Below are 169,204 nucleotides of genomic sequence, written 5' to 3'. Positions count from 1 at the left end.
AAACCGTTGATTTTGAAAGAATTTAATCTTAGTAGCGGGAACAGGACTCGAACCTGTGACCTTCGGGTTATGAGCCCGACGAGCTACCTACTGCTCTATCCCGCGATATTTCGTGTGCAAATATACAATCCTTTTTAACTTATACAAACTTAATTTCGAAAAATATTTATATTAAATTTTACTTACCTGAAAGTCAACCAAATCTAAATTTATAAATTTTAATTTAATTTGAATCGGTTGGCAACACACCTCACAATCTTCAATGTAGTGTTGGCTATTAACACTATTGTCTAATAGCATAGAAATACGCTCCCAACAGTAAGGGCAGGTAAAAAAGTGTTCCTCCATAGCTTAGCTTAAGATACAAAAAAGTCGGTAATGCTAACCATCCCGACTTCAAACTATTATAAATTAAACAAAAACTTACTACTCTTTTTCAATGTCCATTGTGGCGGTAGAATTTTGTAAATCCAAATACATTAACCCTGGAGGGTTATTTCCTGATACCGTTACATATTCCTTATTCAAATTATTGTCGCTAACCATTAGTGTGGTTAATTTTGGCAAATTCATAAATTCTAAAGGCAAATCTCCTGTTAGCTGATTTGTTGATAATACTAACTCTTCTAAATTTCTTAACTGCGCCATTTCGGCAGGAATTTCACCTTCCAGTTTATTATCCATTAAACTTAATTTCTCTAATTTAGTTAAAGCCGCTATTTCAGTTGGAATGGTTCCAATTATGAAGTTACTTCCCATTAGTAACTCTTTTAAATTAGTTAGTCCCATGATAGCCTTTGGAATGGTTCCTGAAAACTTGTTACTGTATAATTTTAAAGATTCTAATTTTTTTAATTGACCTAATTCTTCAGGAATAGAACCTTCAAATCCATTCATAAATAACTCTAATGAAGTTAACTCTTGTAAATTTTTAATTGAAGTTGGAAGTGTTCCTGTTAATTTATTGAATCCCAGGTTCAATTTTTTCAAATTAACTAGATTCCCGATTTCTGCAGGTAAAGTGCCCTGAAGATTATTGAACTGTAAATTTACTTCAACTACTTTATCATCTTCAACTTTTACACCGTACCATTTTTCAACAGCAGCATTTAAATCCCAAGAGGAATTCCATTGACTCCCATTTGTTGCATTATAAATAGCTACTAGAGCCTCTTTTTCACTTGGTGAAACCTTTGCAAAAGCAAAAGCTGATACGAAAAGTGTTAAAACTAAAATGTAATGTTTTTTCATGGTCGAATTGATTTGGGATTAATTCTTACACGAATATACACAACAATTAGACTAAAAACATATTTATTCGATGAAATGCACTAAATTTTAACAAACACCTCCTATTCGAAGACTTCAATTTCCATTTGAATGGTTTCCCATTGCTCCATTAAGCTTTCTAAATCCTTTTTCAATTTATGATAGTCATCAAAGAAATTGGCTTTAGAAGTCACTTCTTCGTAATTAATTTCGAGTTCTGCATCTATTGCCTTTATCTTACGTTCTAAATCGTTAATCTTAGCTTCTACATTACTCAACTTATTGTTCAACGATTTTAACTTCTTCTGATCCTCATAAGACTGTTGCTTTTTCTCCTTAGGCATTTCCTTAATTACCGTACGCTTTTCAACTTCACGAAGGTTTTCAACATTCCGTTGTTCTAAGTAAAAGTCTATATCTCCTAAATACTCTTTTAACTTATGGTCTTTAAACTCATAAACTCTATCTGTTAAACCTTGAAGAAAATCACGGTCGTGAGATACTAAAATTAAAGTGCCTTCAAATCGTTTTAGCGCTTCCTTCAGTACGTTTTTCGATTTAATATCCAAGTGGTTTGTTGGCTCATCCATAACCAACACATTAAAAGGTTGCAACATCAATTTCGCTAAAGCCAGACGATTTCGCTCTCCTCCTGAAAGCACGCGTACATATTTATCAACTTCATCGCCTCGGAATAAAAATGATCCTAAAATATCACGGACTTTACTACGATTGGTTTCATTCGCTGCATCGATCATGGTATCATGAATCGTTTTGTTTCCATCTAAATACTCTGCCTGATTTTGTGCAAAATACCCGATCTGTACATTATGCCCTAATTTTAAATGCCCTTCGTATTTAATATCACCCACAATAATTTTAGCTAGTGTCGATTTTCCTTGACCGTTTTGTCCAACAAAAGCCGTTTTACTATCCCGTTCAATCATTAGGTCAACTTCACGCAATACCTCATTATTTCCGTAACTTTTAGAAACTTTATCGGTTTCTACAACGACTTTACCGGGAGTAATAGATACCGGAAAGTTTAAAGTCATTACGCTGTTATCATCTTCATCAACCTCTATACGTTCTATTTTATCAAGCTTCTTAATCAGCGATTGTGCCATGGTTGCTTTAGACGCTTTAGCTCGGAATTTCTCAATTAGCTTTTCGGTTTGCTCGATTTGCTTTTGTTGATTCTTTTGAGACGCTAACTGCTGCGTTCTCAATTCTTCACGTAAAACCAAATATTTTGAATACGGCTTTGGATAATCGTAAATACGACCTAATGAAATTTCGATGGTTCGATTCGTTACATTATCCAAAAACATTTTATCATGCGATACAATAGCAACCGCACCTGAATATGATTTTAAAAACCCTTCTAACCAAATAATAGATTCAATATCTAAATGGTTAGTGGGCTCATCGAGCAATAAAATATCATTACTTTGAAGAAGTAATTTAGCGAGTTCGATACGCATACGCCAACCACCAGAAAACGTATCGGTAAGTTTATTAAAATCTTCACGTTTAAATCCTAAGCCTTGAAGAATTTTTTCAGTTTCTCCTTGATAATTGTATCCTCCTAAAATTTCATATTGATGTTGTAAATCATTAATATCAACCATTAATTGATGATACGCATCGCTTTCATAATCGGTACGCTCAGCCAATTCGCCATTTACAACTTCCATTTTTTCCTCCAGCTCCTTAATTTCTTTAAAAGCCTGATACGATTCTTCTAAAACTGTACGACCTAGAATAAAATCGATATCTTGTTTTAAAAATCCAATCTTTAAATCTTTATCTGAAGCAATTTGCCCGGTGTCTGGTTCCAACTCCTTTGCTAAAATTTTAAGCATTGTAGATTTACCGGCGCCATTTTTACCAATAAGTCCTACCCGATCGCCATTAACCAGTTTAAATGTAATATCTTCAAACAGGTGTTCTCCTTGAAATGAAATCGATAAATTATGAATGTTTAGCATAGAATTGTAACTTATATCACAGAACCGTAACGTTTAAAAAATTATATTTGTTCTGATAGATTAAGAATGCAAAAGTACATTAAATAATATGTTTTCAAAAGGCTCTAAATTATATAGCATATTCACCGGAACTTGCCCTAAGTGTCATGAAGAATCGATGTTTAAAAATAAAAACCCATATATTCTTTCTGAAGCCTTAGACATGCATGAAACCTGTAGTAATTGTGGCTCCAAATACAAAATTGAACCATCGTTTTTCTACGGTTCTATGTATGTTAGTTATGCCGTAGGTATTGCCTTTGCGGTTGCTGCTTTTGTTATTTCTTACTTTGTTTTTAATGCAGGACTGAACGCAATGTTTATTTCTATTGTAGCTACTCTAGTGGTGTTTATGCCTATTATTTTAAGGCTTTCTAGGAACATCTGGATAAACTTCTTTATCCATTACGATAAATCGTTTGCTAAATCTAAGAAGTAATTATTGAAATCGTTTGATATCGATTTCTGCTTCCAAAGGAATATTATTCTCTATAAAATTGTAAAGCTGACTCGCAACATAAGGGCCAATCATAACGCCACGTGTCCCTAATCCATTAAGCACGTATATGTTGCTGTATTCTGAATGTACCCCAACCAAAGGTCTACGATCTTTAACTGTTGGCCTTACACCTGCAACTTGATTAACTACTGTAAACGGACAATGTATTATCTTCTGAAGTTTTTCTAAAAGTTCTTCTTTAGCCGTTTCAGACGGTTGATTGGTTAAATCTTTCCATTCATACGTAGCTCCTACGATATAACGATCCTCTCCTAACGGAATAAGAAAAGCTCCAGCCTTAAGTACATAATCAATTTTTAATTGAGGTGCGTGAATAATTAACAATTCCCCTTTTGCTGGGTTCAACGGTAAATGATTAAAAAACGGATTTTGTTTAATTCCAAACCCTTCTGCAAACACGATGTGCGTGGCTTTGATCTCCTGATATCGTACCCCACCTTCTTCAATCATCAATTCTTCGTAATCAAATAGATTATCAATAAGCTTATTGTTTTCTTGTAACTGACTTTTATAAGCCTCTACTAAAGTTTTCACATCAATCCGTCCCGTTTCTAAAACTTCACCAAAACCAAAAGGTGCATCAACAGATGGATTCGTGTTTTTAACTATTTCTGTTGAAAGGTATTGGGACAATATAGGCTTATCAGACGCCGTAAACCAATCGTTTTGCTCTTCAAGGGAAGCAAATTTTCTATATACAGGAAGTTTATAATCAAGCTTTACGTTTAATTCTCGTTCTAAACGCTCATACATTGGTAAGGCTTGTACTAATTGCTCCTCACATTTCCAAACGGGTGTAAATCGTTTTAAAACGACCGGATTGTACAAACCTCCAGCTACGGTTGACGATAACTGTGAAGCATTATCGAACACCATAAAAGACTTGTTATTGGTTTTTAACTCCTCACAAAAGCTAATGCCTGCCAATCCAATTCCTACTACGATATAATCAACTTGAATCATACTGCGAAGATAAAAATAAAGAAGCCTGCTTAAAAAAGCAGGCTTCTTTATTTTTTTATGAAAATCGGAATTAGTATGTCCACATATCTAATTCGAAATCTCGTATTTTTTCTTTAATTCTTTCAGATTCTAACAACTGCATTAAAGCATTATCGGTAACATATTCGTTAATCGCCCTATCCTGCTGTACGTTTTCTTCTTTATAAATTATAGAATTGAAACGTCTTGAGTTTAACACGTGATCGAAAGAGAACGGCATAGAACTATTCTCATTATTAAAGGACTTAGCTTCGTGTAATACCTCACGTGCATCTGGAAAGAATATCCAAAATAATTCTACTAAATCAGGCGTTTCTGAATCGATAAAGTTAACATCTGGAGCTACAGGTGCTATACCTAATAAACGGTATTTTAATTCTGCCTGACGCTTATCAAAATACCAAAGACCTTTAATACGATACTCTACAATATCTGCAGCAGTAAGGTCACGTCTATCAATATATTCAGCAGATAACTGCTCTCCAGCATTTAATTGCTCAATACCTAACTCGGTAGTATCAACTTTTGCTAACGCTGCCTGAATATCATCAAGTGTACGCTTCGTTTTAAAGTATGAATCGTCGTAGATGTTTTTTATCCTTCCATTTTGAATGTTCTTCATAAGCACATCGTACAATGAACGTCTGTCGCTACCAATATTATTGGTATCGATAGGATAATATAACGGAAAGTTTACACGCTCGTCTAAAACGATTTTCTCCCAAACCATTTTAGAATATAGAATATCTCTATCGTCTACATAACCATATTCTAACGGCTTGTCATTATCAATAGCTTTTTGAGCTTCTGTTCTAACACCAATCTCCTCCGGGCTTTTAGCATTAAGTATATTTGCTTGAGCAAACACACCTGATACTGTAAAAACAGTTGTAACGGTTAATAAAAAACTTTTTAAATTCATGTGCTTTGGTTTTATTTTTCTATAGTTGAACTTCAACTAGGCTCTCTATAATTTATACCATATCCATATCAACACAATATGGATATGATATTATATTTTAACTATTAGTTAGTAAGCTCGATAATAACTGGCGATACCTTTTTAAGGATTACGCTAACACCACTAGCTTTAGCTTCGATGTTAAATATTTGAACATCTGTACCACGTTTTGCTTTTCTTAAAGCTGCCTTAGCACGGCTATCTAGTTTATTTCCGCTTACGTTAATTGTTGGCTGCCCAGGAACTTTAAACATAAATCCTGTTACACGTAAAGGTAATTCGAAATCGAAATCGTCGAATTTCGCTCCAACAGTAGAAATTTCTAAAGACTGACGTTGCATCTTAACAGAACCGTCTTCACCTCTAATAGTACCCGTTGGTTTTGGTAAATCTTTAATTCTGAAAGTAGCTCTATCGCTTACACCTCCACCATCTGGTAAAGTACCTGAAACGTTAATAGTTACTTCTCTACCTTGAATACGTGTTGCATCCATAACATATTTGCTTCCACTTACTCGGCTTAAACCTTGAGCTCTAGCATTTACTTTGTTATCTGGAATACCTGCAAACGAAATTGTCATTGGGTTTTTAACACCACGGTAAACAACATTCATTTTATCTGCAGAAATTGTGGCTGCATTTGGTTTAGAAACCGTAGCGAACGATTGTGATACCGGAACTTCGATATCTTCACCATCCTGAGCGAAAATTAATTTACCTTCAATTTTGTGCTCACCTGGTCTACCTGTACCAACTTTTAACTTTACACGCCCATCTTCGATAGCGTACTGATCTTCAGTTAATTTCACACCGTCTAAAGTTAATTCTACTTTATTTGGTTTTGTAGTAGCATCTTTACGTCCTAATACAATAGCTCCATCAAATGTCTCACCGTTAAAGTAAGCTGATTTTGAAGTCTCCATTAAAGTAGTATAGTTTGTCATAGACACCTCTGCTGATAAGGTTCCTTGCATCATTTTTCCTAAAATCTCAGAACCTACAGTTTTTACATCAGACTGTAACTGTGTCATTTTAGTTAACGATGCTACTAAAGGAAATCCTTTATAGTGGTAATCTAACCAGTCTATTTTCTTTCCATCACGATTTGTTTCAGGCTCTGTACTGAACTTTTCGTTTACGTCCGCTACAACCGAAGACATACTAGGATCATCTCCTAAAATTTCAACAACACCGCTGCGGAATGTTTCAAGTTTTTCTAAAAACTCTTCGCCTTCTGGTTTTAATTTGTCTCCTTTAAAGAAATTATTATCAAGGTAATCCCCTTTATCCATAATTTCATAATCGGTTGGATCATCCACCGTAGCTGACATCTTAGCTTTTAAATCCTCTAAATACGTATTTAAATCTTTCGATAATACTCGGATTTTTTCAGCCTTATCTAATAAAGGCGCATATTTTTCTGGTTGCTCTTCAGCTTTTAATTCTAATCCAGAGAAAAAAGCTAAATTTCTTTGGTCAGCTGCTTCATTCGATTCTGTTAATCGAACATTCATTAATCCGAATGCTGAAAGCACTTCTTTCGACATATTTAATGCTAACATCGCAATGAAGATTAAATACATCAGATTAATCATTTTCTGTCTGGGTGATAAGTTTCCTCCTGCCATAACTAATTAGGTTTTTGGTTAATAATTAGATACCCTAATTAGTTTTTGTTCATTGCAGATAACATACCGCCATATACTCCATTTAATGAAGATAAGTTTGAAGCTAACGATTGCATTTGCTCTTTTAACTTCACTGCATTTTCTACTTGCTCTTGGTTAATAGTAGCTTGCTTGCTTGCGCTCTCTAATTGTACTTTGTATAAACTGTTTAAAGATTCCATTTGAGCCGCAGCTAAAGATAACTCTTCACTATATTTTTTAGAAGCTTCAATTCCGTTGGCCCCAGATGACATACTCTTAGCAGCACCTTCAAAGTTCTTGATACTTTCTCCTAAGCTTGCCATTAATTCACCATCAATTTTAGCCTCTTTAAGCATATCATCTAATTTTTTAGATAATAAACCTTGATTTGTTTCTTCTTTTTTCTCTCTTTTAGCTGCTTTTCCTCCAGCTAATTCTGGGTAAACTAAAGACCAATCTAAATCGCTCTCTACAGGCTCGAATGCTGAAATTGCGAAAATAATTGCTTCGGTAACAAGACCTAATGTCAACATAACATTACCTGTTAGTGGACCAAACTCCATATGAGTAATTTTGAATAGTGCCCCAATAATTACAATTGCTGCTCCTAATCCATAAGCCATATTCATGAACTTTTTACTTGCTTTTGACTGTGCCATAATTCTGATTTTTTAGTTAAGTAATAAATTACTTAAGTAGGTTAATTAATAGGTTGTTGTTTTGTTTATGATTTGATAATTAAGATTTTCTGTTGATTAGCTTCTTATTTTCCAGTTACCTGTGTCCCCATGTAATCCTGAACGGTTCTGAAACCAATATAACTTCTTGCAGAATCTGCATATTCGAAATCTCTTGAACTTACTTGTAAATAATAAGCAACATCTTTCCAAGACCCACCACGAACTACTTTACGTTGGTTTTCATAATCGTTAACGTTAGGGTTAATTGTAGATGTATACTCGTAAGATGACGGATCGTATGATGCATTTACCCATTCTGCAACGTTACCAGCCATATTATATAAATTATAATCGTTCGGCTCGTAAGATTTAGCCTCTACAGTATATAAGGCCTGATCTGCAGCGTAATCTCCACGTACTGGCTTAAAGTTTGCCATAAAACAGCCTCTATCACTTTTAGTGTAAGGACCTCCCCATGGGTAAGTTGCAGCTTGAAGACCACCACGCGCAGCGTATTCCCACTCTGCCTCAGATGGTAATCTGAAACGGTTTACCATTTGCGCTCCTCTATCTTTTTGGTAGCCATTCTTGTTAATAGTTCTCCACTCACAAAAAGCCTTAGCTTGTTTCCAGGTAACACCAACTACAGGATATTCACTGTAAGCATCATGCCAGAAATAATCGTTATGCATTGGCTCATTATAAGAATATGCAAAGTCTCTAATCCAAACTGTTGTATCTGGATACACTTCTATTTCTTCCTTTTTAATAACATCGCTACGCTTTACACCTCTTGCTTTCGCAGCTTCCTGGATATCCATATAATTGTACTGGAATTTAAATTTCTTTACATCCCAAGTACGTTGACCATTATATGATTCTTCCATTGGCAGATACATGGTATCCATAACCTCAGCGTAAAATTCGTCTGGATATTCGGCTGTATCGTAAATTAATTCCATTTCTTTATTTAATTTACGACCCTCGTAACCTGTTGGACCTAAACCTGTGTAGTTTTCGAACATGTATTTTTCGTAAACTGTCATATTCGCAGTATCGGCATCTTTAAATGCATACTCACCAATACCACCATCGCCAGGTACTTTACCAACCTCGTCCGCCAAAATAGCAAGTTTAGTTCTTACTATCGAGTCTCTAACCCAATTTACAAATTGGCGGTACTCACTGTTTGTAATTTCAGTAGCGTCCATATAAAAGGCACGTACTGTAACGGTTTTAGCAGGAGCATCTTGCACACCAGCTAAATCATCGTCGGCCTTACCCATAATAAATGATCCACCCGGTATTAATTCCATTCCGTATGGCTTTTCCGGATGCCATTTCTTTCCTTGTACACCCACTAGTTCACCCTTGTCGTTAGAGCCACAACTAGCAAGCAAAGTCATTACTGCGGTTAATAATATAAACTTCTTCATATCCATAGAAAACTCGAGGTTAATTATTTAAGCTTCGTTATTGAGAGCGTAAACATATTTATATATTTTTTAAAAAACAACTTTTTAAAGGAAAAAAATACGTTTCATCGTAAAAAAAAGGCATTTTATCGATAAAACACAACCTTTAAGCGGTAACAAATGTTAAATACTATTCTTTTGGAACGCTTTATACCAGCGCTCAGGCACCTTATTCTGGCAAGCATCTATATAATCTTGATGCATGCAAGGTAATAACGTATGTCTTTTTAATTTATTATTAACATTTGATAAAAAAGGAATCTCAATCCACCATCTTCCAGTCTTTACACTTTTAAAAAACACCAATTCCTGATCTTCTACCAATGCTATAAATTTCTGATAAGAATTATCATCTGAAAAATCTTCATCGTTAACCCTACAGTTAACACCTTCAATAAAGTACCATAATATCTGAGAAATTAACATTGATGTCATTTCATCATCTTTCGATGCTTTATACTCATATATTCCAAAAGAAGACACTTTATTACTTATACCAGCGTAGCGCGACATGGCACAAATTTCTTTACCATCTAATCCGTTTGGAGAAAATTTTTGCTTCAAACTCAATTCAGAGCCACGAACAGACGACAAATCGATGCTAACCATATTAGCATCTCGCATAACCGGTTCAACAATGGTAATATTATTAGATACCTCACCTAACCTATAAGATTCAAAATACAGGTTATCCATCAGGTCCTTTTCCTCCTGCGAATTAAAATAGGTTTGATAACCTATTGTTGCATAATTAAATAAATTATAGGGCTCATCTAAAATAATCTTACCTACAAAACTATTATTCTTTATGGGCTTTGAAGAATCTCCTAAATCGAACCTACAATCCACACTTACCAAATTCACCATTGGCTGAATATTATCATAAGCTCTGTAAGTTGCATATGTTAAATCCTGTGTTCCTCCAATAATTACAGGAATAACATTTTGCTTTATAAGGTCACTAACGGTTGTTTTTAATGCGAAGTAAGTATCTTCAACGGTTTCGCCGCGTTCGATATCTCCTAAATCGGCAATAATTGTGTTCCAACTCCCTGGAAACAAACTATAAAATGTTTTTCGGACTTCGTTTAACTGAAATGTTTCTCCTATATAATTGACGTCATTTCGATTTTCGAGAACGCCAAATACAGCAATATTTACACCTTTTAAATCAGGGAATCCTTTTTTCGCAGAATGAATTTTAATCTTTTTTCCTAAGGCTTGCGGAGAAAGCAACTCGTTATGAGCTAAAACCAAATCTGAAACAGGCGTGAAAAAATTAAAGTTCATGCGGGGTTAGTAATTTATTGGTTAGCTTACTTTTGATTAGTTTACTTACAAATATCATTAGAATAAATGAGTTTTTATACTTTGTAAACATAAAAATAAACTAGCAATAATTATAATTTCTTAATTTAAGAAATCGATAATTACTAATCCTTCAACTGAAAATTACTTCTTTTTAGCTGTTGTTTTCTTTTTTGTTGTCTTTTTAGCCGTTTTCTTTTTAGGTGCATTAGCCTCTATAATAGCTTTAGCCTCATCTAAAGTCATTTCAGATACATCTACTGTTTTGGCTAATTCCACTTTAACTTTACCCTTAATAACATTATGTCTACCCCAACGCGCTTTTTCAACTTTAATACCTTCGTCTTCCCAGTTATGCACAACCTTATCGATTTCTTTTTGAATTTTAGTTTCGATAAGCTCTACAATATCTTCATCAGACAAGTTATCCCAGTCGTATTTTTTATTCACGTTAATGAACATATTGTTCCACTTGATGAAAGGCCCAAAGCGTCCTTTCCCTTTTTGAACAGGTAATTCTTTGTAATAATATATTGGTGCGTCAGCTTCCTGCTTTTCTTTAATTAAAACAATAGCATCATCCAGTTCAACACTTAATGGATCCTGTCCTTTAGGTAATGACACATAAGCTGAACCAAATTTTACGTAAGGACCAAAACGCCCGTTGTTAACCTCAACGGTTTCTCCTTCGTAAGTTCCTAAAGTTTTTGGAAGCTGAAATAAATCCATAGCTTCTTCAAACGTAATGGTATTTAATTGCTGATCTGGGCTTAAACTTGCAAATTGCGGCTTCTCTTCATCATCGGCAGTACCAATTTGAACCATTGGCCCGAACTTACCTAAACGCACACTTACCTGTTTCCCACTTTTTGGGTCTACACCAAGAATACGCTCTCCAGATTCTCTATCGGCATTTTCCTGAACATCCTGAACTTGCGGATGAAAATCTTTATAGAAGTCTTTCATCATTTTAGACCAATCTACTTTCCCCTCAGCAATTTCATCGAAATCCTCCTCTACTTTCGCTGTAAAATTGTAGTCTAATATATATTCGAAGTGATTTACCAAAAAGTCTGTTACAATCATACCAATATCCGTTGGCACTAACTTCCCTTTATCTGAACCTACTTTCTCTGTTAATACTTTTGTCGCTAAAGCCCCTTCTTTTAAAGTCAGTTGCGTATAATCCCGCTCTGTTCCGTCAACCGTTCCTTTTTCAACATAATTACGATTCTGAATTGTTGAAATTGTTGGCGCATAAGTAGACGGACGGCCAATACCCAACTCTTCTAACTTCTTAACTAAAGACGCCTCAGTAAAACGTGCTGGCGGACGCGAATAGCGCTCTGTCGCCGTTATATACTTATTAAGTAAGGTTTCATTTACTTTCATTGCCGGTAACATACCTTCTTGCTCTACATCTTCGTCGTCGGTACCTTCTAAATACACTTTTAAGAACCCATCGAAAGTAATCACCTCTCCATTAGCCGTGAATAATTCCTTGTGTGTAGATGCGCTCACTTTAACATTAGTACGCTCTAACTCTGCCTCACTCATTTGAGAAGCAATAGCACGTTTCCAGATTAAATCGTATAGACGCGCTTGATCACGATCAAGATCTACAGAATGTGTTGCAAAACTTGTTGGTCTGATGGCCTCGTGAGCTTCTTGAGCTCCTTTAGCTTTTCCAACATAATTTCTTGGTTTACTATATTTAGAACCATATGCTTTCTCAATTTCAGCTTGCGCTCCCTGACGTGCTTCATCAGATAAATTCACACTATCTGTTCTCATATAGGTAATTAATCCCGACTCGTACAAGCGTTGTGCTAAGGTCATGGTTTTACTTACCGAAAAATATAACTTACGAGAAGCTTCCTGTTGTAATGTAGAAGTTGTAAATGGCGCTGCCGGCGATTTTTTAGCAGGCTTTTTATCTAATTCGGCAACTTTAAAATCGGCCGTTGCATTAGATTCTAAAAAGGCATAAGCCTCTTCTTTGGTCTCAAAATTCTTTGGAAGTTTAGCTTTGAATACTTGTCCGTTTTCATTTGAAAACTCAGCATCAATTCTATAGGACGCCTCTGGAGTGAAGTTTTGAATATCACGCTCACGCTCTACAATTAATCGCACCGAAACCGACTGCACACGACCAGCCGACAATCCGCCTTTAACTTTACGCCAAAGCACCGGAGATAATTCGTAACCTACAATACGGTCCAAAATACGACGTGCCTGTTGCGCATCAACTAAATCGTAATCAATACCTCTTGGGTTTTCAATCGCTTTTTGAATAGCTGTTTTAGTAATCTCATGAAAAACAATACGTTTTGTTTTTTCTTTATCCAATTTTAAAGTTTCCGCCAAATGCCATGCAATAGCCTCTCCCTCCCGGTCCTCATCACTTGCTAACCAAACCATTTCGGCTTTCTTAGCTAAGTCCTTCAGTTTTTTTACAACCGCTTTCTTATCCTTAGAAACTTCATACTTTGGACTAAAATCACCTTCAACATCCACACCTAATTCCTTTGAAGGAAGGTCTGAAATATGCCCAAAACTTGACTCTACTTTAAATTCTTTTCCTAAAAATTTTTCAATAGTTTTTGCCTTGGCAGGTGACTCTACAATTACTAAATTCTTCGCCATACTTCGATTTTTTGAGGGTACAAATGTATATGAAAAAAAGTTTATCTGCCTAATTTCACATAATATCTACCCTAATATATATAAAAAAAGCCCGTTTTCAACATGTAAAAAACGGGCTTTTTAATTCATTTTACAATTTATTCTACCGATGTTCCTATTTCATCGATAACGTGTGTTTCATTAAAACCTATAACGTGTTTATATATTAAATAGGTAGGATGATATACAAAAGGAGCTGTGATTAACACCCCAATTCCACAAAGTAAAAACCCTACAATTTGAGCTAATAATGATGCTACTATAATTAAACCAAATGTAATAAGCCATTTCTTATTCCCTAATTTAAAACTCGCCTTCACAATATCTCCAACACTTAACTCTGGGTTGAAGGCAAAAATTAAATTAAAAAACGTTATCGGCACCATAACATATATTAAAGGTAGATAACATAATAATGCCGCAACAATTGAAATTCCAACGGTTGCTAAAAGCAACACAAACAGTTTCGACAAATAATTCATTTTAAAGAAATAAAAGAAATCTGATGTCGTGGTTGCTTCTCCATAATCCAGTTTTTTTATAATTCGGAAAAAAGCAGCATTGATGGCTATGGTTAAAGTTCCTAATAGAACTGCACCAACAGAAACCAACAACACGTAGATAACCGAAATTCCCGCCATAAAATTATCGATGGCCTGTGTATCGCCATATCCATTATTTTGTTGCGCAATCATCATTGTTATAAACGGAATGTAAAAAACAATAAGAATTGGCAGCATAACAATCAAGGTAAATAATTGCATTAAAAAACCCTGAACCCAGGTTTTCTTAAACAATTCAATAGACTCACTAAAGATATTTCCAAAGTCTAAATCTTTAGCCTGAGCTATTTTTTCTAATAACGTCGTAGTTGTATTCATCTAGTATTTTTGATTAGTGTATAGTCAAAGTAACTATTTTCTGTCTTATTTCACAAAAATTATTATTTATTTAAGTTCTGACACTTTGTCAGAAACAATAAATTAATTGTATCTTTGCATGCTTATTGAGAGACACGTGTGATCTAGATAGTTATGGAGAAAATTATAGACGAAAACAAACAAGGAGAAACTTTGGTACTTAACCAAAAAGACGGCAATACGCGTAAACTTTTTATTGAAAGTTATGGTTGCCAAATGAATTTTAGTGATAGTGAGATTGTTGCTTCTATTCTTACAGAGCAAGGTTATAACACGACGCAAAACTTAGAAGATGCCGATTTAGTTCTGGTTAACACCTGCTCTATTCGTGATAAAGCAGAGCAAACCGTTCGCAAACGTTTGGAAAAATATAACGCCGTAAAAAAATCACACAACCCAGGTATGAAGGTTGGGGTTTTAGGTTGTATGGCTGAGCGTTTAAAAACAAAATTCTTAGAAGAAGAAAAAATCGTGGATCTTGTTGTAGGTCCTGATGCTTATAAAGATTTACCGAATTTATTATCCGAAGTTGAAGAAGGTAGAGACGCTATTAATGTCATTCTATCTAAAGAAGAAACTTACGGTGATATTGCTCCAGTGCGTTTAAACACCAACGGCGTAACGGCTTTTGTATCTATTACACGTGGGTGCGATAATATGTGTACGTTCTGTGTGGTCCCGTTTACGCGCGGTCGTGAGCGCAGTAGAGATCCACAAAGTATCATGGAAGAAATCACCGATTTATGGAACAGAGGCTTTAAAGAAGTTACGCTTCTTGGTCAGAATGTAGATAGTTTCCTTTGGTATGGCGGCGGACTTAAAAAAGACTTTGAAAAAGCCAGCGATATCCAAAAAGCAACAGCGGTAAACTTCGCTCAACTATTAGACATGTGCGCCACGACATTCCCTAAAATGCGTTTCCGTTTCTCAACATCTAATCCTCAGGATATGACTTTAGATGTAATTGAGTCTATGGCAAAACACAGAAATATTTGTAAATACATTCACCTTCCAGTACAAAGTGGTAGCAACCGTATTTTACAGGAAATGAACCGCCAGCATACCCGCGAAGAGTATTTCGAATTAATAGATAACATTAAACGTCTTATTCCAGACTGTGCTATTTCACAGGATATGATTTCTGGTTTCCCTACCGAGACCGAAGAAGATCACCAAGATACACTTAGTTTAATGGAATATGTAAAATACGACTTCGGTTTCATGTTTGCTTATTCTGAACGTCCAGGGACTTTAGCTGAAAGAAAAATGGAAGACGATATTCCTGAAGACACTAAAAAACGTCGTTTGCAGGAAATTATTGAGTTACAACAAGAACACAGCTTCTACCGCACCAAACAGCATTTAGGTAAAATTGAAGAAGTGCTTATTGAAAAACTTTCAAAACGTTCAAGCGAACACTGGTCTGGACGTAATAGCCAAAACACAGTGGTTGTTTTCCCAAAAGGCGATTACAAACCAGGCGATTTTGTTAATGTAAAAATCACCGACTGTACCAGCACCACTTTAATTGGTGAAGCTGTAGGCTATTCAGAAAATAACTAATAATAATTTATGGAATCTGTTCAAGCTATAAAACAACGATTTGGCATTATAGGTAATACACCTGCGCTAAATCGCGCCATCGAAAAAGCAATTCAGGTAGCCCCAACCGATATTTCGGTTTTGGTTACTGGTGAAAGTGGTGTTGGTAAAGAGAGTATTCCAAAAATCATACATCAGCTTTCCCACCGAAAACACAACAAATACATTGCAGTAAACTGTGGTGCTATTCCAGAAGGAACTATAGACAGTGAACTTTTTGGTCACGAAAAAGGTGCCTTTACCGGAGCCACACAAACTCGTGAAGGGTATTTTGAAGTAGCCGATGGCGGAACCATTTTTTTAGATGAAGTTGGTGAGTTGCCCTTAACCACTCAAGTGCGTTTGCTTCGTGTTTTGGAAAATGGTGAATTTTTAAAAGTAGGATCCAGTAAGGTTCAAAAAACCAACGTACGTATTGTAGCTGCAACAAACGTGAATATGTTTGAAGCTATCGAAAAAGAAAAATTTCGTGAAGATTTATACTACCGTTTAAGTACCGTAGAAATTCATTTGCCGCCTTTACGTGAGCGTCAGGAGGACATTCATTTGTTATTCAGGAAATTTGCCAGCGATTTTGCTTTAAAATACAAAATGCCAACCATCAAATTAACCGATGCCGCTGTGCAAACCTTAATGAATTACAGGTGGAGTGGTAATATCAGACAGTTACGCAACATCGCTGAGCAATTGTCGGTTTTGGAACAAGACAGAACGATTTCGGCTGAAACTTTGGTGAGTTATCTCCCTAACAGTTCGTCTAATTTGCCGGCAGTTATTAAAACCTCAAAATCAGAGAGCGATTTCAGCAGCGAACGTGAAATTCTTTACAAAGTGCTTTTCGACATGAAAAGCGATTTAAACGATTTAAAGAAGCTCACGCTTGAATTAATGAAAAGTGGCAACACCAAAGATGTTGAAAAAAGTCACGAGGGCTTAATTCAAAAAATTTACGGTGATAGCGATGAAGACGATGCCATTTTTGAGGAAGATGTAACTCCTTCAAATAATGAGTTACTTTCAATTCCTGAGCACAACATTCACCATGACATTCCAGAAACTATTACCGATAAATATCATTTTGCTGAAGAAATTGAAGAGGAAGAAACGCTATCCCTACAAGACAAAGAGCTGGAATTAATTAAAAAATCACTTGAACGTCACGGCGGAAAACGTAAATTAGCTGCAGCCGAATTAGGTATTAGCGAACGTACTTTATACCGAAAAATCAAACAGTACAATTTGTAAAGCAAACAACCGTTGAAAGATGAAACGTTTTACACTCAAACATAACACATCGAACAACGTTAATAGAACATGAAAAAACACCTTATCTACTTATCATTTTTCGCTTTAAGCATAACATTGTTTAATTGTGGCATTTACTCTTTTACAGGCGCATCGGTACCGGCTAACGTTAAAACATTCCAGGTAAATCGTTTTGAAAACACAGCCCTATTATTTGAGCCTGGTTTAGATTTACAATTCCAAAACGCTTTACAGGATTTAATACAAAACCAAACCAATTTAAGTTTGGTAACCACTAATGGAGATTTATTATACGAAGGCGAAATTACCGACTACCGTGTATCTCCAACTACAGCCACTTCAGATAATAGAGCGGCTCAAAACCGTTTAACAATTAGTGTAAAGGTTAGATTTTTTAATAAGAAAAAGGAAGAAGACGATTTAGAACAAAGCTTCTCCTTCTTCTACGATTACGATGGTTCAGCAATGCTTACCGGATCTCAAAAAACAACAGCTCACGAAGAAATATTTGAGCGTTTAACTCAGGATATCTTTAATGCCACACTTGCTAAGTGGTAATTATTTGATAATAAAAAATTATTAAATTTGGCTAAGCCAATGAACCCAACAGATTTTACATATATTCTTCAGCATCCGCAGTCTATAACTCATGAGCAGACTGAAGCGGTAAAATCTATCATTGACGAATTCCCGTATTTTCAACCGGCACGAGCCATCTACCTTAAAGGTTTAAAAGACCAGAGTAGTTTTAAATATAATCAGGAATTAAAAACTACGGCTGCATACACTACCGATCGTAGCATTTTGTTCGACTTTATAACCTCTGATGTATTTCTTCAAAACGAAATTTCAGAGTCTATAAAACAGAACATTTCAAATGTCTACGATATTGAGGTTGACTACGAAGATATCTCTGTAAATCGACGCGTTGAATTTGACGATAATTTACAACAACAGGTAAAGGATACTACTGGCGTTTTAGACCCTACCCTGTTCGAACCAAAAGAGACGCGCCCTTCAAAAAAGCATATAGAGTCAACTTCTGAAACACCTAAGGAAACCTCAAAAGAAAAGACGTCGCCTGAAGAAATATTAAATATTGGGAAACCCTTCGAATTTTCACAAAATGAGACCCACTCGTTTAACGAATGGTTACAGCTTACCCGCTTTAAACCTATAGATCGTAGTGAAGCTCCAGTAGAAGAAACCACACCTCCTATACCGGAAAGTGTTTCTGAATCTAAAACTGAAGCACCCGCAAACGAATCCAATACTACAGACGATTCTGAGCGAGAAAAAAAGTTTGAATTAATAGATAAATTCATTCAGGAAAACCCTAAAATTAACCCAACAAAAAGTTCGGCAACGAAAGGGAATTTGGCCAAGGCACAGATGATACAGCCAGAGTCCTTAATGACAGAAACTTTAGCTCGAATTTATGTAGAACAAAAGAACTATAAAAAGGCAATTCAATCTTATAAAATTTTAAGTTTGAAATATCCAGAAAAAAATAGTTTCTTTGCAAACCAAATTAAAGCAGTACAACAATTACAAGAACAAAATAAAATAGAATAATGAGCACGTTTACAATATTTTTAGCATTAATCGTTATAGTAGCGTTTTTACTAATCGTAGTTATTATGGTACAAAATCCTAAAGGAGGCGGATTATCTTCTTCTTTTGGTGGCGGTGGCACACAACAATTAGGTGGTGTTAAAAAGACAACCGACTTTTTAGACAAAAGTACATGGACGTTAGCAACGCTTTTATTAGTATTAATCTTATTATCTAATATGGCTATTAACAGAGGTGGTGAAGCTGCAGATTCTAAAGCTTTAGATGCTGACACAACAACAGCACAACCTTTACCAAATCCGACGCAATCTGCTGACGATACTGCGACACCTGCTGACGGGACTGCTGAGTAAAACATGCGACATCAATATAAAAAAATGCCAACTTTTCAAGTTGGCATTTTTTGTTGCTGCAAGTTTGTCAGTTAACCACTATTGGCACACTTTTAGAATAGGCAATACGCAATAAACATTAATTTTTAAACTTAAAAATATATACAAATGGCATTGAACATTAAACCATTAGCAGACCGCGTTCTTATTGAACCAGCTGCCGCTGAAACTAAAACAGCTTCAGGAATTATTATTCCAGACAACGCTAAAGAAAAGCCACAAAGAGGAACTGTTATAGCTGCCGGTAAAGGAACTAAAGACGAGCCTATCACCGTGCAAGTTGGCGATACTGTGTTGTATGGAAAATATGCTGGAACAGAATTAAAATTAGAAGGTAAAGATTATTTAATAATGCGTGAAAGCGACATTTTAGCAATCATTTAATTTCTTAAAAACTCAAAAACAATAAATAAAAATGGCAAAAGATATAAAATTTGATATTGAAGCACGCGACGGTTTAAAACGTGGTGTTGATGCATTAGCTAACGCTGTAAAAGTAACTTTAGGACCTAAAGGACGTAACGTCATCATCGGAAAAAGCTTTGGAGCACCTCATGTAACTAAAGATGGTGTTTCTGTAGCTAAAGAAATTGAATTAGAAGATGCTCTTGAAAACATGGGCGCTCAAATGGTGAAAGAAGTAGCTTCAAAAACTAACGATCTAGCGGGTGACGGTACAACTACTGCTACTGTTTTAGCACAATCTATCGTAAAAGAAGGTTTAAAAAACGTTGCTGCCGGCGCTAACCCAATGGATTTAAAACGTGGTATTGATAAAGCTGTAGAAGCAATTACTAAAGACCTTGAAGCGCAGTCTCAAGAGGTAGGTAACTCTTCTGAAAAAATCAAACAAGTTGCTGCAATTTCAGCAAACAACGATGACACTATTGGTGAATTAATTTCACAAGCTTTCTCTAAAGTAGGTAAAGAAGGTGTAATTACTGTTGAAGAAGCTAAAGGTATGGATACTTATGTTGACGTTGTAGAAGGTATGCAATTCGACAGAGGTTACTTATCGCCTTACTTCGTAACAGACACCGATAAAATGATTGCCGATTTAGAAAATCCATACATTTTATTATTCGACAAAAAGATTTCTAACTTACAGGAAATCCTTCCAATATTAGAACCAGTTGCACAATCTGGCCGTCCATTAGTTATCATAGCTGAAGATGTAGACGGACAAGCTCTAGCTACTTTAGTAGTTAACAAATTACGTGGTGGTTTAAAAATCGCTGCTGTAAAGGCGCCAGGATTTGGAGATAGACGTAAAGCTATGTTAGAAGACATTGCTATTTTAACTGGTGGTACTGTAATTTCTGAAGAAAGAGGATTTACTTTAGAAAATGCCGATTTAAGCATGTTAGGTACTGCTGAAACCGTAACCATCGACAAAGACAACACAACAATTGTGAATGGTTCTGGTGATGCTGATAACATTAAAGCACGTGTAAACCAAATTAAAGCACAAATTGAAACAACGACTAGCGATTACGATAAAGAAAAATTACAAGAGCGTTTAGCTAAATTAGCTGGAGGTGTTGCGGTGCTTTACGTTGGTGCTGCTAGTGAAGTTGAAATGAAAGAAAAGAAAGATCGTGTTGATGATGCTTTACATGCCACAAGAGCTGCTGTAGAAGAAGGTATCGTTGCCGGTGGTGGTGTTGCTTTAGTAAGAGCAAAAGCTGTTTTAGAATCATTAACTACTGAAAACTTAGACGAAGTTACAGGTATCCAAATCGTTGCTCGTGCAATCGAGGAGCCATTACGTACTATTGTCGAAAATGCAGGTGGTGAAGGTAGCGTAGTTGTAAACAAGGTACTAGAAGGCGAAAAAGACTTTGGTTACGATGCTAAATCTGAAGCTTATGTAGATATGCTTAAGGCTGGTATTATCGATCCTAAGAAAGTAACGCGTGTAGCATTAGAAAATGCAGCATCAGTTTCTGGAATGATCTTAACAACAGAATGTGCCTTAGTTGACATTAAAGAAGATGCTCCAGCTATGCCTCCAATGGGTGGCGGCGGAATGCCAGGCATGATGTAATGGCTAACGCCATAGATAAATTTTTAAAAACGCTTCAATATATTGAAGCGTTTTTTTTGTTTTAAACCTTATTTAATTTATAATAATAAAACGCCGGTAACAAGAGCAACAGTAGTATTGGCTGAATCAGAAATCTTCTGAAATTAAAAAATAAATAGTAATCTTCTTGTCTCGGATTGATAACAAAATAGAGGAATATTAAAATTAATACAATATAAGCCACGGCATAAAAGAGAACCGAAAACTTAACAACTGACCAATCTTTAAAAAACAAATACAAAATTCCTAACGACACAAAAGTATTCAACCAAAATCGTAAACTGGTATAAAACACAAGCTTTGCCAACTCACGCCTTGGACTATCGATATATAAATAGTCGTTTTTAAAAAAAGTCAAGTACGGATCATAAAACAAATCGCTCTCAAATGCACGAATTATAATCAGTAATCCAAATAAAACAACAAGTAGTATATAGTTTAAAATTTTAGGCATTTACATGTTTTATTTTAGAAAACCGATTCACCCAAAATACCCAAAGCAAAAACATCATACCATAAATAATTACAGGAAATATAATTTCATGTAATATCGATTCGTATTCAGGATAATAATACAACCCTAAATTTATAATCACAATACGAATAAGGTTCACCACATAAATTAAAACACTCCCCAGCAACATATAAATAATAGTGGTTTTAAAATCTGAAGCAAAGGCTACAATAAATGATATAAAAAGGATAATCACGCTAAACGCATTGCAACCTTCTATAATTCTAGATATATAAACTCCATTTAAAATAACTTTAATAGAAGGTTCACTATCGTGAGGAATCATTTCAACCTGATACCCTAAAGTCTGTAACACATCCTGACATTGTACCGCCACTAAATGCGTTATATAATCCGGATAATACAAGGACCCATTAGAAAATTGTAAGTAAAACTTATACCCTAACGACAAAGCCACATACACCAATAAAAAGGTGAGAATAAATTTTATAACGAGTTTGTATTTTAATAGAGGTGCTTTCAAATGATAACGTTAAAATTCCTTTAAACCACAATCCGAAATTACAGCTTTTTAAATACTTTTACCAAAACTTTTGAATTATGATTTTTGAAACCCTAAAACCACAGATAGAAACTATAATTGCGAACACCAGCAAAACGGTTGACGAGCGCCTTTTAAATATTTGTGAACTTTTAGAAGCTAATGTTAGTTATTACAACTGGGTTGGGTTTTATTTTAGAAACGGCAACAAAGAAGAATTAAAGCTCGGTCCTTATGTTGGTACACCAACAGATCATACTATTATTCCTTTTGGAAAAGGCATCTGTGGACAAGTCGCTGTTAGTAACAAAAATTTTGTCGTGCCCGATGTTGCTGCGCAAGACAACTACATTGCTTGTAGCATTACCGTTAAAGCCGAAATCGTAATTCCTGTTTTTGTTAATGGGGAAAATATTGGACAAATCGACATCGACTCGAACACACCAGACCCATTTACCGAAGCAGACGAACGCTTTTTAGAATTTATATGCGCTCAGGTAGCATCCATTTTATAATCGAATTTTTAGTTAAAACACTTACGTTTTAAGTTTAATTAACAGGTGTTTTTCACCTGATTTTTAAGCAAAAAAATATCCGTGTTTTTTCGACATTTCTAAGTCTGTTTTTGAGCAAAAAATAACTACTTTTGCACTTTATAACTAGTTTAGAAAAATGAGCAACGAAAAAACAGTAAAATCAGCATTAATTTCAGTATTTAGTAAAGACGGTTTAGAGCCAATCGTAAAAAAACTAAACGAACAAGGTGTAACCATCTACTCTACTGGAGGAACTCAAACATTCATTAACGACTTAGGTATCGATGTCGTTCCTGTTGAAGAAATTACATCGTACCCATCTATTCTTGGTGGTCGAGTTAAAACCTTACACCCAAAAGTATTTGGTGGTATTTTAAACAGACAAAATAATGAAAGTGACGTTAAAGAATTGGCGGATTTCGAAATCCCTCAAATCGATGTCGTTATTGTTGATTTATATCCGTTTGAAAAAACAGTTGCTTCAGGCGCTAGCGAACAAGACATTATTGAAAAAATCGATATAGGTGGTATTTCGTTAATTCGTGCTGCTGCTAAAAACTTTGCAGATGTTACCTGTGTAGCTTCAGTTGATGACTATGCGGAATTCTTAGAAATCATTTCTAAAAACAACGGAAGTATTTCATTAGAAGATAGAAAACGTTTTGCTACTAAAGCATTTAACGTATCATCTCACTACGATTCTGCTATTTTCAACTACTTCAACCAAAATCAAGAAGAGGTGGTTTTAAAAATTAGCGAAACCAACGGTAAGGCATTACGTTACGGAGAAAACCCACACCAAAAAGGATCCTTCTTCGGAGATTTCGATGCGATGTTTACCAAACTTAACGGAAAAGAATTAAGCTACAACAACCTTTTAGATGTTGATGCTGCAGTTAACTTAATTAACGAATTTAAAGGTGAAGCGCCTACATTCGCTATCTTAAAACACAACAACGCTTGTGGTTTTGCACAAAGTGAAACCATTCACCAGGCTTATGTTGATGCCTTAGCTGGAGATCCTGTTTCTGCTTTTGGTGGTGTTTTAATCAGTAACACAACTATCGATAAAGCAACTGCTGAAGAAATTAACAGCTTATTCTGTGAAGTAGTTATCGCTCCAGCCTTCGATGATGAAGCTGTAGAGATTTTAAAAAGCAAAAAGAACAGAATCATTCTTGTGCTTAACGATGTAGAATTACCGCAAACTAACGTTAGAAGTTGTTTAAACGGTATTCTTGTTCAAGATAGAAATAGCGTAACAGATACAATTGAAGGGTTGACTTATGTAACTAACAACAAACCTTCACAAGCAGAATTAGAAGATTTAATCTTTGCTTCTAAAATCTGTAAACACACAAAATCTAACACCATCATCTTAGTTAAAAACAAACAATTATGTGCTGGTGGAACTGGGCAAACAAGTCGTGTTGATGCTTTAGAACAAGCGATTCACAAAGCTAACTCATTTAACTTCGATTTAAATGGTGCAGTAATGGCAAGTGATGCGTTTTTCCCATTCCCTGACTGTGTAGAGATTGCAAACAAAGCAGGTATTAAAGCGGTTATTCAACCAGGAGGTTCTATTAAAGACCAATTAAGCATCGATTACTGTAACGATAACGATGTGGCCATGGTATTTACAGGAACGCGTCACTTTAAACACTAAATAAACACATAAATATTAAGGTTTAAATAGTCTAAGGCTTAATAAATCTCGTATAACTAAACTAAGTACGAATTTATTAAAATTTGTAGGCATTTAAACCTTAATATATTTATTAACTTTTACTACATTTACGAGAAACGTTTTAAACCTCAAAAATTATTTAATTGCCCATGGGATTTTTTGACTTCCTAACCGAAGAAATCGCAATAGATTTAGGTACTGCCAACACATTAATTATTCACAACGACAAAGTTGTTGTTGATGCACCTTCTATCGTTGCTCGTGATAGAGTATCTGGAAAAATTATTGCCGTCGGACAGGAAGCCAGTTTAATGCAAGGAAAAACCCATGAGAATATTAAAACCATTCGTCCGTTAAAAGACGGAGTTATTGCAGATTTCGATGCTTCTGAGCAAATGATTAGTATGTTCATTAAAAACATACCTGCATTAAAAAAGAAGTTTTTTACGCCTGCATTACGTATGGTAGTTTGTATTCCATCAGGTATTACAGAGGTTGAAATGCGTGCGGTAAAAGAAAGTGCCGAACGTGTAAATGGTAAAGAGGTTTACTTAATACACGAGCCAATGGCTGCGGCAATTGGTATTGGTGTAGATATTATGCAACCTAAAGGAAATATGATTGTTGATATAGGTGGTGGTACTACCGAAATCGCCGTAATCGCTTTAGGAGGTATTGTATGTGACAAATCTGTTAAAATTGCGGGAGACGTATTTACAAACGATATTGTTTACTACATGCGTACGCAACACAACTTATATGTTGGTGAACGTACTGCTGAAAAAATTAAAATTCAAATAGGTGCTGCAACCGAAGATTTAGAGTTGCCTCCAGAAGATATGAGCGTTCAAGGCCGTGACTTATTAACAGGGAAACCAAAACAGGTTTCTATTTCGCACCGTGAAATCGCTAAGGCTTTAGACAAATCTATTTTACGAATTGAAGATGCGGTTATGGAAACCTTATCGCAAACACCGCCTGAGTTAGCTGCAGATATTTACAACACAGGTATTTATCTTGCCGGTGGTGGTTCGATGTTAAGAGGCTTAGACAAACGTTTATCTCAAAAAACAGATTTACCAGTTTATATCGCCGAAGATCCATTAAGAGCCGTAGTACGAGGTACAGGAATTACACTTAAAAATTTACCTAAATACAAAAGTGTATTGATAAAATAGGCGGATAAAACATGCAACAGATTATTAATTTCATAATAAGAAACAAAAACTTCTTGTTGTTCTTGTTGCTGTTTGGTATTTCTCTTTTTTTTACAATTCAGTCGCATTCGTATCACAAGAGTAAGTTTATAAATTCAGCAAACTTTTTAACAGGTGGTGTTTACAATTCTGTAAGCAACATTAACGGCTATTTCAATTTAAAATCTCAAAACGAGATATTAGCTGAAGAAAACAATCGTCTGAAAAACTTGCTTTACAATTCGAATACAAAACAAGACTCTGTATTTTTAGACACCCTTGGCGTTAATCATATTTACAAGTTTAGAACTGCTAATATTATAAAAAACAACTACTCGGCTACCGACAATGTGCTTTTAATAAATAAAGGTTCTAAAGATAGTATTCAAGAAGATTTCGGGGTTATTTCTTCAAAAGGTATTATTGGTGTTATTAATAAAACAAGTCGAAATTACGCTACCGTTATTTCTGTATTAAATAGCACAATTAAAATTAGTGCGCAATTAAAGAAAACGAATCATTACGGTTCCCTAACCTGGAATGGCAAGGATCCGGAATTTGCACAGCTTATCGATATTCAAAAAATTGCTCCGGTAGCCAAAGGCGATACGATTGTAACAACTGGCATGTCTTCTATTTTCCCAAAAGGAATTCCTGTTGGTGTTGTTGATAATTTTAAACTGGACAATGCCGAGAATTTCTATGAAATTAACGTGAAGCTTTTTAACGACATGACCAATCTTGAGCATGTTTATATTATAGAAAATACCGACAAATCTGAAATTAAAAACTTATTAAGCGGAAGAACCAATGAATAATGCCGCTTACTCAAATATCGTCCGCTTTGTTATTTTAGTATTGGTACAGGTACTTATATGTAACCATATTAATTTTTTAGGCTACATTAATCCGTATCCTTACATTTTATTCATCTTACTATTTCCTGTAAAAAACAATCGCATGTTAATCATCTTTTTAAGTTTTTTAATAGGACTTACGGTTGATTTATTTCAGGATTCAGGTGGTATTCATGCAGCGGCCAGTGTGTTTATAGCTTATGCAAGACCATTAATTTTGAAGTTCTCGTTCGGAATGATGTACGAACACCAAACCATTAAATTTGATAATGTAGAATTCGGATCGAAATTCACTTATATTTCCATATTAACTTTAGTACATCATTTTGTATTGTTTTCTTTAGAAATATTTAATGCTTCAAAAATAATTTTAGTACTTCAGAAAACGTTATTCTCTAGTATATTTACTATTTTATTATGTATTCTGGCAACCATTATTTTTAGTAGAAAAAAATAGATGAGACAATTTTTGCTTTACATTGTTATAGTTCTAGCAGGATTATTGTTTATTTCTAGGCTCTTTTATCTTCAAATCTACAATCCAAATAGTAACAATTTATTTGAAGACAATGCCATTAGAAAAGTTTACGATTATCCGAAGCGCGGTTTTGTTTTCGACCGTAATGGCGAACTATTAGTATCAAACCAGCCATCCTACGATGTGATGGTGATTCCTCGTGAAGTAAAACCACTAGATACCTTAGAGTTTTGTTCGCTTTTAAAAATAGACAAAGAACGCTTTAAAGAAAAATACAAAGAAGCCTATAATTATTCCCCGAGGTTACCATACGTATTCATTCCTCAATTATCAAAGGCCGATTACGCAGTTTTACAGGAAAAAATGCGAAAGTTTGAAGGGTTTTATATCCAAAAACGTTCTTTAAGACATTATCAGACGTCTATTGGTGCTAATGTTTTAGGTAGCATTAGTGAAGTAAGGAATCGTGATATGGAAAATGACCCATATTATAAATCCGGAGATTTAATTGGTAGAGAAGGTGTCGAAGCCTCTTATGAAGAAATTCTGCGTGGTGTAAAAGGCATAAAATTTATTCAAAAAGACCGATTTAATAGAAACATCGGCCCTTATAAAGATGGTATCTACGACACCATTCCTGTACAAGGCAAAGACATTACCATTACCATTGATGCCGAATTACAAGCCTATGGCGAATTATTAATGCGTAATAAACGCGGTGGTATCGTTGCATTAGAACCTTCGTCTGGAGAGATTTTGGCTATGATTGCTGCTCCTTCCTTCGATCCGAACTTACTGGTTGGGCGAGAACGTTCTAAAAATTTCACCAAATTATTTAGAGACTCCATTGCCAAGCCCCTTTTCAACAGAAGTTTGCAAGGAGTCTATGAACCTGGTTCTCCTTTTAAATTAATGAATGCCTTAATAGCACTTCAGGAAGGCGTAATGACTCCAAATGAAATTGTAACCTGTAATGGAGGTTATCATTATGGTGGGCGCGTTATGGGGTGCCACTGTGCTTATGGCACCAGGAATAACATGGTAGGCGGTATTATGCACTCTTGCAATGCTTACTTTGCAACCGCTTATAGAAAAATATTAGATAAAAACGGAAACGCCTCCGAGGGTATTGATAAATGGAGTTCCCATGCTAAAAGTTTTGGTTTAGGTAACTTTTTGGGGTACGATTTACAAATTGGTCAAAAAGGTAGGATTCCAGATCGTGATTACTACAAATACGTATATCCAAATACCTTTTATTCTACTTATACCATATCGAATGCTATTGGTCAGGGAGAGGTGGCCACAACCCCTATTCAATTAGCAAATATGATAGCAGCTATAGCGAACAGAGGTTATTTTTATACACCACATATCATTAAAAAAATTGAAGGTCAAGACATTCCGGAAAAGTATACAACACCTAAACATACCACAATTGATAAGGAAAATTTTGAACCGGTTATAGAAGGCATGCTACAAGTTTACAAACAAGGTACAGCCTCTGCTTTACAAGTTCCGGATATTGAGATTTGTGGAAAAACGGGTACGGTAGAAAATTTCACAACAATAGATAGCACAAGAACACAACTTACCGACCATTCCATTTTCGTGGCCTTTGCCCCTAAAGACAATCCTAAAATTGCTTTGGCTGTTTTTGTTGAAAATGGGTACTGGGGAAGTCGTTTTGCAGGACGAGTAGCCAGTTTACTTATTGAAAAACATCTAAAAGGTGAAATTACCCGTACCGATTTAGAAGACTGGTTGTTACGACATACGTTAGAACATGAATATGAAAAACCTTATTCAGGAGAACCTTTTGGCATTAACCGAAATACTACACTAGAGCAAGTATCTCCAGAAGAATACAAAGAACTTAAAGAAGAATTAGCCAAACTTAACAACCAAAACATTAATGGTTAGAAACACGAACAGACATTTTAAATTTGACTGGATTACTATTATTCTTTTTCTACTATTAGCAGGCTTTGGTTGGATTAATATTATCTCGGCTTCTCATATTGGAGAGGAGATTAATTATTTTGATTTCTCACAACCTTATGGCAAGCAACTAATCTTTATTTTCTTAACATTTGCTCTTATCGTTCTGCTCCTTGCTATTGACGCGAAGTTTTATGAACGGTTTTCAAGTGTTATTTACATTATTTCGATGCTCTCCCTCATGGGATTGTTTGTATTTGGTAAAAATGTAAATGGTGCAACTTCCTGGTACGGTATTGGAGGCATGACCATACAGCCCAGTGAGTTTGCTAAAACCGCCACAGCTCTGGCTGTTGCTAAATATGTTAGTGACCTAAACACCAATATAAAGACCTTTAAAGACCAGATACAGGTTTTTATAATTATTATTATTCCAGCAGTTCTGGTTTTGCTTCAAAACGACACAGGAAGTACCATTGTATACGGTGCCTTTTTCTTTGTCTTATACCGAGAAGGTTTACCTAAATTTTATTTAAACATTGGGATTTCACTCATTATACTTTCTATTTTATCCCTAAAATTTGGTGGTTTAATAACCACGTTTATTTCAGGTATTTTAATCTTTGGATACTATTTCTTTAACCGAAGAAAATCAAACCTATTGGTTTTTATTTTGGCTTTTCTTTTGTCTGCAGGCGTCTCTTTCGGAATAAAATTCTTTTACAATTCGGTACTTCAGCCACACCAAAAAGACCGTATTAGTTTATGGCTACGCTTAGAAAAAGACCCTGAAAAACTAGAACGAATGAAAAAAACCTTTGCCTACAACCTAAACGAATCTGAAAAAGCTATTGGCTCTGGAGGTTTCACAGGACGAGGATTTATGGAAGGTACACGAACCACAGGTAAATTTGTTCCCGAACAACACACCGATTATATCTTTAGTACGGTTGGTGAAGAATGGGGGTTCTTAGGAAGTTCGCTCGTTGTTATTGTATTTGTTCTATTATTATTACGGATTCTACATTTAGCAGAATTACAAAAATCGCAGTTTAGTCGCGTTTATGGTTACAGTGTAGCGGCTATTATTTTTGTCCACTTCTTTATAAATATTGGTATGGTTATGGGATTAATTCCAACAATTGGTATTCCATTACCTCTATTTAGCTACGGAGGATCGGGGCTTTGGGCATTTACCATTTTAATATTTATCTTTATAAAATTAGATTCAAACAGAATCAATGAGTGGTAGCCAGAAATTGGCTTTTATCAAACGTAATTTTATGAAACCCCATAATGGGCATTTGGCAAACAAAGAGGCTTTATCCGCTGATAACTCGAAATAAAAGTAACAGCAATCTCTTGGCTAAAATTTAAAATAGATGAAAATATATCGCATTCTTTTCTTCGGAATAGTTCTGATGATGTCCTCCTGTCACGGACCTAAAAACATTTTAAGACACGGATTTTCTTCTGAACAAATTGATTTAATTATGGCATCGGACTCTTTAGCTCCCATGCGTGTTTTTAAAATTACCGATAAAAAAGACTCTTTATTACTTCGTACCAAAAGTTCAAAAATAAAAGCCAATCCAGACGATGTTGTTTTGCAACATTTCGTAAAACGTTTGTATGCTACGGTTAGAGACAGTATGTCTTTGGGAGTTGGCATTGCCGCTCCTCAAGTAGGTGTATTAAAAAATATTATCTGGGTACAGCGCTTTGATAAAGAAAACTTACCTTTTGAAGTTTACCTGAACCCTGTTATAAAAGAATACTCTAAAAAGAAACAGGTTTGTAAAGAAGGATGTTTATCAATCCCTGGAAGAAGCGACACCTTAAGCACAAGAGCTTTCAGTATAAAAATTGCTTATGACACCATGGATGCTAAACATAAAACCGAAACTGTTGAAGGCTTTACTTCAGTGATTTTTCAGCATGAAATAGACCATTTAAACGGCATCTTATACCTCGATCATCTGCAGAAAGAAATACAAGACACCGCTCAATAAATCTTATTGCTTTTTAATTTCTAATTTTTCAGCAAAATAGTCGCAGAAATCTTTCATCGTAGCTGTCATTTTTTCATCTTGAGTCGCACGATTAAACGTATCACTCATTGCTACTAACGTTTGATGAAAAAACACTTTCATTTCATCTACAGGCATATCTTTGGTCCATAGGTCGATGCGTAAGGTTTCTTGTGCATTAGAATCCCAAACCGAAAGTAACATCGCTTTAGCCTCTTCGTTGGTTATTCCCCCATCTTGGGCTGTCCAATGTAATTTCTCAGGCACTCTATTTTCATCAAGTTCGACTTGAAGCTCTATTTTTGAAGTATGATTTTTAGACATTTATTTTCTTGGTTTAAACTTTGAATTATTAAAAATTTCATCGGCATTTGTTGTCAGCATATCCTTTAAAGACACCTCATTATGCTCCATGTATGCTCTAACAATCTGCCATCCTATATATTGCCCCAGTTGCCCAGGTGATTCTGAATCGATACCTTCTAAATAAAATTTAGAAAACGGCGCTTCAGCTATAAACCTTCCTGATAATTTGGAGTCAGTGCTAAACAACATTTCGTGCTCCACAAAATGGCGCCAAATTTCACTTTCGTTAACTTGTGCCCATTCTAGCTCTGCTTCCGTGTATCCAATTCGTGATGCTTCACTTTTAAAAGGCACCATAATATCTTTAAAATACAGTTGCTTTCCGAAGTAAATCATCTCATCTAAAAACGTTCTATGGCTAACAGGATGAATATATTTCTTGGCGTATTCGCCCGCTAAATCGATAACAATATTTTCCTTTTTAAAGCCTTCACGCAAATACACCGGAATACTTTCATAAAACTCATGATCCGCGCCTAGGTAATTATCTAAAGCCACAATATCAATCGTATCGGTAACAATAACACGATTTCTGTAATCGACATCACTTGTTACTGTAATGATTCTTGGCACATGGAATTCCGCAAAATAATATTTTAAATGATTGAAAAGTGATTCAATTTCTAATTCTGTGGAAGAAAAATTACTGAAGATTTTATCAACTTCCGCAAACAATTGTTGCTGCAAAGTGTCGGACACTTTAGCTAACCAAAACGAATCGGTAAACTTTTCATTAAACATAAAAGGGTATGCCTTTTTTAAATCGTTTAATTTTGAAACATTCACTCCTGCAAACAAAGTATCGAAACGTTCTATTTTAGCATCAATATTAATCTTTGCTATTTCGTTCTCTAATTTGTTTTTCTTTTGACAGGAAAAAACACTCACTAAAAAAATTAAAAACAATAATCCCTGTTTCATATAAAACTTAAACGCTATAAATTTTTATTAATTGGTCGATTCGTTTATTTTTGTTTACAAAGGTACTATTCTTAGAATTAAATTCATTTAATATGCAAACAGAAAAAGTTGTAGATTACATAGTTGATTGGCTAAAAAGTTACGCCACTAAAGCAGGCGTAAAAGGTTTTGTAATTGGTGTCTCTGGCGGAATTGATTCTGCTGTGACCTCTACCCTTTGTGCCAAAACAGGTTTACCGCTTTTATGTTTAGAAATGCCTATTCATCAAGCTCCAAATCAAGTGAGTCGCGCGTTGAATCATATTGAATGGTTACAAGCTAATTTTAAAGAGGTAACAATGACACAAGTCAACCTAACACCTGTATTTGATAGCTTGATTAATTCATTACCTCCTGTAGAAACCGAAGAGGAGCGCTTTATGTCTCTTGCGAATACCAGAGCGCGTTTACGTATGACATCGTTATACTACTTTGCGGCTTTAGATAAATTATTAGTAGCAGGAACCGGAAACAAGGTTGAGGATTTTGGTGTTGGTTTTTACACCAAATACGGAGATGGAGGTGTTGATTTAAGTCCGATTGCAGATTTATATAAAACTCAGGTATACGAAATTGCCAAATTTTTAGGTGTCAATCAAGAGATTATTGATGCAGCTCCAACCGATGGTCTGTGGGGCGACGACCGTACCGACGAAGACCAAATAGGAGCGTCTTATCCAGAATTGGAATGGGCTATGGAAATGGACGCCGAGGGCAAGAATGCCGAGGACTTTTCAGGACGAGAACAAGAGGTATTTAAAATCTATAAACGCCTTAACACGGCTAACAAGCATAAGATGATTCCTATACCTGTTTGCGAAATTCCAAACAATTTGCTTTAATTATTGCAAATCACATAAAATTTCCCTACTTTTGTCATAAGCTTATTCTCTCAATTATAATAACCTCTCTAACTAATTATAATAAAGCTTTAAAATTATGGTAAAAGTATTAATAGCAGACAATCACCCGATTACCAGGAAAGGGCTTGAGGTTCTATTTTCTGCATCTTCCAATATTAAAATTGTAGGAAGTGTAGACAACGGCGAAGCCGTGATGGAATTCATCAAAAATAATCCTGTAGACATCCTTTTAACAGAAGCAGATCTTCCAAAATTAAACGGTTTAACAATTTTACGTTATCTTAAAAAAGATTATCCAGACGTAAAAACCATTATTTTTAGTGGTGAACCAGAAGAAGTATATGCCATTAACGCCATTAAAGCCGGCGCTAACGGGTATTTACACAAATCTGTAAACGTTATTACAATAAACGAAGCCATCCTAAAAGTAGCTGAAGGCGGTATTTATTTAAGTAACGAATTAACACAACAGTTAGCATTTGGAAGCCGAGCAAATAAATCTGGATCTTTCTATAAAAAACTTTCTACAAGAGAAGCCGAAGTTTTAAAACTTCTAACCATCGGTAAAAAGAATAAAGAAATTTCTAAGGAGCTTGATATTAACGAAAAAACCGTTAGTACTTATAAAGCGCGTTTAATGCGTAAATTGAAAGTTACTAATTTGGTTGATCTAGTAAATCAAGCCAAGCTTAAAGAATCGTTGTTATAAAACACGGTTTAATTTTCTAGACAATAACATTTTTAAACCAGAATAGTCTTTAACTTCTTCAAGTACATTTCTATTTACATCAGCTTTATTTGATAATGTTTCTTGTTGAAATTCCTTGACTTTTTGGTCGATTAAAAAACAACGGAGGTTAAGTATAGTTTCACTAACTAATTGCGCAACGCTGTGCTGTTTTTCTTTTGGGAAAATATCCATGCGTTGCCAGTTATCTAGTGAGTAGCGTTCATCCTCCATTAAAATGTTAGAAATCTCATAACCCATATCCGGGTCTACGGAATTGATAAAACTTCTCAATTCAAAATTTTCATTCTGATTCAAAGCTTCAATAAGTGTATAGTAAATGGTTTTAAACTGCGGATTACCAAACTGCATTTCATCATCCTGTAAGTCTAAATAAATTTTTTCAAATACACGAGCCGTATGAATAACAGGCTCCAGTTCTAGTTCGCCCTTATCATTTTCCTTTAAAACCAAATCTTCAAACTCTTCCGATTTACTTCCGTAAAGCAATAAAATTTCTATAATTTTTCGCTCTAATAAATACTGAACATCTACTTTTTTTACTGCTGCCGGTTGCTGCTGATTTTTAATAACATCGAAAGCTTTGTAATCGCCTCTACCCGACTTTTTATCATCACCGGCATCTTTATTTGCAATTTGAGCTAAGGTACTAAAAAGCACATCTTCACTTATATCCATAATGCGCGCACACTCTTGAATATAAATTTCCTTTTTAATCTGATCGGGGATTTTTGAAATACTATTCACTATATCTCTTACAGTTTCAGCTTTTTTTATCGGATCGTTTTTTGATTCCTCAAAAAGAATCGAGGCTTTAAACTGAATAAAATCTTTCGAACTTTGACTTAAATATTCGGTTAACTCTTCCAAAGTATTTTGTCTGGCAAAACTATCGGGATCTTCGCCTTCAGGAAAAGAACACACCTTAACATTCATGCCTTGTTCCAAAATTAAATCGATACCGCGAAGTGATGCGCGCATACCTGCTGCATCCCCATCAAAAAGTACGGTAATATTTTTTGTTAGGCGGTTTATTAATCGTATTTGCTCTGAGGTTAACGCTGTTCCCGAAGAAGACACTACATTGGTGACACCTGTTTGGTAAAACTGAATCACATCGGTATACCCTTCAACCAAATAACAATTATCTTCTTTGGCTATACTCTGCTTGGCATCATAAATACCATAAAGCACATTACTTTTATGGTAAATATCACTTTCAGGTGAATTCAGGTACTTGGCTGCCTTTTTATCATTTATTAAAATACGACCACCAAACCCGAGCACACGACCGCTCATACTTTTTATAGGGAACATAACACGCCCTTTAAAACGATCGAATCGCTTCTCGTCTTTTACAATGGTTAATCCGGTTTTTTCAAGATAATCTATATTATATCCCTTTTTTAAAGCTTCGTCTGTAAAGGCCTGCCACTCATCAAGCGAATACCCTAAATCAAATCGTTTAATCGTTTCTTCGGTAAAGCCACGTTCTTTGAAATAACTTAATCCAATAGACTTTCCCTGATCGGTTTTATGAAGTATGTTTTGAAAATACGAACTGGCAAATTCACTTACCAAGTACAAACTTTCGCGCTCATTAGCCTTTTCCTTTTGCTCGTTACTTTGTTCAGTTTCCTCTATTTCAATATTGTATTTTTTTGCCAAATACTTTATCGCTTCCGGGTAGGTGAAGTGTTCGTGTTCCATTAAAAACGACACCACTGTCCCACCCTTCCCTGTTGAAAAATCTTTCCAGATTTGTTTCACCGGCGATACCATAAAACTTGGCGAACGCTCGTCGCTAAACGGACTTAACCCTTTAAAGTTACTTCCTGCTTTTTTTAGCTGAACAAAATCGCCGATAACCTCCTCTACACGGGCGGTTTCAAAAACTAAATCTATAGAAGCGGGAGAAATCAAATGGTTTGGTTTTTAATTGAAAAAGAGTAAATATTAAATTTTATTCGTGTTACAAAAATAAGCATGAAAAACATACTTGAACTCCAAAATACTAAAAATTCAAACAAAATTAATTTTCTACCGAGACAAATCAATATTATCTTGTAGATGTAACAATTCAATATTATGATCGTCAACCGATTAAACTTATTACAACACCAAAAGATATGAACCATAGAAAATTATCTATAATCGCAGGCTTTAGCTATTTTATCATCTTCTTTGCTGCCATATTTGCAAATTTTTACGTTATCGAAGCCTTGTTAAAAACCCCATTAGAGACTGTCACGAATAACAACTTGATGATTAGATTAGGAATAATAGCCTTTTTAATAACTGTCGTGTTTGATGTTGTTGTAGCATGGGCACTTTACCTTCTATATAAAACTCATTATTTATCAACTTTAAGCACCTATTTTAGAATGATGCATGCCGCAATTATGGGCGTGGCGATTTTTACATTACCGCTAACTTTAAAAGCTACAAATGATACTGATGTTCTAAATTACATCAATACATTTAATACCATCTGGTTAATTGGTCTATTCTTTTTTGGTATTCACCTCATCCTTTTAGGACGCATCATTAAGACACCTAAGTTCATTACTCTCTTTCTCATATTAGCTGGTTTAATGTATATGATTGATACCTGCGCGCATTTTTTATTAGCTGATTATGAAAGATACAGTTCGGTTTTCCTTACGTTGGTTGCTATACCGAGTATTGTTGGAGAAATGTCTCTTGCCGTCTGGCTTTTATTTAAAGGCTTCAAACATTCAATACAATAAAAAAAGCGACAACGTTAAGTGTCGCTTTTTTATTAATTAATCGACATCGAACCGAAGTCCGACAGAAATATTATTTTGTCTGATATCCTGATCTTTAAACAACGGAGATAAATCGTATTTCACATACAAAGCCACATCGTCGATAGCCAAATAGCCACTTAATCCGTAAACCAAGTTACTGGTATTAAAACTGCGTTTTTGCTTTTCTTTAGAGCGTTCTCCATCGACTGTGTATTTAAGCTTTTGTCGCGTTCCTACGTTAAATCCGCCATAACCACCAAGACCAATTTTAAACTGATTTTTAGTGGAGTACCTAAAGTAATTTTCGCGTTCTATTTTTTTAGATGGCCCAAACTCAAAATGCACAGGAAACACTAGATTAGAAACCGATAATTTTGCTTTTTTAAGATCATAAGGAAAAGGTTCTAAAAATGTTTGATCGCCATCCTGAACAAAATATTGATTATCTGCTGCTTTCAATCCGTTAATTTGCAACGACCATCCGTACTTTAATCTCATAAAATTAGATTCTTTAAACACTCTGGTTTTCCAGGCCCAGCCCATTTCGAAAAAACGAGACCCTCCAAACTTATAAGGTGAATCATCTAACTTCTCGCCTTCTATTATAGCATTGTTAAAACCAAATGCTAAAACAAAATCGCTTGTTGTACGTCTGTCATATTTTCGTGGTTTGTCATCTTTCTTATCGCCAACAAACACAATACTTTCGCTAGTCTCATCGCCGGTTCCAATTCGAATTATAATGTTTTCATCTCCCTTCTCAATATCATAATCGTCTTCATTACGCTTAAGAAGTTCTATTTTATTATCGACGATAGCTAAACGGTTTTCAATATTTAAAGCACGCTTTTTAGCAGCCTCTTTCTTTAGTATATCAGCTTCCAAATTGGTTAATTCACCTTTTTCAAGCCTAACATTTATTGCTTCTACTTCTTGCTTAAGCATGTCACGTTCCTGACTTTGAATGATCTCCTTCTCTTTTAGTAAAAGCTCTATTTTCTCTTTATTGTTAACATTTTGAATGGTGTCTTGTGCATTGATGAATTGCACACTTAAATACAGTGCTGTAAGCACTAAGATTTTAGTAATGGTTTGCATAACTGTTCGTTTTTTGATCCCTAAACGGGCATTGATTTGTATAATTGATTTTGAATGATGATTTATTGATTGCGTTGTGCTACTGCTGTTTTTACGGTTCCGAAACTGGTTTTAATAGCTTCAAAAACCTTACTTCTAAACGATTGATCTAAGTCGGTTTCAACATCCTGAAGTAACAAATCAGCATCAACAATTCCAGTAGACTGATTGATAATTCTCTCCCTATTGATACTACGTTGCGCCTCAATAAGCAAAGCTTCAATTTCATCTTCGGTAACGTCTTTATTCTGAGTCATTAAATCGTTAACCTTAGCAATAACTTCTTCTACTTTCTGGTCTTCAAAACTCAACTCCTTTTTAAGCTGACGATTCGCTTTTTGCAGATCTTCCGGAGTTACCGATTCTTCTTTAGCTATAATTACAGGCTCCTCTTGTTTAGCTATAATTTCATTTTGCTTTTTAAGTACAGACTCCTGAAGTGTTTTATTCGAGTGATGTTCTTCAATCTTCAACGTATCATTCTCAATAGCAATAACTTCGACCGGGTCGTTTTGTTTAATTTCCTTCGGGTTATCTACAATTACTGATTCTGCATCCTCAGTTTTAATAAATAAGGTGACAAAAAACAAGATCCCTATAAAACTGGCAGCAATGCCTAGCCACCAATACCCTTTATCATTTAACTTTTTTTCATTGGCATCTAATCGTTCTGCAAGTGTATTCCATGCCTCTCTTGAAGGATGTATTTTTCTATCTTCAAGCTTTTCCTTTATATGCTTTTCAAAATCAGTTCGTGCCATAGCTTGTTGTGTTTCTATTCTTAATTTTTTCCTGTAAAAGCTTTCTAGCTTTAAATAACTGCGACTTAGACGTACTCTCGGCAATGTTTAACATGGTTGCAATCTCCTGATGTCTATACCCCTGAATCGCATACATTACAAATACTATTTTATAACCTTCAGGCAATTCGTCAATAAGTTGTTGTATCTCTTCTACCTCAATTTCGGTTTCTATATTATTAGTAAACTCATTTTTAAAGTCCACCTCTTCAACCGGAAATTCAATATTTTTTTGTTGCCTTAAATAACTAATAGATTCTCTAACCATGATTCGTCTAACCCAACCTTCAAAACTTCCGTCGCTCCTAAAGCTTTTTAAATTTGTAAAGACTTTGAAAAATCCATTCATCATCACTTCCTCAGCCTGACACACATCTTTTATATAATATCGGCAAACACTTAACATTTTAGGTGCATGACTTTCAAACAAGGTGTGTTGCGCCTCTCGGTTATTTTTTACCGCTCGCTTTATGAGTGTCGCCTCGTTTTTATGAAGTTGAATAACTTTCAATAATCTGTTCATTTGGTCTTCTATTTAAATAGACGAGAATTTTGATATAATGGTTGCCTGGGTTCTTATATTTTTTTGAAAAATTAAACAAACCACTACTTTTCAGCAATTTAATTTACACCTAACATTAATTTAATATTAATTTTCTACATCTTTTAACATACAATCTATCTTAATCTATAAAAACACAATTTAATTACCCCAAAAGCAAACCAAATTAGATGTCAACCGATTGATGAGTATACAATTTAATTATAGACAAATTATGAAGCACATATATTTTTAGAAATATTTTTAACAAATACGAATAAACACTAACTTTAATTTACATATAACTTTAATTCACTGTCTATTCTTTAATTTTTAAGTATATTTAAGTACATACTTATTAATTTATGAACAAGAACAATCTATTTTCTTCCTATGATAAGTTACCCAACACCTGGGATGAAATGTACAACGACAATGCTGAGTTTAGAGTTCAATATGAACAATTTGTTGAATACCTAAAAAACACCTCACCTGAAAAACTATCAACCAAAGAAGAACTAGCCAAACAGTTATTTATGAGTCAAGGTGTTACCTTTACTGTATATAATAACAATGAAGGCATTGAAAAAATATTCCCATTCGATATTGTTCCAAGAATTATAACCGCCGAAGAATGGGATAAAATAGAACGCGGTATTAAACAACGGCTTAAAGCCCTAAACTTATTCATAAAAGATATTTACCATGAACAATTTATTATTAAAGATGGTATTATTCCTGGTGAATTAATTTTCTCCTGCCCCTATTTTTTAAGAGAAATGAAGGGCGTTAATGTACCTCACGATATTTATGTACATATTTCGGGAGTCGATTTAATTCGTAATGAAGATGGCGAGTTTTATGTTTTAGAAGATAATTTAAGAACACCTTCTGGAGTGAGCTACATGCTTGAAAACCGGGAAATTTCCAAACGTCTTTTCCCCGGTATATTACCTAAAAACGGGGTACGATCCGTATCAAATTACCCTAACTTTTTATACCGAAAACTAAAAGACCTTTCTCCCATCGTTAATCCTAACGTAGTATTATTAACTCCAGGCATATACAATTCGGCGTACTACGAACATACAACATTGGCCAGACTTATGGGTATTGAACTTGTAGAAGGAAACGACCTCGTAGTCAAAGACCATTTTGTGTATATGAAAACAACAAATGGCCTGAAACAAGTTGATGTTATTTATCGTCGTGTTGATGATGACTACCTTGACCCATTAGAGTTTAAAGCAGAAAGCATCTTAGGTGTAGCAGGTATCATGGCTGCATATCGTAAAGGAAATGTAATAATTGTAAATGCTCCGGGTACGGGAATAGCCGATGACAAAGCTATTTATATTTATGTCCCAGACATGATTAGGTATTATTTAGGCGAAGAGCCTATTTTGAAAAACATTAAAACCTATCAGCTTAGTAAACCTGTCGAGCTGGAATATGTTACCCAACACATTAGGGAAATGGTTATTAAAAAGACCGACGGAAGTGGTGGCTATGGTATGCTTATGGGGCATGAAGCCAGTGATGAAGAAATAAAAGATTATCTGGATACCGTAAAAAAGAAACCCGATGGATTTATAGCGCAACCCATTTTAAAACTATCTACAGCGCCTTGCTTCATTGATGGCAAATTATCGCCACGATGTATAGACCTCAGACCTTTTGCTTTAAGTGGTGTAGACGGTGTCGACATTTGTCCGGGAGGCCTAACCAGGGTTGCTCTTAAAAAGGGCTCGTTGGTGGTTAATAGCTCTCAAGGTGGCGGCAGTAAAGACACATGGGTTTTAAAATAATTTAAAAAGAAGAACGAATATATGTTAAGTAGAGTAGCAAATAATCTCATTTGGATGAATAGGTACATGGCACGTGGTAACGGTATTCTAGCCCTGTTAAAAGTAAACTTTTATGCCAATCAGGACTCACCCGAACTCTTTTCATGGACTCCGGTCATTAAAAATTTCGCATCCTCTGAAACCGAGTTTCATACTGAAGACACCATAGAGTGTATTGATTATATGATTTTTGAGACTAGTAATGATAATTCCATAATAAATATTGTTACCCGAGCCCGAGAAAACGCCAGAAGTGTCCAGGAGCATATTTCAAGGGAATCTTGGTTATGCATCAACAACTACTACTTATTTTTAACAAATAATAATTTAAGACAACGCCTTAAAGAAGAAGACCCTATACGCCTTCTGGAAGAGCTATTAGGACATCATTTAATGTTTTACGGCACCAACGATATAATGCAGGAACGTGGGCCTGCCTATTACTTTATGAATGTTGGGCGGTATTTAGAGCGGGTAATTTTAATTTCAGATTTTACAACATTAAAACTTAAAGAAATTAGTGAAGCTACCGACGATTTAGAAAAAGGTCTCTACTGGAGAAACCTGTTATTAGTAGTAGGTGGCTATCAAAAATATTTAAAAACGTATAAATCTTCATTTAATGAAGACCAAATTATAGATCTCATTTTCAGAGACAAACTCTTTCCGAGATCGGTTTATTACTGTATTAATAAATTAAACAGACACATCACCGAACTTATAGAAGAAGGCGAACTTGGAAATAACAATTTACAGTTTCTTTTAGGGAAATTAGAAAGTAGTATCAAATACACGACAATTGAAAACATAAAAGATCAGGGGCTTCAAAATTTTGTTGATGGTATTAAACAAGATATAGGTGATATTTCCGAAAATATAAATTCTGTCTACTATACACCAATCAATTAATCATCCATTTATGGCAACCTATTTCATTAAACACGTCACAAAATATAGTTATGATAATCCGGTAATTGATGCGGCTAACCAATTGCGTTTACACCCTATTAATGATGAATTTCAGAACGTCAATTCCCATTATCTGGTAATTACGAATAACGCCCATGTGCAAACTTACCTCGATTATTATAAAAATATTGTTGGTTCGTTTATGATTACCGAAGCCATTACGGAGTTGTATATTGAGTCTAACATTGAAGTAACTACCTTCTCTAAAATATTACCAGAAGATACGATTGCCGCAAAAACGCAATGGAAGGAATTAGAAAACATAAAATACGATGACCCGTTTGTTGATTTCCTAATCCATAAACCATTTAGTGGAACAAATGAATTAGCCCAAATTATTGAAGAAAAACAAATTAAACACAAAACCGTTTATCAGGCTTTGCAGGAACTATGCGACTATGTTTATAACCTTATAAAATACACTAAAGGGGTTACTAAAGTAGACTCCTCTATTGATGAAGTTTGGAAAATTAAAGCAGGCGTATGTCAGGATTTTACAAACATCATGCTCCAAGCTTTACGAATGTGTGGTATTCCCGCGCGATACGTTAGTGGTTATATTTGTCCGAATAGCGATAATACTCGCGGAGAGGGTGCGACACATGCATGGATTGAAGCCTATATCCCCTTTTATGGCTGGCTTGGTTTCGACCCAACAAACAATACAATAGCCAACGATTGTCATGTTCGTCTTGCTGTTGGCAGAGATTATAGTGACTGTGCGCCCGTTAAAGGGGTTTTTAAAGGCAATGCAAATGCCAATTTGTTTGTAAAAGTAAATGTAAGTACGTCTAAAAGTGATGAGGATTTAATTTTACCTGAAACTCCAATGTCATCAATAAAGAATAACAGCTATAAACGCCATATGGAACGTATTCAGCAACAGCAACAACAGCAGTAATTAAAACTACTTTTTCCTATCGATAACGTAGTTCACCATTAACTCCAATGATTTTTTATAATCAGAATCCGGATAGGTATTCAGAAGATTCAAAGCATCGGTTTGAAACTGCTTCATTTTAGTAATTGCATACTCTAAACCGCCATTAGCCTTTACAAAAGCAATAACTTCTTTAACACGCTTTTTATCCTTGTTATGGTTTTTTATAGAGTTAATTAACCACTTTTTGTCTTTCTTTTCTGCGTTGTTAAGCACATAAATTAAAGGCAATGTCATTTTCTGTTCTTTGATATCGATACCTGTTGGTTTCCCAATCTGGTCCTCGCTATAATCAAATAAATCATCCTTAATTTGAAAAGCCATACCAATAAGTTCACCGAATTTGCGCATCTTTTCAACATGGTCTGATTCAGGCTTAACCGAAGCTGCCCCTAAACTACAACAAGCCGCTATTAGCGTTGCTGTTTTTTGTCGAATGATTTCGTAATATACATCCTCAGTTATATCCAGCTTTCGAGCCTTTTCAATCTGAAGCAATTCACCTTCACTCATTTCTCTAACAGCGACAGAAATGATTTTAAGTAAATCGAAATCGTTATTATCGATACTGAGCAATAAACCTTTCGACAGCAGATAGTCGCCAATAAGAACAGCTATTTTATTTTTCCAAAGGGCATTAACTGAAAAGAATCCACGTCGGCGGTTACTATCATCAACCACATCGTCATGCACCAAAGTTGCTGTATGAATCAATTCTATAACTGAAGCTCCACGATACGTACGCTCTATAGCCTCGCCGTTAGACACCATTTTTGCTACCAAAAACACAAACATAGGACGCATTTGCTTCCCTTTTCGGTTTACGATATATGTGGTAATCCTATTTAATAAAGCTACCTTACTAGACATTGAAAGCAGAAACTTTTGCTCGAAAAGATCCATTTCAAAGGCTATAGGTTGTTTTATTTGCTCTACTATTTTCAAATGCTTAAGCTAAGAGAATTCAAATATAAGTTTTAGCGATTTAATTTCTAATTTTTATTTGCTAATTGTCCGCAGGCGGCATCAATATCTTTACCACGACTACGACGTACATTTACTACAATGTTGTGTTTTTCAAGACCAGAAATATAATTTTCTAATGCTTGGTTAGACGCTTGCTGGAATTCACCATCGTCAATTGGGTTGTACTCTATAATATTAACTTTACACGGTACGTACTTGCAGAATTTCACAAAGGCATCGATATCACGCTGTGTATCATTTATTCCATCCCAAACCACATATTCGTAAGTAATTCTGCGTTTGGTTTTAGCATACCAGTATTCTAAAGCTTCACGTAAGTCGTTAAGCGGAAAGGTTTCATTAAACGGCATGATCTTAGTTCGTACCTCATCTACCGCTGAATGTAAAGACACGGCTAAATTAAATTTCACCTCATCATCGGCCATTTTTTTGATCATTTTTGGCACTCCTGAAGTTGATAGCGTTATACGCTTTGGAGACATGCCTAAACCTTCATCCGAGGTTATTTTATCAATGGCTTTAATCACATTGTTATAGTTCATAAGCGGCTCACCCATACCCATAAATACAATATTACTTAAGGGACGATCATGATATAAACGACTTTCGTTATCTATCGCCACCACCTGATCGTAAATTTCATCCGGGTTTAAGTTACGCATGCGCTTTAATCGTGCTGTTGCACAAAAACGACAATCTAAACTACAGCCTACCTGACTAGATACACAAGCTGTTGTTCTTGTTGGCGTTGGTATCAATACAGACTCCACGACTAATCCATCATGTAAACGCACTGCATTTTTAACCGTACCATCGCTACTACGTTGCATCGTATCGACCTTAATGTTGTTAATCACAAAATTATCTTCCAGCATTTGGCGGGTTTCCTTCGAAATATTAGTCATATCATCGAAAGAATAGGCAGCCTTTTGCCATAACCATTCGTAAACCTGGTTACCACGAAACGCCTTATCACCTTGCTTTTCGAAAAATGCTCTTAACTGCTCTTTGGTTAGTGCGCGTATGTCTTTTTTTGTATTTGCCATAGATGATGCAAAAGTAATGATTTTGGGCTTAGATTATTAGACTTGTTAAGACTAATTAGCCTAATAATCTATAGACAAGCTATATCACTTATAATTTAAGTATATGGAGTTTACATTTAGGATTGAAAGAGGAATTTTAAACTTACCTCAAAGGATACCGAAAAAAATGAAGCAAAAAAAAGCCTTGTAAAAACAAGGCTTTTGATATTTTTAGATGATTAACATGGCATCACCATAACTGTAAAACTTATAACCTTCTTTCACAGCTTCATCGTATGCTTTTTTCATAAAATCGTGACCAGCAAATGCAGAAATCATCATTAATAATGTTGATTTTGGCGTATGGAAATTAGTAATCATACAGTTGGCAATACTGAAATCGTAAGGAGGGAAAATAAATTTATTGGTCCAACCTTCAAACTCATTTAACTCGCCATTTGAAGACACCGAACTCTCAATAGCACGCATAACCGTTGTACCTACAGCACAAACGCGCTTTTTATTACGGATACCTTTATTTACAGTTTCAACTGCATTTTCATCAATTTTAAGCTCTTCGCTATCCATTTTGTGTTTCGATAAATCTTCTACCTCAACTGGATTAAATGTACCTAAACCTACGTGTAAAGTTACCTCTGCAAAGTTTACGCCTTTAATTTCTAAACGCTTCAGTAAATGCTTAGAGAAGTGAAGACCAGCTGTTGGTGCTGCAACCGCTCCTTCGTTTTTAGCGTAAATTGTTTGGTAACGCTCTTCATCTTCTGGTTCTACATCTCTTTTGATGTACTTTGGAAGCGGTGTTTCACCTAACTCGTTTAATTTTCTACGAAATTCTGCATAAGAACCATCGTATAAGAAACGTAATGTACGACCTCTAGAAGTGGTATTATCGATAACCTCTGCTACTAACGTATCGTCGTCACCGAAATATAATTTGTTACCAATTCTAATTTTACGAGCCGGATCTACAAGTACATCCCAAAGACGTTGCTCTTCGTTAAGTTCTCTTAATAAGAATACTTCAATTCTAGCTCCGGTTTTTTCTTTATTACCATAAAGACGTGCTGGAAATACTTTGGTGTTGTTCAGAATTAAAACATCATCTTCATCAAAATAGTCAACAATATCCTTAAACATCTTGTGTTCAATGGTTTGATTTTTTCTATCTAAAACCATTAAACGTGCCTCATCTCTGTTTTCTGCCGGATATTCCGCTAATAATTCATCTGGTAAGTTAAAACCAAAGTTTGATAATTTCATCTGTTTACTTTTATTGTTTTTTAATTTACTTCAATACTACGAAGGCTGCAAATATACAATCTGCAGATAGGCCTTGTCAAGTAAATGGGTGATTATTATTTAGTTATTTTAAAACCTATAGATTCTAAATCGTCCCAAAATGTTGGGTACGACTTTGAAACCACCATAGCATCTTCTATAATTACCGATGTTTTAAGTGCTATTGGAGCAAAGGCCATAGCCATCCTGTGGTCGTGATATGTAGCAATAGCAACATCGCTTTTAATAGATTTAGCTTCAGCCAAATGAAGCGAAGCATCAGTAATTTCAACCTGTCCGCCTAACTTTTCAATTTCAGTTTTTAAAGCCACCAAACGGTCGGTTTCTTTAATTTTAAGCGTATGAAGTCCGGTTAAATCGCATTTTATACCCAAGGCAAAACAAGTTACAGCAATGGTCTGTGCTATATCTGGCGCATTTGTTAAATCGTAAGTGAATGGTAAAACGTCTTTATCGGTTTTTGTTAATGTCACCGAATTATTATTAAAAGCCGTTTCAACACCAAAATGTCTGTAAATCTCCACTAAAGCAGAATCGCCCTGCAATGAATTTTCTTTATAAGATGATAATGTAATTTCTATTCCTACAGCACTTAATGCTGCCAAACTGAAATAATATGATGCCGAAGACCAATCTGATTCTACAACCAAAGTTTTAGCTTCTAAATCTTTTGGAGCCGGTTTAACCACAATGGTATTTCCTTCAAACGAATTTTCAACCCCAATTTCAGTTAACAAACTCAAGGTCATATTAATGTAGGGCACCGAAGTTATTTTTCCTTCTAAAGTTAATTCCAATCCGTTTTCTAAACGAGAGGCGATTAACAACAAAGCAGAAATATACTGGCTACTTACATTAGCCTGTAGAGACACTTTATTTTTAGTAAGCTTTTTACCTTTTATCTTAATAGGTGGATAACCACTGTTTTCAACATATTCTATATCGGCTCCAAGTTCCTGAAGTGCCTCAACCAAAATTTGAATTGGACGCTCCTTCATACGTTTAGAACCGGTAAGCGTTACCTCTCGTCCTTCCTGAACCGCAAAAAAGGCTGTTAAAAATCGCATAGCGGTACCTGCATGGTGAATATCAACCACATCAGACGACGAACTTAATGCTTTGGTCATTAAATTACTATCATCAGAATTTGAGATATTTTCAAGATTAAACTGCGGATATAACGCCTTTAAAAGTAATAGCCTATTTGATTCACTTTTAGAACCTGTAATTTGAATAGACGACTGCTTTGCTATTTCAGATTTTTGAAGAGTAATTTGCATAAATAGTTGGTTTGTTTTTAACAAGCCGCTAATTTACTTTAATTTTTCGTTATTATGGTGTCTATCGTGGTCGCGTTTTCCCTTCTTATCCATTCTTTTATCGAAAGCCGCCTGCAAATCTACCTCGGTTTGGTTCGCCAAACACAAAACAACAAATAATACATCGGCTAATTCTTCGCCTAAATCTTTATCCTTATCGCTTTCTTTTTCACTTTGTTCACCATAACGACGCGCAATAATACGGGCAACTTCACCAACTTCTTCTGTTAGTTGTGCCATATTTGTTAACTCGTTAAAATAACGAACCCCATGATTTTTAATCCACTCGTCTACTTCCTTTTGTGCGTTTTGAATATTCATATTTTATTCTTTGAATCTATTATGATGGTTACCGGCCCGTCATTAAGTAGTTCGACTTTCATATCGGCACCAAATTCTCCGGTTTGTACTGTTTTACCTAAATCGGTTTCTACTTTTTTTACGAAGGCTTCATAAAGCGGGATAGCAATATCAGGCTTAGCCGCTTTTATATAACTAGGGCGATTTCCTTTTTTCGTAGCAGCATGAAGTGTAAACTGACTAACGACTATGATATCTCCTTCGATATCTAAAAGCGATTTATTCATCACTTCATTTTCATCTTCAAAAACACGGAGGTTTACAATTTTTTTAGACAACCAATCGATATCTTCCTGAGCATCTTCATTTACTATACCCAACAACACCAATAATCCTTTATTTATGGAGGCTACTTTATGGCCTTCTATAGTTACACTTGCTTTTGAAACACGTTGAATAACAACTTTCATCTTTTATTCTTTTTCCCAGTTATCGGTTCGGTAATGCTCCTCGTCGCCCTCTATAATTTGCAAGTAACTGCGGTAACGTGAAAAGGAAATTTCATCGTTGTCTAAAGCTTCCTTAACGGCGCACTTCGGTTCTTTAACATGAAGACAATTATTAAACTTACAGTCTTGTTTTAAAGCAAAAATCTCCGGAAAATAATCACCTACTTCCTCCTTTTCCATGTCAACCACACCAAAACCTTTAATACCCGGTGTGTCGATAATTTGACCACCAAAACTTAAATCGAACATTTCGGCAAACGTCGTAGTGTGTTGTCCTTGACTATGCAAGGTTGAAATTTCTTTGGTTTTTATATTCAACCCCGGCTCAATAGCATTTACTAAAGTAGACTTCCCAACACCTGAATGCCCAGAAAACATACTTACTTTATCTTTCATTAAAGCCTTAACCTTATCGACATTTTTTCCCGATTTAGCAGAAACGCCTATACACTCATACCCTATTTGTCGATACACATGAGCCAGATATCTTACTTCATCCAGAGTCTCTTCATTGTAAGTATCGATCTTATTGAATAACAATACGGTTTTAACAGAATACGCTTCAGCAGTTACCAAAAAACGATCGATAAAACTGGTTAATGTTGGCGGATTATTTATGGTAATCATTAAGAACACCTGATCGATATTTGAGGCGATAATATGCGTCTGTTTTGACAGGTTCACCGACTTACGAACAATATAATTTTTGCGATCGTGAATCTTGTGAATCACACCAGACACCTGATTGTTTTTAGTCTCCAATTCAAAATCCACATAATCTCCAACAGCAATAGGATTCGTACTTTTAATTCCCTTAATACGAAACTTACCTTTTATACGGCAATCGTAGGTTTCACCGAGTTGCGTTTTAACGGTGTACCAGCTTCCTGTTGATTTATAAACGAGTCCTGTCATATCGGCTTCAAAAGTACTCTAAAAAAATTATTTTATAAGTAAGAATATCTCTATATTTAGCTGTTTAACCACTTTATCCATTTAAAACATGAAACAGCTTTTATTTGCTTTTATTTTGGGATTCATATTTTTCAATGAAACACATGCACAGATTGAATACAAAGTTATTACATCTGTAGAATCGATTGTTCCTAACGGACTTGGACGTTCTCGCTTAATTTCTTCTGTTGAAGAAAAAAATTATAAAGATTTCACATCAGAACAAACCGAAGACGACAACACCAGAAATAAATCTAATCGAGGAGACATTCGTGTTAAAGATTTTGAAGAAACCAAACTTTTAAATTTTTACAATATTGGTGGGATTCGCTTTCAAAATATTGCAGCTAACGATGCTGTAATAAGCTCAAAAATTAACACCATGGTTGAAGAAGGCTGGGAACTAGCCTTTGTTACTAGCGCCGTTGAAAGTGATAGCGGTAAAGACGACGGGCAAGGTATTTTTATAACGCGTTATATATTTAAAAGAAACAAACTCTAATTATACATTTATTATGAAAAAGAACTTTTACTTTTATTCTGCATACTTAGTATTGCTATCTATTTTATCCTGTTCAAGTGTGAATGTTTTAAACTCATGGAAAGGTGATAACATCAATTCTATAAAAGATAAAAACGTACTCGTTATTGCCAGAACTAACAACACCACAGCACGAATTACTTTTGAGAATGAAATTGTTGAAGAACTAACAAAACGTGGCATTAAAGCTGCACCTAGTTTCAATAAATCTCCTGAGTTTAATCCCGATAAAAAAATTACTCAGGAAGACGAAAAGAAAATAAAATCTATTATCGAAGCTAATGGTTACGAAGGTGTTATTCTAACCGTGGTTAAAGACACTCAGGAATTAACAAAAACCGTTACCGATGGTGGTTATTATGCAGGAAGCACTTACTACGGTTATTACCCTAGATATTATCACGGGTTTTACGGGTATTACTACCACCCTATGGCCTATTCTACTTTAGGCAACTACGTTCCGGAAACCTCAACAACCTACACCTCTAAAAATTACATTTTAGAAACGGTTATTTATAACTTAGAAGAGCCACAGGACAAACAACTTATTGGCGTTGTGACTTCTAAAGTTGAAGATCCTTCCGATCTTTCATCGGCATCTAAACAATATGTACAAGCAATAACTAAAAGCTTCGACAAGTAATTATCAATACAATTTAACACATAAAAAAGGCTCGCTATTAGCGAGCCTTTTTTAGTTTTATCCGTTAAGGATTTTTTCCTGGTGGTTGATAGATTCCTGGTGAATTGCTTTAAACATTTTCAAGATGAACTCTTCACTTAATCCGTGAGCTTCTCCTTCCAACACCATTTTCCCTAAAATCTCGTTCCAACGTTTAGATTGTAAAACGGCAACGTTCTTTTGTTTTTTAAGAGATCCAATACCATCAGCTATCTTCATACGTTTTCCTAAAGCTTCAATTATCTGGTTGTCGATCACATCGATTTCTGCTCTTAAACGATCTAAAGATTTATTGTATTCTGCTTCAGAATCGGTTTCTTTTCTAATTTTTAAATCTTTCATAATCTGCACTAAGGTTGTTGGTGTAACCTGTTGTGCTGCATCACTCCAAGCATTTTCCGGGTCGTAATGTGTTTCAATCATTAATCCGTCGAAATTTAAATCTAATGCGGCTTGAGATACATCAAAAATCATATCGCGCTTTCCTGTAATGTGCGACGGATCGTTAATTAAAGGAATGTCTGGATATTTGTTTTGAAATTCGATAGCCAATTGCCACTCCGGGTTGTTTCTGAACTTTGTTTTTTCATAAGTTGAGAATCCACGGTGAATGGCTCCAATATTTTTAACACCGGCATTGTAAATACGCTCGATACCTCCTAACCATAAGGCTAAATCTGGATTTACCGGGTTTTTAATTAATACGGGCTTATCTGTTCCTTCTAAAGCATCTGCAATTTCCTGCATGATGAATGGACTTACTGTAGAACGAGCACCAATCCATAATAAATCGATATCGTGCTCTAAAGCTAATTTTACATGGGCAGCATTAGCAACTTCGGTACATACTTTCATACCGGTTTCTGCTTTTACTTTTTGTAACCATTTTAAACCTAACGCTCCTACTCCTTCAAACATACCCGGACGTGTTCTTGGTTTCCAAATACCTGCTCTAAAATAGCTAACATCGGTATCTTTTAGCTCGTGAGCTATTTTTAATACTTGCTCTTCTGTTTCAGCACTACATGGTCCTGCAATTACTAACGGATGATCTAATTGTAAATCATCTAACCAGGTTCTCATTTCTTTTTTGTTTTCCATTTTTGTTTAATTTACCTAAAATCTACTCGATGTGACAATTCACAAAGGTTCAATTTACTTTACTAATATTATTCTTAATTCGTTTTAGTTAATTTATACCGTTAAGTATTTCTTTTATATGATTGGTTTGTTTCATTTCGTTAAAAATTGCCTCAAAATCATCCCCTTTCATTAAGTCTTTAAAACGTGTGAGGTTATTAATATATTCCTCTAATGTTTCAATGACATTGGTTTTGTTTTGCTTAAAGATAGGCGTCCACATCTCTGGTGAACTTTTTGCCAAACGTACCGTTGAGGCAAATCCACTGCCTGCCATATCGAATATATCGCGCTCATTCTTTTCCTTTTCAATAACTGTTTTCCCTAACATAAATGAACTAATGTGTGATAAATGCGATACGTAAGCAATATGTTTATCATGAGCTTCAGGATTCATATAACGAATACGCATCCCGATTTCTGTAAACAACTTCAAGGCTTTTTCCTGAAGTTTAAAGGTCGTTTTTTCTACCTCGCAAACAATATTGGTTTTACCAACAAAAAGCCCTCCTATAGCTGCACTTGGCCCCGAGTATTCGGTTCCTGCAATAGGATGCATCGCTAAAAAGTTGCGTCGTTTGGGGTGGTTTTCAACAACTTTACAGATATCCAATTTTGTCGATCCCACATCCACTACCAGTCCGTTATCTGAAATATTATCTAAAACCTTTGGCAATAAATTCACGGTAGCATCGACAGGAATAGATACGATAACCAAATCGGCCTGATCTAAATCCTCCAAAGTTGCTTTTTTATCTATAAGTTTAAGAGCCAAGGCTTCATCTAAAGTATTTTCATTTCTACCAATACCATGAATAACTGCTTCCGGATTATTCTTCTTGATATCGATAGCTAAACTACCTCCAATTAAACCTACACCTATTACGTATATATTCTTCATTTTTATTTAAATCTTGCAATAGCTTCTTCTAAATCTTCTGTCGATCCGCATAAAGAAAACCTGATATATCCTTCACCTTTACTTCCAAAAATAGTTCCAGGCGTAATAAACAAATGATTCTCTTTTAACACTTTATCAATGAATGGTTCTGCTTCTATGCCTTCTGGTAATTTGGCCCAAACAAATAATCCCACTGCATCTTTATCGTAAGTACAGTTTAAAGTATCGGCTAATTGCCACACCAAATCACGACGTTTTTTATATACACTATTAAGCGTACTGAACCACATACCCGAGCAATTTAAAGCCTCGATAGCGCCTTTTTGAATACCATAGAACATCCCGGAATCCATGTTACTTTTTACTTTAAGCACATTGCTGACATGTTTTCCGTCACCCACAACCATTCCTACACGCCATCCGGCCATATTAAAGGTCTTACTTAAAGAATTTAGCTCGAGACAAACTTCTTTGGCTCCTTCAACACTTAGTATACTTCTTGGGTCATCGTTTAATATGAACGTATACGGATTGTCATTAACAATTAAAATACTGTGCTTTTTACCGAAGGCTACCAAATCTTTATACACCGATGCACTTGGTAATGCTCCAGTCGGCATATGCGGATAATTCACCCACATAATTTTCACCTTACTTAAATCCTGTTTTTCTAAAGCTTCAAAATCTGGCTGCCAGTTATTCGCTGCATCCAATTCGTAAAAAATAGGTTCTGCTCCAACCAATTTAGTCACCGACTGGTACGTTGGATAACCAGGATTCGGAATTAAAGCAGCATCTCCTTCATTTAAATAAGCCATAGAAATGTGCATGATACCTTCCTTACTTCCCATTAACGGCAACACTTCGGTTAACGGGCTTAAGCTTACTGAAAAGTGATTTTTATAAAAACCACAAATAGCCTCTCTTAATTCTGGTAACCCCTGATAACTCTGATATTTATGAGCAACAGGACTTGAAAATCCCTCCACCAAAGCATCAATTACTTTTTTTGGTGGTTGTAAATCCGGACTTCCTATACCTAAATTAATTATTGGTTTTCCACTAGCGACTAATGCCGCTACCTCTCTCAGTTTTTTAGAGAAATAATACTCTTCAACTGTTTGCAACCTATTAGCTACTTCAATCATTTTTTTCCTTTTTTATATTCCCCTAGCACTTTAAAATTATGTGCCATAATATCCATCAGTGACTTTGCCTTTTTAAAATCTTCGTAATTATCGAATGTAACATCTACGAAAAAGGCATATTTCCATGGTGTTTCAACAATTGGTAACGATTGAATTTTTGTTAAATTCAACTTACAATCGCTCATTACATTTAATATAGCTGCCAGACTTCCACGTTTATGGTCGGCTTCAAATTTCACCGAAGCTTTACTGATATTAGCTTCGTCAACTTCAGAATTATCACGCTTTACAATAACAAAACGGGTTTCGTTGTGTTGAATGGTTTGAATGCTTTTCGCCAAAATATCTAACTCAAACAATTCAGCTGCCATAACACTAGCTATGGCTGCAACGCCTTTTAATTGTTGCTTTTGAATACGTTGCGCTACTTCAGCGGTATCTTTATCTTCAACCAGTTTTATGTGTGGATGCAGTTTAAAAAACTCCTTACACTGCAACAACGCCATCGGGTGCGAATACACTTCCTTAATTTCTTTAATATTCTGCCCCGGCAGTGCCAGTAAATTATGCTGAATATCTAAATAATGCTCTCCTACTATATGTAAACCATACTTATCTATTAACGCATAGTTTGGAATAATAGAACCGGCGATAGAATTCTCTAAAGCCATTATTGCGGCATCACATTCGCTAGTAATTAAAGAATCGACTACCTGATCGAATGTTAAACATTCAATCACTTCTACTGGCTTTTCAAAAAATTGCTGTGACACAATATGATGAAAAGAACCTAGCACCCCCTGTATTGCAACTGTATTTATCATGTATAAAAAAAGTCCCGATTTTCACCGAGACTTATATTCAAATTTATCTTATAAATTATACATACTATGCCTCGTTCCTCTTGCTAAAAAAGAAATAAAACCAAAAGCTAAAATATGTATAATATACTGTTGTTGTCATAATTACATTGCTAAAGTAAATAATATTTTAAGAAATCAAAATACTAAAAAAACTTTTTTTTAGGTATCAATAAAAGTTTTAAAGAATTTACAGGAAAACTCACTTTATGTTAGATAATCATTATTTTTGAACAAATATTTTCTTAATATGTCTATAGAGGTTTCGGGTATTACAAAGCTTTACGGCAATCAAAAAGCGTTAAATAACATATCGTTTAAAATTGACAAACCAGAAGTGGTTGGTTTTCTTGGGCCTAATGGTGCTGGTAAATCTACCATGATGAAAATTTTAACGACTTACTTGAGTCCTACGGACGGACTCGCCAAAGTAAACGGCTTTGACGTAAACCTTGATAAGCAGCAAGTGCAACAAAGTGTTGGCTACTTACCTGAACATAATCCTTTATACTTAGACCTATATATTAAAGAATATTTAGCCTTCAACGCCAATATATATAATGTAGGTAAACAGCGCATTGATGAGGTTATCGAACTTACAGGATTAACACCTGAAGCTCGCAAAAAAATCGGTCAACTATCAAAAGGGTACCGCCAGCGTGTTGGCTTAGCCAATGCCCTTTTACACGACCCTGATGTCTTAATTTTAGATGAACCTACTACAGGGCTTGACCCTAATCAATTAGTAGATATTAGAAACCTGATTAAAACCATTGGTAAAACAAAAACTATTTTTCTATCTACACACATTATGCAAGAAGTTGAAGCCATGTGCGATCGTGTCATTATAATTAATAAAGGTGAAATTGTTGCCAACAAAAAGCTAAAGGAACTTCGAGACGAAAAACAACAAGTCGTTATTGTAGAATTTGACTATCGCATAGAAGATGCTTTTCTACTAAAACTTCCAAAAGTAGAGCAAGTTGTTAACACTCATGATTTTGTTTATGAAATCACATTCGCTACTAATCAGGATATGCGATCACATGTTTTTGACTTTGCTCATGACAATGAATTAAAGATTCTACAACTGAATCAAAAAAACAGCAGCCTGGAAAATTTATTCAGAGACCTAACAAAGTAATGTTTAGAGTTTGTAATTTTCTTAAAAAATTATAAATTACTAAGAGTTTTCATCCATTGGTTAAAACCATGACAAATGTCATTTGTAGTAAGATTATAGACACTAATTTTGCATAAGCTTATTAATAGTTATAAGCTACAACTTGATTTTACAAATAAAAACACATACACCATGAGTAAAGGAATTTATGTTGCAACCATAGAACCTAATAGTGGAAAATCTGTAGTAGTTTTAGGCTTAATGCGTATGCTTTTAGGTAAAACTGCAAAAGTAGGATACTTTCGTCCTATTATAGACGATCCAAAATCAGACGAAACAGACATCCATATTAACACGGTACTTTCGCATTTTGAAATTGACATTAATTATAAAAATGCCTATGCCTTTACTCGAAATGAGGTATTAGAATTATACAACAACGGTAAATCGGGTGATGTAATCGATAAAATTATTACCAAATACAAATATTTGGAAGAACGTTTTGATTATATATTAGTAGAGGGCACCGATTTTTCAAGCGAAAATTCAACTTTGGAGTTAGATCTTAATATGCTAATCTCTAAAAACCTGAGTTTACCTGTTATTATAGTTTCACAAGGAGTCAATAAAAGTGTTAAAGAGATTATTGATAATGTTCAATTAGCTCACGACACATTCAAACAAGAGGTTGATGTACTTTCCATTATAGCGAATAAAGTAAATCCTCAGGATGCCGAGCCCTTAAAAGAACTTTTACAATCTCGTATTCCTGAAAACACCGATGTTACGGTGATTCCTAGAATTCCGAGTTTAGCAAGTCCTACGGTCAAAGAAATTGTAAAATTACTTGACGGCACCGTTATTTTCGGAAAAGACCATTTAAATAACCTAATTGAAAATTATAGTGTTGGGGCAATGCAGTTGCGTAATTACCTGACACATTTAAAAGATAATTCACTGGTCATTACTCCTGGAGATCGCGCGGATATTATTTTGGGCGCTTTACAGGCAAACATCTCTAAAAACTACCCAAAAATTTCGGGTATTGTATTAACCGGAGGCTTAATCCCTGAAGATCCTATTTTAAAACTAATTGAAGGGCTTTCAAGTGTTGTACCAATCATCAGCGTAAAAGATGGCACCTATTATTCAACAAACCGCATAGGTAAAACCAAGTCTAAAATCTATGCTGAAAACACCGAAAAAATTACTTCGGCCATCTCAACTTTTGAAAAATATGCCAGCACCGAAGTTTTAGCTGATAAATTAATCACTTTTGAATCGGAAATATTCACTCCAAGAATGTTCCAGTACAACTTATTGCAACGCGCCTTAAAAGACAAAAAACACATTGTACTTCCTGAAGGTTATGACGAACGTGTCTTACGTGCCACGGCCAAATTAATTGCTGCACAGGTTGTCGACATTACCTTAATTGGTGACAAAGACAAAATTAAAGAGCGTATTGAAAAATTAGATATTCCTTTAAATGTTGAAGATGTTAACATTGTATCGCCTACAACGTCTCCGTATTACGACGATTATGTTAATACTTTTTACGAGTTAAGAAAACATAAAAATGTAAATCTTGAAATGGCCAGAGATGCCATGGCTGATGTATCCTACTTTGGTACAATGATGATTTACAAAGGACACGCAGACGGTATGGTGTCTGGTGCGGTACACACCACGCAACACACCTTACGTCCTGCATTACAATTTATTAAAACAAAACCTGGAGTAAACATTGTGTCTTCTATTTTCTTTATGTGCTTAGAAGATCGCGTTTCGGTATTTGGCGACTGCGCTATTAACCCGAATCCTGATGCTGCACAATTAGCAGAAATTGCTATCTCATCTGCAGAAACAGCTAAAAGCTTTGGTATCGAACCAAAAGTAGCTATGCTATCTTACTCGTCTGGTGCTTCAGGAAAAGGTGCTGAAGTAGATAAAGTAAGAGAAGCTACAGAAATTGTAAAAACCAAAGCTTCTGAACTAAAAATCGAAGGACCAATACAATACGACGCCGCTGTAGACGAACGCATTGGTAAAGCTAAAATGCCAGAATCTGAAGTAGCCGGAAACGCCAGCGTTTTAATATTTCCAGATTTAAATACAGGAAATAACACTTATAAAGCTGTACAAAGAGAAACCGGAGCTTTGGCTATCGGGCCAGTTTTACAAGGCTTAAACAAACCTGTTAACGACCTAAGTAGAGGCTGTACCGCCGAAGATATTTACAGTACAGTTATTATAACCGCAATTCAAGCTCAAGAAGAATAAAAACATGCAAGTATTAGTTTTAAACTCGGGAAGTTCATCCCTTAAATTTCAATTATTTTCCATGCCGGAAAAAACCATTATATGTTCAGGAATTGTTGAACGTATTGGTTTTAATGACGCCATTTTTAAATACGATAATCAGAAAAAAGCGATTGAAATTGAAACTTCAATCTTAAATCACCGAACAGCCTTAAAACTTGTATCGCAACATTTATTAAGTAAAGATGTTGGTGTTATTAAATCGCCGGAAGAAATTGCTGTCGTAGGGCATCGTGTGGTACACGGAGGAAAATCGTTTAGTGACACTACAGAAATCACCAAAGAAGTAAAAGATAAAATTAAAGATTTAATTGCTTTAGCACCTTTACACAACCCTGCGAATTTAGAAGGTATTGAAGTTGCTGAAGATATTTTTCCGAACGCTAAACAGGTCGCTGTTTTCGACACGGCATTCCATCAAACCATTCCAGAGAAGGCTTACAAGTTTGCGATTCCTAATGAGCTATTGACCGAACATCGTATTCGCTTGTATGGTTTTCACGGAACAAGTCATAAGTACGTTTCAGAAAAAGCCATTGAATATTTAGGCAAAAAAGAATCTAAAATCATTACCATTCATTTAGGTAATGGTTGTAGTATGACCGCTATTAAAAATGGTGAAAGCGTAGACCACTCATTAGGCTTTTCTCCTATCTCAGGTCTAATAATGGGAACACGTTCCGGTGATATTGATGCATCAGTAATTTTTCATTTAAAAGATAAATTAGGTTACGATTTAAAACAAATCAACACCCTTTTAAACAAGCAAAGTGGTATGCTAGGGTTAACCGGTTATAGCGATTTAAGAGATATTGAAACCATGGCTGCTAAAGGCAATAAAGATTGCCAATTGGCTTTAGAGATGAATGCCTACCGAATAAAAAAATATATTGGTGCTTATGCCGCTGTTTTAAACGGATTAGACGCCATCGTATTTACTGCTGGAATCGGTGAAAACTCTCAAACCATCCGTAAATTAGTTTGTGATGACATGGATTTCTTTGGTCTGAATTTGGATGAAACCAAAAACAGTATAAGATCTAAAGACATTAGAGAAATAAATACTGAGGATTCTAAAACCAAAATTTTAGTTATTCCTACAAACGAGGAATTAGAGATTGCTAAGCAGGCGGTTGAATTATTTAAAAATTAATCGCCCTTTATATTCTTCAACAACATCTATAATATCTGGTTTGGTTACGGCAATAACGTCTCCAACACCAGATATTTTTCCTTTTATTGATTGCTGCGGATTTAATATCATATCATTAGAACTGCGGTTCCAGATAGTCACATCCTGAGCTATTAAATTTTCTCCTTCAAAACGCGAAGTTCCAGAGGCAAATGTAACATTCAAATTATTTGTCTGTCCAGAAATATAACAGTTCGACGCATTGTTGAATACTACTCGTAATGTACTATTGTTAACTTCAAGTTTAAAATTAGCACTGGTAAACGTATCGGGTGCATTAAAACTTTCGGATAAAAGAGTTAAACCCGGATAGGTTAACACTCCATCTGAACTGATATCATATTGTGTTGAACTTCTAATTTCAGTAATATTTGGGGACGTTACATAAACTTTTGTTACACCGTAATCACGAACATAATTGCAGGTATTATTATCTGTTAAAATTAATTGTCCATTATCAACTACAGCTTCAACATCGGTTATTAAATTCTCTCCAGTTTCAACAACAATCTTTTGTTCTGCACCCTGTTTTACAACCAATTCGATGTCGCGATTTACCAATATTTTTGTAAACACGTCTACGGTAAACTCTTGCTGAATAATAGCTCCTGTTTTTTGAAAACAATCACCTGCATTTTCACTATCGCAAGCAAAAACAAAAATTAAAGCGAATATGTATAAATAATTTTTCATTTTCTATAATCTTATCCCAATTCCAAACTCGACAGCCTCTGCTTTTGCACCATGCGATTTTAAGGTCATGGCTCCAAAAATCTTCTTTCCAAAATAGCGTTTTAAACCAATACGCAAATAAGTGCGCCCTTCAAAATCAAACGGATAATACACATAATACCCAAATTGAGTTACAAGTGATATTCGATTTACAAATAATTCGTGACCAGCAAAAACCCCTACACGTTTATAATCTTCGTCTCCAGACACATCTTCTTCAGGGTAAGACACACTTTGATAATAAATCAATTCCTCTAAAAACTTAGAGTAAAACACATCGGTTCCTAATTGCAATGCACTTTTAACACCGATACGTTTATCGGCATAAGCTGAAACCACATAAAACGGAAACTGCCCAGAACCAACAACGTCACTTTCATTAATTCCTGTTCTAAATACCAGATTATATTTTATAGGCTCAGTAAATTTTTCCTTGACACCTTTTAATGTTGTTGAATATTCAGGTTCTACTTCATCAATATTATAAGTTACCCCTACATTTAAAGTCATGGAATTAGTACTTAAATTCGGTGCTTTAACATTGGCATTCGAATAATGAATTAATGACAAACCAGCCTGCACACCAAAACGACCGAAAAGACGTTCCTTTTTATAATTCACCATCGCAAAGGTACTACTCATTACATGCGACCCATAAGCTATATTTCTATAATTTTCAACCTTATCGTAAGGGCGATCTGTATAGGCGATACCCTGAGCAATACGAAACATTAAATTTCTTTTTAAAAAGTAAAAATTGTAATGTGCATACGCCGAAGCCACCGTACCTAAAGCGTTACTTTTTAAGTTTTGATAAACATAAGTCACCCCATAATCTGGATAATTATAACGCTGTTCCCAATCGTTATAACCGTATGTTTTTTTATTCCAACTTAAAATATAACCTTCAGGATGCCCTTCTATTAAATGTAGAATATCATTATTATGCAGAGCGATATTCCCTCTAAAGTAACTTAAATCAATATAAGAAGAATGTGTTTTTTGCTGCCCGAACACAACTAAAGAACACAATAAAAAGGTGTAGGTTAAAAACGATTTCATTAAAACTTGTTACTTTTCAAATCTTTGGTTCTGTGCTGTTTCACGTCTTTTACATAAGATGAAACAGCACAAATACCCTCGATTTATGTTTTACTCACCATGTGAGTAAGCAAAAGTAACAGAATTATTAAAACAATTCCGATGCAATCGCTTTTATATTATCGCTTTTACCCATAGAGTAGTAATGTAAAAATGGTACGCCAGCTTCTTTTAGCTCTTTAGACTGCTGAATGGCAAACTCGATTCCTACCTGTCTTACAGCTGCATTGTCCTTACAACCTTCAACAGCTTCAATTAATTCTTCTGGTAAATCTATTTTAAATACCTGTGGTAAAATCTGTAAATGGCGTTTAACCGCAATAGGTTTAATACCTGGAATAATAGGCACGGTAATTCCTATTTCTCTTGCTTTCTCAACAAAATCAAAATACTTTTTATTATCGAAGAACATTTGGGTCACTACATAATCGGCACCTGCATCAACCTTTTCTTTTAAACGTTTTAAGTCAGTATGTAACGACGGAGCTTCCATGTGTTTTTCAGGATACCCTGCAACACCAACACAAAAATCGTAATTATGTTCCACCTGGATTTCGTCATGCAAATACTTTCCGTTATTTAAATTAGAAATTTGTTGAACTAAACCTGTAGCATAAGCATGTCCACCTTTAGTTGGCACAAAATAGGGCTCGTCTTTTCTGGAATCGCCACGTAAAGCCACTACATTATCAATACCTAAATAATGGCAATCTACTAATACGTATTCCGTTTCTTCTTTGGTAAAACCACCACATAATAAATGTGGAATCGCATCTACCTGGTACTTATGCATAATGGAAGCACAAATTCCCACTGTTCCCGGGCGCATTCGGGTAATTCGTTTATCAAGAAGCCCATTACCTTTATCGACATACACGTACTCTTCACGAGAGGTGGTAACATCAATAAACGGCGGATTAAACTCCATTAATGGATCGATATTATTATATAAATCCTGAATATTTTTACCCTTTTGCGGTGGAATCACTTCAAAAGAAAATAAAGTTTTTCCGTTCGCCTTTTTTATGTGATCTGTTACTTTCATGCTGAATTTCTATCAGTTTTATCTTAGGTAAAATAAGCCACCGTTAACGCAACAAACCCTAAAACAAAAAGCTGAAAGAAAAACACTAATGCTTCGCTTTGTATCTTTTTCATGTTTTTAATTTTGCTGCAAATGTCTTATTTACATCATTTCTATTTGTTAGGAAAAAAGTAATAAATTGTTAATTCTTCCTTTTATTCTTTTTTGGGCGTTACCCTTCGACAAAGCTCAGGGTCGCGCTTTCTGTTTTATCTTTTTATCGTCCCTCTAAAAAGGATACCACGACAATCGCTAACGCAATCTACTGGTCTGCTATATTTGGGTATAACCATTTATCGGCTTTAGCTTTATCTATCCCTTTACGGTTCGCATAATCGGTTACCTGATCGTCGGTAATTTTCCCTAAACCAAAGTATTTTGCTTCAGGATTTGCAAAATAATACCCCGAAACCGCCGCTGCTGGCCACATGGCAAAACTCTCTGTAAGTTTAACACCAATAATCTTTTCAACATCTAAAAGCTCCCAAATGGTTTCCTTTTCTAAATGATCTGGACATGCTGGATAACCAGGTGCCGGACGAATACCTTTGTAACTTTCTTTTATTAAATCGTCGTTGGTTAAATCTTCTTCAGAAGCATACCCCCAGTGCTTCGTTCTAATTTGCTTATGTAAATATTCGGCAAACGCTTCAGCAAAACGATCGGCAATAGCTTGCGCCATAATTCCGTTGTAATCGTCACCTTTTGCACGATAATCATCAGCTAATTCTTGAGCTCCAAAAATCCCAACACAAAACGCACCAATATAATCGGTTTTACCACTGTCCTTTGGTGCAATAAAATCCGCTAAAGCATGATTAGGTATCCCTTCTCGTTTGCTTAACTGCTGACGCAACGTTCTGAACACAGCGACTTCTTTTCCTTTTTTCTGAACCGAAATATCGTCGTCATTAATACTATTCGCTTCAAACAATCCGAAAACAGCTTTTGGTTTTAAGAGCTGCTTAGCAATGATTTCTTCTATCATCTCCTGAGCTTCCTTGTAAATAATAGTAGCCTGCTCTCCAACCACCTCATCGGTTAAAATATCAGGAAATTTACCATGTAAATCCCAGCTTCTAAAAAACGGACTCCAATCGATATAAGGCACTAATTCTTTTAAACTTAATTGCTTCAACATTTGAACACCTAATTCTTTAGGTTTTACAATGTCGGCTTGCTCCCAATCGATTTTGTATTTACGCTTACGCGCTTCTTCAATAGAAATATACGATTTTTGTTTTCCGCGTTTTAAGAACTTCTCACGGAATTCGTCGTAATCCTTTTTAAGTTTGGCTACGTATTCGTTAGATGTTTTCTTATTTAATAAATCTCCCACAACAGTTACTGCACGCGACGCATCGTTAACATGCACCACAGCATTTTGGTATTGCGGATCTATTTTTACAGCCGTATGTGCTTTCGATGTCGTCGCTCCACCAATTAACAACGGCACATTGAAATTTTCACGTTGCATTTCTTTAGCTAAATACACCATTTCATCCAACGAAGGCGTAATTAACCCAGAAAGTCCGATAGCATCTACACGCTCTTTGATGGCTGTTTCAATAATTTTTTCCGGCGGTACCATAACCCCTAAATCTACAATTTCGTAGTTATTACAAGCCAGTACCACACTTACAATATTTTTACCAATATCATGAACATCGCCTTTTACAGTTGCCATTAACACCTTACCCACAGGCTCTGAATCTTCGGTTTTTTCAGCTTCGATAAACGGGTTTAAATACGCCACAGCCTTCTTCATTACACGCGCTGATTTTACCACCTGAGGCAAGAACATTTTACCTGCACCAAACAAGTCACCAACCACATTCATACCAATCATTAAATGCCCTTCAATCACATCGATTGGTTTTTCAGATTCTAATCTGGCAGCTTCAACATCTTCAATAATAAAGGCATCAATACCTTTTACTAAAGCATGGGTAATACGATCTTGTACCGGGTTTTCACGCCATGATAAATCGACTGTTTTTTCAGCTTTTGTGCCTTTTACAGTTTCGGCAAATTCCAGTAAACGTTCAGTAGCATCATCGCGACGATCTAAAATAACATCTTCAACATGCTCTAATAAATCTTTAGGGATATCGTCGTAAACCTCCAACATGGTCGGGTTTACAATTCCCATATTCATTCCCGCCTGAATGGCATGATACAAAAACACCGAGTGCATCGCTTCACGAACGGTATCGTTTCCTCTAAATGAAAACGACACGTTACTCACACCTCCACTCACACTTACATTCTCCAGATTTTGTCGAACCCAACGTGTAGCTTCAATAAAATCGATGGCGTTTTTGCGATGTTCTTCCATTCCGGTTGCTACCGGAAATATATTTAAATCGAAAATAATATCCTCTGAGGGAAAGCCTACTTTATTTACCAAAATATCATAGCTTCTTTTAGCTATTTCTATACGGCGCTCGTAGTTATCGGCCTGACCAACCTCATCAAACGCCATAACGATAACCGCTGCTCCGTAACGTTTAATTTGTTTCGCTTCCCAGATAAATTTCTCCTCACCTTCTTTTAAGGAAATGGAGTTTACTACACATTTCCCCTGCACCACCTGTAAACCAGCTTCGATAATTTCCCATTTCGAACTGTCAATCATCATGGGCACCCTTGAGATATCTGGTTCGGCTGCAATTAAATTAAGAAAACGCACCATAGACTCTTTTCCGTCTATCAATCCGTCATCCATATTAATATCTACAATTTGCGCACCACCATCAACCTGGTGACGTGCTATATCTAAGGCCTCGTCGAATTTTTCTTCTTTAATTAAACGAAGAAATTTTCGAGAGCCTGCAACATTCGTTCGCTCTCCTACATTTATGAAATTGCTGTTTTCGTTTAAAACCAAAGGTTCTAAACCAGATAATTTCATGTATTTTGTTTGCTTTACTTTCATGTATTAAAGTGTCGCTGTTTCAACTACTTTTCTTGGTTTGTATTTTGCAGCTAAATCTGCAATAACTTTAATATGCTCCGGTGTGGTTCCGCAGCATCCCCCAATTATGTTTATTAAATTTTTCTTTAAATATTCTTCAATCTGCTCACCCATTTCTTCTGGAGATTCATCATATTCTCCAAAAGCATTTGGTAATCCGGCATTGGGATGTGCCGAAATTGCAAAATCAGTTTTATTTGCAATCGCTTCTAAGTGCGGTTGTAATAAATTGGCACCTAACGCACAGTTAAAACCGATAGATAATAATGGAATATGAGATACTGAAATTAAAAAGGCTTCGGCTGTTTGTCCTGATAACGTTCTTCCTGAAGCATCAGTAATCGTACCGCTTAACATTACAGGAATTTCGATATTTCGTTCTTCTTTAACCTCTTCAATAGCGAATAATGCGGCTTTGGCATTTAAAGTATCGAACACCGTTTCTACTAATAATAAATCAGCACCACCATCTAACAACGCTTCAACTTGTTGTTTGTATGCGATACGTAATTCGTCAAAAGTCACGGCACGATATCCAGGATCGTTAACATCGGGAGACATGCTTGCCGTACGGTTTGTTGGTCCGATGGACCCCGCTACAAAACGCGGTTTATGTGGCTCTTTAGCTGTAAACTCGTCAGCAACTTCCTTTGCTATTTTTGCAGATTCATAGTTCAATTCATACACCAAGTCTTCCATTTGATAATCGGCCATAGCAATAGTGGTTCCCGAAAAAGTATTGGTTTCTACGATATCGGCTCCTGCCTCAAAATATTTAGCATGAACTTCTTTTATAGCCTGCGGTTGGGTAATAGACAATAAGTCATTATTCCCCTGTAAAGGCGTTGGATAATCTTTAAAACGCTCGCCTCTAAAATCTTCTTCAGTAAATTTATAGCGTTGTAACATGGTTCCCATGGCTCCATCTAACACTAAAATACGCTCCTCTAAGGCTTTGTGTATGTTTGACATTTTGATAATTTATATCTGTATGTCATCAAGAAAAGTAAAAAGACTTTCCGTTATCTTTCTGATTAGTTCCTGAAATAAATTCAGGACGAGCAGTAGAACGTAGCACCTTCTTTAAAAGATAAAGGGTTGCCAAGGCTTCAACGGGTCTATTCCCTCTACCTTTCTTGATAACATTAATTATTAAGTTTATGAACTAGGGCTGCAAAAATACTATATATATTTTTTTTATCCTCATGAAATGAGGAAAAATAAAAAGTTCCCGTTATTCGAATAAGGAGGAAGACAAATATCGGTCACCACGATCGCAAATAATGGCCACAATAACACCTTTATCGATGGTCTTAGCTATCTCTAAAGCACAATACACGGCCCCGCCACTACTCATTCCTGCAAAAACACCTGCTTCTTTAGCCAGTCTTTTGGTTGTGTTTTTTGCATTTTCTTCACTTACATCGACAACTATATCGACTTTAGATCGGTCGAAAAATTTTGGCACATATTCTTCCGGCCATTTTCTAATTCCAGGAATTTTAGCACCATCTTCAGGTTGCGCACCTACAATAGTTATGTCTTTATTTTGTTCTTTTAAAAACGTTGACACCCCCATAATGGTCCCTGTTGTTCCCATAGCCGACACGAAATGTGTTACTTCTCCATTGGTATCTTTCCAGATTTCAGGCCCTGTAGTTTTGTAATGTGCTTTCCAGTTATCGTTATTTTCAAACTGATTTAATAACACATAGCCTTTTTCGTCACGCAGTTTAAATGCTAAATCACGAGACCCTTCAATACCAACATCGGCGGGTGTTAAAATTACTTCTGCTCCGTAAGCACGCATGGTTTTCACACGTTCTTCAGTCGAATTTTCAGGCATTATTAAAATCATGTTCAACCCGAATAAATTCGCAATCAACGCCAAAGCAATACCTGTATTTCCACTTGTAGCTTCAACTAAAGTGCCACCTGGTTTAATATCACTTCGTTTTAAGGCTTCATTAATCATATTGAAAGCCGCACGATCTTTAACACTGCCTCCCGGATTATCGCCTTCAAGTTTTAAATACAGTTTTACGCCTTCTTTTCCTACCAAATGACTTGCCTCAACAAGTGGTGTGTTTCCTATATGATTTAAAATACCTTTAACGAATGCCATTCTTTTTGGGTCTGATTTTTATTTCGGTTTGATAGGTTACTAATGAATTTTCTGGAACAGATTGCGTAATCCAAACGTTTGCGCCAATGGTACTGTTTGCGCCGATTGAAATATCACCTCCAAGGATTGTTGCATTGGCGTAAATAGTCACATTATCTTCTATAGTTGGATGACGCTTGGTAGATTCCATGCTCTTTTTCACCTGAATACCCCCTAAGGTCACCCCTTGAAAAATCTTAACGTTATTTTTGATTATTGAGGTTTCCCCAATAACGATTCCTGTACCATGATCTAAGAAAAAAGATTCACCTATGGTCGCTCCAGGGTGAATATCGATACCGGTAATGCCATGCACATATTCACTCATCATCCTTGGAATAATCGGCACTTGCTGGACGTACAATTCATGACTTAAACGATAAATAGAAATGGCATAAAACCCAGGGCAAGCCAAATAGACTTCTTCTAAGCTTTTAGTTGCCGGGTCGAAATTTACAACAGCCACCGCATCTAATTCCAGTTTTTGTTTGATGGTTGGAAATTTAGTTTGAAATTCATTCCAAACAGCCTCACCGTTATCTATCTGAAAGTTACAAGCGATTTCTAAAAATGTTGTTTTAAGACATTCTAACTCATCATCATGAGCGTCGAACAAATAATAAAATAAGTTTTTAGTAAAACTCTCTACAACATCCTTTAGACGAACATTATATTTCTTATTAACCAACTTATCGTTTAACTCTTTACACGGTTTCATTAGTTTATGGATTTTAACGCTAAGATGCAATTCGCATAATTAATCGATTCTCTTTATTTTGAACGTCTTAACTATATGAATTGCATCTTAAAAAATTAAAGTATACAGTTATGGTCGATATAATTTCATGAAGTTTACACTCCAATCAAAATTACATTATCTTATTGAATAGACTGCACAACTGCCTTTGGTGCTTCTTTACGAGACCCGTCGAATCCATCAATACCACTTACGGTTGTATATTTTAACACATATTTTTTACCTGGGTTGATGATGCGATAGGCCGCCTGACACATTAATGTTGCTTCGTGGAATCCACAAAGAATTAATTTTAATTTTTCCGGATAAGTATTAACATCACCAATAGCAAAAATACCGTCAATATTGGTTTGGTAATTTCTTGAGTTATCTACTTTAATAGCATTTTTCTCAATTTCTAATCCCCAATTTCCAATCGGACCTAATTTTGGTGATAACCCGAATAAAGGAATAAAATGATCGGTTTCGATACGAGATTCTTCACCATCTTTAGTTACAGTTACAGCTTCTATTTTACCATCACCATGTAACCCCGTTACTTCAGCTGGTGTAATTAAGTTTATTTTTCCTAAAAGTTTTAACTCCCCTACTTTTTCAACAGAATCTAATGCACCTCTAAACTCATTTCTTCTATGAATTAAGGTTACTTCTGAAGCAACATCGGCAAGGAAAATACTCCAATCTAAAGCAGAATCTCCACCACCTGAAATCACAACACGTTTGTTACGGTACACTTCAGGATCTTTAATCATGTACTCCACACCCTTATCTTCATAATTTTCTAAACCTTCAATAGCTGGCTTTCTTGGTTCAAAAGACCCTAACCCTCCTGCTATAGCAACTACTGGCGCATGGTGTTTTGTACCTTTATTAGTTGTTACAATAAATGAACCGTCTTCTTGTTTTTCAATAGTTTCAGCACGCTCGCCTAAAGTGAATCCAGGTTCGAATTGTTTTCCTTGCTCTAACAAATTTTTTGTTAAATCACCAGCCAATACTTCTGGAAACCCAGGAATATCATAAATTGGCTTTTTAGGGTATATCTCTGAACACTGTCCGCCAGGTTGAGCTAACGCATCAATTAAATGACATTTAAGTTTCAACAATCCTGCCTCAAAAACTGTAAATAATCCAGTTGGTCCCGCACCTATTATAAGTATGTCTGTTTTAATCATTTTATGACTTTTTAATAACTATCTTTTTTCAATTAATCCTTTGGTAAATTCGTTTAGCGTTTCCACTTTATGTTCGAAATCCCCTTTTATTGTTTTTCTATATTCATTTAAATTTTTCACCAAATCGTCTACGTTTTCAGGAATAACATCCTCAAAAAACTGACGCAATCGTTTGGCTGTTGTTGGCGATTTCCCGTTTGTTGAAATCGCTACTTTTACGTTACCTTTCGTGACGATTCCGCCCATATAAAAATCGCAATATGGTGGATTATCAGCAACGTTTATTAATATACTTCGCTTACGACAATGCTTATGTACTTTCACATTAACTTCAGGCACATCGGTAGTTGCAATAACAATATGATGTCCTTTTAAAAAACGCTTTTTATACTTCGACTCTATTAATTTTACATTTCCTTTTTCTGCTAAAGCCAGCGTGCCTTCCCTAAACATTGGCGACACTATGGTAACATTCGCATCTGGACTTGATTTTAATAGAAATCCTAATTTTTCTTCAGCAACATTTCCCCCTCCTACGATGAGTACATTTAACTGGCTTGTCTTTAAAAAAATAGGATATAAATTATTCCTTTCCATATTTTAAAACTAAACCAATTTATTTACTTCTTCACTAACAGAAGATAATTCAACACGGTTTTCAACCACATCGCCAATAACAATAATTGCCGGCGAGGCTAATTGTTTTTCTGCTACGATAGCTTCAATGGTGTTAACGGTTCCAATGCCCACATTTTCATCTGCTCTTGTACCATTTTGAATGATTGCCATTGGCGTATCCTGCTTTCCTTCTGATTTAAAAATTTCAACAATTTCAGCCAGTTTATGCATTCCCATTAGGATAACAACTGTTGCTGTTGACTTCGCCGCCAAAGGCACATCGGTTGATAAACTATGGTTTTTAGTAGTCGCAGTAATCACCCAAAAACTTTCAGAAGACCCGCGCTTTGTTAACGGAATACCTTGATACGCTGGCACTGCAATAGCCGATGTAATTCCTGGCACTACAAACGTTTCCAATCCAAAACCTCTTACATAATCTATTTCTTCTGCACCGCGACCAAAAATAAACGGATCACCTCCTTTTAATCGCACTACATGACCTTTTTCTTTCGCCTTAGCAACAATTAACTCGTTGATTTGTTCTTGTTGAAAAGCATAACATCCTTTTCGTTTACCCACAAAAATCAACTCAGCATCTGCTGAAGCATATTTTAAAAGTTCTTCATTTATTAGCGCATCGTAAAGAATCACATTAGCAGCTTCAATGGCTTTAATGGCTTTTAATGTAATTAACTCTACATCTCCAGGTCCGGCACCTACAACTGTTAATTTTGGGGTTATTTCACTCATAGCTCTATTTTTTAAATAGCTATTAGGCTACTACACTTTTATCAGCTTCTCTAAAAGCTCTCACTTTATCTAAAAACTGATTTGCTTCAGCAATATACCTTACAGCAAACTCCTCTGTAGGAGCAAATTTATTAATTTGATAGATGATATCAGAGAATGAAGCTCCTAAATCTAATTTACCAGTTTCAACAAACAACTTATCGAAATCACTAATGATGCCTGCATGTGTGTTTGTTTTTTTGTTTTCGGCTAATAAAATAGCTTTCGCTGAGTTAACCAAAGAACTATAGGCGTGATAAATAGCACTTGAATACACTTTATCTTTTAAAGATTCCTGTGCATTTTCAATTTTTTCTTCACTTTCTAAGAACAAGGTTGCCACTAAATCGATAACAACACCTGCACACTCTCCAATACCAATCTCCTTTTCATACTTTTCTTCATTACCCCAATCAATAAAATCTTCTGGGGTTAAATTGGTAACATCCTGAAGATCATTTAATAAATCATAAAAATAACGATCTCCTGTGGCTTTATAATATCCAATAAACGATTTTCCGTTGGAATTTGCCTCAAAATCATTTAAAATTCGACGTAATGCCTCAGGTCCTCTACGACTTGGCACTTTTACCACCTTATCTGCAAACACCCCGTTTCCGTCTCCTAAATTACCACCACCTAACAATACCTGTAAGGCTGGTGCTACTAATTTATCTGGCGTACGAACAGACATTCCCTGGAATCCAATATTAGCCATATTATGCTGACCACAGGCATTCATACAACCACTAATCTTAATCACAACATCTTCGTTGTTTACATATTGTGGATATTCAGCTTTAATAACGCGCTCTAACTCGTCCGCAATTCCTGTACTACTCGCAATACCTAAATTACAGGTATCGGTTCCCGGACACGCTGTGATATCTACTGCTTTATTGTAACCAACTTCTACAAAACCTAATTTTTCTAATTCGGTATAAAAAAACGGCACTAGTTCTTCTTTAACAAAAGGGATTACAATGTTTTGACGTAGGGTTAAACGAATTTCTCCAGCGGCATACTGATCCACTAAATCGGCTAACAAACGCGCTTTATCTGTATAAAAATCACCTAAAAGTACTTTTATTCCAATCGCCACATAGCCTTGCTGCTTTTGAGGAATAAGGTTTGTCGCTACCCATGTCTGGTATTCTTGTTCGTCTTTTATTTCAACCTTTGGCGCTTCAACAGAAACTGGTACCGAAGCTTCGTAAGCATCAGCATCAATCGCAACCGTTTTAAATTCAATCGCTTTTTGTTCTTCTTCAACTAAAGCCTTGAAAGCATCTAGCCCAATGTCTTTAATTAAAAATTTCATACGCGCTTTGGCACGGCTTTTACGCTCGCCATAGCGGTCGAAAATTCTTAAAACACCTTCCATTGTTGGGATGATTTTATCACTCGGAAGAAAATCATAAAGTACATCGGCATGACGTGGTTGTGACCCAAGTCCACCACCAATCATCACTTTAAATCCGCGAACACCATTTTCAACTTTCGCAATAAAACCTAAATCGTGCATGTAAGCTAATCCTGTATCTTCATCGGTTGATGAAAACGATACTTTAAACTTACGGCCCATTTCCTGACAAATTGGGTTACGTAAAAAGAACTTATATAATGCATCGGCATAAGGCGACACATCGAAAGGTTCGTTTACATCGATACCTGCAGTTTCACTTGCCGTTACGTTACGCACCGTATTACCACAAGCCTCTCTTAACGTCACATCATCTTTTTCAAGTTCTGCCCAAAGCTCAGGCGTTCTATTCAAATCTACGTAGTGAATCTGTATATCCTGACGCGTTGTAATATGTAAACGTCCACGAGAATACTCGTCACTTACATCAGAGATTCTTCGTAACTGGTTGCTCTTTACTTTTCCGTAAGGTAATTTAATACGAATCATTTGAACGCCTTCCTGACGCTGACCGTAAACACCACGAGCTAAACGAAGACTCCTGAATTTCTCTTCATCTATATTTCCATTATTGAACAGCTCAATCTTTTTCGCTAACTCAATAATATCCTTTTCTACAACTGGATTCTCTATTTCTGTTCTAAAACTTTGCATAACTTCATACCTGACCTTTCTGTTAAGAAAGAATTTTTATTTTTTTATTGAATAAACCCTGCCCCAACAGTATTGTTAGATTGCGAATCAATTAAAATGAACGAACCGTTTGTTCTGTGATTTTTAAATTGATCGTAAAAAATTGGTTTGTTTAATTTGAAGGTTACCGAAGCAATATCGTTTACTTTCAATTCAGTAACATCTTTTTCAATTCCAGAATAATCTGGATGTATTTTATGATTGATGCGATCTACTTTAGCTAACACCTTATTAACGCCATGTTGAACCACATACTTGGTTCCTGGTGTCAAGGTCGTCGCATCCATCCAACATACGTTAGCTGTAAACTGCTTATCGATAGTTGGCAGATCGTTTTCTTTAACAATCATATCACCACGACTTACATTAATATCATCTTCCAATGTAATAGTTACTGATGAACGTCTTGACGCTGTTTCATACTTTTCGTTATAAAAGTAAATGTCTTTTATTTTCGATCTGGTTTTAGATGGTAATACCATAACCTCATCTCCAACACTTAAATTACCTCCATATACTTTTCCTGCATAGCCTCTGAAATCGTGGAACTCATCAGTTTTTGGACGAATTACATACTGCACAGGGAAACGCGGTGTACCTACATTATAAATATCCGCCTTATTTAATTGCTCTAAATGCTCTAACAACGCTTCTCCCTTATACCAAGGCATCTCTTCTGATTTATGAACCACGTTATCTCCTTTTAAAGCACTTACCGGAATAAAGGTGATTTTTTGATCTTGATAATCTCGTTTACTCATTAAAGCTTCAAAGTCTGCTTTAATTTTATTGTAAACTTCTTCTGAATAATCAACCAAATCCATTTTGTTAATAGCAACAACAATATCTTTAATTCGTAATAAATTATTAATAAAGAAGTGACGGTTGGTTTGTTCGATAACCCCTTTTCTTGCATCGATTAAAATAATAGAAGCCTGTGATGTTGACGCTCCCGTAACCATGTTTCGTGTATACTCCACATGACCTGGTGTATCGGCAATAATGTAGCTTTTCTTTTTTGTTGAAAAATAGATATGCGCTACATCAATAGTAATCCCCTGTTCCCTTTCTGCCACTAAACCATCGGTTGCTAACGAGAAATCTAAGTAATCATAACCGCGTTGTTTACTTGTTTTTTCTATAGCTTCTAACTTATCAGTAGTTAATGATTTTGTATCGTAAAGAATACGACCTATTAACGTACTTTTTCCGTCATCTACACTTCCTGCTGTTGCTATTTTTAATACTTCCATAAATTTTTATGCTGTTACTAATAGTCTGAACCATTAGCTTAATTTTTAATTCGTTTTAAAAAGTTTTTGTAGTTGTGGGTAAAAAATTGGTTTTAGAAATACCCCTGTTGCTTACGTTTTTCCATCGCAGCCTCTGAACGCTTGTCATCAATACGCGCTCCACGCTCTGAAATGGTACTCTCGCGAATTTCTTCAACTACTTTTGAAATGGTTGTCGCTTCTGATAATACCGCAGCCGTACAACTCATATCTCCCACGGTTCTAAAACGCACTAATTCTTCAATTACTTCTTCATGATCATCTCTGTAAACCACTTCATCCTCTGCAGACCAAATCATACCATCTCTTAAGAATACTTTACGTTTATGAGCAAAATAGATAGATGGAATCTCGATATCTTCTTCTTCAATATAAGACCATACATCTAACTCCGTCCAGTTTGAAATTGGGAATACACGAACGTTTTGCCCTAAATCGATTTGACCATTTAACATATCGAATAATTCCGGACGCTGGTTTTTCTCATCCCACTGACCAAAATCGTCACGAACAGAGAAAATACGTTCTTTAGCTCTCGCTTTTTCTTCATCGCGACGTGCGCCACCAATACAAGCATCGAACTTAAATTCTTCAATAGCATCTAAAAGCGTTGTTGTTTGCAGTTGATTTCTACTTGCGTAACGCCCTGTTTCTTCTTTCACTTTTCCTTCATCGATAGAATCCTGAACATTTCTAACAATAAGTTCAAGTCCTAATTCTTCAACCAAACGATCTCTAAATTCAATAGTTTCCGGAAAATTATGCCCGGTATCGATATGCATTAAAGGGAAAGGTACTTTTGCTGGATAAAAGGCCTTAACAGCCAATCTTACCAAGGTTATAGAATCTTTTCCTCCTGAAAATAACAACACTGGTCTTTCAAACTGGGCTGCTACTTCTCTAATAATGTATATCGCTTCGTTTTCTAATGAATTGATATGTGACGTGTCTTTGTTCATCGTAATTTTTTAATTTTTTTCTTAAGCATGTAAACCACACTCTCGGTTAGCCAATGCTTTAGTTGGATCGAAATATTTAAATTCATTCGGCAAATTGTGGTCTTGTAAATAAGTATCTAAATCGGCGTCAGACCAATAATAGAACGGACTTACTTTTAAAACCCCATCTTTACTCACACTAAATATACCAATACTATCTCTAAAAGCTGTTTGTCCCTGACGTAAATTTGTAAACCAAACTTTTGGCTTGTGTTCTTCCATGGCACGTCTAAAAGGTTCCAGCTTCACTTGCTCTGTGAATAATGCGTGTTCTGGTGCATCGACGCTTGGTATCCCCAATACGACATCGCGATGGGCAGTGGTTTGTTTTGGCACGTATAAAAACACGTTTAAATCCAAATCTTTAATAACCTGCTCGGCGTGTCTGTAGGTTTGTGGCGTATTGTATCCGGTATCGCACCATACCACCGGAATAGATGAGGCTTCCTGTTTCACAGCATGTAAAATAGCTGCTTCGTAAGGTCTGAAATTCGTAGTAACGACAGCTTTTTCATGTAATTCTAAAGCTTTCTTGATAATTTCAGATGGCGATGCCTCTTTATATGACTTATTTAACTCCTGTAATGTATCTTCTGTAATCATAATTCAAATTATTTTCCCCATTTAATAGAATTCCAAATGCGCTCATGAAAAAAGTAAAGCACCATTTTTGTCACCAGTTCTATAGAGCCTATAGAAAAGGCCAAGGTTAGTTCTCCGGTTACAATCCAGGAGATTAAAATAGTATCCAGAGTACCTACAGTTCTCCAGCTTAAAGACTTAACCACACTCCTAATTGGCTTTTCTGAAGCCGCATCTGTTTTATAGGTAGTTTTTTCTTTCTGACTTGAATTTGTTAATACTTGCTCAATCATTTTTTTACTATTTACATTAACCCTATAGATTTAATAGGAATTACAAAAGTAAAACATTATTTAACATGACAAAGCACATTACTCAACTTTTTCGAATAATGTAAATTTTTATCAGTTTAACTGAAAAATATCTCTTAAAGTTTTGTGATTTTTTAAAAATTATTAGCTAACCGGAGAAAGACAAATCGGCTAAAGTGGTGTTCTTAAAGACATTAAGATTACTATCTCTTACTTGAATCATGAGTTTATGCACGCTACATTGTGCTTCATTAACACAATCGTCGCATTTTTCGTAGAAGTTTAAACTCACACATGGCACCATAGCAATTGGACCTTCCAGCACACGCATTACGTCGGCCATGTTAATTTCAGAAGGTTCGTTCCTTAAATAATATCCGCCGTGTTTTCCTTTTTTAGACCCTAAAACACCGGCTTTCCTTAAGGTTAGAAGAATGCTTTCCAAGAATTTCTGCGGGATTTGCTCTCCCTTAGCAATTTCCCCTACCTGCACAGGCACATCACCTTCTTGCCTCGCAATAAATGTAAGCGCCTTTAACCCGTATTTTGTTTTCTTAGATAACATGGTGTAAATATAGTTAATTAATTAAAATCTAATAAACATGGCCAAAAATTGCCAAAACTAAATTTATTAGAATAATTGTTATCGAACACACTTACTCATTTTAATATAATTTCATACTTTAGAAACCTCGAAAAAAACTATTTCTAAAACATGATTAAAAACATTTTAAAGTCAATAGCACTTTTATCCTGCATCTTACTTTTTCAAAGTTACAATAACAGTGACAGGCAACCTCCTAAGTCAAATAACAAAGTTGTTAATGCCTGTGCCGAACAATATACTTTTTTAAGCAAAAGCATTTATGACAAACTGAACACCAAACGCATGATGCCCAGATCCATCAAAAAAAATGGAGAAACAGGTTTAACTGGTATTTACGATTGGACTAGTGGATTCTACCCTGGCTCGCTTTGGTATTTAAACCTTTTAACCAACGATTCTAAATGGGAAAGCCTTGCTACAGAATATACAGAGCGGTTAGATAGTGTTCAACACTGGAGAGAAAATCACGATATCGGGTTTATGATAGAATGCAGCTATGGTAATGCCCTTAAAAAATCACCTTCAAAAGCTTATGATGATGTGATTGTGCAAACAGCTAAATCTTTAGCTACGCGTTTTCACCCCAAAGCAGGCATTATTCAGTCGTGGAACGCAAGTAAAAAATGGAACTGCCCGGTAATTGTTGATAATATGATGAATCTGGAATTACTGTTCCATGCCACTAAAATTTCAGGAGACTCTACCTTTTATAATATTGCAGTTTCTCATGCTAATGCTACAATGAAAAATCATTTCAGAGACGATTATTCTTCTTACCATGTATTAAATTACAATACCGAAACGGGCGAAGTATTAGCTAAAAAAACACACCAAGGTTATGCTGACGATTCGTCTTGGGCACGTGGTCAAGCCTGGGGACTTTATGGTTTTACTATGTGTTACAGAGCAACTAAAGACCCTAAATATTTAGAACAAGCGCTACATATTGCCGATTACATTAAAAATCACCCGAATTTACCAAAAGACAACATTCCGTATTGGGATTACAATGCTCCTGTAAACAGCGACACACCTCGTGATGCTTCAGCGGCAGCGATTACAGCTTCTGCTTTATACGAATTATGCACGTTCTTAGATAAAAAAGAACGTAAGACTTATAAGAGTTTTGCCAATAGTATCATTAACTCTTTAAGTAGTCCAGATTACTTCGCTGAATCACAAACCAACAATGGCTTCTTATTAAAACATTCTGTAGGAAGTCTGCCTCACAATTCGGAAATCGATGTGCCATTAAATTACGCTGACTATTATTTCCTTGAAGCGCTTTACAGAAATAAAACTTTAAAATAAAACATGAAAAAACACATAATCACCCTATTAATTCTTTTAATATCTGTTCAGCTTACCTCAGCTCAAACCGACCGCGAACTTTGGGTTGAAGAATTAACAAAAATGTCTGAACCCGTCTTAACCGCATTAGCAAAAGATAAACTTAAGGCTACCATGCCTACTGAGCAAAGCAGCTTTGACTATGGCGACCGTAGTAAATTTGCTGGTTTGGAAGCCTTCGGAAGACTTATGGCAGGGATTGCTCCTTGGTTAGAATTAGGGCCAAGCAACACCAAAGAAGGTAAACTTCGTGAAACATATATTGAGTTAGCACAAAAAGCCATTCACAATGCTGTTAACCCAAAATCTAAAGACTACTTAAACTTTGATAAAGGTGCACAACCGTTGGTAGATGCCGCATTCCTTGCTCAAGGGTTTTTAAGAGCACCTAAGCAATTATGGGAACCACTTTCTGATGATACTAAACAAATGGTTATCGATGCCTTTAAAAAATCGAGAACCATTAAAAATGTCCCCTATAATAACTGGTTGCTATTTGCAGCAACAGTTGAAGCCTTTTTTGTAAAATTTACAGATGAAGCCGACTACTTACGCATTGAATATGCTTTAAACAAACACATGGAATGGTATGTTGGTGACGGTTTGTATTCTGATGGAAAATATTACCACTGGGATTATTACAACTCATTCGTTATTCACCCGATGCTTATTGATGTGGTTACAACCATTAAAGAAGCCAATCATCCTTACAAAAGATTATACGACGACGTTATTAAAAGAGCGCAACGCTATTCTAAAATTTTAGAACGCCAAGTTTCACCTGAAGGCACTTATCCTGTTGTTGGAAGATCATCAGTTTACAGATTCGGAAGTTTTCAATCTCTTGCCCAAATAGCACTTTTAGAACAATTACCTAAAGATTTATCTGAAGGTCAGGTTCGATCTGCTTTAACTGCTGTTTTAAAACGTGTGCTACAAGCCAAAGGCACTTACGATAAAAAAGGATGGTTACAATTAGGTGTTGTTGGTCATCAGCCAAAAATGGCTGAGCCATACATAAACACAGGAAGTCTATACCTAACCTCTTTAGGGTTTCTTCCTTTAGGGTTACCTGAAAGCCATTCGTTCTGGACCTCAAAATCCGAACCATGGACCATGGTTAAAATCTGGGGTGGGGACGATTCAGTCGTTCGAGATGCCTATCAGAATTAAATTTTAATATCAAATAAAAAAAGCGTTACCGTAAAAAGTAACGCTTTTTTTTATTCTGATTTTATTGGTAACACTATCCTAAAGCCTGTTTTAAATCGGCTATAATATCGTCGATATGCTCTAGTCCCGCAGAAATACGTACCGAACCATCAGTAATACCAACAGCTGCTTTTACTTCTGGCTCAACTTTGGCATGCGTTGTACTTGCCGGATGCGTTACAATCGTTCTGGTGTCTCCTAAGTTTGCTGACAATGAACACATTTTTATATTATCGAAAAAGGATCGACCGCCTTCAACGCCGCCTTCAACTTCAAAAGCCACAATACTTCCCCCTAATCGCATTTGCTTTTTAGCAATTTCATACTGACGATGTGATTTTAAAAACGGATACTTCACCCATTTTACTTTGGGATGACTTTCTAAAAACTCAGCAATTTTAAGTGCATTTTCACAGTGTTTTTCTGTTCTTACAGCTAAAGTTTCCAAAGATTTTGATAATACCCAGGCATTAAACGGACTCATAGCCGGACCTGTAAGACGTGAGAATAAATAAATTTCTCTAATCAACTCCTTCTTACCAACAGCAACACCACCTAATACACGACCTTGACCATCCATTAATTTGGTTGCCGAATGGATTACGATATCAGCACCGTGTTTAATCGGGTTTTGTAAATAGGGCGTTGCAAAGCAATTGTCAATCACTAAAAGTATATTGTGCTTTTTACAAATGGCACTTAAAAAATCTAAATCCAACACATCAACTCCTGGGTTGGTAGGAGTTTCGGCATATAAAAATTTAGTATTGGGTTTAATTAAACTTTCAATCGTATCAACTTCATCTACATTAAAATATGAACACTCAATATTCCATTTCGGGAAATACTTCGTGAATAAACCATGAGTTGCTCCAAAAACTGAACTACACGATACGACGTGATCGCCTGCATCTAATAAAGTAGCAAAGGTTGAAAATACTGCAGCCATTCCGCTTGCAAAAGCATAACCACTCTCTGCACCTTCCATAGCACAAACTTTTTCTACAAATTCGTTTACGTTAGGATTACTGTAACGACTATATAAATCACGTTGCTTTTCTTCAGCAAACGATGCTCTCATTTCTTCGGCATCATCAAACACAAACCCTGATGTTAAATACAGGGGTACCGAATGTTCTGAAAACTGTGTCGTTTCCGACTGCGTTCTCACTGCTAATGTTTCAAAATGTTTTTCTCGACTCATTTTTATATTTGTTTTGGTCATCTCATTAATATAGGACGACTATTTAAAAACCTATTAAGGCTTCAATATATTAATCTAATTTAATTTACGTGTTTCGACAATCTTAAAATATCTCCAAACACACCTCTTGCGGTTACTTCTGCTCCTGCTCCGGCTCCCTGAATCACAATTGGTTGCTCTCCATAGGATTCGGTAAAGATTTCAAAAATCGCATCCGATCCTTTTACATGACCAAGTGTACTATCTTCTGGAATAGAAACCAGCTTCACCTCTAAAACGCCTTTCTCCTGAGATAAATCGCCAGACAAGTCACCTATATAACGCAACACATGTCCAGGCTCTTGATTTGCCTTAATCTTTTGGAACTCGTCGTCTAAAACATTTAACTGCCCTAAAAATTCCTGAACTGAAATTTCTCGATATTGCTCTGGAATTAAATTCTGAACAGCTACATCTTCAAATTCATTTTTCAAATCTAATTCTCTGGCTAAAATCAATAATTTTCTAGCTACATCGTTTCCTGAAAAATCTTCGCGAGGGTCTGGTTCGGTAAATCCTTTATCGATAGTTTCCTGAACAATTTCACTAAATGATTCATCCTGAACAGAAAAATTATTGAATAAATAACTCAACGTTCCTGAGAATACCCCACGAATTCTGGTGATATTTTCACCCGATTCGTGTAACAACTTAATGGTGTCAATTAACGGTAACCCTGCTCCAACCGTTGTTTCATATAAATACTCCTTATTATGCGCTTTTAATTGCGCGCGTAAATCGGAATAGAACTGATGTGAAATGGTATTAGCAATTTTATTAGACGACACTAAATCGAAACCTGCTTCAACAAATGGTATATAATTATCATGAAACTTCGGACTCGCTGTATTATCTACTGCAATTAAATTTTCTAAATGATTGTTTTTAGCAAAAGTAATCACATCCTGAATTGAACTTTCTAAAGGTGAATTAGCGATAGCATCTTTCCAATCTTCACCAACACCCTTCTTGTTTAAAAGTAACTTTTTAGAGTTTGCAATAGCAAAAACATTTAAAAGCACGCCCTTACGCTTTTCTATTTCATCTTTAGATTTTAAGATCTGATTTATCAATGCGCCGCCAACACCACCGTGACCAAAAATAGCAATATTGATTTTCTTAGAAATTCCGAAGATTTCTCCGTGAATAACATTCATCGCTTTATGCAGTTGGTCTTTTTTAACCACCAAACTCACATTCTTTCCGGTTACCGTATTATTGAATAATAACGGCGTTATCTGATTTCTAATTAAAGCGTTAAATGGTTTATGGAATGAACTCAATTCGATACCAATAATTGAAATTACCGAAACATCGTCAACAACACCAATTTTATTAACATCTTGTGAATAAAAATCGTTTTCAAATTCCTTTTCTAAGGCCAACACGGCATTGGTTGCCTGATCTGCATTAATAATTAATCCGATACCACGTTCTGAAGACCCCTGTGAAATAATACTAACACTAATATCTTTTCTTCCTAATGCTCCAAAAATACGTGCATCAACACCACTTTTACCAAGTAATCCGCGACCTTCTAAATTAATTAATGCCACATCGTCTAATACTGACAACGACGTCACCTCTTTAGAGTTAGGTTTTGCAGTAATTAACGTGCCTTCATCATCCGCATTAAAAGTATTTAAAATACGTAAGTTGATATTTTTCTCTACTAACGGAATAATGGTTTTTGCGTGTAAAACCGTGGTTCCGAAGTTTGCTAACTCATTGGCTTCACCAAATGATAACTCTCGAATTTTTTTAGCATCTTCAACTAAATCCGGATTTGCAGTGTAAATACCATTAACGTGTGTATAGTTTTCTAATTCTTCAGCATCTAAAAAGTTTGCCAATAAAGCAGCCGTATAATTACTACCATTTCTACCTAAAGTTGTTGTTTCATTATTAGCATTAGAAGCAATAAACCCTGCAACAATATTTACCACCCCATTTGGTGTGTTTTTATAAAAGTTTTTAACGTTGTCTTTCGACAATTGTGAAATAGGCTGTGCATTACCAAAAACACCATCGGTTTTGATTAACTCTCTGGAATCAACGGCAGCTGCCTTAATATTACGCTCGTTTAACAGACTTGAAATTAATTTCACAGAAAGCAATTCGCCTTGCGCCAGAATTTCATCTTTGGTTTTTTTACTGTAATCACCAAGTAAACTAACTCCTTCAAATAATTTATCCAGTATCGCAAATTCTTTTGAAAAATCAATGCTTGGTAGGGGCTCAACCTGATAATTTTTAAAGGCTTGTAAATCGGCTTGATACTCTTTTCCTTTTACCGCCTTCTCTAAAATAGACTCTAAATCATCGGTAGCTGAACCACGTGCCGATACCACAACAGTAATCTTTTCGTCGTTATTAATTTTATTTTCAATAATTGAAATAACAGTATTTAAACCGTTACCATTTGCTAAAGATTTTCCTCCAAATTTTAATACTTTCATTCTTCTGTTTTTAGAGTTTGGCACAAAAATGCCTTCTACTATTTTTTCTAATTGCTCGTATTCCATTAAAAAGGCATCATGCCCATGTACCGAATGGATTTCGTTATAGGTTACATTCGGATTTGTAACCGCCAGTTGCTTATGTGTTTGTCTGTTTTCTTCGGCAGTGAAAAACAAATCGGAATCGACACCTACAATATGAATATTACCATGAATATTTTCCAACACATTAAAATCGGTTGGTCGGTTTTTAGTCACATCGATAGTTTTCAGTAATTGATTCATTAATTTATAAGCTGACAACTGAAAACGTTCCTGTAATTTTTTACCGTGGTGCAACAACCAGCTTTCTACGTTAAAGATTTCCAGCTCTTCATTTTTTGATCGCTGAAAACGTTCCTTAAAAGATTCAGGCGTGCGGTAGCATAACATGGCGTGCATTCGTGCATCATGTACCGGATTCTTAGAATTGATTAAAAACTGCTCCTGAATCTGGCAGTTGGCAATAAGCCAGTCGGTCGATTTCCAATCGGTTGCCACCGGAATTAAATTCTCGGTAATATCGGGACTTAATACCGCCATTTCCCAAGCAATACCTCCACCAAGCGAACCTCCAACAATAGCAAAAAGCTTGTTGATATTTAATTCCTTTAATCCGATTAAAAATAGTTTTGCAATATCTCGGGCTACGAAATCTTTATAGTTTTCAATTATAAAACCATCGTAACCATTTCCTGGAATATTAAAAGCCAGAATTGTGTAAATCTTGGTATCGATAACCTTATCGTCGCCAACCAAATCTTTCCACCAGCCATCTTCACCAGCAACATTACTATTGCCTGTTAACGCATGATTGATTAAAATAATAGGCGCAGTACCTAAAGCCTTACCAAACTGTTGGTAGCTTAATTTAATTTCTGCATTAGACACACCACTTTCTGTAACGAAATCTTTTATATCAATATGATGCAACTTTGTACTCAAAATATGTTTTTTGTTTTTGTTAATGACAAAATAGCCCGAAACAACATTACTTAGTAATGCGCTTAAAAAATGTTATAAAGAATAGATGTTTACCAGCGGTAATCTGTATAGTTATCTATCCATAAGGTTCTAATAAGTAAGCTTAGAACTGGGTAGAATTTAGCACCTTCTTTACAGGTAAAGGGTTGCTAAGGCTTCAAAGGGTCTAATCCCTCCACCTTTCTTGATAACATTTCAATAAGTGTTTGAACTTTGCGTTTGCAAATATTCAAATAGAAATCGATAAAAACCTAATTTTTAGTGATAAATTTTTCAAAAAACTTGAAATTTAGCCCAAAATCATTTTTCGCTAACGATTAAATCGCATGTCGTAAAATTTGTTCTTAATAACAAGGTCTATTGGTCTGTTCTGAATTTTAGATTCCAACCAAGAAATAATATCCAAATATAAAAAGGCACGACTTTGATGCGGATCGTTTTCATATTGCTTTAATTTCTTATGAAGTTTAATAAATTCATTTTTCACTTCATGCGGATAAATATCTCCTAACCCTCTTAAGAACTTAATAAATTCCTTTTGTACCTCGTATAAATCTTCCATCTTAATTAAAAACTTATAGGTACTTCTTATTAATGAATCCAGATTGTAATCCATTCCAGCTTCATAGTGTGCCACCAAATTCAAAATTCTTGAGAAACACAATAAATCTTCTCGCATTTGAAGCGATTTATTACTAATTATTTTCTCTAAAAAGTAAATGCATTTTTTGGTCTCACCCGCACCAAAATACATACTTGCTATTTTGTAATAAAACACCATAACGTGATGCTCATCTATACGATCGCGATACTCTTTAAGTTTATCTAAAACTTCTTCAACTAACGGTAACCCTTCTTTAAAGGATCCTTCAATAAAATGAAGATTAAACTTATTGTTATAGATATACAGAAAAGTAAGTCCATCCACATTATCATCTCTGGTAAACCACTTTTCCTGCGTCACATTCTCTAAACGAACGAGTGTTTCTTTAAACTTTTCGTAATGTCTCAGATAAAATAATGCCTCTAACAGATAATGATTTCCCCTTAAAAAGAACACAGGGTTTAAAATCATCATATCTCTGTTATCATAAAATAAATCGACCCACTTGGTCGCATACTTATAACTTGATAAAAAATCTAAAGTCAGGAAACTATACCATAAGTTTGCTTTGTAGAGCCAAAGTTTCTCCCTAAACCCAAGTTTATTAATATCATACTTCGGCATACGCGCATTGTAATATTTAATAATACGCGTGCTTTCCTTAGCATTTTTTACATAACCGGTTTTTAAAAACTGTCCGTATAATTGTAGCGACAAATTCGATAGTTTACTCGCAATGACGTTTTGCTGACTTAATTCCTTAGCCTGAATAGCCAACTCGTCGGCTCGATTATTTAAACTTCGGGTGATGTATTGCGACTCGATGATTTTCTCAAATTCCACAATTTCGTAAGCCACGTTTTTTTCTTCGTTAGCAATAGCTAAATTCTTGGCTTTATCTAAAATTTTTAAACTTTGCTTATACAATCCTTTATGATAAAGTATTGTTGCAAAATCTAATTGTTCTCGAATTTGAATACGAATGGTTTGATGCGAGGGGTTTAAACGTAAACTAATAAGAATTTGTTTGTACAAATGCGCCTTTAAATTAGACAACTGCTCTTTCTTTACTACCCCTTTTTTTAAAATGGCAGCTTCATCGTAAGCAGGTAACTTTTCCAGGATGTTAAACAGGGTTAAAAATTTAGAATCTTCATTAACGCCTAATCGACCAACATAGAGCTTAAACTGGCGCTTTTCTGACTTTGAAAGCGACTTTACCAATACAAACAAATTATCTTTTTGTTCCTTTGTCATAGTTCTAAAAACCGTTTTAAAATACTGATTTACAATACATTAACAAAACAACCATTCAGTTAAACATCGTAAAAAAAAATCGACCCATTATCCATTTACAAAACCAAAGTATACATTCGTAATACAAAATGAAAATTTATTTTACTAAATGACTAATACGAACGTCCAAATTTTTGACACAACGCTTCGCGATGGCGAGCAAGTCCCAGGCTGCAAATTAAACACCGAACAAAAATTAATCATAGCTGAACAGCTTGATCATTTAGGTGTTGATATTATTGAGGCTGGTTTCCCTGTATCAAGCCCTGGCGATTTCAAATCGGTAGAAGCCATTTCTAAAATTGTAAAAAACGCTACAGTTTGTGGTTTAACACGCTCGGTTGAAAACGATATAAAAGTAGCAGCCGAAGCGCTAAAATACGCTAAAAAACCAAGAATTCACACTGGTATCGGAACTTCTGAATCTCATATTAAATTTAAATTTAAATCGAATCAGGACGACATTATAGAACGCGCAGTTAAAGCTGTTAAATATGCTAAATCTTTTGTTGAAGATGTTGAGTTTTATGCCGAAGATGCAGGAAGAACAGACAACGCTTATTTAGCACGTGTGTGTGAAGAAGTGATTAAAGCTGGAGCAACAGTATTAAATATTCCGGATACAACTGGATATTGTTTACCAAGCGAGTATGGTGCAAAAATTAAATATTTAAAAGAAAACGTAAAAGATATCGACAAAGCCATTTTATCTTGTCACTGTCACAACGATTTAGGTTTAGCAACCGCGAACTCTATTGAAGGTGTAATAAACGGTGCAAGACAGATTGAGTGTACTATTAACGGTATTGGTGAGCGTGCTGGAAATACAGCTTTAGAAGAAGTTGTTATGATTTTAAAACAACACCCTTACCTAAACCTTGACACCAACATTAAAACTGAAATGCTTTACGGTTTAAGTCAGTTGGTTTCAGATAACATGGGTATTTACACGCAACCAAACAAAGCTATTGTTGGAGCGAATGCTTTTGCTCATAGTTCAGGGATTCACCAGGATGGTGTAATTAAAAACCGTGAAACTTACGAAATTATAGACCCTAAAGATGTAGGTGTTACAGAATCAGCTATCGTTCTTACCGCTAGAAGTGGTAGAGCTGCTTTAGCTTACAGAGCAAAAAATGTTGGATACGAATTAACGAAACTTCAATTAGATGAAATCTATCAAAACTTTTTAGATTTCGCTGACAAGAAAAAAGAAGTTGAAGATAACGACATCCACTATATTATAGAAAACAGCAGAATATACAAAGAGATTGTTTCTGCTTAAAAACACGTAGCTTATGAAATTAAATATAGCTGTTTTACCAGGTGATGGTGCAGGTCCTGAAGTTACAGCTCAAGCCCTAAAGGTCTTGAAAGCTATCGCTATGGAGTTTAACCATGTATTTAATTTTACCGAAGGTTTGGTAGGTGCAAGTGCCATACAAAAAACTGGCATCCCCTTACCAGAAGAAACCTTAGATTTATGTGAAAACGCAGATGCCGTTTTATTTGGCGCCATAGGAAACACCTCTTACGATTTAGATCCTAATGCTAAAATTAGACCGGAACAAGGTCTTTTAGGATTACGCAAATCGTTGGGTCTATATGCCAATATAAGACCTGTAATTGCTTACGAAGAGTTACTAAATAAATCATCATTGAAAAAAAGGCAAATTAAGGATACTAACATTCTTATTTACCGCGAACTCACTGGTGGCATTTATTTTGGTGATAAAGTATTAAGTGATGATGGAAATAAAGCCTCGGACATTTGCGAATATAACCGCTTTGAAGTAGAGCGCATTACGCATCTGGCATTCAAAGCTGCACAGTCCAGAAAACGTAAATTAGCATTGGTAGATAAAGCCAATGTGTTGGAAAGTTCACGTTTATGGCGTAGAGTAGTACAAGAGTTAACCCCACAATACCCCGATGTAACCGTAGACTATCTATTTATTGATAATGCAGCCATGGAGCTTATTATCAATCCAAGACAGTTTGATGTTATTTTAACCGAAAACATGTTTGGCGATATTTTATCGGAAGAAGCCAGCGTTATTGTGGGATCAATAGGATTATTAGCCTCAGCATCCATTGGTGAAAAACACGCCATGTTCGAACCAATTCACGGTGCTTATACTAAAGGTGCTAATAAAGGCATTGCCAACCCTATTGCCTCAATTTTATCGGCAGCCATGTTGCTAGAACATTTTGGACTAGATGATGAAGCCGCATTGGTTCGTGAAGGTGTAGATAAATCTATCAAACTACACATTACCACGCCCGATTTAAACACTAAATACGATCATATAACCACAACTAAGGTAGGAGACTTCATTGAGGATTTTATTAACAATCCTGATGAAACCAATCTAAACTTTACCAACATACATTTAGGGCAGTCCACAATCATTTAATTACTTTGAGTTAGTCACCAAAATTAAAATTATTGTAGTCCTTAAAAGCGCATAGTCTCCTATGCGCTTTTTTAATTCTATTAATTAAGCTCCGACTAAAAATCTTGAATAACTCTTAAAAAGCTTTTTGGAAATATAAACGGTAAGCAAACTCAAACCCACAGAATAGACTAAAAGTAATACTGCGCCTGAAATAATATTTAACGGTTCTATTTGATGAATATCTAACACAGCCTTAAACCATGATAAAGAACTAAACAATATAAAACCATGTAAAAAATAAATCGCAAAAGAATCTCGAGCAACAACATTCAACCATTTTATTCTTTTGTGTTCATACTTTTTAAACAGTAACAAAATTAGAACTGTAAAGCATAACTTTTGGATATAGAATAAGGATTCTCTTAGAGAGACTTCACCTATAACATCAAATTGATAGGTGTACAAGAAGAATAATAAAACAGTACTTATAAAGGCTAAAATCAACACTAAAAACCTGAGCCTTTTCATAAGGTTTAGCTTTTTATTTAGATTGCTCCCTATCCACATACCAAAGGCATAAGCACCTGTAAAGTACAACATGGTTTCTAATTTTAAAAGATACTCATGAGCCATTTGAATTCTTGAAACCAATAAAGGCATTAAAACCATCAACAAAAATACGGCTTTTGTCAATTTACTTCTAGTTCGAAGCCAGTCTAAAGCTGGAGTAACCAAATACAAAAACACTAAAACAGGAATATACCACATTACGAAATTGGCCTTTCCGTAAATCAAATCCCGACCAACCTGATGTAGATAATTCCAAACGTTTTCAAACAAAGTATCGCTTACAAACTTCATTTTAAAAAGTGTAAATACCAAAGTCAAAAACAAATAAGGTATTATGATGAACTTTAGCTTATTCATATAAAATCGCCTATACCCTTTTACCCTTAAAACACTGGTAAACAACAGCCCTGACATCACAGCAAAATAAATCGTACTATCATGGTATAAAACCTCGCTAATCATAACTAAAGGATACGATTCATCGAATACCCCTTTAGCCTCAATTACTGCGCCTGCAATCGCATGACCAAAGACAATAATTAAAATAGCTAGACCACGAAAACAATGAACATGATTTAAAAATATAGCCTCCTTATTTGCCATAATTATTGAATTAACTAAAACAATATACGAAGCTTTTAAACGCAACGGACAGCCTACTTTAAATAAAAAATCACATTAAAAAGGAAACCCCTTTCAAATGTGATTTTATTTTATTCTCTGATCTATTGAATTTTACTCAGGAAACTTATCTCTAATTTGAGCTAAACATAAGTTATGAATACTTCCTTCGTGCGTGTGCCTTTTAGAAGTATCGGGCTCATAAGACCCATCCTGAACCTGTCCTCCAATTTTTTGATATGCCTCTCTAAATGTCATACCATTTTCAACCAACGTATTAATATTATCTACTGTAAACAAGTATTTATATTTATCATCATTGATATCAATATCCTTTACAATAACCTGTTGAATAGAGAAATTGAAAATATCAAGAATATCCTTAATTTCTTCAAAAGCTGCAATCATATTCTCTTTTAATAACTGAAAATCTCTATGATATCCACTTGGTAAATTATTGGTAATTAACACCATTTCGGTTTGTAAGGCCTGTATTTTGTTACACTTACCACGAATTAATTCGAAAACATCCGGATTCTTTTTATGCGGCATAATACTACTTCCGGTTGTTAACTCATCTGGAAAAGAAATAAATCCGAAATTCTGACTCATATATAAACAAGTGTCCATAGCGAAACGTGCCAAAGTATTGGCCAAACTACCTAAGGCCGCCGAAATAATACGTTCATTTTTACCACGTCCCATCTGAGCTGCTACCACATTGTATTTTAACGTAGCAAAGTCCATTTCTTTAGTCGTAAATTCACGATCGATTGGGAACGAACTTCCATAACCAGCAGCCGATCCTAACGGATTCTGATCCACAGTTTTTATAGCAGCGTCTATTAAAAACACATCGTCAATCATTTGTTCGGCATAAGCCGAAAACCATAACCCGAAAGAGGATGGCATCGCCACTTGTAAATGTGTATAGCCTGGCAAAACTTTATCTTTATAAACCTCAGCCTGACTTAATAACGTATCAAAAAGCGTCTTTACCTTTTCTCTTACTAAACCAAGATTTTCTTTATAGTATAAATGACAAGCTACTAAAACCTGATCGTTTCTTGAACGTGCCGTATGAATCTTTTTTCCAACATCGCCTAAATTAGCGGTTAATTCATATTCAATTTTAGAATGCACATCTTCAAACTGAGCATCGATAACAAATTCTCCTGCTTCAATTTCATTCGCTAAAAGGTCTAAACCTCCAAGTAATTGTTCTAACTCAATAGTGGTTAAAATACCAATCTTATGAAGCATCTTGGCATGTGCTTTTGATGCAATTACATCGTATTTCGCGATGTGAATATCTATTTCTCTATCGTTACCAACCGTAAACTGTTCTATTTTTTTATCGATTGATATCCCCTTATCCCAAAGTTTCATCCTTTAAAAGTTTATTTGTTTATGCGTTGAATTGTTTAAACAATGACACGGTTTAATAATTCAATGTAAATATCTATACCCTCTTCAATTTCGTTCAGATAAATAAATTCATCTGCCGAATGCGAACGTGTACTATCTCCAGGCCCCAATTTTAACGACGGACAACTTAATACCGCCTGATCTGATAATGTTGGTGACCCATAAGTTGTTCTCCCCATAGCAACTCCTTCTTTTACCAAAGGATGATCCACCGGAATACATGAAGAATTCAAGCGCAGACTTCTCGGTTTTATACTTGCACAAGGCGATTGGGTTTGTAAAATTTCGGCTATTTCAGCATTACTATAGGCATCATTTACACGAACATCAATTACTAAATCGACGTGACCTGGCACCACATTATGTTGCGACCCTGCATTAATTTGTGTTACCGTAAGTTTAACATCTCCTAAAGCTTCAGAGCTCTTTTCAAACTTAAAATCTTTAAACCATTGTAACACTTCAATCGTGTTATAAATTGCATTATTATCGTTAGGGTGCGCCGCATGACTAGGTGTTCCGTTAATAACCGCATCAAACACGACCAAACCTTTTTCAGCAACGGCCAGATTCATTAAAGTTGGTTCACCAACAATCGCCACATCTACTTTAGGAATGATAGGCAACATACTGTTTAACCCGTTAGGACCACTGCTTTCTTCTTCTGCGGAAGCGACAATAACCAAATTGTATTTTAAATCTTCCAGATTATAAAAATAGGTAAACGTCGCAATTAACGACACCAAGCAACCTCCGGCATCATTACTTCCCAAACCGTATAATTTACCATCTTCAACAATAGCCTTAAACGGATCTTTTGTGTAAGCACTGTTTGGCTTTACGGTATCGTGATGCGAGTTTAACAACAAGGTTGGTTTACTGTCATCGAAAAATTTGTTAACCGCCCAAACATTATTTTGAGTGCGTTTGTAATCTATTTTATATTTTTTGAACCAATCTTCAATAAGCAACGCCGTCTGGTCTTCCTCTGATGAAAAAGACTGGGTTTCTATTAGTTGTTTTAATAGATGTATCGCATTGGTTTTTAATTCTACTTCCGTCATTTTATAGTGTTATGGTTGTAAAATTATCATTTTCCTGGGTCAACATCGAGGTATTTCCCATATTTATGCTAGACACCCCATTATTTAACGCATCAAAACAATTTTCTAATTTTGGTAACATACCATCGGCAATGATGCCTTGTTCCAGTAATTCGCCATATAATTTGGTGTCTATGTGTTTTATAACTGAATTTTTATCCTTTATGTCTTCCAACACGCCATTTAATTCAAAACAGTAATAAATAGATGTCTCGTATAAGGCGCTCATCCCAATAGCAATTTGCGAGGTAATGGTGTCTGCATTGGTGTTTAATAACTGCCCTTTTCCATCGTGAGTAATCGCACAAAATACGGGTGTAAAATTAGCTTCAATTAATTTATTAACCGAATTATAAGCCACCGATTTTACATCGCCAACAAAACCAAAATCGACCTCTTTTACAGGGCGTTTATCTGAAGTAATACTGTTAGCATCAGCTCCTGTTAACCCAATAGCATCAATATTCAAGGCCTGCAACTGGGCAACAATATTTTTATTAACCAATCCACCATAAACCATGGTGATGACCTCTAAAGTTTCGGCATCGGTAATACGGCGACCGTTAACCATTTGAGATTCTATCCCTAGTTTTGAAGCGATATGTGTAGCACGTTTACCACCGCCATGCACTAAAATTTTCTTTCCTTCTAACTTTGAAAACAATTTTAAAAATGCCTCTAAAGCTGAAGCATCTTCGATAATGTTTCCTCCTATTTTTACTATGGATAGTTTTTCTTTAGGCATTTTCTAATATTTTCTTTAGTACTAATTGCGCTGCATAGGTTCTATTGTTGGCCTGTTGAATCACGATTGAACTATCGCTGTCCAAAACTGCATCTTCAACAATAACATTACGTCTTACCGGTAAGCAGTGCATAAACTTAGCATCACCTAGTTTTTCTTTAGTAATCATCCAGCTAGGTTCTGTATTGACTACTTTTCCATAATCTTCATAACTACTCCAGTTTTTTACATAAACAAAGTCTGCATCTTTTAAAGCTTCCTCCTGGTTGTGAATTATAGGTGTATCGCCAACAATATCAGGTGATAAATCATACCCCTCAGGATTAGTGATTACAAAATCGACATCCATTTTCTGCATGGCTTGTGTAAAACTGTTCGCTACAGCATGTGGTAAAGCTTTAACATGAGGCGCCCAGCTTAATACTACCTTTGGTTTATCTTTTTTCTTGTGTTCCGAAATTGTGATCGCATCGGTTAACGCCTGTAAAGGGTGCCCCGTGGCACTTTCCATATTCACTAACGGCACTGAAGCATATTTTTTAAAGGCATTTAAAACCTCTTCACTTTCATCTTTTACCTTATCAGTTAACGTTGGAAACGCTCTAACAGCTATAATATCACAATATTGCGACACCACTGCTGCAGCTTCTTTAATATGCTCGGCAGTATTCCCATTCATTACCGTACCATCTCCAAATTCAATACCCCAGGCATCTCCTGAAACATTCATTACAATAGGATTCATACCTAAATTTAATGCCGCTTTTTGAGTACTTAACCGTGTACGTAAACTTGAATTAAAGAACAACAAGCCAAGGGTTTTATTTCGTCCTAATTCTAAATGTTTTAACGGGGTTAATTTTAATGCTTTAGCTTCCTCAATCCAAGAATTGATGTCATCGATATCGTGTATGGAGGTGTAATGTTTCATTTGTGTGTGTTTTATTTATTTTATTTAATCTTGGTGAATGGCACTTTATTATCGAAAGCATTAAGTATAAAATTGTCTTCCAGTCCGTTTACTATCCAAGTTTCAATATTTGCTTTTTTAGCTACTGCAGCGGCTTCAATTTTAGATTGCATGCCTCCACTACCATGTGATGATTTTGAATTGACCACTTCACTTGTTAAGGTTTCAAAATCTTCAACTGACTCTATAGTTTCAGGCGTGCCATTCTCTATAGATTCCTTAGTATAAATGCCGTTAGTATTGGTTGCTATTATGAATAAATCGGCATTTAAAAGCGATGCGGTTAAAGCGCCTAATTTATCATTATCTCCAAATTTAATCTCATCGGTAGCGACGGTATCATTCTCGTTAATAATCGGGATATAATTATTATTTACCAACACATTAATAGTATTAACAATATTGGTTCGGCTTTCCTTTTTTTCGAAATCGGAATACGACAATAAACACTGTGATGTTAATAACCCGTATTCTCTAAAAATTTCCTGATAGATTCTTATTAAATGTGGCTGACCTATAGATGCTAACGCCTGTTTTACAAAAACATCTTTTTGTTTGCTTTCCAATTTCACAAACTGCTTCGCCACAGCAATAGCGCCCGAACTTACAATAACAAATTCGCAGGTATCTTTTAACTGCGCCATCTGACTTGCCAAGTCTTCAATTTTTCCTCTGGAAATATTATCGGTTTCTTTAGTAAGCGTATTAGAACCAACTTTAAGTAATATGCGTTTCTTTTTCTGCATGCCTATCTTATTTGTCCGTTACCGTGAACATACCACTTGTTCGTCACTAAATGCTGTAAACCTATCGGACCACGTTGATGTAATTTATCGGTACTAATCGCTAATTCGCCACCAAGACCTAACTGTCCGCCATCGGTAAAACGTGTTGAGGCATTATGATAAACCGCTGCTGTATCTACATTTTCCATAAATACTTTAGCCTCATCTTCATTAGTTGTAATAATTGAAGAGGAATGCCCTCCTGAATATTTATTAATCATTGCAATAGCATCCTGTGTTGAACCGATTTCAGCAATAGCAATTTTAAAATCTAAAAATTCTTGGTACCAGATCTCATCTGATTCAATTGTCTCAACCCCTTCAAACTTCACTACATTTTCATCACCCAAAATTTGGACATCAAACTTTTTTAATTCAGAAATTAAAGATTTTATAAAGTGTTCTTTATTCTGAAGATTTACATCAATTAACACTTTATCAAGTGCATTACATGCCGAAATTTTAGCTGTTTTAGCATTGATAATTACCTTTAAAGCAATATCCAGGTCGGCTTCCTTATGTACATACACAAAGTTATTTCCGCGTCCGCTGATAATTACGGGACAGGTCGCATGCTTTTTTACAAAAGCGATAAGACGCTCACCACCACGAGGCACAATTAAATCGACTTTTTGTGTTGGTTTTTCTAAAAATTCCTGCGTTTCGGTTCTGTTAAATTGCAGATATTCTACCCATTCGGTTGAAGCGCCATTCACTTTTAAAGCCTCATGCCATAAGTCAACAATTTTTAAATTCGAATTGGTAGATTCCTTTCCTCCTTTAAGTAGAATTTTATTTCCAGATTTAAAAGCAATACCGGCTGCCTCAACAGTAACATCAGGACGTGATTCGTAAATAATTAGCACCGTGCCAAACGATGCTGTTTTATTATATACCTGCATGCCATTATCATGCTTAAAACTAAAACGTTCTACACCAACGGGGTCTTCCTGTGAAGCCAAATGCGTTACAGAAGCAATCATTTCATCTACTTTCGCATCGTTCACTTTTAAACGATCATACATTGAGATGTCATCGCCTTTATAAGCTTCCAAATCTCCCTTGTTTATTTCTATAATGGCTGCTCGCTCTTTTTCAAGAAGCTCAGCCATTTTTAGCAATACAGCGTTTCTAGTTTCAATTGATAATAAGGTATTCATTTTTTACTTTCTTATGTCATTTCTTAAATACAGAAATAACACGTTATTTTATTACACTTCAACCGCTTCAAGTTCCTTTTTTAAGGCTTTGAAAAACTGATCGATATGTTCCTTTTTAATTGTTAATGGCGGCAAAATTCTTAGTAATTTTTTATTTGAAGCCCCACCAGTAAAAATGTGGTGATCGTAAATTAATTTCTTTCTTAAATCGCCCACTTCAAAATCGAATTCTAAACCAAGCATCAAGCCGCGTCCTTTTATATTTTTTATCTGTGGAATAGTTTTAGCAACCGAAATAAAATACTCAGACATCGCATTCACGTTATCGATTAATTGTTCTTCCTCAATGGTATTTAAAACCGCTAAACCTGCAGCACAGGCTAGATGATTTCCTCCAAACGTGGTTCCTAACATCCCATATTTTGCTTCAATACTTGGGTGAATCAAGATTCCTCCTATTGGAAAGCCATTCCCCATACCTTTTGCAACTGAAATCACTTCCGGAGTCACATTATAATGCTGAAATGCGAAAAATTTCCCCGAACGTCCGTAACCCGATTGCACCTCATCGGCAATAAAATAGGTGTTATTGGCTTTACAAAGCGCATCCACCTGCTCGTAAAATTCGGCAGTTGCCTGATCTAATCCACCAACACCTTGAATAAACTCCACGATAACAGCACAAACATCGCCTTTTTCTAACTCAGTTTTTACACCTTCAATATCGTTTAATTCCAGAATAGTTACTTCCTGTTGTGCATTGATTGGCGCTATAATATTAGGATTATCGGTTGCTGCAACAGCCGCCGATGTACGTCCGTGAAACCCATTTTTAAAAGCCACCACACGTGACTTTCCGGTTTTAAAAGAGGCTAACTTTAAAGCATTCTCATTCGCTTCAGCTCCTGAGTTGCATAAAAACAAGTTGTAATCTTTACATCCTGAAAGGGTTTCTAATTTATCAGCTAATTCAACCTGTAACGGATTTTGAATCGCGTTTGAATAAAACCCTAATGTTGATACCTGATTAGTAACCGCATCAACATAATTCGGGTGTGCATGACCGATAGAAATTACGGCATGACCTCCGTAAAGATCAAGATACTCCGTGTTATTTTCATCGTAAACATGGATTCCTTTAGCTGAAACCGGCGTTACATTATATAATGGATAAACGTCAAATAATGGCATTTTAATTCTTTTTAATTTGATTAATTTTTTCGAATGAAGCTACAATTCCCTGAATTAAGGCTGAACTTAACCCTTGGTGCTCCATAGCATTTAAACCTTCAATAGTACAACCACTTGGTGTAGTTACACGATCTATCTCCTGCTCCGGGTGTTTACCACTTTCAATTAACAAACTGGCTGCACCGTAACAGGTTTGTGTTGCTAATTCATGCGCTTCATGCGCTTCGAATCCTAATTGAATAGCGCCTTGGGTTGTAGCACGAACCAAGCGCATCCAAAAAGCAATGCCGCTGGCACAAATAACAGTTGCTGCTTGTATTAGTTCCTCTGGTATCACTAATGTGGTCCCCATCTGATTAAAAATATCCTGTGCTAAACTCACTTTATCCTGAGCTTTATCGTTAGCCGCAATACAGGTCATGGATTTACCAATTGAAATTGCTGTATTTGGCATGACCCGCATGATGTTTTTATCGCTACCAATAATACTTTCAATCCTAGGAATTTCTACACCAGCTGCGACAGAAATAACAATGTGTTTCTCAGTAATTTTATCGGAGACGTCTTCAAGAACTTTATCGATATGCTTGGGTTGCAAAGCAAAAATAACAATATCGGACTGTTCTACAGCCAACGCATTATCATTAGTAATTTCTACATTATTCAAGTTTTTAAATGCTTCTAAGCTACTCGCTTTTCGACTACTTAAATACAAGGAAAATGTGTTGCTTTTAATCAGCCCGTTTGCAATAGAGCTTCCTAAATTTCCTATACCGATAACTGCTATTTTCATCCGTTCGTTGCTGGTTATTTGTTTTTAAAAATAAGTCGCTTTTAAATTCAACCCTGTGGTCTCCTCTAACCCAAACATTAAGTTCATATTCTGAACCGCTTGCCCGGAAGCGCCTTTTAATAAATTATCTATGATACTCGTAATTAATAATTTCCCATTGTGCTTAAGCAAGTGAATTAAACACTTGTTGGTGTTAACCACCTGTTTTAAATGCAGAACATCATCGGAAACAAAAGTAAATTCAGCATCTTTATAAAACTCTGTATAAAGTGCTTTTGCCTCTTCCGCTGAACCTTCAAAATCGGTATACAACGTTGCGAAAATCCCTCTTGAAAAATTTCCTCGGTTTGGCATAAACAAAATATCAGAATCAAATCCGTTTTGTAATTGTTTCACCGACTGATTAATCTCACCTAAATGCTGATGCGTAAACGGTTTGTAATACGAAAAGTTATTATCGCGCCATGTATAATGCGTTGTTGCAGATAGCGATGTTCCTGCTCCCGTAGCCCCAGTAACCGCATTGATATGCACATCATTATTTAATAATCCAGCATTTGCCAATGGCAACAATCCTAATTGAATGGCTGTCGCAAAACAGCCTGGATTTGCAATATAATTGGCTTTTTTAATAGTTTCCTTTTGTAATTCCGGCAAGCCATAAACGAAAGTTTTCCCGTCAAACACTTTATCGGCTTCTAACCTAAAATCGTTTCCTAAGTCAATAATTTTTGTGTTTTCAGAAAAGGTATTTGCTGATAAAAATTTCACCGAATTTCCATGTCCTAAACACAAAAACAACACATCAACATCTGGATTGACTGTATCGGTAAACTCTAAATCTAGAGAACCCACAAGATCCTGATGCACTTTACTTATTTTATTTCCCGCGTTAGATGTACTGTATACAAAGTTTAGTTCTACTTGCGGGTGATTAATCAATAATCTAATCAATTCCCCGGCAGTATACCCTGCACCACCAATAATTCCAACTTGAATATTTTTCATTTTTATTTGTTTTTCAACCATTTGATTGAGTTGCTGAAATGAGTTCAGTATCTCAAGACCGGGTTATTTTTAGTTTGAATTTACCTGTTGATAAATTTTATTCTGGTTTCCGAAAATTTTAATAAATCCTTTAGCCTCATCAGCTGTCCATCCTTTATTTTCTTCACCGTAGCTTCCAAACTTCGCACTCATTAAATCATGCTCTGATGAAATACCATCTAAAGTAAAGTGATAAGGTTTTAAAGTAACTGTTACATCCCCACTCACTTTGTCCTGACTGCTTTGTAAAAAAGCTTCCATATCGCGCATTACAGGATCTAAATACAAGCCCTCGTGTAAATGCATCCCGTAGAAACTTGCTATATATTCCTTGTGCTGTAATTGCCACTTGGTAAGCGTGTGCTTTTCTAATAAATGATGTGCCTTAATAGTAATTAATGCTGCCGCGGCCTCAAAACCTACACGCCCTTTAATACCAACAATAGTATCACCCACGTGAATATCTCTACCAATGGCATAGGCTGATGCTAAATTGTTTAAGGTTTCAATATTGATCTCCGGATCGTTTTCAATACCATTAACAGCTACCAACTCTCCTTTTTCAAAGGTTAATTTTACTTTTTCTTCCTCTGAATGTTTTAACTGAGACGGGTATGCTTCACCTGGCAACGGTTTTTCAGACGTTAAAGTTTCTGAACCTCCAACACTAGTTCCCCAAAGTCCCTTGTTGATGGAATATTTCGCCTTTTCCCAAGACATATCGATACCATTAGCTTTTAAATAATCGATTTCTTCCTGTCTTGTTAATTTTTGATCTCTAATTGGTGTAATGATTTCAATCTCTGGTGCCAGCGTTTGAAAAATCATATCAAAACGCACCTGATCGTTACCAGCACCTGTACTACCATGAGCAATATACTCGGCATCAATACTTTTTGCGTATTCGATAATTTCAATGGCCTGAATGATACGTTCGGCACTTACAGATAATGGATACGTGTTGTTTTTTAAAACGTTTCCAAAAATTAAGTACTTCACTACTTTTTGATAAAACGTTGCTACAGCATCTATATTTTTATAGGTTGTTACCCCCATTTTATAGGCGTTTGCCTCAATTTTATCTATCTCGGCTTTGGTAAATCCGCCAGTGTTTACACTTACAGCATGTACATCATATTCTTTAGATAGGCTTACGGCGCAATATGAGGTATCTAACCCGCCACTATAGGCAATTACTAATTTTTTCATCTGTTATATTACTTTTGATCTTTTTTTTTTAAGAACATGGTTTCTTTGATATGTTTTAATCTGTTGAAAACCTTTTCTTTTACTTTTTTATGTTTTTCTTCTTTTGCTTTTGGGTCGTAAAGCATACCTGTACACAAACACATTTTTCTATTAGTTCGTGTTAACACATCGTAATTTCTACAAGTTTGACAGCCATCCCAAAACGTAGAATCATCGGTTAGCTCTGAAAATGGCACGGGCTTATACCCTAAATCGCTGTTCATTTTCATTACAGCTAAACCGGTTGTTATACTGAAGACTTTAGCATCAGGAAATTTTGTTCTAGAGTGCTTAAAGATTTTATGCTTTATCTTTTTTGCCAAACCTACGTTCCTGAAATCAGGATGTACAATTAACCCTGAGTTAGCCACAAACTTACCATGCCCCCAAAGCTCTATATAACAAAAGCCCGCAAACTTATCACCTTCAAGGGCAATAACAGCGTTGCCGTTTTCCAACTTTTTTGTGATATACTCAGGAGTACGCCTAGCGATACCAGTCCCCCTAACAGCGGCTGATTCTGCAATGGTTTCGCAGATAATTTCTGCATACTTAGTATGTGATTTATTGGCAATTAATACCTCAATGTTTTTCATAAACCAATCTAGGTTATAAATAAAATATTATGATTTAAATTTTGTTGCTTGTCTTTTGAATCCGAATAAAATTAAAAGAATTTAGCCTAAAATAATAATATAACACTTTGAAAGTGAGTTAAATTTAGGTAAACTTAAATGGATTCTTTTCTCTTGGAGAAGCAGGGCACACCTACCTCAAAAATAAATATTAAACCCTCAAGGGGCGGCGAAAACGACGTGCAGGAATAAAAGTGTTAAATAACATGCTCAAGAAGTGAGCATTAATTTCTGTAATAATATAATTTGACGTTTTCATAATAGTAACTCTAAATCGTCGGCCTAAGCCCCTTTCGTTAACTAGATGGTACAATATTACATAATTTTTTTAAACTAAAACAAAGCCCTTTGTAAAAAAATTAGATTTTTATAGAAAAATTATCAAAACACCCCTTATTCATTTTTTTACATCACAAATAACTTACTACAAGGCAATTTCATTGAAAATTCCTCAAAAAAACATATTCAAACACTCCCTTAACCACCTTAAATTTTAAAGGTAAAATTGACCAAATTATCATATTGGTTTATTTATATATTTGTTTCTTGACAACTAACCACAAATTCTAACTTAAAACTACGTGAAAAACAGCATACTTTTTTTGCTTTTTGTTATTTTCTATTCCTTAAAAATAACCTCTCAAAATCAAATTACTATATCTGTAAAAAACAGTAACGGAATAGATCTTAAGGAAGCAAAAGTAGACTTTTCGCCCTCTGTATCTTCTTATAATTTTAGCACAAAAGATGCCTATAAGTTGACAAGCATTCCCAATGGAACCTATTTTCTTTCCATAAGTCATTTAGGCTATAAACCTGCAATGGATTCCATTAAAATTAACAATAAAGATTTAAAGCTATCGTATATTCTAGAGGACGACTTACTAAATCTTGAGACTGTTGTGATTACTGGAAATTTCAATACCAAAACCAAATTAGAATCAAGCACTTCTATTAGTTCTCTGGACCAAAAAGAGTTATCAAAAATCGCACCTCGCGGAACAGCTCAAATACTTCAAAATATTCCAGGTCTGTTTACCGATGCTTCTGCAGGCGAAGTTTTCACAAAGGTTTACACACGCGGTATTTCGGCATCTGCTGAAGACGATATGGGCTGGTATTATGTATCTCTTCAGGAGGACGGACTCCCTATAAGCCTTGTTCAGCATTCTTACTATGCACCTGATTTGTTTTTTAGAAATGACATAACAACATCTAAACTCGAAGTTATTAGAGGCGGAAGCTCTTCTATTACTGCTATGAATACTCCCGGCGGTATTTTTAACTTTATCTCTCACAAAAAAAGAAATGCTTTAGGAGGGGATATTCAACTACAATCCGGTATTCAAGGGAATAACAATATGTCTTACAAAATCGATGCTTCAATTGGTAGCCCTTTAGGAAACAACTGGTATGTGAACACCGGCGGACACTACAGACAGGATGATGGCGCCAGAAATACCGATTTCACATTTAGTAAAGGAGGACAGTTTAAATTCAACCTTTTAAAAGAAAATAGTCGAGGCTATTTTAAATTCTACGGAAAACTTCTAAACGACAAAACCAATCGCTACACAGGTGTTGCTGCAACAAATTGGAGGAATCCGCAACCAGTTTTCGGACAAAGTTTTAAATCGACAGCCCTAATGATGCCCGAATTTAACACTTCTATTCCGGATGGCAGAAACTTATCTTCATCAAATAATTTTAATCCAGGTGAAGGTTTACATGCGCAAGATTACACATTCGGCATAGACCTATCTCAAAAGCTAGGTAAGAACTGGACGATTAAAAACAATATTAAAATTTCAGCTAAAAACGCCAACTGGCAAACATCTATTAGCAATGCTTTTGTTTCTTTAAGCAATCCGTTAGCCTACTTTATAACAGGTGCACAATTCCCCATAGGTCAGATTGTTTTTAGAAATGCTCAATCTGGAAATGAATTAGCCAGAATAGACAATAGTGGCATTTTAAATGGCGAACCATTTCAATATTTAACAGAAGGTCGGCTTCCTAACGATGCTATTATGGGCACATCAACATGGCTGAAAGACAATGAAACCGATGAATTAATTCAGCAACTTACTTTAAAAAAGCAATTTGAAAACCACAATTTAAATTTCGGATTTGCCTCAGGATTATCTAATACTACCGTTTTTACGCAAGGTAGTTTTGCTTTCGTAACCTATGAAAACAATCCAAGAATGCTAGCTGTTACTTTAGAAAACCCAAATGAACCAACAATTGCATTGTCCGATGAAAACGGCGTTAGTAATTACGGTGGTTTGTTCTTTGGAAATAGCAGAGCGAACATAACACAACTGGCAACCTTCGCAAATGATTATTGGAATATTTCAAATAGTCTGAGCTTGGACCTCGGACTTCGATTTGAATCTATTACACACAAAGGCAGTAATGACGGCTATGAACCATTTTCGCAAGATGGCGGCTTAGACGGCAATCCTAATACCGATTACGACAACAGTGTTTTAAAACCAACTGGCGATATCGACTCATTCAATTACACCTATAATTACATTTCCTATTCCGCAGGAATTAATTATAAAGTTTCTAACAAAACAGCACTTTTCGCTCGGCTGTCAAGAGGGAATAAAGCCCCGGAATTAAATTACTATTTCAATAATTTCACCAATGTTCCAATTAATAAAAAAGGTGAAATTCAAAAGATCAACCAAATAGAATTGGGATTAAAATCAAACCTAAGCACCTTTTCAATTGCTGGAACTCTGTTCTATAGTCAACTTAAAAATATTGGCACTTCTAATTTTGAATTTGATGAAAACACCAACTCTGTATTTTACACGCCAATCCAATTTAACACTTCAGAAACCATTGGTTTAGAATGGGAAAGTATTTACTCTCCTATAGAAAATTTAAAATTTTCTTTTAATGGTGTAATTCAGAACCCTAAAACCAAATCATGGACTATTTACGATGCTAACGGAACTGCGAACACAACAGATGATATGATTACCGATTATTCTGGAAACAAACTTCCTTTTAACCCTAACATCATGTTTAACTTAGCAACAGAATACCAGTTAAAAGACGTTTCGAGTTTTGTTAAATGGCAATTTATGGGAGAAAGAGAAGCTAACGTGGCTAATGCTTTTCAACTACCAGCTTATAGTATTTTTGATTTAGGATTGACATATAAAATATCAAACAACATTTCAACTAGTTTACTAATAACAAATCTTTTTAACTCAGAAGGTTTAGCCAATTTTTACGGAGCCAATAGTTTTGGTGCCAGTGCCAATGGTGCTACAAAAGAATTTATTGAAACCTATCCTAATACCAGCTTCATTGTAGTACCAGTATTACCTAGGGGCACATTTTTAAAATTAAACTACAAAATTTAATAGATGTTTGCTCTTATAAAAAATAAGATTTAATAGTAAAAATTAAGGGTAAATACATTGAACTAAGTAATAATATTGAACCTAATACTTTAAACACTCTCGAACCAATTAAAAATTATGACAAAACAACTTACACCCCTTATCTTTCTTTTAATTGGTTCTTTCCATTCTATCAACGCACAATGGTCAATACGAGGTAATAAAACCGATAAAAATGCAAGATGGAATCACATTCAATTTTTTAGCGAAGAAGAATGGGATGCTAGTAATTTTTCATCTGAAAAAGACATGCAATGGTTTAATGATGCTCGATATGGTATGTTTATCCATTTTGGCCTTTCAACATACATTAAAAAAGATCTTAGCTGGGGCATGTGCTATACCAGAAAAGCACCAGATAAAGGACATGGTCCAATAGCCGATTCTGTTTGGGTTACCTATCCTGAACACTTTAAATTTGAGAATTTCGACGCCAAACAATGGGTGAAAATTGCCAAAGATGCAGGCATGAAATACATTGTAACCATTGCAAAACATCATGACGGATTTCATATGTGGGATACAAAATATTCCGATTTCAAAGTTACAAATACGCCTTTTGGTAGAGATTACCTAAAAGAAATCGCCGATGCTTGCCATGAAGCGGACATGAAATTTGGGGTTTATTATTCGCAACGCGATTGGTATCACCCAGATTATGCTCCTATACACAACCTTGGTTGTCCGTCAAAAAGAAGCCCCTTATTACCATGCTAAATTAGGCGTTGAAAAAATTCTTCCCGGGCCTACACATGATAAATACAAAGAATATCAATTTAATGTGGTTAAAGAATTGTGTTCGAATTACGGGAAAGTGGATGTCTTTTGGTTTGACGCCTCCTGGTGGGGTGGTATGTTTACGGCCGATATGTGGGACTCTGAAGCATTAACTAGAATGATACGCAAATTACAACCAGGAATTATAATTAATAATCGCGCTTCAATTCCCGGAGATTTTGATACGCCTGAACAAAAAATTGGCATGTACCAGGAACGCCCTTGGGAAAGTTGCATTACATTAACTCACTCCTGGTCTTATTCTGGAACACCTCCTAAATCGAAGGAAAAAATCATAAAAATGATAACGTCTACAGCCTGCGGAAATGGCAACATGCTTTTAAGTTGGGGGTCACAATGGAATGGCGCATTTGATGATACCGAAGTAGAACGATTGGAAGACGTTGGCCAATGGATGAAAACCTACGGACAATCTATTTACAATACTAAAGGAGGCCCTTGGTATCCTCAAAAATGGGGAGGAAGCACCTACGAAGACAAAACCATTTATCTACACATTACTGATAAATCGCTTAATTCATTAAAGCTACCTGCAATAGCTTCAAAAATAAAAAAAGCCCAAGTGCTAACAGGTGGGAAAATAAGCTTTACTCAAAACAAATCGGAAATTGTTTTTAATCTTTCAAAAGCAAACAAAAGCGAAGAAACCATTATTATCGAGCTTACATGCAAAAAAATAATTACCGAAATGACTGGAGACGCTATGTCTAACTCGTTATTTTCAGACCCTTTATACGGCCATGTTATTTCGGATAATGCGACCTTCACAATAAGTTCACAATCTCAGGAAGACGATTCTAGTTTCCATAATTTATTATTTTCAAACAAACTATTTAACAGCCCTTTTGCCTTTCATAGTAAAGAAGAAAAAGAAGCTTTTGCAATTATAGATTTAGGAAAAAATTATCATGTTAAAGGTCTCGATATCTTTAATCAGAAACATTATTTAACAAAGGATTTTAATTTTAGTGTATCTGTTTCAATAGATGGCGAGAACTGGAACAAAATTGAAGATAAAAAAGGAAGCTTTTATCATTGGGAAGTTCCGGTAACCCAATTTAATGCCGGTATTGAATTACCAGGAATTAAAGGGCGATATATAAAAGTTTCTGTAGAGTCCTCCTCTACTGCGGCCCTTCATTTAAAAAAATTACAAGTTTACGGTTCTGAAATTAATGAATAAAAAACTCCGGAATATCTAAAATTGAAACGTATTAAAAATAAAACCAACCTTAATTCTTTAAAACATATTACATGACCCTTATAAAATCCACTTTATTTCTTTTATTTCTTTCAATACAAGTGCTGGTAGCACAAACCGAAGTTCCAATTCCAACACAAGCTCAATTAAATTGGCAAGAAGCCGAATTAGTTGCAGTTTTTCACTACGATCTTCATGTATTCGACAACAAACAATACAACCAAAAAATCAACAGAATTACACCTGTTGAGGACATCAATATCTTCAACCCTGAACAACTTGATACCGACCAGTGGATTAAATCGGTTAAAGATGCTGGTTGTAATTTAGCGATTCTTACCGCTACGCATGAAACTGGTTTTGCCTTGTACCAAAGTGATGTTAACCCGTATTGTTTAAAAGCCGTAAAATGGAAAGATGGCAAAGGCGATATTGTAAAGGATTTTGTTGAATCTTGTAGAAAATATGGCGTAAAGCCAGGTATTTACATAGGCATACGTTGGAATTCGTTCTATGGTATTCACGATTTTAAAGTACAAGGAACTGACACATTTGCCGAGAATCGCCAAAAGCATTACAACCGTATGTGTGAAGGTATGGTAGACGAACTTATGTCTCGATATGGCGATTTGGCTATGGTTTGGTTCGACGGCGGGGCGCATGGTCCGGAACAAGGTGGAGCGGACATTTTACCTATTGCTGAAAAGCATCAAAAAAATATTATTTTTTATCACAACACGCAACGCGCAGATATTCGTTGGGGTGGCAGCGAATCTGGAAAAGTACCTTATCCTAGTTGGGGCACTTACCCATTTCCTTACTCACATTCTACCAATCAAGAGGTCATTTTTAAAAACAATTTCGAGTTATTAAAGACAGGAGATCCTAATGGCAAATATTACATGCCAGCCATGAGCGATGCCCCGCTTAGAGGTTATAACGGGCGCCATGAATGGTTTTGGGAACCGAATGACGAAGAACATATTTTTCCTTTAGAACACCTAATGGATATGTATTACAACTCGGTTGGTCATAACAGTTCGCTTATTTTAGGAATTACCCCAGACCCGAACGGACTAATTCCTGAGGCTGATGTAGAACGTCTGAAAGAATTTGGAAATGAAATCAATCGGAAGTTTTCAAACCCGGCTGGAACAACATCTGGGAACAAATCTAAACTATCTATAAAGCTTCCAAAAACTCAAAACATTAATCAAATTGTCTTGACCGAAAACATTGCTAATGGCGAACGTGTGAGAGCTTTTATTTTAGAAGGAAAAACTAAGGATGGCTGGAAAACTATATTTGAAGGCTCTTGTATCGGACATAAATTCATCCATAAGTTTGATGGGATGAATGTTTCACAAGTGCGTTTAAAAATCACTGAATCTAAAGGAAATGCGGAAATTAAATCTTTTGAAGTTTTCAGTACTGAAAACTAAAACAGTATTCTATACAAAACAAAAAAATCGAGGGTTTAAGCCCTCGATTTTTTTTTGTTTCCTACAGAATAGAATCTTCTTAAATTTAAAGAATATAATCAGTGCTTATAAAATTAGACACTTTTTTATCTAAAAGCTCATTTAAAATAGCCCTATTATAATCATTGTCTTTAGAAGCGACAAAAGTTCTTATAGAGAATGAACGTAAAGCATCATTTACACTTAAAGTTCCTGAAGCCGAATCCTTTCTACCTGTAAACGGATAAACGTCTGGCCCTCGCTGGCAGGAACTGTTTAAATTAACACGGCAAACCAAATTCACCAACGTATCAATTAACGGGGCTAAGGTATGCACATTTTTACCAAATAAACTTACCTGTTGTCCGTAGTTCGATTCGGCCATATCATCTAGAGGCTCTTCAATATCGGAAAACGACATCACTGGAATTACAGGTCCGAATTGCTCTTCCTGATACACGCGCATCTCTTTATTTACCGGATAAAGCACCGCCGGATAAATATAATTTTCAGTCGTTTCGCCTCCTTTTTCATTTAATATTGTAGCTCCTTTTTCTTTCGCATCATCAATCAACTCCTGAATATATGCCGGTTTTTCCGCTTCTGGTAAGGGAGTTAATTTAACACCGTCTTCCCATGGGTTTCCAAATTTCAACTGATCGACTTTATACGAAAAACGTCTGTTAAACTCTTCCGCTACCGACTCATGAACATACACAACCTTTAATGCGGTGCAACGTTGCCCATTGAAAGATAAGGTTCCTGCAATACACTCTTCAACAGCTAAATCTAAATCAGCATCCGGTAATATAATGGCCGGATTTTTTGCCTCCAGACCTAAAACCATACGCAACCTGTTCCCTTTTGGGTGTTGTGACTGTAAGGCGTTAGCCGATTTACTATTCCCTATTAATGCCAACACATCAATTTTTCCAGACTTCATAATTGGCGCAGCCAAAGTACGACCTCGGCCATAAACAATATTCACTACACCTTTTGGGAAACTACTTTGAAAAGCTTCTAACAACGGACTTATTAACAAAACGCCGTGTTTAGCAGGTTTAAAAATTACCGTATTCCCCATGATTAATGCCGGAATAAGCAATGAAAACGTTTCATTTAAAGGATAGTTATATGGCCCTAGGCACAAAACTACTCCTAATGGTCCACGTCGAATATGCGCATAAACACCATCGTTCTTTTCAAATTTCGCCGAATCACGATCAATTTGTTTATAAGCTTCAATAGTATCGTAAATATAATCTACGGTTCTATCGAATTCCTTTTGAGAATCTGGTAGATTCTTTCCAATCTCCCACATTAACAGTTTTACAATTTCTTCGCGCTTGGTCTTCATTTGCTCTACAAACTTGGTCATGCAAGCAATTCTATCAATCACTTTCATTGTTGGCCATAAACCTTGTCCCTTATCAAAAGCATCTAAAGCTGAATTTAATGATTCCATAGCTTCTTTCTCCCCTAAATTCGGCACTGTACCAAGTAAAGTTGGCTTATAATTTTCGGTTGATGATATTGTAGAATACACTTCGGCCATATCACCATGCCATTCTTTTAACTCGCCAGACACGAGATAACTATTTTGATGTGTAAGTGTAGTAATTTTATATTCTTCAGGTATTTCAGAAAATTTCGTCTTCATATTCAAAATGATTTTCGTTTAAAAACTATGATTAAAGGTACTTATATTTTGATGAAAAGCATTTCAAAATCTTAACATTACCCTTAAAAATATTGCATTATTAACATTAAATTGAAACCTCAAAAAAATAGACAGGGCTATAACGTTTTCGGCTAAAAAAAAAGCAAAAAAAAAGAGCGGTTTTTAACCCGCTCTTTTTTATACTAGAAACTGAAATAAATCAGGTTTATTATTTAAGTAATCTCCAAAGAAATTACGTTGTTTCATTTTGGAAATTAAAGGTTCCAGATCCTCGGATGTTTTTAGCTGAATACCAACTACTGCCGAACCGTTCTCTCGATTGGTTTTTTTGGCATATTGAAAAAAGGTAATATCGTCGTTTGGCCCCAAAATATCGACCACAAATTCTCTTAAAGCCCCTGCTCGTTGTGGAAACTTCACTATAAAATAGTGTTTCAGGTTTGCATATAATAATGCTCGTTCTTTAATTTCAGCGGTACGAGTAATATCGTTATTACTACCACTTACTACACAAACCACGTTTTTACCTTTAATTTTTTCTGCATAGAAGTCTAAGGCTGAGATACTCAACGCCCCTGCCGGCTCAACCACAATAGCATCCTTATTATAAAGTTCTAAAATGGTTTCACAAACTTTACCTTCCGGCACCGTAATCACATCATGCAAGTTTTCCTTGCAGATTTCAAATGTTAAATCACCAACACGTTTTACTGCTGCCCCATCAATAAATTTCTCAATCTCATCTAATTCGGTATTAACCCCATTTTCAATTGAGGTTTTCATAGATGGCGCTCCTTCCGGCTCTACGCCAATAATTTTTGTGTTTGGAGATAAAGTTTTAAACACCGTTGACAACCCAGAAGCTAATCCGCCCCCACCAATAGCGATAAAAACATAGTCAATAGGTTCTGTGGCTTGTTCTAAAATTTCAAGTCCGATAGTGGCTTGCCCTTCAATAACCTTTTCATCATTAAAAGGGTGTATAAATGTTTTTTTAAGCTCCTCACATTCTTTCATTGCGGCGTTATTAGCATCGTCGAATGTGTCACCAATAAGCTTGATTTCAATATAATCTTCACCAAACATTTTAACCTGCTGAACCTTCTGATTTGGCGTAGGCGCAGGCATATAAATACTTCCTTTTATTTTTAATAATTTACAAGATAATGCTACACCTTGTGCATGATTTCCAGCGCTGGCACATACCACGCCATTAGCCGATTCTTCGGCTGTTAACGAACTTATTTTATTATAAGCCCCGCGGATTTTATACGAACGCACCTGTTGTAGATCTTCACGCTTTAAAAAGATGTTAGCATCAAATTGTTTTGAATACCGAAAGGCAGGGCCTAAAGGCGTAACTGCCGATACTTTTTTAATGGTATCGGCAGCTACTTTTACATTATCAATACTAGGAAAATATATCGTTTTCCCTTTTTCCATAAATGTTTTATTTAATATCTCGCTTTCGCGAAATTATCGATTAAACGATTGGCTTCATAGCCGTCATAGACGCTCTTAAGAACGAACCAATTTTTTCAACCGGGTGCTCTCTCAAAGCTTTATTAACAGCTATTAACTTCGCGTTATCCACACCTTTACCGTTATCTTTAGCATAGGCTTTACCAATAACGTCGGTGTCTATTTTGGTCATGAAATCAGCTAATAATGGCTTACAAGCATGGTCGAATAAATAACAACCGTACTCTGCAGTATCAGAGATTACAGAGTTCATTTCGTATAATTTACGTCTTGCAATTGTGTTAGCAATAAGCGGTGTTTCGTGTAACGACTCGTAGTAAGCCGATGCATCGATAATACCAGAATCTGTCATAGCTTCGAACGCTAATTCTACACCAGCTCTTACCATAGCCACCATTAACACACCGTTATCGTAAAACTCTTGCTCAGAGATTTCAACATCTCCTGCTGGTGTTTTTTCGAAAGCTGTTTCTGCAGTAGCCGCTCTCCAGGTTAATAATTTCTCATCGCCATTAGCCCAGTCTTCCATCATACCGCTAGAGAAACGTCCTTCCATAATATCATCCATATGTTTTTGGAATAACGGGCGCATGATATCTTTTAATTCTTCTGAAAGTTCGAATGCTTTAATTTTAGCGGGGTTAGAAAGTCTGTCCATCATATTCGTGATACCTCCATACTTAAGCCCTTCAGTAATAGTTTCCCATCCGTACTGAATTAATTTCGAAGCGTAACCAGCATCAATTCCTTTTTCAATCATTTTATCGAAACAAAGAATAGATCCTGTTTGTAACAATCCACATAAAATGGTTTGCTCACCCATTAAATCTGATTTAACCTCAGCAACGAACGATGATGCTAACACACCTGCTCTGTCACCTCCAGTTGCAGCAGCATAAGCTTTTGCCTGATCCCATCCTTTTCCTTCCGGATCATTTTCTGGGTGAACTGCAATAAGTGTTGGCACACCAAAACCTCTTTTATACTCTTCTCTTACCTCTGAACCTGGACACTTAGGCGCTACCATGATTACAGTTAAATCTTCACGAATCTGAGTCCCTTCTTCAACAATGTTAAATCCGTGAGAATATGATAATGTTGCTCCTTGTTTCATTAAAGGCATTACCGCTTTTACAACATTAGTGTGTTGCTTATCTGGAGTTAAGTTTAATACTAAATCTGCTGTTGGAATTAACTCTTCGTATGTTCCTACATTAAATCCGTTATCTGTTGCATTTACATAAGAAGCACGCTTTTCTGCAATAGCTTGTGGTCTTAATGCATAAGAAATATCTAATCCAGAATCTCTCATGTTTAACCCTTGGTTGAGCCCTTGCGCACCGCATCCTACGATAACAATTTTTTTGCCTTTTAATGCATTTACACCATCTTCAAATTCTGAAGAGTCCATAAATCTACACTTCGATAATTGGTCTAATTTATCTCTTAACGAAAGTGTGTTAAAATAATTTCCCATTTTTAATTTCTAGTTATTATGATTATTGAATGCCATAAGCATATCGGTTACTCTCATTTCATCTTTTGTTACTGCAATACGTCCGGCACGCACAAACTGCATGATACCGAACACATTTAAATCTCTTCGTAAAGACTCTATTTCGTGTCTTCTACCCGATTTTTCTAAAACAAAAAACTCTTTATTTACGGTAACAATTCTTGAATTGCTATCCTTAATTATATTCTGAATTTGTGGCTCTTCGAATAATAAAGCCGACTTTATTTTAAACATACAAGACTCGGTGTAAATCGTTTGCTCATCGGTATGATAGTACGCACGAATCACCTCTACTTGCTTTTCAAACTGTCTCACTATTTTGGCAGCCTGAGCTTCTGTAATATTAACAACAATAACAAATCGAAACACATCATCGATTTCAGATTGCGAGGTTGTTAAACTTTCAATATTAATGTGTCTACGCTGAAAAATTGCCGAAACGCGGTTTAATAAACCTATGTTGTTTTCGGTATAAAGCGATATCGTATATGATTTTATTTCTTCGTTCATTCTTTCTGATAATTTAGCTTAAACGTACATCTGAAACCGAAGCTCCTGTTGGCACCATTGGGAATACATTATCTTCTTTTTCAACACAAACCTCAAGGAAATATGAATTTTCCGAAGCAATCATTTCTTTTACTGCATCTGCTAATTCCTCTCTCTTACTAACACGCTTTGCATCTATATGATACCCTTTTGCTATAGTTACAAAATCTGGGTTAGTCATTTCAGTCGACGCATAACGTTTATCGAAGAATAACTGTTGCCACTGACGTACCATTCCTAAGAATTCGTTATTTAATACCACAATTTTAACCGGTACTTTGGTTTGGAAAATGGTTCCTAACTCCTGAATATTCATTTGGTAACCACCATCACCAATAATAGCAACAACCTCACGATCTGGCGCACCCATTTTCGCTCCAATAGCAGCTGGCAAAGCAAATCCCATTGTTCCTAAACCACCCGAAGTTATATTACTTTTCGTCACCTTAAAATCAGCATAACGGCAAGCAATCATTTGGTGCTGACCAACATCAGAAACGATAGCAGCTTGGCCTTTAGTTTCTTCATTAATTTGTCTTAACACTTCCCCCATGGTTAAACCTTCTTTAACCGGGTGAATATCGTGTTTGATTACTTTTTCAAACTCAATAGCGTATAAATCTTTAAACTCCTGTAACCAAGCCTCATGAGATTTCGCTTCTAAAAGTGGTAATAGTTGTGCCAAGCTATCTTTAGAATCGCCTATTACAGCCACATCTGTCTTTACATTCTTATCAACCTCTGCAGGGTCTATATCAAAGTGAATAACCTTAGCTTGTTTTGCGTATGAATCTAATTTTCCTGTAACGCGATCATCAAATCGCATCCCTATCGCAATTAACACATCGCATTCGTTTGTTAATTTATTAGGGGCATAGTTTCCGTGCATTCCTACCATACCAATATTTAACGGGTGAGACGTTGGAATAGCCGAAGCTCCAAGAATCGTCCAAGCCGATGGTATACCAGCTTTTTCAATAACAGCTTTTAATTCTTCTTCTGCCTTACCTAAAATAACACCTTGTCCCCAAACAATCATAGGTTTTTTAGCTGCGTTGATTAAATCGGCAGCAGCCTGAACATCGGCTGGATTGGTTTTAGGTACAGGAATATAACTGCGAACACCTTTACATGGTTCGTATTCAAAATCTAACTCACCTACTTGAGCATCTTTAGTAATGTCGACAAGTACTGGACCCGGACGACCGCTTTTTGCAATATAAAAAGCTTTAGCTAAGGCTTTTGGAATATCCGCAGCTTTCGTTACCTGGCAATTCCATTTAGTAACTGGTGTAGAAATACCAACGATATCGGTTTCCTGAAACGCATCACTTCCTAACAAATGAGAAAACACCTGACCAGTAATACATACCAATGGCGTAGAATCGATTTGAGCATCGGCAATACCGGTCACTAAATTCGTAGCTCCCGGCCCTGAAGTTGCCATTGCGACCCCAACTTTACCTGAAATTCGCGCATATCCCTGAGCCGCGTGAGCCGCTCCTTGTTCGTGCCTTGTTAAGACGTGATGAATCTGGTCTTGGAACTTGAATAATTCATCATAAACAGGCATAATAGCTCCTCCCGGATATCCGTAAAGGATGTCTACACCTTCTGCAATTAAGCTTCGTACAACAGCTTCGCTTCCTGAAATACGCATTGTTTTACTTGCCACTTCTTGTGTTTTGTTTTCAGTTTGTGTATTCATAATTCACAATTTATATATGTGATATTCCCGCTTTCGCGGAAACGAAATTTCTAATTAAAATGCGTCAGTTACACAGCCTTTTGAAGCCGAAGCTACCGATCTCGCATATTTATATAATATTCCTTTTTTGTGTTTTAATTCCGGAGCTACCCAAGCTGCTTTACGCTTAGCTAGTTCTTCTTCAGAAATTAACACATTAATAGAATTATCTTCTGCACTGATTCTAATACGGTCTCCTGTTTCTACTAAACCAATAGCACCACCAGTTTGCGCTTCGGGCGTAATGTGTCCCACAACAAATCCGTGAGTTCCTCCAGAGAAACGTCCGTCGGTAATTAAGGCCACCGATTTCCCTAAACCAGCACCCATAATTAAAGAGGTTGGTTTTAGCATTTCTGGCATACCTGGACCACCTTTAGGACCTACGTAACGGATAACAACCACATCGCCTTTAGCTACTTCTCCATTAGAAATACCTGTATTAGCCGCCTGCTCACCATCGTACACCACCGCTTTACCTTCAAACACTAAACCTTCTTTTCCCGAGATTTTAGCCACAGCACCTTCTTCAGCTAAGTTTCCGTAAAGGATTTGTAAGTTTCCTGAAGATTTTAAGGCTTTATCGGTTGGATAAATAACATCCTGTTCATCTTCAAACTGAAGCGGCTCAACATCTTTTAAATTTTCAGCTAAAGTTTTACCGGTTACGGTCATACAGTCACCATGTAAATAGCCGTTATCTAATAAATATTTCATAACGGCAGGTGTTCCACCAATACCGTGAACATCTTCCATTAAGTATTTACCACTCGGTTTTAAATCGGCAATTAACGGTGTTCTGTCGCTAACACGTTGGAAATCTTCTAAAGTAAATTCTATATCCGCAGCATGTGCAATCGCCAAGAAGTGCAATACCGCATTAGTAGACCCTCCAAGCGCATTTACAATAGCGATAGCGTTTTCAATAGATTTTTTAGAAATGATATCTAAAGGTTTTAAATCTAATTCCAATAAATTTTTAATAGCGATAGCTGTTCTTTCACTTTCCGATAATTTATTCGGATTCTCAGCTGGGATTGATGAGTTGTAAGGTAACGCAAACCCCATACACTCAATTGCCGAAGCCATCGTATTTGCGGTATACATACCTCCACAAGCTCCCGCTCCCGGAATCGCGCTTTTTATAATTTCTCGATATTCTTCCTCATCAATCTCTCCTGCTACCTTTTGCCCTAAAGCTTCGAATGCCGATACAATATTTAACTTTCTTCCTTTATAATTTCCTGAGGCAATAGTACCGCCATACATCATAATCGACGGACGATTTAAACGCAACATGGCAATAACAGCCCCTGGCATATTTTTATCACATCCTACTACAGAAATAAGAGCATCGTAACTTTGTGCATTCATAACTGTTTCAATAGAATCTGCTATGATATCACGAGAAGCCAATGAATAATTCATTCCAGAAGTTCCCATGGAAATACCATCACTTACACCAATAGTATTAAACCCTAAACCGACTAAACCGGCAATATTACACTCAACCTTAACCTCATCTTTAAGGCTGTTTAAGTGCATATTACAAGGGTTACCATCGTAACCTGTACTTGCAATACCCACCTGAGCTTTTTTCATATCCTCATCGGTTAACCCTACCGCATACAGCATGGCCTGTGAAGCTGGTTGAGATTCATCTTGCGTAAGTCGTTTACTGTGTTTATTAAGTTCTTTCATTTTTATTAAAGATATTCTACAATCTATCCTTTATTATATTTTTAAGATTTATTCTATAAATAATCCAACTTTCAAATTGAAGTTCGAAATTAAACCTTTAGGTTTTTAATTCTCATTTCCTTTAATTTTCAAGGTTAAATCCACTGCATTAAAAAATTATTTAAATCATTGATTTACAGTTTTTTAACAAGAAAATTTTATGATGTCCAAAAATTAAAATAATCGCATAAAAAAAGCCTTCCAAAACTGGAAGGCTTCATATATTTAAACAAAAGTTTTAACAATAGCCTTCCCATCCTTGCGAAATAATCACAATGACAATAATAGAAATGCTAATTAAAATCTGGTTTCTCATAATTCTTGAGCAACAAATATTTAAAATATTTATTTAACCACCAATTAAATCCTTAAAAAAAACAAAACTAATTCTCTATTCCTTATTATTTTTTTACTTTTGCACTCGAAAATTAACAGAGGAAAGATTTGACTGATTGCAACCTCTTTGTATAAATTCTGTTTAATAAACATTTAAAAACGAATTATGTACAAGCAAAAATGCTAAAGGCAGTGTAAACTTCCTTCGACGTTATCCGTCAAATCTTAGTATAAAAATAGTTTTATGGCATATTTATTTACTTCAGAAAGTGTTTCTGAAGGCCACCCAGATAAGGTCGCAGATCAAATTAGCGACGCTTTAATTGATAATTTTTTAGCTTTTGATAAAGAGTCGAAAGTAGCATGCGAAACGCTTGTAACAACAGGACAGGTTGTTCTTGCCGGAGAGGTAAAATCACACACCTATCTTGATGTTCAAAAAATTGCCAGAGACACCATTAATAGTATTGGGTATACTAAAGGCGAATATATGTTCGACGGCAACTCTTGTGGGGTATTTTCTGCAATACATGAGCAGTCTGACGATATTAACCGAGGTGTAGATCGTGCTTCAAAAGAAGAACAAGGTGCAGGAGATCAGGGAATGATGTTTGGTTACGCCACTAACGAAACCGAAAACTTTATGCCTCTGGCTTTAGATTTATCGCACCGCATCTTAAAAGAGCTTTCAGATTTACGTCGTGAAAATGACGAAATCACCTATTTAAGACCCGATTCTAAAAGTCAGGTAACTATTGAATATAGTGATGACAACATTCCTCAGCGTATCGATGCTATTGTTGTTTCTACACAGCATGACGATTTCGGTGACGATGACACCATGTTAGCTAAAATTAGAAAAGATATCGTAGAGATTTTAATTCCTAGAGTTGTTGCTAAATTACCAGAACAAATTCAGGTCTTATTCAATGACGATATTAAATACCACATTAATCCGACTGGTAAATTCGTAATTGGAGGGCCACACGGTGATACCGGACTTACTGGTAGAAAAATTATTGTGGATACCTACGGTGGAAAAGGCGCTCATGGTGGTGGGGCTTTTTCTGGAAAAGACCCAAGTAAAGTAGACCGTAGTGCGGCTTACGCAACACGCCATATTGCTAAAAACTTAGTTGCTGCTGGTGTTGCCGACGAAATTTTAGTACAGGTTAGTTATGCCATTGGTGTTGTTGAACCAATGGGTATTTTTATTAACACGTATGGCACTTGTCCGTTTAACATGACCGACGGTGAAATCGCTGAGAAAGTTTCTGAAATTTTCGATATGAGACCATTCGCTATAGAAGAGCGTTTAAAACTAAGAAACCCTATTTATAGTGAAACGGCTGCTTACGGACACATGGGACGCACGAATGAAACCGTTACCAAAACCTTTACTCAGCCAACTGGCGAAAGCGTTACTTTAGATGTAGAATTATTCACATGGGAAAAATTAGACTATGTAGATCAAGTGAAAGAAGCTTTCAATTTATAATCTTCAATTCGTTAATAAAAATTAAAAAACTCCGTAACTTTAAACTTACGGAGTTTTTTATTCCTTCAATTTTAATCATGCTACAAAAATTAACCCTCCTACTTATTTCAATAATCACTTTAACGTCGTGCGCCACAAAAAAAACATGGTTAAGCGATACCGCGCAACGAGAGATTACCTATAAAACACATGAATCTAAATCACCCGTAAAGGATGCTAACGGCCATTATTTAACCGTTGTTTATCTTGAAAACTTAGGGTTTGAAAAGCTTGGAGGTTACACCAATTCCGAAAATGTAAAATGGTTACTTAATGAAGGGTATCGTGTTATTGAATTAAATTACAAGAAAAGTCCAGAAGCCGTTGGTTCAAAAATCAATAAAGACATTATAGCTATCAACAATGCTTTATCAAAAGGTGATTTTTGTGGATTTACCGATTGCTCCATAATTCAATCTTATATTTTATTTGAAGGCTACCGCATAAAACGAAACATTCCTTATTTTAAAGACGACCCAACGGTTTATAACCGACCTGACCAATACACCGAAGGCGATATGCTGAATATGGACATCATCTACCCGGCCAACCCTTCAAAACCAGTGCCGACTATTTTATCCTTTTCATATAGCAACAGCTATGCAACGTTTGATAAAGAAAAAAACACATTAACCGAAAACCACAAAAACTTCAGAACGTTTTTACCTTATACATTTGCAGGCTTTAACGATTCATTTTTGGAAGGAACACCAGCACACGGTATGGCCTGGGCAATCGCCGATCATCCCAAATACTGCTCCTGGGGAAGTGGCAAACCTAAAAACGGGCCAAACGATACTTATAAATCTTATGAAACCAACCCGGATACAGCACAAAAAGTAAAATCGGCTATTCGTACATTACGTAAATTAACTCATGAATTAGGACTTTCTAAAAACATTGGAATTTATGGCTTCTCACGTGGCTCTACGGCCGGTTCTATGGCAATAGGCGACAAATCGGTTCCTTTATTTGAAAATGCAGGTTTTAACAGAGATATTTCAGACGATGTGCAAGTCGCTGCGCTTGGCCCTGGTGTATTCGATTATACGCAAATCTACAACACCCTTGATGATGGTGATGGCAATTTAGAACTGCGCTGCCCTTGGGCTTGGGGAGATTTAGAAGATAATTATGATGTATGGAAAATTATGGGCTCGGAATATTTAGTTGAAACTTCGGAAACAGCTCCAGTTTTGTTCTTCTATAATACTTCTGATGATGCCTACTACCAAGACCAAATACAACACCTAAAAACAAAACTAGATAAACTTGGTGTACCAAACCAGACCCTTACCGATTACGGAAAGGGTCATGCGGTGCCACAAAGAGAAAAGGATTTAGAAACGTTATATACATTTTTTAAACACTACTTAAATCCCCCGACACTGAAATCCAAAAATAACAGAAGTATATAAAATAAAAAAGCCTGCTAATGCAGGCTTTTCAGTTTTGTGGGAAGAGCAGGATTCGAACCTGCGAAGACATAGTCAGCAGATTTACAGTCTGCCCTCGTTGGCCGCTTGAGTATCTTCCCAAAACCGGGTGCAAATATATATTAGTTTATTAAACTACACAACACAAATTTCATGCTTTTTCAAAAAAAATATTCAACCTCATAATTCACAAGGATTTAAAAATTATTTTTTTTCAAAAAATCTAAATATTTATTAATTAAAATCTACGTTGACCCTCGCGCGATCTAAATTGCATACGCATTTCGTCTGTTTTTTTCTTAACAAGCGCTTCGTAATCTGCCTTAGTGATTTCCTTACCATCAGAAGGAATTTCAATCTCAACTTTTTCCTCAGGATTCATGACTATCTTAGAACAGTATAATGTTTTATTATCAACCGTAATTTCTAATATCAATCCAGGTAATCCCCAGTAATCTTCTGGTCCTTGATTTACCGGTATTTGCAAAGAATACCACGCTTCAATTTCTACTTCTCTGGTAGCCGGAGCCTCTTCTCCTTCTTCTCCTTGCTCTGGCGACCTTCTAAAACTTCCTGGTCCTACATTTGGAATATCACGCTTGGCAGTCGCCTTAAAACACATGTAATCCCCTATCTTTTTTGTTTCACTACCCATAACCCAGTTATGTTTAGGTAAATCATCTTTTATTAAAAACTGTTTACCAAAAAACTCCTGATCCTGAACCAACTTACCATCTTTAACATTCTTATATTGTGGTCCTGGTGTAAAACTATTCATCATACCTCGCCAGCGGTTGCCACCTCCCGACGATTCTTTTTCAACTTCCTTATAAAATGATTCTACCTGATTAAAGGTTAAAATAAAAGTATTATCGAAGATTTCTTTCATCCGTTCAATGCGTCGTTTAATGCGCTCAGGATCTTCATTTTCTCCAAATGCAGACGCATCTATTTCACGGGAAGAACTATAATATGCAATACCTTGAACATCCTTTTGTCCCCAGGATATTACTGAAGCAAGTAACACCGAAGCGAAAGTCAGAATTTTTAAATGTTTCATTTTCATAAGTTGATATTTTATTTGAAAAGTTAACAATAGACCTTAATTAAAGTTGAGTTTATTTCTTCTTAGATATCAAAAATAGGATTAAGTTTAATTGCACTATGTTAAATTATAACTAAAAACTTAATGACGGAAATGCAATATAATCTTAAAATACAACCAAATAATCCTACCAAAAACCATCTGATTGTTAAAAACATTGGTCGATTTTTGTATTTTTGATTTCTACATGAAAAATTTAATATATCTAATTGCCTTTTTATCACTCTCAATATATTCTCAGGAATTTGTTGAGACTTCGTTTATTAAAGATACACATCTGGAAGCTGATAGATTTGTGAGCGTCTCAAGTTTTGATGCTACGTTTTATATTTTCGATAATGTTTTATTTAAAAAGGAAAAAAACTCGAAAGGCATTGATGTTGGTTACAACAACTTCCAACTAGGCGACATTACTTCAGTAAACACCTTCAACCCGTTAAAAATCAATCTGTTTTATAAAGACTTCAACACGGTTATTATTTTAGACAACCGCATGGCAGAAATCTCCAAAATCGATTTTAATGCTTTAGAAGAACAAAAATACGTGACCCATGTTTCTACGGGTTATGACAACACCATTTGGGTATTCAACCAAAACAACCAACAATTAGAGCTTTTCGACTACAAAACGAAAACCACACGGGCTAAATCGATGCCTATACAGAGTAATGTATTAGATATTAAAAGTAATTACAACACCTGTTGGGTACTTACCGAAAAGTTTCTGTATATCTATAATTACTTTGGTAGTTTAGTTAAAAAAGTGAAGAATAAAGGCTACACCTCCTTCGAGCAAAGCAATGAAAATCTATTCCTAAAAAAAGGCAATAAACTCTTTTATTTAAAAAACGAATCTGATAATTTTATCCCTATTAAATTGCCAAATTTAATGATAAATGCGTTTTTCGTAACCAACGAAACCTTGTATATTTACGATAACGAAACCCTACATGAATACCAAATAAAAACCATCTAACGCTATGCATATTGCTATTGCCGGAAATATTGGCGCAGGAAAAACCACACTCACAAAATTACTCGCAAAACATTATCATTGGGAAGCACAGCTGGAAGATGTTGTAGATAATCCGTACTTAGACGATTTTTACAACCAGATGGAACGTTGGAGTTTTAACCTTCAGGTCTACTTTTTAAATAGCCGTTTTCGTCAGATTTTACAAATTCGCGAAAGCGGAAAAGATATCATTCAAGATCGAACCATTTATGAAGACGCTCATATTTTTGCTCCTAACTTACATGCGATGGGCTTGATGACCAATCGCGATTTTGAAAATTACCGCTCCCTTTTCGAACTCATGGAATCTCTAGTTCAAGGACCTGATATTTTAATTTATTTACGCAGTTCAATTCCTAATTTAGTATCACAGATTCAAAAGCGCGGTCGTGAATACGAAAACTCGATAAGTATTGATTATCTAAGCCGACTTAACGAACGTTATGAAGCCTGGATACATGGATACAATAAAGGTAAATTATTAATTATAGATGTTGATAAATTAGATTTCGTTTCCAACCCTGAAGATTTGGGCTATGTTATTAACACGATTGACGCTGAAATAAACGGCTTATTTTAGTATTTTTGCGCCCTTAATTATGATTAATATAATGTCGGCAGCAAAAACTTTAGCTCTTTTAGTTGTTTTTATTTTCAGTACAATTACAACTACTCAAGCACAGAAAGACTCAATAAATACAAAAGAAAAAGGTCACATATGGCGAAACCTTAAATACGACGGTGGCTTTGTTCTTAAAAGTGTAGGCAACGGTTTCACACAACCTTTACGTTGGCAAAAGAAAGACTTTTTAACTGCAGCCGGAATTGTTGCTGGCACAGGCTTACTTTATGCAGCAGATCATGATGCTCACACCTATTTTCTTGAACAAAATGAAAATGCACCTCAAGTATTAAAAGAATTTGGCTGGTACTTTGGTAGCCCTCAAAACTTCTTTATGGTCTCGGCAGGTATTTATGGATTTGGTCTTTTAACCGATAACGAAAAAGTACGAGAAACAGGCGTATTAATTATTGGTTCGGCAGTGACTTCAGGCATTATTCAAACGCTATCCAAAAATATTGTGGGACGTGCACGCCCGACCGATGGTGACAGAAATGATTTCGATATGTTTTCTAAAGAACCTGGATACCATTCTTTTCCTTCTGGGCATACTATTTTATCGGTTTCTATGGCTCACGCCATTGCCAAACAATTTGATAATATATGGGTAAAAGCCGGTATTTATGCCGTTGGTTCTATTGCGCCTATATCCCGATTATGGGCCGGAGCTCATTGGCTTAGTGATGTAGGGCTTGGCTACGCTATTGCTATTGCAACTGTTGATGGTGTAGATAACTTCATGAAGAAAAAATCAGCTTATTCCTATGCAAATCAAAACGACAAAATTAGCTGGCAATTTAAAGCCGGTTATGGGACTTTAGGAGTCGTGGGAACGTTTTAAAATGAAAATTTTCAATTTAACTTAGCATTTCAGATAAATTATAACACTATTTATAAGGTTTTTAACATTTAATTACCACTTTTAAGCGGATTGAATATATATTTTCGTGGCTTTATAAAAAATCTGTCGATCTTAAACCATGAAAAAAATTACCTTATTTTTTCTGTTAGCCATACTCGCTAACATTTCCTTTTCCCAGGAACAACAGGAAAACCTAACACCAACTCCCAATTACAAATTAGCCACCAAATTTTCTCCTAGAAATCTTGCCAAAATGGTACACTCTACAACTGTGCAACCACACTGGCTGGAAAGTGGGAATCGTTTTTGGTACCAGTACAAAACTTCCGAAGGCTCTAACTATTACATTGTAGATGCCGATAAAAGAACTAAAAAGAAACTGTTCGATAATGCAAAAATGGCAAAGTGGTTAACCGAGATAACTAAAGACCCTTACGATGCCAAGCACCTTCCTAAATTCAATTTTGAATTTGTTGATAACGACACCGCTATCCGTTTCAAATTAACATCGAATGAAGAAGTTGAAGTTGTTGAAGAAAAAGACAAAAAAGAAACAGATTCTACACAAACCGATTCTACCAAAACCAAAAAGGAGAAAAAGAAAGCTCCTAAAATGGAAAAGAAAAAATATTTTCTTGAATACAAATTGGGGTCTGATGGTTTAACCATTTTAGAAAACGAAAAAGAGAAAAAAGAACCTTGGAAAAAATGGGCAAACGTATCGCCGGACAGTACCGTGGTTTTATTCTCTAAAAACCACAACCTGTATTGGATGGATAAAGAAAACTTCCTTAAAGTTGTTGAAAACGAAAAAGACACGACCATTGTCGAAAACCAATGGACAACCGACGGCGAACGCTATTTTGGATACGGTGGCAGCGACAAGGAAGAAAGCAACCCTACGAAACCTGCAGACACTACCAAACGAGAAGCTATTCGTGGTTACTGGTCTCACGACTCTAAAAAATTCGTATTTGCAAGAAGAGATTCAAGACACATTAAAGATTTATGGGTAATCAACTCGGTTGCAAAAGGACGTCCAGAACTTGAAACTTACAAATACCACATGGCAGGCGAGCCGGAATTTTACAAAACCAGCATCTTAATTTTTGATATGCCTTCAAAAGATGTCACTACAGTTCAATTAGATAGCACAGTTCAACAAACTATTGGTATTTATTCACATCAATACAAAAAGACCGACAAAAGCGAGCACAAACCTCGTTTGTTACTATCTGAAAAAGATAAGGTCTATTTCAGTACAGTAAGTCGCGACCGAAAACGCTTAGATATTCAAGTTGCCGATATCAATACAGGGGAAGTAAAAACCATAATTGAAGATCACTTTAACACTTATGTAGACAAGAAAAACATCGTATTATTAAATAACGAAACTGAGATTTTACACTGGTCTGAACGCGATGGCTGGGGACATTTCTACCTGTATGACGCTAACGGAAAATTTAAAAACCAGGTAACTTCAGGAGAATTCCATGTTGATGATTTTAAAGGTATCGATGAAAAAACACGTACCGTTTATTTTGTCGCTACAGGCGTAAATAAAGATGAAGACCCATATTACGAGCATTTATATAAGGTAAACCTTAACGGAAGCGGTTTTAAATGTTTAAATGAAGGGGATTACAATAACAGTATCGATTTATCGGACTCTAATCTTTATTTTATTAATAATTATTCAAGAGTTAACACCACACCAAAATCAGAACTTAGAAACAGTAACGGATCGGTAATTTTAGAATTAGAAGAAGCCGACTTATCACAACTTATGGCCGCAGGTTACAAATTCCCTGAACCATTTAAATTGAAAGCAGCTGATGGCATTACCGATTTGTATGGTGTTATGTACAAGCCTTACGATTTCGATGAGACTAAAAAATACCCGATTTTAGAATACGTTTATCCTGGTCCGCAAACTGAAGCTGTAAACAAATCGTTCTCCGTAAGCATGCACAATACCGATCGTATGGCACAAGTTGGATTTATTGTGGTAACTGTTGGTAACCGTGGTGGTCACCCGGCGCGTTCTAAATGGTATCACACCTATGGCTACGGAAATCTTAGAGATTACGGTTTAGAAGACAAAAAATATGTTGCCGAGCAACTCGCTGATAAATACAATTATATAGATATTGACAAAGTTGGAATTTACGGTCACTCAGGTGGTGGATTCATGTCTACTGCTGCCATGTTAGTATACCCAGACTTCTTTAAAGTTGCAGTTTCTTCTGCCGGAAACCACGATAATACTATCTATAACAGTTGGTGGAGTGAAACACATCATGGTATTAAGGAAGTGATTGGAGCTAACGATAAAATTTCATATAAATACAACATTGATAAAAACCAATCGTTGGTAAGAAACTTAAAAGGAAAACTAATGTTAGTTACTGGTGATATTGACAACAACGTACACCCTGCATCTACAATCCGTGTGGCTGATGCGTTAATAAAAGCTAACAAACGTTTCGATTTTATGGTTATGCCAGGACAGCGTCATGGTTTTGGCCATATGTATGAATACTTCTTCTGGTTGAAAGCGGATTATTTCAGTAAATATCTTTTAGGTGTTGAAGTAACCGATACCGATATTAAAGAAATGAATATCGATGTACCAAAAAAATATTAAACAGATTTAAAGCAATAAAAAAGCCGCATTACATATGCGGCTTTTTTATTTATTATAAGTTGAAATTTAATCTTCAACCTCTACTTCTTTTACTACATTTTTTACAACAATGTGATCACCTGACTTATCTCCTAAAGCTTCCACATTTGCTTTAACCTCATCCTCAGTTCCCTCAAAAGTATCATATGAAGTTGATGTTTCTCCGTTTTGAGTTGTTACTGTGGTTACCACAGCTTGTACGGTGCCATCATCATTTTTAGTCATGTTTACTTTTACTTCTTTAGCAATCTCAACCTGATTCGTAGCATAAGCTGTTTCTCCTTCTACTGATAAGGCTATACTAGGTGCAATAACTAACGCTACAACCGACATTAATTTCAATAATATGTTTAACGAAGGCCCTGACGTATCCTTAAACGGATCTCCAACCGTATCACCAACAACGGCAGCTTTATGCGCTTCTGTACCTTTTCTTCCTTGCTCCTCTATCGTCTTTTTAGCGTTATCCCAAGCACCACCAGCATTAGACTGGAAAATCGCCATAAGCACACCACAAGTTGTTACCCCCGCTAATAAACCGCCTAACATTTCTGCTCCACCAATAAAACCAATAGCTACAGGCACTGCAATAGCTAAAAGCCCAGGTAAAACCATTTCTCTAATTGAGGCCTGCGTTGAAATCGCAACACATTTTTCGTATTCTGCTACACCATCGGCTTCATCAAATATTTTTCTATCAGCTTCAGAGGCCTTGCTCATATCTGAATCGTATTTACGCATCACTTCTAAAGCCGCCTTCAACTGAGGGATATCTCTAAACTGACGACGTACCTCTTCAATCATAGCCATGGCAGCGCGCCCCACGGCATTCATAGACAACGCTGAAAACACAAATGGCAACATACCTCCTACTAATAACCCGGCCATAATATCCGGTTGAGACACATCAATAGCCATTACATTCGCCGTTTTCATAAAGGCTGCGAATAAAGCTAAAGCTGTTAAGGCTGCTGAAGCGATAGCAAATCCCTTACCAATAGCTGCAGTAGTGTTTCCTACAGCATCTAATTTATCGGTACGCTCACGAACTTCGCTTGGCAATTCGGCCATTTCGGCAATACCACCAGCATTATCAGAAATAGGTCCGTAAGCATCAACTGCCAACTGAATTCCTGTATTCGCTAACATCCCTACTGCTGCAATCGCAATACCATATAATCCTGCAAAATAATGAGACACTAAAATTGCTGCTGCTATTAAAATAATTGGAATCGCTGTAGACATCATTCCGATACCTAAACCAGCAATAATATTAGTTGCAGAACCTGTTTCAGATTGTTTTACTATAGAATTTACGGGCTTCTTTCCTGTACCTGTATAGTATTCGGTTACTTTTCCAACCGCTAAACCAGCAATTAACCCGGCGATTACAGCTATAAAAACTCCAGTTGCTCCATTTGGCAACCCTTCAGCGCCTTCAGGGATTAACGCATTAATAATAAAATACGATGCTACAACCATTAATCCGGCAGAACCAAATTCTCCTATATTTAAGGCTGTTTGTGGATTTCCGCCGTCTTTAACTTTTACAAAGAAGGTACCTATAATAGACATAACAATACCTACGGCAGCTAAAACTAACGGAAGATAAACCGCTCCCAATCCATTAAAATCAGGTGTAATAATAAAAGCACCTAATACCATGGTTCCGATTATGGACCCCACATACGATTCAAATAAATCGGCTCCCATTCCGGCTACATCACCTACGTTATCACCTACATTATCTGCAATTGTTGCTGGATTTAACGGGTGATCTTCAGGGATTCCTGCTTCTACTTTTCCTACCAAATCAGCACCTACATCGGCTGCTTTGGTATAAATACCTCCACCTACACGAGCAAATAACGCTATAGAAGAGGCACCAAGAGAAAATCCAGAAAGTACGTTAAGTACCTCACTAATTCCCCAGCCCATTTCACTATAAATCATAAAAAGGCCACTTAATCCAAGTACACCAAGCCCTACAACACCAAGCCCCATAACGGCTCCACCAGCAAAAGCAACTTCAAGCGCCTTACCTAAAGACGTTCTGGCTGCACTGGTAGTTCTTACATTGGCTTTGGTGGCTACTTTCATTCCTATAAAACCTGCCAAAGCAGAACAAATAGCGCCTACAATAAATGAAACCGCAACCATACCGTTTGAACCGGCTTCTGCACTACCTTTAAAGTAAAGTAAAATGGCTACTGCGACGACAAATATTGATAAAATTTTATATTCAGCTTTAAGGAAAGACATAGCCCCATCGGCTATATTCTTGGCTATTTTAATCATTTTTTCACTACCCTGATCCTGCTTGGAGACCCAGGCACTTTTAATAAATACAAACGCTAATGCCAAAACTCCGAAAAGCGGTAAAAAGCTCACTATTAATTCCATATTAGTTTGTTGGTTTTATGTTAATATATTTTTTTTATTCTGCTAAAAGTAGGAAAATATAAGTGATAAAAAAAGCCACCTTTTGTTAAAGATGGCTCATTTATTTTTACGTTATATTATTAATCTAATAATTTAGATTGTAAAGGTTCTTTTTTTCTTGTGATCGCTTTCTTCGTAACGCTTCACACACTCCTGATAAATTCTAACAGCATCGTCTGCATTACCCCAACCACCAGTATCAACTTTTTTCTTCTCTAAGTCTTTATAAACCTGAAAGAAATGCTCGATTTCTTTTAAACGGTGAGGATTTAAATCACTAATATCCATCTTTTTACTCCAAATTGGATCTGATACAGGAACACAAATAACTTTCTCATCCGGACCTTTTTCATCGGTCATGTAGAAAACTCCAATAGGCCTTACTTCCATAACAACCATAGGATATGTTGGCTGATGTCCTAATACTAAAACATCTAAAGGGTCCTGATCTAACGCCAAAGTCTCAGGAATAAACCCGTAATCGCCTGGATACATCATCGATGAAAACAACATGCGATCAAAACGGATTTTGTGTAATGTAAAATCGTATTCGTATTTATTTCTACTTCCCTTAGGGATTTCTATTAAAACATCAAATGTTACTTGTTCGTTACTCATTATATTTGTATTTGGTCGTGCAAATGTACTGAACACTTATGCATTTAACAACAAAAGGTTAGTATTTATAACGATAATTTAAGGTTAAACGTTTGAACTTATTTTCTTTAAATTCCAAACTTAATTTTACCTCCTTTATTTTACGGGAAAACCTCACCTAGCTCAAGTATAATGCAAAAGCTGAGTGTTTTTAACATGACAACTCAAACTATTTATTATCTTGTCATTCATTTGTGACTAACTTTAAATATTTATGCGTTTACATTACTTATTACTATTGCCTGTTTGTGCTATTTTTTCTGCACAAGCACAGACACAACCATGGCAAGGCAAATTCGAGCCAATCGATAATATGATTGCCCCGCCAAACTCCTACCGAACAGCTAGTGGTGCCCCAGGAAGAGAATACTGGCAACAGCGAGCAGATTATAAAATCAAGGCTAAAATTGATGAAAAAACGAACATCTTAACTGGAGAAGAAACCATTACCTACCACAATAATTCTCCAGACGACTTAACTTACCTTTGGCTTCAACTGGAGCAAAACGTTAACAAAAAAGAAAACCCGGATTTTGGAGATGTCCGAGGCGGTGTTTCCGATGGTATGAATAGCCGACAAATGCAATTTCTCACAAGGCCTATAGAGTTTCCTGCAGGTTATTCCATTAAATACATTAAAGATACTTCTGGCAACACACTTAAAGCTTTGGTGAATAACACCATGATGAAAGTTATGCTTAACACACCTTTGAAATCGGGTGAAAGCCTAACTTTTTCTTTAGGATGGTCTTACCCGATTACAGACCGAAGCATGTTTTTGTTGAGTCGTGAGGGCTACGAATATTTCCCTGAGGATGACAACACCATTTATTTAATTGCACACTGGTTTCCTAGAATGGCTGTTTATAACGATACCGAAGGCTGGCAAAACCAACAGTTTAGACGTCTGGGTGAGTTTGCTTTAGAATTTGGCGACTACGATGTAGAAATTACAGTTCCTGAAGACCATATTGTTGCAGCAACTGGCGAGCTACAAAACAGCGAAAGTGTTTTAACAAAAACCCAAAGACAACGTTTAGACCAAGCTAAAAAATCATTCGACAAACCTGTCTTAATTATTACCCAGGAAGAAGCGACAGCGAACAAAAGAAATAAAAGTTCAAAAACCAAAACCTGGAAATTCCATGCTGAAAACGTCAGAGATTTTGCTTTTGCATCGTCAAGAAAATTCATCTGGGATGCTCAGGCAGTAAAATTACCAACCAACACCGTGATGGCGATGTCTTACTTCCCAGAAGAAGGGCTTCCGGTTTGGGAAGAAGAATCAACAAAAGCAATAAAAAATGCGCTTGAAGTGTATTCTGAAGCTACCTTTGATTACCCTTACCCTGTAGCCATTTCAGTGAACACTTCTAATATTGGCATGGAGTTCCCAATGATTAGCTTTAATGGTGGTCGCCCTAAAAATGGAAAAATGAGCGACGGTGCTAAAAAAGGTATGATTGGCACCATTGTCCACGAAGTGGGACACAACTGGTTCCCGATGATTGTTAGCTCAGACGAGCGCAAATGGATGTGGATGGACGAAGGATTAAATACCTTTATTCACCAACGTACTATTGAAGAGCGCTATCCACAATTTAGTCATACTACTCCTAAAAGCATTGTTCCGTTTATGAGTGGCGATAAAAATATACTGCGCCCAATCATGACCACTTCAGATAACGAATTATTCTCTCAATTCGGGAGTAACTTTTATATAAAGCCTACTGTTGGATTACAAATGCTTCGCGAATCTATTATCGGAAAAGAATTGTTCGACCAGGCGTTTAAAGAATATGCTAACCGATGGAAATACAAACACCCAAATCCGGGTGATTTATTCAGAACGCTTGAAGATGCAACAGCTACCGATTTAGACTGGTTTTTTAGAGGCTGGTTTTTCACCGTTGACCATGTTGACATGGAATTAAGCAATGTAAAATGGTATAAAGTTTACGAAGAAAACCTAAACATTGAAGATCAACAAAAAAAGAAAGCGGTTAAAATTGAAGGCGAAAGTCCTGCTGAAAACCCAAAAGATTTTTCAAACGGACCAGAAGTAATTACCATGACCGACACACCAGACAATGCTTACGGCGGATTTTTATCCAGACTGGATGAAACCGAAATGCGCAAACAGTTACGCAATAAAAACATTTACGAGGTTACCATAAAAAATGTAGGTGGTTTAGTGATGCCTGTAACTATTGAATGGGTGTATACGGACGGCAGTACCGAGATTGACAAATTACCCGCTGACATCTGGAGGCTTAATGAATATGAAGTGACTAAAACCTTCTTAAAAGACAAAGAAGTAAGTACGGTAAATTTAGATCCTAATTTTGAATTTGCAGATACCGATATGAGCAATAACAGTTTCCCTAAGGCAGAAACTCAATCGGATTTTGATAGTTTTAAAGAGAAGAAAACTCAAAAATAAACAGTAATAATTTATAATTTTAACCCCAAATAATAAAATTATTTGGGGTTTTCTTTTAAACCTCATTTATTAATGATAAGCCTTAAATTTTATTGAACATGCTAATAAAAACTATTAAATATCTTCTCGCATGCACTTACTTAATTCTCACCTATAGTTGTGACAATTCCAAAGATGATGATTGTACCAAAACTATAACCGTAAATAATGTTTATTTTGTAAATAATCAATCTTATTATTACGAAACAACCATGGAAGTTCCTTGTGACACTCCTGACCCAGAACCTATTGAAGTTAATGCGCCAATATTAGAAAACTTCACCTATGAGATTATTAGTTTCAATTACACCCCTGATACTGGCAATGACACCTCTAGACTTCAGTTTGAAATCAAACTTAATAACCTAAATAATTTTCCTGTGGAAGGTATTGCTGTATTAGCCATTAAATCTGATAATGTTGAATACACTTCTGGCAACTACTATGCTTCTAATGCAACAAATCATTGCTATAGCATTGATGCTAATTCTTACTGCACACTCACTTTTGACAAAGAAGAATCATTAATTTATGGAAGTGCAAGTACAATGGAAATCATAAATGTAGAATACTATTTAACAAACCAATAATAGTTTTAATCAAAAACCCCAAAAGACCAAGTCCTTTGGGGTTTTTGGTTTTACTATACTTTAAAATAAGTTTCTAAAAATAGAAGCCAAACGTTCCTGTTACACCAAATTTTCTAGCAGCAGGATTATCTAAATAATTTCCTCTGAAGTTAAAATCGATTCTAAACACTTTAAAAATATTTCCAATTCCGAAGCCATATTCATAATAGACTTCATCGCTAGGCGCCACAAGAGGAACAGCATATGGATTATCGGTAGTATTTAAAGCAATATTCTCGTCTGAAAGTTCTCCCCAGGCACTTCTAAAGCTTACAATTTCACGCAGATTAAGTTTTCTTAAGAACGGAATTCTAGAAAATAATCGGCCGTTAAAGTTATGTTCCACATGAAAAGATGCGTACGTATCAGTTACAAACTCATAATAATCTAACTGTGAAAAAGTATTGTAAATTGAAAAATACGACTGGTTACCCGGAACAATACTTAATAAGCCTAATGGTAATTCTCCAATTGTTTTACCAGCTTCCATCACTGTCGTTAACCGCCCGAATCCGCCAATTTGCCAGGGTTGTGTATACGAAAATTGCAGTTTGGTATAATCGAAATCACTATTAAAAAATCCTTTATCACCTCTGGTTACCTGCGCAAAAAGACTTGCGTAATCATCATTAGCATGTAAACGCTCTACGCCATACCCTGTCATTTTTCGTTTTGGGAAATACGATACTGACAGCGACGACTCAAATTGTTTAATTTCGGATGCCACACCTTCTTCAGTATTATAATCTAAGCTAAAGGTTGGCGACGCCGATTCAAGTGTACGGTAGTTTCCTCCTATTTTAAACACCACATTCTTTAACGGTTCGGTTTCTATATACAAACTCGTTAAATTAATGCTGGTTAGTTTATCATTTGGCCCTGTAGTAATTAACCCCGACGATGCGAAACTTCTACCCAGCACATCAGTATTAGTTGTTAAATTCACCCCGATTTGCTCTACATCTCGCCTGTTTCCAGCAGATATAATAAATCGGTTCTTTTTATCTAAAAGCCATTTTCCTGAAATGCCGTATTTAAACTTATCGTCTTTTAATCCGTAGGCCAGATAGCCTTCTAGTCGCCATAAATCGTTTTTACCAAAATAGGTTCTTCCTCCGGTTCGTATACGCACACCTTCAACTTCATTAAATCCGAAAGTTGAAAAAATAGGACCATAATCCAATGGTAAACTATTAAATTCTATATATCCTGAAGTTAAAATGCTTCCCAAATTATAAAGACGCTTAAACTTTTTAACCGTTTTTAAGGTGTCTAACATTTTATAAACTCCTTTTTCATCTTTATTTAAAGCTTCCATTCGATTTTCTTCCCAAAAGGAATCGTCTCTTTCGTAAACATCTTCATCGTAATTGAAAACTTCGGCTTCGTAAAACTTCTTGTCCTTTGCTATATCGAATTTATAATTATTGAAAAGAGTCGTTCGTTTTCCATATATACCTCTCGCCTGTTCTTTCTTTTTAAAAGCAAAGTCAGACATCATATAATCGCGCTTCACCAAAAATATGGAGTCGCTAACTACTTCAAATTCCTGTTCTATATAAATGTCTTTTACCCAATTTATATTGGCACTTTTTGAAGCCTGGAGGTTAATAGACTTGATTGCATAGGTTGTATCAGCAACCCAAAAATCGCCTTTAAACGTCAATTCGTTTTTTCGTCTCGGGTAATACACAATGTTGTAACACCACTTATTATCAATATAAGCACTGTCGCCTAAGACATAATTATAGGTATTGATTCCGGTTCGGGACAAAGGACTCACGAAGCTTTTATCGAAAAACTTCATATAGTTATCGTAAATGTTATAATCGGAATACAGGTCATCAACAAAATCAATAATTACTTGATTATCGCTAAAACCAGAATTTTTATTACCGTTTAACACTTCCTTTTCCTTATTCAATTCATTATCACCGTACACCGTTGATACGGCTTCATTAATAAAAATAGGCAGGTAGGTTTTCCCGGTGACTTTAGATGTGTCGACCTCATCGAATACAAATTCCATTCCTCGAAATAGTTTACTTTTTATAAGTGCACTATCGATGGTATTAATATCGAATTCTACTTTTTCATATTTATCATACTGATACTGGTTATATAATCGTAAGCCATTTTTACGTTTATGTTCCCAGATTTTTCGAAGAATATCAATTGCCGGATTATCTTTTTTAGATTGTTTTCCTGATACAATAACCACCTGATCGAGCTGAGCTGCCTCTTCTTTTAATATGAACTTTAAGTTATAGTTTACTTTTTTATCTAAAGAAATAATCAAGGTTTCGTAACCTATAAAGGATACTGTTAATCCATCCCAGGTGTCGTCGGATTCTAAATAGAACTTACCATTTTCGTCGGTAATGGTGCCTTTTGTAGAACCTTGAAACAAGACATTAGCGAATGACACCGGTTGGTCGTATTCATCAAACACATAACCACTAACCTTTGTTTGGGCAAAGGCCGTAATCATTCCTAAATAAAAAAATATAAAAAGTAGTCTTAAGTTCATAATACAAAAAAACTTCACCAACAGTTATGTTGATGAAGTTTATATAACGTAAAAATAATAGTTTTATATATACAATACCTTCTTAACGGCCTTAATAACATCGTTACTATTTGGTAACCATTCTTCTAATAACACCGGAGAGTAAGGGGCTGGTGTATCAGCAGTATTGATTTTTACAACAGGCGCATCTAAGTAATCGAATGCTTCAGACTGCACAATATAAGTAATCTCAGAAGATACGTTAGCAAATGGCCAAGCCTCTTCTAAAACAACTAATCTGTTTGTTTTTTTAACCGATTCTAAAATCGCTTCTTTATCTAATGGGCGAACCGTACGTAAATCGATAATCTCACAAGAAATACCTTCTTTCTCTAATTCTTCAGCAGCTTTAAAAGCTTCTTTAATAATTTTTCCAAAAGATACAATCGTTACATCGCTACCTTCACGTTTTACATCGGCAACACCAATTGGTAATACATACTCACCTTCTGGCACTTCACCTTTATCACCGTACATTTGCTCACTTTCCATGAAAATAACCGGATCGTCGTCACGGATAGCCGCTTTTAATAATCCTTTAGCATCGTAAGGCGTCGATGGCACGATAACTTTTAAACCTGGCGTGTTAGCAAACCAGTTCTCAAAAGCTTGTGAGTGCGTTGCTCCTAACTGTCCTGCAGACGCTGTTGGCCCACGGAATACAATTGGACATTTAAACTGTCCACCAGACATTTGCCTGATTTTAGCAGCATTATTTATAATCTGATCAATTCCAACAAGAGAAAAGTTAAACGTCATATACTCTACAATTGGTCGGTTACCAGTCATTGTAGACCCCACAGCGATACCTGCAAAACCAAGCTCTGCGATAGGTGTATCGATTACACGCTTTGGCCCAAATTCATCTAACATTCCTTTTGATGCTTTATAAGCACCATTGTACTCTGCTACTTCCTCTCCCATTAAGTATACGCTCTCGTCACGACGCATCTCTTCGCTCATGGCTTCGCAAATAGCTTCTCTAAATTGTATTGTCTTCATTAAATCTATTTTAATTCGAGTCACAAAAATAAACATTTAAGTGACAACAAACAATAAATGATTTCTTTTACTTAATAATATTTCATACAATAAATCCCTACTTTATTTGTAAAAAAAAACTACATTAATGCAAGAAATTACATAATTTATTTTTATTTTAGCATATATTCATCTTAACAAACTAAGAAAACATGAAAACTTTACTATCAAATCTTTTTGCTATTTTCATGTTGTTTTTTGCGACTACTTTAGAGGCTAAAAGCATTAAAACCTCCAATTTTAACGATATTTTCAAAACCCTTGAATCACCTAATGATGACTGGTGGTGGTGTTACGAAATTAATCGTGTAGAGTCAGAGGATTTAATGACAGGAGAAACCGAAGTTACAACAACATACCGTTGTGTATGGGTTGAGCTTTAAATTCAAAACAAACCTATAAGACTGATTTATAAATATAATAATTTATGAATCAGTTTTTAATTTATAAAAATTAATGACAAAAATTTATTACATCGCATTACTTCTACTTTCCAATTTAGCACCTGCACAGGCGGTAGAAGGTATTATAATATACAAAGCTATTAAAGGCTATGGAGATCAAACCGAGTTATCAGAAAAAGCCAAAAAGCCCAATTACTTTAAATACACTTTTTCCAATCAGAAATCGTTGCAGGAACTAATTTCTAAAGAAACTACTACAAAAGATACAACTTACATTGACGGAAAAAGCAGAGATGCTGAAAAACTGGCTACTACCCAAACCGTAATCAGAAACCATCGCGCCATTTATTACAAAGACTTTAAAGCGAACATTTACAGATTAGAACTTTCAAAAAAAAATGCAGAACTCATAAATTCAGACATTAGTATAGAAGATAAAATTCCTAAATACGAATGGATTATTGAAAATGAATTTCAAACAATATCTGGCTTTAATTGCAACAAAGCAACTACAACCAGAACAATTTCAGGAAGAACGCAGAAAATAATAGCCTGGTTTAATGAAGAAATTCCTATAACAGACGGTCCGATGGATTTTAACGGACTACCTGGCTTAATTTTACAAGTTGAAATAAATGGTAATACTCTAGTTAAATTCGAGAAGCTTAAACTTACAAGTAATAAAACAATTGAAATCAAAAAGCCCGAGAACCTTGTACAATTACTTACAATTCAAGAATATTTCAACAAGAAAAAGTAATAATACATACAATATTATTTCTATTTTATTCACAAAACAAACAAAACAGTTATTTTGGTTTATTTTATTCATTTATTCACCTCTATCAGCTCAAAATATAGTTTCTGGAAAAATCGGTTCAGAATCTGGAATTATTTTAGACAATGCAAACATTACAATTAGAACAGTAAATAAGGAAACTGTAGCATTTGGTGTCACTAATCAAAATGGGGAGTTTTCATTTAGTGTTAAATCTGGGAGTTATATTTTAAGAGTAAGTCATATTGGGTATAACACAAAACAAATTGAGTTTGAAATATCAGATAAAACTCTATCATTTGAAACAATAACTCTTAACGAAGGCTATACTGAACTTGAAGAAATAATAATGGATGCTGAAAAAAAATCTGTTATTCAAAAAGGAGACACTACACATTACTATGTGTCTCATTTTTTAAATGGAACTGAACAAAACCTTAAAAACATAATTGAAAAATTACCAGGCTTAAGCATAAGTGAAAACGGAAAAATTACCGCCAATGGAAAAACTATAGACAAATTACTAATTGAAGGCGAGGAACTCTTCAAAAAACAACACCAACTAGCTACTGAAAATATTTCCAGCAAGATGGTTAAAAACATTGAACTTATTAGAAATTATAAAAGTTTTGAAACCGTTAACAATGACAAAGAAACTGGAGTAACCGCTTTAAACGTCAAAATAAAAGATACCTACAAAAATAAAATCTCGGGAAATGTAGAAAGCCATTACGGTAGAAAAGACCGCTATAAACTTAATATACCTGGCTTTGTTTTTAAAGAGAGATTAAAATTATCAATTATTTTAAACTCAAATAATTTAGGCACCTCTCCTATGGGTATTGAAGATTATTTCGATTTAACAGAACAATCCCAAAACAAAACAAATGAAAGCCAGGTTATTATTTCAAACCTTAACGAAGTTCCTCGATTTTTAAACCCAAACAACAAAGTCGCATCTTCTCAAACACATTTCGGTACAATAAGCCTGATTTCAACGCCCTCTGAAAAAATAAAACATGACTTTTATGGCATATTTAACTATTCCAATCAAGACGAAATTAACAGCAAACAATTAACATTTAACAATACTTATGAAACATTTTCAGCTTTAGAGAATAATTCAATTAACGAAAAAAACTATTTCGGGGTCTTTAAATTAAACTCAATATATAAGCCTAATAACTATAATACCTATCAATTTAAAAATCAACTCAATATAGACAATACAAACTTAATAAAAAATGTAAATAGTCTAACTGAGACTCAAAACACACAAGTAACAGAAAGTTTGACCCCAAAAAAAATTATTTTCGACTCTGAAATTTCTCTAAATAAAACTATCAACTCAAATTATTTTTCTTCTAATATTTCATATCATTATTTACGTCATAACCTTTATCATGAATTAGAAAGTAACGTCCCCCTCTTTGACATTGATTTCAAGAATAGAAATTTCAATTTAAAAGAAACCATTCTTAAAGAGAACAATAAAGTTAGCACAAATACAAGTTATCTAATTAACAAGAACAAAAAAACATTTTCATTGTACAGTAACACCTTTTTTTCTAATAATAAATTAAACTCAAACACAAATGAATTAAATGAATTTTCAAATAATCTAAATTTAAAATGTTTTCAATCTAAAACGGGGTTTGACCTAACTTTAAAACCTTCAAAAAAGATAAGATTAACAGCAGGCATAAATTATAATTTTGCACATAATTATTTAAATAAACATTACAGCAACAATTTATTTTTAGGTTACAAATCAAATTTCAAGGTTATATTTAATAGTAATCATATTACAGAGCTTTCGTATAACTATTTAAATTTTTCACCTGAAATAGACAACCTAATTAGTGGTTTTATAATCAAAGACTATCGAAGCCTTATAGCTAATAATAATATTAGTGCAAATGACATTTTTCCTTATCACCAAATCAGATTTAGTCATTTTATATTTAATCCAAAGTCCTTATTTTCATATATGTTTAATATTATCTATAACATAAAAGATAAAGCACTAGGTGAAAATATTGTTATAAATCAAAACTTCTCTATAACTCAAAGTAAAACAACAAACAAAGATGACACTTTCAATGCCTTTGTTTTTATCGATAAAACATTGAAAGAATTTCCTTTATCAATATCAAGTAGCTTATCCTATAGCTGGAACGATAAAGTTTATTTTCTTGATGATGAGCAAGCCAATTTTAAACAAGAAAATATTTCTGGAATGTTTAAATTTAGTTCCAATTTTAAAGATTTTATTGCGAATTTCAATGCAGGAATAAAATTCTCAAAAGACAACTTTACAAACAACAATACCTCTTCTCGATTTGTTTTATATCAACCGTTCTTAAACATAGAAGGCTGTATAACAAAACAAATTTCTTGGAATCTAGAAAGTAAACTTTCAAAGTACACTAACAACAAATCCGAACAATATTTAAGAATCATTTCCCCTAAAATCAGATATCTTTCATTAAACTCGAACTGGGAATTTTATATTTCAGGCAACGACATCTTAAACCTAAATAGACCTATTATTTTAGACAATAATAGTACCCCCACCTATTTTGAAGAGAAAAGAACTTACATATTACAAGGCTATATTATTTTTGGGACTAAACTAAACTTCTAACGAATATTTATTATGCGTGCATAATAAATATTCAGAATAAAATAATTAACTTCGTAGCCGCAACCAAAATAGACTTATTAAATTAAAATTATTATGAAATGAGCCGTAGCAAAAAGTTAACTTCAACTGAATGTTTATAGGCGAATTCCATCTGACCTTAATATAACAACTAAAAAATAATACAGATGAAAATATTAGTGTGCATTAGTCATGTTCCTGACACTACATCAAAGATTAATTTTACCGATGGCGACACAAAATTCGACACTAACGGTGTGCAATTTGTAATTAACCCAAATGATGAGTTTGGACTAACTCGTGCGATGTGGTTTAAAGAAAAGCAAGGAGCCAATGTAACGGTAGTTAATGTTGGTGGTGCAGAAACTGAGCCTACACTTCGTAAGGCCTTAGCTATTGGTGCAGATGCCGCCATTCGTGTGAATGCACCTGCAACGGATGGATTTTCTGTGGCTAAACAATTAGCAAATGTGGTAAAAGAAGGTGGTTACGATTTAGTAATTGCAGGTCGCGAATCTATTGATTATAATGGCGGAATGGTTCCAGGAATGATTGCCGGGTTAACCAACGCTAATTTTATAAATAACTGTATAAAACTGGATATTGAAGGAACTTCAGCAACTGCTACAAGAGAAATAGACGGCGGAAAAGAAACCGTATCAACATCTCTTCCTCTTGTTATTGGAACTCAAAAAGGAATTGTTGAGGAAAGCGATTTACGTATTCCTAACATGCGTGGTATTATGATGGCACGTCAAAAACCTTTAACCGTTGTGGATCCTGTTGATACAAACACAGAAACAACTTCTGTTAAATTTGAAAAACCAGCACCAAAAGGCGCGGTTAAATTAGTATCGGCAGATAACCTAGATGAATTAATAGACTTACTTCACAACGAAGCTAAAGTGATTTAATTAACCTTCAAAAAAGAACAACATGTCAGTTTTAGTATATACAGAATCAGAACAAGGAAAACTTAAAAAAGTAGCATTTGAAGTCGCTTCTTATGCAAAAGCTGTTGCCGATCAATTGGGTACAACAGTAACTGCTATTGCAATAAATACCAATGACACTTCTGCTTTAGGAAATTATGGTGTAGACAAAGTCTTAACCGTTTCAAATAGTGAATTAGATACTTTTAATGCAAAAGGTTATGCAGAAGCTATTCAACAGGCCGCAGAAAAAGAAGCATCACAAGTTGTAGTCTTAAGCTCGAGTGCAAACAGTAAATATTTAGCACCGCTTTTAGCCGTGTTTTTAAATGCCGGATACGCTTCAAATGTTATTGCTGCGCCATCAAGCACAGCGCCTTTTACAGTAAAACGTAATGCATTCACCAATAAAGCCTTTGAAAACATTGCAATCAGTACCGATGTGAAAATCGTTGGTGTTTCCAGCAATGCTTTCGGATTAGTTGAAGCCTCTGGAAGCGCTACTGAAGAAGCCTTCACACCTTCTATCACCGATTTAGGAGTAAAAGTGGAATCTGTTGATAAAGCTTCAGATAAAGTAAGTATCGCCGATGCCGACATCGTGGTGTCTGGTGGTCGCGGACTTAAAGGCCCTGAAAACTGGGGTATGATTGAAGAATTAGCCGATGTACTTGGTGCCGCAACAGCCTGCTCGAAACCAGTATCCGATTTAGGTTGGAGACCACATGGTGAGCACGTAGGTCAAACCGGTAAGCCAGTAGCATCAAACTTATATATTGCTATCGGAATTTCAGGAGCTATTCAGCATTTAGCTGGTGTTAACGCTTCTAAAGTTAAAGTTGTCATCAACTCCGATCCGGAAGCACCTTTCTTTAAAGCAGCCGACTATGGCGTAGTAGGTGATGCCTTTCAAGTTGTACCTGAACTTATCGAAAAATTAAAAGCGTTTAAAGCTCAACAATAAATTATTTTTTATAAATTGTATAGTTTTAAAGAACTGCTTAAATTGGCATTATATTCGTAAATCTGCCCTAGGCAGTTGGTAAAGTCCTAATTTAAACAGTTCTTTGCGTTTTTTATAACATATGAGTTTAGTAAAATTAAATATAAAAGGAATTTCTTATAGCCAGACCCAAAACGGTGCTTACGCACTGATTTTAAATGAAGAAGACGGCGACCGAAAATTACCTATCGTTATTGGTGCTTTTGAAGCGCAGTCTATTGCTATTGCATTAGAAAAAGAAATTCGTCCTCCAAGACCATTAACACACGACTTATTTAAAAATTTTGCCGACCGATTTGATATTGTTGTAAAACAAGTAATTATTCATAAGTTGGTAGATGGTGTTTTTTACTCAAGTCTAATCTGCGAACGCGATAACATTGAAGAAATTATAGATGCCAGAACCAGTGATGCGATTGCTTTAGCCTTGCGTTTTGATGCTCCTATTTTTACCTATAAAAATATCTTGGATAAAGCCGGAATTTATTTAAAAGTAAATCCTAAAAAAGAAGACGAAGAAAACGACGAGTCTCAAGACAGTATTCTTGTAGATGACCTGTTAGCAGACGAAGTAGAATCGACAAGCTCTACGCCACGCGAAAGCTATAAAGGAAAAACTCTAAAGGAATTACAAAATTTACTCGACGAAGCAGTCGCTAACGAAGACTACGAAAAAGCAGCGCATATTCGGGATGAAATTTCTAAACGCGAATAACCCTCAAATAACCTAAGCATACTATGAAACACGTATTTTTGTCTCTTGCCCTAATCCTGTCATTACTTACATCAACAGCCTTAGCGCAAAACAAAAATACAACACCCGATAGTATACAAACCGAGGTATCCGAACCGGTTACTACTCAAACCGATTCTCTAACGTCGACACCCTCAGTTTCCGAAGAGGTCATTATTATTGAAGAGTCTCAAGCAACTGTTAGTTCTCCTATCGTTCCTAGTCAAGGCTTTACATTTAATAGTCTATTACGTGGTGCCTTGGGTATGTTGTCCTTAATCTTCATTGCGTTTTTATTTAGCAGTAACAGAAAAGCTATTAATTGGAAAATTGTTGCTATTGGATTGGCTTTTCAATTATTAATCGCTTTTGGAGTCTTAAAAGTTGATTTTATAAAAACCATATTTGAATTTATTGGCGGATTATTCGTTTCGGTACTTGAATTCACCAGAGCAGGAAGTAAATTTTTATTCGAAGGCTTAGTTGTTGACATGGATACTTTCGGCTATATTTTTGCCTTTCAGGTTTTACCTACCATCATATTCTTTTCCGCATTAACCTCCGTATTATTTTATTTAGGTATCATTCAAAAAGTGGTAAAAGGCATGGCCTGGTTACTTTCAAAGGCTCTGAAAATTTCAGGAGCAGAAAGTTTAAGTGTTGCTGGAAATATCTTTTTAGGACAAACCGAAGCTCCACTTTTAATCAAGGCCTATTTAGAAAAAATGAATAAATCTGAAATGCTTTTGGTTATGATTGGAGGTATGGCAACTGTTGCCGGTGCCGTACTTGCTGCATACATTGGCTTTTTAGGAGGCGACGACGAAGTGATGCGTTTATTCTATGCTAAACACTTATTGGCAGCATCGGTTATGGCGGCACCAGGAGCTATTGTTATATCTAAAATATTATACCCGCAAACCGAGGACGTTAAAACAGATGTATCCGTTTCTCAGGAAAAAATAGGTGCTAACTTTTTAGATGCTATTGCCAACGGAACCACCGAAGGTCTCAGGCTAGCCGTTAATGTAGGTGGTATGCTTTTAGTATTTGTAGCCTTTATTGCCATGTTTAATGGTATTTTAGGTTGGATTGGAGATATCACTACTTTCAACACCTGGGTTACCGATAATACAAGTTATCAAAGCTTATCCATTGAGCTGATTTTAGGCTACGTTTTCGCACCATTAATGTGGCTAATAGGTGTTGCACAAGAAGACATGATGATGATGGGGCAATTACTTGGTATTAAATTAGCAGCCAGTGAATTTATTGGTTACATCCAACTTCGCGATTTAAAAGATGCTACTAATGGTATTCATTTAACTTACGAAAAGTCTATTATCATGGCAACGTATATGCTATGTGGTTTTGCCAACTTCGCTTCTATCGGAATTCAAATTGGAGGCATCGGGTCATTGGCTCCAGGGCAACGTAAAACTTTATCAAAATTCGGAATGAAAGCCTTAATTGGAGGTACCATCGCATCGTTAGTTTCTGCAACTATCGCCGGTATGATTATCGGTTAACCTTTTCCGAAGACCATCGTTAATAACTTTAGAATAAATTAAAAGAATTTCAGGTCTTTAGCTTACCGCTTTTTTCTATTTTTATGCCTTGAAAATACAGCGCTACTTTTAGCTGAATTTATTTTCATAGACCAATAACATTATGAAGCAATACCACGATTTAGTAAAACATGTTTTAGAACATGGAAATGAAAAAGGAGATCGTACCGGAACTGGTACGAAGAGTGTTTTTGGATACCAAATGCGATTCGATTTAAATGAAGGGTTCCCTATGGTAACCACTAAAAAATTGCATTTAAAATCTATTATTTACGAACTACTTTGGTTTTTAAAAGGCGATACCAATATTAAATATTTAACCGATAACGGGGTGCGTATCTGGAACGAATGGGCAGACGAAAACGGCGATCTTGGTCCTGTTTACGGTCACCAGTGGCGTAACTGGAACAGCGATGAAATCGATCAGATTAAAGAGGTTATTGACACTTTAAAAAACAATCCGAACAGCCGACGCATGCTGGTTTCTGCGTGGAATCCTTCGGTGTTACCTGATACATCAAAAAGTTTCAGTGAAAATGTAGCTAATGGGAAAGCTGCTTTACCGCCATGCCACGCCTTTTTTCAGTTTTATGTTGCCGATGGCAAATTATCATGTCAACTTTACCAACGTAGTGCAGATATCTTTTTAGGTGTACCTTTTAACATCGCTTCGTATGCGTTATTCACATTAATGATGGCACAGGTTTGCGGCTACCAACCAGGTGAATTTATCCACACTTTTGGCGATGCACACATTTACAGCAACCATTTTGAACAGTTAGAATTACAACTTTCACGCGAGCCAAGACCATTACCAACCATGAAATTAAATCCCGAAATCAAAGATATTTTCGATTTCAAATTTGAAGATTTCACTTTAGAAAATTACGATCCGCATCCGCATATTAAAGGTGTGGTTGCCGTATAAAAACATAAAAAGGCTTTCTTTTAATAAAGGAAGCCTTTTTTAATGTATTTTTTATCGATAAGCATTTTTTTACACGGTTACAACACTATTATCTGCAGCAGCAAAATCGCTCCATACATACGCATCGGCAGCATCATCATTCACGTAAGTTCCGTCTACAACATATTTAAATTCGTAAGATCCGTCTTTATCTAAATCAACAACACCCTTAAAGGTTCCGTTTTTTAATTTTTTTAATGGAGTTGCCTTTGTATTCCACTCATTAAAGCTTCCCACTAAGGATACTTTTTTAGCGTCTTCAGCAAGAATAGAAAACGTTACTTTACATACTGGTTTACTTTTTAAGTACTGTTTTGAAATAGCCATAATATAAGTTTTAGTGATTGTTATACTAACAAAAATAACAAAGAATTTAACATAGGTTACATTCTAACATGCTTTAAGGCAAAGAATTATCAATTTATTAATAATGACCTATTGTAAATTTAATCCTCCTATTTTTCACCCAATGAATTTTAGATAATTATCAGTTTAAAACGAATATTAATAACTGATTTTCAACTACTTTTTATTTGCAATTTATAAAAACCGCTCCGTATTTCTACTAAGAAAATAAAGTAAGGGATATCAACAAAAAGCTTTAACTTTACTGCTGTGTAAAACAAGTATTATGTTTGGAAAAAAGTCATCAAAACCACAAATAGACAAAGAACAACTAGAGCTTATTGAAAATGCACAGCGACGCATTAAAAAGAAAAAAGGGCTATACCGACACTTTGTATTTTTCTTAATTGCATCAGTGTTTTTTATAATTGCCAATATTGTTTTGGGTATTGGCGCCGAGTTTAAAATTTTGGGGCAAGACTGGTTTGTAATAGCTATTCTTATCTGGTTTTTCTTTCTAACGTATCATTTCTTTTCTGTATTTGTAACGCACCGATTTATGGGTAAAGAATGGGAGAAAGCACAATTAAACAAACTTGTAGCTAAGCAACAGAAACGTATTGAAAAGCTTAATGCCAACCTTCCCTCTGACGAAAGTTTATTAAAAAAATTAAATCAAAAATTGACAAAAAACGACAACCTAACCATTATTGTTGCTGCAGCTGAAAACAATGCTATTGGAAAAGACAACAAACTTATTTGGCACATTAGTGACGATTTAAAACGCTTTAAAAGTTTAACCAGCGGTCACCACGTTATCATGGGGCGTAAAACTTTTGAAAGTTTCCCAAAACCTTTACCTAACCGAACACACGTAGTTATTACAAGACAAAGTGATTACGAAGTTCCGGAAGGTGTTATTGTAGTCAATAATTTAGAAGACGCTATTGCTATCGCTAAAAACGATGAACAGCCTTTTATTATTGGCGGTGGCGAAATTTACAAACAAGCAATGGAAGTTGCCGACAAAATTGAAATTACTCGCGTTCATGCCGATTTTGAAGCCGATACCTTTTTCCCTGAAATCGATTCTGAAATCTGGCAAGAGACCGCACATGAGTTCCACCAAAAAAGTGAGAAAAACGAATACGATTTCACCTTTTTAACCTACCAAAGAAAATAAACAAGGTACAAATAAACTCAGCATAATGACTTTAACAGGTTACAGTAATTTTACGTAATTTGTTAAGGCCATATTTTTTTCCAATGCGACTAATACCTTTATTCATTATTTTACTGCTTTTCGCTTCTACTACAGAAGCCCAAACGGTGTCTGTTGAAATAAATAAGGATCAAGCTTACTTTACTGAAGGCAATGATAGCATTCTTGTTTATCAAATTGCTAAAAAGTCCATAAACGGGAATTACAAAAGAGCCAATTACATTCATCCACTTTACAGTTTAGATGGCGAGATTTTAACTGAAGATTTCCCTGAAGATCATTTACACCACCGTGGCATTTTTTGGGCTTGGCATCAACTCTACATTGGCGATAAACGTATTGGTGATGGTTGGGAAATTGAAAATTTTAAATGGGATGTAACTTCCGTAAAAGAAATCTATACAAACAATAAATCTAAAACGATACAAACCGAAGTCTTGTGGAAATCGAATTTATGGTTAGATTCCAGAAATAACGAAAAGCCCTTTGTAAAAGAAACTACAACTATTATCGTTCATCCTAAAACCGAAAATTACCGTGTCATCGACATTGAAATTCAGTTATTAGCTTTAGAACCAGAAATGCGTATTGGCGGTTCGGAAGACGCTAAAGGTTACGGCGGATTTTCAACAAGAATAAAACTTCCTGAAGACATCAATTTTACTAGTTACATAGGAAAAATAACTCCCGAAAACCTTCCTATAAAAGCTGGTAATTGGATGGATTTTTCAGGTGCTTTGGGTAAAAACTCATCTCATGCTGGATTGACCATTTTTTGTCATCCCTCAAATCCTGGAAAACAAAACCGTTGGATCTTACGTCAAAAACGAAGCATGCAGAATGCAGTTTACCCCTTCCCTGGAAAAGAAACCGTTCCTTTATCAAATACCAAACCTACTATTTTACGTTATCGGTTAATAGTTCATAATGGTAATGCAAATACCTTAAAACTTTATAAAGCCTTTAAAAAAGCATACTAAAAAGGCCCTTTAAAACCTTTAGAGTATACTTTTTAATAAACTCAAGGCTATTTTCCCTAATTTCGCAGCATGGTTAAAGAATTACAACTTCGTGTCACTCTTAAGGAAGAGGAACACCATGATATTTTAGTTATTAAATCGGCTCAGGTACTTGATATCGACAAGGAAGATATTACAGGTGTTAAAGTACTTCGAAAATCTATTGATGCGCGTAAACCTAAAATTATCTTTAACTATAAAGTGGCGGTTTATATTCGTGAAGTGATGCCAAAATCTTCAGAATATCAATTTGATTATAAAGATGTCTCGAAAGCCAAGCCTATTCATATTATTGGTTTTGGGCCTGCCGGAATGTATGCCGCACTGCGCTGTATTGAATTAGGTTTTAAACCTATTGTTTTAGAACGCGGTAAAAATGTTCAGGATCGTCGTCGTGATTTGCGCGCCATTAACCAACAGCATTTTGTAAACGAAGATTCAAATTATTGTTTTGGTGAAGGCGGTGCCGGAACTTACAGTGATGGTAAACTGTACACCCGAAGTTTAAAACGTGGCGATGTGCGTCGTATTTTTGAGAACCTGGTATATCACGGAGCTACCGACCAGATTCTGGTTGATGCGCATCCACATATCGGAACGAATAAACTACCTAAAGTGGTTCAGAATATTCGTGAAACCATTTTAAAATATGGTGGTGAAGTACATTTTGAAACGCGCGTAACCGATTTTGTTATTAAAAACAATAAAATACAAGCCATTCAATTAAATGGAAAAGATGAAATGCCTGCTGACCGTGTTATTCTGGCAACAGGACATTCGGCTCGCGACATTTTCTATTTGTTACACGAAAAGGAAATTGCTTTAGAAGCTAAATCATTCGCTATGGGTGTTCGTGTAGAACATCCGCAGCATATTATAGACAGTATTCAATACCATTGCAGTGGCGAACGTCACGAATTATTACCTGCCGCTTCGTACAGTTTGGTACAACAAGTTAACGATCGTGGTGTATATTCCTTCTGTATGTGTCCTGGTGGATTTATTGTTCCTGCTGCAACCGCAAACGGTGAAGTTGTTGTTAACGGAATGTCGCCTTCTAAACGAAACAACTTATTTGCCAACTCGGGTATTGTGGTAGAAATAGATGTGAATCGCGATTTACCAAAATACGAACAGTTCGGAGCTTTAAAAGGTTTAGAATATCAGAAAAATTTAGAGCGCATGGCCTTCACCGCCGGTGGCCGTAGTCAGGTTGCTCCTGCACAGCGTTTAACCGATTTTGTAGAAGGCAAATTATCAGCAGATTTAAATCCGACGTCTTATCAACCCGGATTAAATTCGAGTCCGCTACACTCTTTAATGCCAAAATTAATTGGTAGTAGATTACGAAAAGGCTTTGCTGCATTCGGACAAAAAATGAAGGGGTATTATACCGCTGAAGCTAACATTGTAGGCGTAGAATCAAGAACCTCATCACCGGTTTGCATTCCCAGAAACGAACGATTGGAACATCCGCAAATAGGAGGTTTATTCCCTTGTGGTGAAGGTGGTGGTTATGCCGGTGGTATAGTATCGGCTGCCATGGATGGTGAGCGCTGTGCTGAGGCAGCAATCGTCGGCTTATAATAGCAACTTATTGTTATTCAGTAAGAAAACAAACAAAAGTATCTTAGAAAAAATATTCCTATTTTTGCACCACTAAAAAATCTAATAAAAATAAACAGATGAAAGCTTATATATTTCCTGGTCAGGGCGCACAATTTACAGGTATGGGGTTAGATCTTTACGAGAACTCTCCTTTAGCTCAAGAATTATTCGAAAAAGCCAACAGCATTCTTGGTTTCAATATTACAGATATTATGTTCGAAGGTTCGGCCGAAGACCTTAAAGAAACTAAAGTAACCCAACCAGCTATCTTTTTACACTCTGTAATTTTGGCTAAAACTTTAGGCGATAGCTTTAAACCAGATATGGTTGCCGGACACTCTTTAGGTGAATTTTCAGCATTAGTTGCTAACGGTGCTTTAAATTTCGAAGACGGCTTAAAATTAGTTTCTCAACGCGCTTTAGCCATGCAAAAAGCCTGCGAATTACAACCAAGCACCATGGCTGCTGTTTTAGGTTTAGAAGATTCTATTGTTGAAAACGTATGTGCTTCCACCGAAGGTATTGTGGTTGCTGCAAACTACAACTGCCCGGGTCAGTTAGTAATCTCTGGAGAAATTGAAGCGATTAACAAAGCTTGTGAAGCATTAAAAGAAGCAGGTGCACGTCGTGCCTTAGTTTTACCTGTTGGTGGTGCTTTTCACTCGCCTTTAATGGAGCCAGCTCGTGAAGAATTAGCAGCGGCAATCGAAAACACAACTTTCAGTAAACCAAACTGTCCGATTTACCAAAACGTAACCGCTAATGCCGTTATCGATGAAAATGCGATTAAAACAAATTTAATTTCTCAATTAACAGCTCCTGTACGCTGGACACAATCAGTACAACAAATGATTACCGATGGTGCGACTTTATTTACCGAAGTTGGTCCAGGTAACGTTTTACAAGGATTAGTTAAAAAAATTGACAGACAGTCTGAAACAGCTTCTGCAACCGTATAAGTCTATAACAGACCTTTACAAAAATTGTTAATACATGAAGTTTACCAAGCGTACCTTATACATTATTTTAGTGATTGTTGTTACCATTGCGGTCGATCAGATTTCTAAAGTTATTGTAAGAGAGAGTATCGAACCACGAACCGAAGTAAGTCCCGGCGAACGTATTCCTGTTATTGGAGATATGTTTGTAATGATGAATGTTGAAAACACCGGTGCCTTTTTAGGGATGGGTAGTGATTTAAACCCGACGCTTAGACTTATCGTATTACTTATATTACCTATTGTGGTTTTAGGTTTTGTATTGCGTCATATCTTAAAAGATAAAACTATAGATAAGTGGTCACTTTTTGCGTTTGCCAGCATTATTGGTGGTGGTATCGCTAATGTATATGATCGTATCGTTTATGGCTCGGTAACCGACTTTTTCTTTATTGATTTAGGCGGGGTGTTTAGAACTGGTATTTTTAATATGGCCGATGTCTCGGTAACAGCGGGAATGTTTATCCTACTGTTTGCCAGCTTTAAAAACAAGAAAAAAGCAACAATCACGGAATAAATTAGATTCTGAAAACACATTCAGAATGACATTAAATAAAAAGGCTGCAATTAAATTTGCAGCCTTTTTTTATATCTAAACAATTAGGTTATTTACTTCTCACTTTCTTTTCCCAATTCCATGCCGAACGCATCGCATCGTCAAGAGTTAATTCAGTTTTCCAACCTAATTCATTATTTGCTTTATTGGTATCGGCGTAAGCTGAAATAATATCACCTTCGCGACGACCTACAATTTTATATTTTAACTTCTCACCAGAAACACGCTCAAAAGCCTGAACCACTTCTAAAACAGAACTTCCTTTTCCTGTTCCTAAATTAAAGGTTTCGTAGTTCTCTTTATTCTTACCTTCTAACAAACGTTTTAATGCCACAACATGCGCTTTTGCTAAATCTACCACATGAATATAATCGCGAATACAGGTGCCATCTGGAGTTGGATAATCGTCACCAAAAACAGATAATTCCTCACGAAGTCCGATAGCTGTTTGTGTAATAAAAGGTACTAAGTTTTGAGGCACCCCGATTGGAAGTTCACCTATTTCAACAGACTCGTGTGCACCTACCGGATTGAAATAACGTAACGCAATCGCTTTTAATGATGGTGTTACTTTGCAAGTATCTCTAATAATTTCCTCACCTATTTGTTTGGTATTTCCATAAGGAGACTCAGCTAATTTAACTGGTGCATTTTCGGTAATAGGCAATTCATCGGCCTGACCGTAAACGGTACATGATGAGCTAAAAATAAATGCTGCAGATGGTAGTTTCTTTAATTCTTTAAGAATATAAACCAACGTACCAATATTGTTTTCGTAATACAATAAAGGTTCCTGAACACTCTCACCTACCGCTTTACTGGCTGCAAAATGAATTACGCCTTCTACGTCATTATGCTTCTTAAAAAATGCTTCAACTCCAGCCTTATCTTTCAAATCTAATTTTTCAAAGATTGGCGTTGTTCCAGTAATAGCCGTAATACCTTCTAATACGTTTTCAGATGAGTTAGATAAATCGTCGATAATTACGACCTCGTAGCCTTCATTTTGTAATTCTACAACAGTATGGGATCCGATAAACCCTAATCCACCTGTAACTAAAATTTTACTCATTAATGTAGTTTATTATTGTTGATGTTATGTGTGCAATTTGTTCATCATCCAACTCGGTGTGCATTGGTAAAGCAATCACTTCCTGTACCAATTGATTTGTTACTACAAAATCAGCTTCATTATATCTCTCATCGGCATAGGCTTTCTGCTTATGAAGCGGAATTGGATAATAGACACCGCAAGGTATAGAATTTTCATTTAAATGCTTCACTAAACCATCTCTTTTTGTGCTGTTTACACGTAAGGTATATTGATGAAATACATGACAATCACAGGTATCGCAAATCTCTGTACAACCGTTAGATAATTTTGGTGTAATTATATTTTCAATACCTTCAAAAGCGGCCGTATATTTTTTTGCTGCAGCTTGACGTTTTTTGTTATAGGTGTCCAAATTTGGCAACTTAGCATTTAACACCGCTGCCTGAATACTATCTAAACGAGAATTTACACCAACTACATCGTGGTGGTAGCGCTCGTACATACCATGGTTTACAATCCCTCTAATGGTATGTGCTAAATCGTCATCGTTTGTAAATATGGCTCCACCATCACCGTAACACCCTAAATTTTTAGAAGGGAAGAATGACGTTGCTCCAACATTTCCAATAGTCCCTGCTTTTGCCTTAGTTCCATTACTATAAGTGTAACTTGCCCCAATAGCTTGTGCATTATCTTCAATTACATATAAATTATGCTCCTTAGCTAGTTCCATAATAGCTTCCATATTGGCACACTGCCCAAATAAATGCACTGGAACAATAGCTTTTGTTTTTGGTGTAATTGCCTTTTTTATCGCTTCAATACTAATATTAAAATCGTCTTCATTCACATCAACCAAAACAGGTGTTAATTGCAATAAAGCAATAACTTCAACTGTAGCTGCAAACGTAAAATCGGCAGTAATTACCTCGTCACCAGGCTGCAACCCAAGTCCCATCATAGCTATTTGTAAAGCATCGGTACCGTTAGCACAAGGGATAACATGCTTTACACCTAGATATTGCTTTAAGTTCTTTTGAAATTCATGAACTTTCGGTCCGTTAACAAATGCTGTGGTTTCTAAAACTTCTTGTATTGAAGTATTTACCTCATCTTTAATCTCATTATATTGACCTTTAAGATCAACCATTTGAATACTTTTCATCTAAAAAAATTGTAACTATTTACAAGCTTTAATAAAATTAGAAAGACACTTTTTTACTAACACTTGTATTTGGAGTTAATAGACTACGAAATTACGAAATTAGTATGCGGTAACCAATGAATTTGTATTAAAGAAATGTATTTTAGCACCAAACAAATAACGCATTGAGTTTTACTTACAATACAGGCATTACATTAGCGCAGTTCGGACTGCAATGTATCGCTCCTTTTAACGATAAAATTAAAAAAGGAGTTGAAGGGCGACGCGAAACCTTTTCTATTTTAGAAAAACACATATCGCCAAAAGACAAAACCCTTTGGTTTCATTGTGCTTCTTTAGGAGAATACGAACAAGGTCTTCCTGTTTTTAAAGTGCTACGGGACCACTACAAAGATCATAAAATTGTTCTTAGTTTTTTTTCACCTTCAGGTTATGAGATTAGAAAAAATTCACCTATTGCCGATGTTGTTATTTATCTTCCTCTGGATTCAAAACATAATGCCAAACGTTTTATAGACTTCGTAAAACCAGAACTTACCGTTTTTGTTAAGTACGATATCTGGCCTAACCTATTGAGTGAACTTAAGAAAAAACAATTACGTGCCATTCTTATATCAGCAGCATTTAGACCTAATCAATCGTATTTTAAATTCTACGGAAAACATTTGCGACAAGCCTTATTTGCTTTCGAACATATTTTCACTCAAAATGAAGCTTCTAAAAAACTACTTGAATCTATAAACTACAATAAGGTTACAATTTCTGGTGACACCCGTTTTGATCGTGTTTCTAGTCAGTTAGATATTGACAACACTTTAGAATTTATTGAAGATTTTAAGCAAGATAAACTTTGTGTTGTTGCCGGAAGTACCTGGCCAGAAGGTGAAGCTTTATTGATTAATTATATCAACAATCATGCTTCACAAGATGTTAAATTCATTATTGCTCCACATAACATCAAACCGAACCAAATAAAAAATATTCAAGAAAAACTTGAAGTTGAAAGTATTTTATTCTCGGAAAAAGAGCAACGCGATTTAAAAACTGCACAAGTTTTTATTGTGAATACCATTGGTATTTTAACTAAAATCTACAATTATGCTGACATCGCCTATGTTGGTGGCGCTTTAGGAAATACAGGCCTACACAACACTTTAGAACCTGCCGTGTTTAGTGTACCAATTATTATTGGAAATATTTATGATAAATTTCCAGAAGCTAAAGCCTTAATTGATAATAATGGTATGTTTTCAATTGCTAATCAAACGGAATTCGATACTATTTTAACCGAACTCATTAAGGATAAAGCCAAGCGCGAACTTACCGGAAACAACAATGCCACTTACATTAAAAACCACAAAGGTGCCGTAAATAAAATTATTAACTATCTAGGCCTTTAATTCTAGCTGTTTTATAAAGAACGTCTATACTATTCATTTAGTCGTATATACATGTAAATATTTAATTTATAGAGAGTAACCAGACTTCTACAATTAAATTTAGTATATTTATAATCAACACCTAAAATCAAAAACTAATGAAAAAACTATTGTTAAGCACTGCCCTTCTACTCACCTTAAGTTTAAGTTTCATCTCTTGTCGAGATACCAAAAAATCAGATCCTGTTGAAGAAACTATGGAAAACGTTAGTGACGCTGTAGAAGATGCTGCAGAGGACGTTGAAGAAGCCACAGATGATGCTATGGAAGCTGCTGATGACGCTATGGAGGAAACAGAAAGTACTCTTGAAAAAGCTGCTGACGACATAGACGATATGGCTAACGATGCTGTTGATGCTACAAATGAAGCACTTGATAAAGCAGAAAAAGCCGTTGATGATGCGGCTAAATCTACTGGAAAAGCATTACAAGATGCCAGTGATGCTGTTGAAGCAGAAGTACAAAAAATTACTGATGAGCACTACGAGAAAAAGAAAGATTAATTTCTAAAAAATATTAAAGAATAAAAAAAGACTGCTGAAAGGCAGTCTTTTTTTATTCAGATTGTTACCTAAACTTAAATATATTGATTAAGTATATTCTCAAACAATTCCTGCTTACCACTTTGTAACTTCAATTCCCCATTATCCTGAGCAATTTGATAAAGATCTTGAAGGTTTAATTTTCCTTCTTCAAACGCTTTTCCTTTACCAGAATCGAACGACACGTAACGTTCTTGTCTTAATTTATCGTAAGGTGACGAGGTAATAATTTTATCAGCAGTCAATAAAGCTCTTGCAAAAGTATCTGCTCCACCAATATGCGCATGGAAGACATCTTCTAAATCTGTTGAATTCCTTCTTATTTTCGCATCAAAATTCACACCTCCACCTTGTAAGCCTCCAGCCTTTAAAAAGACAAGCATCGCTTCTGTTGTCTCTAACACATTATTCGGAAATTGATCAGTATCCCAACCATTTTGGTAATCGCCACGGTTAGCATCCATACTTCCTAACATACCTGCTTTTGCAGCTACTTCTATTTCATGTTGGAAAGTGTGTTGCGCCAAAGTCGCGTGATTGACTTCAATATTAATTTTGAAATCTTTATCTAAACCGTATTCCTTTAAAAAACCAATCGCTGTAGCGGTATCAAAATCATATTGATGCTTCATTGGTTCCATGGGTTTTGGCTCTATAAAAAAGTTTCCTTTAAAACCTTGGGCTCTGGCATAATCTCTTGCCATGGTTAAAAACTGCCCCATATGATCTAACTCACGTCCCATATCGGTATTTAATAAACTCATGTAACCTTCACGACCACCCCAGAACACATAGTTTTCTCCGTTTAAAGCAATAGTTGCATCTAAAGCTAATTTAACTTGTCCTCCAGCACGAGCCAGCACATTAAAATCTGGATTGGTTGCAGCTCCATTCATATAACGAGGGTTAGAAAAACAGTTCGCCGTTCCCCACAATAATTTAACCCCTGAAGCCGCTTGCTTTTCTTTTAAATAGTCGGTAATGGTTGCCAATCTACTTTCTAATTCACCAAATGAATTCCCTTCACGTACCAAATCTACATCATGGAAACAATAGTACCCGAATCCCATTTTTGTAATGAACTCAAATGCGGCATCCGCTTTATCTTTTGCAGCCTGAATTGGGTCCGAAGATTTATCCCATTCAAAACTCATAGTATCTGTACCAAAAGGGTCGCCTCCTTTTGCACAGAAGGTATGCCAATAGGCTACCGAAAATTTAAACCATTCTCTCATGGTTTTACCTGCTACAACCTGATCTGGGTTATAGTATTTAAACGCCAAAGGATTATCTGACTCTTTACCTTCGAACTTAATTTCTGGAATACCTTTATAGTATTCTTTATCTCCTATTAATGCCATTGTATCTATTGTTTATTTGTTCTTTAAAATAATTTCTAATTCTTTTTTCCAATTGTTGTACGCCTCTTGGTAAGCGGTTTTATCTTCAAGTGGTTTATAGGTCATCACATAATCGTTTTCCATAATACGTTTACCAAAACTTTCAAAATCACCTTTATGCAAATCGGCCGCTCGAGCAGCTCCTATGGCTCCGGTGGTATTATAAATTTCGATATCCTGATTGATTAAAGTGGCAACGGTATTAGCAAAAATCTCGGAACGGTATAAATTGTCGTTTCCTGCGCGAATAACGGTTGGTTTAATACCATCGGAAGTTAAAATTTCCATACCGTAAACGAATGAAAAAGCAATCCCTTCCAGTGCCGCGCGACACAAATGCCCTTTATGGTGGTTGTTTAAATTTAGATTTAAAATACGCGTACCAACATCTTTATTGTTAAGCATGCGTTCGGCTCCATTTCCAAAAGGAATTAAGCAAACACCATCGGAGCCCACTGGAATTTCGGAAGCCAAAACATTCATCTCTTCATAATTATTCACTGCCAAATTATTCAGCATCCAGCGATACTGAATCCCGGCACCGTTTATACAAAGTAATTTTCCTATTCTGGCCGACTCGTTTTTTGTATAATTTACGTGGGCAAAATTATTAACGCGGGAACTTTCTTTAACCGATAAACTATCGGTAATGGCATATACTACACCTGACGTTCCTCCTGTGGAAGCAACTTCTCCCGGATTAAATACATTTAAAGACAGTGCATTGTTTGGCTGATCGCCAGCACGATAATAAATTGGTGTGCCTTCCAGGATTCCGCTTTCTTTTTCGCCTTGTTTAGATACAATCGATTGTATTCCAAAGGTTGGAACTATATCCGGAATCAGGTTTTTATCTATACCATAATGTTCGAGAAGAACATCGGCTATATTTTCGGTTTTAAAGTTCCAAAAAATGCCTTCAGACAATCCTGAAATAGTTGTATTTATAAGGTTTGAAAACTTATATGCAATATAATCGCCAGGAAGCATAAACTTATGTATTCTGCTAAAAACATCCGGTTCATTATCCTTAATCCACTTCAACTTAGAAGCCGTAAAATTAGCTGGAGAGTTTAATAAACTTGTTGAACATTTTTGCTCTCCTATCGCTTTAAAAGCTTCGTTTCCTATTTCTACCGCCCGACTATCGCACCAAATAATACTTTTTCGAAGTGGCTTTCCGTCTTTATCAACAACTACCAAACCGTGCATTTGATAAGAAATACCGATACCTTTTATTTGGTTAGCCTCAATATTATTTTCTGATTTTAATCGTGAAATTGCTTTACAAACATGCTGCCACCAATCGTCGGGATGTTGCTCAGCCCACCCATTTTTTTCCGCATACATACTCATTTCATCTTCAGGTTCCTGAACAACACCAATACTTCTTCCCGTTTCGGTTTCTACAAGTGCTGCTTTTATTGAAGAACTTCCTATGTCTAGTCCTAAATAATACATGTTATAATGATTCTCTTAATATTAATTTTGTTGGTATATATTTTTGTATTGTTTTATCCTCATTTACAAAATCTGCTGCCGCAGCTCCCATGGCTTTAAAATCTGTCGATACCACCGAAATACCTTTATAAATAAATGGCTTCATTGGGGTTTCGTTGTAAGACAAAAAGCCAACATCGGTTCCCGGCTCAAAATTATTGTTGCGACATTGCTCTAAAAAGTTTCCCAAAATACGGTCACTAACGCTAATGTATGCTTCTCCTTTAGTTACTTTAAAATCATTAACCTCTGTAATGACTTTATAATTCAATTTATGAGTATCGCAAAACCTTTTAAAATTGGCTACCGTTTCTGGAGGGTGACTTGTAAACGCAGGATAAACGAACACCACACGTTTATACTTTTTAAATGCTAAAACGGCCTGTTCTAAAGCTTCTTGAAACGCCTGACCGAAATCCTGAAACACATAATTATTATCATCTTCTGAATGAATATTCCAATCGATTAGCAATAATTTATCTTTCTCAAACTCTGCCAAAACAGACGGGACTTCCTTATGATTAAAACTCATCACCACGTACTTATAATACTTTCCTTTACTATTCTGTAAAATGGTTTTAAAATTGTTAATGTTATAGTGATGAAACTGCACATCGACAATCACATTTTTAGGTAAATTATTAACAAATGAATGATATAACACTTCTTTGTAAGCCTTAAATGTATCTAAAACCAAAAGTACCTTTCTGGTATCGTTAGCAACAAAATACCCTTTATTAGGAACCGATTCAATCACGCCATTTTCCTTTAAAATAGAATAGGCCTTAAATACAGTATCTCTTGATAAACTATAGTCTTTACACATCACATTAACAGATGGCAACGGATCACCACTACCTAACGTATTGTTGGATAAAGCATCATTTATAGCATTAACAAGCTGCTGGTATTTTGGAATATCACTATTAAAATTTAATTCAAAAAGCATTAACCGTTCTGTTCTGTTCTGGTTTGTAAAAATAATTATTTTTTCAATATGAAAACAAAAAAGGGAACTAATTTTTACATAGTTCCCTTTTTTAGAATGATTTAAACGACCTTTCTAATCAATTACGAATTAAAATCACTGAACAGATTTAAAACTATCGCTACTCTTCAATTTATAAGATAACTGAAATGGTTGTTGTTCTTTCCCTTTATTAGAAAGATAAATTTTAATAGGATGCGTTCCTTTCTCAAGAACCATGGATGTTTTTTTAACCGTTCCGGATGTATAACCATAGTCGGCATCAAATAAAATGGCTTCATGTATTCTTACAACGCCTTTTTCAACAGCACTAAATTCAAATGTGTACGTTCCTGTTTTTGGAATATCAATGTTTCCTTCCAACAAAAAGAACTCTCCTAAACCTTTACGATACTTCAGTTTACTTAATTTTGAAACATGACCTTCCTTTAATGGTTCCATTGTTGATAAATTAGGCAACCAAGGAAATTCCCCTTTAAATGATTTCCAATTCCATCCTGCTTTAAATGCTTCGTTAGCTAATGCAGGCACAGGCGCATCATCATAAGGACGTTTAGCCTTGTCATCGGCACGGCGAATACGAAGCACCTTATCTTTCATTTGTTGTTGAACCTCAACTAACGAATCAGCTCCTGCTAAATTATGGGATTGATGTGTATCCTTAATCACGTCGTAAATTTCGAAATCATCATTGGCAGACTGAATATTATAACGAATACCTACCAAGTCTCCTAATCGAATCATTTGCATCTGCTTACGAAGTCGGTTTCGATTGTTCGGCGAAAAATCTTTGTAACCTGGTGTTTTTCCGGGAAAAACATATTCGGAATAAATCAATGATTTTTCCTGAAACTCTTGTCCTGTTAAAGCTGGCAAAATAGAAACACCATCACTAATAGCAGGGGCTGAAAAACCTGCAACATCGGTAAATGTTGGCAACCAGTCATATGAAATACTAGGTTCATCTACCTTTACATTTTCCGGAATACGACCAGGCCACCTCGCTATTAAAGGCATACGTTCTCCACCTTCCAAGACATCACGCTTTATTCCGTCAAACGGACCGAAACTATCAAAAAATTCGGGGTTATTAGCAGCGTAACCTTTTGGTAAATACGATTCATTAGACGGGCCATTATCGGAAGTAAAAATAATCAAGGTATTATCATCAATATTTAAATCTTTAAGTAATTGAATAACATCCCCCACAGCATCATCAATGCGCCTTACACTGGTAGCATACCGTTTATAAGTTTTAGGCCACGCTACCTCAGGCGTACTCTTATCATTATCATCATCATATGTAGCATTGGCATATTCCGGATGCATATATGAATCTGGCATTCCGGATGCTGTATTAATCATTCGTCCAGATGTTCCCGTCCATTGCAAACCTCCATTTAAACCACCTCCATTAGGGTATGCCTGTGTTGGTAATTCTAATACAGCATGCGGTGTATCGTAAGCCAAATACATTAAAAATGGTTTTTTAGCTTTTGTTTGCTCGACAATCCACTTTTTAGCAACGGCAGTCCATAAATCGGTCGTATAACATTTATCAAGAGCTTGAGAAACTTCTTTATTGTTTTCCCAAACTTCTTTCTTGCCTCGATAAATTCCTTCTACAGGATAGTGTTCATGACCATCGGAATGACGCATATACCCATAAAAATAATCGAATCCTCTTTTATTAGGAGCACTTGGCCAACCTTGAGCATTGCTTCCTTGTAGTCCCCATTTACCAATGGCTGCTGTAGTATACCCCATTTTCTGAGCTACATTACCAATAGTATAGTTATCGGCTAGTGCTTTATCAAATTGATTATCTCTTACATTAGCATGTCCTTGCGACAACCCAGTTAACAACGAACTTCTTGAAGGCGCACATACCGGTGCTGCCGAGTAATGCTGTGTAAGCATAGCTCCTTCATGAGCCATTTGATCTAGGTTTGGGGTACTAGTCCAAGGTTCTGATCGCTCTGCTTTAGATTTACGTTCATTTTGATAGAAGACACCGATATCTCCATAACCCAAATCGTCTGTTAGAATAAAAATGATATTAGGTTTTGTTGACTTTGTTTCCTGCGCTTTCACCGAAAACGGTAATACGAGAGACAAGCCAACACTTACTAATACACTTAATTTATTAATGTTCAACATCTATAATATCTTAAATCCAAATAGAAATAGCTTCAACATTCCCTGCCGAAGATTTTGCCTTTATCTCCTTTTTCAACTCATTATCTACTAAAAATTGCATGGTGTAATTCCCTTCTTTATAGACTTTAGGTAGAAATATTTTTTCGGCTAAAGGTAATGAATAGACTAAATCTCCTTGTTCATCAACTACTCTTATTACCGGTAAAACATCGGAAGAAATAGTAACCTTAGGAAGCTTGTATTTCGCTTTTTTAAACAATTGATCTTCCTGTGTTACAGTAATTGGCCATCCCGGGTACTGGGCATCAGTTTCATTAATATCTTTAAAACGCTGATAACACGAGCTGGTAATAGTTCGTTTCTTCTTATTCACCGAAACCATACCAAAGCCAGTTGATCTGTTATACAAAATTGCAGGTTCTTTATGATGGTTATATGGATTGGTTACTGCATGAACTGATATTTTATTTCCGAAGCCATCTTCATAATCTCCTGTATATGCCGGATTTTCAACAGAGTGATTTGCTGCATTTACCGGCGGCCAAAAGCGGCGTGGCCATATGTTATTAAGAGCTGGACCTGTAAATGCAAAGCCGCTATCGCCGTGTTCCTCAACTCCATATTGTACAAAAGTTCCCAAATGCTGATCTCCGGCAATATGAAATGTAAAGCCTTTTCGAATAATCTCTAAAGATTCATCTCTTTTCTTTTGCGGCCATCCATTGGAATCCATATCTTTTGTAAAATCGTCGCCCTCAACATATTCTCCCTTTTCCGGCACATATAATTTAGGCACAACATCATCACTTGTTGAACCTTTAGGAAGTGTTGCTATAGTCGCAAAATTGGTTTGCGATAACAAAATTTTCATTTGTGTATCGTTAGACCAGTCGTCTACCCAATTTTTTAAGAATGTTTCCTGGCGTTCTCCTAACAATTCGGCATCAATATCTCTATGTTTTTTAATATCGAATTCTGTATTTCTAATGAATCCATTAAAGACATCAGCTTCTTCAGGTAATACCGTTTTAGGTGCCGATTTAAATTTTCTATCTTCTAAAATAGCAAAACTCACTCCGGCGTAATCCCATTGGGTATAATACACATTAATACCCTGTTTTACCGGCGTCGCATCATACGGATCTGGAAGGTGTCCAGTTTGTGTAAACTGCGCCATATTTACCCAATCTGCATCCATTTTATATCCACCACTATCCTGTGCTTTAGAGCCGTAACCTAAACTCACATCGGCATGCGTTCCGCCACAGCCCCAAAGATTTCCGTGAAAGACATCGTGATCATCGGTAATGATACTACAAGGGTGATGACGGAACACCTCACGGTAAGACCATCCAAACATCATCCATTTTCTTAAGAAATCTAAACAACGTTTATCATATTCTCCTTGATATTGTACACCGTAGCCTCCTGTACCTTCGTAAAACTGATCGCCTAAAAACACACAAACATCATACGACAATTTATTTAAATTATCTACAATATCCTGATCTGGAAAACCATAGTGCATATTACAGTTTAGCACTGCAATATTTAAATCTTCTTTATCTTTTGGCTCGGCTTTAATGGTTCCTTCGTAATAATACCTTTTTACTCCATCAGACTGTGGTAATTCTACACAAACACGGTAAGGCACATCGCTTATTTCTCTCCAGTTTTCAACTTCAAAAAGTTTGTTTCTTCCATCGTTAACCAACTCTCCTTTAGATATAGTTTGCCACGCTCCATCTTTAAAAATTTCAAGTCCAACCGAATGCCCTGATAAACTTTCAAATGGCGAACACTGCGCCATCAATTTCAACTTCCCTCTATTCAAAGTATACTGCGCAAAACAAACAGGCCCGAATAATTGCGTTTCATTTTCCTGAAGTGCATTACCTTCAATTACCCAATCACTAAAAGAACACGTTGGTTTGTCTTCTACTTTCCATCCTAAGTCTATATTAGACAGTAAAGCAAACGTACCTGCTAAATCTTCGTTTTTAACTTCTAGTTTTGGGCTTTCGAATAATTCCTTATTATTCTCAGGATTTAAAATACGAACGATTAAACTTTGCCCTCCGCTTTTTAAAGGCTTTGTTTTTATCTGTAATTTAAATGTCTTCGGAATTTCTGAAAATGGTGTTTTTATTTCTTGTTCACCAACTTGAAGTTGACCTTTAGTACTCAATCCAACCTCTAACCCTTTACCAAACACCGCTGCAGAACGATAATCATCAAATTTTCCTTTTGACCCCAACAGCATCCCAACACAGCCTTTTTTATAACTATCTAAATTAAAATGTTTCACTGCTATGGTTACTTCTAAATCTAAAGCTGAGTCCCCATTTTGGTGCATAACTGTTAACAAATGCAGGTTTCTGTTTTTTCCGGATACCACACATTCTACAGCTCCATCACGCAACTCCCAGTCCTGTAAACGGTTCCCCCAATATTCGGGTCCAGCCCATTTCATGTCCTGAAATTTATCCCACTGACTCTTAAATTTTACCTTCTTCTTAGTATCCCATAACTCTTCAATATATGGAGACAAACCATAACTGGAAAATGCCATTGGTAAAACAGATCCCAAAACAATGGTTTTTAAATATTCTCTACGTTTCATAACTATATTTTTTTATAAAATAAATTTTAACATCTAAGGTTTACACACCTCTAACAAATCTGCATAAATTTTTCAAAAACAAATACTAGTTTTTATGCGAATACCGGGGACATATTTATCAACAGTAACTTATAAAAACCAACACAACCCTAATTTACAACACATTATAATTTCTCTTAAATTTTACAACAACAGAGTATCTTGTAATACAATAACGTTGCAGAAAATTAAAACCCTTAATTTTTCTACCGTCTTCTATTTGCTAGTAGCGGCGGAGCATCACCATTAAACGGATTCCATCGACTTATGCTTTTTGCTCCCATACCAGAAGCGCGAATAACAGCTCTATCACCATAACGTTCGCGCATATTATCGAGTGCCTGATAGAGCCTGATGGTTTTATCGTCGTCTTCAAACAAATCAATTTGATGTCCACCTTCAACCAGATGACTAAACTTTACACCTATCAACCTAACCAATAACCGACGTTGATATAACTTATTATAAAGCTCCATAACTACCGGAATAATATGATGATCGGCAGCACTGTAAGGAATGCGTTTTTGCTGGGTATAAGTTTGAAAATCGGAGTATCGAATTTTAAAAGTGATACAAGCCGTTAGCTTATTACCTCGACGCAGTTGATAGGCTAAATTTTCGGCCATAGCGCTAATAATACTTTTAAGCTTATTAACATCAGTGGTATCTTTATCGAAGGTGCGTTCGGTTGAAATCGATTTTCTTTCGCGGTACTGTATTACAGGGCTGTCATCTATTCCGTTGGCTTTTTTCCAGATAGCAATACCATTTTTTCCAAACACCTTAAACATCATTTCCACAGGCATTTTTTGAATGGTTTCAATCTGCTTAATTCCCAAATCGCACATGGCTTTATACGTTACATCGCCAACCATTGGAATTTTCTTCACCGATAGCGGCGACAAAAACGTTTTTTCATTCCCCTGAAGAATTTGTATTTGATTATTAGGTTTCGCTTCACCTGTAGCAATTTTAGAAACGGTTTTATTAGCAGACAAACCAAAGGAAATAGGCAATCCGGTTTCTTTAATAATTCTTGACCTGATTTCGGAAGCCAACTGAAGACACCCAAAAAACTTATCCATTCCGGTTAAATCGATATAAAATTCGTCAATAGACGATTTCTCGTAAAGCGGCACACTCTCCTTAATAATTTCGGTAACTGCATTAGAGAACTTGGTATAAATTCCCGAATTCCCTCGTAAAACAATAGCCTCAGGGCACAACTGTTTCGCCATACGCATAGGCATGGCTGAATGAATCCCGAACTTACGAGCCTCATAACTACAGGACGCCACTACACCACGATCTGATGTGCCGCCAATTAACACCGGTTTACCAACTAATCTGTTATCTAATAAACGCTCACAGGACACAAAAAACGTATCTAAATCCATATGAACTATCGACCTGTCGTTTCTCATGATGCTAACGGCGTATTTGAATATCTCGGGTCTTCAATAATAAGCAAGCGCTCCATTTTAGACACCTCAACGGTTATACAATCGAACTCTTCAATAACTTTACCCGTAAGACTATAAATCCCTTTGCCTCGAAACGGATATTTTAAGGCTACCGGCGGAAAATGTACCGTATCTATAAAATCGCCAGACACATCTAAAAACGTTCCAAAATACATCATCTTACCGTTAGATGTTTTCGTGCGCTTTACGGTGACCAGATACCCTTGAATAGTTATAACACGGCCAATATTATTAATCAAATCGAATGCGCGCATCGGGTCTGTTAAAGGTTCTCGCAACAAATGAAACGGACTACATAACGAAAACCCTAATAATTCAATTTCATCGAAAGCATCTTCTAAAGGGTTTTGTGGTAATTCGGGAATGACAAAAGCTTTTCTATTGGGCTTAAACAAGGTTATTTCATGGTCGTTAGTTACAGATTTACTCTCTTTCATATGCGCTTCCCAAAGTAATTCTCTTTTATTTTTCCCCGTAAAACGGAAGGCATTAATCTTAATAATAATGATAAGCTGTTCTATACCGATAGACACCCGATCTATAAAATCGTCCAAATCGAAAAAAGCCCCGTTTGCTTGCCGTTCCTTGATAATTTTTCTTCCAATTTTATCTTCAAAAGCATGTAAAAACTTAAACCCGATATATATTGATTTCCCTTTAATAATCGTATTAACACCACTATTGTTAACACAAGGTGCTTCAATAATACCGCCATGCATTCGGGCTTCGTGCACATAATATTCCGTTTGATAAAATCCGCCATAATTATTGATGGTTGCCACCATATATTCCAACGGATAATACGCCTTTAAGAATAAACTCTGATAGCTTTCTACCGCATACGATGCCGAGTGCCCCTTGGCAAAAGCGTAGCCTGCAAAACTTTCAATCTGTCGCCAGATTTCCTTGGTTAGGTCTAATCCTTTATTTGATTTTTTACAGTTTTCAAAAAACGTATCCTTCACTTTTAAAAACTCCTCTCTCGATCTGAATTTTCCAGACATACCCCGACGCAACATATCAGCCTCGCCTAAATTTAAACCTGCAAAATAATGCGCGACCTTAATAACATCTTCCTGATACACCATAACACCATAGGTTTCGGGCATAATATTGAGCAATACCGGATGCGCATCGCGTCGGTGTTCAGGGTACCGATACCGTAAAATATATTCGCGCATCATACCTGACTTTGCAACTCCTGGACGGATTACCGAACTCGCAGCCACTAACCCCAGATAATTATCTACCTGAAGTTTTTTTAACAGCATACGCATGGCCGGTGATTCAACATAAAAACAACCAATGGCCTTGGCATTTTTCAACAGATACTTAATGTTATCGTCTTCTTTAAAACGTTTAATATCATGAATATCGATAGGCACATCATCCGGATTATTATACTTTACGATTTCGACAGCATCTTTAATTTTTCCTAATCCACGCTGACTTAAAATATCGAATTTATACAAACCAATATCTTCGGCGACCACCATATCAAACTGTGTTGTTACATAGCCTTTAGGCGGCATAAATGTGGCCGTATAATAATGAATAGGTTTTTCTGAAATAAGAATGCCTCCGGCGTGAATACCCAAATAATTAGGAAACCCCTGAATACGTTTACTGTACGTAATAACCAGTTTTGACAATTCATCTAAAGTATCAAAATTGAAACTTCCGGCAGCCAACACATCTATTTCATGTTTTGGTAAACCAAAAACCTTACCCAATTCTCGAATAGACGCCTTGTATTTAAAGGTATTGTAAACTGTAATTAAAGCAGTATGTTCAAACCGATTAAAAATGAATCTGGTTATATCGTCTCTGTCGGTCCAGGAAAAATCAATATCGAAATCGGGGGGATTGGTTCTGTACAGATTAATAAAACGCTCGAAGTATAAATCTAATTCTATCGGGTCGACATCGGTAATACGTAGTAAATACGCGATAACACTATTGGCACCACTACCACGGCCTACATAGAAGTAACCTTTACTACGTGCGTATTTCAAAATCTTCCAGTTGATTAAAAAATAAGAAACAAATCCTTTTTCTTTTATAATCTTAAGCTCTTTTGCAATACGATCTAACAACACATCATTAACCTCGGCATATCTATAAGTCACCCCTTCATAAGCTAGTTTTTTAAGCAATTTAAAATCTAAATCTGTATTACCCGTGTATGCTTTTTTATTGTTTGGTTTTTGTTGTGAAAAATCGAAATCAATATTACAAGCATCCAGTAAGCGTTGGGTATTCGTTATTATTTCAGGAAATTCTTCGAATGCTTTTATAATATCGTCTGTCGATTTTACAATGTCGTGTATTGTACCTTGCTGTTCTAACGGAAGTTTACTTAATAGGATGTTATTATCTATAGCTCGTAATAGGCGATGCGTGTTAAAATCTTTTTTATTTGTAAACGACACCGTTTGCAGAATTACAACCTTATCTAAATGATTTATGTATTTCGAAAACCGAAACCGATTAAGATCTTTTATAGCAACTCCAATAAATTCATTCTCTCGCAAGGCTTCAATTTCTATTTCATTTTTAAACGGATAAATAACAAAGGTGTCAGACATCTTTTGAGTCCTATTTGAGAAAGGCAAATCATGACATAAATGATGCGACAAATAATCATTTATATTCTTAAACCCATTATTGTTTCGCGCTAATACCACAAACTGCTGCTGCGCAGCATTTCTAAAATCGACTCCAATAACTGGTTTAATATTATAATTAACAGACAATCGAACAAAATCCAGACAAGCCGATGTGTTGTTAATATCGGTTAAAGCCATAGCACTAATACCATAATACTGCCCTATTTTCAACAGGTTTTCGGGAGTAATAGCACCATATCTTAGGCTATAATATGAATGACAATTTAAATACAACGTTTTCTGCTTTATCAATTATTTCACAAAATTAACTACAATATGTAGTAAGTATTGCTTAATTTTGTAGCATATGAGTTATTTCGCAGTCAACTTTAAGTACCTGAGAACCTTAAAAGGGTTTTCGCAAGAGCAAATGGCAGAGGAACTGAGCATTACACGTTCCCGTGTGGGATCGTATGAAGAAGGCCGATCTGAACCCCCTTTAGAGTTGTTAATTAAAATATCGGATTACTACAAATTGCCTATTGATGCATTAGTAAAAAACAACCTGACAAAAGTTTCAGATACGTCTTTTATTAACATTGGTAATCACCGCATTTTGTTTCCTATTACAGTAAGTGAAGACAACGAAGATCTTATTGAAATTGTCCCAAACAAAGCCACCGCAGGTTACTTAAATGGGTATGACGATCCAGAATATATCGAGCAACTCGAAAAAATTAAACTCCCGTTTCTTCCTTCAGGAAAACACCGCACCTTTCCTATAAAAGGAGATTCCATGCTTCCGGTAAGGGATGGATCGTATGTTGTAGCACGTTACGTTGAAAATATTCAGGATATTAAATACGGAAGAACTTATATTATTTTAACGCTAAACGAAGGTATTGTTTATAAACGCATTAAAGCCGCCGAACAAGATGAAATATTAACACTACATTCAGACAACAGAAACTATCAACCATACGACATACACAAAAAAGACATTTTAGAATTATGGGAATTTACCTGTTGTATCAATACTCAGGAATACGATGAAAGCGAACTAAAAATAAGCAGTATTATACAAATGTTTCAGGAATTGGGCGTAGAGCTGGAACAACTAAAAAAGACCAACATAATCTCCTAAATTTTAAACATAAAAAAAGCCTCTACGAAAATCGTAAAGGCTTTAGTACTGAAGGCGGGACTTGAACCCGCACGAACTAATGTTCATTGGATTTTAAGTCCAACGTGTCTACCAATTCCACCACTTCAGCATGGTATATTTTTTTGAAAGTATCAGAGCGAAAGACGGGATTTGAACCCGCGACCCTCACCTTGGCAAGGTGATGCTCTACCCCTGAGCTACTTTCGCAGTCATTTTTATGAACGTGCAATATTGCTATTGCGGGTGCAAATTTACTATAATTATTAAAACTACAAAGCTTTTTATTTATTTTTAAAAATAAATATTTTAAACCTTAACCAAACAATTGCAAATCAAACAAGTAAACTCTGAATTTAATAAAGATTTTAAGCAAAAAAAAGCCTTTACGAAAATCGTAAAGGCTTTAGTACTGAAGGCGGGACTTGAACCCGCACGAACTAATGTTCATTGGATTTTAAGTCCAACGTGTCTACCAATTCCACCACTTCAGCATGGTATATTTTTTTGAAAGTATCAGAGCGAAAGACGGGATTTGAACCCGCGACCCTCACCTTGGCAAGGTGATGCTCTACCCCTGAGCTACTTTCGCAGTCATTTTTATGA

At 35.7% G+C, this 169,204-nt stretch carries 141 protein-coding genes, 6 tRNA genes and 2 riboswitches; of the genes, 59 read left to right on the top strand and 88 right to left on the bottom strand.

Translation table 11 applies throughout. The annotated features are described in order from the left end of the window. Nucleotides 1-32 precede the first annotated feature (32 nt). From ICJ85_RS11930 to ICJ85_RS11915, 4 genes are all read right to left on the bottom strand, one after another. Nucleotides 33-105, bottom strand: a tRNA-Met gene (locus ICJ85_RS11930). Between the two features lie 66 nt (nucleotides 106-171). Beyond that, nucleotides 172-300 carry a CPXCG motif-containing cysteine-rich protein gene (locus ICJ85_RS11925; protein ID WP_394354420.1) on the bottom strand — a complete coding sequence of 43 codons (129 nt, stop codon included), beginning with the start codon at nucleotides 298-300 and terminating at the stop codon, nucleotides 172-174. A gap of 126 nt (nucleotides 301-426) precedes the next feature. Continuing rightward, complete coding sequence (locus ICJ85_RS11920; RefSeq protein ID WP_188224019.1) at nucleotides 427-1,251, bottom strand: leucine-rich repeat domain-containing protein; 825 nt, start codon at nucleotides 1,249-1,251, stop codon at nucleotides 427-429. A gap of 101 nt (nucleotides 1,252-1,352) precedes the next feature. Then, a complete protein-coding gene (locus tag ICJ85_RS11915; RefSeq protein WP_188224018.1) occupies nucleotides 1,353-3,260 on the bottom strand; it encodes an ABC-F family ATP-binding cassette domain-containing protein in 1,908 nt (635 codons plus the stop codon). An 88-nt stretch (nucleotides 3,261-3,348) separates the two neighbouring features. Between ICJ85_RS11915 and ICJ85_RS11910 the strand changes: the two genes are divergently transcribed. Then, entirely contained in the window at nucleotides 3,349-3,738 is a 390-nt protein-coding gene (locus ICJ85_RS11910) for a DUF983 domain-containing protein (protein WP_188224017.1), read from the top strand. On the opposite strand, the gene ICJ85_RS11905 is transcribed toward ICJ85_RS11910, so the two are convergent. The 8 genes from ICJ85_RS11905 to ICJ85_RS11870 all read right to left on the bottom strand — a co-directional run bounded on the left by ICJ85_RS11905 (nucleotide 3,739) and on the right by ICJ85_RS11870 (nucleotide 14,460). After that, the gene (locus tag ICJ85_RS11905) at nucleotides 3,739-4,782 is read right to left on the bottom strand and encodes an NAD(P)/FAD-dependent oxidoreductase (protein ID WP_188224016.1); all 1,044 of its coding nucleotides are present in this window, start codon (nucleotides 4,780-4,782) and stop codon (nucleotides 3,739-3,741) included. 70 nt (nucleotides 4,783-4,852) lie between these two features. Next, nucleotides 4,853-5,743, bottom strand: coding sequence for a type IX secretion system ring subunit PorN/GldN (gene porN / locus ICJ85_RS11900; RefSeq protein WP_188224015.1), 891 nt, complete (start codon nucleotides 5,741-5,743; stop codon nucleotides 4,853-4,855). Between the two features lie 104 nt (nucleotides 5,744-5,847). Further along, nucleotides 5,848-7,410 carry a type IX secretion system motor protein PorM/GldM gene (gene porM / locus ICJ85_RS11895; protein ID WP_188224014.1) on the bottom strand — a complete coding sequence of 521 codons (1,563 nt, stop codon included), beginning with the start codon at nucleotides 7,408-7,410 and terminating at the stop codon, nucleotides 5,848-5,850. 38 nt (nucleotides 7,411-7,448) lie between these two features. After that, nucleotides 7,449-8,090 carry a type IX secretion system motor protein PorL/GldL gene (gene porL / locus ICJ85_RS11890; RefSeq protein ID WP_188224013.1) on the bottom strand — a complete coding sequence of 214 codons (642 nt, stop codon included), beginning with the start codon at nucleotides 8,088-8,090 and terminating at the stop codon, nucleotides 7,449-7,451. A gap of 104 nt (nucleotides 8,091-8,194) precedes the next feature. Further along, nucleotides 8,195-9,547 (bottom strand): T9SS ring complex lipoprotein PorK/GldK, encoded by a 1,353-nt coding sequence (porK, locus tag ICJ85_RS11885; RefSeq protein ID WP_188224012.1) that lies wholly within the window; start codon nucleotides 9,545-9,547, stop codon nucleotides 8,195-8,197. A gap of 162 nt (nucleotides 9,548-9,709) precedes the next feature. Further along, the gene (locus ICJ85_RS11880; protein WP_188224011.1) at nucleotides 9,710-10,876 is read right to left on the bottom strand and encodes a formimidoylglutamase; all 1,167 of its coding nucleotides are present in this window, start codon (nucleotides 10,874-10,876) and stop codon (nucleotides 9,710-9,712) included. Between the two features lie 162 nt (nucleotides 10,877-11,038). Continuing rightward, nucleotides 11,039-13,540: a type I DNA topoisomerase gene (gene topA / locus ICJ85_RS11875; protein ID WP_188224010.1), complete on the bottom strand. Its 2,502-nt coding sequence runs from the start codon at nucleotides 13,538-13,540 to the stop codon at nucleotides 11,039-11,041. Nucleotides 13,541-13,677: 137 nt separating this feature from the next. Further along, complete coding sequence (locus ICJ85_RS11870; protein WP_188224009.1) at nucleotides 13,678-14,460, bottom strand: hypothetical protein; 783 nt, start codon at nucleotides 14,458-14,460, stop codon at nucleotides 13,678-13,680. 153 nt (nucleotides 14,461-14,613) lie between these two features. Between ICJ85_RS11870 and miaB the strand changes: the two genes are divergently transcribed. From miaB to groL, 7 genes are all read left to right on the top strand, one after another. Beyond that, nucleotides 14,614-16,062, top strand: coding sequence for a tRNA (N6-isopentenyl adenosine(37)-C2)-methylthiotransferase MiaB (miaB, locus tag ICJ85_RS11865; RefSeq protein ID WP_188224008.1), 1,449 nt, complete (start codon nucleotides 14,614-14,616; stop codon nucleotides 16,060-16,062). Between the two features lie 9 nt (nucleotides 16,063-16,071). After that, the gene (locus tag ICJ85_RS11860) at nucleotides 16,072-17,346 is read left to right on the top strand and encodes a sigma-54 interaction domain-containing protein (protein WP_188224007.1); all 1,275 of its coding nucleotides are present in this window, start codon (nucleotides 16,072-16,074) and stop codon (nucleotides 17,344-17,346) included. Between the two features lie 69 nt (nucleotides 17,347-17,415). Then, nucleotides 17,416-17,925 carry an LptE family protein gene (locus ICJ85_RS11855; protein WP_188224006.1) on the top strand — a complete coding sequence of 170 codons (510 nt, stop codon included), beginning with the start codon at nucleotides 17,416-17,418 and terminating at the stop codon, nucleotides 17,923-17,925. Nucleotides 17,926-17,964: 39 nt separating this feature from the next. Continuing rightward, on the top strand, nucleotides 17,965-18,942 hold the full coding sequence (locus tag ICJ85_RS11850; RefSeq protein ID WP_188224005.1) for a hypothetical protein: 978 nt from the start codon (nucleotides 17,965-17,967) through the stop codon (nucleotides 18,940-18,942). After that, nucleotides 18,942-19,295 carry a preprotein translocase subunit SecG gene (gene secG, locus ICJ85_RS11845; protein WP_188224004.1) on the top strand — a complete coding sequence of 118 codons (354 nt, stop codon included), beginning with the start codon at nucleotides 18,942-18,944 and terminating at the stop codon, nucleotides 19,293-19,295. Before ICJ85_RS11850 ends, secG begins: the two co-directional genes overlap by 1 nt. 147 nt (nucleotides 19,296-19,442) lie before the next feature. Then, on the top strand, nucleotides 19,443-19,718 hold the full coding sequence (locus ICJ85_RS11840; protein WP_188216614.1) for a co-chaperone GroES: 276 nt from the start codon (nucleotides 19,443-19,445) through the stop codon (nucleotides 19,716-19,718). A 31-nt stretch (nucleotides 19,719-19,749) separates the two neighbouring features. Then, nucleotides 19,750-21,381 carry a chaperonin GroEL gene (groL, locus tag ICJ85_RS11835; RefSeq protein ID WP_188224003.1) on the top strand — a complete coding sequence of 544 codons (1,632 nt, stop codon included), beginning with the start codon at nucleotides 19,750-19,752 and terminating at the stop codon, nucleotides 21,379-21,381. 61 nt (nucleotides 21,382-21,442) lie between these two features. Here the strand turns inward: groL and ICJ85_RS11830 are convergent, their stop codons facing one another. Beyond that, nucleotides 21,443-21,874: an exosortase F system-associated membrane protein gene (locus ICJ85_RS11830; protein ID WP_188224002.1), complete on the bottom strand. Its 432-nt coding sequence runs from the start codon at nucleotides 21,872-21,874 to the stop codon at nucleotides 21,443-21,445. After that, entirely contained in the window at nucleotides 21,867-22,418 is a 552-nt protein-coding gene (gene xrtF / locus ICJ85_RS11825; RefSeq protein WP_188224001.1) for an exosortase family protein XrtF, read from the bottom strand. Before xrtF ends, ICJ85_RS11830 begins: the two co-directional genes overlap by 8 nt. A gap of 77 nt (nucleotides 22,419-22,495) precedes the next feature. Here xrtF and ICJ85_RS11820 point away from each other — a divergent pair, with 77 nt between their 5' ends. The 8 genes from ICJ85_RS11820 to def all read left to right on the top strand — a co-directional run bounded on the left by ICJ85_RS11820 (nucleotide 22,496) and on the right by def (nucleotide 31,146). Next, nucleotides 22,496-22,951 (top strand): GAF domain-containing protein, encoded by a 456-nt coding sequence (locus ICJ85_RS11820; protein WP_188224000.1) that lies wholly within the window; start codon nucleotides 22,496-22,498, stop codon nucleotides 22,949-22,951. Between the two features lie 157 nt (nucleotides 22,952-23,108). Beyond that, on the top strand, nucleotides 23,109-24,641 hold the full coding sequence (gene purH, locus ICJ85_RS11815; protein WP_188223999.1) for a bifunctional phosphoribosylaminoimidazolecarboxamide formyltransferase/IMP cyclohydrolase: 1,533 nt from the start codon (nucleotides 23,109-23,111) through the stop codon (nucleotides 24,639-24,641). 170 nt (nucleotides 24,642-24,811) lie between these two features. Continuing rightward, the gene (locus ICJ85_RS11810; RefSeq protein ID WP_188223998.1) at nucleotides 24,812-25,840 is read left to right on the top strand and encodes a rod shape-determining protein; all 1,029 of its coding nucleotides are present in this window, start codon (nucleotides 24,812-24,814) and stop codon (nucleotides 25,838-25,840) included. An 11-nt stretch (nucleotides 25,841-25,851) separates the two neighbouring features. Further along, nucleotides 25,852-26,676 carry a rod shape-determining protein MreC gene (mreC, locus tag ICJ85_RS11805; RefSeq protein WP_188223997.1) on the top strand — a complete coding sequence of 275 codons (825 nt, stop codon included), beginning with the start codon at nucleotides 25,852-25,854 and terminating at the stop codon, nucleotides 26,674-26,676. Then, the gene (locus ICJ85_RS11800) at nucleotides 26,669-27,172 is read left to right on the top strand and encodes a rod shape-determining protein MreD (RefSeq protein WP_188223996.1); all 504 of its coding nucleotides are present in this window, start codon (nucleotides 26,669-26,671) and stop codon (nucleotides 27,170-27,172) included. Before mreC ends, ICJ85_RS11800 begins: the two co-directional genes overlap by 8 nt. Then, nucleotides 27,173-29,116 carry a penicillin-binding protein 2 gene (gene mrdA / locus ICJ85_RS11795; protein ID WP_188223995.1) on the top strand — a complete coding sequence of 648 codons (1,944 nt, stop codon included), beginning with the start codon at nucleotides 27,173-27,175 and terminating at the stop codon, nucleotides 29,114-29,116. Next, on the top strand, nucleotides 29,109-30,386 hold the full coding sequence (gene rodA, locus ICJ85_RS11790; RefSeq protein ID WP_188223994.1) for a rod shape-determining protein RodA: 1,278 nt from the start codon (nucleotides 29,109-29,111) through the stop codon (nucleotides 30,384-30,386). Before mrdA ends, rodA begins: the two co-directional genes overlap by 8 nt. A gap of 130 nt (nucleotides 30,387-30,516) precedes the next feature. Then, nucleotides 30,517-31,146 (top strand): peptide deformylase, encoded by a 630-nt coding sequence (gene def, locus ICJ85_RS11785; protein ID WP_188223993.1) that lies wholly within the window; start codon nucleotides 30,517-30,519, stop codon nucleotides 31,144-31,146. 3 nt (nucleotides 31,147-31,149) lie between these two features. Here the strand turns inward: def and gldC are convergent, their stop codons facing one another. Further along, nucleotides 31,150-31,488: a gliding motility protein GldC gene (gldC, locus tag ICJ85_RS11780; RefSeq protein WP_188223992.1), complete on the bottom strand. Its 339-nt coding sequence runs from the start codon at nucleotides 31,486-31,488 to the stop codon at nucleotides 31,150-31,152. Beyond that, a complete protein-coding gene (gene gldB, locus ICJ85_RS11775; protein ID WP_188223991.1) occupies nucleotides 31,489-32,451 on the bottom strand; it encodes a gliding motility lipoprotein GldB in 963 nt (320 codons plus the stop codon). It lies immediately after the preceding gene. Between the two features lie 92 nt (nucleotides 32,452-32,543). Here gldB and nadE point away from each other — a divergent pair, with 92 nt between their 5' ends. Both nadE and ICJ85_RS11765 read left to right on the top strand, forming a co-directional pair. After that, entirely contained in the window at nucleotides 32,544-33,332 is a 789-nt protein-coding gene (gene nadE, locus ICJ85_RS11770) for an NAD(+) synthase (protein WP_188223990.1), read from the top strand. A 97-nt stretch (nucleotides 33,333-33,429) separates the two neighbouring features. Further along, entirely contained in the window at nucleotides 33,430-34,062 is a 633-nt protein-coding gene (locus ICJ85_RS11765; RefSeq protein WP_188223989.1) for a response regulator, read from the top strand. Here the strand turns inward: ICJ85_RS11765 and dnaG are convergent. Then, nucleotides 34,057-36,024 carry a DNA primase gene (gene dnaG, locus ICJ85_RS11760; RefSeq protein ID WP_188223988.1) on the bottom strand — a complete coding sequence of 656 codons (1,968 nt, stop codon included), beginning with the start codon at nucleotides 36,022-36,024 and terminating at the stop codon, nucleotides 34,057-34,059. The genes ICJ85_RS11765 and dnaG overlap by 6 nt on opposite strands. Nucleotides 36,025-36,230: 206 nt before the next feature. On the opposite strand from dnaG, the gene ICJ85_RS11755 reads away from it, so the two are divergent. Then, a complete protein-coding gene (locus ICJ85_RS11755) occupies nucleotides 36,231-36,851 on the top strand; it encodes a DUF4386 domain-containing protein (RefSeq protein ID WP_188223987.1) in 621 nt (206 codons plus the stop codon). Between the two features lie 36 nt (nucleotides 36,852-36,887). On the opposite strand, the gene ICJ85_RS11750 is transcribed toward ICJ85_RS11755, so the two are convergent. From ICJ85_RS11750 to ICJ85_RS11740, 3 genes are all read right to left on the bottom strand, one after another. Next, the gene (locus ICJ85_RS11750; protein WP_188223986.1) at nucleotides 36,888-37,970 is read right to left on the bottom strand and encodes a hypothetical protein; all 1,083 of its coding nucleotides are present in this window, start codon (nucleotides 37,968-37,970) and stop codon (nucleotides 36,888-36,890) included. 62 nt (nucleotides 37,971-38,032) lie between these two features. Continuing rightward, the gene (locus tag ICJ85_RS11745) at nucleotides 38,033-38,770 is read right to left on the bottom strand and encodes a hypothetical protein (protein ID WP_188223985.1); all 738 of its coding nucleotides are present in this window, start codon (nucleotides 38,768-38,770) and stop codon (nucleotides 38,033-38,035) included. Continuing rightward, entirely contained in the window at nucleotides 38,757-39,332 is a 576-nt protein-coding gene (locus tag ICJ85_RS11740; protein ID WP_241739539.1) for an RNA polymerase sigma factor, read from the bottom strand. Before ICJ85_RS11740 ends, ICJ85_RS11745 begins: the two co-directional genes overlap by 14 nt. Before the next feature lie 383 nt (nucleotides 39,333-39,715). Here ICJ85_RS11740 and ICJ85_RS11735 point away from each other — a divergent pair, with 383 nt between their 5' ends. From ICJ85_RS11735 to ICJ85_RS11725, 3 genes are read left to right on the top strand one after another with little or no spacing between them, the layout of a single operon-like run. Continuing rightward, nucleotides 39,716-41,158 (top strand): circularly permuted type 2 ATP-grasp protein, encoded by a 1,443-nt coding sequence (locus ICJ85_RS11735; protein ID WP_188223984.1) that lies wholly within the window; start codon nucleotides 39,716-39,718, stop codon nucleotides 41,156-41,158. Nucleotides 41,159-41,179: 21 nt separating this feature from the next. Then, entirely contained in the window at nucleotides 41,180-42,106 is a 927-nt protein-coding gene (locus ICJ85_RS11730) for an alpha-E domain-containing protein (RefSeq protein ID WP_188223983.1), read from the top strand. Nucleotides 42,107-42,116: 10 nt separating this feature from the next. Then, entirely contained in the window at nucleotides 42,117-43,067 is a 951-nt protein-coding gene (locus ICJ85_RS11725; RefSeq protein WP_188223982.1) for a transglutaminase family protein, read from the top strand. 6 nt (nucleotides 43,068-43,073) lie between these two features. On the opposite strand, the gene ICJ85_RS11720 is transcribed toward ICJ85_RS11725, so the two are convergent. From ICJ85_RS11720 to rsgA, 7 genes are all read right to left on the bottom strand, one after another. Continuing rightward, nucleotides 43,074-44,051: a polyprenyl synthetase family protein gene (locus ICJ85_RS11720; RefSeq protein ID WP_188223981.1), complete on the bottom strand. Its 978-nt coding sequence runs from the start codon at nucleotides 44,049-44,051 to the stop codon at nucleotides 43,074-43,076. A gap of 47 nt (nucleotides 44,052-44,098) precedes the next feature. Then, nucleotides 44,099-45,139 (bottom strand): 23S rRNA (adenine(2503)-C(2))-methyltransferase RlmN, encoded by a 1,041-nt coding sequence (rlmN, locus tag ICJ85_RS11715; RefSeq protein WP_188223980.1) that lies wholly within the window; start codon nucleotides 45,137-45,139, stop codon nucleotides 44,099-44,101. Between the two features lie 210 nt (nucleotides 45,140-45,349). Further along, nucleotides 45,350-46,399 (bottom strand): tRNA preQ1(34) S-adenosylmethionine ribosyltransferase-isomerase QueA, encoded by a 1,050-nt coding sequence (queA, locus tag ICJ85_RS11710; protein WP_188223979.1) that lies wholly within the window; start codon nucleotides 46,397-46,399, stop codon nucleotides 45,350-45,352. A gap of 95 nt (nucleotides 46,400-46,494) precedes the next feature. Further along, nucleotides 46,495-47,718 (bottom strand): 3-phosphoshikimate 1-carboxyvinyltransferase, encoded by a 1,224-nt coding sequence (locus tag ICJ85_RS11705; protein WP_188223978.1) that lies wholly within the window; start codon nucleotides 47,716-47,718, stop codon nucleotides 46,495-46,497. A 33-nt stretch (nucleotides 47,719-47,751) separates the two neighbouring features. Next, a complete protein-coding gene (locus ICJ85_RS11700) occupies nucleotides 47,752-48,078 on the bottom strand; it encodes a nucleotide pyrophosphohydrolase (RefSeq protein WP_188223977.1) in 327 nt (108 codons plus the stop codon). Then, nucleotides 48,075-48,527: a D-aminoacyl-tRNA deacylase gene (dtd, locus tag ICJ85_RS11695; RefSeq protein ID WP_188223976.1), complete on the bottom strand. Its 453-nt coding sequence runs from the start codon at nucleotides 48,525-48,527 to the stop codon at nucleotides 48,075-48,077. The genes ICJ85_RS11700 and dtd overlap by 4 nt, the downstream gene beginning before the upstream one ends. A gap of 3 nt (nucleotides 48,528-48,530) precedes the next feature. Next, nucleotides 48,531-49,481 (bottom strand): ribosome small subunit-dependent GTPase A, encoded by a 951-nt coding sequence (rsgA, locus tag ICJ85_RS11690; protein WP_188223975.1) that lies wholly within the window; start codon nucleotides 49,479-49,481, stop codon nucleotides 48,531-48,533. Between the two features lie 88 nt (nucleotides 49,482-49,569). Between rsgA and ICJ85_RS11685 the strand changes: the two genes are divergently transcribed. Together ICJ85_RS11685 and ICJ85_RS11680 are read left to right on the top strand one after the other, a co-directional pair. Then, nucleotides 49,570-50,022 (top strand): hypothetical protein, encoded by a 453-nt coding sequence (locus ICJ85_RS11685; RefSeq protein WP_188223974.1) that lies wholly within the window; start codon nucleotides 49,570-49,572, stop codon nucleotides 50,020-50,022. 13 nt (nucleotides 50,023-50,035) lie between these two features. Continuing rightward, entirely contained in the window at nucleotides 50,036-50,704 is a 669-nt protein-coding gene (locus tag ICJ85_RS11680) for a hypothetical protein (protein ID WP_188223973.1), read from the top strand. A 57-nt stretch (nucleotides 50,705-50,761) separates the two neighbouring features. On the opposite strand, the gene ICJ85_RS11675 is transcribed toward ICJ85_RS11680, so the two are convergent. The 4 genes from ICJ85_RS11675 to ICJ85_RS11660 all read right to left on the bottom strand — a co-directional run bounded on the left by ICJ85_RS11675 (nucleotide 50,762) and on the right by ICJ85_RS11660 (nucleotide 54,756). Continuing rightward, nucleotides 50,762-51,844, bottom strand: a complete 1,083-nt coding sequence (locus ICJ85_RS11675) for a bifunctional 3-deoxy-7-phosphoheptulonate synthase/chorismate mutase type II (protein WP_188223972.1) — start codon at nucleotides 51,842-51,844, stop codon at nucleotides 50,762-50,764. Between the two features lie 88 nt (nucleotides 51,845-51,932). Beyond that, nucleotides 51,933-52,784, bottom strand: a complete 852-nt coding sequence (locus tag ICJ85_RS11670) for a prephenate dehydrogenase (protein WP_188223971.1) — start codon at nucleotides 52,782-52,784, stop codon at nucleotides 51,933-51,935. A 2-nt stretch (nucleotides 52,785-52,786) separates the two neighbouring features. Further along, on the bottom strand, nucleotides 52,787-53,932 hold the full coding sequence (locus tag ICJ85_RS11665) for a pyridoxal phosphate-dependent aminotransferase (protein WP_188223970.1): 1,146 nt from the start codon (nucleotides 53,930-53,932) through the stop codon (nucleotides 52,787-52,789). After that, entirely contained in the window at nucleotides 53,929-54,756 is an 828-nt protein-coding gene (locus tag ICJ85_RS11660) for a prephenate dehydratase (RefSeq protein ID WP_188223969.1), read from the bottom strand. Before ICJ85_RS11660 ends, ICJ85_RS11665 begins: the two co-directional genes overlap by 4 nt. Before the next feature lie 286 nt (nucleotides 54,757-55,042). Between ICJ85_RS11660 and gldA the strand changes: the two genes are divergently transcribed. The 3 genes from gldA (at nucleotide 55,043) to ICJ85_RS11645 (ending at nucleotide 59,390) form a co-directional block, all read left to right on the top strand. After that, nucleotides 55,043-55,936 carry a gliding motility-associated ABC transporter ATP-binding subunit GldA gene (gene gldA / locus ICJ85_RS11655; protein ID WP_188223968.1) on the top strand — a complete coding sequence of 298 codons (894 nt, stop codon included), beginning with the start codon at nucleotides 55,043-55,045 and terminating at the stop codon, nucleotides 55,934-55,936. A gap of 171 nt (nucleotides 55,937-56,107) precedes the next feature. Beyond that, nucleotides 56,108-58,198 (top strand): phosphate acetyltransferase, encoded by a 2,091-nt coding sequence (gene pta / locus ICJ85_RS11650; protein ID WP_188223967.1) that lies wholly within the window; start codon nucleotides 56,108-56,110, stop codon nucleotides 58,196-58,198. Between the two features lie 4 nt (nucleotides 58,199-58,202). Continuing rightward, nucleotides 58,203-59,390: an acetate/propionate family kinase gene (locus ICJ85_RS11645; protein ID WP_188223966.1), complete on the top strand. Its 1,188-nt coding sequence runs from the start codon at nucleotides 58,203-58,205 to the stop codon at nucleotides 59,388-59,390. Here the strand turns inward: ICJ85_RS11645 and ICJ85_RS11640 are convergent. The 16 genes from ICJ85_RS11640 to ICJ85_RS11565 form a co-directional block, all read right to left on the bottom strand. Next, nucleotides 59,376-60,122, bottom strand: a complete 747-nt coding sequence (locus ICJ85_RS11640; RefSeq protein WP_188223965.1) for a head GIN domain-containing protein — start codon at nucleotides 60,120-60,122, stop codon at nucleotides 59,376-59,378. The genes ICJ85_RS11645 and ICJ85_RS11640 overlap by 15 nt on opposite strands. 3 nt (nucleotides 60,123-60,125) lie before the next feature. Continuing rightward, entirely contained in the window at nucleotides 60,126-61,223 is a 1,098-nt protein-coding gene (locus ICJ85_RS11635; protein WP_188223964.1) for an acyloxyacyl hydrolase, read from the bottom strand. 127 nt (nucleotides 61,224-61,350) lie between these two features. Continuing rightward, the gene (metF, locus tag ICJ85_RS11630; protein WP_188223963.1) at nucleotides 61,351-62,307 is read right to left on the bottom strand and encodes a methylenetetrahydrofolate reductase [NAD(P)H]; all 957 of its coding nucleotides are present in this window, start codon (nucleotides 62,305-62,307) and stop codon (nucleotides 61,351-61,353) included. Between the two features lie 301 nt (nucleotides 62,308-62,608). Next, nucleotides 62,609-65,284 (bottom strand): methionine synthase, encoded by a 2,676-nt coding sequence (gene metH / locus ICJ85_RS11625; RefSeq protein WP_188223962.1) that lies wholly within the window; start codon nucleotides 65,282-65,284, stop codon nucleotides 62,609-62,611. A gap of 3 nt (nucleotides 65,285-65,287) precedes the next feature. Then, nucleotides 65,288-66,295: a homocysteine S-methyltransferase family protein gene (locus ICJ85_RS11620; RefSeq protein WP_188223961.1), complete on the bottom strand. Its 1,008-nt coding sequence runs from the start codon at nucleotides 66,293-66,295 to the stop codon at nucleotides 65,288-65,290. 47 nt (nucleotides 66,296-66,342) lie between these two features. Continuing rightward, a riboswitch (SAM riboswitch) is annotated at nucleotides 66,343-66,469 on the bottom strand. Between the two features lie 88 nt (nucleotides 66,470-66,557). Continuing rightward, nucleotides 66,558-67,448, bottom strand: coding sequence for a cysteine synthase CysM (gene cysM, locus ICJ85_RS11615; RefSeq protein WP_188223960.1), 891 nt, complete (start codon nucleotides 67,446-67,448; stop codon nucleotides 66,558-66,560). After that, nucleotides 67,435-68,205 carry a serine O-acetyltransferase EpsC gene (gene epsC, locus ICJ85_RS11610; protein ID WP_188223959.1) on the bottom strand — a complete coding sequence of 257 codons (771 nt, stop codon included), beginning with the start codon at nucleotides 68,203-68,205 and terminating at the stop codon, nucleotides 67,435-67,437. Before epsC ends, cysM begins: the two co-directional genes overlap by 14 nt. A 161-nt stretch (nucleotides 68,206-68,366) precedes the next feature. Further along, nucleotides 68,367-69,419, bottom strand: a complete 1,053-nt coding sequence (locus tag ICJ85_RS11605; protein ID WP_188223958.1) for an NAD(P)/FAD-dependent oxidoreductase — start codon at nucleotides 69,417-69,419, stop codon at nucleotides 68,367-68,369. 18 nt (nucleotides 69,420-69,437) lie between these two features. Next, nucleotides 69,438-70,016 (bottom strand): precorrin-2 dehydrogenase/sirohydrochlorin ferrochelatase family protein, encoded by a 579-nt coding sequence (locus tag ICJ85_RS11600; RefSeq protein WP_188223957.1) that lies wholly within the window; start codon nucleotides 70,014-70,016, stop codon nucleotides 69,438-69,440. Nucleotides 70,017-70,025: 9 nt separating this feature from the next. Next, on the bottom strand, nucleotides 70,026-70,790 hold the full coding sequence (gene cobA / locus ICJ85_RS11595; protein ID WP_188223956.1) for a uroporphyrinogen-III C-methyltransferase: 765 nt from the start codon (nucleotides 70,788-70,790) through the stop codon (nucleotides 70,026-70,028). A 22-nt stretch (nucleotides 70,791-70,812) separates the two neighbouring features. Then, entirely contained in the window at nucleotides 70,813-72,906 is a 2,094-nt protein-coding gene (locus ICJ85_RS11590; RefSeq protein ID WP_188223955.1) for a HEPN domain-containing protein, read from the bottom strand. A 44-nt stretch (nucleotides 72,907-72,950) separates the two neighbouring features. Continuing rightward, nucleotides 72,951-74,198 carry a sulfate adenylyltransferase subunit 1 gene (locus ICJ85_RS11585; protein ID WP_188223954.1) on the bottom strand — a complete coding sequence of 416 codons (1,248 nt, stop codon included), beginning with the start codon at nucleotides 74,196-74,198 and terminating at the stop codon, nucleotides 72,951-72,953. A 92-nt stretch (nucleotides 74,199-74,290) separates the two neighbouring features. Beyond that, complete coding sequence (cysD, locus tag ICJ85_RS11580) at nucleotides 74,291-75,196, bottom strand: sulfate adenylyltransferase subunit CysD (RefSeq protein WP_188223953.1); 906 nt, start codon at nucleotides 75,194-75,196, stop codon at nucleotides 74,291-74,293. A gap of 21 nt (nucleotides 75,197-75,217) precedes the next feature. After that, complete coding sequence (locus ICJ85_RS11575; protein ID WP_188223952.1) at nucleotides 75,218-75,838, bottom strand: phosphoadenosine phosphosulfate reductase domain-containing protein; 621 nt, start codon at nucleotides 75,836-75,838, stop codon at nucleotides 75,218-75,220. A gap of 8 nt (nucleotides 75,839-75,846) precedes the next feature. Beyond that, nucleotides 75,847-76,110, bottom strand: a complete 264-nt coding sequence (locus ICJ85_RS11570) for a DUF2061 domain-containing protein (protein ID WP_188223951.1) — start codon at nucleotides 76,108-76,110, stop codon at nucleotides 75,847-75,849. Nucleotides 76,111-76,276: 166 nt separating this feature from the next. Further along, on the bottom strand, nucleotides 76,277-76,693 hold the full coding sequence (locus tag ICJ85_RS11565) for an RrF2 family transcriptional regulator (protein ID WP_188223950.1): 417 nt from the start codon (nucleotides 76,691-76,693) through the stop codon (nucleotides 76,277-76,279). Nucleotides 76,694-76,843: 150 nt separating this feature from the next. Between ICJ85_RS11565 and ICJ85_RS11560 the strand changes: the two genes are divergently transcribed. Next, nucleotides 76,844-78,046 (top strand): glycoside hydrolase family 88 protein, encoded by a 1,203-nt coding sequence (locus tag ICJ85_RS11560; protein WP_194420846.1) that lies wholly within the window; start codon nucleotides 76,844-76,846, stop codon nucleotides 78,044-78,046. A 3-nt stretch (nucleotides 78,047-78,049) separates the two neighbouring features. Then, complete coding sequence (locus ICJ85_RS11555) at nucleotides 78,050-79,258, top strand: DUF2264 domain-containing protein (protein ID WP_188223949.1); 1,209 nt, start codon at nucleotides 78,050-78,052, stop codon at nucleotides 79,256-79,258. A 73-nt stretch (nucleotides 79,259-79,331) separates the two neighbouring features. Here ICJ85_RS11555 and ICJ85_RS11550 read toward each other — a convergent pair whose 3' ends face one another. The 3 genes from ICJ85_RS11550 to ICJ85_RS11540 form a co-directional block, all read right to left on the bottom strand. Then, the gene (locus tag ICJ85_RS11550; RefSeq protein WP_188223948.1) at nucleotides 79,332-80,501 is read right to left on the bottom strand and encodes a trans-sulfuration enzyme family protein; all 1,170 of its coding nucleotides are present in this window, start codon (nucleotides 80,499-80,501) and stop codon (nucleotides 79,332-79,334) included. An 80-nt stretch (nucleotides 80,502-80,581) separates the two neighbouring features. After that, nucleotides 80,582-83,983, bottom strand: coding sequence for a bifunctional aspartate kinase/homoserine dehydrogenase I (thrA, locus tag ICJ85_RS11545; RefSeq protein WP_188223947.1), 3,402 nt, complete (start codon nucleotides 83,981-83,983; stop codon nucleotides 80,582-80,584). 108 nt (nucleotides 83,984-84,091) lie between these two features. Beyond that, nucleotides 84,092-84,216: riboswitch (SAM riboswitch) on the bottom strand. Between the two features lie 116 nt (nucleotides 84,217-84,332). Next, the gene (locus tag ICJ85_RS11540) at nucleotides 84,333-85,883 is read right to left on the bottom strand and encodes a hypothetical protein (protein ID WP_188223946.1); all 1,551 of its coding nucleotides are present in this window, start codon (nucleotides 85,881-85,883) and stop codon (nucleotides 84,333-84,335) included. A 148-nt stretch (nucleotides 85,884-86,031) separates the two neighbouring features. Here ICJ85_RS11540 and ICJ85_RS11535 point away from each other — a divergent pair, with 148 nt between their 5' ends. Both ICJ85_RS11535 and leuB read left to right on the top strand, forming a co-directional pair. Next, complete coding sequence (locus tag ICJ85_RS11535; protein ID WP_188223945.1) at nucleotides 86,032-87,207, top strand: 2-isopropylmalate synthase; 1,176 nt, start codon at nucleotides 86,032-86,034, stop codon at nucleotides 87,205-87,207. A gap of 13 nt (nucleotides 87,208-87,220) precedes the next feature. Next, nucleotides 87,221-88,339 carry a 3-isopropylmalate dehydrogenase gene (gene leuB / locus ICJ85_RS11530; protein ID WP_188223944.1) on the top strand — a complete coding sequence of 373 codons (1,119 nt, stop codon included), beginning with the start codon at nucleotides 87,221-87,223 and terminating at the stop codon, nucleotides 88,337-88,339. Nucleotides 88,340-88,423: 84 nt separating this feature from the next. Here leuB and ICJ85_RS11525 read toward each other — a convergent pair whose 3' ends face one another. The 12 genes from ICJ85_RS11525 to ICJ85_RS11470 all read right to left on the bottom strand — a co-directional run bounded on the left by ICJ85_RS11525 (nucleotide 88,424) and on the right by ICJ85_RS11470 (nucleotide 100,569). Then, nucleotides 88,424-89,494, bottom strand: coding sequence for an acyltransferase family protein (locus tag ICJ85_RS11525; RefSeq protein ID WP_188223943.1), 1,071 nt, complete (start codon nucleotides 89,492-89,494; stop codon nucleotides 88,424-88,426). 132 nt (nucleotides 89,495-89,626) lie between these two features. Further along, entirely contained in the window at nucleotides 89,627-90,901 is a 1,275-nt protein-coding gene (gene argH / locus ICJ85_RS11520) for an argininosuccinate lyase (protein WP_188223942.1), read from the bottom strand. A 35-nt stretch (nucleotides 90,902-90,936) separates the two neighbouring features. Next, on the bottom strand, nucleotides 90,937-92,004 hold the full coding sequence (locus ICJ85_RS11515; RefSeq protein ID WP_188223941.1) for a M20 family metallo-hydrolase: 1,068 nt from the start codon (nucleotides 92,002-92,004) through the stop codon (nucleotides 90,937-90,939). 1 nt (nucleotide 92,005) lies between these two features. After that, a complete protein-coding gene (gene argB / locus ICJ85_RS11510; RefSeq protein WP_188223940.1) occupies nucleotides 92,006-92,788 on the bottom strand; it encodes an acetylglutamate kinase in 783 nt (260 codons plus the stop codon). Continuing rightward, on the bottom strand, nucleotides 92,781-93,719 hold the full coding sequence (locus tag ICJ85_RS11505) for an N-acetylornithine carbamoyltransferase (protein ID WP_188223939.1): 939 nt from the start codon (nucleotides 93,717-93,719) through the stop codon (nucleotides 92,781-92,783). Before ICJ85_RS11505 ends, argB begins: the two co-directional genes overlap by 8 nt. A gap of 20 nt (nucleotides 93,720-93,739) precedes the next feature. Continuing rightward, nucleotides 93,740-94,504: a glutamate 5-kinase gene (gene proB / locus ICJ85_RS11500; RefSeq protein ID WP_188223938.1), complete on the bottom strand. Its 765-nt coding sequence runs from the start codon at nucleotides 94,502-94,504 to the stop codon at nucleotides 93,740-93,742. 2 nt (nucleotides 94,505-94,506) lie between these two features. After that, nucleotides 94,507-95,703 (bottom strand): glutamate-5-semialdehyde dehydrogenase, encoded by a 1,197-nt coding sequence (locus tag ICJ85_RS11495; protein ID WP_188223937.1) that lies wholly within the window; start codon nucleotides 95,701-95,703, stop codon nucleotides 94,507-94,509. 51 nt (nucleotides 95,704-95,754) lie between these two features. Then, nucleotides 95,755-96,894, bottom strand: coding sequence for an aspartate aminotransferase family protein (locus ICJ85_RS11490; protein ID WP_188223936.1), 1,140 nt, complete (start codon nucleotides 96,892-96,894; stop codon nucleotides 95,755-95,757). Nucleotide 96,895: 1 nt separating this feature from the next. After that, nucleotides 96,896-97,687, bottom strand: coding sequence for a pyrroline-5-carboxylate reductase (proC, locus tag ICJ85_RS11485; protein WP_188223935.1), 792 nt, complete (start codon nucleotides 97,685-97,687; stop codon nucleotides 96,896-96,898). 24 nt (nucleotides 97,688-97,711) lie between these two features. Then, nucleotides 97,712-98,695, bottom strand: a complete 984-nt coding sequence (argC, locus tag ICJ85_RS11480) for an N-acetyl-gamma-glutamyl-phosphate reductase (RefSeq protein WP_188223934.1) — start codon at nucleotides 98,693-98,695, stop codon at nucleotides 97,712-97,714. Nucleotides 98,696-98,764: 69 nt separating this feature from the next. Further along, nucleotides 98,765-99,943, bottom strand: a complete 1,179-nt coding sequence (locus ICJ85_RS11475; protein WP_188223933.1) for an argininosuccinate synthase — start codon at nucleotides 99,941-99,943, stop codon at nucleotides 98,765-98,767. A gap of 8 nt (nucleotides 99,944-99,951) precedes the next feature. Then, nucleotides 99,952-100,569: a GNAT family N-acetyltransferase gene (locus ICJ85_RS11470; RefSeq protein WP_188224024.1), complete on the bottom strand. Its 618-nt coding sequence runs from the start codon at nucleotides 100,567-100,569 to the stop codon at nucleotides 99,952-99,954. A gap of 650 nt (nucleotides 100,570-101,219) precedes the next feature. Between ICJ85_RS11470 and ICJ85_RS11465 the strand changes: the two genes are divergently transcribed. From ICJ85_RS11465 to ICJ85_RS11450, 4 genes are all read left to right on the top strand, one after another. Then, nucleotides 101,220-104,003: a TonB-dependent receptor gene (locus tag ICJ85_RS11465; RefSeq protein WP_241739538.1), complete on the top strand. Its 2,784-nt coding sequence runs from the start codon at nucleotides 101,220-101,222 to the stop codon at nucleotides 104,001-104,003. A 117-nt stretch (nucleotides 104,004-104,120) separates the two neighbouring features. Next, entirely contained in the window at nucleotides 104,121-104,759 is a 639-nt protein-coding gene (locus ICJ85_RS16660; protein WP_188223932.1) for an alpha-L-fucosidase, read from the top strand. Then, the gene (locus ICJ85_RS16655; protein WP_188223931.1) at nucleotides 104,701-106,023 is read left to right on the top strand and encodes an alpha-L-fucosidase; all 1,323 of its coding nucleotides are present in this window, start codon (nucleotides 104,701-104,703) and stop codon (nucleotides 106,021-106,023) included. The genes ICJ85_RS16660 and ICJ85_RS16655 overlap by 59 nt, the downstream gene beginning before the upstream one ends. Before the next feature lie 71 nt (nucleotides 106,024-106,094). After that, nucleotides 106,095-107,483 (top strand): alpha-L-fucosidase, encoded by a 1,389-nt coding sequence (locus tag ICJ85_RS11450; protein ID WP_188223930.1) that lies wholly within the window; start codon nucleotides 106,095-106,097, stop codon nucleotides 107,481-107,483. An 85-nt stretch (nucleotides 107,484-107,568) separates the two neighbouring features. Here ICJ85_RS11450 and ICJ85_RS11445 read toward each other — a convergent pair whose 3' ends face one another. From ICJ85_RS11445 to ilvD, 6 genes are all read right to left on the bottom strand, one after another. Further along, nucleotides 107,569-109,161, bottom strand: a complete 1,593-nt coding sequence (locus tag ICJ85_RS11445; RefSeq protein ID WP_188223929.1) for an NADP-dependent glyceraldehyde-3-phosphate dehydrogenase — start codon at nucleotides 109,159-109,161, stop codon at nucleotides 107,569-107,571. A 198-nt stretch (nucleotides 109,162-109,359) separates the two neighbouring features. Continuing rightward, nucleotides 109,360-110,625 (bottom strand): threonine ammonia-lyase IlvA, encoded by a 1,266-nt coding sequence (gene ilvA / locus ICJ85_RS11440; RefSeq protein ID WP_188223928.1) that lies wholly within the window; start codon nucleotides 110,623-110,625, stop codon nucleotides 109,360-109,362. A gap of 40 nt (nucleotides 110,626-110,665) precedes the next feature. After that, a complete protein-coding gene (gene ilvC / locus ICJ85_RS11435; protein WP_188223927.1) occupies nucleotides 110,666-112,141 on the bottom strand; it encodes a ketol-acid reductoisomerase in 1,476 nt (491 codons plus the stop codon). Nucleotides 112,142-112,150: 9 nt separating this feature from the next. Continuing rightward, nucleotides 112,151-112,690 (bottom strand): acetolactate synthase small subunit, encoded by a 540-nt coding sequence (ilvN, locus tag ICJ85_RS11430; protein ID WP_188223926.1) that lies wholly within the window; start codon nucleotides 112,688-112,690, stop codon nucleotides 112,151-112,153. A gap of 13 nt (nucleotides 112,691-112,703) precedes the next feature. Further along, a complete protein-coding gene (gene ilvB / locus ICJ85_RS11425; RefSeq protein ID WP_188223925.1) occupies nucleotides 112,704-114,437 on the bottom strand; it encodes a biosynthetic-type acetolactate synthase large subunit in 1,734 nt (577 codons plus the stop codon). Nucleotides 114,438-114,491: 54 nt separating this feature from the next. Then, nucleotides 114,492-116,177, bottom strand: a complete 1,686-nt coding sequence (gene ilvD, locus ICJ85_RS11420; RefSeq protein WP_188223924.1) for a dihydroxy-acid dehydratase — start codon at nucleotides 116,175-116,177, stop codon at nucleotides 114,492-114,494. A gap of 619 nt (nucleotides 116,178-116,796) precedes the next feature. Between ilvD and metK the strand changes: the two genes are divergently transcribed. Beyond that, nucleotides 116,797-118,050 (top strand): methionine adenosyltransferase, encoded by a 1,254-nt coding sequence (gene metK, locus ICJ85_RS11415; RefSeq protein WP_188223923.1) that lies wholly within the window; start codon nucleotides 116,797-116,799, stop codon nucleotides 118,048-118,050. Between the two features lie 77 nt (nucleotides 118,051-118,127). Continuing rightward, nucleotides 118,128-119,507, top strand: coding sequence for an alpha/beta hydrolase family protein (locus ICJ85_RS11410; protein ID WP_188223922.1), 1,380 nt, complete (start codon nucleotides 118,128-118,130; stop codon nucleotides 119,505-119,507). Between the two features lie 37 nt (nucleotides 119,508-119,544). Here the strand turns inward: ICJ85_RS11410 and ICJ85_RS11405 are convergent. Together ICJ85_RS11405 and ICJ85_RS11400 are read right to left on the bottom strand one after the other, a co-directional pair. Beyond that, a tRNA-Tyr gene (locus ICJ85_RS11405) sits at nucleotides 119,545-119,626 on the bottom strand. Nucleotides 119,627-119,763: 137 nt separating this feature from the next. After that, complete coding sequence (locus ICJ85_RS11400) at nucleotides 119,764-120,585, bottom strand: GLPGLI family protein (RefSeq protein WP_241739537.1); 822 nt, start codon at nucleotides 120,583-120,585, stop codon at nucleotides 119,764-119,766. Between the two features lie 232 nt (nucleotides 120,586-120,817). Between ICJ85_RS11400 and ICJ85_RS11395 the strand changes: the two genes are divergently transcribed. From ICJ85_RS11395 to ICJ85_RS11380, 4 genes are all read left to right on the top strand, one after another. After that, the gene (locus ICJ85_RS11395; protein ID WP_188223920.1) at nucleotides 120,818-121,606 is read left to right on the top strand and encodes a hypothetical protein; all 789 of its coding nucleotides are present in this window, start codon (nucleotides 120,818-120,820) and stop codon (nucleotides 121,604-121,606) included. A gap of 4 nt (nucleotides 121,607-121,610) precedes the next feature. Continuing rightward, on the top strand, nucleotides 121,611-122,225 hold the full coding sequence (locus tag ICJ85_RS11390; protein ID WP_188223919.1) for a deoxynucleoside kinase: 615 nt from the start codon (nucleotides 121,611-121,613) through the stop codon (nucleotides 122,223-122,225). Nucleotides 122,226-122,244: 19 nt separating this feature from the next. Further along, nucleotides 122,245-123,108 carry a phosphatase PAP2 family protein gene (locus ICJ85_RS11385; RefSeq protein WP_188223918.1) on the top strand — a complete coding sequence of 288 codons (864 nt, stop codon included), beginning with the start codon at nucleotides 122,245-122,247 and terminating at the stop codon, nucleotides 123,106-123,108. 139 nt (nucleotides 123,109-123,247) lie between these two features. Beyond that, entirely contained in the window at nucleotides 123,248-125,776 is a 2,529-nt protein-coding gene (locus tag ICJ85_RS11380) for a S9 family peptidase (RefSeq protein ID WP_188223917.1), read from the top strand. A 66-nt stretch (nucleotides 125,777-125,842) separates the two neighbouring features. Here the strand turns inward: ICJ85_RS11380 and ICJ85_RS11375 are convergent, their stop codons facing one another. Both ICJ85_RS11375 and ICJ85_RS11370 read right to left on the bottom strand, forming a co-directional pair. Then, complete coding sequence (locus ICJ85_RS11375) at nucleotides 125,843-128,218, bottom strand: sodium-translocating pyrophosphatase (protein ID WP_188223916.1); 2,376 nt, start codon at nucleotides 128,216-128,218, stop codon at nucleotides 125,843-125,845. A gap of 132 nt (nucleotides 128,219-128,350) precedes the next feature. After that, complete coding sequence (locus tag ICJ85_RS11370; RefSeq protein WP_188223915.1) at nucleotides 128,351-128,875, bottom strand: inorganic diphosphatase; 525 nt, start codon at nucleotides 128,873-128,875, stop codon at nucleotides 128,351-128,353. A gap of 253 nt (nucleotides 128,876-129,128) precedes the next feature. On the opposite strand from ICJ85_RS11370, the gene ICJ85_RS11365 reads away from it, so the two are divergent. Together ICJ85_RS11365 and ICJ85_RS11360 are read left to right on the top strand one after the other, a co-directional pair. After that, nucleotides 129,129-131,357, top strand: a complete 2,229-nt coding sequence (locus ICJ85_RS11365) for a M1 family metallopeptidase (RefSeq protein WP_188223914.1) — start codon at nucleotides 129,129-129,131, stop codon at nucleotides 131,355-131,357. 98 nt (nucleotides 131,358-131,455) lie between these two features. Continuing rightward, nucleotides 131,456-131,986: a hypothetical protein gene (locus ICJ85_RS11360; RefSeq protein ID WP_188223913.1), complete on the top strand. Its 531-nt coding sequence runs from the start codon at nucleotides 131,456-131,458 to the stop codon at nucleotides 131,984-131,986. Nucleotides 131,987-132,059: 73 nt separating this feature from the next. Here the strand turns inward: ICJ85_RS11360 and ICJ85_RS11355 are convergent, their stop codons facing one another. Both ICJ85_RS11355 and ICJ85_RS11350 read right to left on the bottom strand, forming a co-directional pair. Further along, nucleotides 132,060-134,555 (bottom strand): DUF5686 and carboxypeptidase-like regulatory domain-containing protein, encoded by a 2,496-nt coding sequence (locus ICJ85_RS11355; protein WP_188223912.1) that lies wholly within the window; start codon nucleotides 134,553-134,555, stop codon nucleotides 132,060-132,062. Between the two features lie 63 nt (nucleotides 134,556-134,618). Then, nucleotides 134,619-135,596: a pyruvate dehydrogenase complex E1 component subunit beta gene (locus tag ICJ85_RS11350; RefSeq protein WP_188223911.1), complete on the bottom strand. Its 978-nt coding sequence runs from the start codon at nucleotides 135,594-135,596 to the stop codon at nucleotides 134,619-134,621. Nucleotides 135,597-135,787: 191 nt separating this feature from the next. Here ICJ85_RS11350 and ICJ85_RS11345 point away from each other — a divergent pair, with 191 nt between their 5' ends. The 8 genes from ICJ85_RS11345 to ICJ85_RS11310 all read left to right on the top strand — a co-directional run bounded on the left by ICJ85_RS11345 (nucleotide 135,788) and on the right by ICJ85_RS11310 (nucleotide 144,646). Continuing rightward, nucleotides 135,788-136,018 carry a hypothetical protein gene (locus ICJ85_RS11345; RefSeq protein ID WP_188223910.1) on the top strand — a complete coding sequence of 77 codons (231 nt, stop codon included), beginning with the start codon at nucleotides 135,788-135,790 and terminating at the stop codon, nucleotides 136,016-136,018. A gap of 73 nt (nucleotides 136,019-136,091) precedes the next feature. Then, nucleotides 136,092-136,799, top strand: coding sequence for a GLPGLI family protein (locus ICJ85_RS11340; protein WP_188223909.1), 708 nt, complete (start codon nucleotides 136,092-136,094; stop codon nucleotides 136,797-136,799). Continuing rightward, a complete protein-coding gene (locus tag ICJ85_RS11335; RefSeq protein WP_188223908.1) occupies nucleotides 136,753-139,464 on the top strand; it encodes a carboxypeptidase-like regulatory domain-containing protein in 2,712 nt (903 codons plus the stop codon). The genes ICJ85_RS11340 and ICJ85_RS11335 overlap by 47 nt, the downstream gene beginning before the upstream one ends. 185 nt (nucleotides 139,465-139,649) lie before the next feature. Further along, nucleotides 139,650-140,396: an electron transfer flavoprotein subunit beta/FixA family protein gene (locus ICJ85_RS11330; protein ID WP_188223907.1), complete on the top strand. Its 747-nt coding sequence runs from the start codon at nucleotides 139,650-139,652 to the stop codon at nucleotides 140,394-140,396. Between the two features lie 22 nt (nucleotides 140,397-140,418). Beyond that, nucleotides 140,419-141,378, top strand: coding sequence for an electron transfer flavoprotein subunit alpha/FixB family protein (locus ICJ85_RS11325; RefSeq protein WP_188223906.1), 960 nt, complete (start codon nucleotides 140,419-140,421; stop codon nucleotides 141,376-141,378). A 121-nt stretch (nucleotides 141,379-141,499) separates the two neighbouring features. Beyond that, nucleotides 141,500-142,132, top strand: coding sequence for a bifunctional nuclease family protein (locus ICJ85_RS11320; protein ID WP_188223905.1), 633 nt, complete (start codon nucleotides 141,500-141,502; stop codon nucleotides 142,130-142,132). A 23-nt stretch (nucleotides 142,133-142,155) separates the two neighbouring features. Continuing rightward, a complete protein-coding gene (locus tag ICJ85_RS11315) occupies nucleotides 142,156-143,679 on the top strand; it encodes a NupC/NupG family nucleoside CNT transporter (protein ID WP_194420844.1) in 1,524 nt (507 codons plus the stop codon). A 142-nt stretch (nucleotides 143,680-143,821) separates the two neighbouring features. Continuing rightward, nucleotides 143,822-144,646, top strand: a complete 825-nt coding sequence (locus ICJ85_RS11310) for a thymidylate synthase (protein WP_188223904.1) — start codon at nucleotides 143,822-143,824, stop codon at nucleotides 144,644-144,646. Nucleotides 144,647-144,715: 69 nt separating this feature from the next. On the opposite strand, the gene ICJ85_RS11305 is transcribed toward ICJ85_RS11310, so the two are convergent. Beyond that, the gene (locus ICJ85_RS11305) at nucleotides 144,716-145,012 is read right to left on the bottom strand and encodes an isoamylase early set domain-containing protein (RefSeq protein WP_188223903.1); all 297 of its coding nucleotides are present in this window, start codon (nucleotides 145,010-145,012) and stop codon (nucleotides 144,716-144,718) included. A 304-nt stretch (nucleotides 145,013-145,316) separates the two neighbouring features. On the opposite strand from ICJ85_RS11305, the gene ICJ85_RS11300 reads away from it, so the two are divergent. The 5 genes from ICJ85_RS11300 to lspA all read left to right on the top strand — a co-directional run bounded on the left by ICJ85_RS11300 (nucleotide 145,317) and on the right by lspA (nucleotide 150,394). Further along, on the top strand, nucleotides 145,317-146,213 hold the full coding sequence (locus ICJ85_RS11300) for a dihydrofolate reductase (protein ID WP_188223902.1): 897 nt from the start codon (nucleotides 145,317-145,319) through the stop codon (nucleotides 146,211-146,213). A gap of 83 nt (nucleotides 146,214-146,296) precedes the next feature. Beyond that, nucleotides 146,297-147,232 carry a DUF6807 family protein gene (locus tag ICJ85_RS11295; protein WP_188223901.1) on the top strand — a complete coding sequence of 312 codons (936 nt, stop codon included), beginning with the start codon at nucleotides 146,297-146,299 and terminating at the stop codon, nucleotides 147,230-147,232. 69 nt (nucleotides 147,233-147,301) lie between these two features. Further along, complete coding sequence (locus ICJ85_RS11290) at nucleotides 147,302-148,858, top strand: NAD(P)/FAD-dependent oxidoreductase (RefSeq protein WP_188223900.1); 1,557 nt, start codon at nucleotides 147,302-147,304, stop codon at nucleotides 148,856-148,858. Between the two features lie 98 nt (nucleotides 148,859-148,956). Then, the gene (fabD, locus tag ICJ85_RS11285; RefSeq protein ID WP_188223899.1) at nucleotides 148,957-149,838 is read left to right on the top strand and encodes an ACP S-malonyltransferase; all 882 of its coding nucleotides are present in this window, start codon (nucleotides 148,957-148,959) and stop codon (nucleotides 149,836-149,838) included. A gap of 34 nt (nucleotides 149,839-149,872) precedes the next feature. Next, nucleotides 149,873-150,394 carry a signal peptidase II gene (lspA, locus tag ICJ85_RS11280; protein ID WP_188223898.1) on the top strand — a complete coding sequence of 174 codons (522 nt, stop codon included), beginning with the start codon at nucleotides 149,873-149,875 and terminating at the stop codon, nucleotides 150,392-150,394. Nucleotides 150,395-150,482: 88 nt separating this feature from the next. Here the strand turns inward: lspA and galE are convergent, their stop codons facing one another. Further along, on the bottom strand, nucleotides 150,483-151,505 hold the full coding sequence (galE, locus tag ICJ85_RS11275) for a UDP-glucose 4-epimerase GalE (protein ID WP_188223897.1): 1,023 nt from the start codon (nucleotides 151,503-151,505) through the stop codon (nucleotides 150,483-150,485). Further along, nucleotides 151,498-152,652: a DegT/DnrJ/EryC1/StrS family aminotransferase gene (locus ICJ85_RS11270; protein WP_188223896.1), complete on the bottom strand. Its 1,155-nt coding sequence runs from the start codon at nucleotides 152,650-152,652 to the stop codon at nucleotides 151,498-151,500. The genes galE and ICJ85_RS11270 overlap by 8 nt, the downstream gene beginning before the upstream one ends. A gap of 164 nt (nucleotides 152,653-152,816) precedes the next feature. Between ICJ85_RS11270 and ICJ85_RS11265 the strand changes: the two genes are divergently transcribed. After that, entirely contained in the window at nucleotides 152,817-154,052 is a 1,236-nt protein-coding gene (locus tag ICJ85_RS11265; RefSeq protein WP_188223895.1) for a 3-deoxy-D-manno-octulosonic acid transferase, read from the top strand. Between the two features lie 137 nt (nucleotides 154,053-154,189). Beyond that, nucleotides 154,190-154,594 carry a hypothetical protein gene (locus tag ICJ85_RS11260; protein WP_188223894.1) on the top strand — a complete coding sequence of 135 codons (405 nt, stop codon included), beginning with the start codon at nucleotides 154,190-154,192 and terminating at the stop codon, nucleotides 154,592-154,594. A gap of 74 nt (nucleotides 154,595-154,668) precedes the next feature. On the opposite strand, the gene xylA is transcribed toward ICJ85_RS11260, so the two are convergent. The 7 genes from xylA to ICJ85_RS11225 form a co-directional block, all read right to left on the bottom strand. Next, a complete protein-coding gene (gene xylA, locus ICJ85_RS11255; RefSeq protein WP_188223893.1) occupies nucleotides 154,669-155,994 on the bottom strand; it encodes a xylose isomerase in 1,326 nt (441 codons plus the stop codon). Between the two features lie 12 nt (nucleotides 155,995-156,006). Further along, nucleotides 156,007-157,494: a xylulokinase gene (locus ICJ85_RS11250; RefSeq protein WP_188223892.1), complete on the bottom strand. Its 1,488-nt coding sequence runs from the start codon at nucleotides 157,492-157,494 to the stop codon at nucleotides 156,007-156,009. A gap of 1 nt (nucleotide 157,495) precedes the next feature. Further along, nucleotides 157,496-158,482 (bottom strand): GntR family transcriptional regulator, encoded by a 987-nt coding sequence (locus ICJ85_RS11245; RefSeq protein ID WP_188223891.1) that lies wholly within the window; start codon nucleotides 158,480-158,482, stop codon nucleotides 157,496-157,498. A gap of 135 nt (nucleotides 158,483-158,617) precedes the next feature. Next, nucleotides 158,618-160,681, bottom strand: coding sequence for an arylsulfatase (locus ICJ85_RS11240; protein WP_188223890.1), 2,064 nt, complete (start codon nucleotides 160,679-160,681; stop codon nucleotides 158,618-158,620). 10 nt (nucleotides 160,682-160,691) lie between these two features. Then, entirely contained in the window at nucleotides 160,692-163,304 is a 2,613-nt protein-coding gene (locus tag ICJ85_RS11235) for an alkaline phosphatase D family protein (RefSeq protein WP_188223889.1), read from the bottom strand. A 245-nt stretch (nucleotides 163,305-163,549) separates the two neighbouring features. Then, nucleotides 163,550-164,767: a DNA polymerase IV gene (gene dinB / locus ICJ85_RS11230; protein ID WP_188223888.1), complete on the bottom strand. Its 1,218-nt coding sequence runs from the start codon at nucleotides 164,765-164,767 to the stop codon at nucleotides 163,550-163,552. Next, nucleotides 164,764-167,748, bottom strand: coding sequence for a DNA polymerase III subunit alpha (locus ICJ85_RS11225; RefSeq protein ID WP_241739536.1), 2,985 nt, complete (start codon nucleotides 167,746-167,748; stop codon nucleotides 164,764-164,766). Before ICJ85_RS11225 ends, dinB begins: the two co-directional genes overlap by 4 nt. Nucleotides 167,749-167,803: 55 nt before the next feature. On the opposite strand from ICJ85_RS11225, the gene ICJ85_RS11220 reads away from it, so the two are divergent. Continuing rightward, nucleotides 167,804-168,580: an XRE family transcriptional regulator gene (locus ICJ85_RS11220; RefSeq protein WP_188223887.1), complete on the top strand. Its 777-nt coding sequence runs from the start codon at nucleotides 167,804-167,806 to the stop codon at nucleotides 168,578-168,580. Between the two features lie 46 nt (nucleotides 168,581-168,626). On the opposite strand, the gene ICJ85_RS11215 is transcribed toward ICJ85_RS11220, so the two are convergent. The 4 genes from ICJ85_RS11215 to ICJ85_RS11200 all read right to left on the bottom strand — a co-directional run bounded on the left by ICJ85_RS11215 (nucleotide 168,627) and on the right by ICJ85_RS11200 (nucleotide 169,190). Beyond that, a tRNA-Leu gene (locus tag ICJ85_RS11215) sits at nucleotides 168,627-168,710 on the bottom strand. 26 nt (nucleotides 168,711-168,736) lie between these two features. After that, nucleotides 168,737-168,808, bottom strand: a tRNA-Gly gene (locus ICJ85_RS11210). 200 nt (nucleotides 168,809-169,008) lie between these two features. Then, nucleotides 169,009-169,092, bottom strand: a tRNA-Leu gene (locus ICJ85_RS11205). A 26-nt stretch (nucleotides 169,093-169,118) separates the two neighbouring features. Beyond that, a tRNA-Gly gene (locus tag ICJ85_RS11200) sits at nucleotides 169,119-169,190 on the bottom strand. Between the last annotated feature and the right edge of the window lie 14 nt (nucleotides 169,191-169,204).

The organism is Aestuariibaculum marinum (assembly GCF_014596975.1).
In the GTDB taxonomy this organism is placed as follows: domain Bacteria; phylum Bacteroidota; class Bacteroidia; order Flavobacteriales; family Flavobacteriaceae; genus Aestuariibaculum; species Aestuariibaculum marinum.
Note: the sequence above shows the minus strand (reverse complement) of the source record. Positions and strands in the feature narration are given on the sequence as shown.

What these genes read in the sequence shown, in the direction of transcription:
- leuB (WP_188223944.1), top strand. Translation starts at nt 87,221, where the DNA reads ATGAAATTAAATATAGCTGTTTTACCAGGTGATGGTGCAGGTCCTGAA.
- rsgA (WP_188223975.1), bottom strand. Translation starts at nt 49,481, where the DNA reads ATGACAGGACTCGTTTATAAATCAACAGGAAGCTGGTACACCGTTAAA.
- ICJ85_RS11350 (WP_188223911.1), bottom strand. Translation starts at nt 135,596, where the DNA reads ATGAAGACAATACAATTTAGAGAAGCTATTTGCGAAGCCATGAGCGAA.
- purH (WP_188223999.1), top strand. Translation starts at nt 23,109, where the DNA reads ATGAGCAACGAAAAAACAGTAAAATCAGCATTAATTTCAGTATTTAGT.
- queA (WP_188223979.1), bottom strand. Translation starts at nt 46,399, where the DNA reads ATGAAATTATCAAACTTTGGTTTTAACTTACCAGATGAATTATTAGCG.
- proC (WP_188223935.1), bottom strand. Translation starts at nt 97,687, where the DNA reads ATGAAAATAGCAGTTATCGGTATAGGAAATTTAGGAAGCTCTATTGCA.
- ICJ85_RS11555 (WP_188223949.1), top strand. Translation starts at nt 78,050, where the DNA reads ATGAAAAAACACATAATCACCCTATTAATTCTTTTAATATCTGTTCAG.
- ICJ85_RS11605 (WP_188223958.1), bottom strand. Translation starts at nt 69,419, where the DNA reads ATGATTAAAACAGACATACTTATAATAGGTGCGGGACCAACTGGATTA.
- rodA (WP_188223994.1), top strand. Translation starts at nt 29,109, where the DNA reads ATGGTTAGAAACACGAACAGACATTTTAAATTTGACTGGATTACTATT.
- ICJ85_RS16660 (WP_188223932.1), top strand. Translation starts at nt 104,121, where the DNA reads ATGACAAAACAACTTACACCCCTTATCTTTCTTTTAATTGGTTCTTTC.
- metK (WP_188223923.1), top strand. Translation starts at nt 116,797, where the DNA reads ATGGCATATTTATTTACTTCAGAAAGTGTTTCTGAAGGCCACCCAGAT.
- secG (WP_188224004.1), top strand. Translation starts at nt 18,942, where the DNA reads ATGAGCACGTTTACAATATTTTTAGCATTAATCGTTATAGTAGCGTTT.
- ICJ85_RS11765 (WP_188223989.1), top strand. Translation starts at nt 33,430, where the DNA reads ATGGTAAAAGTATTAATAGCAGACAATCACCCGATTACCAGGAAAGGG.
- ICJ85_RS11525 (WP_188223943.1), bottom strand. Translation starts at nt 89,494, where the DNA reads ATGGCAAATAAGGAGGCTATATTTTTAAATCATGTTCATTGTTTTCGT.
- ICJ85_RS11395 (WP_188223920.1), top strand. Translation starts at nt 120,818, where the DNA reads ATGAAAAATTTAATATATCTAATTGCCTTTTTATCACTCTCAATATAT.
- ICJ85_RS11685 (WP_188223974.1), top strand. Translation starts at nt 49,570, where the DNA reads ATGAAACAGCTTTTATTTGCTTTTATTTTGGGATTCATATTTTTCAAT.
- ICJ85_RS11410 (WP_188223922.1), top strand. Translation starts at nt 118,128, where the DNA reads ATGCTACAAAAATTAACCCTCCTACTTATTTCAATAATCACTTTAACG.
- ICJ85_RS11340 (WP_188223909.1), top strand. Translation starts at nt 136,092, where the DNA reads ATGACAAAAATTTATTACATCGCATTACTTCTACTTTCCAATTTAGCA.
- argH (WP_188223942.1), bottom strand. Translation starts at nt 90,901, where the DNA reads ATGAAACTTTGGGATAAGGGGATATCAATCGATAAAAAAATAGAACAG.
- ICJ85_RS11675 (WP_188223972.1), bottom strand. Translation starts at nt 51,844, where the DNA reads ATGGAAAACAAAAAAGAAATGAGAACCTGGTTAGATGATTTACAATTA.
- nadE (WP_188223990.1), top strand. Translation starts at nt 32,544, where the DNA reads ATGCAAACAGAAAAAGTTGTAGATTACATAGTTGATTGGCTAAAAAGT.
- ICJ85_RS11535 (WP_188223945.1), top strand. Translation starts at nt 86,032, where the DNA reads ATGACTAATACGAACGTCCAAATTTTTGACACAACGCTTCGCGATGGC.
- ICJ85_RS11850 (WP_188224005.1), top strand. Translation starts at nt 17,965, where the DNA reads ATGAACCCAACAGATTTTACATATATTCTTCAGCATCCGCAGTCTATA.
- mreC (WP_188223997.1), top strand. Translation starts at nt 25,852, where the DNA reads ATGCAACAGATTATTAATTTCATAATAAGAAACAAAAACTTCTTGTTG.
- ICJ85_RS11840 (WP_188216614.1), top strand. Translation starts at nt 19,443, where the DNA reads ATGGCATTGAACATTAAACCATTAGCAGACCGCGTTCTTATTGAACCA.
- ICJ85_RS11260 (WP_188223894.1), top strand. Translation starts at nt 154,190, where the DNA reads ATGAAAAAACTATTGTTAAGCACTGCCCTTCTACTCACCTTAAGTTTA.
- ICJ85_RS11800 (WP_188223996.1), top strand. Translation starts at nt 26,669, where the DNA reads ATGAATAATGCCGCTTACTCAAATATCGTCCGCTTTGTTATTTTAGTA.
- ICJ85_RS11475 (WP_188223933.1), bottom strand. Translation starts at nt 99,943, where the DNA reads ATGAAAAAATTAGTAATTGCCTATAGTGGCGGGTTAGATACCTCATAT.
- ICJ85_RS11345 (WP_188223910.1), top strand. Translation starts at nt 135,788, where the DNA reads ATGAAAACTTTACTATCAAATCTTTTTGCTATTTTCATGTTGTTTTTT.
- ICJ85_RS11735 (WP_188223984.1), top strand. Translation starts at nt 39,716, where the DNA reads ATGAACAAGAACAATCTATTTTCTTCCTATGATAAGTTACCCAACACC.
- mrdA (WP_188223995.1), top strand. Translation starts at nt 27,173, where the DNA reads ATGAGACAATTTTTGCTTTACATTGTTATAGTTCTAGCAGGATTATTG.
- ICJ85_RS11355 (WP_188223912.1), bottom strand. Translation starts at nt 134,555, where the DNA reads ATGAACTTAAGACTACTTTTTATATTTTTTTATTTAGGAATGATTACG.
- proB (WP_188223938.1), bottom strand. Translation starts at nt 94,504, where the DNA reads ATGCAGAAAAAGAAACGCATATTACTTAAAGTTGGTTCTAATACGCTT.
- ICJ85_RS11925 (WP_394354420.1), bottom strand. Translation starts at nt 300, where the DNA reads ATGCTATTAGACAATAGTGTTAATAGCCAACACTACATTGAAGATTGT.
- ICJ85_RS11645 (WP_188223966.1), top strand. Translation starts at nt 58,203, where the DNA reads ATGCAAGTATTAGTTTTAAACTCGGGAAGTTCATCCCTTAAATTTCAA.
- ilvB (WP_188223925.1), bottom strand. Translation starts at nt 114,437, where the DNA reads ATGAATACACAAACTGAAAACAAAACACAAGAAGTGGCAAGTAAAACA.
- ICJ85_RS11620 (WP_188223961.1), bottom strand. Translation starts at nt 66,295, where the DNA reads ATGTCAAACATACACAAAGCCTTAGAGGAGCGTATTTTAGTGTTAGAT.
- ICJ85_RS11725 (WP_188223982.1), top strand. Translation starts at nt 42,117, where the DNA reads ATGGCAACCTATTTCATTAAACACGTCACAAAATATAGTTATGATAAT.
- ICJ85_RS11325 (WP_188223906.1), top strand. Translation starts at nt 140,419, where the DNA reads ATGTCAGTTTTAGTATATACAGAATCAGAACAAGGAAAACTTAAAAAA.
- ICJ85_RS11220 (WP_188223887.1), top strand. Translation starts at nt 167,804, where the DNA reads ATGAGTTATTTCGCAGTCAACTTTAAGTACCTGAGAACCTTAAAAGGG.
- ICJ85_RS11730 (WP_188223983.1), top strand. Translation starts at nt 41,180, where the DNA reads ATGTTAAGTAGAGTAGCAAATAATCTCATTTGGATGAATAGGTACATG.
- cobA (WP_188223956.1), bottom strand. Translation starts at nt 70,790, where the DNA reads ATGAGTGAAATAACCCCAAAATTAACAGTTGTAGGTGCCGGACCTGGA.
- porM (WP_188224014.1), bottom strand. Translation starts at nt 7,410, where the DNA reads ATGGCAGGAGGAAACTTATCACCCAGACAGAAAATGATTAATCTGATG.
- def (WP_188223993.1), top strand. Translation starts at nt 30,517, where the DNA reads ATGAAAATATATCGCATTCTTTTCTTCGGAATAGTTCTGATGATGTCC.
- ICJ85_RS11250 (WP_188223892.1), bottom strand. Translation starts at nt 157,494, where the DNA reads ATGTATTATTTAGGACTAGACATAGGAAGTTCTTCAATAAAAGCAGCA.
- gldC (WP_188223992.1), bottom strand. Translation starts at nt 31,488, where the DNA reads ATGTCTAAAAATCATACTTCAAAAATAGAGCTTCAAGTCGAACTTGAT.
- ICJ85_RS11860 (WP_188224007.1), top strand. Translation starts at nt 16,072, where the DNA reads ATGGAATCTGTTCAAGCTATAAAACAACGATTTGGCATTATAGGTAAT.
- ICJ85_RS11495 (WP_188223937.1), bottom strand. Translation starts at nt 95,703, where the DNA reads ATGAATACCTTATTATCAATTGAAACTAGAAACGCTGTATTGCTAAAA.
- ICJ85_RS11590 (WP_188223955.1), bottom strand. Translation starts at nt 72,906, where the DNA reads ATGCAAAGTTTTAGAACAGAAATAGAGAATCCAGTTGTAGAAAAGGAT.
- metH (WP_188223962.1), bottom strand. Translation starts at nt 65,284, where the DNA reads ATGAAAGTAAAGCAAACAAAATACATGAAATTATCTGGTTTAGAACCT.
- ICJ85_RS11505 (WP_188223939.1), bottom strand. Translation starts at nt 93,719, where the DNA reads ATGAAACATTACACCTCCATACACGATATCGATGACATCAATTCTTGG.
- ICJ85_RS16655 (WP_188223931.1), top strand. Translation starts at nt 104,701, where the DNA reads ATGCTCCTATACACAACCTTGGTTGTCCGTCAAAAAGAAGCCCCTTAT.
- ICJ85_RS11490 (WP_188223936.1), bottom strand. Translation starts at nt 96,894, where the DNA reads ATGCCATTATTTGACGTTTATCCATTATATAATGTAACGCCGGTTTCA.
- porL (WP_188224013.1), bottom strand. Translation starts at nt 8,090, where the DNA reads ATGGCACAGTCAAAAGCAAGTAAAAAGTTCATGAATATGGCTTATGGA.
- ICJ85_RS11540 (WP_188223946.1), bottom strand. Translation starts at nt 85,883, where the DNA reads ATGACAAAGGAACAAAAAGATAATTTGTTTGTATTGGTAAAGTCGCTT.
- ICJ85_RS11315 (WP_194420844.1), top strand. Translation starts at nt 142,156, where the DNA reads ATGAAACACGTATTTTTGTCTCTTGCCCTAATCCTGTCATTACTTACA.
- ICJ85_RS11375 (WP_188223916.1), bottom strand. Translation starts at nt 128,218, where the DNA reads ATGGAATTAATAGTGAGCTTTTTACCGCTTTTCGGAGTTTTGGCATTA.
- ICJ85_RS11305 (WP_188223903.1), bottom strand. Translation starts at nt 145,012, where the DNA reads ATGGCTATTTCAAAACAGTACTTAAAAAGTAAACCAGTATGTAAAGTA.
- ICJ85_RS11755 (WP_188223987.1), top strand. Translation starts at nt 36,231, where the DNA reads ATGAACCATAGAAAATTATCTATAATCGCAGGCTTTAGCTATTTTATC.
- ICJ85_RS11300 (WP_188223902.1), top strand. Translation starts at nt 145,317, where the DNA reads ATGTTTGGAAAAAAGTCATCAAAACCACAAATAGACAAAGAACAACTA.
- ICJ85_RS11635 (WP_188223964.1), bottom strand. Translation starts at nt 61,223, where the DNA reads ATGAAATCGTTTTTAACCTACACCTTTTTATTGTGTTCTTTAGTTGTG.
- ICJ85_RS11370 (WP_188223915.1), bottom strand. Translation starts at nt 128,875, where the DNA reads ATGAGTAACGAACAAGTAACATTTGATGTTTTAATAGAAATCCCTAAG.
- gldA (WP_188223968.1), top strand. Translation starts at nt 55,043, where the DNA reads ATGTCTATAGAGGTTTCGGGTATTACAAAGCTTTACGGCAATCAAAAA.
- ICJ85_RS11295 (WP_188223901.1), top strand. Translation starts at nt 146,297, where the DNA reads ATGCGACTAATACCTTTATTCATTATTTTACTGCTTTTCGCTTCTACT.
- ICJ85_RS11600 (WP_188223957.1), bottom strand. Translation starts at nt 70,016, where the DNA reads ATGGAAAGGAATAATTTATATCCTATTTTTTTAAAGACAAGCCAGTTA.
- ICJ85_RS11550 (WP_188223948.1), bottom strand. Translation starts at nt 80,501, where the DNA reads ATGAGTCGAGAAAAACATTTTGAAACATTAGCAGTGAGAACGCAGTCG.
- cysD (WP_188223953.1), bottom strand. Translation starts at nt 75,196, where the DNA reads ATGAACAAAGACACGTCACATATCAATTCATTAGAAAACGAAGCGATA.
- ICJ85_RS11385 (WP_188223918.1), top strand. Translation starts at nt 122,245, where the DNA reads ATGATTAATATAATGTCGGCAGCAAAAACTTTAGCTCTTTTAGTTGTT.
- ICJ85_RS11870 (WP_188224009.1), bottom strand. Translation starts at nt 14,460, where the DNA reads ATGAATACAACTACGACGTTATTAGAAAAAATAGCTCAGGCTAAAGAT.
- epsC (WP_188223959.1), bottom strand. Translation starts at nt 68,205, where the DNA reads ATGAAACCGTGTAAAGAGTTAAACGATAAGTTGGTTAATAAGAAATAT.
- ICJ85_RS11390 (WP_188223919.1), top strand. Translation starts at nt 121,611, where the DNA reads ATGCATATTGCTATTGCCGGAAATATTGGCGCAGGAAAAACCACACTC.
- ICJ85_RS11910 (WP_188224017.1), top strand. Translation starts at nt 3,349, where the DNA reads ATGTTTTCAAAAGGCTCTAAATTATATAGCATATTCACCGGAACTTGC.
- ICJ85_RS11920 (WP_188224019.1), bottom strand. Translation starts at nt 1,251, where the DNA reads ATGAAAAAACATTACATTTTAGTTTTAACACTTTTCGTATCAGCTTTT.
- ICJ85_RS11380 (WP_188223917.1), top strand. Translation starts at nt 123,248, where the DNA reads ATGAAAAAAATTACCTTATTTTTTCTGTTAGCCATACTCGCTAACATT.
- ICJ85_RS11515 (WP_188223941.1), bottom strand. Translation starts at nt 92,004, where the DNA reads ATGACGGAAGTAGAATTAAAAACCAATGCGATACATCTATTAAAACAA.
- xylA (WP_188223893.1), bottom strand. Translation starts at nt 155,994, where the DNA reads ATGGCATTAATAGGAGATAAAGAATACTATAAAGGTATTCCAGAAATT.
- argB (WP_188223940.1), bottom strand. Translation starts at nt 92,788, where the DNA reads ATGCCTAAAGAAAAACTATCCATAGTAAAAATAGGAGGAAACATTATC.
- ICJ85_RS11640 (WP_188223965.1), bottom strand. Translation starts at nt 60,122, where the DNA reads ATGAAAAATTATTTATACATATTCGCTTTAATTTTTGTTTTTGCTTGC.
- ICJ85_RS11310 (WP_188223904.1), top strand. Translation starts at nt 143,822, where the DNA reads ATGAAGCAATACCACGATTTAGTAAAACATGTTTTAGAACATGGAAAT.
- galE (WP_188223897.1), bottom strand. Translation starts at nt 151,505, where the DNA reads ATGAGTAAAATTTTAGTTACAGGTGGATTAGGGTTTATCGGATCCCAT.
- argC (WP_188223934.1), bottom strand. Translation starts at nt 98,695, where the DNA reads ATGAAAAATATTCAAGTTGGAATTATTGGTGGTGCAGGGTATACTGCC.
- ICJ85_RS11810 (WP_188223998.1), top strand. Translation starts at nt 24,812, where the DNA reads ATGGGATTTTTTGACTTCCTAACCGAAGAAATCGCAATAGATTTAGGT.
- pta (WP_188223967.1), top strand. Translation starts at nt 56,108, where the DNA reads ATGAGTAAAGGAATTTATGTTGCAACCATAGAACCTAATAGTGGAAAA.
- ICJ85_RS11745 (WP_188223985.1), bottom strand. Translation starts at nt 38,770, where the DNA reads ATGGCACGAACTGATTTTGAAAAGCATATAAAGGAAAAGCTTGAAGAT.
- cysM (WP_188223960.1), bottom strand. Translation starts at nt 67,448, where the DNA reads ATGGCATTCGTTAAAGGTATTTTAAATCATATAGGAAACACACCACTT.
- ICJ85_RS11670 (WP_188223971.1), bottom strand. Translation starts at nt 52,784, where the DNA reads ATGAAGAATATATACGTAATAGGTGTAGGTTTAATTGGAGGTAGTTTA.
- metF (WP_188223963.1), bottom strand. Translation starts at nt 62,307, where the DNA reads ATGAAAGTAACAGATCACATAAAAAAGGCGAACGGAAAAACTTTATTT.
- porN (WP_188224015.1), bottom strand. Translation starts at nt 5,743, where the DNA reads ATGAATTTAAAAAGTTTTTTATTAACCGTTACAACTGTTTTTACAGTA.
- ICJ85_RS11245 (WP_188223891.1), bottom strand. Translation starts at nt 158,482, where the DNA reads ATGCTTTTTGAATTAAATTTTAATAGTGATATTCCAAAATACCAGCAG.
- dinB (WP_188223888.1), bottom strand. Translation starts at nt 164,767, where the DNA reads ATGAGAAACGACAGGTCGATAGTTCATATGGATTTAGATACGTTTTTT.
- ICJ85_RS11665 (WP_188223970.1), bottom strand. Translation starts at nt 53,932, where the DNA reads ATGATTGAAGTAGCTAATAGGTTGCAAACAGTTGAAGAGTATTATTTC.
- ICJ85_RS11450 (WP_188223930.1), top strand. Translation starts at nt 106,095, where the DNA reads ATGACCCTTATAAAATCCACTTTATTTCTTTTATTTCTTTCAATACAA.
- rlmN (WP_188223980.1), bottom strand. Translation starts at nt 45,139, where the DNA reads ATGGCAAATACAAAAAAAGACATACGCGCACTAACCAAAGAGCAGTTA.
- ilvD (WP_188223924.1), bottom strand. Translation starts at nt 116,177, where the DNA reads ATGAAAGAACTTAATAAACACAGTAAACGACTTACGCAAGATGAATCT.
- ICJ85_RS11270 (WP_188223896.1), bottom strand. Translation starts at nt 152,652, where the DNA reads ATGAAAAGTATTCAAATGGTTGATCTTAAAGGTCAATATAATGAGATT.
- ilvC (WP_188223927.1), bottom strand. Translation starts at nt 112,141, where the DNA reads ATGGGAAATTATTTTAACACACTTTCGTTAAGAGATAAATTAGACCAA.
- lspA (WP_188223898.1), top strand. Translation starts at nt 149,873, where the DNA reads ATGAAGTTTACCAAGCGTACCTTATACATTATTTTAGTGATTGTTGTT.
- ICJ85_RS11705 (WP_188223978.1), bottom strand. Translation starts at nt 47,718, where the DNA reads ATGCAAATTACTCTTCAAAAATCTGAAATAGCAAAGCAGTCGTCTATT.
- gldB (WP_188223991.1), bottom strand. Translation starts at nt 32,451, where the DNA reads ATGAAACAGGGATTATTGTTTTTAATTTTTTTAGTGAGTGTTTTTTCC.
- ICJ85_RS11585 (WP_188223954.1), bottom strand. Translation starts at nt 74,198, where the DNA reads ATGGAAGTATTAAAAATAGCAACAGCAGGAAGTGTAGATGACGGAAAA.
- ICJ85_RS11360 (WP_188223913.1), top strand. Translation starts at nt 131,456, where the DNA reads ATGCTAATAAAAACTATTAAATATCTTCTCGCATGCACTTACTTAATT.
- ICJ85_RS11330 (WP_188223907.1), top strand. Translation starts at nt 139,650, where the DNA reads ATGAAAATATTAGTGTGCATTAGTCATGTTCCTGACACTACATCAAAG.
- ICJ85_RS11700 (WP_188223977.1), bottom strand. Translation starts at nt 48,078, where the DNA reads ATGAATATTCAAAACGCACAAAAGGAAGTAGACGAGTGGATTAAAAAT.
- ICJ85_RS11575 (WP_188223952.1), bottom strand. Translation starts at nt 75,838, where the DNA reads ATGATTACAGAAGATACATTACAGGAGTTAAATAAGTCATATAAAGAG.
- ICJ85_RS11565 (WP_188223950.1), bottom strand. Translation starts at nt 76,693, where the DNA reads ATGTTATCTAAGAAAACAAAATACGGGTTAAAGGCGCTTACATTTATT.
- miaB (WP_188224008.1), top strand. Translation starts at nt 14,614, where the DNA reads ATGGAGAAAATTATAGACGAAAACAAACAAGGAGAAACTTTGGTACTT.
- ilvN (WP_188223926.1), bottom strand. Translation starts at nt 112,690, where the DNA reads ATGAACGAAGAAATAAAATCATATACGATATCGCTTTATACCGAAAAC.
- ICJ85_RS11320 (WP_188223905.1), top strand. Translation starts at nt 141,500, where the DNA reads ATGAGTTTAGTAAAATTAAATATAAAAGGAATTTCTTATAGCCAGACC.
- ICJ85_RS11830 (WP_188224002.1), bottom strand. Translation starts at nt 21,874, where the DNA reads ATGCCTAAAATTTTAAACTATATACTACTTGTTGTTTTATTTGGATTA.
- ICJ85_RS11365 (WP_188223914.1), top strand. Translation starts at nt 129,129, where the DNA reads ATGCGTTTACATTACTTATTACTATTGCCTGTTTGTGCTATTTTTTCT.
- ICJ85_RS11915 (WP_188224018.1), bottom strand. Translation starts at nt 3,260, where the DNA reads ATGCTAAACATTCATAATTTATCGATTTCATTTCAAGGAGAACACCTG.
- ICJ85_RS11235 (WP_188223889.1), bottom strand. Translation starts at nt 163,304, where the DNA reads ATGAAACGTAGAGAATATTTAAAAACCATTGTTTTGGGATCTGTTTTA.
- groL (WP_188224003.1), top strand. Translation starts at nt 19,750, where the DNA reads ATGGCAAAAGATATAAAATTTGATATTGAAGCACGCGACGGTTTAAAA.
- ICJ85_RS11400 (WP_241739537.1), bottom strand. Translation starts at nt 120,585, where the DNA reads ATGAAACATTTAAAAATTCTGACTTTCGCTTCGGTGTTACTTGCTTCA.
- topA (WP_188224010.1), bottom strand. Translation starts at nt 13,540, where the DNA reads ATGGCGAAGAATTTAGTAATTGTAGAGTCACCTGCCAAGGCAAAAACT.
- ICJ85_RS11750 (WP_188223986.1), bottom strand. Translation starts at nt 37,970, where the DNA reads ATGCAAACCATTACTAAAATCTTAGTGCTTACAGCACTGTATTTAAGT.
- ICJ85_RS11560 (WP_194420846.1), top strand. Translation starts at nt 76,844, where the DNA reads ATGATTAAAAACATTTTAAAGTCAATAGCACTTTTATCCTGCATCTTA.
- dtd (WP_188223976.1), bottom strand. Translation starts at nt 48,527, where the DNA reads ATGAAAGTTGTTATTCAACGTGTTTCAAAAGCAAGTGTAACTATAGAA.
- ICJ85_RS11570 (WP_188223951.1), bottom strand. Translation starts at nt 76,110, where the DNA reads ATGATTGAGCAAGTATTAACAAATTCAAGTCAGAAAGAAAAAACTACC.
- ICJ85_RS11905 (WP_188224016.1), bottom strand. Translation starts at nt 4,782, where the DNA reads ATGATTCAAGTTGATTATATCGTAGTAGGAATTGGATTGGCAGGCATT.
- ICJ85_RS11880 (WP_188224011.1), bottom strand. Translation starts at nt 10,876, where the DNA reads ATGAACTTTAATTTTTTCACGCCTGTTTCAGATTTGGTTTTAGCTCAT.
- ICJ85_RS11240 (WP_188223890.1), bottom strand. Translation starts at nt 160,681, where the DNA reads ATGTTGAACATTAATAAATTAAGTGTATTAGTAAGTGTTGGCTTGTCT.
- ICJ85_RS11740 (WP_241739539.1), bottom strand. Translation starts at nt 39,332, where the DNA reads ATGAACAGATTATTGAAAGTTATTCAACTTCATAAAAACGAGGCGACA.
- ICJ85_RS11820 (WP_188224000.1), top strand. Translation starts at nt 22,496, where the DNA reads ATGATTTTTGAAACCCTAAAACCACAGATAGAAACTATAATTGCGAAC.
- ICJ85_RS11445 (WP_188223929.1), bottom strand. Translation starts at nt 109,161, where the DNA reads ATGAAGACGAAATTTTCTGAAATACCTGAAGAATATAAAATTACTACA.
- ilvA (WP_188223928.1), bottom strand. Translation starts at nt 110,625, where the DNA reads ATGGAAAAAGGGAAAACGATATATTTTCCTAGTATTGATAATGTAAAA.
- ICJ85_RS11680 (WP_188223973.1), top strand. Translation starts at nt 50,036, where the DNA reads ATGAAAAAGAACTTTTACTTTTATTCTGCATACTTAGTATTGCTATCT.
- ICJ85_RS11290 (WP_188223900.1), top strand. Translation starts at nt 147,302, where the DNA reads ATGGTTAAAGAATTACAACTTCGTGTCACTCTTAAGGAAGAGGAACAC.
- ICJ85_RS11855 (WP_188224006.1), top strand. Translation starts at nt 17,416, where the DNA reads ATGAAAAAACACCTTATCTACTTATCATTTTTCGCTTTAAGCATAACA.
- porK (WP_188224012.1), bottom strand. Translation starts at nt 9,547, where the DNA reads ATGAAGAAGTTTATATTATTAACCGCAGTAATGACTTTGCTTGCTAGT.
- fabD (WP_188223899.1), top strand. Translation starts at nt 148,957, where the DNA reads ATGAAAGCTTATATATTTCCTGGTCAGGGCGCACAATTTACAGGTATG.
- ICJ85_RS11660 (WP_188223969.1), bottom strand. Translation starts at nt 54,756, where the DNA reads ATGATAAATACAGTTGCAATACAGGGGGTGCTAGGTTCTTTTCATCAT.